This is a genomic window from Roseicella frigidaeris (genome assembly GCF_003258945.1).
Lineage (GTDB): Bacteria > Pseudomonadota > Alphaproteobacteria > Acetobacterales > Acetobacteraceae > Paracraurococcus > Paracraurococcus frigidaeris.
Genome location: NZ_QLIX01000002.1, coordinates 56,176 through 278,725 on the forward strand (window position 1 = coordinate 56,176; position 222,550 = coordinate 278,725).

Consider the following 222,550-nt stretch of genomic DNA (forward strand, 5'->3'; position numbering starts at 1 on the left):
TGCATCCCGACATCCGCCGCATGCTGCTGACCATGCGGGCGATGACCGAGGGCTGCCGGGCGCTCTGCGCCCTCACCGCGCTCGAGCACGACGTCTCGCTGCGCCATCTGGAGCCCGAGGCGCGGCAGGCGGCCGACGATTTCGTGCAGCTGATGACGCCGATCCTCAAGGCGCTCTGCACCGATGCCGGCTGGGAGGCGGCGGTGCTCGGCATGCAGGTCTGGGGCGGCCATGGCTATATCCGCGACAATGCCATGGAGCAGTTCGCCCGCGACGTCCGCATCACCCAGATCTACGAGGGCACCAACGGCATCCAGGCGCTGGACCTGGTCGGCCGCAAGCTCGGCGCGCATGGCGGGCGCTACCTGCGGCGCTTCTTCCACCCGGTGCTCGCCTTCATCGAGGCGCGGCAGGACGATCCGGCGATGGAGCCCTTCCTCCTGCCGCTGGCCAAGGCCTTCGGCCGGCTGCAGCAGGTGACGGCGGAGCTGGCGCAGCGCGGCTTGCGCGACCCCTTCGAGGCCGGCGCCGGGGCGAGCGACTATCTCCGCCTCTTCGGCCTCACCGCGCTGGCCTATGCCTGGGCGCGCATGGCCGAGCTCGCGCTGCCGCGGGCCGGGGAGGAGGCCTTCTACCGCGCCAAGCTGGCGACGGCGCGCTTCTTCATGCAGCGCATCCTGCCCGAGACCTCCTCGCTCGCGACCAAGGTGCTGGCCGGCGGCTCGAGCCTCCGAGAGTTCGCCGACGCGGATTTCTGAAACCCGGCGCAGGACGGTGAAGCCGTCCCGCGCTCCCTATCACAAGGCGCTCGACCAGTCGGCCGGCACGAAGCGGTAGCCCGCGCCCTCCTTCGCCAGATAGCCATTGGCCGGGAAGGGGAAGTGGTAGCCGGTGATGCGGACGCGGTCGGCGGCGATGCGGTCGAAGAGGCGGCGGCGCGTGGCCTCGGCGAGATCGGCGTCGAAGTCGAAGACCGCGTGGAAATCCGGCCGCCGGGCGAAGATCTCGGGCCGGTTGGTAGTGTCGGCGACGAAGATCATCTCCGCCGCGCCATCGGCGACGTGATAGGCGGTGTGCCCCGGCGTGTGGCCGGGCGCGGCGATGGCGCGCAGGCCCGGGATCACCTCGGCGCCCTCCGCCACCTGCCGGATGCGCCCCTCATAGGGGGCGAAGCAGCGGGCGGTGTTGGCGAAGGTGGCGCGCTGCCCCTCCGGGCTGCGGCTCTCATTGCCGCGGTCGCGCCACCAGGCCCATTCCGCGGCGGGCACCACCACCTCGGCATTCGGGAAGGCGCGGCCGCCCTCGGCATTCAGCAGGCCGTTGATGTGGTCGGCATGGAAATGGCTGTGGACGACGAGATCGACCTTCGCCGGATCGATCCCGGCGGCGCGCATCGTCTCCGGCAGGCGGCCCAGCGTCGCGCCGGGCGGCGTCACGCCATTGCCGGTGTCGAAGGCGACGAGCTGCCGGCCGGTATCGAGGAAGGTGACGGTGAAGGGGATGCGGTAGCGCTCGGTCGGCAGGAAGCTCTCGGCGAGCAGCGCCTGCACCGCCTCGAGCGGCGCGTTGCGCACGAAGCCCTGCAGCGGGATGTCGCGGAAGCCGTCATGCACCGTCGTCACGGTGAAGCCGCCGAGCCGGAAGCGGTAGAAGCCGGGGGCCGGTGTTGGGGCCGTCCCCGGGCCAGGACCGGCCGCCGCCTGCGCCAGGGCCGGTCGGGGGAGCAGGGCCGGCGCGGCGAGCAGGGCAGGCAGGCTCGCCATCGCCATCCGGCGACGCAGCGGCTGATGCATGGGACGTTCCTCGAATGCCGTTGCCGCCATGAAGGACCGGGCCGCCGCCGGGTGCAAGCGCGATACAGGGAAGGCTCTGACTCGTAGTTAAGAGCTTCAGCGGCCGAGGACGACCACGCTCTCCAGATGCGGCGACCAGAGGAACTGGTCCACCGGGGTCGCGGCCAGCACGCCGTAGCCGGCCCGGGCCAGGGGCTGCAGGTCGCGCGCCAGGGCCGCCGGGTTGCAGGAGACATAGATGATCCGCGGCACGCCGGCGCGGGCGAGCAGCGGGATCTGCGCCGCGGCGCCGGCATAGGGCGGGTCGAGCACCACCGCGGCGAAGCCCTGCAGCTCCTTCGCCGTCAGCGGCTGCCGGTCGAGGTCGCGCCGCACCGCCTGCACCCGGGCGCCGGCCTTGCCGGCGGCGGCGGCGAGGGCGGCGACCGAGTCCAGCGCGCCCTCGAAAGCGGTGACGCGCGCGCGCGCCGCGAGCGGGAAGGTGAGGGTGCCGTTCCCGGCGAAGAGATCGGCGAGGGCGGCGCGGGCCGGCAGCCGCTCCGGCAGCCCGGCGAGGACCGCGGCGAGGATGGCCGCCTCGCCGGCCGGGCTCGCCTGCAGGAAGGCGCCGGGCGGCGGCGCCACCATCACCCCGCCGAAGCGGATGCCGACCGGCCCGAGCTGCACCGCCGTCTCGGCCGGGCCGCTCCCCGCCGCCCAGGCGATGCGCGGCAGCCCATGGTCCGCGGCGAAGCCGGCCAGCAGCGCCCGGCCGGGCGCCTCAAGCGGCCCATCGGTGCGCAGCAGCAGGTCCGGGCCGGTCTCCAGCAGGTTCAGCACCGCCGATCCCTCGCGTCGCAGCGCCGGCAGGCGCCGCAGCACCTCCCGCAGGGAACCGAAGAGGGCGACGAGGTGCGGGTCGAGCACGCAGCAGGTGGCAAGATCCACCACCTGCCGGCTGCCGGCGGCGTGGAAGCCGAGCGTGACGCCCGCCGGGCCGCGGCGCAGCGCCAGATCGGCCCGGCGCCGGGTGGCGGGCGGCGTCCGGGCCAGCGCCGCGACCGGCGCCCCGGGGAAGCCGGCGCGGGCGAGGGCGGCCACCAGCGTTGCGCGCTTCCAGGCGGCATAGGGGGCGTCCGCCAGATGCTGCACCGCGCAGCCGCCGCAGCGGCCGAAATGCGGGCAGGGCGGCGCCACGCGGTCCGGGGAGGGGTCGAGGACGGCATCGACCTCGGCCAGCCAGGCCTCGCCGCGCCGCCCGGCGAGCCGGGCCGCCACCCTTTCGCCCGGCAGCGCCCCGGGCAGGAAGACGGTGCGCCCCTCCTGCCGGGCGATGCCATCCCCGGCGGCGCCGAGCGCCTCGACGGCGAGGGGCAGCGGCTCAGTCGTCATGGCCGAGGGGCAGGTGGTGCGAGGCGAGGCGGATCTCCCGCAGGAAGAGGCCGAGGGCGCCGATCATCGCCAGCATGGCGGCGACCAGGAGCAGGCCGAGCAGCCAGGCGACGCGCAGCCCGAGGAAGATGCCGCTGAAGGAGATGACGATCAGCGAGCAGAGCAGGATCGCGGCCAGCACGCAGCCGCCGATCGCGGCATGCGCGGCCCGGGCGCGCTGCCCCAGCCGCCGGCCCTCGCCGGGCAGGGCAAGGCTGGCATCGCGGCGGATCGACCGCTCCCGGTCGATGACCCGGGCCAGCCGGCCCGCCAGGACGTTCAGCAGGCTGAAGATCCCGGTGAGCAGGAAGGCCGGCGCGATCGCAAGCTGGATCGCGCGCTCGAGCTCCGCGACATCCGCCATGCCGAAGGCGCTGGGCATGGCGGATGGTCCCGCGCCTCAGCCGCCGAAGGCGTTCAGCCCGGTGATGGCCCGGCCGAGGATCAGCGCATGCACGTCATGCGTGCCCTCGTAGGTGTTGACCGTCTCGAGGTTCATGACGTGGCGGATGACGTGGTACTCGTCGACGATGCCGTTGCCGCCATGCATGTCGCGGGCGACGCGGGCGATGTCGAGCGCCTTGCCGCAATTGTTGCGCTTGACCAGGCTGATCATCTCCGGCGCCGCCTTGTCCTCGTCGAACAGCCGGCCGACGCGCAGCACGGCGTGCAGGCCGAGCGTGATCTCGGTCTGCATGTCGGCGAGCTTCTTCTGGATGAGCTGCGTCTGGGCCAGCGGCCGGCCGAACATCTTGCGCTGCATCGTGTAGTCGCGCGCCCGGTGCCAGCAATCCTCGGCCGCGCCGAGGGCGCCCCAGGCGATGCCGTAGCGGGCGCGGTTGAGGCAGGAGAAGGGGCCGGCGAGGGACTTCACCCCCGGCAGCCGGTTCTCCTCCGGCACGAAGACCTCGTCCATCATGATCATGCCGGTGACGGAGGCGCGCAGGCTGAACTTGCCCTCGATCTTCGGGAAGGAGAGGCCCTTCATGCCGCGCTCGAGGATGAAGCCGCGCAGGATGCCCTCGTCGTCCTTCGCCCAGACCACGGCGACATCGGCGATCGGCGCGTTGGTGATCCAGGTCTTGGAGCCGGAGAGCAGGTAGCCGCCATCCGTCTTCTTCGCCCGCGTCCGCATGGAGGAGGGATCGGAGCCGGCATCGGGCTCGGTCAGGCCGAAGCAGCCGACGAACTCGCCGCTGCGCAGCTTCGGCAGGAACTTCTCCTTCTGCGCCTCGGAGCCGAAGGCGTAGATCGGGTACATCACCAGCGAGGACTGCACCGAGAAGGCGCTGCGGTAGCCGCTATCGACGCGCTCCACCTCGCGCGCCATCAGCCCGTAGGAGACGTAGTTGATCCCGGCGCAGCCATAGCCGTGCAGCGTGGCGCCGAGGAAGCCCATCTCGCCGAACTCGTTCATGATCTCGCGGTGGAAATGCTCCTTGCGGAACGCCTCCTGCACGCGCGGCAGCAGCTTCTCCTGGCAGAACTGATAGGCGGCGTCGCGGACCATCCGCTCATCCTCGGTCAGCGCGCCCTCGAGCAGCAGCGGGTCCTCCCAGACGAAGGCCGGGGTGGAACGACGGACCGTGGGGCTCTTCGGCGCGACGACGGCGGTGTCGGACGCACCCGAGGAGGGGATGGCGACGGGGTTGGCGAGGCTCATGGCGATCTCCTCGGATGCCCTTGGCGGGCTTGCGGATGGGCGCAATCTGGCGCGCCGGCGAACGGCCTGCAACCAGGGCGCGGAGGGGTCCCGGCGCCCGACGGGGCGCCGGCAGGCGGCGAGAGGACCGACGCCGCCGCGGCGCGGCGGCGCGGGCCCCGGCTCAGGCCGCTTCCTGCTCCTGCTCGGTCGCGGCGTCGCGGCGCGGGCGGGGGATCGGGATCAGCATGAAGGCCGGCACGGCATCGCCGAAGCCGCGCACCGCGGGGCCGAGATCGTCGCGATCCCGCCGCCGGTAGTCGTCCCGGTCGCGGCGCCGGTCATCGCGCGGGGCATAGCCGCGCTCCCGCTCGAAGCGCTCCGGCCGGTCCTGCTCGGGCCGCGCGGCGCGCTCGCGGCCGGCGCCGCGGTCGCGCTGCTCGGCGGGCTCGTTCCGGTCGCGGCTGCCGCGCTCGCTCCGGCCACGGTCGGGGCGCTCGCCCCGGTCCCGCTCGCCCGCCTCGGCCCGGACCCGATCGCCACGCTCCGGCCGATCCCTGTCGCTGCGCTCGGGCCTGTCCCTGTCGCTGCGCTCCGGCCGATCCCGGTCGCTACGCTCCGGCCGATCCCGGTCGCTGCGCTCAGGCCTCTCACGATCGCCGCGCTGCTCCGGCCGATCCCGATCGCCGCGCTCGGGTCTGTCCCTATCGCTCCGCTCGGGCCTGTCGCTGCGCTCCGGCCGCCCCCGCCCGCCGCGGTCACGGTCGCGCTCGCGGCCCCGGCCGGCATCGCGGCCGCCGCGGCCACGGCCCTTCGGCCGCGCCGCCGCCTCGGCGATCTCCTCGTTGCTCACCGGATCGAGTCCCTCGATCTCGATGCGCGGGATCGGCATGCCCGTCAACTTCTCGATCGCGGCGACGTTGCGGGCATCGTCCACGGTGGCGATCGTATAGGCATGGCCCTGTCGCCCGGCGCGGCCGGTGCGGCCGATGCGGTGGACATAGTCCTCGTCGCGGAAGGGCACGTCGAAATTGAAGACGTGGCTGAGCCCGCCGATATCGATGCCGCGCGCCGCGACATCCGAGCAGACCAGGAGCTGCAGCTCGCCCGCCTTGAAGCGGTTCAGCGTGGCGAAGCGGCTCGGCTGGTCCATGTCGCCATGCAGGGCGCCGACCGAGAAGCCGTGCCGCTTCAGCGACTTGTAGAGGATGTCCACCTCGATCTTCTTGTTGCAGAAGATCAGCGCGTTCTGCACGTCCTCGCGCCGGATCAGCCGGCGCAGCGCCTCGCGCTTGTCGAGCTCGCGGGTCCAGAGCAGGCCCGCGGTGATCGTCGTCGCCACGCTCGCCGGCGCGGAGACGCTGATCTCCTTCGGGTTCTGCAGGAAGGCATCGGCGAGCTTGCGGATCTCGGGCGCCATGGTGGCCGAGAAGAACAGCGTCTGCCGCATCCCCGGCAGCAGCGAGACGATGCGCTCGACATCGGGGATGAAGCCCATGTCCAGCATCCGGTCGGCCTCGTCGATGACGAGCACCTTGCAATCGGCCAGCAGGATGCGGCCGCGGTCGAACAGGTCGAGCAGCCGGCCCGGGGTCGCGATCAGCACGTCGACGCCCTTCTCGAGCACCGCGCGCTGGTCGTTCATGCTCTCGCCGCCGATCAGCAGGGCATGCACCAAGTTCAGGTGCTTGCCGTACTTCACGAAATTCTCGGCCACCTGCAGCGCCAGCTCGCGCGTCGGCTCGAGGATCAGGCTGCGCGGCATGCGCGCCTTGGCCCGGCCGCTGGCCAGGATGTCGAGCATCGGCAGGGTGAAGCCGGCGGTCTTGCCGGTGCCGGTCTGGGCGCAGCCGAGCACGTCGCGGCCCATCAGCACGACCGGGATGGCCTGCTCCTGGATCGGCGTCGGGGTCACGTAGCCGGCCTCGGCCACCGCCCGCAGGATCGGCTCGGACAGGCCGAGATCGGTGAAGGTGACGCGCGGCGCGGCGGGCTCCTCGCCCTCCGCCTCGCCATCATCCTCCTCCTCATCGGTGGCCGCGACGGCTTCGTCGTCCTCCGCCTCGGCCCTCATGGGCTCCGCCGGGGCGTCTTCGGCCACGGCATCCGGCGCGGCCGGTTCGGCCGCCGCGGGGGGCGCCTCGGCGGACGGGGCAGGCCCAGCCTCGGCCGGGGCGCCCTCGGCCGGGTCGGCCATGTGGTGCGGGAGGTCGGCTGCCGCCTCGGCGGGCCGGTCAGGGGTATCGGTCAAGTGCGATCGGTTCCTTCGCCGGGACGGCGACGGCAAGGCGGCCTTTCCGCCAGCACAGAGGCTGCAGCGCAAGGCCGAAAACCGACGCCCGGCGTGCCGAATTGCAGGGCCGCCGTTCCAGGTCCGGCCGCCATATGCGCTCTCGGGGGCGGGAAATCAAGCGTTGCAGGCGATTGCCGCTGCGGCGGTTGCGGGCGATTGTCGCCCCGGCCGGCCGGCAGTATGCGAGGGGCCATGCCCGAGGCCGTTCCGCTGCTGCTCCTGCCCGGCCTGCTCTGCGATGCCAGGCTCTGGCGAGACCAGGTCGCCGGCCTCGCCGGCCTGGCCGCCTGCAGCATCGCCGACACGCTCCAGGATGACAGCCTGGGCGCCATGGCGGCCCGGGCGCTGGCCGCCGCGCCGCCGCGCTTCGCGCTCGCCGGCCTCTCCATGGGCGGCTACCTCGCCTTCGAGATCCTGCGCCAGGCGCCCGGGCGGGTCAGCCGGCTGGCGCTGCTCGACACCTCCGCCCGGCCCGACGATGCGCAGCAGGCGCGCCGCCGCCGCGGCCTGATGGCGCTCACCCGCTCCGGCCAGTTCCGCGGCGTGACGCCGCGGCTGCTGCCGCAGCTCGTGCATCCGGATCGGCTGGCCGGCCCGGTCGGGCAGGAGGTCATGGCCATGGCCGAGCGGGTCGGCCGGGACGCCTTCCTGCGGCAGCAGGCGGCCATCCTCGGCCGGCCGGACAGCCGCCCGGACCTGCCCGGCATCCGGGTGCCGACGCTGGTGGCGGTGGGGGAGGCGGATCTGCTGACGCCGCCGGCCCTGGCCGAGGAGATCGCCGCCGGGATCGCCGGCGCCCGGCTGCACCGCATCCCCGGCTGCGGCCACCTGCCGCCGCTGGAGGAGCCCGGCCTGGTGACGGCGCTGCTGCGGGACTGGCTGTTGGCCTGATCTCCCTGGCCTGATCCCTTTGGCCTGATCCCCTCAACCCGACGGCCGCTCCGGCCAAGGCCGGGGCGGTGGCCCCTGGGGTTTCGGTCCGCCCGCCTCCTGGGGCATCGTCCTGCCCCGGAGGAACCAACATCATGTCCAGGATCGAACGACGCGCCCTGCTCGCGGGCGCCACGGCGCTGCCCCTCGCCAGGCCCGGCCTGCTGCGGGCACAGGCCCGGGGGCCGGTGCAGATCGGGCTGTTGAGCGACATGAGCGGCCCCTTCCGCGATGTCGGCGGGCCGGGCAACCGGGTGGCGGCGGAGCTGGCGGTGCAGGATTTCGGCGGCAGCCTTCTCGGCCGGCCGATCACCGTCCGCCAGGCGGATGGGCAGAACCGCGCCGATGTCTCGGCGGCGCTGGCGCGGGAATGGATCGACAGCCTCGGCGTCGATGTCCTGGCCGATGGCGCCGCCAGCAGCTCCGGCCTCGCCATCCAGGAGGTCTGCCGCGAGAAGAAGCGGATCTACATTATCACCGGCCCCGCCACCTCTGACATGACCGGGGCGAAGTGCTCGCCCTATGGCATGCATTTCGGCTTCGACACCTATGCGCTGGCCCATGGCACCGGCACGGCGCTGACCCGCTCGGGCGGCGACAGCTGGTACTTCATCACCTCCGACTATGCCTTCGGCCATGCGCTGGAACGCGACACCATGGCCGCCGTCCGCGCCGCCGGCGGCAAGGTGCTCGGCGCGGTGCGGGCGCCGCTGAACAACGCCGATTTCTCCAGCTTCCTGATCCAGGCCCGCGCCTCGGGGGCCAAGGTGGTGGGCTTCGCGCTCGCCGGGATCGACCTGCAGAACTGCATCAAGCAGGCGGCGGAGTTCGGCCTGACGCGCGGCGGCGCGCGCATCGCCACGCTGCTGGTGCAGGTCACGGACATCGTCGCGCTCGGCCAGAAGACCTGCGAGGGCATGGTGCTGACCGACAGCTTCTACTGGGACCTGAACGACGCGACCCGGGCCTGGGCGAAGCGCTACATGGCGCGGATGACGACCCCGCCCGGGCTGCAGCACGCGGCGATGTACACCGGCGTGACGCACTGGCTGAAGGCGGCGCGCGAGGTCGGCGGCACCGATGCCGACGCCGTCGCCGCGGCGATGAAGGCGATGCCGGTCAACGACATGTACAATGCGGATGTGCGCATCCGCGAGGATGGCCGGACGCTGCACCGCATGTATCTCTGGCAGATCAAGCCGGAGGCGGAGGCGCGCCATCCCTACGACTACTGCAAGCTCATCACCTCGATCGCGCCGGAGGAGGCCTGGCGGCCGCTGCGCGAGGGGGGCTGCCCGCTGATTCGCGGCTAAGGCGTGCCCCATGCGATCCAACGCCGCGCCGGACCATGGTCCGTGAACCGGCGTGAGCGGATCGTGGCCTAAACCGGCGGGAGCCAGCCGACGGCTCGCGCGTTAAGACCGGCCCGGTCCCTCGGGACCGCCTGCAGCCAGAAGGAGGCATGATCGGATGGATGGCAGGGACCTTCGACGGCGCATGGGCTGGATGCGGGCCGAGGCCGCGGCCCGCCGCCAGGCGGCGCCGCTGCGGCAACGCCAGCCGCAGCTCGCGCCGGTGACCGCCGAGGATTGCGTCAGGCTCGGCCGCGAGCCGGAGCGGCGGCTGGAGCCGCTGCGCCGGGGCACCGAGGCGCGGCGCTGAGAGCCGCTCCGCCGCATCCGCCCCATGCTGCGGACGCGGCGGGCACCCGCCTTTGGGCTGAGGCCGCCTGGCCTCAGCCCATGTTCACCATGATGGTTTTCTTGTGCGTGAAATGCTCGAGCATCGCCTCGAGCGAGGCCTCCTTGCCGAGGCCGCTGCTCTTCACCCCGCCATAGGACAGGTTGGCCTGGACAACGAGGTTCTGGTTGATCTGCACCAACCCGGCCTCCAGCCGGTGCGCCAGGTCCAGCCCGACCTTCAGGTTGTTGGTCCAGAGGCTGGCGGCGAGGCCGTATTCGCTGTCATTCGCCTCCTCCAGCACCGCCTCGGCCTCGTCGAAGGGCGCGATGACGGTGACCGGGCCGAAGATCTCCTCGCGCACCAGCCGGCTGTCCCGCGGCAGGCCGGTGAAGATCACGGGCTGGATGAACAGCCCCTTCCGCAGCCCCTGGTCCTTCGGCATGGCGCTGCAGACATGCGCGACGGCGCCCGGCGTGTTGCGGCCCTCCTCGATGAAGGCGCGGACCTTCTCGAGCTGGCCCTCGGAGACGATGGTGCCGATATCGGTCTTCTCGTCCAGCGGGTCGCCCATCACCATCGCATCCACCGCGGCCTTCATCGCCGCGACGAAGCGGTCGAAGATCGGCCGCTCGACATAGATGCGCGAGGCGGCGGTGCAGCTCTGCCCCTGGCGGGTGAAGCGCATGGAGGTGAGGGCGCCGCTCACCGTCTTCTCGAAGTCGCAATCCTGGAAGACGATCATCGGCGACTTGCCGCCGAGCTCGAGCGTCACCGGCACCAGCTTCTCGGCCGCCGCCCGGGCCACGATCTTCCCCGTCTCGACCGAGCCGGTGAAGGTGACCTTGCGCACCTTCGGGTGCTCGACCAGCGGCGCGCCGCAGTCCCGCCCGAAGCCGGAGAGCATGTTGAAGCAGCCCGGCGGCAGCACGCGGTTCATCAGCTCGCAGATGCGCAGCACGGCGAGCGGCGCCTCCTCGGCGCTCTTGACCACCACGGTGTTGCCGGCCACCAGCGCCGGCGCCACCTTCAGCGCCATCAGCAGCATCGGCACGTTCCAGGGGATGATGGCGCCGACCACGCCGAGCGGCTCGCGCACCGTCACGCTGAGGACGTTCGGCGCGAAGGGCACGCTCTCGCCCTTCAGCTCGGAGCCGAGGCCGCCGAAGAACTCCAGGATGTCGGCGACGGTGCCGGCCTCGACCCGGCTCTCGGTGCGCAGCGCCTTGCCGGTCTCGAGGGCGATGAGCCGCGCCAGCTCCTCCTGGTGCTCGCGCAGCAGCGCGGCGCATTGGTGAACCAGCGCGCCGCGCTTGCGGGCGGGCATCTTGGCCCAGGCCTTCTGCGCCCGCGCCGCGCTCTGCACCGCGGCGTCGACATCCTCGGCATCGCCCTCGGCGGCGTGCGCCACCGCCTCGCCGGTCGCCGGGTTCACCACCGCGAAGCTGCGGCCGTTGCGGCCGGGCACGTAGCCGCCATCGATGAAGTGGAAGCCCGACAGCGCCCTAGCCAGGGCGAAGGGGTCGAGGCTGGGCGCGGCGGGGGTCGGGTGCGGGCGATCGAGCATGGGCGTGGCCTCCGAAATCGGCGGGACCATGACGCCGGGGCCCAAGCAGGGCAAGGCGGCCGGGCAAGGCGGCCGGCGCCGCGCCGCCTCAGCCCGGCATGCGCAGCGTGCTCGCCAGGCTCGCGCCGGCGGTCAGCATATGCGCCCGCATCTCCTGCCCGGCCGCCTCGCCATCGCCGCGCAGCACCGCCCGCAGCACGGCGCCATGCTCGGCGAAGGAGCGGCGGAGCCGGTCCTCGCCATGGAATTGCGCCCGGCGGAAGGGGGCGAGGCGCAGCCGCAGCGCCTGCACATGCTCGACGAGGAAGCGGTTGTGCGTGCAGCGATAGAGGGCGGAATGGAATTCCCGGTTCAGCGCGTCATAGGCCGGCACCTCCCCGGCGGCAGCGGCGGCGGCCGAGCGCTCGTGCAGCGATTGCAGGGCGAAGCGCTCCGGCGCGGTCATGCGGTGGGTGGCGAGGCGGGCGCACATCGCCTCGGTCTCGGCCATCACCTCGAACATCTCGCCGAGCCGCTCCAGCGTCAGGGCCGCGACGCGCACCCCCCGCCGCGGCTCGATCTCGACCAGCCCGGCCGCCGCCAGCTCGCGCAGGGCCTCGCGCACCGGGGTGCGGGAGGCGCCGAAGCGCAGGGCGGCCTGCTGCTCGTCGATCTCGGCCCCGGGCGGCAGGCGGCCGGCGATGATCTCCTCGGCCAGCGCGGTGCGGATCCCCTCGCTCAGCGTGGCCGGCGCCGGGGCGGCGCCCGGCGCGGGGTCGGGGTGGTGGCGCGTCATGGCTGCGGCGTTTCCCTCCGCGGCCGGCCGGCGCCACGGGAATTGTTGATATGCATTAGGGGCGATGCACGGGCCTTGTGCATACTGAAATCCTATGAAACAAAGTTTCTGAATACCAGCACCGGGGCGCTGCCCCAGGGAGACCCCATGCCGGACACCGCGACGCAGGTCTCGCCCCCCACCGGCCTCTCCGGCACGCGGGGCTGGCTGGAGCGGCTCTGGTCGAGCATCGCCGATCGCGGCAGGGCCTATGCCGACGTGCCCTCGGCCGGCCTGCCGCCGCTGGAGCGCGCCCAGCGCCTGGCCCGCGCCATCCTTTCGGAGCGCGGCGAGGCCTCCGGCGCCGCCGTCGCGCGGGAGTTGCACGACAGCCTCAACGCCCTGGCCGGCGAGGACCGCCTGGCCTTCTTCCGCTTCCTCGCCGAGGGCTTCGCGCCGGAGCCGGCGAAGCTGCGCAAGGCGGCCGAGGCCTGGCTGGCCGAGCCGGGCACCGAGACGGCGGCGCGCCTCGCCGATGCCGCCGAGCCGCCGCGGCAGGAGTTGCTGCGGCGCATGAACCTCGCCCCGGGCGGCACCGCGGCGCTGGTGAAGCTGCGCGAGGAGCTCACCGCCCTTCTGCGCGGCGAGCCGGTGCTGAAGGTGCTGGACAGCGACCTCCGCCACCTCTTCGCCTCCTGGTTCAACCGGGGCTTCCTCGAGCTGCGCCGGATCGACTGGCAGACCCCGGCGGCGGTGCTGGAGAAGCTGATCCGCTACGAGGCGGTGCACGAGATCCAGGGCTGGGACGACCTGCGGCGGCGGCTGGAAGGGGACCGGCGCTGCTTCGCCTTCTTCCACCCCGCCCTGCCGGGCGAGCCGCTGATCTTCGTCGAGGTGGCGCTGGTCGCCGGCATGGCCGAGGCGGTGCAGCCGCTGCTGGCGCGCGACCAGCGGCCCGCCAGCCCGAAATCGGCGGATACCGCCATCTTCTACTCCATCTCCAACTGCCAGGAGGGGCTGCGCGGCATCTCCTTCGGCAATTTCCTCATCAAGCAGGTGGTCGAGGAGCTGAAGGGCGAGCTGCCGCAGCTCAGCCGCTTCGCCACCCTCTCGCCGGTGCCCGGCTTCCGCCGCTGGCTCGACCGCCAGCTCGCCAGCCCGCCGGAGGGCGGGATCTTCAACGCCGAGGAGGCGGCGGCGCTCGGCGGCGAGGACCCGGTGCAGGGCTTCAAGGCCATGACCGAGGGCGAGTGGTGGCTGGATGCGGCGCGCGCTGAGGCGTTGCGGCGGCCGCTGCTGCGGCTGGCCGCCGGCTACCTCACCCGGCCGAACAGCGGCGGCGCGGCCATCGACCCGGTCGCGCGCTTCCATCTCGGCAACGGCGCCCGGCTGGAGCGCGTCAACTGGCTCGGCAACACCAGCGCCCGCGGCATGCGCGAGAGCTATGGCGTGATGGTGAACTACCTCTACGATCCGGAGGCGATCGAGGCGAACCACGAGGCCTTCGTGCATTCCGGCCAGGTGGTGCGCTCGGCCGGCGTCGACGGGCTGCTGCAACTGCCGCGCACCGCCCCCCAGGGTGGGTCGCGCTACGGTCTGTCGCGGCTGCTGGGCGGCGAGGAGAAGGCGGGCGGCAAGCCGGGCTGATCCGGCCCCACCCGATGGGTTGAGACGTTCGGGGAAGGAAACGCGTCAACAATGTCGCCGCAGACGGCCTCCATCCTGGGGCTGGTCGTGATGTTCGTCGTCGCGACCGCCCTGCCCATCAACATGGGCGCGCTGGCCCTCGCCATGGCCTTCCTGGTCGGGACGCTCTTCGTCGGGATGTCCTCGGCGGCGATCATCGGCGGCTTCCCCGGCGACCTCTTCGTCACCCTGGTCGGCATCACCTACCTCTTCGCCATCGCGCAGAAGAACGGCACCATCGACTGGCTGGTGCACCAGGCGGTCCGCGCCGTGCGCGGGCGGATCGCCGCCATCCCCTGGATCATGTTCGCGGTCGCCGCGGCGCTGACCGCGGTCGGCGCCGTCTCCCCCGCCGCCTGCGCCATCCTGGCGCCCATCGCCCTGCAATTCGCCAAGGCCTACGGCATCAGCCCGCTGCTGATGGGGCTGCTGGTGATCCATGGCGCCCAGGGCGGCGGCTTCTCGCCGATCAGCATCTATGGCGGCATCACCAACCAGATCGTCGCCCGCTCCGGCCTGCCGGTCTCCGAGACCTCGCTCTTCCTGGCCAGCCTCGGCTACAACCTGCTCTGCGCCGTCGGCGTCTTCCTCGCCTTCGGCGGCCGGCAATTGCTGCACCGGCGCGCCGCGGCCGACGGCGTGACCGGCGACGAGCACGGGCCCGCCGGAATCCCGATGTCCGGCCATGGCACCTCGGCCGATGCCAGCCTCGCGCTGCCGGCGCATCCGGCGGCGGCGCGGCTCGACCCGCAGCAGCTGGCGACGCTGGCCGGGCTGGCGGCGCTCGCGGTCGGCGCGCTGGTCTTCAACCTCAATGTCGGCCTGGTGGCGGTGACCGTCGCGGTCATCCTCACCCTGCTGGCGCCGGCCGAGCAGAAGGGGGCGGTGGACAAGATCGGCTGGTCCACCATCCTGCTGGTCGGCGGCGTCGTCACCTATGTCGGCGTGCTGCAGAAATCGGGCGCCATCGACAGCGTCGGGCAGGGGGTGTCGGGGATGGGGGCGCCGCTGCTGGCCGCCCTGCTGCTCTGCTACATCGGCGGCGTGGTCTCGGCCTTCGCCTCCTCGGTCGGCGTGCTCGGCGCCATCATCCCGCTGGCGGTGCCCTTCCTGCAGCACGGCGAGATCGGCACGGCGGGCATGATCGCGGCGCTGGCGGTCTCCTCGACCGTGGTCGATGTCTCGCCCTTCTCGACCAACGGCGCCCTGGTGGTCGCCAATGCCCAGCCCGAGGAGCGCGACAGCGTCTACCGCCGCTTCCTGATCTACAGCATCCTGGTGGTGCTGGCGGGGCCGCTGCTCGCCTGGCTGATCTTCATCGTGCCGGGGTGGATGTAGCCCGCCGGGCGGCCCCCTCCGCCCGACAGCCCCTGGACCATTGTTCGATCGCGTGATCCACGCGTCTCGGCGGCCCCGCTTCGGGCGATGACGCCCGAAAGACGATTGCGACCCGGAGAGGAATGACCATGCAGCACGCCACCGGCCCAGGCAGTGATTTCGCAACCAGCGCCACGGGGCCCCTGCAGGGCCTGCGCGTGCTGGACCTCACCCGCGTCCTCGCCGGCCCGACCTGCACGCAGATGCTGGGCGATCTCGGCGCCGAGATCATCAAGATCGAGCGGCCCGAGGCCGGGGACGACACCCGCGGCTTCGCCCCGCCCTTCATCCCGAACACCCGGGAGAGCGCCTATTTCGTCGGCGTCAACCGCAACAAGAAGTCGGTCACCGTCGACATCGCCAAGCCGGAGGGCCAGGCGCTGATCCTGCGGCTGCTCGAGCACTGCGACATCCTGGCGGAGAATTTCAAGGTCGGCGCCCTGGCGAAATACGGGCTCGGCTACCAGCAGTTGAAGGCCCGCTTCCCGCGGCTGATCTACTGCTCCATCACCGGCTTCGGCCAGACCGGCCCCTACGCCCCGCGGCCCGGCTACGACGCGCTGATCCAGGCCATGGGCGGCGTCATGTCCCTCACCGGGGAGCCGGCGGGCTCGCCGCAGAAGGTGGGCGTGCCGGTCGCCGACCTCTTCGCCGGCCTCTATGGCTGCATCGGCATCCTCGCCGCGCTCAACCACCGCAACGCGACCGGGGAGGGGCAGCAGATCGATATCGGCATGCTCGACACCCATGTCGCCTGGCTGGCCAACCAGGGCATGAACTACCTGGCGACGGGCCAGAACCCGCCGCGGCTCGGCAACCAGCATCCGAACATCGCGCCCTACCAGGAATTCCCGACCAAGGACGGCTACATCATCCTCGCCGTCGGCAACGACCCGACCTTCGAGCGCTTCTGCAAGGCCTTCGGGCAGGAGGCGCTGCTGGCCGATCCGCGCTTCGCCACCAATGCCTCGCGGGTGCAGAACCGCCAGCTGGTGACCGACACCCTGACCCCGGTGATGCAGGGCCGGACCACGGCCGAGTGGATCGAGGCGCTGGAGGCGCTGAAGATCGGCTGCGGCCCGATCAACACGCTGGAGCAGGTCTTCGCCGACCCGCATGTGCAGGCCCGCGACATGGTCGTCGAGATGCAGCACGCGAGCGGCGAGGCGGTGAAGGTCATCGCCAACCCGGTGAAGCTCTCGGCGACGCCGCCGAGCTACCGCAGCCCGCCGCCGGTGCTCGGCCAGCACACGGACGAGGTGCTGGGCGGGTTGCTCGGCATGACCGAGGCGGAGATCAGCGGCCTCCGGCACAAGGGCATCACCTGAGGCCGCATGCGCGCCGCGGGACGGGGCAGGGGCGCCGCGTCCCGCGGGAATGTCAGGCCTGCCGCGATGCGGCGCGGCTTTGCGCGCCGCGCCGCCGCCTGTAGACACGGGGGCGGGGAGGACACGTCCTGGTTGCGTTGCCGCAGGCCGGCACCCGGCCTGCCGCGGCGCCGCTCCGGCGCGCCCGGCAGGCGCCAGCGATCCTCCCGATGGCTGGCCCGCGGGGGCGCGGTCGTCGTCGGGACCGGATCGGGGGCCTTGCATGCGCCGCGAAGGATTGCGCTACCTGCTGCCGCAGGGATTTTTCGGCCTGGCCTGGACGGAATGGGGGCCACGGGACGGCTCGCCCATCCTCTGCGTGCATGGCCTGACCCGGACGGGACGGGATTTCGACCGGCTGGCGGCGGCGCTCGCCGCCCGCGGCCGGCGGGTCCTCTGCCCGGACCTGCCGGGGCGGGGCGCCTCCGACTGGCTGCCCGACCCCGCGCTCTACGTCCCGGCGACCTATGTGGCGGCGCTCGGGCATCTCCTCGCCCGGCTGGACGGGCCGGTGGACTGGGTCGGCACCTCGCTCGGCGGCGTCTGCGGCATGGCCGTGGCGGCGACGCCCGGCAACCCGATCCGCCGCCTGGTGCTGAACGACATCGGCGCCGTCGTGCCCGGGGAGGCGCTGACCCGGATCGGCGCCTATCTCGGGCAGGAGGAGGCCTTCGCCGACCTGGCCGGGCTGGAGGCGCATCTGCGCGCCGTGCATGCCCCCTTCGGCTGCCTGAGCGATGCCGACTGGCGGCACCTGGCGGAGACCTCGGCGCGCCATCGGCCCGGCGGGGGCCTGGCGCTGCATTACGACCCGGCGATCGCCGTCGCCGCCCGCAACGCCGCGCCCGGCGATCTCGACCTGTCGCCGATCTGGTCGCGGGTGGGCGCGCCCGTGCTGCTGCTGCGCGGCGCCGAGAGCGATGTCCTCCCTGCCGCCACGGCGGGCGCCATGGGGCGGCGGCCGGGCGTCCTGGTGCGGGAGATCCCCGGCTGCGGCCATGCGCCGGCGCTGATGGAGGCGACCCAGATCGACCTGCTGGTGGATTTCCTCCTCTCCGGCGCCTGAGGAGGGCGACCGCCGTGATCGTCGGGCGGCCTGCCGCGTTGCTGCCGCATGCTCCCGTTCCACCCCCGACCGCCCTGGCTGACAGGGCGCCTGCAGACGCTGCGCGCCCTGCGCTGGCCCTTTCCCGCCCGGCTGGCCGAGGGGCACCGGCTCTGGCTGCCGCTGCCGGACGGCGATGCGCTGGCGGCGACGCTGCACCTGCCGGAGGCGGCGCGGCCAGGCCGGCCCCTCGCGGTGCTGGTGCACGGGCTCGCCGGCGGCGAGGACGATCCCTGTCTGCGGGAGGCGGTCGGGGCGCTGCTGCGCCGCGGCTTCCCTGTGCTGCGGCTCAACCTGCGCGGCAGCGCCGCCAGCCGCGACCGCAGCACCAGCCATGTCCATCTCGGCCGGTCCGAGGACCTCGCCGCGGCGCTGGCCAGCCTGCCGCCGCCCCTGGTGAATGCCGGGGTGCTGCTCGCCGGCTGGTCGCTCGGCGCGGCGCTGGTGCTGCTGCTGCTCGGGCGGCTATCGGCGACGCCGGGCCTGCCGCGCCTCCTCGGCGCCGCCGCGATCAGCCCGCCGCTGCAGCCGGACCTGGCGCATGCGGCGATCGACGCGCAGCCGCTGCTCGGCCGGGCGCTGCTGGCGGCCTACCGGCGCGAGGTGCTCGCCGTGCCGGCGCGCGACCTGCCGCCCGCCCTGCGCGAGGCGGCGCAGGCGGCGCGCTCGCTGCGGGAATTCGAATCGCGGGTCACCGCGCCGCGCTTCGGCTACCCGTCCTATGCGGTGTTCTGCGAGGTGAACCGCCCGGCCGCGGTGCTGCCGCGGATCCGGCGGCCGGTGCTGCTGCTGACGGCCGCGGACGATCCCTTCCTGCCGCCGGAGGCGGCGGCGCGGATCGCCTGGGAGGACTGCCCGGCCATCCTGCCGCTGCAACTCGCCGGCGGCGGCCATTGCGGCTTCTACGACCGGCGGCCCGAGGCGCTGTCGGTCCGCGCCCTGCTCGCCTTCTTCGAGGGGCTGGCGGACGAGCCTGACATTGCCGCGGGCAGGGCGGTCGCCGCCTTCGACGCGGCGGCCTGAGCGGCCGCGTGGCGCGACGCCGAGCGGCCGGAGGCGGCGCCCGGCCTCTGCGGGACGCGAAGGGGAAGCCTTCGCGCGCCTGGAATCAGAATCCCGGCCGCGGCGTCAGCTCCATCATCACCTGGTCGAGGCCGCCATCGACCAGGATCTCGGCGCCGTTGACATAGGCGCTGCGCGGGCAGGCGAGGAAGATCACCGCATCGGCGATGTCCTGCGGCGTGCCGATGCGGCGCGTCGGCAGGATCTGCTCGCGGCGCTCCTTCACCTCCGGCTGCTGGTAGAAGCTCTCCGACATCGGCGTGCGGATGAAGCCGGGGCTGACGACGTTGCTGCGGATGCCGTCCGGCCCCCATTCCAGCGCGAGCTGGCGCGACAGCATCACGGCCGCCGCCTTCGAGGCGCTGTAGGCGCCGCTGCGCGGCTGCGGGTTGCTCGCGGCGATCGAGGCGATGTGCACCATGGCGCCGCCGCGGCCGATCATCTGGTGGCGGAAGGCCTGGGCGCAGAGCAGGTAGCCGGTCAGGTTCACGTTGAGCAGCGTGTTCCATTCCTCGAGCGAGAGGCTGGACAGCGCGCCCGGCCGCAGGATGCCGGCATTGTTCACCAGGATGTCGGCCGGGCCGATCCGGTCGGCGCTGGCGAGCGCCGCATCGGCGATGCTGCCCTCGCTGCCGGTGTCGCAGGGAATCGCGGTGACGCGGCCGCCCATCTCCTGCAACTGCCGTTCGAGCGACTTCAGCGCATCGAGGTCGCGGTCGAGCAGGGCGACGGCGCAGCCCGCCTCGACGAAGGATGTGGAGATGGCGCGGCCCATGCCGCCGGCGGCGCCGGTGACGACCGCGATCTTTCCCCCCAGTCCCAGCCAGTCCGTGTTCATGCGTCGATCTCCCCCGGTCCCGGCGCGATCAGACGCGCCGGGACGGGTGAGGTCAAGCCGCCGTGTGCGCTGGCGGTCAGCCCGCGCGCAGCCGCCGCGCGGCCTCGACGGCGAAATAGGTCAGCACGCCGTTGGCGCCGGCACGCTTGAAGCCGAGCAGGCTCTCCAGCATCGCGCGCTCATGCTCCAGCCAGCCGTTGCGCACGGCGGCCATGATCATCGCGTATTCGCCGCTGACCTGATAGGCGAAGGTCGGCACGCCGAAGCGGTCCTTCACGCGGCGGACGATGTCGAGATAGGGCATGCCCGGCTTGACCATCACCATGTCGGCGCCCTCGGCGAGGTCGAGCGCCACCTCGCGCAGCGCCTCGTCGGTGTTCGCCGGGTCCATCTGGTAGGTCTTCTTGTCGCCGCGGAGCGCGCGGCCGCTGCCGACCGCATCGCGGAACGGGCCGTAGAAGGCCGAGGCGTATTTCGCCGCGTAGGACATGATGCGCGTGTCGATCAGCCCGCGCGCGTCGAGCGCCTCGCGGATCGCGCCGATGCGGCCGTCCATCATGTCCGAGGGCGCGATGACGTCGATGCCGGCCTCGGCCTGGTTCACCGCCTGCTGCACCAGGATGGCGAGGCTGTCGTCGTTGTGCACGTAGTCGCCGGCGCGGGTCTCGCGGATCACGCCGTCATGGCCGTGATCGGTATAGGGATCGAGCGCGACGTCGCCGACCAGGCCGAGTTCGGGGAATTCCTGCTTCAGCAGCCGCGCGGCGCGGCAGATCAGGTTCTCCGGGTTCAGCGCCTCGGTGCCCTCGGCATCCTTCGCCTCGGGCGGCGTCATCGGGAAGAGGGCGATCGCCGGGATGCCGAGCGCGGCCGCCTGCTCGACATGGCCGGCCAGCCGGTCGAGCGAGACCCGCACGACGCCCGGCATGGAGGCGACCTCGGTGGTCTGCCCCTCGCCCTCGCGGATGAAGATCGGCCAGATCAGGTCGTCGACGGAGAGCGCGGTCTCCGCCACCAGCCGGCGCGTCCAGGCATCGCGCCGGTTGCGGCGCATGCGGGTGTTGGGGAAGCGCCCCACGGGCGTGCCGATGCTCATGCCGCGGCCTTCAGCGCCTGGTCGAGATCGGCGATGATGTCGTCGATATGCTCGATGCCGATGGAGAGGCGGACATAGCCCGGCGTCACGCCGGTCGAGCGCTGCTCGTCCTCGGAGAGCTGGGAATGCGTGGTGGTCGCCGGATGGATCGCCAGCGAGCGCGCATCGCCGATATTGGCCACGTGGTAGAACATCCTCAGCGCGTCGATGAATCGCGCGCCCGCCTCGGCGCCGCCCTTCAGCTCGAAGCCCATCAGGCTGCCGTAGCCGCCCTTCAGATAGGCATCGGCGCGGCGCTTCGCCTCGCCGGTCTGCAGGCTCGGATGGATCACCGTGGTGACCGAGGGCTGCTCCGCCAGCCAGGCGGCGACGCGCAGCGCGTTGGCGCAGTGCCGCTCCATGCGCAGCGGCAGCGTCTCGAGTCCCTGCAGGTGCAGGAAGGCGTTCAGCGGCGTGGTCGCGGCGCCGAGGTCGCGCAGCAGGCAGGTGCGCATGCGCAGGATGTAGGCGATCGGCCCGAGCGGCTTCACCGCCTGGGTCCAGACCGCGCCGTGGTAGCTGGGGTCGGGCGTGTTCAGGGTCGGGAAGCGCTCGGCATGCGCCTCCCAGTCGAAATTGCCGCCATCGACCACGATGCCGCCGATGCTGGTGCCATGGCCGCCGATGAATTTGGTGGTCGAGTGCATCACCACCGCCGCGCCGTGCTCGAAGGGCCGGCAGAGGATCGGGGCGGCGGTGTTGTCCATGATCAGCGGCACGCCGAGCCGGCGGCCAATCGCCGCCACCTCGCCGATCGGGAAGACCTGCAGCTTCGGGTTGGGCAGCGTCTCGGCGTAATAGGCGCGGGTGCGGGCATCGGTCGCGCGGGCGAAGGCCTCCGGGTCCTCGGGGCTCACGAAGCGCACCTCGACTCCCATGTTCCTCAGCGTGTTGGCGAAGAGGTTCCAGGTGCCGCCATAGAGGTCGGTGGAGGAGACGATGTTGTCGCCCGGCGTCGTCAGGTTCAGCACCGAGAAGGTGGTGGCCGCCTGGCCGGAGGCGACGGCGAGCGCCGCGACGCCGCCCTCGAGCGCGGCGATGCGCGTCTCGAAGGCATCCTGCGTCGGGTTCATGATGCGGGTGTAGATGTTGCCGAGCTCCTGCAGCCCGAAGAGCCGGGCGGCATGGCCGGTGTCCTGGAACTGGAAGCTGGTGGTCTGGTGGATCGGCACGGCGACCGAGCCGGTGGTCGGGTCGGCCCGATGGCTGCCGCCATGCAGGGCCAGGGTCTCCGGGCTGGTCCAGACGGGCTTGGACATGGTCTTCCTCTCCGCGGGCGGCGCTGGTGGCGCAGTCCTGCCACTTCCCCTCGCCGGGCGAAAGGGGCGAGGCGCCCGCCGCGCCGCCGGGCGGTGCGCCGCCGTTCCGGCCGCCCGGGTCCGGGCCTGCCGATGGAACAGCGGGGCAGGCTCCTCAATCGGCGCGGCGAGCCGGCGCCGCATGGCCGCCCCGCGTCCGGGCGCCGTGGTCATTCCCCGCCGGCGGTGCCAATTCCCCGCCCATCCGCGGGGGTTTCCCCATCGCCCCCACCCCAGACGCGTGATAGGTCTCTGCCATGACGACTGCCCCGCTCACCATCGCCATCGGCGGCGACCATGCCGGCCTGCCGCTGAAAGCCGTGCTGCAGGAGGCGCTGGCCAAGGCGGGGCACCGGCTGGTCGATGTCGGGACCAATTCCGCCGAGAGCGTGGACTACCCGGATTTCGCGCACCGGGTCGCCGCGGCGGTGGCGGCCGGGCAGGCCGCCTTCGGCGTGCTCGTCTGCGGCACCGGCATCGGCGTGCAGATCGCCGCCAACCGGCATCCCGGCATCCGTGCCGCGGTGCTGCACGACACCACCGAGGCGCGGCTGACGCGGGCGCATAACGACGCCAACATCGCCTGCTTCGGGGCCCGCACCACCGGGGCCGAGGTGGCGCTGGACGCGCTGCGCACCTTCCTCGGCACGGGCTTCGAGGGCGGCCGGCATGCCCGCCGCCTCGCCAAGATCGACCAGCCAGCCGCCTGACCCATTCCTCCAGGGCCGACCGATGAACGAGACCTCCGCCTACCGCATCCCCGACCGCTTCTTCTCCGCCGGCCTGGCGGAGGCCGATCCCGCGCTGGCGGCCGCCATCGGCCAGGAGCTTGGCCGGCAGCAGGACGGCATCGAGCTGATCGCCTCGGAGAACATCGTCTCCCGCGCGGTGCTGGAAGCCCAGGGCTCGGTCCTGACCAACAAGTATGCGGAAGGCTATCCGGGCCGCCGCTACTATGGCGGCTGCGAATATGTGGACGTCGCCGAGACCCTGGCGATCGAGCGGGCGACGAAGCTGTTCGGCTGCGGCTTCGCCAATGTGCAGCCGCATAGCGGCGCCCAGGCCAACCAGGCGGTCTTCCTCGCCCTGCTGCAGCCGGGCGACGCCTTCATGGGCCTCGACCTCGCCGCCGGCGGCCACCTGACCCATGGCTCGGCCGCCAACCTCTCCGGCAAGTGGTTCCGCCCCGTGCCCTATACGGTGCGCCGCGAGGACCAGCGGATCGACATGGCCGAGGTCCGCCGCATCGCGCTCGAGAGCCGGCCGAAGCTGATCATCGCCGGCGGCTCCGCCTATGCCCGGCACTGGGACTTCGCCGGCTTCCGCGCCATCGCCGACGAGGTGGGCGCCATCTTCATGGTGGACATGGCGCATTTCGCCGGCCTCGTCGCCGGCGGCGCGCATCCCTCGCCCTTCCCGCATGCGCATGTCGCCACCACGACGACGCACAAGACACTGCGGGGCCCGCGCGGCGGCATGATCCTCACCAATGACGAGGCGCTGGCGAAGAAGTTCAACAGCGCGGTCTTCCCCGGGCTGCAGGGCGGCCCGCTGATGCATGTGATCGCCGCCAAGGCCGTCGCCTTCGGCGAGGCGCTGAAGCCGGAGTTCCGCGCCTATGCCCGGGCCGTGGTCGCCAATGCCGTGGCGCTGGCCGCCGAGCTGCGGGCGCAGGGGCTCGACCTCGTCACCGGTGGCACCGACAACCACCTGCTGCTGGTCGATCTCCGGCCGAAGCGCCTCACCGGCAAGGCCTCGGAGGCGGCGCTGAACCGCGCCCACCTGACCTGCAACAAGAACGCCATCCCCTTCGACCCGGAGAAGCCGATGGTCACCTCCGGCGTGCGGCTCGGCACCCCGGCCGGCACGACGCGGGGCTTCGGCGAGGCGGAGTTCCGCGAGGTGGGGCGGTTGATCGGCGAGGTGCTGGACGGCCTCGCCCGCGCCAATGATGCGGCGGCGAACTCGGCGGTGGAGGAGAGCGTGAAGTCCCGCGTCCTCGCCCTCTGCCAGCGCTTCCCCATCTACTGACCAGTGATGCCGGTGCGCATTGACGCTGGCGCGTCAATGCGCCGGCGCGCCGGCCTTGCCCCTGGCCGCTTGGCTTCGCGCCGATGGGTGCGGCGCCCGTTCGGCCGCTCCGCCGGTTACGGATCGGGCGGCTTGCAGACCGACATGGGTTTGGCCATCGGGTAGCCGACAGCCCCCATCTGGCGCTGCAGCGGGCCGGCCTCGGCATAGCCGCGCGCCCGGTAGAAGCGACGGGCGGTCGCCGTGCTCTCCAGCCGGCAATGGGCGAGGCCGCGAGCCCGCGCCCAGGCCTCCAGGGCCGCCAGCACCGCCGTGCTGACCCCGCGGAAGCGTGCCTCCGGCGCCACGTAATTCAGGCCGATGCGGCCGTCGCCGCCGCTCGAGCCGACGCCGCAGACCCTGCCGCCGATCTCCGCGACCAGGACGCAACCCTGCGGCGAGGCGATCCAGCCCGCCACCTGCGCCGGCGTCTTGTTGCCGAGCCAGGCGGCCAGCACGGCCGGGTCGTCCCCATGATCCGCCCGGCACAGAAGCTGGATGGAGCGGCGCAGCACCGCGCTGGCGGCGGCGGCATCCGCCGGCCTCGCCGGCCGCACCGTGATGGCCTCGCCCACGGTCCGCATGCCCAACCCTGGCGCTCCCTGAAGCCGCCTGCCACTATATCTGGTGCCAAGCGGGCGAGGAAAGGATCCCCTGACATGCGCTGCCCCTTCTGCGGGAGCGAGGACACCCAGGTGAAGGACAGCCGACCGGCCGAGGACAGCGCCGCCATCCGCCGGCGCCGCTCCTGCCCCGCCTGCGGCAGCCGCTTCACCACCTTCGAGCGGGTCCAGCTGCGCGAGATCACCGTCCTCAAGACCGATGGCCGGCGGGTGCCCTTCGACCGGGAGAAGCTCGCCCGCTCCATCCGCGTCGCCCTGCGCAAGCGGCCGGTGGACGAGGACCGCATCGAGCGCATCGTCAACAGCATCCAGCGCAAGCTGGAGACCGAGGCGGAATCCGAGGTCACCTCCCGCCAGATCGGCGAGATCGTCATGGAATCGCTGAAGGAGGTGGACCAGGTCGCCTATGTCCGCTTCGCCAGCGTCTACCGCAATTTCGGCGAGGCGAAGGATTTCCGCGAATTCCTCGGCAAGATGGATGCCGGCTGACCGGTCGCGCCCGCGGCGGCTGGACCGCGCCCCTCGCCTCTGATGTGCTCTCCGGAAAGGGGAGGACCCACGCCATGCCGCCGCTCCGCCGGCGCGCCCTGCTCGGCGCGCTGCTCGCCAGCCCCGCCCTCGCCGCCGGGCCGGAGGCCGCCCGGGACTGGCCGAGCCGCCCGGTCCGCCTCATCGTCGGCTATCCCGCCGGCGCCTCCACCGATCTCTGCGCCCGCATCCTCGCCGAGGACATACGCCGCCGCCTGCCGCAGCCAGTGATCGTCGAGAACCGGCCCGGCGCCAACGGCGCGCTCGGCGCCGCCTTCGTCGCCGAGGCCGAGCCGGACGGCCATACGCTGCTGGTCAGCAACACCAGCACCATGACCGCGAACCACCTGCTCTACCGCGACATCCGCTACGACCCGCTGCGCGACCTGCTGCCGATCTCGACCATCACGCTGAGCCCCTTCATCCTCGCGGTCAGCGGCAAGAGCCGGCAGCGGGCGCGGATGCAGAGCCTGGCCGCCATCCTCGAGCTCGCGCGCAGCCGGCCGGAGGGGCTCACCTACGGCTCGGGCGGCATCGGCAACCTGCAGCACCTCAACATGGAGCTGCTGGCCCGCAAGGCCGGCATCCGCCTGCTGCACGTGCCCTTCCGCGGCGCCGCGCCGGCCGAGAACGCGCTGGTCGCCGGCGATGTCGACCTGATGCTGGAGACGCCCTCGGCCGGGCCGCTCTTCCGCGACCGGGCGATCGACGCCATCGCCGTCACCGGCGGGACGCGCTGGCGCGACCTGCCCGAGGTGCCGACCCTGGCCGAGGCGGGCCTGCCCGAGCTGGTGCTCACCTTCTGGAACGGGCTGGTGGCCCCCGCCGGCCTGCCGCCGGCGATCCGCGAGCGGCTGGTCGGCCTGATGCGGGCGGCGAGCGAGGCGCCGGAGACGCGCCGGCTGCTGCTCGGCCAGGGCGAGGTGATGGTGCTGCCGCCCGAGGCCTTCCGCGACCGCATCGCCGCCGACATCGCCCGCAACGCTGCGGTGATCCGCGAGGCCGGCATCGAGGTTCAGTAGGGCAGCCCTGCGCCGGCCCCTCTTTTCCGCATCCCGGCGCCGCGCCACCTTGCGCGCATGACAGCCTCCCGTGCCCGGGCGGGTGGGCACCCGTGCCGGGTGCCGGCCCGCCGATGACCGACCGCGATCCCGACCCGGAGGCCGATCGCGACCACATAGCCGCGGCGCTGGCCATCGCCCGGCGCGGCCTCGGCAATACTTGGCCGAATCCGGCGGTCGGCTGCGTGCTGGTGCGGGACGGCCAGGTGGTCGGCCGCGGCTGGACCCAGCCCGGCGGGCGGCCGCATGCCGAGGCGGTGGCGCTGGCCCGCGCCGGGGCGGCGGCCGAGGGCGCGACCGCCTATGTCACGCTCGAGCCCTGCTCGCATTGGGGCCGCACCCCGCCCTGCTGCGACGCCCTCATCAAGGCCGGCATCCGCCGCGTGGTGGTGGCGACCGGCGATCCCGACCCGCGGGTGGACGGGCGCGGCTTGCAGCGGCTGCGCAAGGCCGGGGTGATCGTCGAGCTCGGCCTCGGCGGGCCGGCGGCGCGGGCGCTGAATGCCGGCTTCGCCCGGCGCATCACCCGGGGCCTGCCGCTCGTCACCCTGAAGCTGGCGACGACGCTCGACGGCCGCATCGCCACCGCCGGCGGCGAGAGCCGCTGGATCACCGGCCCCGAGGCGCGGCGGGAGGCGCATGCGCTGCGCGCCCGGCACGATGCCATCCTGGTCGGCAGCGGCACGGTGCTGGCCGACGACCCCGAACTCACCCCGCGCCTGCCCGGCACCGCCCGGGTGCCGCTCGCCCGGGTGGTGGCCGACAGCCGGCTGCGCACCCCGCTCGACAGCCGGCTGGTGCGGACGGCGCGGCAGGTGCCGACCTGGATCGCCACCCGCACCGGCCAGCGCCCCGGCGTGCTCGCCCCCTATCTCGAGGCCGGGGTGCAGATCCTGCCGGTGCCGCGGGCGCGGCCGGGGCTCGACCTCGCCGCCCTGCTCGGGGCGCTGGCGCAGCGCGGCGTTACCCGGGTGATGGCCGAGGGCGGCGCCGGGCTGGCGGCCGGCCTGCTGCGCGCCGGCCTGGTCGACCGCATCGCCTGGTTCCACGCGCCCGGCATCATGGGCGGGGACGGGCTGCCGGCGGTGCAGCCCTTGCCGCTGGCCGCGCTTTCCGCCATGCCCAGATACCGCCGCGTCGCCAGCCGGGCGGTCGGGGCCGACTGGTTCACGGAGCTGGTCCGCGAGGAGAGCGAGGAAGCATGTTCACCGGAATCGTGACCGATCTCGGCACGGTGCGGGAGGTCCAGCCGATCGGCGGGGGCAACGACATGCGCCTCGTCATCGGCACCTCGCCGGCCTTCCTGGCGCAGCCGGCGCCGGCCGCCATCGGCGCCTCGATCTGCTGCTCGGGCGTCTGCCTGACCGCGGTGCAGCTCGGCGGCGACTGGTTCGCCGCCGACGCCTCGGCCGAGACCCTGTCGAAGACCACGCTGGGCGGGCTGCGGGCGGGCAGCCGCATCAACCTCGAGCGCAGCCTGCGGCTCGGCGACGAGCTGGGCGGGCATCTCGTCTCCGGCCATGTCGACGGCGTCGCCGAGGTGCTCGCGGCCGATCCGGAGAATGCCTCGGTGCGCTGGCGCTTCCGCCTGCCGCCCGGCCTCGCGCGCTTCGTCGCGGAGAAGGGGTCGGTGGCGATCGACGGCGTCTCGCTGACGGTCAACGAGGTTGACGGCGAGGTGTTCGGGGTCAACATCATCCCGCATACCGCCGCCGTGACGACCTTCGGGACGCTGCAGCCCGGCGGCCGGGTGAATATCGAGATCGACACGCTGGCGCGCTACGTCGCGCGGCTGGTGTCGGCAGACCAGGGCGCGCCCAGGGCCGTCATGCCCGGGGCCGCCCGTCCGGGGAGCCCTGCATGACCGCCGCCGCCGCGCCGCAACGCGTCAATTTCGCCGATTTCATCAGCCCGACCGAGGAGCTGATCGAGGAGGCGCGCCGCGGCCGGATGTTCGTCCTGGTCGATGACGAGGACCGCGAGAACGAGGGCGACCTCGTCATCCCCGGCCAGTTCGCGACCCCCGACGCCATCAACTTCATGGCCAAGCATGCCCGCGGCCTGATCTGCCTGGCGATGACGCGGCACCGGGTGGAGCAGCTCGGCCTGCCGCTGATGGCCGCCGCCAACGGCACGCGCCACTCCACCGCCTTCACCGTCTCGATCGAGGCGAAGGAGGGCGTCACCACCGGCATCTCGGCGGCCGACCGGGCGCACACCATCGCCACCGCCATCAACCCCGAGCTCGGCCGCGAGCACATCGTGACCCCCGGCCATGTCTTCCCGCTGCTGGCGCGCGACGGCGGCACCCTGGTGCGCGCCGGCCATACCGAGGCCTCGGTCGACATCGCCCGCCTCGCCGGCCTCAACCCCTCGGGCGTGATCTGCGAGATCATGAACGAGGACGGCACCATGGCGCGGATGCCGGACCTCGTCGCCTTCGCCCAGCACCATGGGCTGAAGCTCGGCACCATCGCCGACCTCATCGCCCATCGCCGGCGCACCGAGCGGCTGGTGCGGCGGGTGACCGAGGGCCAGATCGAGCATCCGGTGGGCGGCGACTGGCGCCTCGTCGTCTTCACCAACACGCTCGAATACGGCGAGCACCTGGCGCTGGTGAAGGGCGACGTCGCCGCCGCCGGGCCGGTGCTGGTGCGCATGCATGCCGCGAACCTGCTGCACGACATCGTCGCCGGCGCCGGCACGGCCGACCTGCACGACGCCATGCGCATGATCGAGACGGCCGGGCGCGGCGTCGTCGTCATCATCCGCGACTGGCGGCTCAACAACATGAGCGAGCAGATCCGCCACAGCAAGGATCGCCGGGTCGCGCCGCCCGAGATCCGCGACTACGGCATCGGCGCCCAGATCCTGGCCGATCTCGGCGTCCGCGACATGGTGCGGCTGTCCAACAACCCCCGGCCCATCGTCGGCCTCGAGGGGTATGGGCTGCGGGTCGTCGAGACCCGGCCGCTGATCCGCAGGAAGGACACGCCATGAGTACCATCGACGCGCCGGTGCGCGCGGCGCAGCCCCTTCCCGGGCCGGCGCCGCGGCTGCTGGTGATCCAGGCCCCCTATTACGAGCAGGTGGTCGGCGGCATGCGCCGCGGCGCCGAGCGGGTCTTCGCCGAGGCCGGGGCCACCCACCAGGTGGTCGAGGTCGCCGGCGGCTACGAGCTGCCGGCCGCGCTCCGCATGGCGCTGGCGCAGACCGGCGAGGCCTATGACGGCTACCTGCTGCTCGGCTGCGTGGTGCGTGGCGAGACCGACCACTACACCTTCATCTGCGACGCCATCTGCCACGGCGTGATGCAGATCGCGGCCGAGACGGGGGCGGCGATCGGCTTCGGCCTGCTCACCGTCGACACCCTGCCGCAGGCGGTGGCGCGGGCCGGCGAGGACCATCACAACAAGGGGGCCGAGGCGGCGCATGCGCTGCTCGGCCAGGTGGCGCTCCGCCGCCGCTGGGGCCTGTGATGCCGGGACCGAAATCGGCGACCGGCGAGCTCGACCGGCTGCGGGCGGAATACGCCGCGGAGCAGCGGGCGGCGGGCGAGGGCCGGCCGTCGGGGCTCGACCGGGGGCCGGCCGCCCCGCCCGAGGCCGCGTCCGGGGCCGCCCCCGCCGGCCGGGCGGCGCCGGCCCGCAAGGGCGGCGCGCCGCGCGGCCGCGGCCGGCCGCGCACCGGCGCCCGCCTCGCCGCGGTGCAGGCGCTGTTCCAGAGCGAGCAGACCGGCGAGCCGGCCGAGTCCGTCATCAGCCAGTTCCAGCGCCACCGCCTCGGCACCCAGCCCGGCGAGGGCGGCTTCGAGGAAGGCCGGGTGCCGGACGCCGATGCGCCGCTCTTCGCCGAGATCGTGCTGCGCGTCGCCCGCGATCCCGCGGCGCTGGACGAGGAGCTGGCGCGCCACCTGGCGCGGGACTGGCCGCTCGCCAAGCTCGACCCGGTGCTGCGGGCGCTGCTGCGGGCCGCCTGCGGCGAGCTGCGCGGCACCACGGAGCCGCCGGCGCGGGTGGTGATCAACGAGTATCTCGACGTGGCGCATAGCTTCTTCGGCCCCGAGGAATCGCGCTTCGCCAATGGCGTGCTGGACGCCATGGCGCGCGCCCTCCGGGCGGAGGAGTTCGCCGGCCAGCCGCGCCGCCGCGGTGGCTGAGCCGCCGGGCGCGCCGGCGGACGAAGAGGCGCGGGAGGGTTCGCCGGAGGCGCCGCTGCCGGGCGAGTTCGCGCTCATCGCCCGGCATTTCCGCCGCCTCGCCGGCCCCGGCGCGCTGGATCTGCAGGACGATGCCGCGGTGCTGGCGCCCCCCCGGGGGCGCGAGCTGGTGCTGGCCGCCGATGCCATGGTGGCGGGCGTGCACTTCCTCCCCGACGACCCGCCGGAGGAGGTCGGCCGCAAGCTGCTGCGGGTGAACCTGTCCGACCTCGCCGCCATGGGGGCGGTGCCGCTCGGCTACCTGATGACCACGGCCCTGCCGCGGACGCTGCCGGCCGACTGGCTCGGCCGCTTCGTCGAGGGGCTGGCCGCCGATCAGGCGGAATACGGCGTCTCGGTGCTGGGCGGCGACACGGTCTCGACGCCGGGGCCGGTGGCGCTCTCGCTCACCATCCTCGGCCATGTGGCGCCCGGCACGGCGCTGCGGCGCGCCGGGGCGCGGCCGGGCGACGGGCTCTGGGTTTCCGGCACCATCGGCGACGGGGCGCTCGGCCTGCTTGTGCTGCAGGGCAGGCTGGCGGGCGACGCGGCGGGGCATCTGGCGCGCCGCTACCGCCTGCCGCAGCCGCGCCTGGCCCTCGGGCAGGCGCTGCTCGGCCTCGCCCGGGCGGCGATGGATGTCTCGGACGGGCTGGTGCAGGATTGCGGCCATCTCTGCCGCGCCTGCGGCTGCGGCGCCGAGATCGAGGCGGCGGCGCTGCCGCTCTCGCCGGCGGCGCTGGCGGCGCTCGCGGCCGAGCCGGGGCTGCTCGCCACCCTGCTCGGCGGCGGCGACGACTACGAGCTGCTCTTCGCCGCGCCGGCCGAGGCCGCGGCGGAGGTCGAGGCCCGGGCCGCCAGGGCCGGGACGCCGGTGACCCGGATCGGCCGCTTCGCCGCCGGCCCGGCGCGGGTGCGCGTGCTGGATGCGGCCGGCGCCGAGCTGCCGCTGCCGCAGGCCGGCTGGAGCCATTTCTGAGGCGCCCGCGGCGCCGCCGGGACGAGCGGATCGGCAGAACACTGAAAATAAGGCCCGGTGTCCCGATCCCGACGTCCCGCAGACGCCAAGATCAGGACACTAGAGCATGTCCTGCGAAGGTCCGTTCGCCTGCAATGCTCTAGGGATTTGTTTTTACGAGCATCGTCACCTGTCAGGCTGAGGTCTTCCGGACAGGATCTGCTCTAGCGCATCGTCCCCGGGCCCGGCGTCTGCTGCGGACCGCCCGGCATGCTCGCCGCGCCGGGGCCGAAGCTGCCGATATTCCCGAACAGCGCCTGCAACAGAGTGCGGTCGTTGCCGGGGACCGGCGTCTCGCGCGAGACCATCTGGACAGCCTTGCCCTGGTCCTCGCCGACCCGCTTCACCTCCTGCACCACGCCCTGCGCGTCGAAGTTGATGACGACCACCTCCTGGTCCATCACCGCCAGGGCGCGGCCGGGGCGCTGCCGGGTCTTGCTGCTGATGTAGTACCAGACATTGTCGCCGAAGGTGCTGGTCTGGGTCGGCGAGCCGAGCAGCGCCTGCACGTCCTGCTTGGTCTGCACGCCCGGGACGATCTCGCCGAGCTGGTCCTGCGGCACGCGGTGGCCGCGCTGGACGACGGGCGCCTGGAAGACGCTGCAGCCGGGCAGGGCGGCGAGCAGGGCGGCGAGCAGGGCGAGGGCCAGGGGGAGGGCCAAGGCGCGGCCGGGCCGTGGGCCGGCCAGGCGGCTCCTGCGGCACGGCGCGTTGACCGGGCGGGAAGGGCGATCCATGTCTGCGGCCGAATGCCACCTCGCCGCGCCAGGGTCAACCGGATCGCGGCCCGCAGCCCGAAGGACCCCGCCGCGATGGGCCTCTCCGCCCTGTTCCGACGCAAGCCGCATGAAAGGGCAGGCTTCCTGCTCTACGGGGCGGCGGTCGCGGCGGCGCGCCATCCCTATTTCTTCGACCGGCTCGGCGCGCCCGACAGCCTCGATGGCCGCTTCGACCTGGTCGGGCTGCATGTGGCGCTGCTGATCCACCGGCTGCGGCGCGACGCCGATGCGCGCGGCGCGGCGCTGGCCCAGGCGGTGTTCGATGCCATGTTCGCCGACATGGACGTCAATCTCCGCGAGATGGGCGTCGGCGACCTCGCGGTCGGCAAGCGGGTGCGGCGGATGTGGGAGGCGTTCCACGGCCGGGCGCAGGCCTATGAGGCGGCGCTCGAGGCGGCGGATGCCGAGGCCTTCGCCGCGGCGCTGCAGCGCAATGTCTGGCGCTCGGAGGGCGAGGCCTCGCCGGCGGCGCGCCGACTCGCCGGCCATGCGCGCGCCACCGCTGCGGCCCTGGCGGCGCAGCCCCTGGCGCCACTGCTGCGCGGCGAGGTCCGCTTCCCCGATCCCGTCCCTGGCCCCGAGGAGCCCGCCGATGCCGCCTGAGGCCCCCGAATTCTCCCGCCCCCTGGCGCTGGGGCGGGTCGGCCCCGAGGGCCGCGCCGAGACGCTGGAGGCCGGCCCGGCCGAGCGCGCGGCGCTGGCGCGGCGATTCGGCATCCCCGGCATCGACAGCCTGCGGGTGCGATTCGACCTGCAGCCGGAGGCGGATGGCGCGATCCGCGCCACCGGCGAGCTGGAGGCCGAGGTGGTGCAGGAATGCGTGGTCAGCCTCGAGCCGGTGCCGCAGCGCGTGGCCGAGCGCTTCGTGCTGCGCCTGCTGCCCGCCGGGCGGGAGCCGGGGGACGGGCCGGAGGATCTCGACGAGATCGAGACCGAGCATGACGTGGCGGATCTCGGCGAGGTGGCAGCGGAGCAGCTCGCCCTCGCCCTCGACCCCTATCCCCGGGCGCCGGATGCGGTCCTGCCGGCGGAGGCCGGATCGGCGGAGGGCGCCTTCGCGGCGCTCGCCGCGCTCCGCCGGCGCCCGGCGCCATGACCGGCCCCGGCGGCGCCGGATGCGCCGTGCTGCCGCGGCGCGGGCGGAAGTCCTTCTTCCGCCACCCTTTCCGGGGAGGCCCCGGCCGGCGGCGCGCTTGCGTCAGGGGGGGCAGGATGCTACAGCCGCGCGCTCCCGCAGAATCCTGCTGTTTGTGACGAAGAAAGGCTCGGCGCCATGGCCGTTCCGAAGAAGAAGGTTTCGCCCTCCCGCCGCGGCATGCGTCGGAGTCATGAGGCGCTGTCCGCCCAGGCGCACCATGAGTGCCCGAATTGCGGCGAGCTGAAGCGGCCGCACCATGTCTGCGGCTCCTGCGGCCATTACGACGGCCGTGAGGTCATCGCCGCCGACGCCGTGAAGGGCGTGGTCCGCACCTGAGCCGCCGCGCCCGGCCGGCAAGGAAACGCAGATCGTGTCGAAGCCCTTCTCCCTGGCGATCGACGCCATGGGGGGTGACAACGCACCCGACATCGTGCTGGACGGGCTGGAGCTCGCCGCGGAGCGGCATCCCGAGGCCCGCTTCCTCCTGATCGGGGACGAGGCCCGCATCGGCGGCATGCTGGCGCGCCGGCCGAAGGCGGCGAAGCTCAGCAGCCTGCGGCACGCGCCCGACGTCATCTCCTCGGAGATGAAGCCGACCGCGGCGCTGCGGCAGGGCCGGCGGAGCTCCATGCGCGTCGCCATCGACAGCGTCGCCGCCGGCGACGCCGCCGGCGTGGTCTCGGCCGGGAACACCGGCGCGCTGATGGCGCTGGCGAAGATCGTCATCAAGACCCTGCCGGAGATCGACCGGCCGGCGCTCGCCGCCATCATGCCCTCGGCGCGCGGCGACGTGGTGATGCTCGATCTCGGCGCCAACGTGCAGTGCGACGCGCGCAACCTCGTCGAGTTCGCCGTCATGGGCGAGACCTTCGCCCGCGCCGTGCTCGGCCTCTCGGCGCCGAGCTATGGCTTGCTGAATGTCGGCTCCGAGGAGCTGAAGGGCGACGAGCGGGTGCGCGCGGCGGCCGAGGTGCTGAAGGAAAGCCATATCGGCGCCACCTTCCACGGCTTCGTCGAGGGGCACGACATCACCGCCGGCACGGTCGATGTGATCGTGACCGACGGCTTCACCGGCAACATCGCGCTGAAGACCGGCGAGGGCGCGCTCAAGCTGATGCGCGACCTGCTGCGGCAGGTCTTCACGAGCAGCGTCCCGGCGCGGCTCGGCTACCTGCTCGCGCGCCCCGCCCTCGACCGCCTGCGGGAATGGATGGACCCGCGCCGCTACAATGGCGCCATCCTGCTCGGCCTGAACGGCGTCGTCGTGAAGAGCCATGGCGGCACCGACGCGCTCGGCTTCGCGCATGCCGTCGACGTCGCCATGGACATGGTGACGCACCACTTCAACGACCGCATCCGGGAGGGACTCTCCCGGCTTTCCATGCCCGCGGCGGAGCCGCTCGCCCCCGCCCGGCCTTGAGGATCTGACCTGCCATGGTGACCCGCGCCATCATCGTCGGCTGTGGCGGCTACCTGCCGCAGCGGGTCGTCGCCAATGACGCGCTCGGCGAGGCCTTCGGCATCGAGACCTCGGATGCCTGGATCACCGAGCGCACCGGCATCCGCCAGCGCCATGTCGCGGCGCCGGAGGAGACCGCCTCCTCCATGGGCCTCGCCGCGGCGCGGCAGGCGCTGGAGCGCGCCGGCCTCGAGGGCGCGGCGGTCGATTGCGTCATCGTCGCCACCGCGACGCCGGACAGCGCCTTCCCCGCCACTGCCGTCCGCATCCAGGCGGGGCTCGGCTCGCATCAGGGCTTCGCCTTCGACGTCTCGGCCGCCTGCACCGGCTTCGTCTACGCGCTCGGCCTCGCCGATTCGCTGATCCGCACCGGCCAGGCGCGCTGCGCCGTGGTGATCGGGACGGAGGTCTTCTCCCGCATCCTCGACTGGACCGACCGCGGCACCTGCGTCCTCTTCGGCGACGGCGCCGGCGCGGTGGTGCTGGTGGCGGGCGAGGGGCGGGGCGATGCGACCGATCGCGGCATCCTCTCGACGCATCTGCACTCCGATGGCCGCTACGGCGACATCCTGCTGGTCGATGGCGGCGCCGGCTCGAACGGCGAATGCGGCAAGCTGCGCATGGCGGGCAAGGAGGTGTTCCGGCACGCCGTCTCCAAGCTCGCCTCGGTGGTGGACGAGGCGCTGGCGGCGAACGGCCTGGCGCAGTCCGACATCCGCTGGCTGATCCCGCACCAGGCCAATCTCCGCATCATCGACGCCATGGGCAAGAAGCTCGGCCTGCCGAAGGAGCGGGTGGTGGTGACGGTGGACCGGCACGCCAACACCTCGGCCGCCTCGATTCCGCTGGCGCTGGCCGAGGCGGCGGGCAAGGGGCTGATCGAGCGCGGCGACCTGATGGTGCTGGAGGGCATCGGCGGCGGCCTCACCTGGGGCGCCGCCCTGGCCCGGTTCTGAGCCGGGCGCGCCACCGCAGCCGCGAAGCCACGCCCGCCGCTCTTCGATGCGCTCGCGGCAAGCTTCGCTTGACCGCCGCAACCGATACCGGTTTCCTTGGCGTCACAAGGGTTTGCGGGGACCAGTTGTGGCATGAACACGCTCACGCGTGCGAGCCTTGCCGAGGCGATCTACAGCCAGGTCGGCTTGTCACGGAACGAATCCGCCGCTCTCCTCGAGGCCGCGCTCGAGCACATGGCCGCGGCGCTCGAGGCCGGCGAGGCGGTGAAGATCTCCGCCTTCGGCACCTTCATGGTGCGCCAGAAGGGCCAGCGGGTCGGCCGCAACCCGAAGACCGGCGTCGAGGTGCCGATCCTGCCGCGCAAGGTCCTCTCCTTCCGCCCCTCCCAGGTGCTGAAGGCGCGCATCAACGGGCAGCCGGTGCCGCGCGGGGCGGCGGAGGCGTGAGGCCGGGCCCGGGCAGGGGGGTGCTGGCGGCCGCGGGGCGCCGCCATCCCGGCGGCCGGCGGCCGCAGGCGGTGCGTGACACCATGGGGGGTGGATGAGCGAGGACCCGACCGATCCGGGCCGGCTGCGGGCCCGCAAGGCCCCCACCGCCTTCCGCACCATCTCGGAAGTGGCCGATGACCTGCACATCCCCCAGCACGTCCTCCGCTTCTGGGAGACCAAATTCCCGCAGCTCAAGCCGCTGAAGCGCGGCGGCGGGCGCCGCTACTACCGGCCGGAGGATATCGCGCTGCTGCGGCGCGTCTCCGATCTCCTTTACACCCAGGGTTATACGATCAAGGGGGTGCAACGCCTGTTGCGCGAGGGTGGCCTGGCGGAGGGCGAGTCCGAGCTGCCGCAGCCGGAGCCCGAGGCCCCGCCCGGCAGCCTGCGGGCGGTGCTCGAGGAGCTGGAGGAGCTGGCCGAGGAACTGCACGCCATCGCTGGCCGTTGATCCGCCCCGCGGCCGATCACAGCCGTCCGAGGCCGGGGCGTGCCCGGGCCTCGGGCGGCGACAGGGCCGGGCGGGGGCTTTAAAAGCGAGTCCCTGCCGGGCGGATCTCGGTGCGCCTGGGCCGTGCCTTGGGCCGACCGTCCCGGGGCCGCTATGCCAGCCGCATGCCAGAGGATAGGTGCCGATGTCCGCCAAGCCGCTCGCCGAACAGCCCATGGCGCAGGATCGCCCGAGCCGCAGCGAGGCCGAGGCGGCGGTCCGCACCCTGCTGCGCTGGGCCGGCGACGATCCCGGGCGGGAGGGGCTGCTCGACACGCCGGCGCGCGTCGTCCGCTCCTACGAGGAGTTCTTCGCCGGCTACGGGATCGACCCCGTGGCGCTGCTGGAGCGGACCTTCGCCGAGACCGAGGGCTATGACGAGATCGTCCTGCTGAAGGACATCCGGCTCGAGAGCTATTGCGAGCACCACATGGTGCCGATCATCGGCATCGCGCATGTCGCCTATCTCCCGGCCAACCGGGTGGTCGGCATCAGCAAGCTCGCCCGGGTGGTGCATGCCTATGCCAAGCGGCTGCAGATCCAGGAGAAGCTGACGGCGCAGATCGCCAACACCATCGAGTCGGTGCTGCAGCCGCGCGGCGTCGCGGTGGTGATCGAGAGCGAGCATCAGTGCATGACTACCCGCGGCGTGCACCAGCACGGCGCCAGCATGGTGACCAGCCGCATGCTGGGCGCCTTCCGCGACGACCCGAACACGCGGCGGGAGCTGATGGCGCTGATCCGGTCGCGGCACTGACCGGCCGCCCGGCGATGCCGCCCGACGCGCCCGGCGGCGCGATGCCGCCCGACATGCCCGGCGGCGTGGGGCCGATCGACGACCCTTCCGTGCTCGCCGAGCTGCGTGCCGTCTTCGACCGCTACGAGCGCGCCATCGCGGTGAATGACGCGGCCGTGCTCGATGCCAGCTTCTGGGCCGATCCACGCACGGTCCGCTTCGGCACCACCGAGATCCTCTACGGCATCGAGGCCATCCGCGCCTTCCGGGCGAGCGTCGCGCGCTACGCGCCGCGCGCGGCCCGGCGCGTCCACATCACCGCCTTCGGCCGCGACTTCGGCTGCACCCACCTGGAATACCAGCGCACCGATACCGGGCTGGTCGGCCGGGAGACCAAGATCATGGCCCGGCTGCCCGGCCTTGGCTGGAAGGTGGTCTCGGCGCATGTCTCGCTCCTCGCCGGCAGCGATCCCGGGCGGGTGGCGCGGGAGCCGGCGGCGGACGGCACAGCGAAGGAGGGGAGCATGGCAGGCAGGATCGAGGCGCGGCTCAGGGAGCTCGGCATCGCGCTGCCCGCGCCGGCGGCGCCGGTGGCGAACTACATCCCGTTCAACCGGGTCGGGACCCTCGTCGTCGTCTCCGGCCAGATCCCGCTGCGCGACGGCAAGATCGCCTATGCCGGCAAGCTCGGCGCCGGCGTCTCGGTCGAGGAGGGCCAGGCGGCGGCGCGGCTCTGCTTCGTCAACCTCGTGGCGCAGGTGAAAGCCGCCTGCGAGGGCGACCTGGACCGGGTGCGCCGCGTGGTGCGGCTCGGCGGCTTCATCGCCGCGCCGCCCGACTTCACCCAGCATGCGGTGGTGATGAACGGCGCCTCGGACCTCGCCGTCGAGATCTTCGGCGAGGCCGGGCGGCATGCCCGCAGCACCATCGGCGTGCCCTCGCTGCCCGGCGATGCCGCGGTCGAGGTCGAGGGCCTGTTCGAGATCGCCTGACGGGCGCCCGCCGGCCGCCGGGTCAGGCGGCCAGCTCGGCCAGGACCTGCGCCAGCACCCGCGCGCCCTTCGCCAGCTGCTCCGGCGAGGAATACTCCGCCGGGTTGTGGCTGATGCCGCGGCGGCTGGGGACGAAGACCATGCCGCTCGGGCAGAGCGGCACCATGAACTGCGCGTCGTGGAAGGCGCCCGAGGGCATGCGCTTCGCCGCCAGCCCCTGCGCCGCCGCGGCGCGGGCCACGGCCTCGACCACCGCCGGGGCGAATTCCGCCGGCAGGGCGTGGAAGCGCTCGGTCACCGCGACCTCGCAATGCCGCACCGCCTGCCGGATCGTGGATTCGATCGCATCGCCGCGCGCGGTCAGCACGGCGGCGTCGGGATGCCGGAAATCGATGGTGAAGCGCACCGTCTCGGCGACGCTGTTCGAGCTGTTCGGCGCCACCTCGATGCGGGCGACGGTGAAGCGCAGCACGTCGGTCGGGTCCTCCATCAGCCGGTTCAGGGCCGTGATGGCGCGCACCATGTCCTGCACCGCATCCCGCCGGGTGGAGAGCGGCGCGGTGCCGGCATGCGCGCTCTCGCCCGTCAGCTCGACCAGGAACCAGCGGCTGCCCTGGATGCCGGTGACCACGCCGATATCGAGCCCCTCCGCCTCCAGCACCGGCCCCTGCTCGATATGCGCCTCGACATAGGCATGCGGCCGCATCCTCTCGACCACGCCGAGCGGGCGGCGCGGGATGTCCGCCTCCAGCGCCAGTTGCTCGGCGAGCGCATCGCCGAAGCGGATGCCCTCGCCATCCGTCACCGCGTCCCAGGCATCGGGCGGGCTGTGGCCGGCATAGGCCATGCTGCCCATGCAGCCCGGGGCGAAGCGGCCGCCCTCCTCGTTGGTCCAGGCGACGATCTCGATCGGGTGGCGGGTGGCGGTGCCGGCCTCGCGCAGCGCCTGCACCGCCTCGAGCGCGGCGAGGACGCCCCAGATGCCGTCGAACCGCCCGCCGGACGGCTGGCTGTCCATATGGCTGCCGGTCAGCACCGGCGGCAGGCCGGGCTCCTTCCCCGCATGCCGCAGGAAGAGGTTGCCGAGCGCATCGACCGAGGGTTCGAGGCCGATCGCCTCGCCCCAGCCGATCAGCAGCCGGCGCGCCTCGCGGTCCAGCGGGCAGAGGCAGGGGCGGTTGACGCCCGGCGCGCCGTCGGCGCCGGTGATGGCGCCGAGCCTGGCCATGGCCATCAGCCGGTCCCATTGCCGCTGCCCATCCACCGCCGCCACGGCATTCGGCGCCACGATCCCGCTCATCCCGCCCTCATCCGGCTCGCTGCCTCCGCTACAGCGCCGCGGCCGCGCCGGCGTCAAGCAGCCTTGGCGCGGCGCGGGCGGCCCGCGCATCATCGCCGGCGCCCGGGCCGCGATGGCACGGGGCAGCCCCGGGAGCGGCGCCATGGCGCATGACAGCTATCTCAGCACCCATATCCTCGACACCGCCCGCGGCCGCCCCGGCGCCGGCGTGACGGTGGAGCTGTGGCGGCTCGACCCGGAGCCGGCGCATCTCGTCACCACCACCACCGACCGGGACGGCCGCGCCGCCGATCCGCTGCTGCCGGAGGCGCGGTTCATCCCCGGCCGCTACGAGTTGCGCTTCCATATCGGCGCCTATTTCGCGGCGGCCGGGCTGGCGGCGGAGCCGCCCTATCTCGACGTGGTGCCGGTGCGGGTGACGCTCGCGGCCGGGCAGGGGCACTACCACGTGCCGCTGCTCTGCGCCCCCTGGAGCTACACCACCTATCGCGGGTCTTGAGATTGGCGGCCCGCCCCTTGGCCCAGGCGGGGGGAGGCAACCGCCGCGCCGCCTCGGGCGTCATGCCCGGCGTGAGCGGAAGGACCGATCCCATGGCACGCATCCTGGTGCTCTATTATTCCATGTACGGCCATGTCGAGACGATGGCCGGGGCGGTGGCGGAGGGCGCGCGCGGCGCCGGCGCCGAGGTCAGCATCAAGCGGGTGGCGGAGCTGATGTCGCGCGAGCAGGCCGAGCGCGCGCATGCCAAGCTCGACCAGCCGGCGCCCGAGGCCGACCCGCAGGAGCTCGACCAGTACGACGCCATCATCATCGGCTGCCCGACGCGCTATGGCCGCATGGCGGCGCAGATGGCGCAGTTCTGGGACCAGACCGGCGGGCTCTGGGCGCGCGGGGCGCTGATTGGCAAGGTCGGCAGCGCCTTCAGCTCCACCGCCAGCCAGCATGGCGGGCAGGAGACGACTCTGATGGCCATGCACACCATGATGCTTCACCACGGCATGGTGCTGGTCGGCCTGCCCTACAGCGCCGCCGGCCTCGCCCGGATCGACGAGATGAGCGGCGGCACGCCCTATGGCGCCACCACCATCGCCGGCGGCAAGGGCGAGCGGCAGCCGAGCGCGAACGAGCTCGACCTCGCCCGCTTCCAGGGCCGGCACGTGGCGGAGGTGGCGCGCAGGCTGGCGGGCTGAGCCGCGGGGCCGGCCCGGCGGCGCAGCCCGCCGGGGCATGGCCGCCCCGCTTCCGGGCCGGGCCTCGGGTGGCGAAACGCGCTTGCAAATCCGGGCCGGAGGGGGCATCTCCCCCGCGATAGCACTCCGACGAGTCTGACCGTTCGGCGGGCGGCACGAGGGATCGCCTCGAGGCCGGGCCCGCTTTCGCCTATGGAGGCCCAAGTGGCGCGCACCCCGCTCGACAAGATCCGCAACATCGGCATCACGGCGCATATCGACGCCGGCAAGACCACGACGACCGAGCGGATCCTCTACTACACCGGCAAGTCGCACCGCATCGGTGAGGTGCACGACGGCAACACCACCACCGATTACATGGCGCAGGAGCGCGAGCGGGGGATCACCATCACCTCCGCCGCCGTCACCGCCGTGTGGAACGACCACCGCATCAACATCATCGACACGCCCGGCCACATCGATTTCAACATCGAGGTGAACCGCTCGCTGCGCGTGCTGGACGGCGCGGTCTTCATCATCGAGGGCGTGGCCGGCGTGCAGCCGCAGTCCGAGACCAACTGGCGCCTGGCCGACCGCTACAACGTCCCGCGCCTCATCTACATCAACAAGCTCGACCGCACCGGCGCCGACTTCTACCGCGCCGCCGAGACGCTGACCGAGAAGCTCGGCATCAACTGGGTGGCGCTGCAGCTGCCGATCGGCGTCGAGGACACGCTGAAGGGCGTGATCGACCTGGTCGAGATGAAGGCGATCATCTGGGAGGGCGACGAGCTCGGCGCCGCCTATCACGACGCGCCGATCCCGGACGACCTGAAGGACAAGGCCGCCGAGTACCGCGAGAAGCTGCTCGAGACCGTCGTCACCGCCGATGACGAGGCGATGGAGAAATATCTCGAGGATGGCGACCTGCCGGTCGCGCTGCTGAAGCGCGCCATCAAGAAGGGCACCATCTCCGGCGAGTTCCGCCCGGTGGTCTGCGGCTCCTCCTTCAAGAACAAGGGCGTGCAGCCGCTGCTCGACGCCGTGGTCGACTACCTGCCGAGCCCGGTGGATGTCGAGGGCATCAAGGTCGCCCCCGAGGAGGGCGAGGACGAGGAGGCCGAGCGCCGCGTGATCCCGGCGACCGAGGACGGCCCCTTCGCCGGCCTCGCCTTCAAGATCATCAACGACAAGTACGGCAACCTGACCTTCGTGCGGGTGTATCGCGGCGTGCTGCGCTCCGGCGACACGGTGCTGAACACCACCAAGGAGGGCAAGGAGCGCGTCGGCCGCATGTTCCAGATGCACGCCGACAAGCGCGAGGAGATCAAGGAGGTCTTCGCCGGCGACATCGCCGCCTTCGTCGGGCTGAAGGACACCGGCACCGGCGACACCCTGGCCTCGGCCGAGGACCCGGTGGTGCTGGAGCGCATGGCCTTCCCGGTGCCGGTCATCGACATCTCCGTCGAGCCGAAGACCAAGGAGGGCGTCGAGAAGATGACCCTCGGCCTGCAGAAGCTGGCCGGCGAGGACCCCTCGCTCCGCCTGCGTACCGACCAGGAGACCGGCCAGACCATCCTGTCGGGCATGGGCGAGCTGCATCTCGAGATCATCATCGACCGCCTGAAGCGCGAATACGGCGTCGATGCCAATATCGGCGCGCCGCAGGTGGCCTATCGCGAGACCATCACCAAGCCGCACACCGAGACCTACACCCACAAGAAGCAGTCGGGCGGCTCGGGCCAGTACGCCGAGGTGAAGATCACCTTCGAGCCGCTGGAGCGGAACCAGGGGATCGAGTTCGTCAACGCCGTGGTCGGCGGCTCGGTGCCGAAGGAGTACATCCCGGCGGTCGACAAGGGCATCAAGGTGCAGGCCGAGACCGGCGTGCTGGCCGGCTTCCCGACGGTGGACTTCAAGTTCTCCCTGGTGGACGGCAAGTACCACGACGTCGACAGCTCGGCGCTGGCCTTCGAGATCGCCGCCAAGGCCTGCTTCCGCGAGGGCATGAAGAAGGCCGGCCCGGTGATCCTGGAGCCGATCATGGATGTCGAGATCACCACGCCGCAGGACCATGTCGGCGACGTGGTCGGCGACCTGAACCGCCGCCGCGGCGTGATCCAGAGCCAGGACATGGCCGGCACCTCGGTCATCGTCCGGGCGCATGTGCCGCTGAAGGAGATGTTCGGCTACATCTCCAACCTGCGGGGCATGACCAAGGGCCGCGCCTCCTTCTCGATGCAGTTCCACCACTACGATCCGGTGCCGCGCAACATCGCGGACGAGATCATGACGAAGTCGGCCTGACCGCCGGCTTCCCTGGCTTCGGCAGCGGCGCGGGGGTCTCCCCCGCGCCGTTTGCCATTCCGGGCCCCGAAGGGCTAATCCCCCGCATGGTCGACTTCTCCGCGCTCCGCATCCTGGTCCTCGGCGACGTCATGCTCGACCGCTTCCTCTACGGGGCGGTGGAGCGGATCTCGCCCGAGGCGCCGGTGCCGGTGGTGCGGCTCGGCCGGACGCTCGCCATGCCGGGCGGCGCCGGCAACGTGGCGCGCAACATCTCGGCGCTCGGCGGCCAGGCGGTGCTGGTCGGGCTGGTCGGGCGCGACGCCGCGGCGGCCGAGTTCCGCGCGCTGCTCGCCGCCGATCCGCGGCTGGTCGATGCCCTGGTCGAGGGGGAGGGGCGGCCGACCATCTGCAAGATGCGCGTCATCGCCGGCAACCAGCAGGTGGTGCGGCTGGACGACGAGGTCGCCGCCCCCGCCTCGGCGGCGGAGCAGGCGGCGCTGACCGGCGCGGTCGAGGCGGCGCTGCCGGGCTGCAACGCCCTCATCCTCTCCGACTACGCCAAGGGCGTGCTCGCCCCCGCCGTCGTCGCCGCCGCCATCGCCGCGGCGCGGCGGCACGGCATCCCGGTGCTGGCCGATCCGAAGAGCGAGGATTTCGCGCTCTATCGCGGCGCCGACTGCCTGACGCCGAATGCCCGCGAGCTGGCCCGCGCCGCGCAGATGCCGGTGGGCACCGAGGCGGAGGTGGCGGCGGCGGCGCGCAAGGTGATGGCGGCGGCCGGCCTGCCGGCGCTGCTCTGCACCCGGGCCGAGAAGGGCATGACCCTGGTGCGGGCCGATGGCGCGGTCGAGAGCGTGCCGGCCGAGGCGCGCGAGGTCTTCGACGTCTCGGGCGCCGGCGACACGGTCATCGCCACCCTGGCGCTGGCGCATGCCGCCGGCCGGCCGCTCGGCGAGGCGATGCGGCTGGCCAATGCCGCGGCCGGCATCGTCGTCGGCAAGCTCGGCACCGCGACGGTCTCGGCCGACGAGCTGGCGCATGCGCTGCGCGCCGGCGGCGGCGCCGCGCCCGATCCGGCGGCGCTGCTCGACCATGCGGCGGCGCTGCGCCAGGTGCGCGACTGGCAGGCGCATGGCTTGCGCGTCGGCTTCGCCAATGGCTGCTTCGACATCCTGCATGCCGGGCATGTGGCGCTGCTCGCCGCGGCGCGGCGGCGCTGCGACCGGCTGGTGGTGGCGCTCAACACCGATGCCAGCACCGCCCGGCTGAAGGGGCCGACGCGGCCGGTCAACACGCTCGCCGACCGGGCGGCGGTGATCGCCGCGCTCGCCGCCGTGGATGCGGTGGTCGCCTTCGAGGAGGACACGCCGCTCGAGCTGATCCGGCTGCTGCGGCCGGAGGTGCTGATCAAGGGCGCCGACTACCGCATCGACCAGGTGGTGGGCGCCGATCTGGTGCAGGCGGCGGGCGGCGAGGTGGCGCTGATCGAGCTGCTGCCCGGCCGCTCCACCACCGGCCTCGTCGCCCGCCTCGGCGGCAAGCCTAGCGCCTGAGGAAATGCGTGCCGAGGATCTCGAGCACCGTCACGCCATCGGCGACGCGCTTGCCGAGATAGCGGATCTTCGCCACGCCGCGGTCCGGCTTGCTGCGCGAGGGGATCACCGCCTCCACCTCGGCGGTGAGGGCGATCTCGTCGCCCGGGCGCACCGGCGCCGGCCAGCGCACCACCTGCTCGGTGCCGCCGAGCGAGACATCCTTCACCCAGCCGGTGCGAATGATGTGGCCGAAGGCCGCGGCCTGGGTGTGCAGCCCGCTGGCGATGAGGCCGCCGAAGGGGCCGGCCTTGGCCGCCGCCTCGTCCACATGGAAGGGCTGCGGGTCGTAGCGGCGGGCGAAGTCGAGGATCTCGGCGAGCTCCATGCGGAAGCGGCCGAAATCGAATGCCTGCCCGACGGCGAGCTCGTCGAGGCTGCGGAGCGGCGTCACCATGGCGGGCCTCAGACCAGCGACTGCATGTCGCCGTCGACGGCCAGAGCCTGGCCGCTGACGGTCGCGCCATAGGGGCTGCAGAGATAGAGCGCCATGTTGGCGATGTCCTGCGGCGTCACGTAGCAGCGGAGCGAGACCGGCCGCAGCGCCTCCGCCTCCTGCTCGGCGAAGCTGCGGCCATTCGCCTGCGCCTTGGCCTCGATGACGCGGCGGATGCGGTCGCCCGCGACCAGCCCGGGCAGGATCGCGTTCACCCGCACCCGCTCCGGCCCCAGCTCGATGGCGAGCGACTTGGTGAGGCCGATCACGCCCCATTTCGCCGCCGCATAGGGGCTGCGCAGCGGGAAGCCGAATCGCCCGGCGGCGGAGGAGAGGTTGACGATGGAGCCGCCGCCCGCCGCGCGCAGCGCCGGCACGGCGCGGCGGGCGCAATGGAACATCGCCTCCAGGTCGATCTTCAGCACCCGCGACAGGGCCTCGGGCATCACCTCCTCGATCGGCGCGGTGGGCCCGGCGATGCCGGCATTGTTCACCAGCACGTCGAGCCCGCCGAGCCGCCGCACCGCCTCGTCGACGAATCCCTCGCAGCCCTCGACCGTTTCCATGTCGGCCTGCATCGCGGGATGTGGGCAGCCGGCCAGCGCCTCGCGGTCGACATCGCAGAGGAAGACGCGCGCGCCGCAGGCGACGAAGCCATCCGCCATGGCGCGGCCTATGCCGCCCGCCCCGGCGGTGATCGCCACCCGCAGCCCCTCGAGCTGCACCGTCAGCGGCCGCGTGTTGCCTGGCATGCGCCCCCTCCTTCCCCCGATCCCCCGCGATGGTAGGCGGCGACGGGCGCTGCGCAAGCGCCGCGATGCCGGCTGGCGACGTCGGTCCGCGTCCGTGCTACCGGGAAGGGCAAGGATCCTGGGGAAAGGTCCGGAATGACCGGCATCGAGATCGTCCTGCTCGTCCTGCTGCTTCTCGCCGTGGCGACGGCGGCGCGCGGCATCCGCACCGTGCCGCAGGGCGAGGTCTGGACGGTGGAACGATTCGGCGCCTTCACCCGGCTGATGCAGCCCGGCCTCAACCTCATCATCCCCTTCATCGATGCCGTCGGCCGCCGGCTGAACGTGCAGGAGGTGGTGCTCGACATCCCGGAGCAATCCGTCATCACCCGCGACAACGCCTCGGTCGCGGTCGACGGCATCGTCTATTACCGCGTCATGGAGCCGGCCAAGGCGGCCTATGCGGTGCAGAACCTGCAGCAGGCGCTCACCGCGCTCGCCATGACCAACATCCGCAGCGTCATCGGCGAGATGGACCTGGATGCGACGCTGAGCGGGCGGGAGCGCATCAACTCCTCCCTGCTCACCATCCTCGACGGCGCCACCGATCCCTGGGGCGTCAAGGTCAGCCGCGTCGAGCTGCGCAAGGTCGAGCCGCCGGAGAACCTGGTCCGCGCCATGAACCTGCAGATGACCGCCGAACGCGAACGGCGCGCCACGGTGGTCCGCGCCGAGGGCGAGAAGGCGGCACTGATCCTCGCCGCCGAGGGGCGGCGCGAGGCGGCGATGCGCGATGCCGAGGCGCGCGAGCGCCTGGCCCAGGCGGAGGCCGAGGCGACGCGCATGGTCAGCGCCGCCGCCAGCGGCGCCGGCGAGCAGGCGCTGCGCTACTTCATCGCCGACCGCTATGTGAAGGCCTTCGAGGCGCTTGGGACCAACCCCGCCCACAAGCTCGTGGTGGTGCCGATGGAGGCGGCGGCGCTCGCCGGCGGCGTCGCCCAGGCGCTGGAGCTGCTGCGTCCCGGCGCGACGCGGCCCGATCCCCGCGGCGAAGCCGCCGCCCCGGCGCCGGGAGGCAACCCATGGAACCAGGGCTGATCTGGATCCTCGGCGGGCTGTTGCTGCTCGCGGCCGAGCTGGCGCTGCCCGGCCTCTTCCTGCTCTGGGCCGGGATCGCCGCGATCGGCACCGGCCTCGTCGTGCTGGCGCTGCTGCCGCCCTTCGAGGGTGTCGTCGCCACCTTCCTCGCCTGCCTCGCGGGCAGCATCGGCTGCGCGCTCTGGCTGCGGTCGCGGCGGCCGCGGCAGGCGGTGAACGACCCGGCGGCCGGGCTGGTCGGGCGGCACGGCATGCTGCTGCCCATGGAGGGGCCGGCGCTGCGGGTGCGGATCGGCGACAGCGACTGGCCGGCGCGGCTGCCGCGCGACCAGAAGGTGCCCGAGGCGCCGCAGCGCGTGCGGGTGGAGGCGGTGGACGGCGTGACCCTGATCGTCCGGCCGATTCCCTGACGCAGGCCGGGCGCACACCTCCGGTTTGCCTGGGCCCTCGCCGCATGTCTGGCGGCGCCCGTTCGGGCGCTCGGCCCTGCGGGGCGCGGGTCGGAGCGCCCTGCGCCGGGTATCAGGGCCGCGACAGCTCGCGCCGCGTCAGCATCCCGTCGCCGTTGCGGTCATGGGCGCGGAACCACTGCTCCGAGAGCGGCCGCAGCTCCTCGAGGGTGAGCTTGCCGTCCCGGTCGGCATCGGCGGCGCGGAAGGTGGCGCGCGCCTCCGGCCGCGCCCGGATCTCGCCCGGCTCCAGCGTGCCGCTGCGGTCGGTGTCGGCAAGGTCGAAGCGGCGCCGCAGCCAGCCCCAGACCTGGTCGTGCCCGGCCCCGCGCACCGGGTCGGCGATGGCATCCGCCGGGTCGCCGCCGAACATGCCGCCCGGGCTGTCCGGCCCGCCCCAGGGAGACCAGCCGGGCGTCCCGCCCTGGGCCAGCGCCAGGGAGGGCGCGGCGAGCGCCAGGAAGAGGACGAGAAGCGGGATGCGCGGCATGCGGGGAATCCTGGCTGGCGGGATGCGGAGGGCGCCAGCGACCGGGCGGCGCCCCCACGCGGCGTCCCGCGCCATTGGCCCAGATCCCGACCGGGCGGAAGCGCCCGATCCGATGACAAGGCCCTGAAAACAGCCAGGCGGAGCCTTCGCCGCGCATCCGGGCGAGGGGCAGAGGCGCCAGGCCGGTGGGGTCAGCCCTCGCGCCGGTCCCGCCGGGGATGGCCGCGGGCCGGGGAGATGTCGATCGGCCCGCCGAGATTGGCGGCCTGCTCGTCGAGGTCCCCCGGCTGCGTCTCGCCCGGGGCGATCGGCGAATCGATGGTGCCGGCGGCCGGCCCGTCGGCCTCCTCGGGCCGCGCCGCGGCTTTGTCCTGCGAGGCCGGATCCCCGCCCGGCTTGCCTGTCGTCCTGTCGGTCATGCGCTGCGTCCTTCCGCCGGGAAGGGGCGAACGCCCCGCGGCAGGGCGGGTTGCCGCCGGGCGCCGGCCCGGCGGCGCGCCTCGCCTCAGCCGCCGATCACCATCGCGGTGAAGGGCGGCACATAGGCCTGCAGCGTCACCAGCAGGCCGACGAGGCAGGCGAGGGCGATCGAGTGGAAGAAGACGTAGCGCAGGATCTCGCCCTCATGCCCGAACCAGTTCGTGGCGGTGGAGGCGACGACGATGCTCTGCGCGTCGATCATCTTGCCCATGACGCCGCCCGAGGAATTGGCGGCGGCCATCAGCAGCGGCGACAGGCCGATCTGCTGCGCGGTGATCTTCTGCAGGCCGCCGAACAGCACGTTGGAGGCGGTGTCGGAGCCGGTCAGCGCCACGCCGAGCCAGCCGAGCAGCGTGCCGAAGAAGGGGTAGAAGACGCCCGTCGCCGCGAAGGCGAGGCCCATGGTGGCATCCAGCCCGGAATACCGCGTCAGGTAGCCGAGGCCGAGCATCGCCGCGATGGTCAGCAGCGAGTAGCGCACCACCCAGAGCGTCCGCCCGTATTCGCGGATCAGCGCCAGCGGGTTGAAGCCCATGGCGAAGCCGCCGAGCATCGCCGCCAGCAGGATGCCGGTGCCGGTCATGGAGAGGATGTTGAAGGCGAAGACCGCCGCCTCCGGCGTCGGCGCGGCGACCACCGGCGGCACCTTGATGACGGCGCGGTGCAGCCCGTCGATCGGCAGGTTCAGGTTGTAGACCCCGTTCAGCGCCGCCTTCACCCCGCCGAGGCCCCAGAGGAAGACGAAGACGGTGAGGATCAGCCAGGGCATCCAGGCGAGCAGCGTGCTGCCCCGGAAGGCGACCGCCGCCGCGCCGCCGGCGCCGCCCGCGGGCGAGCGGCCGGTGCCGCGCGCCGTCATCGCCTCCACCGCCGCGGCGCGGCCGCCGAGCTTGGTGCTGGTCCAGATCTCGCGCGGCTGCCAGACCCGCAGGAACAGGGTGAGGCAGGCGAGCGAGACCAGCGCCGCGATGACGTCGACCAGATAGGGGCCCATGTAGTTCGAGACGAGGAATTGCGGCACGGCGAAGGAGACGCCGGTCACCAGGATGGCGGGCCAGATCTGCAGCATGCCGCGGAAGCCGGCGAAGGCCCAGATCAGCCAGAAGGGCACCAGCAGCGAGAAGAAGGGAAGCTGCCGGCCGATCATCGCCGAGAGGTCCATCAGGTCGAGCCCGGTGACGCCGGCCAGCGCGATCACCGGCGTCCCCAGCGCGCCATAGGCGACGGGCGCGGTGTTGGCGATGAGCGAGAGGCCGGAGGCGGCGAGCGGCGAGAAGCCGAGGCCGATCAGCACCGCGCCGGTGACCGCGACCGGCGTGCCGAAGCCGGCCGCCCCCTCGAAGAAGGCGCCGAAGGCGAAGGCGATCAGCAGGAGCTGCAGCCGCCGGTCCGGGGTGACGGCGGCGATGGTGTCCTGCAGCCGGGCGAAGGAGCCGTTCGCCACCGTCAGGCGGTAGAGGAAGATGATGTTCAGCACGATCCAGCCGATCGGGAACAGGCCGGAGGCGATGCCCAGGCCGGCCGCCTTGGCGGCGATCGCGGTCGGCATGCCGAAGACCACGACCGCGACCACGAGGGCGACGACCAGCGCGGCGATGGCGGCGACATGCGCGGCGATGTGCAGGAAGGCGAGGGCGATCAGCATGGTCGCCACCGGCAGGGCGGCGACGAGGGCGGAGAGCAGGATCGATCCGAGCGGATCGTAGAGCTGGTTCCAGGTGTCCATGGGCGGGCGCTGCGCCTCCTTGCATGCGGGGCAAGCCGGTTGCGGCCCGGGCCCTGGCGGCGGCCTCGGCCGGCCGGGGTCCGGGATGGCCGGATGCGGCGGCCGGCCGGGCGTCCGGGCATCCTTCCGGATCTGGTACAGGAGATTCGGCGGCGGCGCGACACGCCTGCCGGTCCGGGACGGGGCCGGGCGACGGTTGCCCGGGCGGTGTTGCGCCGCCGGGACGCCCGGCCGCGCGGGCGGGCTTGAACCCGCGGCCGGGGCGGGCAACATCTGGGGCATGGAAACGCACCGGCGCCCCGGATCGCCTTACCGGGACCCGACTCCGCCCGTCCTCGACATGACGCCCGAGGGTGAGTTCCGCGACCCGCTGCCGCCGCCGCGCGGCATGCTGGACCGCGTGCTCGCCCGGCTCGGCGGCGTCGCCCTGCTGCTGACCCTCGCGGTCGGCGGGCTGCTGCTGGTCGCGGTCGCCATCTTCTTCATCGGTTTGCTGCTGCCGGTCGCGGTCGGCGCCGGGCTGGTCGCCTTCGTCTCGCTCTGGTGGCGCATGCGCCGGGCGCAGCGCGACGGCACCGCGCCGCCCTTCCGCTTCGTCGTCATGCGCCGCTGACGCCGGCGGCCCGCGCGGGCCGCGCCGTGGCGCTCCGGGGCTAGCCCCGGGGCGGCGGCGGCCTGCCCGGCTGGCGGAGGTGCCGCCTGCCCCAGCCCTTCGACATCGATCCCAGACGCCTCTACGACGTCGCCCCCGATGGCGTGCCGCGCACCGATGCGTCGCGGCCGCCAGCCTGGCTGGATGCGCGGCATCGCCGGCTGCTGGGCTGGGCGGCGCTGGTCGGCCTGCTGGCCGGGCTGACCGTGCTGGCCTTCGCCCTCGGGGCGAGGCTGCTGGCCGCCCTGCTCGCCCTGGCCATGCTGGCGGCGACGCCGGTGCTGGGGGTGGGGCCGGCTCTCGACTGGTGGCGGCACCGCCGGCCGCATCGCCGGCGGCATCGCCACCGGCCGGAGAGCTTTCCCCGGGATCATTAGAGCAGATCCCGATCAGGTGGACCCACCTGATCGGGTGAAGATGCTCGAAAAACAATAGTCTAAGGCACTTCCCCTGAACCGGTGTTCAGGGGAAGTGCCCTAGCGGGAGCAGGCGGCGCCGCGTCCGCTCGCGCGGCTTGCTCCACCCTCCCTCTCGTCTCGCCGGTGCCCACACGCCGCGGGCGACGCGCCGGCCCGGCTCAGCCGCGCCCGTCCAGGCCGAACACCTCGGCCAGCAGCCGGTAGCTCCGCTGCCGCGCCGCCGGGTCGTGGCAGGGGGTGAGGACCGCGACCTCCGCCGCGCCATGCGCCGCCGCGAGCGCCTCCAGCCGCGCCTTCACCTGCTCGGGCGCGCCGACGATGGCGCGCGGCCGCAGCCGGTCGAGATGCGCCCGCTCGGCCGGGGTGAAGGGATGCGCCTCGGCCTCCTCGACGCTCGGCAGGGGCGGGAAGCGGCCCTGGTCGCGGAACAGCCGCCAGAGCTCGCGCGACTTGTAGAGGCGCCAGGCCTCGGCCTCGGTCTCCGCCGTCAGGGCGAAGACGCCGAGCGCGGCCTGCGGCGCGGCGAGGCGGCCAGGCTGGCCGGGATGCGGCCGGAAGCCCTCGCGGTAGAGCGCCATGACCTGCTCCGAGCCCTGCTCGCCGATGAAATGCGCGAAGCAGTAGGGCAGGCCGAAATAGGCGGCGACCTGGGCGCCGTAGTCGCTGCTGCCGAGGATCCAGACCTCGGGCCGGGTCGGCACCACCGGGCTGGCCGTGACCTGGCGGAAGGGATGCCCCTCCGGCAGTCCGTCGCCCAGCCAGCCGAGCAGGTCCATGACCTGGTTCGGGAAGCGGTCGGCGGCCTCGCGGGCCTGCGGGTTGAGGGCGAAGGCGGTGCGGCCGTCGCTGCCCGGCGCCCGGCCGAGGCCGAGATCGATCCGCCCCGGGGCGATGGCCTCGGCGACCTTGAACTGCTCGGCCACCTTCAGCGCCGCGTAGTGCGGCAGCATGACGCCGGCGGTGCCGACGCGGATGCGCCGGGTGGTGGCGGCGATGGCGGCCACCAGCATCTCCGGCGCCGAGCCGGCATGGGCGCCGCTGTTGTGGTGCTCGGCCAGCCAGTAGCGGGCATAGCCGAGCCCGTCGGCGAGCTGCGCCATGGCCAGGGTCTCGCGGATCGCCGCATCGGCGCCGCGGCCGGAGGCGATGGTCGACTGGTCGAGGATGCCGAGGCGGAGGGTCATGGCGCGAGGCTAGACCGGATCGCCGCCGGGCGTGAGGGGCGCGGACCAGTTCGATCTTGCACCAAACGGGCCGCAGAGGCTAGAATGCCCGGTCACGGCATTCCTGCGCCCGCGCCCCGCCACGCTGGCCCCGAGGAACGCCCCCGAGGAACGCCCATCGCATCCCACGCCACCCGTTGCCCTGCCGCGGCTTCGCCGCGGCAGGCTGTGACGCATCGAGGTTCAGGGGCGAATCACGGGGCCCCCGCGGAGCCGCGCGAGCGGCTTCGTGGGGAAAATGCCCGGGGCCCCCACGACGCCGCGCAGCGGTGTCGTGGGGAGTTCAGAAGGCGACGCGCCCGAAGACCGCGGTCAGCAGCGCGAAGAGCGCGCCGCCGACGAGGAAGCCGACCAGGGTGCCGTTCATCCGGACATATTGCAGGTCGCGGCCGACGCGCAGCTCGATCTTCTCCGTCACCTGCGCGGTGTCCCAGCCGGCGACGACCTTGGCGATGAAGTCGGCGAGCTGGACCCGCGCCGCCGGCATCAGCCGCACCAGCACCCGCTGCACGGCGAGCGTCAGCCGCTCCCGCGCCGCCGGGTCCTCGGAGAGCAGGGTGCCGGCATTGCTGAAGGCGCCCTCCAGCAGGGTCACGGTGCGGCCCCCGGGATTGGCGGCATCGGCCTCGAGCGCCGCCCGCAGCCGGGCCCAGACATCGCCGAGCCAGGCCGCGACGGTGGGATGCGCCATGGCCTTGCGCATGGCGCGGCCGAGGGCGGCGGCCCGCTCCGGGTCGTTCTCCAGCCGGTCCACCTCGGTGCGGATCCAGAGCTCGAAGGCCTTGCGCAGGTCGCTGTCGGAGGCCTCCATGCGCTGCAGCTCGGCGGTGAGGCCGGCCAGCGCCCGCCGCGCGACGGTCGCGCCCAGCGCCCAGCCGACCAGCCGTCCGCCCTCCTCGCGCACCTTGCCCTCGATGGCGGTGCGGAGCTGGTCCTCCTTCTCCACCAGCAGCCGGCGCAGCTCGGTGATGGCGAGGTCGAAGACCTCCTGGTGGCGGCCGCCCTCGACCAGGCTGCGCAGCGCCCGCACCACGATGCGCGAGCCGGCCGGCCCGCCGGCGAGCCGCGGCAGCAGCCGGCCCAGCAGCCGCCGCGCCCGGCCGTCGCCGAGGCTCGCCAGCAGCCGCGGCAGGGAGGCGGCGATCGCCTCCGCCGCCGGCCGCGCCGTCGCCGGATCGGCCAGGAAGCCGCGCAGGATGCCGGCGAGGTCGAGCCGGCCGAGCAGCCGCGCCACCTCGGCCTCGGTGAAGACATGGTTGGCGACGAAGCGGCCGAGGCCCTGGCCCAGCCGCTCCTTCTGGCGGGGGATGATGGCGGTGTGCGGGATGGGCAGGCCGAGCGGGCGGCGGAACAGCGCCGTCACCGCGAACCAGTCGGCGAGGCCGCCGACCACGCCGGCCTTGGCGGCGGCCTGCAGCAGGTCGGTCCAGTAGCCCGGCGGCAGGCGGTAGGCGAGCAGCATCAGCCCGGCCATGCCGGCGAGCAGGCCGGTGGCGATGGCGCGGTGGCGGGCGAGCGCCCGGCGCAGCGGCGCCTCGGGATCAGGCAGGCGGTCGTGGCGGGTCACGCCGGAGGGCGGGGGAAGCGATGTCATCGGCGGGCCAGATGGGGAGGCGGCAGGGCGGGAGCGAGGGGGTGCGCCCGCCCCGCGCCCGCGGCGGCCCGGCCTGGAACGTCCCGCGAAACCGCGTCGCGGCTTTGCGGGGATCCCGGGGAGTCCCCGTCCTGCCGCGGCCAGGCCGCGGCAGGACGACGGGCGGCGACGGTTCCGACAGGCGCTCTCAGCCGGCCTTCTTCGCCCGCTCGATCGCCTCGACGATCATCCGCTGCGCCTCCGAGGCATCGCCCCAGCCGGCGATCTTCACCCACTTGCCGGGCTCGAGATCCTTGTAGTGCTCGAAGAAGTGCTGGATCTGCTCCAGCGTGATGGCCGGCAGGTCGGAGTAGTTGCGGACCTTCTCGTAGCGCCGGGTCAGCTTCGGCACCGGCACGGCGATGATCTTCTCGTCGCCGCCGCCGTCATCCTCCATGCGCAGCACGCCGACCGGGCGCACGGCGATGACCGCGCCGGGGACGATCGGGCGGGTGTTGGCGATCAGCACGTCGATCGGGTCCCCATCCTCGCTCAGCGTGTGCGGGACGAAGCCGTAATTCCCGGGATAGCGCATCGGCGTGTAGAGGAAGCGGTCGACGATGAGGGTCCCCGCCTCCTTGTCCATCTCGTACTTGATGGGCTCGCCCCCGATGGCGACCTCGACGATGACGTTGACGTCCTCGGGCGGGTTCTTGCCGATGGGGATGGCGTCGATACGCATGGGATTCTCCGATGATGCGCCGGACGAGCGGGCGGCGTGGCCCTTACACCCATATTGCGCTGCAACATAGCCGCCGGGCGGCGCGACCGGGACCCCCGTCCCGGGCCAGGCCGCCACGGGGGCGGCCGCCCGGCGGGGGGGCTCGGCAGGCCAGGGCGGCGCCATCCGGCTGCGGCGCTCATGCCATTTTCCGCCCGCCGCGTCACGCGCCACGGCGATTCGGCCGGGATTTCGTTCCGGGTTGGGCGCGCCGGGCCACGGCCGGGGCGCGGGGTCATGGCGGCTCCAGTGCTCCGGGGATGCGCACGAGGCCGCCGGCGAAGCGGTGGAAGTCCTGCAACAGCCGCAGGAAGCCGGGCGGCGGCCGCCAGCGCGGATGCGCCAGCATGTGGCGCGCGGCGGCGAGGCAGACCGGCATGGTGATGGCGGCGAGCTCCGGATCCGGCAGGTATTGCGAGGGCGCCGGCAGGGCGCTGTGCAGCCGCAGCCGCCGCGCCAGCACGATGGCGGCGAGGCCGAGCACGCGCACCGCCCGGCGGAAGGCGCAGCAGATCCGCCAGGTGAGGGCGACCAGCGCCGGCGGCGCGTCCCGGGCCGCGACCGCCCGCAGCAGCCGCCCCCAGAGCCCGGCATGCGCCCAGCGGCGATGGCAGCGGGCGATGGTCTCGGCCTTGCCGAAGCCCTCCGGCAGGGCACGCCAGGGGGCACGGCCGCCACCCTCGGCATTGCTGCGCTTCAGGGTGACGGCGCGGAAGACGGCATCGAGCCGGGCGCGCGGATCGGCGAGCGGCCGGCCGGCCCGGCCGGGGGCGCGCAGGCCGCAGCCGGTGGCGGCGAGATGCGGGGCGAGGGCCTCCCATTCGGCATCGGTGAGCGGCGCCCAGGGATGCGGCGGGGTCAGGCCGGTCAGCGGCTCGAGATAGAGGCGGCGGGCGAGGCCGTGCCGGGTCAGGAAATCCGGCGGCAGGATCTCGGGCGGGATGCGGCTGGCGGGGCGGCGGAAGAAGCGGGGCATGGGGGTCCTCCGCGACGCATCGGGAGGAGAATGAAGGCATGAAATAGGAAAAAAGTCAATGGACGTGCCACCCCCCGAAGCTGGCGCCCCGATGATGCGCGCCAGCGGCTGGCAGTCCGGAGGCGCCGCAAGGCGCGCCTCGCGGCGCGGCGTCCGCTATCAGAGCTGAAGGGTCTCGCCATCCTCCGGCACCAGGACGCGGGGCGTCATCCCCGTCTCCGCGAGGAACGCCCGCAACGCCGTCCGGGACAGCATGCCGTGGTTCACGGCCTCCATGTGGCTGGCGACGATGGTGGCGCCGGGCGCCGCCCGGAGGACCGCGAGGACGTCCTGCTGGCCCATGATGATCGAGCCGAGGCCGATGATCTGCGCATCGCCGCAATTCAGCACGACGACATCGGGCACGTAGCGGCCAAGGCTCTCCTCGACATGCCGGTTCCAGACGGTATCCCCGGCGAGGTAGAGCGTCTTCTCCGCGGGATGCCGGAAGACCACCCCGCAGACCGATCCCAGCCTGGCGCCGATCTGCCGCATGGCCTCGTCGCTGCCGTGCTGGCCGGGGGTCTTGGCGAGGGTGATGCCGCCGAAGACGGTCGCCGCCGCCAGGACCCGGACATCGGTGAAGCCGGCCGCCCGGATGGCCGCCGCATCCGTCTCGTCCTGCGCGAAGAGCGGGATGGCCTTGGGCAGGGCGTCCCTGGCGGCGGCGTCCCAGTGATCCAGATGGGTGTGGGTGACGATGACCGCATCGACATCGACGATCTCGCCGATCGGCATGGGCAACGCCACCAGGGGATTGGCCAGGTGGCCGTTGGGGGTGCCCGCGAAGGCGGGATGGCAGCCTTTCGCGCCCAGCATCGGATCGATCAGGAACGACGTCCCTGCATAGTCGACGAGCAGCGTCGCGTTCCGCACCTGCGTGATCCTCATGCGCCGGCCTCCTTGCGTCGAAGGCAGGGCGCGGTGCCGCCATGCTCCATTCGATGCCGCATGGCCCGAGGATGGCCATGGACTTTCGCACGGTCGATGCGCCGAATTGCGCAATGGCTGCGCGAAAACACACAACCGACCGGGCCTTGTCGGACTGGGACCGGCTGCGGGTGGTGCTGGCCCTGCACCGGGGCGGCACGCTCTCCGCCGCGGCGCGGGCGCTCGGGGTCGATCACACCACCATCGCCCGGCGGCTGGAGGGCTTCGAGCGCGACCTCGGCGCCCCGCTCTTCGAGCGCGGCCCGGAGGGCTTCGCCGCCACCTCGCTCGGCGCGGCGGTGCTGGCCGCGGCGGAGCGGATGGAGGGCGAGGTCATCGGCCTGCTGCGGCGGCTGGACGGCGCCGCAGGCGGCGGGTTGACCGGCTCGGTGCGCCTGACCACGACGCCGACCCTGGCCGCCGCCCTCTTCGCCCCGGCGCTCGGCACGCTGCTGCGGGCGCATCCCGGGCTGCGCCTGGACCTGGTGGGCGACGACCGCCGCCTCGATCTCTCGCGGCGGGAGGCGGACCTGGCGGTGCGGCTGTCGCGCCCCGACCTGCCGGGGCTGGTCGCGCGGCGGCTCGGGGCCATCGCCTTCGCCTGCTACGCGGCGGCCTCGGACCCGCGCAGCTTCGAGGCGCAGTCCTTCCTCGCCTATGAGGACCCGTCCGGCAGCGCGTCGCTGCAGCACTATCTCGCCGCGCTGGCGCTGCCGGCGCGGACGACGCTGCGATCGAACACGATGACGGCGCTGCTGGCCGCGGCGCGCGCGGGCCTCGGCTGCGCCGTGCTGCCCTGCATCGCGGCGGAGGGCGACCCGGCGCTGCGGCGCCTGCCCGCGCCGCGCGCCATGCCGGTCCTGCCGCTCTGGCTGCTCTATCACGAGGATCTGCGGCGCAGCCCCAGGGTGCGGGCCACGGTGGCCTTCGTGGACGAGGTGGTCACGGCCGGCCGCGCCGCATTGGTGCCGGCCGGCTTTCCCTTCGATCCGGCCTGACCCGCCGCCCTCGCATCGCGACGCATGGATTGACGCGCCGCCCCATCCGCGATCCGCTACCGGCAAAAGCGGGGAGGGGAACGCCATGCGCGCCGCGGTCTTCGAGGGCATCGGCCAGCCGCTCGCGCTGCGCGAGCAGCCGGAGCCGGTCGCCGGGCCCGGCGACCTGCTGCTGCAGGTGGCGCTCTGCGGCATCTGCGGCAGCGACCTGCATGCGAGCGAGGTGCCGGACTACCGGCTGCAGCCCGGCACCGTGCTCGGCCATGAATTCGCCGGCACCATCCTCGCCTCGGGCGATCCCGCCTTCCGGCCGGGCGAGCGCGTCGCCTGCATCCCCTTCGCCCCCTGCGGGGAGTGCGAGCCGCTCGGCGAATGCGGCCAGGGGCTGGCCGCGACCTGCCCCGGCATCACCGGCCTCGGCTTCTCGCCGCAGGTGCCGGGCGGCTATGCCGAGCGGGTGCGCATCCGCGCCAGCCAGGCGCTGCGCCTGCCCGAGGGCATCGGCTTCGCCGAGGGCGCGCTGCTGGAGCCGCTGGCGGTCGGGGCGCATGCGGTGGCGATGTCGCGGATGCCGGCCGGCGCCCGGGTGCTGGTGACCGGGGCGGGGCCGATCGGCCTCGCCGTCGCGCTCATGGCCCGGCTCGGCGGCGCCGGCGCGGTGGTGGTGAGCGAGCCGGGCGCGGCGCGGCGGGAACGGGCGGCGCGGCTCGGCGCCACGGCGGTGCTGGACCCCACCGCCGCGCCGCTGGCCGAGGCCTTCCGCGCGGCCGCCGGCGGGCCGCCTGACCTCATCCTCGAATGCGTCGGCATCCCCGGCATGCTGCAGCGGATGATCGAGATCGCGCCGCCGCGCGGCCAGGTCACCGTGGTCGGCGTCTGCATGGAGGAGGACCGGCTGCGGCCGCGCATGGCGATCCGCAAGGAACTCACCCTGCGCTTCGTCCTCGCCTATGACCGCGCCGATTTCGCCCGGGTGCTCGGGCATATGGCGGCCGGCGCCATCCGCGCGGAGGATCTCGTCACCGACGTCATCGGCCTCGCGGCGCTGCCGGACGCCTTCGAGGCGCTGCGCCGGCCGGGCCACCAGGTGAAGGTGCTGGTCGATCCGGCGGCGCGGTAGAGCGCCGGCGATGGGGAAGGGAACGAAGGCGATGCAGCGACGCAGCCTGCTGGGGGCGGGGCTCGGCGGCCTGGCCGCGGCCGGAGGGGCAGGGCGCCCGGCGCGGGCCGAGGCCACGCCCGGGATCAGCGCGACGGAGATCCGCTTCGGCGGCACCACCGCGCTCTCCGGCCCGGTTTCGGCGCTCGGCGTGCAGTGCCGGGCGGTGGAGGGCGTCTGCCGGATGGCGAACGAGCAGGGCGGCATCGCCGGCCGCAAGCTCAGCTACATCCTCTACGACGACGGCTTCAGCCCGCCGAAGACGCTGGAGCAGGTGCGGCGGCTGGTCGAGCAGGACCGCGTCGCCTTCCTCTTCAACATGCTGGGCACGGCGCCGAACAACGCCGTGGTGCGCTACGTCAACCAGCGCAAGGTGCCGCACCTGTTCCTCTCGGTGAACGGCGACAAATGGGGCGACCACGAGGCGCATCCCTGGACCATGGGCTTCGCCCCTTCGGCGCGGACCGAGGCGCAGGTCTTCGCCCGGCACGCGCTGGCGCAGAAGCCCGATGCGCGCTTCGCGCTGCTCTACCAGAACGACGATTTCGGCCGCGACTACATCGCCGGCCTCCGCGACGTGCTCGGCGCGGAGTACGATGCGCGCGTCCGCGCCGCCTCCTACGAGGTGACGGACCCGACGGTGGACAGCCAGCTCATCGCGCTGCAGGGCGCCGACGTGCTGGTCTCGGGCGTCACCGCGAAATTCGCCGCCATGGCGATCCGCCGCCTGCACGAGCTCGGCGCGCGGATGGCGCACTACATCCCGAGCGGCGCCAGCTCGGTCGCCGGCGTCATCCAGCCGGCGGGGGCGGAGCGAGCCCTGGGCACCATCACCTCGGCCTATCTGAAGGACCCGAACGACCCGGCCTGGGCGGGCGATGCCGGCATGGCGCGGTACCGCGAATTCATGGCCCGCTACCTGGCCGATGCCGACATCGCCGACATCTACTACACCTATGGCTACACGGTCGGCCTGGCGCTGCTGCAGATCCTGCGGCAATGCGAGGGCGAGCTCACGCGCGAGCGGATCATGCGCGAGGCGGCGAACCTGCGGGGGCTGGAGCTGCCGACCCTGCTGCCCGGCATCCGCGTCGACACCTCGCCGATCGACTACCGGCCCTTGCAGCAACTCCAGCTCGTGCGCTGGGACGGGCGGATGTGGGCACGATTCGGCGCGGTGATCGAGGGCGGGACGGGCTGAGAACGCCCCGCCGCGGCACAGCCGCGGCAGGGCGACCGGCGGCGCCTCAGCAGGCGAGGTAGCCGCCGTCCACATGCAGCTCCGTGCCGGTCATGTAGGCGCTCTCGTCGGAGGCGAGGAAGAGGATGGCATAGGCGACCTCGTCCACCTCGCCGGTGCGGCCGAGCGGCACGTGGTTCAGCATCTTGGCGCGAAAGACCGGGTCGGCGGTGGCGCCGCTGGTGCGCATCGGCGGCATCAGCCCGGGATGCACGCTGTTCACCCGGATGCCGGCGGCACCCTCCTGCACCGCGACGGATTTCGTCAGCAGCCGCACCGCCGCCTTGGAGGCGTTGTAGGCGCAGTGGATGCGCTGCTGACCGACCACGCCGGAGATCGAGGAGAGGTTGATGATGGAGCCGCCGCCGCCCTGGCGCATCACGGCGACGCCGTGCTTGACGCCGAGGAAGACGCCGCGCGCGTTCACCGCCATGATCCGGTCCCACAGCGCCGTGTCGTAGAGGTTGTTGGTGTTGCTGCCGGAGATCCCGGCATTGTTCACCAGGATGTCGAGCCGGCCCCAGGCGCCGGTGACCTCGGCGACCGCCGCCTCCCACTGCTCCTCCTCGGCGACGTCGAGGCGGAGGAAGCGGGCGGTGCCGCCCGCCTTCTCGATCTCGGCGACGACGGATTGCCCCTCGGCCTCGAGCATGTCGGCGACGGCGACCCTGGCGCCCTCCCGCGCCAGCAGCCGGGCGGTGGCCGCCCCCATGCCGGAGGCGGCGCCGGTGACGAGGGCGACCTTGTTGGCGACGCGCATGGCGTTTCTCTCCCTGGTGGTTCGGACGCGGCGAGCCTCGCAAGGCCGGTTGCCGGCGACAAGGGCAGGGCGCCCGGCGCGCCGACCCCACGGTTTCGTGTGGTGCGACGGGTGGTGGAGCAGGAACGGTCGTATACTATTCCGCACGATAGTCTTGCTGCGCCGCGTGAGGGGGAGAGCGACCATGGTGCATCATCGGCCCGGCCGGATCCGGTTCCGCATCCGGCTCGCCTCGCGGCGCGACGAGGCCTTCCTGACCGAGGGTGAGCTGCCGCCGCTGCGCCGGCCGAAGCCCGGGCGGCCGGCGGCCAGCCTCACCCCGGCCGAGGAGGCGGCGAGCCATGCCGCCTGGGCCCGCGCCCGGCTGCAGCAGAAATTCCGCGGCGCGGTGAGCTGGACCGAGGCGACCGGACTCGGCCTCTACGGCGCGCTGCTGCTGATGCTGCTCGGCCGGCAGGTGCCGGACGGGCCGGCGGAGGGCCCGAGCCTGCCGGAGGCGGCGCCGGTGCCGCTCGCCGGGCATGGCCAGGCCGGGGCCACGGCGCAGCTTGCCCAGGCCGAGGCCCCGGTCGAGGCCGGGCCGGATGTGGTGCTGGTCGGCGGCGCCGCGGCGGGGCTGGGGCCGACCGGGCTGCCGCCCGGCCTGCATGGCGCGAGTTCGCTCGTCGCCGCCACGCTGCAGCCGCTCGCCCCGGCGGCGGTGCAATTCGCGGCGGCGGAGGGCTCGGCCGTGGCCGGCCTGCGGGAGCTGCTCGGCGCCGCCGGCCCGGCGGAGACGGCGGGGTCCGGCCTGCCGGCGGCGCTCGCGGGCGATGCCGCGCCGGCGAGCCTGCGGGAGGCGGCGGCCAGCGACGCGGCCGCGACCCGGGCCGAGGCCGGAAAGGCCGCGGCGCTGGGCAGCAAGCTGGTCCAGGCGGATGCCAGCCAGAAGGCGGCGCAGGCCGCGACGGCGAGCGCGACGCCGGTCGCCAGCCCGAACGGCGCGGCCAAGGCCGAGGCGGCCGCCGCCCCGGAGAGCGCCGTGGCCGAGGCGCCGGTCACCACGGCTGTCACAACCGCCCATGCGGCCGCGACGACCGCCACGGCGGCGGCGGCGAGCTGGAGCGCCCCCGTGGTCGCGGAGGTCGCCCAGGCCAGCCCGGCCATGGCCTCCGGCGTGACCGGGACGGCCTCGGCCCTGCCGGCTGCCGGCACCGGGACCAGCGCGTCGAGCGGCACCAGCCATGCCTCGGGCAAGGGCACGGCCAGCCAGGCTGCCGCCGCGACGGAGAGCGCCAGCAAGGCCACCACGGCCTCCGGCACGGAGAGCCTCGCCGATGCCAGCGCCGGGAAGGCCACCTCGGCGCTGACCGGCGGCACGGCGACGGAAAGCACCGTCAGCGGCAAGGGCAGCACCACGACGGATGCCGCCGCGCATACGACCACCATGGCGACGGGGACGACGACGGGCGCCACGGTGGCGGATGCCGCCAAGGCGGCGACAGGCGCGACCACCGCGGTCACCGGCACGGAGACGCAGGCGACCGCCGCTGCGACGGGAACGACAGCCGGCACCACGGCGGCGGGCACGGGCACCACGGTTACTGGCGCCACGGTCACTGGCACCACGGCCACAGGCACGGTGACGGATGCCGCGACGCATGCAGCCGGCGCGGCGACCGGCGCGACCGCGGCGGTCACCGGCTCGGCGGCGGCCGCGACCACCGCGGCCACCGGGACGACGACCGGCGCCACGGTGGCGGATGCGGCCGCGCATGCGGTGGCCAGCGCGACCGGCGCGGTCACTAGCACGACGACGCCTGCGACCAGCACGGCGACGGGGGCGACGACCGGCGCCACGGTGGCGGATGCGGCCGCGCACACGGTTGATGCAGTGACCGGTGCGGTCACCGGCGCGACGACGCCTGCGACCGGCACGGCGACGGGGGCGACGGCCGGCACCGTGGTGGCGGATGCGGCCGCGCACACGGTTGACACGGTGACCGGCGCGGTCACCGGCACGACGACGCCTGCGGCCACCACGGCGACGGGGGCGACGACCGGCGCCACGGTGGCGGATGCGGTCACGCATGCGGTTGACACGGTGAGCGGCGCGGTCACCGGCACGGCGACGCCTGCGACCAGCACGGCGACGGGGGCGACAACTGGCGCCACGGTGGCGGATGCGGCCGCGCATGCGGTTGACGCGGTGAGTGGCGCCGTCACCGGCACGACGACGCCTGCGACCAGCACGGCAACGGGGGCGACGACCGGCACCATGGTGGCGGATACGGCCGCGCACGCGGTTGACACGGCGACCAGCACGGCGGCGCCTGCAACCACTATGGCGACGGGGACGACGACCGGCGCCACGGTGGCGGATGCGGCCGCGCATGCGGTTGACGCGGTGACCGGCGCGGTCATCGGCACGACGACGCCTGCGACCAGCACGGCCACCGGGACGACGACCGGCACCGTGGTGACCGATGCCACCACGCATGGGGCCGATGCGGTGGCGGGCGCGACCGCCGCGATCGCCGGCGCGGCGCTGGATGCCGGCCCGCAGGCGAGCGGCGTGACGGCCGGCGCCACGGCAACCGACGCCGCCGCGCATCCTGCCGATGCGGTGACGGGCACGACCGCCGCGGCCCCAGGCATGGCGGCGCAGCCGGTCGCGGCGGGCAGCGCCGCCGCCGATGCCGGCTCGCATGCCGCCATCGCCACGGGCGCGGAGGCCACCAGCCATGCGGCGGCCCCGGCCACCGGCGCCGCGAGCGAGGCCGCGGCCGTCGCCGGCCAGCAGGCCCTGGCCGTCTCGGTCCATCCCGAGGCGGCGCTGCCGGCGGAGCTGGCGGGCCTGCATCTGTCGGTGGATCTGCAGGCCACGACGCAACCGGCGGCGGATGGGCTGGTGGTCGCGGCGACGGCGCCGGAGACCTCGATCCACCTCGCCACGGCGGCGACCCATCCGCTCCTCGATGCGGGGCCGGCGCCCGTCGACATGCAGGGCGCGCTCGAGACTCTCGTCGCGCTGCCGGCGCAGGCGGGGCTGCACGACGCGCTCTTCGCCTGAGGCGCGCCGGCGGCGGCGGCCTCAGCCGTAGCTGACCGGCGTCTCCGTGCCGCGGCTGAGCTCGCGCGGCACGGGCTGGCCGGTCGCGGCGAGGGCCAGCGCCTCGGCGACGCGGATGCCGTCCACCCCGGCCGAGAGGATGCCGCCGGCATAGCCGGCGCCCTCGCCGGCGGGGAAGAGGCCGGGCGTGTTCACGCTCTGCAGGTCGGGGCCGCGGCGGATGCGGATCGGGCTGCTGGTGCGGGTCTCGACGCCGGTCATCACCGCATCCGGCCGGGCGAAGCCGGGGATCTGCCGGTCGAAGGCGGGCAGCGCCTCGCGGATCGCCGCCAGCACGAAATCCGGCAGGCAGCGGGCCAGGTCGGTCGGCGTCACGCCGGGGCGGTAGCTCGGCACGACATCGCCGAGCGTCGTGCTGGCGCGGCCGGCGAGAACGTCGCCGACCATCTGCCCCGGCGCCCGGTAGTCGCCGCCGCCGGCCTCGAAGGCGAGGCTTTCCCAGCGGCGCTGGAAGGCGACGCCGGCCAGCACGTCGCCCGGATAGTCGGCCGGGTCGATGCCGACGACGAGGCCGGCATTGGCGTTGAACTCGGCGCGGCTGTACTGGCTCATGCCGTTGGTGACGACGCGGCCCGGCTCGCTGGTGGCGGCGACGACGCGCCCCCCGGGGCACATGCAGAAGCTGTAGACGCTGCGGCCGGAACTGCCGTGATGCACCAGCTTGTAGTCGGCGGCGCCGAGCAGCGGGTTGCCGGCATTCGGCCCGAAGCGGGCGCGGTCGATCAGGCCCTGCGGATGCTCGATGCGCACGCCGATGCTGAAGGGCTTCGCCTCCAGGAAGACGCCGCGCTCGCGCAGCATGGCGAAGCTGTCGCGGGCGCTGTGGCCGATGGCGAGCACGACATGCTCGGCGCGCAGCGTCTCGCCATCCTCGAGCACCACGCCGCGCAGCCGCCGCTCGCCGGCGGCGTCGGGCGCGATCAGCAGGTCCACCACCTTGCTGCCGAAGCGGTACTCGCCGCCGAGCGCCTCGATCTCGGCCCTGATGCTCTCGACCATCGTCACCAGGCGGAAGGTGCCGATATGCGGCTTGGAGACGTAGAGGATCTCCTCCGGCGCGCCGGCCTTGACGAATTCCTGCAGCAGCTTCCGCCCGTAATGCCGCGGGTCCTTGATGCCGGAATAGAGCTTGCCGTCGGAGAAGGTGCCGGCGCCGCCCTCGCCGAACTGGACGTTGCTCTCCGGCGTCAGCACGCCGCGGCGCCACAGCGCCCAGGTGTCCTTGGTCCGCTCCCGCACCGGCTTGCCGCGCTCGAGGATGATCGGGCGGAAGCCCATCTGGGCGAGCACCAGCGCCGCCATGAAGCCGCAGGGGCCGGTGCCGATGACGATGGGGCGGGGCGCCCCCTCCGGCGCGCGGGCGACGAAGCGGTAGCGCGTGTCGGGCGCCGGGGCGATGCGCGGATCGCCGGCATGGCGGCGCAGCAGCGCCGCCTCGTCCCGCACCGCCAGGTCGAGCGTATAGACCAGCATGATGGCGCGCGGGTTGCGCGCGTCGTAGCCGCGCCGGACGACCTGCACCGATTCCAGCGCCGCCCCGGCGATGCCGAGGCGTTGCAGGATGGCGGCGTGGAGCGCGTCCTCCGGATGGGCGAGGGGCAGGCGAAGCTCGGTCAGGCGGATCATGCGGGTCCGGATCGGGGCGCCGGGATGGACCGGCTCGGGTGGTCGGGCGATCCTCGGGCCATAGAGCCGATCGCCGGAGGGCGGAACGCCCGAAGGCGTGAATCGGCTCGGCAGGGACAGGTGGCCGATCGCGGGAGGGCGGAACGCCCGAAGGCGTGAATCGGCTCGGCGGGGCCAGGTGGCCGATCGCCGGAGGGCGGAACGCCCGAAGGCCTCGGGCGGCGTAACGGGACCAGGCGGCCGAACGCCCGAGGGCGTGCATCGGCGCGGCGGGAGGAGGCGGCGATGGAACAGCGCGTGCTGGGGCGGAGCGGCCTCGCGGTCTCCGCCCTCGGCTACGGGGCCGGCGCGGTCGGCGGGCTGATGGTCCGCGGCAGCCCGGCGGAGCAGGAGCGCTCGCTCGCCCGGGCCTTCGAGGCTGGCATCACCTATGTCGACACCGCCGCCCTCTATGGCGACGGCGAGTCGGAACGCAATCTCGGCCGGGCGCTCAAGGCGCTCGGGGCGAAGCCGGTGCTCGGCACCAAGGTTCGGCTGCCCCCGGCGAGCCGCGGCGACATCGCCGGCGCCATCACCCGCTCGCTGGAGGCCAGCCTGCGGCGGCTGGGCCGCGAGAGCGTGGACTTGTTCCAGCTGCACGACCCGATCGGCGGGGCCGGGGGCCTCACCCCGGCGCAGGTGCTGGAGGAGGCGGTGCCGGCGCTGCAAGGGCTGCGGGCCGCGGGCAAATGCAGCCTGCTCGGCATCACCGCCCTCGGCGAGGGGCCGGCGCTGCGGGACGTGCTGCGGAGCGGCCTCCTCGACACGGCGCAGATCCCCTTCAACCTGCTGAACCCGAGCTGGCTGGCGCCGCGCCGCGCCGGCCTGCCGGGGCAGGATTTCACCGGGCTCGGCCAGGAGGCGGCGGCCGCCGGGGTCGGGCTGATCGGCATCCGCATCCTGGCCGGCGGGGCCCTCTCGGGCGAGGCGGGGCGGCACCCGGTGGCGATGCCGGAGGTCGCGCCCATCGCCTCCGGCCCGGACTATGCGGCGGATGTCGCGGCGGCCCGGCGGCTGCGGCCGCTGCTGGCCGAGGGCGTCGCCGGCTCGCTGGCCGAACTCGCCATCCGCTACGCCGCCTTCGCCCCGGAGATGGGCTGCGCCCTGATCGGCACCGCCTCGCTCGACCAGCTGGAGGCGGCGATCGCGGCGGTGGGGCAGGGGCCGCTGCCGGCGGCGGCGCTGGCCCGGATCGACGCGCTGCTGGCATGAGCCTCGCCACGCGCCGCGACGCGGCGGGCCCCGCGGCGCCGGCATCGGCGCCGGCCCTGCCGCTGCGCGGCCTCGGCTACCTCTCGGTCACCGCCCTGGCCTGGGGGCTCAACTGGCCGGTGATGAAGCTGCTGATGCGGGACTGGCCGCCCTATGCCTTCCGCATCTTCGCGGCCCTCGGCGCGGTCACGCTGCTCGGCCTCGTCGCCCTCGCCCAGCGCGACCGGCTCTGGCCGCGGCGCGACCAGTGGGGGCGGCTCGCCGTCTCGGCGGTGCTGAACGTCTCGGCCTGGAGCGTGGTGGCGCCGCTCTCGCTGTTCTGGCTGGACGCCGCCGAGGCGGCGATCATCGGCTACACCATGCCGGTCTGGGCGACGGTGCTGGCCTGGCCGGTGCTCGGCGAACGGCCGACGGCGCGGCGCATCGCCGGGCTGGTGCTGGGGCTGGCCGGCGTCACGCTGCTGCTCGGCGGCACGCTGGCGGGGGCCGGGATGGCGGCCTTCCAGGCCAAGCTGCCGGGGGCGGCGGCGATCCTCTGCACGGCGCTGATGTTCGCCGGCGGCGCGGTCTTCACCAAGCGCTGGCCGGTGCAGATGGCGCCGGTGCCGCTGGTCGCCTGGCAGGTGGCGATCGGCACCGCGCCGGTCTGGGCGATCGCGCTCGCCTTCGAGCATCTCGATCTCGGGCGGGTCACCTGGGTGGGCTGGGGCTGCCTCGCCTATGTGGCGGTGATGGCGCAATGCGTCGCCTATCTCGCCTGGTTCCGGGCGCTGCGGCTGCTGCCGGCGGGGACGGCGGCGATCGGCAGCCTGCTGGTGCCGGTGATCGGCGTGGTGTCGAGCGGGCTGCTGCTCGGCGAGCCGCTCGGGCTGCGGCACGGGCTGGCGCTGGCGCTGACGCTCGGGGGCGTGCTGCTGGCGGCGCGGCGGTAGGCAACGAATCCCGCCGGCGGCGCGTTGGCGCGCACCTGCCACAGGCCGCGAGGAGGCCCCGCCGATGGAACCGATGAAGCCGATGCAGCCCATGAAACCCATGGAGCCGATGAAACCGATGGATTCCGGCCCGCCCTGGTGGCCGCAGGCGCTCGGCCAGCCGGCGACCAGCGGCGGCCAGAACGACACGCGCTACGCCTTCTTCCCCGAGGCGCGGCGGCTGGCGGTGCAGCGCGACGGCAAGGTCACGCTCTACGACACCGGCGAGCACCGCATCTCCGGCGTGCAGCAGCAGCAGGGCGGCACCGCCTCGCTCGCCTTCAGCAGCCAGCAGGGCACCGTGCGGCTCGAGGACCTGAAGCAGGTCGACTGACAGGCCCCTGGGAGGCGCGCCTCACCCGTCGCCGTCCGTTGCCCTGCCGCGGCTTCGCCGCGGCAGGCTGTGACGGATCTTCGGCCAGAGGCGCCTCACGGGGCCCCCATGAAGCCGCGGAGCGGCTTCATGGGGAATACCTAGCACTCCAGCACGATCTTCCCGAAATGCGCGTTGGATCGCATATGCGCCAGCGCCGCGGCCGCCTCGGCGAGCGGGAAGACGCGGTCGATCGGCAGCCGCAGCTTGCCCGCCTCCAGCGCCGGCCAGAGATCGGCGCGCATGCGGCGGTTGATCTCCCGCACCTCCTCGATGGAGCGGGTGCGGAAGGTGACGCCGACATAGCGGATGCGGCGCAGCGCATGCAGGTCGAAGTCGAACTCGCCGCGCGCCCCGCCGAGCCGCCCGACATTGACGATGCGGCCGAGGATGGCGCAGGCGCGGAGATTGCCGTTGGCGAGCGGGCCCGAGACCTGGTCGACGATGACCTCGACGCCCTTGCCCTCCGTCGCTTCCAGCACGCGCTCGGGCCAGGCGGGGTCGCCGGTGTCGATGGCGAGGTCGCAGCCGAACTCGGCGAGGCGGGCGCGCCGCGCCGGGTTGGTGGAACTGCCGAGCACGCGCTTCGCGCCCATGAGCTTGGCGATCTGCATCCCCATCAGCCCGACGCCCGAGCTGGCGCCCTGGATGAGGATGCTCTCGCCCCGCTGCAGCCCGCCATTGGTGACGACGGCGTCGTGCATGGTCTGCAGCGCGACGGGCAGGGTCGCCGCCTCCACCCAGCCCATGTTGCTGTCGGGCAGGGCGGCGCAGCGGCCCCAGTCGGCCAGGCCGTATTCGGCATAGCCTCCGGCGCCGCTCGCCATCACCCGCAGGCCGGGGCGGATGTGGTCGGGCACCTCGGCGCCGACCGCGGCCACCTCGCCGGCGAACTCCATGCCGACGATGGTGCCGGCGCCGCCGATGCGGCCATGCGCCTGGCCGGCGGCGACGCCTAGATCGGCGCGGTTCAGCCCGGCGGCGCGGATGCGCACCAGCACCTCCTGCGGCCCGGGCTTCGGCTCCGGCACCTCCTGCACCGCAACCCCCGCGCTGGTGACGATGGCTGCCTTCATGGCGCTCTCCCCCTCCGATCGATCGGGGGTGAGTGGACCTCAGAACCGCTTCGCGAACCAGTGGCGGGTCGCGCCCGGCGGCATGTCCTCGAGGCGGCCCGCCTCGGCATAGCCGTGCCGGCGGTAGAAGCCCGGGGCCTGGAAGGACCAGGTGTGGAGATGCACGCCGCGGCAGCCGGCCTCCCGCGCCAGCGCCTCCGCCGCCGCCAGCAGCGCCTGCCCGGTGCCCTGCCGGCGCCGCGCCTCCGCCACCCAGAGCCAGTCGAGATAGAGCCAGCCCTGGGCCAGGCGGCAGCGGGCGCCGCCGAGCAGCGTCCCGCCGGGGTCGCGGGCCAGGATCCAGCGCTGCCGCCGCGGCAGGCGCGGCCCGTGCGCGGCGCGGTTATGGGCGGCGAGACCCCCGCCGATGGCCCGCCGGTCCGCCGGGGCGGGGGCGGCGGTGACCTCGAGGCGGAGGCCGGCCGTCACAGCGCCTTGCGGAACCAGACCCGGGAATGGCCGCGCGGCATGTGGTCGAGCCGGCCGAACTCGGCATAGCCGTTGCGCTCCCAGAAGCCGGGGGCCTGGAAGCTGAAGGTGTCGGTGTAGGCGTCGGTGCAGCCGCGCTGGCGGGCGATCTCCTCGGCCCGCCGCAGCAGCTCCGAGCCCAGCCCCTGGCCGCGGGTGTCGCGGGCCAGCCAGAGCCAGTCGATGAACAGCCAGTGCCAGTAGGTGAGGCCGAGCAGCCCGCCGCGCACGGTCTCCCCGGCATCGCGGGCGAGGACGGTCACCGGCTCGCGGTCATAGGGGCCGCCCATTTCCTGGTTGAAGGCGTGCAGGCCGCGCTGGATCGCCGCCACCGCCTCCATCTCCGGGTAGTCGTCCTCGCTGATCTCGATGCCGTCGATGCTCATGGGGCAGGGAAGGTCCCGATCCGGTTGCGCTGGCCGAACGCATGGTGCGGCCAGGATGTTGCGCCTTTGCTGCGTCAGCCGCCGAATCGACCCGCGGCGGCGATGGCCACGGTCAGCAGGCCGAGGCCGCAATTGAGGAGGATAAGCTGGCGGACCCGGTCCATCTCCGTCGCCGCGGCGGCGAGGTCGGCGCGCGCGCGGGCCGCCCGGAAGGCCTTCCAGGGGCCGGTGGCGAGGGCGAGGACGATGCCGGCCATCGCCAGGGCCAGCATGTGCATGGCGTGGATGTGCCAGCCGGCGCCGGCGAAGCCGCCATACCAGCCGAAGAGCAGCGCGTAGCCGGTCAGCAGCATGGCCGGCATGGCGTGCCAGACGAGGCGGAGGAAGCGCCGCAGCGCCTCCTCGTGCACCGCGAGGCGCTGCGCCGGCTCGAGGCGGGCGAGGGCGGGCCGCAGCGCCAGCAGCGCGAAGGCCATGCCGCCGACCCAGAGCACGGCGCCGAGCAGGTGCAGGACATAGAGCAGCGTGCCGAGCATGGCGCCTCAGCCCCGCCGGCCGAGGGCGATGATCGCCGCCGCGACGGCGCGGATCTCGGCCGCCGCCGGGCTCCTCGGCGCCGCCTCGGTCACCGCCAGCCCGTCGAGGAAGGCATTGGCGAACTGCACCCGGTTGCCGAGGCTGGGGCCGAGCACGGCGACGCCCTGCTCCTCCAGCGCGGCGAGGATGCGGCTCTTCAGCCGCCCCTGCGCCGGGGCGCGGTTCAGCACCGCGGCGACCCGCCGCCGCTCCTCCCTCGCCAGCTTCAGCGTCGCCTCCGAGGCCCAGAGATCGGCCGGCGAGGGCTGCAGCGGCATCAGCACCAGGTCGGCGGTGCGGATGGCGAGCTTGGCCTCGGTGTCGGCATGCGGCGGGGTGTCGAGGATCACGTAGTCATGCGTCGGCCGCAGCCGGTCGAGCGTCGCCGGCACGCGCCAGCCCGCGGCGGTGTCGAAATCGAGCCGGTGCGCCCGCTCGCCGCGCCGGGCGCGCTCGGCATGCCAGCGGGCGAGGGAGGCCTGCGGGTCGATGTCGAGCAGGGCGACGCGGTGGCCCTCCTCGGCCAGCGCCGCCGCCAGGTTGGCCGCCACGGTCGATTTCCCGGCGCCGCCCTTCTGCTGCGCCACCGCCACCACATAGGCCATATCCCCGACTCCGCCCCTGCCGGGCGGGAGGCTAGCCCGGATCGCGCGGGAGTCCGAAGCTCGCGCCTGCAACCGGGCCGCTGCGCCGCCGCTTTGCTGCCCCGATGCCGCGCCGAGGAGCCCCGCCATGCCCCTGCCGCCCCGCCTGGAGCTGCTGACGCCCGAGGAGATGGGCCGCGCCGATGCGCTGGCGATCGCCGCCGGCATCCCCGGCCCCGATCTCATGGCGGCGGCCGGGCGGGCGGTGGCGCGGGCGGCGATGCGGCGCTTCCGGCCCTGCCGCACCCTGGTGCTGGCCGGGCCGGGCAACAACGGCGGCGATGGCTATGTCGCGGCGCGGCTGCTGGAGCAGGCGGGCTGGCCGGTCGCGGTCGCGGCGCTGGCGCCGCCGCGGCCGGGCAGCGACGCGGCGCTCGCCGCCGCGGCCTGGCGCGGCCCGATGCTGGCGTTCGACGCCGCCGAGGCGGGGCGCGCCGAACTCGTCATCGACGCGGTCTTCGGCGCCGGCCTGGCGCGGCCGGTGGAGGGGCGGGCCGCCGCGGTGCTGCGGGCGGTGCGGGCGCCAATCCTCGCCATCGACGTCCCCTCCGGCCTCGACGGCGCCACCGGCCAGGTGCGCGGCCTCGCGCCGCAGGCGGCGCTGACCGTCACCTTCTTCCGCCTCAAGCCCGGGCATCTGCTGCTGCCGGGGCGGGGGCTCTGCGGCGAGACGCTGCTGGCCGATATCGGCCTGCCGGAGTCGGTGCTGGCCCGGCTGGCGCCGCGCGCCTTCCGCAACGCGCCCGGCCCCTGGCGGCCGCCCGCCTTCGGCGCCGAGGCGCACAAATACAGCCGCGGCCACCTGACCATCCTCGCCGGCGGCGAGATGACCGGCGCCGCCCGCCTCGCCGCCGGCGCCGCGCATCGCGCCGGGGCCGGGCTGGTGACGATCCTCGCGCCCGATGCCGCCGCCGCGGCGCTCTACCGCGCCGGCGATCCGGGGACGATCGTCAGCGAGGCCGGGCTCGACGCCCTGCTCGGGGATGAGCGGCGGCAGGTCTGGCTGATCGGGCCGGGCCTGCCCGGCGATGCGGCGACGCGCGCCGCGCTCGGCCGGCTGCTCGCGGCCGGGCGGCGGGTGGTGGCGGATGCCGGCGCGCTCACCGCCTGCGCCGGCGATCCCGGCGCGCTCGCCGGCGCCGCGGTGCTGACGCCGCATGCCGGCGAGTTCGCCCGCGTCTTCGGCCCGGTCGGCGCGGACAAGCCGGCTGCCGCCCGCGCCGCCGCCGCGGCGACCGGGGCGGTGCTGCTGCTAAAGGGCGCCGACACCGTCATCGCCGCGCCGGACGGGCGCCTCGCCATCAACGACAACGCGCCGCCGAGCCTGGCGACGGGCGGCACCGGCGACGTGCTGGCCGGCACCATCGCGGCGCTGCTGGCGCAGGGGATGCCGGGCTTCGAGGCGGCCTGCTGCGGCGCCTGGGCGCAGGGCGAGGCGGCGCGGCGCCACGGGCCCGGCCTGGTGGCCGAGGATCTGATCACGCTCCTGCCAAGCGCGCTGAAATCAGCGCGCGTCAACTGAAGGGTGTCTCCCCAATCGCGCCGGGTTTCACCATGTTACCCGGGCTGCCGCGGAGAGAGTGACGCATGTCCGACCTAGCCCTCGAGACCGGCCTGCTGGACCGTGCGCTGCGCCGGGTCACCAGCCTCTGGCGCGACATGGCGGAGCGGGTCGTCGGCGGCGAGGCGGAGAGCATCGCCGAGCAGATGCGGGCCTGCCTCGATGGCCGCGGCGGCGAGGTCTCGGCCCGCAACCGCGCCGCTCGGCTGGCGCGCGACTACCTGGCGCTCGATGCCGCGGGCCGGGTCGGCTTCCTCCGCGACCTCGCCGGTTTCGACAGCGACGAGGCCGGGCTGGATTACGCGATCGACCGGCTGGCCAAGGCGGTGGGCCCGGCGGAGCGGGCGGCGGCCAAGACCCGGCTGCGCCGGGCGCTGGAGCCGCCGCGCAGCCGGCTGCTGACCCAGTTCACCGCCATCCCGGACGGCATGAAATTCCTCGTCGAGCTGCGCGCCGAGCTGCTGCAGGCCGCCGGCAAGGACGCGCTGCTGCAGGCGCTGGAGACCGACCTCAAGGGGCTGCTGGCGAGCTGGTTCGATGTCGGCTTCCTCGAGCTGCGGCGGATCGACTGGCACTCGCCGGCGGCGCTGCTGGAGAAGCTGGTGCGCTACGAGGCGGTGCACCGCATCCGCACCTGGCGCGACCTGAAGAACCGGCTGGACAGCGACCGCCGCTGCTACGCCTTCTTCCATCCGCGCATGCCGGAGGAGCCGCTGATCTTCGTCGAGGTGGCGCTGGTCAAGGGCATGGCGGACAGCGTGCAGCGGCTGCTCGACGAGAAGGCGCCGGTGCTCGACCCCGGCCAGGCGGACACCGCCATCTTCTACTCCATCAACAACTGCCAGCGCGGGCTGGACGGCATCTCCTTCGGCAATTTCCTGATCAAGCGCGTGGTCTCGCTGCTGCAGGAGGAACTGAAGAACATCCGGTCCTTCGCCACCCTCTCGCCGATCCCCGGCTTCGGCCGCTGGCTGACGGCGCAGCTCGCCGATGGCGATCCGGCGCTGATCGAGGAGGAGCAGGCGGCGGCGCTGCGCCAGCTTCTCCCGGCGAGCCTCGCCCTGCCGGCGCCCCAGGCCGGGGCGGGCGAGGGGGCGGGCCAAGGGGCGGGCGAGCGGACGGGCGGGCCGCCCATGGCCGAGACGCCGGTGCAGACCCTGGCCCGGGTGCTGGCCCGCCGCGGCTGGCAGCGCGAGGAGGCGGCGGCGCGGATCCTCGAGCCGCTGCTGCTGCGCGCCTGCGCCCGCTACCTGCTGCAGGAATCCGCCAAGGGCCGGGCGAGGCGGGCGCGCGACCCGGTGGCGCATTTCCACCTCTCCAACGGGGCGCGGGTCGAGCGGCTGAACTGGAAGGGCGATGTCAGCGAGAAGGGGCTGAAGGAGAGCTTCGGGCTGATGGTGAACTACCTCTACGACCCGGCCCGGATCGAGGAGTACCATGAGGAGTATGTGGGCGAGGGCCGCCGCCCCGCCTCGGCGGCGCTGCGCAAGCTGGCGCGCAGCGGCTAGCCGGCGGCGGCCTTCAGGCGGGCATCCAATTGCCGTGCAGCCCGTGCGGCACCCGGCAGGGCAGCGAGATTTCCGCCACCGGCTCGCCGCCGAGGTCGCGGGCCTCGAGCAACACCGCGCGGCTGCGGTCCGCGGCGCGGTCGTAGACATAGGTCAGCAGCCAGCCATCGCCCTCCTCGGTGCCGCCCGGCCGCGGCAGGAAGACGGGCTCGTCCACCTCCTGGCCCGGGCCGAAATCCCGCACCACCACCCGGCCGGCCGCGAGGTCGTGGCAGGCGAGGCCGGCGAAGCCGTGCCGGTCGGCCTCCGCGCCGGTCCGCACCGGCAGCCAGCCATGGCGGTTGGCGAGACCGGCGCGGCGGGGGTCGATGCGCGGGAACTCGCCCGTCCGGTCATCGAGCTGCCGCTCCCGCGCCGTGCCGGTGCCGAGATCGAGCGTCAGCCGCCAGAGGCTGGCCCCGATCGGCGCGCCGGTGCCGGGCAGGGCCGGGTAGCGCAGATGGTCGATGTGGATCCCCTCCGCCGCCTCATGGGCGTTCATGAAGTGGAAGGTGAAGAAGGGATCGGCGGCGAACCAGCGCAGCGGCGCCGCCGGATCGGCGCGGTCCAGCACCGCGATGCGGGTGCCGAGATCGGGCGCCCAGCGGATCGGGCCCGCCAGCGTGCCATCGGGCCGCGGCCCTGCGCCGCTGGGCTCGAGCAGCAGCGGGCAGAGCACGAAGACGGCGTGCCGCGCGGTGCAGACGAAATCATGCACCATGTAGGGGCGATCGACCGAGAGCACGTCCATGCGGGCGAGGCGGCCCGCCGGATCGACGCTGCCGAAGCTGAGGAAGGGCGGGCGCGGCGCGTAGCGGATGATGAGCATCTCGCCGGTCGCCGGGTCGAATTTCGGATGCGCCGTCATCGCGCCCCGCAGCCTGCCGTCGAAATCGTGGCGGCCGAGCGTCTCCAGCCGCTCGTCCAGCGCATGGGGCAGGCCGCCCTCCCAGAGGGCGAGGATGCGCCCGGCATGGCGGACGACATTGGTGTTGGCGAGGTTCTTGATCGGCCCCGGCTCGACCTCGGGCCCGGCCAGCGCCGGATCGACCGGCACCGGGCGCAGCAGGCTGCCGTAGAGGGCGCGGCCGGCCCGGCGCTCGGCCCGCAGCCCGGCCGTGGCGACGAAGCGGTTGGCATAGGCGACGCGGCCCTCGGCGAAGCGCAGCGCATGGATCATGCCGTCGCCGTCCCAGGGATAGGCGTAGGCGATCGGCGGGAAGGCCGGGTTAGGCCCGTTGCGCAGCCAGGTGCCGGCCAGCTCGGGCGGGATGCGGCCGCGCATCGGCAGGGCGTGCAGGTCGAGCTCCTCGGCGACCGGGGCGTAGCCATGGCTGAGATGGTCGAGATCCATGGGGGCGGCGGCGGGGGGCTGGGGCGCGGTCCCGGCGCCGGCCGGCAGGGCGGCGAGGGGCGCGAGGCTGGCGGCATGCAGCAGATGGCGGCGGCTCAGGGGCATGGCGGCTCCTCCACGGGCAGAAAAAAAGTAATTCACTTACACTTTCGGCGTCAAGCCTGCGGCGCGGCCCTGCGCTGCGTCGGCAGGGGAGGCGCGGATCAGGCCTCGGCGGGGGCCTCGGCGGCCAGGCCACGCAGCAGCCGGCCGACGCCGCGATCGAGCAATTGCTCGGCCGGCAGGGCCAGCTGCCCGGCCCGCTCCAGGCTGGCGAGGCCATGGCTGATCGCCCAGACCTGCAGGGCGATCTCGGTCGCCGCGCCGGGGCCGATGCCCAGCGCCGCGAGCGCCTCGCCGAGCGGCGGGCTGTCCGGCCTCCGGTCCGGCAGCGGCGGCGGGGCGGGCGCGGCGCCGGCGCGGAACAGGGCGAGGTAGTGCCCCGGCGCCTCGCGGGCGAAGGCGAGATAGGCCTGGCCGACCCGGAGGAAGGCGGCGCCCGGCTCCGGCCGGCCATCGCCCCAGGCGGCCGCCAGCCGCGCGTTCAGCATCGCCAGGGCCCGCTGCGCCAGGGCCTCGAGCAGCGCCGCCTTGTCGGCGAAATGCTTGTAGGGGGCGGAGGCGGAGACGCCGCAGGCGCGGGCGGCGTCGAGCATCGAGAAGCCCTCCGGCCCGCGCTCGGCGACCAGCGCCGCGGCGGCATCGAGCAGCGCCGGCTGCAGGTTGCCATGGTGGTAGGAGCGGCGGGCTTTCGCGGGCGGGGCCATGGCGCGGGGATATCACGCCGGGCCGCCAGGCCCTATGCTCGCGCCGTCGCCCCCTTGGCGCGGCGCAAGAAAAGCCGGCCGCCGGCCCCGCGCCGGGGCGGCCGGCCTGGAGGGAGTCCCGCCATGACCGTCCAGGGCCGCATCGCTCCCCTTGCCGACGACCCGGCGCGCCGGCTGGAATTGCTGCACGCCATCGAGCGCAAGCTGCTCTGGCTCTCGGCCTGGATGATCCACCACGCCAACCACATCCGGCCGAACCGCGACGGGCTGAAGGTCGGCGGCCACCAGGCCTCCTCGGCCTCCGTCATCTCGATCATGACGGCGCTCTACTTCGAGATCCTGCGGCCGCAGGACCGGCTGGCGGCGAAGCCGCATGCCGGGCCGGTCTTCCACGCCATCAACTACCTCCTCGGCCGGCAGACGCGCGACAAGCTGGCGACGCTGCGGCAGTTCGGCGGCATCCAGCCCTATCCGAGCCGGGTGAAGGACGGGCCGGAGGTGGATTTCTCCACCGGCTCGGTCGGGCTCGGCGTGGCGCTGACCAGCTTCGGCAGCCTGGTGCAGGACTATGTCCGGCTGCACGGGCTGGGGCGGGAGGAGGTGCCGCCCGGGCGGCACATCGCCATCGTCGGCGATGCCGAGCTCGACGAGGGCAACATCTACGAGGCCCTGCTGGAGGGCTGGAAGCACGATGTCCGCAATGTCTGGTGGGTGATCGACTACAACCGCCAGAGCCTTGATTCCGTGGTGCAGGACCGGCTCTTCGGCCGGATCGAGGGCCTGTTCCGCGACATGGGCTGGAACGTCGTCATCCTGAAATACGGCCGCCGGCTGGAGGCGGCCTTCGCCCGCGAGGGCGGCGAGGCGCTGCGCCGCTGGATCGACGACTGCCCGAACAGCCTCTACTCGGCGCTCACCTTCCAGGGCGGCGCCGCCTGGCGCGCGGCGCTGCTGGCCGAGCTCGGGCGCGAGCCGGGGGCGCGGGCGATCATCGACCCCCTCTCCGACGAGGAGCTGGGCGCGCTGATGACCAATCTCGGCGGCCAGGACGTGGCGACCCTGCTCGAGGCCTTCCGCGCCCAGGATGCCGCCGGCGACCAGCCCACCTGCTTCATCGCCTACACCATCAAGGGCATGGGCCTGCCCTTCGCCGGGCACAAGGACAACCATGCCGGGCTGATGACCAAGGAGCAGATGGCCACCTTCAAGGCCGAGATGCGCATCCGCGACGGCCATGAATGGGACCGCTTCGAGGGGCTCGACATCCCGGAGGCGGAGCTGCAGGCCTTCATCGAGGGGGCGCCCTTCGCCACTCCCATCGCGCCCGAGGGACGGCGGCTGCAGGCCGCGGCGGTGCCGGTGCCGGGGGCGAGCTTCCCGCAGCCGAAGGTGGCGCCCGGCCGCAAGCTCTCCACCCAGGCGGCCTTCGGCGAGGTGCTGGCCGAGCTCGGCCGGGGACACGGCGAGGCGGCGGCGATCGCGAAGCGGATCGTCACCACCAGCCCCGACGTCACCGTCTCGACCAATCTCGGCCCCTGGGTGAACCGGCGCGGCATCTTCGACCGGCACCTCAAGAACGACGTCTTCCGCGACGCCAAGCTGGCCAGCGCCCAGCGCTGGGGGATGAGCCCGGAGGGGCAGCATATCGAGCTCGGCATCGCCGAGCAGAACCTGTTCCTGCTGCTCTCGGCGCTCGGCCTGGCGCACGACCTCTACGGCGCGCGGCTGCTGCCGGTGGGGACGGTCTACGACCCCTTCGTCAACCGCGGCCTCGATGCGCTGATCTATGCCTGCTACCAGGATGCGCGCTTCATGCTGGTCAGCACCCCCTCCGGCCTGACGCTCGCGCCGGAGGGCGGGCAGCACCAGTCGGTCAACACGCCGCTGATCGGCATGGCGCAGGACCGGCTGGCGAGCTTCGAGCCCGCCTTCGCCGACGAGCTAGCGATCCTGATGCGCTGGGGCTTCGAGCACATGCAGAAGCCCGAGGGCAGCGCCGTCTGGCTGCGGCTCTCGACCCGCGGGCTGGAGCAGCCGCAGCGCCGGCTCGACCCGGCGGCGGTGGTGGCCGGGGCGCATTGGATGGTGCCGCCGGCGCCCGGGGCGCGGATCGCCCTCGCCTATCAGGGGGCGGTGGCGCCCGAGGCGATGGCCGCCTTCGAGGCGCTGCGGGAGGATGAGCCGGGGGCGGGGCTGCTCGCCATCACCTCGCCCGACCGGCTGCATGCCGGGTGGCTGGCGGCGCGGCGGAAGGCGCGGGGCGGCTTCGGCGGCCCCTCCTGGGTGGAGGAGCTGCTGGCGCCGCTCGCCCCGGAGGCGGCGCTGGTGACGGTGCTGGACGGGCATCCGGCGGCGCATGCCTGGCTCGGCGCGGTGCGCGGCCAGCGGGTGGTGCCGCTCGGCGTCGACCATTTCGGCCAGGCCGGCGACATCCCCGACCTCTACCGCGCATACGGGCTCGACACCGACGCGATCCTCGACGCCTGCGCCCAGGCGATGCTGGGCTAGGGAAGTCCCCGCGACGTCGCTGCGCGACATCGTGGGGATAAATCGTGGGGATCTACGCCATCGCCGGCTGCCGCGCCTGCGCCATCCGCATCGCCGCGTCGCGCATCCGCGTCGTGCGCAGGGTCCAGCCGCGGCCGAAGGCGTCGAAATTCTCCAGCGAACGGTAATAGGCGAGCCGCCGCTCGGCATAGCGCCCGATCAGCTCGGCCGGGTCGCAGGCGGCGGTGGCGGCCAGGGTGATGGCGCCGACCGAGCCGTCCTGGGTGACGCCGACCAGCTCCTGCAGCAGCAGGATCGCCCGCCGCACCCCGGCATTCACGCCGAAATCGAAAACGCAGAGATCGAGCCCCGGCGGCAGGCGGTCGCAGCAGGCGGCGTTCCAGTAATTCGAGCGGTAGATCTCGATCGCCTGCTCGCGCGTCAATGCCCGCATCGTGGCCTCGTCCACGCTCTCCAGAGCGAGTCCGTGGAAATCGGCATAGGTGCGGGCGGTGATGCCGAAATTGGTCATGCCGCCGCGGTCGCGCGGGTCGTTGCTGAAGCCGCCCTCGTTCTCGAGGATCAGGGCGACGGCGCGGTCGAAGGCCTGGCTGCGCGGCTGGCCGGCGGCAGCGGGGGCGGCCGGCGAGCGGGCGGCCTCGGCCACGCTCTGCAGCGAGGTGATGGCGTCCTTGGCCTGCTGGGTCTGGCTGGCCATGGCGGCGCTCGCCTGCTGGCTCTGGGCGTTGAGCGCCGTGTTGGCCTGCTCGGCCTGGGTGGCCTGCAGGGCGCGGACCGTCGCGTCCTTCTCGCGCGAGCCCTGGGAGGAGCCGATCCAGAAATTGATCACCGCCGTGAAGGCCGCCACCAGGGCGCCGAGGATGATGTTCACCATCTCACGGTTGTCCTGCGCGATGTGGAACCGCGACGAGGTGAAGATGACCAGCGCCAGGACGAACATCATGGTGACCGTGACGGAGACGACCGGCGCGCCCCAGCGCATCGGGTCCCGGTTGCCGGAGAGCTGGAGCATCGCCACCCGGGCGCCCTGGGTGTCGGCGATCCGGGCCTGCAACGTGGCGAACTCGACGGCGCGCTGCTTCTCGGCGGCCTCGAGCTGCAGCCGCTCCTGCTCGACCGCGATCTCGGCGAGGCGGGTGCGCAGCGCCGCGGCGGCGGCGGGGTCCTGGTCGAGCCGCTGCTTGGCATCGACCGGGTCGGCGGTGCCGGTCGCCGCCTGCACCGCCTGCTCGACGGCGGTGGCGACGGTGCCGGCGCGGTCGCCGGCGACGAGCCGGACGAGTCCGGGCAGCACCGTGGCGGCGAGGGCGATCAAGGGGAAGGCCATGGACGTACCTCCTGGGCCCGGCATCCGGGGGCGGGGCCGGCCGGCGGGAGGCTAGGGCGGGCGGCGGGCCGGGGACTGTGTTCCAGGCCACGGAATGTAACGATGGGTCTGCATGGCTGCGGCAATCGGGGGTTGTGGCCGGGGCCGTGGGGCTGGGGCCGTGGAGCCGGGGCGGGGGCGGATCGCCGGCGCCGGGGCCCGCCTGGGGCGCATCCTTGGGGGGCGCATCCTTGGAAAGCCCCTGGCGCTGCGCTAGAGAGCGCCCCTTCTGGGGCCCGGCGCGGGCGTGGTGGAATTGGTAGACACGCTGGATTTAGGTTCCAGTGGCGCAAGCCGTGGGGGTTCAACTCCCTCCGCCCGCACCACCGCCCCCATCATGGCCCGCCGGGGCAGGAGACCCCGGCCGGCTGACAGGACCTCTCTCCAGGGTGGACAGTACGATGCAGGTGACCGAGGTCGCGAATGAGGGGCTGAAGCGGGCCTATACGGTGGTGGTCCCCGCGGGCGACATCGCCGCCGAGCGCCAGAAGCGCCTGGCCGAGCTGGGCCGCGACCTGCGCCTGCCCGGCTTCCGCCCCGGCAAGGTGCCGGCCAAGGTGGTGGCGCAGCGCTACGGCCAGGCGGTGATGGGCGAGGTGCTGGAGCAGTCGGTCAACAAGGCGACCGACCAGGTCGTCACCGATCGCGGGCTGCGCCCGGCCCTGCAGCCGAAGATCGAGCTGGTGAACTTCGCTCCCGAGGCCGATCTGGAGTTCAAGGTCGAGCTCGAGGTGCTGCCCGAGATCCCGATGCCCGACTTCGCCGGCATCGCGGTGGAGCGGCTGAAGGCCGAGGCCTCCGAGGAGCAGGTGGAGAAGGCGCTCGAGACCATCGCCTCGCGCAACCGCAAGCTCGAGGACATCGCCGAGGAGAAGGCGGCCGAGAAGGGCGAGATCCTGGTCTGCGACTTCGTCGGCCGGCTCGACCCGGCCGAGGGCGAGGCGGGGGAGGGCGAGGCCTTCCCGGGCGGCACGGCCAATGACATGCCGGTCGAGGTGGACGGCCCCGGCTTCATCCCCGGCTTCACCGAGCAGCTCACCGGCATGCGGCCGGGCGAGACGCGCGAGGTGAAGGTGACCTTCCCCGAGGAGTACGGCTCGAAGGCGCTGGCCGGCAAGCGCGCCACCTTCGCGGTCACCGCCAAGGGCCTCAAGCGCTCGGTGATGCCGCCGGTCGACGAGGAGCTGGCGAAGTCGCTCGGCTTCGAGACGCTGGACGCGCTGAAGGAGGCGGTCCGCGGCAGCCTCGCCCAGGAATACGACAACCTCTCGCGCCTCAGGCTGAAGCGGGCGCTGCTCGATGCGCTGGCCGAGCGGGCGAGCTTCCCGGTGCCGGAGGGGATGATCGAATCCGAGTTCGCCCAGATCTGGCAGCGGGTCGAGGCCGACATGAAGGCCGGCACCCTCGACGAGGACGACAAGGGCAAGGACGAGGAGGCGCTGAAGGCCGAATACCGCGGCATCGCCGAGCGGCGCATCCGGCTGGGCCTGCTGCTCTCGGAGATCGGCCGGACCAACAACATCAGCGTCAGCGGTGACGAATTGGCAAGGGCGATGCGGCAAGAAGCCTCCCGCTACCCGGGCCAGGAGCAGCAGGTGATGGAGTTCTTCCGCAAGAACCCGCAGGCGGCCGACAACCTCCGCAGCCCCATCTTCGAGGAGAAGGTGGTGGACTTCATGCTGGAGCTGGCCCAGGTGACCGAGCGGCAGGTCTCGCCCGAGGACCTCGCCGCGCCTGCCGCGGCCTGATGCCCGCGGGCGGGCCGGCCGCCGGCCGGACTCGGCCCGGGCCCGCCGCGCCGCGGACGGGATCGCGGCCGGCAACCCCGCCATCCGGCGGGGACTTCCGGCCGGCCCTGCCTTGCCCCACATTGCCGAGGAGAGGTCCGGCCTCCGTGCCGGATCGCCGCCCCGGCCGAGCCCGCCCCTCGGCCGGCTCGGCGGGCCGAGAGAGCGAAAGGTTGCACCATGCGGGACCGTGATCCGGTCGAGGTCTACAACAACACCCTGGTTCCGATGGTCGTCGAGCAGACGGCGCGGGGCGAGCGGGCCTTCGACATCTATTCGCGCCTGCTGAAGGAGCGGATCATCTTCCTGACGGGGCCGGTCTTCGACCAGGTCTCGGCCCTGATCTGCGCCCAGCTGCTGTTCCTCGAGAGCGAGAATCCCAACAAGGACATCGCCTTCTACATCAACAGCCCGGGCGGCGTGGTCTCCTCCGGCCTCGCGATGTACGACACGATGCAGTACATCCGCTCCCCGGTGAGCACGGTCTGCATCGGCCAGGCCGCCTCCATGGGCTCGCTGCTGCTGACCGCCGGCGCCAAGGACAAGCGCTTCGCCCTGCCGAACAGCCGGATCATGGTGCACCAGCCCTCCGGCGGGGCGCAGGGCCAGGCGACCGACATCGAGATCCAGGCCCGCGAGATCCTGAAGCTGCGGCAGCGGCTGAACGAGATCTACGTGAAGCATACCGGCCAGCCGATCGAGGCCATCGAGCGCAAGCTCGAGCGCGACACCTACATGTCGGCCGAGGAGGCCCGGGATTTCGGCCTGATCGACCAGGTGGTCGAGGAGCGCCCGGCGGCCCCCGGGGCCGAGGCCGCCAAATCCTGATCCTGCGGACCCGGCCGCGCACCAATGACGGTTTTGGCAAGATCCTGACGGGATATTGTCGCAACGGTTGGTGGGCGGCCGCCCTCCCGGCCTCTGTCATGCTTCCCCCCCGATGACAGGGGGGCTACAGTCCCACCCCAGGCCCCCCCTCGGCGACGGGGGGCAGGGCCCGGGCGGTCCGCGCCTTCCCCGAGGAGAAGGCGCCGGCAGCCCTGGCCGGCCCATCCAGGCGGAGTGCCCATGAGCAAGTCCGGCGACTCGAAGAACACCCTCTACTGCTCGTTCTGCGGCAAGTCGCAGCACGAGGTCCGCAAGCTCATCGCCGGACCCACCGTGTTCATCTGCGACGAATGCGTCGAGCTGTGCATGGACATCATCCGCGAGGAGCACAAGACGCACCTCGTGAAGTCGCGGGACGGCGTGCCGACGCCGAAGGAGATCTGCAAGGTCCTCGATGACTACGTGATCGGGCAGGACCATGCGAAGCGCGTCCTCTCGGTCGCGGTGCACAACCACTACAAGCGGCTGGCGCACGGTGCGAAGAACAACGACGTCGAGATCGCCAAGTCGAACATCCTGCTGCTCGGCCCGACCGGCTCGGGCAAGACGCTGCTGGCCCAGACCCTCGCCCGCATCCTCGACGTGCCCTTCACCATGGCGGATGCGACGACGCTGACCGAGGCGGGCTATGTCGGCGAGGATGTCGAGAACATCATCCTGAAGCTGCTGCAGGCGGCCGACTACAATGTCGAGCGGGCGCAGCGCGGCATCGTCTATATCGACGAGGTCGACAAGATCAGCCGCAAGTCGGACAACCCCTCCATCACCCGCGACGTGTCGGGCGAGGGCGTGCAGCAGGCGCTGCTGAAGATCATGGAGGGCACGGTCGCCTCGGTCCCGCCGCAGGGCGGGCGGAAGCATCCGCAGCAGGAATTCCTCCAGGTCGACACCTCGAACATCCTCTTCATCTGCGGCGGCGCCTTCGCGGGCCTCGAGCGGATCATCGGCGCCCGCGGCAAGGGCTCGGGCATCGGCTTCGGCGCCGAGGTGCGCTCGCCGGACGAGCGCCGCGCCGGCGCCGTGCTGCGCGAGGTGGAGCCGGAGGACCTGCTGAAATTCGGCCTGATCCCCGAGTTCATCGGCCGCCTGCCGGTGGTGGCGACGCTCGAGGACCTGGACGAGAAGGCGCTGGTCGAGATCCTGACCAAGCCGAAGAACGCCCTGGTCAAGCAGTACCAGCGCCTCTTCGAGATGGAGGGGACGAAGCTCACCTTCACCGAGGACGCGCTCCGCTCCGTGGCGACGCGCGCCATCCAGCGCAAGACCGGCGCCCGCGGCCTCCGCTCCATCATGGAGGCGATCCTGCTCTCGACCATGTTCGACCTGCCCGGGCTCGACGACGTGGACGAGGTGGTGGTGAACCGCGAGGTGGCCGAGGGCAGGGCGACGCCGCTCTTCATCTATGGCGAGCGCGCGGCCGAGCAGAGCTCGGCCTGACGCGGGCGGCACGCCGGCCCCGCTGGCGCCGCAGCCGGAATTTCAAGGGATTGCGGGTGGGGGCCGGCACCCCATCTCTATCGCAGTCCCGTGATGCCCCGGGCCATGCCGCATGCGGGTGGCCCCGGCATCGACTGTCCTTCAGCGAGGTCCACCATGGCGGACAAGCCCGAAACTCTCCGCGGCGAATTGCTTCCCGTCCTGCCGCTCCGCGACATCGTCGTCTTCCCGCATATGATCGTGCCGCTCTTCGTCGGCCGCGAGAAATCGGTGCGCGCCCTGGAAGCGGTGATGCGCGACGACAAGCAAATCCTGCTCGTCGCCCAGAAGAACGCGGCGCAGGATGATCCCGGCGCCGACGATCTCTACGATGTCGGCACCATCTCCACCGTGCTGCAGCTCCTGAAGCTGCCGGACGGCACCGTGAAGGTGCTGGTCGAGGGCGGCAAGCGCGCCCGGATCGCCGGTTACAAGGAGACCCAGACCCATTTCGAGGCCTATGCCTCGCCGCTCGACGAGCCCGCGGGCACCGCGCCGGAGGCCGAGGCGCTGGCCCGCACCGTGGTCGGCCAGTTCGAGCAGTACATCAAGCTCAACAAGAAGATCGCGCCCGAGGTGCTGGTCTCGATCAACCAGATCGATGATCCGAACAAGCTCGCCGACACGGTCGCGGCGCATCTCTCGCTGAAGATCCCCGAGAAGCAGGAGCTGCTGGAGACCGCCGGCACCGCCGCGCGGCTGGAGCGGGTCTTCGCCCATATGGAGAGCGAGATCGGCGTCCTGCAGGTGGAGAAGCGCATCCGCAACCGCGTGAAGCGGCAGATGGAGAAGACGCAGCGCGAGTACTACCTGAACGAGCAGCTCAAGGCGATCCAGAAGGAGCTGGGCGAGGGCGAGGACGGCAAGGACGAGGCCGCCGAGCTGGAGGCCAAGATCAAGGCCACCAAGCTGTCGAAGGATGCGCGCGAGAAGGCGCTGGCCGAGCTGAAGAAGCTCAGGACCATGAGCCCGATGAGCGCCGAGGCGACGGTGGTGCGCAACTACCTCGACTGGATGCTCTCCATCCCCTGGAAGAAGCGCAGCAAGGTCCGCAACGACATCGTCGAGGCCGAGAAGGTGCTCGATGCCGACCACTACGGCCTCGACAAGGTCAAGGAGCGGATCATCGAGTACCTGGCGGTGCAGTCGCGCTCGCCGAAGATCAAGGGCCCGATCCTCTGCCTGGTCGGCCCGCCCGGCGTCGGCAAGACCTCGCTCGGCAAGTCGATCGCCAAGGCGACGGGGCGCAACTTCGTGCGCATGTCGCTCGGCGGCGTCCGGGACGAGGCCGAGGTGCGTGGCCACCGCCGGACCTATATCGGCTCCATGCCCGGCAAGGTGATCCAGGGCATGAAGAAGGCGAAGACCTCGAACCCGCTCTTCCTGCTCGACGAGATCGACAAGCTCGGCGCCGACTGGCGCGGCGACCCGTCCTCGGCGCTGCTTGAGGTGCTGGACCCGGAACAGAACAGCACCTTCGCCGACCACTATCTCGAGGTGGACTACGACCTGTCGGACGTGATGTTCGTCACCACGGCGAACTCGCTCCGCATGCCGCAGCCGCTGCTCGACCGCATGGAGATCATCCGCATCCCCGGCTACACCGAGGATGAGAAGGTCGAGATCGCCAAGCGCCACCTGATCCCGAAGCAGTCCGAGGCGAACGGGCTGAAGGAGGGCGAGTGGTCGGTGAGCGAGGACGCGTTGCTCGACCTCGTGCGCTACTACACGCGCGAGGCCGGCGTGCGGAACCTTGAGCGCGAGATCGGCGGCCTGGCCCGCAAGGCGGTGCGCGAGATCGTCTCGAAGAAGGCGAAGAAGGTCCAGATCACCGTCAAGAACCTCGACAAATTCGCCGGCGTGCGGAAGTTCCGCTACGGCGAGGCCGAGGCGGAGGACATGGTCGGCGTGGTCACCGGCCTCGCCTGGACCGAGGTCGGCGGCGAGATCCTGACGATCGAGAGCGTCACCGTGCCGGGCAAGGGCAAGATCCAGCACACCGGCAAGCTCGGCGACGTCATGCAGGAGAGCGTCTCGGCGGCCATGTCCTATGTCCGCAGCCGGGCGCCGAGCTTCGGCCTGAAGCCGACGCTGTTCGACCGGCGCGACATCCATGTGCACGTGCCGGAAGGCGCGACGCCGAAGGATGGCCCCTCGGCCGGCATCGCCATGGCGACGAGCATCGTCTCCGTCCTCACCGGCATCCCGGTTCGCCGGGACGTGGCGATGACCGGCGAGATCACGCTGCGCGGCCGGGTGCTGCCGATCGGCGGGTTGAAGGAGAAGCTGCTGGCGGCGCTCAGGGCCGGCGTCACCACGGTCTTCATCCCGAAGGAGAACGAGAAGGACCTGGCGGACATCCCCGACAACGTGAAGAAGGGGCTGTCCATCCTTCCCGTCTCACATGTGGACGAGGTGATCGCCAGCGCCCTGGTGCGCAAGCCCGAGGCGATCGACTGGCAGGAGCCGCCGGAGCCGCCGACGCCGCGGCCGGCGGATGGCGACGGGGCGAAGCCGGTCCTGCCGCACTGAGACTGCTCCCCACCAAGCCGCTTCGTGGCTTGGTGGGGGCCCGGTGGCATCCCCTCCTGCCCGAGGGGCGTCACGCCCTGCCATGGCGAAGCCGTGGCAGGGCAACGGGCAGCGCCGGTGGCATCGGTACGCACGCAAAGGGGGGCGGGCCTTCGGGGCCGCCCCTTCGCCATTCCGGGCCTTGGCTCCGGCAGGTGTCATGGATCTGTCGTTGATGCCCCGGCGGCGGCGCTGCAAGGAGCGGTCCTGCCCGTGGCGGCCGCCTCCCGCGGCCGGCCCTGCCGGAGGCCCTTCCGCATGGAATATGCGCGCCGCTTCAAATTCCTCGTCAATGCCCCGAATTTCGACGAGACCGATCTCGAGGGCCAGCGGCTGCGGGAGATCCTGACCCGGATCGAGGGCTCGGGCTATGCCGTGACGCGGGCGCGGCGCGACGACGACGCGGCGCTGATGATCCGCACCGATGCGGCCATCGGCTGCCTGATCGTCGACTGGGGCAAGAAGGGGCTGCAGGGCAAGGCGGCGGCGCTCGTCAGCCTGGTGCGCCAGCGCGGCCTCGATGTCCCGATCATCATGCTGGTCCGCCGGCACCGGCTGGAGGACATCCCGGTCGAGGTGCTGGACGATGTCGACGGCTTCGTCTTCCTGGCCGAGGAGACGCCGGAGTTCATCGCCCGCAACCTGATCTCGAAGCTCAGGCAATATGCCGAGACGCTGAAGACACCCTTCTTCGGCGCGCTCGTCGACTATGCCGAGCAGGGCAACATGCTCTGGACCTGCCCGGGCCACAATGGCGGCCAGTTCTACCGACGCAGCCCGATCGGGCGCATTTTCGTCGAGCATCTCGGCGAGGCGGTGTTCCGCGACGACCTCGACAACTCCGTGCTGCAGCTCGGCGACCTGCTGGTGCATGAGGGGCCGGCGCTGAAGGCGCAGCAGGAGGCGGCGGAGATCTTCGGCGCCGAGCGCACCTATTTCGTGCTGAACGGCACCAGCAGCTCGAACAAGGTGGTGCTGAACGCCCTGCTCGCCGATGGCGACCTGGTGCTGTTCGACCGCAACAACCACAAGGCGGCGCATCACGGCGCGCTGCTGCTGAGCGGCGCCATCCCGATCTTCGTCGAGACGGCGCGCAACCCGCACGGGCTGATCGGCCCGATGCGGCGCGAGGCGCTGGCGGAGGACCGGCTGCGGGCGGCGATCCGCGACAACCCGCTGGTGACCGACCCCGAGGCCTGGCGCCGGCCGCGCCCCTTCCGCGCCGCGGTGATCGAGCAATGCACCTACGACGGCACGATCTATTCCGCCGAGGAGGTGCTCGCCCGCATCGGCCCGCTCTGCGACTACATCCTGTTCGACGAGGCCTGGGCCGGCTTCATGAAATTCCACCCGCTCTTCCGCGGCCGCTTCGGCATGGGGCTGCAGGGGCTGGGGCCGGACAGCCCGGGCATCTTCGTCACCCAGAGCACCCACAAGCAGCTCGCCAGCTTCTCCCAGGCCTCGCAGATCCATGTGCGGGATGCGCATCTGAACGGGCAGCGGCGGCGGGTGAACCACCATCGCTTCAACGAATTCTACCTGCTGCACGCCTCGACCAGCCCCTTCTATCCGCTCTTCGCCTCGCTCGATGTCGGGGCGCAGATGATGAAGGGGCGCTCGGGCGAGGTGCTGTGGGACGACACCATCCGGCTCGGCATCGAGCTGCGGAAGAAGCTCCGCCTGACGCGCCAGGAATTCGAGGAGAAGGAGAGCGACCCGGCGCGGCGCTGGTTCTTCGAGCCCTTCGTGCCGAAGGAGGTCCGCCTGGCGGATGGCCAGGTGCTGCCCTGGGAGCTGGTGCCGACCGACCTCCTCGCCACCGACCCGGCGCATTGGGCGCTGCGGGCGGAGGCGGACTGGCACGGCTTCGGCGAGGTGCCGCCCGGCTGGGCGATGACCGATCCGAACAAGCTCACCCTGCTCACGCCCGGCTTCGACGGCACCGCCTATGCCGAGCATGGCGTGCCGGCCCCGGTCGTCGCGGAATACCTGCGGCAGAACCGCATCGTGCCGGAGAAGAACGATCTCAACAGCCTGCTCTTCCTTCTCACCCCCGGCGTCGAGAGCAGCAAGGCCGGCACGCTGCTCTCGCATCTCGTCACCTTCAAGAAGCTGCACGACGACAATGCGCCGCTGGAGGAGGTGATGCCGGATTTCGTGGCGCGGCGGCGCGAGCGCTACGACCGGGTGCGGCTGCGCGACCTCTGCGCCGCCATGCATGGCTTCTACCGCTCGGCCGAGGTCAGCCGGCTGCAGGCGGCGCAATTCCAGGCGGCGCATTTCCCCGAGCTGGCGATGCCGCCGCAGGCGGCGATGCGCGCCCTGGTGCGGAACGCGGTGGATTACGTGCCGCTTGCCGAGACCGAGGGACGGATCGCGGCGACGCTCTGGCTGGTCTACCCGCCGGGCATCGCCACCGTCGTGCCGGGCGAGCGGCTCGGCCCGCGCTCGCGCCCGATGATCGAGTATCTCCTCGCCTTCGAGCGGGCGGCGAACCTGTTCCCGGGCTTCGACAACGAGGTGCAGGGGATCTACCGGGAGCGCACGCCGCAGGGCGGGGTGCGGTTCTACACCTATGTGGTGCAGGAATAGGGCAGGGCGGCGCCGCCCCTCCGTTCCCGCCCGGCGCAGGGCATGCTAGAGCGGCGCCCGGCCTGCGGCAGGCCCCACCCGGTCGGGTGGCCGGCCGCCGCAGCCATGGCCCGGGGGCGCTTAGCTCAGCGGTAGAGCGCTTCGTTTACACCGAAGATGCCGGGGGTTCGAATCCCTCAGCGCCCATGGCGCCCTGCGTGCCGTCTCGCACATCCCTGATTGGCAAAGCCGGAATGGTTGCACATCTCCCTGGTTTGTGAGAAGGCCGTATCGTGCCGCTGGCCTGATGATATCGGCGCATGGCCAGCGGGGGAGACGCGACGCGGATGACGGGATTTCCGGGTGTGGGCAGGCGCATCGGCCTGGCGGCGCTGGCGGCCATCGGCCTGACGGGCTGCGTTCAGCAGGGCACCGGCGGCGGCCCGGTGACGGGCGCGGCGGGCGGCGCGACCAGCGTCGGGGCGGACGCCAATCTCGAGCGCTGCAGCGAATCGCTCGGCACGCTCGCGGTGGATGATGGGCGCGAACAGGCCTGGTGGGGGCCCTTCACGGCGCGGACGCAGATCACCACCATCGAGCCGATGGTGCGGCTGGTGGTGCAGCAGTCCAACTGCTTCGTCATCACCGCCATGGGCAACAGCCGCCTCGAGGGGCGCATGCGCGGCATGATCGACGACATGCGCAACAGCGGCGAGTTCCGGGCCGGCTCGAAGATGCAGCGCGGCCAGCGCGTCGCCGCCGACTACTTCCTGGAGCCGGCGATCCTCTTCTCGAACGTCAACACCAGCGGCCTCGGCGGCGGCATCGGCGGCTGGGCGGGTCTGGCGATCGGCGCGGCCGGCGCGGCGCTGTCGCAATCCTCCACCTCGGTGACGATGTCGCTCTTCGACATGCGGAGCGGCGTGCAGGTCGCCGCCTCCGAAGGCTCCTCGACCGCGACCAATGCCGGGGCCCTGCTCGCCGGCTTCGGGGCCGGCGCCGGCGGCGCCCTCGGCGGCTACCAGCGCACCCCGGCCGGCCAGGCGACGGTCGCCGCCTTCGTCGATGCCTATAACAAGATGGTCGTCGCGGTCCGCGGCTACCGGGCGCAGGAGGTTCGCGGCGGGCTCGGCACCGGTGGACGGCTGCAGGTGCGCTGAGGCGGTGGGGCGCGGCCCGGCGGGCGGCGCGCCGCGCGCCGCGCTGGCGGCCCTCGCCCTCCTCCTCCTCGCCGCCGGCTGCGCCGGCCAGCGCGGCGGCAGCGGCTTCGGCCCCATGGTGCGGGTCTGCGACGAGAGCGGCTGCCGCGACCAGCCGAAGGCGGCGATCCAGCCGGCCGCGGGCGAGGATCCGCGCACGGTGCGGCAGCAGGACCCGGATGCCTATCGCGGCGAGCCCGTCGCCGCGCTGCGCCAGGCGGCGGCCGAGGGCGATGCCGGGGCCGCCTACCGGCTCGGCCAGGCCTATGAGGCCGGCGCCGGCGGCCTGCCGCGGGATGCCCGGCAGGCGGCGCGCCTCTATGCGCAGGCCGCCGAGGCCGGCATGCCCTTCGCCAGCCTCCGCCTGGGCCGCCTGACCGAGCAGGGGCAGGCGCCGGGCGGGCTGGGGCGGGCGATCGCGCTCTATCGAGCGGCGGCGGAGGGCGGCGTCGCCCAGGCGGCGCATCAGCTCGGCGTGCTGGCGCTCGACGGCCGCGGCCTGCCGCGCGATCCGGCCGAGGCCGCCGGCTGGTTCCGCCGGGCGGCCGAGGGCGGCGTCCCCGAGAGCCAGTACAACCTGGCCCTGATGCTCTTCCGCGGCGAGGGCGTGGCGCGCCAGCCCTATGAGGCGATCCAGTGGATGCGCCGGGCCGGCGACCAGGGCGTGGTGCCGGCGCAGCTTGCGCTCGGGCGCCTCTATATGACCGGGCTGGAGGAGCAGGGGCAGGACATGCAGGAGGCCCAGTCCTGGCTGTCCCGCGCGGCGGCGGCCGGCGATGCCGAGGCGCGCCGGCTGCTGCCCGGGGTGACGCAGGCCGCGCAGGCCGAGCGGTCCTCCTGGCAGGCGGCGCAGCGCGCCTATGCGCTGCAGGCGGCGGCGACGCACAGCTATTGGTGGGGCGCGCCCTATTGGCCGCTGCTGCTGCTCACGCCGCGCTTTGTGGCGATGTAGCCTGCGGGGGCTGTTGACACCCCACCACCCGCGGCATAAACCCCCGCCACGTCGCAAGCGGGTGTAGCTCAGTTGGTTAGAGCGCCGGCCTGTCACGCCGGAGGTCGCGGGTTCGAGCCCCGTCACTCGCGCCACGCGACGCAAACCAAAGCGGCGCCTTCGCCATCGGCGGGGCGCCGTTGTCATGTCCGGGGTCTATTGGCCCCGCTTCCAGGACCCTTTTTGTCCTGTTTCCAGGCCCTTTTCGCCGCGCCGAAAATCACCACCTTGCGCCTGAGAAAGGCGTCCTGCCCCCTATGCGAAATGCTCGGGGCGTGGCTAATGTCCGCCCGCGCTGCGCTGCGGCATCGGCCGGGGCACGGCCCGCCTGGGGTGTCCCGCTGGGCATCGCAAGCGCGGGCGCGGCGCCACGAGGGGCGGAGTAGAGATGAACCAGCCGCTGCTGGCCGAATATTTTCCGATTCTCGTCTTCCTTGGCATCGCCGGCGGGATCGCCGCGGCGATGGTGGGGGGCAGCCTGCTGCTGGCGCGGCAGAAGCCGAATGCCGAGAAGCTCTCCGCCTATGAATGCGGCTTCGAGCCTTTCGACGACACGCGCCGGCGCTTCGACGTCCGGTTCTACCTCGTCGCCATCCTCTTCATCATCTTCGATCTCGAGGTGGCCTTCCTCTTTCCCTGGGCCGTCGCGCTCGGCGACATCGGCTGGTTCGGCTTCCTGTCGATGATCGCCTTCCTCGGCGTGCTGACGGTCGGGTTCGTCTACGAATGGCGCAAGGGCGCCCTGGACTGGGAGTGACGGCGCGAGCCGCCCCCAACCGGAGAAGAGCATGAGCGGGAACATGGAGAGCGCCACGCCGGGCGCGATCGATACGGTGGCCTGGAACCGCGAGCATCTGGTACCCGGCCCGGCGCAGGAGGCGGTGGTGCGCGGCATCACCGGCGAGATCGAGGAAAAGGGCTTCGTCGTCGCCAATCTCGACAAGGTGGTGAACTGGGCGCGGACCGGCAGCCTCTGGCCGATGACCTTCGGGCTGGCCTGCTGCGCGGTGCCGATGATCCACGCCTACATGGCGCGCTACGACCTCGACCGCTTCGGCATCATCCCGCGCGGCTCGCCGCGGCAGTCGGACGTGATGATCGTCGCCGGCACGCTGACCAACAAGATGGCCCCGGCGCTGCGCAAGGTCTACGACCAGATGAGCGAGCCGCGCTGGGTGATCTCCATGGGCAGCTGCGCCAATGGCGGCGGCTACTACCATTACTCCTACAGCGTGGTGCGCGGCTGCGACCGCATCGTGCCGGTCGATGTCTACGTGCCGGGCTGCCCGCCGACCGCCGAGGGGCTGGTCTACGGCATCCTGCAGCTGCAGAAGAAGATCCGCCGGACGGGGACCATCCTGCGTGGCTGACGCAACCGACCGGGGCGCCGCGCTGCAGGCGCTGGGCGAGGCCGTGCGCATGGCGCTGCCGCACGGCACCGTCGAATCGCTCGAGGTGGAGCGCGGCCAGGAGCTGGTGCTGCGCATCCGGCGAGAGGGGCTGATCGAGAGCATGCTGCTGCTGCGCGACGGCGGCCAATTCGCCTTCGAGCAGTGCATGGACATCTGCGGCACGGACTGGCCGGAGAAGCCGGAGCGCTTCGAGGTGGTCTACAACCTGCTCAGCCTCAGCCTGAACCAGCGCATCCGCGTCATCGTCTCGACCGACGCGGCGACGCCCATCCCCTCCGTCGCCGCCATCTGGCCGACCGCCACCTGGTACGAGCGCGAGGCCTGGGACATGTACGGCATCGTCTTCGCCGGGCAGACCGACCTGCGCCGCCTGCTGACCGATTACGGCTTCGAGGGGCATCCGCTGCGCAAGGACTTCCCGCTCACCGGCTATGTCGAGGTGCGCTACGACGAGGAGCGCAAGCAGGTCGTCTACGAGCCGGTGAAGCTTACCCAGGATTTCCGCAATTTCGATTTCCTCAGCCCGTGGGAGGGGATGACCACGCTCCCGGGCGACGAGAAGGTGCACATGAACCGGATCGAGGCGCCGAAGCCCGCGGGCGAGGCGGCCAAGGGGACGGCGCCATGAGCGGCGACCATGCCATGACCCGGCCGGCCGGCCCGGTCGTGTCCGACCTCGACCCGGATGCGGTGGTCGCGGCAGCGGCGGCCGACGAGCCGGTGCGCACCATCGAGGTCGATAGCCACACCATCAATTTCGGCCCGCAGCACCCGGCGGCGCATGGCGTGCTGCGCCTCATCCTCGAGATGAAGGGCGAGGTGGTGGAGCGCGCCGATCCGCATATCGGCCTGCTGCATCGCGGCACCGAGAAGCTGATCGAGTACAAGACCTATCTCCAGGCGCTGCCCTATATGGACCGCCTGGACTACGTCTCGCCCATGTGCATGGAGCACAGCTTCGCGCTCGCCGTGGAGCGGCTGCTGCGCGTCGAGGATCAGGTGCCGGAGCGGGCGCGGGTGATCCGCACCATGTTCGCCGAGCTGACGCGCATCCTGAATCACCTGCTGAACGTCACCACCTATGCGCTGGATTGCGGCGCCATCACCCCCTCGCTCTGGGGCTTCGAGCAGCGCGAGCACCTGCTGGAATTCTACGAGGCGGCAGGCGGCAGCCACTACCACGTGAATTACTTCCGCCCCGGCGGCGTGGCGAAGGACATCCCGGCCTCGCTCGAGGACCGCATCGCCGGCTGGTGCCGGCAATTCCCGAAATTCCTTGAGGATCTCGAGGGGCTGCTCTCCGGCAACCGCATCTTCAAGCAGCGCACCGTCGATATCGGCGTGATGACGGCCGAGCAGGCGATGGAATGGGGCTTCTCCGGCCCCTGCATCCGCGCCTCCGGCGTGCCCTGGGACCTGCGCAAGGCGCAGCCCTACGAGATCTACGCCGATCTCGACTTCGACATCCCGGTCGGCCGGCACGGCGACTGCTACGATCGCTACCTGATCCGCATCTGGGAGATGCGGCAGTCGCTGCGGATCGTCGAGCAGTGCTTGGCGCGGCTGAAGCCCGGGCCGGTCAAGATCCCGGACAACAAGATCACGCCGCCGAAGCGCGCCGAGATGAAGCGCTCGATGGAATCGCTGATCCACCACTTCAAGCTCTACACCGAGGGCTATCACGTGCCGGCGGGCGCGACCTACACGGTGACCGAGGCGCCGAAGGGCGAGTTCGGCGTCTACATGGTCGCCGACGGCACCAACCGGCCCTACCGGTGCAAGATCCGGGCGCCTGGCTATGCGCATCTGCAGGCCATGGAGGCGCTGTCCAAGGGGCATATGCTCGCGGATGCCGTGGCGATCATCGGCTCGCTCGACATCGTCTTCGGGGAGATCGATCGCTGATGGTCGAGGTGTCCACCGCCAATGAGGTCGCGCAGCCCGCGAGCTTCGAGTTCGACGCCGAGAGCAACGCGGCGATCGAGACCATCCTGAAGCGCTACCCGCCGGGGCGGCAGGCCAGCGCCGTCATCCCGTTGCTCTACGTGGTGCAGCGGCAGATGAAGCGGCAGACCGACAGCGCCTGGGTGCCGCTGAAGGGCATGGACGCGGTCGCGGCGCGGCTCGGCATGGCGCCGATCCGGGTCTACGAGGTCGCCAGCTTCTACTTCATGTTCAACACCAAGCCGGTCGGGCGCTTCCACCTGCAGGTCTGCGGCACCACGCCCTGCTGGCTGCGCGGCTCGGACGAGGTCTTCCACGCCTGCAAGGATGCGGCGCATGTCGCCGGCTATGGCCAGACCAGCGAGGACGGGATGTTCACGCTGAGCGAGGTCGAGTGCCTCGGCGGCTGCGTGAACGCGCCGATCCTGCAGGTCGACGACGACTACTACGAGGACATGGACTACGAGCGCACGGTGCAGCTCATCGAGGCGCTGCGGCGCGGCGAGCGGCCGCCGCCCGGCTCGACGATCGGGCGCCAGACGAGCGCGCCGGAGGGCGGGCCGCAGACGCTGCTGGACGTGCCGGGAGAGTGATGCGATGGCACTGAGCGACAAGGACCGCATCTTCACCAACCTCTACGGCCAGCATGACTGGCGGCTGGCGGCGGCGCGGCGGCGCGGCCAGTGGGACGGCACCGGCGGGCTGATCGCCAAGGGCCGCGACTGGATCATCGAGGAGGTGAAGAATTCCGGCCTGCGCGGCCGCGGCGGCGCCGGCTTCCCGACGGGCCTCAAATGGTCCTTCATGCCGAAGCAGTCGGACGGGCGGCCGCACTACCTGGTGGTGAACTCGGACGAGTCCGAGCCCGGCACCTGCAAGGACCGCGACATCCTGCGGCACGATCCGCACACACTGATCGAGGGCTGCCTGATCGCCGGCGTCGCCATGGGCGCGCATGCCGGTTACATCTATGTCCGCGGCGAGTACTATAACGAGCATCTCGTGCTGCAGGCGGCGATCGACGAGGCCTATGCCGCCGGGCTGCTCGGGCCGAATGCCTGCGGCAGCGGCTGGGATTTCGACCTGTACGTCCATCGCGGCGCCGGCGCCTATATCTGCGGCGAGGAGACGGCACTGATCGAGAGCCTCGAGGGCAAGAAGGGGATGCCGCGGCTGAAGCCGCCCTTCCCGGCGGCGGTCGGGCTCTATGGCTGCCCTTCGACGGTGAACAATGTCGAGACCATCGCCGTGGTGCCGACCATCCTGCGGCGCGGCGCCGCCTGGTTCGCCGGCTTCGGCCGGCCGAAGAATGCCGGCACCAAGATCTTCTGCATCCAGGGCCATGTGAACAAGCCCTGCAATGTCGAGGAGGAGATGTCGATCCCGCTGCGCGAGCTGATCGAGCGGCATGCCGGCGGCGTGCGCGGCGGCTGGGACAACCTGCTGGCGGTGATCCCCGGCGGCTCCTCGACGCCGCTGATCCCGAAAGCCGTCTGCGACGACGTGCTGATGGATTTCGACGCGTTGCGCGAGCACAAGACCGGCCTCGGCACCGCCGGCGTCATCGTCATGGACAAGTCCACCGACCTGATCAAGGCGATCGCCCGGCTTTCCGCCTTCTACAAGCATGAGAGCTGCGGCCAGTGCACCCCCTGCCGCGAGGGCATGGGCTGGGTGAAGCGGATGATGGACCGCATGGTCGAGGGCCGGGCCGAGGTGGCGGAGATCGACGTGCTGGAGCAGGTGACGCGGCAGATTGAGGGGCACACGATCTGTGCGCTCGCCGATGGCGGCGTCTGGCCGGTGCAGGGGCTGATCCGCCACTTCCGGCCGATGATGGAAGACCGCATTGCCGCCTACAAGGCCGCGAAGGGCTCGCCGCAGCCCACGCTGCCGATGGCGGCGGAGTAATCCCCGATGGCGAAGGTCACGGTCGACGGCATCGAGGTGGAGGTGCCGAACGGCGTCTCCGTCCTGCAGGCCTGCGAGGCGGCGGGGAAGGAGATCCCGCGCTTCTGCTATCATGAGCGCCTCTCGGTCGCCGGCAATTGCCGCATGTGCCTGGTCGAGGTGGAGAAGGCGCCAAAGCCCATCGCCTCCTGCGCCTATCCGGTCGCCGACGGCATGAAGGTGTTCACCGACAGCGAGATGGTCCGCAAGGGCCGCCGCGGGGTGATGGAATTCCTGCTCATCAACCACCCGCTGGACTGCCCGATCTGCGACCAGGGCGGCGAGTGCGACCTGCAAGACCAGGCCGTGGCCTATGGCCTCGACAAGAGCCGCTACCTCGAGGAGAAGCGGGCGGTCAAAGACAAGTATATGGGGCCGCTGGTCAAGACCATCATGACCCGCTGCATCCAGTGCACGCGCTGCGTGCGCTTCGCGACCGAGGTGGCGGGCGTGCCGGAGCTCGGCGCGACCAATCGCGGCGAGAACATGGAAATCGGCACCTATGTCGAGAAGGCGCTGACCACCGAGCTTTCGGGCAACCTGATCGATATCTGCCCGGTCGGCGCGCTGACCTCGCGGCCCTATGCCTTCGTCTCGCGGCCCTGGGAGCTGCGCAAGACCGACAGCATCGACGTGCTCGACGCGACCGGCACCAATATCCGCATCGACACCCGCGCCGGCGAGGTGCTGCGCATCCTGCCGCGCACCAATGACGACGTGAACGAGGAGTGGATGGCCGATCGCGGCCGCTTCTCCTTCGACGGGCTGAAGCGGCGCCGGCTCGACCGGCCTTGGATCAAGGTGGATGGGAAGCTGCGGCCGACGAGCTGGAGCGAGGCGCTCGGCGCCGTCGCGGCGCGGCTGAAGGGCCTGCCGGGCGAGCGCATCGGCGCCGTCGTCGGCGATCTCGTCGATGCCGAGGCGATCGTCGCGCTGAAGGACCTGATGGGCGCGCTCGGCAGCCGGAACCTGGAATGCCGGGTGGATGGCGCGGCCATCGATGCCTCGCGGCGCGACTTCTACACCTTCAACACCGGCATCGCCGGCATCGAGGAGGCGGATGCGCTGCTGATCGTCGGCGCCAATCCGCGGCTCGAGGCGCCGGTGCTGAATGCGCGCATCCGCAAGCGGGTGATCGCCGGCGGCTTCCCGGTCGGCTTCCTCGGCCCGCGTGGCCTCGCCCTCACCTATGGGCATGACTGGCTGGGGGAGGGGGGCGCGACGCTCCGCGCCCTGGTCGGCGGCGAGCATCGCTTCAACGAGGTGCTGCGCGCGGCCAAGCGCCCGATGCTGATCCTCGGCCGCGGCGCGCTGCGCCGGCCGGACGGCGCCGCGATCCTCGCCGCCGCCTGGAAGGTGGCCGCCGAGCACAACATGCTGCAGCCCGACTGGCACGGCTTCAACCTGCTGCACCAGTTCGGCGGCCAGGTGGCGCCGCTCGATCTCGGCTTCCTGCCGCCCGAGGGCGGCGCGGCGATCTCGCCCTCGATCGAGGCGCTGTGGCTGCTCGGCGCCGAGATCGACACGGCGGCGATCCCGGCCGGCGCCTTCGTCATCTATCAGGGCCATCATGGCGAGGCGGCGGCGGCGCGGGCCGACGTGATCCTGCCCGGCGCCGCCTATACCGAGAAGGACGCGACCTGGGTGAACACCGAGGGCCGCGTCCAGCATGGGCGGCTCGCGGTCTACCCGCCGGGCGAGGCGCGCGAGGACTGGAAGATCATCCGCGCCGCCTCCGAGGTGCTCGGCCATCGGCTGCCCTATGACACGCTCGAGGCGGTGCGGGCGCGGCTCGCCGAGGCCAATCCCGTCTTCGCGGGGCGCGGCTTCGCGCCGCATGGCTGCACGGAGAGGACGGGGCCGGCGGGCGACGCCGCCGCCGTGGCCGATGCCGGCTTCGCGCCGGTGCCCGGCAGTTACTGGCAGGCCGAGGCGATCAGCCGCGCCTCCGAGACCATGGCCGAATGCGCGCGGGTCTATGGCGCCGCGCAGATCCGGCTGGCGGCGGAGTAGGGGCGATGGACGGCTTCCTCGCCACGCCGGTCGGCATCCTGGCGATCACCCTGGCGCAGACCCTGGCGCTGCTGGTGCCTGTGTTGATCGCCGTCGCCTACCTGACCTATGCCGAGCGCAAGGTCCTGGCGGCGATGCAGCTCCGCAAGGGGCCGAACGTCGTCGGGCCCTTCGGCCTGCTGCAGCCCTTCGCCGATGCGCTGAAGATGCTGATGAAGGAGACGATCGTGCCCTCGGGCGCGAATCGCTACCTCTTCCTCTTCGCGCCGATGCTCACCTTCATGCTGGCGATGCTGGCCTGGGCGGTGATCCCGGTGAACGAGGGCTGGGCGATCGCCGACATCAATGTCGGCATCCTCTACCTCTTCGCCATCTCCTCGCTCGGCGTCTACGGCATCATCATCGCCGGCTGGGCCTCGAACTCGAAATACGCCTTCCTCGGCGCGCTGCGCTCGGCGGCGCAGATGGTCAGCTACGAGGTCTCGATGGGCTTCGTCATCGTGACCGTGCTGATGTGCGTCGGCTCGCTGAACCTGACGGCCATCGTCAAGGCGCAGGAGACGGTGTGGTTCTTCCTGCCGCTCTTCCCGATGTTCGTGATCTTCTTCATCAGCACGCTGGCGGAGACGAACCGGGCGCCCTTCGACCTGCCCGAGGGCGAGAGCGAGCTGGTCGCGGGGTTCTTCGTCGAATACTCCTCGATGTCCTTCGCCCTCTTCTTCCTCGGCGAATACGCGAACATGATCCTCATGTCCGCGCTGACGACGATCCTGTTCCTCGGTGGCTGGCTGCCGCCGCTGGCGGTGGAGCCCTTCACCTGGATCCCCGGGCCGGTCTGGTTCGCGCTGAAGATCTGCCTTTGCCTCTTCACCTTCATCTGGGTTCGCGCCACCTTCCCGCGCTATCGCTACGACCAGCTCATGCGGCTCGGCTGGAAGGTGTTCCTGCCCTTCAGCCTGGTCTGGCTGGTGCTGACGGCGGCGGTGCTCAAGCTGGCCGGCTGGCTGCCGGCATAAGGATCGACGACGATGGCCACTCTCGATCGCGCCGCGCGCAGCCTGCTCCTCTCCGAGCTCGTCGCCGGCATGGCGCTGACGCTGAAGTACTTCTTCAAGCCGAAGGTGACGATCAACTACCCCTATGAGAAGGGCCCGATCTCGCCCCGCTTCAAGGGCGAGCATGCGCTGCGCCGCTATCCGAATGGCGAGGAACGCTGCATCGCCTGCAAGCTCTGCGAGGCGGTCTGCCCGGCCCAGGCCATCACCATCGAGGCCGAGCCGCGGGGGGATGGCAGCCGCCGCACCACCCGCTACGACATCGACATGGTGAAGTGCATCTATTGCGGGATGTGCGAGGAGGCCTGCCCGGTCGATGCCATCGTCGAGGGGCCCAATCTGGAGTTCACCACCGAGACGCGCGAGGAGCTGCTCTACGACAAGGAGAAGCTGCTCTCGAACGGCGACCGCTGGGAGGCGGAGATCGCCAAGCGCCTCGAGCTGGATGCGCCCTACCGCTGAGTTTCCCCGGGCCGCCGCGAGCGGCCCGCTCCCTGATTCATGCGCCGCCAGTGGCGCCACGGACCGGACGATGCCATGACGCTGCAACGGCCTGGAGGCATGCGATGATCGCCGCGCTCGCCTTCTATTTCTTCGCCGCGATCCTGATCGCCTCCGCCACCATGGTGGTGACGGCGCGCAACCCCGTGCACAGCGTCCTCTTCCTGATCCTCGCCTTCTTCAACGCGGCGGCGCTGTTCCTCATCGCCGGCGCGGAGTTACTGGCGATGATCCTGGTCATCGTCTATGTCGGCGCCGTCGCGGTGCTCTTCCTCTTCGTCGTGATGATGCTCGACATCGACTTCGCGCGGCTGCGCGAGGGCTTCCAGCGCTACGCGCCGATCGGGGCGGTGATCGGCGGCATCCTCTTCCTCGAGCTGGTCCTCGTCCTCGGCACCTGGTCCTTCGCCGACCAGGCCGATGACCTGCGGCTCTCGCCCAACCCGGGCGGCGGCCTGACCAATGCCGAGGCGATCGGACGGATCATCTACACGGACTATGTCTATCTCTTCCAGGCGGCGGGCCTTGTCCTGCTGGTCGCCATGATCGGCGCCATCGTGCTGACCCACCGGGAGCGTCCGGGGACGCGGCGCCAGAATATTGGCGCGCAGGTGGCCCGCAGCGGCAGCATCAGCCTCGAGACGGTGCCGGTCGGCGCCGGCGTGAAGGAGCTCGGCATCCGCCGGCCGCCGGAGCCCGAGGCGGAGGCGCCCAAGGTGGCGCATGACGCCGGCCACCATGGCCATGGGGGGCATCACTGAGATGGAGATCGGCCTCGCCCATTACCTGACGGTCGGCGCGATCCTGCTCGTGCTCGGCATCTTCGGCATCTTCGTGAACCGGAAGAACGTCATCGTCATCCTGATGAGCGTCGAGCTTATCCTGCTCTCGGTGAACCTGAATTTCGTGGCCTTCTCCGCCTGGCTGGACGACCTGACCGGGCAGGTCTTCGCGATGTTCGTCCTCACCGTCGCCGCCGCGGAGGCCGCGATCGGCCTCGCCATCGTCGTCATCTACTTCCGCAACCGCGGCAGCATCGAGGTCGAAGACATCTCGACCCTGAAGGGCTGAGCCCATGTATGTCGGTGCCATCTTCTTCCCCCTGCTCGGGGCCTGCATCAGCGGCTTCTTCGGCCGCTGGATCGGCGACCGCGCGGCGCAGTGGTCTACCGTGGTCTGCATGGTGCTGGCGGCGGTCTGCGGCATCGCCGCCTTCGGGCAGGTCGCGCTCGGCGGGCAGCCTCTGGTGCAGCCGATCTGGACCTGGATCGATGTCGGCGGGCTCGAGGTCTCCTGGGCGCTGTGCTACGACACGCTCTCGGTCGTCATGGTGGCGATGGTCACCTTCATCTCGACCCTGATCCATCTCTACTCGGTCGGCTACATGTCGCATGACGCGACGCCGGCCCGCTTCTTCGCCTACCTCTCGCTCTTCACCTTCATGATGCTGATGCTGGTGACGGCGGACAACCTGGCGCAGCTCTTCTTCGGCTGGGAGGGCGTCGGCCTCGCAAGCTACCTGCTGATCGGCTACTGGTACGACCGCGAGAGCGCGAACCGCGCGGCGATGAAGGCCTTCATCGTCAACCGCGTCGGCGACGTCTCCTTCATGCTCGGCATGGCGCTGACCTTCTACGTCTTCGGCAGCATCGAGTTCGACACCATCTTCCCGGCGGTCGAGGCGCATGTGGGCGACCGCTTCCTCGGCATCCCGGCGATCGAGCTGATCGGCGTGCTGCTCTTCCTCGGCGCCTGCGGCAAGTCGGCGCAGCTCGGCCTGCACACCTGGCTGCCGGATGCGATGGAGGGCCCGACGCCGGTCTCGGCGCTGATCCACGCCGCGACCATGGTGACGGCGGGCGTCTTCCTCGTCTGCCGCATGTCGCCGTTGATGGAATACGCGCCGGTGGCGCTGTCCATCGTGACGGTCGTCGGCGCCAGCACCGCCTTCTTCGCCGCGACCATCGGCTGCGTGCAGAACGACATCAAGCGGGTGATCGCCTATTCCACCTGCTCTCAGCTCGGCTACATGTTCTTCGCCGCCGGGGTCGGGGCCTACCAGGTGGCGATGTTCCACCTCTTCACCCATGCCTTCTTCAAGGCGCTGCTCTTCCTCGGCGCCGGCAGCGTCATCCACGCCATGTCCGACGAGCAGGACATGCGCCGCATGGGCGGCATCTGGACCAAGATCCCGGTCACCTATGCGGTGATGTGGATCGGCAACCTGGCGCTGGCCGGCATCCCCTTCTTCGCCGGCTACTACTCGAAGGACGCGATCCTGGAAGCGGCCTATGCGGCCGGCAGCGGCGTCGGCGCCTATGCCTGGGTGCTCGGCATGGCGGCCGCCTTCCTCACCGCCTTCTACTCCTGGCGGTTGCTGATCCTCACCTTCCACGGCGAGGCGCGGGCGGATCATCACGTGATGGAGCATGTGCATGAAAGCCCGCTCGTCATGCTGATCCCGCTGATCCTGCTGGCGGCCGGCGCCGTCCTGACCGGCTACATCTTCGCGCCGCTCTTCATCGGCGAGCATGCGCACGAGTTCTGGCACGGGGCGCTCTTCAACGGCCCGCACAACCACATCCTGCACGCCATGCACGAGGTGCCGCACTGGGTGCCGCTGGCGCCGACGGTGCTGGCGGTCGGCGGCATCGCGCTGGCCTATGCGCTGTACATGGCCATGCCGGCCCTGCCGACGCGTCTCGCCCGGATGCTCAGCGCACGGCCGGAGATGGTCCGCAGCCTGCCGCTCGTCCCGGCCGAGGGCGCGGAGCAGCAGACCGAGCCCAACCCGGGCGGCCTCTACGGCTTCCTGCTGAAGAAGTGGTATTTCGACGAGCTGTACGACGCGATCTTCGTGCGGCCGGCGCGCCGGCTGGGGCGCCTCTTCTGGAAGGTCGGCGACGAGCAGATCATCGACGGCATGCCGAACGGCACCGCCAGCCTCGCGGTCGAGGTCTCGCGCGGCGCGGTGCGCCTGCAGACGGGGCGGGTGGCGAACTACGCCTTCGCCATGATCATCGGCCTCGTCGTCTTCGTCTCCCTCTTCCTGTTCGTGGGCTGAGAATGAACGCCGTCGGCTTCCCGCTGCTCTCGCTCATCACCTTCCTGCCGCTGGTGGGCGCGGGCATCATCATGTCCGTGCGGGGCGAGGATGCGGTCATCGCCCGGAACGCGCGCTGGATCGCGCTCTGGACCAGTCTCATCGTCCTGCTGCTCAGCCTGATCCTCTGGGTCCGGTTCGACCCGGGCACGGCCGCCTTCCAGTTCGAGGAGCGGCTTGCCTGGCTGCCCGAGTTCGGCGTCGGCTACCATATGGGCGTGGACGGCATCTCGGTGCTCTTCGTCCTGCTGTCGACCGCGCTGACGCCGCTCTGCATCCTCGCCTCCTGGGAGGCGATCGGGACCCGCGTCCGCGAGTATATGATCGCCTTCCTGATCCTCGAGACGATGATGGTGGGCATGTTCTGCGCCCTCGACTTCATCATCTTCTACGTCTTCTTCGAGGCGGTGCTGATCCCGATGTTCCTCATCATCGGGGTCTGGGGCGGGCCGCGGCGGGTCTACGCCGCCTTCAAGTTCTTCCTCTACACCCTGCTCGGCAGCGTGCTGATGCTGCTGGCCATCCTCTATCTCTGGTACAATGCCGGCACGACCGACATCCCGGAGCTGTTCGAACAGGTGGTGCCCCGCGCGGCGCAGACCTGGATCTTCTTCGCCTTCCTCGCCTCCTTCGCGGTGAAGGTGCCGATGTGGCCGGTGCATACCTGGCTGCCGGACGCGCATGTCGAGGCGCCGACCGCGGGCTCGGTGATCCTGGCGGGCGTGCTGCTGAAGATGGGCGCCTATGGCTTCCTCCGCTTCAGCCTGCCGCTGCTGCCCGAGGCCTCGGCCGAGTTCGCGCCGCTGATCTTCGTCCTCTCGGTCGTCGCCGTGGTCTACACCTCGCTGGTGGCGCTGGCGCAGGAGGACATGAAGAAGCTGATCGCCTATTCCTCGGTCGCCCATATGGGCATCGTCACGATCGGCATCTTCACCTTCAACCAGCAGGGGCTCTCGGGCGCGCTCTACACCATGCTCGCCCATGGCGTGGTCTCCGGCGCGCTCTTCCTCTGCGTCGGCGTGCTCTACGACCGGGTCCATAGCCGCGAGATCCTTCGCTACGGCGGCGTCGCCCAGATCATGCCCTCCTACGCCATGGTCTTCATGCTCTTCACCATGGCCTCGATCGGCCTGCCGGGGCTGGCCAATTTCGTCGGCGAGTTCCTGGTCATCGTCGGCGCCTGGGCGGTCAATCCCTGGGTCGCCTTCGGCGCGGCGCTCGGCATGGTGCTCGGCGCGGCCTACATGCTCTACCTCTATCGCCGGGTCAGCTTCGGCCGGATCACCCGCGAGGACCTGCGGGCGCTGCTCGATCTCAGCCCGCGGGAATACGCGATCTTCGCGCCGCTCATCCTGCTGACCCTCTGGATGGGCGTCTATCCGCAGTCCTTCCTGTCCTTCTTCGAGGTCTCGGTCGCCGCCCTGGTGCAGCGCCACGAGGCGGCGCTCGGCGCCGCCCGCCTCGCCGGGATGTAAGCCGATGATCTGGACCCTCGCCCTCCCGGAACTGGTCCTGGCCGTGTCCGGGCTCGTCATCCTCGCCGCGGGCGTCATCCCGAAGCGCGACACCTTCTTCCCCGTCTCCATGGCCTGCGTCGGCGCGCTGCTGCTGACGGCGGTGCTGGTGCTCGGCCAGGGGGAGGGCACCGCGCTCTCCGGCCACTATGTCTCGGACGCCTTCTCGGGCTTCATGAAGTTCCTGGCGATCGCCGCCGCCGCGGTCGGCATCCTTCTCGCGCTCGACTACAACGAGAAGGAGGGGCTGGCCCGCTTCGAGTTCCCGATCCTCATGCTCTTCGCCACGCTCGGCATGATGGTCATGATCTCGGCCAACGACCTGCTCTCGCTCTATCTGGGGCTCGAGCTGCTCTCCCTGCCGCTCTACGTCATCGCCGCCTTCAACCGCGACAGCGGCCGCTCGGCCGAGGCGGGGCTGAAGTATTTCGTCCTCGGCGCCCTCGCCTCCGGCCTGCTGCTCTACGGCACCAGCCTAGTCTACGGCTTCGCCGGCACGACGAATTTCGACCGGCTCGGCGAGGCCTTCTCGGTGCTCGAGAGCGTCTCGCCCGGCGTCGTGGTCGGCATCGTCTTCATCATCGCCGGCCTCGCCTTCAAGGTCTCGGCGGTGCCCTTCCACATGTGGACGCCCGATGTCTATGAAGGGGCGCCGACGCCGGTGACCGCCTTCTTCGCCTCGGCGCCGAAGGTCGCGGCCATCGCGCTGCTCGCCCGCGTCCTGCTCGGCCCCTTCGGCGACCTCGTGGCGCAGTGGTCGCAGGTCATCACCCTGGTCTCGCTCGGCTCGATGATCTTCGGCGCCTTTGCCGCGATCGGCCAGCGCAACCTGAAGCGGCTGATGGCCTATTCCTCCATCGGCCATGTCGGCTATGCGCTGATGGGCCTCGCGGTCGGCACCGATATCGGCCTGCGCGGCCTGCTGGTCTACATGGCCATCTACGTCTTCATGAATCTCGGCACCTTCGCGGTGCTGGTCTCGATGCGCCGGCAGGGCCGGGCGGTGGAGGGCATCGGCGACCTCGCCGGGCTCGGCCGCACCGATCCGGTGACTGCGATGTGGATGGCGGTCTTCATGTTCTCCATGGCCGGCATCCCGCCGCTCGCCGGCTTCTTCGGCAAGCTCTACGTCTTCCTCGCCGCGGTGCAGGCCGGCTTCTGGACCCTCGCCGTGGTCGGCGTGCTGACCAGCGTGGTCTCGGCCTACTACTACCTGCGCATCGTCAAGGTGATGTATTTCGATGCGCCGGCGGGCTCGCTCGATCGGGCGCCGTCGAGCCTCACCCTTGTGATGGCGGGCACCGGCCTCTTCACCGTCTTCTTCGCGCTCTGGCCCGCCCCCATGCTGGCGGCGGCGCAGGCCGCGGCGGCGGCGCTGCTGGGGTGAGCGGCGGAGGCGAGGGGCCGGCGGCGCCGGTCGCCTGGCGCCTCGAGCGCCACGTCGCGCTGCCGAGCACGGCCGATCTCCTCGCCGCCCGGGCCGAGTCCGGCGCGGCCGAGGGCCTGGCGATCCTGGCCGGGGAACAACTGGCGGGGCGCGGCCGGGCCGGGCGCGGCTGGGCCTCGCCGCCGGGCAATCTCTACCTGTCGGTCCTGCTGCGCCCGGCTAGCCCGGCCCGCGAGGCGCCGCAATGGAGCCTGCTGGCGGCGGTCGCGCTCGCCGAGGCGGCCGGCGCCGTGCTGGCCGATCCCGCGGCGGTGCGGCTGAAATGGCCGAACGACCTGCTGGTCGGCGGCGCCAAGGCCGCCGGCATCCTGGTCGAGAGCGCGCTCACCGCCACGGGGGGCATCGCCTGGCTCGGGCTCGGCTTCGGCGTGAACCTCGCCCATGCCCCGGCGCTGCCGGACCGGCCGACCGCGACCCTCGGCGGCGTGGAGACGCCGGAGCGCTTCGCCGCGCGGCTGCTGCAGCGCCTCGGCCACTGGGTGAGCGTGCAGCGCGAGGGCGGCTTCGCCCCGGTGCGCGCCGCCTGGCTGCGCTTCGGGCCGGGGGCAGGGGAGGCGATCACGGTGCGGGGCCTGCCGCAACCGGGGGGCTTCGCGGGGCTTGCGGAGGATGGCAGCCTGCTGCTCGAGATCGGGGGCAGGCGGCAGGCGATTCCGGCCGGCGAGATCCTGTCCCAGGGGAATGATCGGGGGAACGCCCGAGGGAACGCCCAGGGGAACGTCTAGACGATGCTGCTCGCCATCGACGCCGGGAACACCAATGTCGTCTTCGCCGTCCATGACGGCACCGAATGGCGCGGCCGCTGGCGGATCGCCACCCGGGCCGACCGGACCTCGGACGAATACGCCGTCTGGCTCATGGCGCTGCTGCAGCATAGCGGGCTGAAGGTCGCCGAGATCGACCGTTGCGTCATCGGCACGGTGGTGCCGGCGGCCCTCTACAACCTGCGCCGCCTCGCCCGCGAGTGGTTCAACGTCGAGCCGCTGATCGCGCGGGCGGCGGTCGACTGGGGTTTCGAGATCCGCGTCGAGCGGCCGCAGGAGGTCGGCGCCGACCGCCTGCTGAACGCCCTGGCCTCGCACCACCATTACCGCGGCCCGCTGGTGGTCATCGATTTCGGTACCGCGACGACCTTCGACGTGGTCGATGCGGATGGCGCCTATCTGGGCGGCGTCATCGCCCCCGGCATCAATCTTTCGCTGGAGGCGCTGCACAAGGCGGCGGCGCGGCTGCCCCGGATCGGCATCGGCCGACCGCAGGCGGTGATCGGCCGCGACACGGTGGCGGCGATGCAATCGGGCATCTTCTGGGGCTATGTCGGGCTGATCGAGGGCATCATCGGCCGGATCCAGGCCGAATACGAGGCGCATCTGAAGGTGGTGGCGACCGGCGGCCTGGCGCCGCTCTTCGCCGAGGGCACCACCATCATCGAGAAGATCGACCCCGACATCACCCTCGAGGGGCTTCGCCTGTTGGCGGAACGCAATCCGGTCCCCAAATTGCAAAAGACCGACTATCGCGACTCCCTCTGAGCGCGATCCGGCTCCCGACCCCACCGGGCATGGCCCGGGCCGGGACCCGAATCGCGCTTGCAATGGCAAAGGAAGGGTGAGACCGATCCCGGCCGGGTTCGGTGCAGCCCTGGTACGACATGGACGAGTATGTAACGACGGCCGGACCCGATCCGGCCGGTGATTTGGCATTCATTCCGCTCGGCGGCACCGGCGAGATCGGCATGAACCTGAATGTCTACCGGTGCGACGGCGCGTTGCTTGCCATCGATTGCGGCATCGGCTTCGGCGGGCCGGAACATCCCGAGATCGACATCATGGTGCCCGATCCGGTCTGGCTGGCCGAGCGGCGCGACCGGCTGGTTGGGCTGGTCATCACGCATGCGCATGAGGACCATGTCGGGGCCGTCGCGCATCTCTGGCCGCAATTGCGCTGCCCGCTCTATGCCGGGCCCTTCGTCTCCGCCGTGCTGCGGCGGAAGCTCGGCGAGGCGGGGCTGCTCGGCGAGGCGCGGATCAACACCCTGCCGCTCGGGGCCCGGCTGACGCTCGGCCCCTTCGACCTGGAATTCCTGCGGGTGGCGCATTCCGTGCCCGAGGCCCAGGCCGTCGCCATCCGCACCCGGCACGGCATCGTCCTGCATACCGGCGACTGGAAGCTCGACCCCGATCCGCTGATCGGCGCGCCGACCGACGAGGCGGCCTTCGCCCGGCTCGGCGAGGAGGGCGTCCTCGCCATGGTCTGCGATTCGACCAATGCGCTGGTCGAGGGGCATTCCGGCTCCGAGGCGGAGGTGCGGCGGAACCTCACGGCCATCATCCGCGGGCTGCGCGGCCGGGTGGCGGTGAGTTGCTTCGCCACCAACGTCGCCCGGGTCGAGAGCATCACCCGGGCCGCCATGGCCGCCGGCCGCCAGGTCGCGCTCTTCGGCCGCTCGCTACGCAATGCCGAGGCGGCGGCCCGCGAATGCGGCTACCTGACCGACATCCCCGCCTATCTGGCGGAGGAGGATGCGGGCTACATCCCCGACGACAACCTGCTCATCATCTGCACCGGCAGCCAGGGGGAGCCGCGCTCGGCGCTCTCGAAGATCGCCGCCGACACGCATCCCAACATCGCGCTCGGCGAGGGCGACACGGTCATCTTCTCCTCGCGTATGATTCCCGGCAACGAGCGCGGCATCCTGCTGCTGCAGGACCAGCTCGCCCGGCGTGGCTGCCGGGTGATGACCGCCGACGACCACATGGTGCATGTCTCCGGGCATCCGGCGCGGGACGAGCTGCGGCGGCTCTACCAGATGGTGAAGCCGCGCTATGCGGTGCCCGTGCATGGCGAGTGGCGGCACCTGTCGGAACATGCCGCCCTGGCGAAGTCGCTGCAGGCCACCCCGATCCTGGTCGAGGATGGCGACGTGCTGCGCCTGTCGCCGGACCGGCCGGATGTGGTGGAGGGGGTGCCGACCGGGCGCCTTGCCGTCGACAATGGCCGCTTGCTGCCGATCAGCGGCCATGTCCTCGCTGCCCGCAAGCGGATGCTCTTCAACGGGGTCGTCATGGCCTCGCTCGCGGTGGACGAGGCGGGGCGGGTGCTGGGCACGCCGCAGGTCTCGGCCCCCGGCCTGCTCGACGGCGAGGAGGGGATCGGGGCGCAGCTTGCCCAGGAGCTCTCCCGCGCCCTTGGCGAGCTGCCGAGCGCCCTCCGCCGCGAGGATGACTCGCTGCGCGAGGCGGCCCGGGCCGTCCTGCGGAAATCCGTCGGGCGCCGGCTGCGCAAGCGGCCGAATGTCGAGGTGCATCTGTTGCGGGTCTAGGGCGCTTCCCGTGAACACCGGTTCACGGGAAGCGCCCTAGGCTCCTGTTTTCAGAGCATCGTCACCCGATCAGGTGGGTCCACCCGATCGGGATCTGCTCTAGGCGTCGTCACCCGTTCGCGTGGTTCCACTCGAACGGGATCCGCGCCAGGCCATCATCCGCTCCCTCCGGTTCGCGGACCATGGTCTGGCGTGGTATCGGGCCGCGTGAGTCACGCCTTCGGTGAGTCCCCCTCAGGTCCGAGGGGCCATCGGACCGTCCCTCGAGGGCGGGGGCTCGGAGCGGCGGCCGCCGAGGCGAGCGAGCGGACCGTGGTCGGGGCGGGCCCCGCCGCCCCGCCGGCGCGGCGGACTGCCTCGCCTCTGTCTCCACCCCCCAATTCCATCCGAGGACATCATGGGCTGGTTCTCCGGCGTCGTCGTCTACCTGCTGATCTGGTGGGTCGCGCTCTTTGCCGTGTTGCCAATCGGCACCCAGCCGAATCCGGAGGGCGATGAGCAGACCGGCTGGCGCGGGGTGCCGCAGCGGCCGCAGCTGCTGCGCAAGGTGGTCATCACGACCCTGGTTTCGGCGATTCTCTGGCTCGCGGTCTTCGCGCTGATCGAAAGCGACTGGATCAGCTTCCGGTCCGGCTGGTGGGCGATGCCCGATAAATAGGCGAGGAGGCTGGAGCAGGGCGCTTTGTGCCCATGCATTACGCAAACCGCGCACGACCGCCTTCTTTTTCCGCTTTTCCCGCAGCCTTTGCCATTGTCCGGCGTTCGCTATCCGCGTCACCATAGCGTCAGAGAGAGGGTTGGTCCTCTCTCTGCCGTGTGACTGGCGTTTCCTCCCTAAACTCGGGCCGTGCCGTCGGGCGCGGCCCTTTTTTTGTCTATAGCACCGGGGCGCCGAGGCCAAGGCGAAAAATACGGAAACCGAGCCTGTTGCGTTGGTCTTCATGCGCAGGCCCGGTGCGCCGAGACATATAATTGCGACCGCGCCCATGACCCGCGGGCTTTCCCGGGATCGGCGCCGGGCCCATCCCCGTCCGGACGATTCCGGTCTAAAGGAGAGCCCGAGACCGCCGATCCCAGGAGTTCGCCTTGCGCCTGTCCCGCGCCTTCCTGCCGACGCTGAAGGAAACCCCGGCCGAGGCGCAGATCGCCTCGCACCGGCTCATGCTGCGCGCCGGCATGGTCCGGCAGACCAGCGCCGGCATCTATGTCTGGCTGCCGCTCGGCTGGCGGGTGCTGCAGAAGGTCGAGCAGATCGTCCGCGAGGAGCAGGATGCCACCGGCGCCCAGGAAATCCTGATGCCGACCATCCAGCCGGCCGATCTCTGGAAGCAGTCCGGCCGACACGACGCCTATGGCCCGGAGATGCTGCGGCTGAAGGACCGGCACGAGCGGGAGATGCTCTACGGCCCGACCAACGAGGAGATGGTCACCGACATCTTCCGCAGCTATGCGAAGAGCTACCGCGACCTGCCGCGCAACCTCTACCACATCCAGTGGAAGTTCCGCGACGAGATCCGCCCGCGCTTCGGCGTCATGCGAGGCCGCGAATTCCTGATGAAGGACGCCTATTCCTTCGATCTCGACTATGCCGGGGCGCGGCGCAGCTACCAGCGCATGTTCGTCGCCTATCTCCGCACCTTCGCCCGCATGGGGCTGAAGGCCATCCCGATGCAGGCCGATACCGGCCCGATCGGCGGCGATCTCAGCCACGAATTCCTCATCCTCGCCGAGACCGGCGAGAGCCAGGTCTACCTGCACCGGGACCTGCTGGCCTTCGACGTGCTGTCGCAGACCGTCGATTATGACGGCGACCTCTCGCCCATCGTCGATTTCTGGACCAGCCGCTACGCCGCGACCGACGAGAAGCACGACGCGGCCGCCTGGGCCGCCATCCCCGCGGCCGACCAGGTTTCGGCGCGGGGGATCGAAATCGGCCACATCTTCTATTTCGGCACCAAGTACAGCGCGCCGATGGGGCTGCAGGTGAGCGGCCCGGACGGCAAGATGGTCACGCCCGAGATGGGCAGCTACGGCATCGGCGTCTCCCGCCTCGTCGGCGCCATCATCGAGGCGAACCACGACGAGCAGGGGATCCGCTGGCCCGAGCCGGTCGCCCCCTTCCGCCTGGCGGTGCTGAACCTGAAGCCCGGCGATGCCGGCGCCGACGCGCTCGCCGAGCGGCTCTACGCCGCCTTCGATCCCGATGCCGTCTACGATGACCGCGAGGACCGCGCCGGCGTGAAATTCGCCGATGCCGACCTCATGGGCTATCCCTGGCAGGCCATCATCGGCCCGCGCGGCGCCGCGGCGGGGCGGGTGGAGCTGAAGCGCCGGGCGACCGGCGAGCGGGCGGAGCTCTCGCTCGAGGACGCCATCGCGCGCATCCGGGGCGGCTGAGCATCGCCCCGATGTTCGGGCCCTTCGAGCGCATGCTGGCCTGGCGCTACCTGCGCGCCCGCAAGGGGGAGCGCTTCGTCTCCATCACGGCCGCCTTCTCGCTGCTCGGCATCGCCCTCGGCGTCGCCGCGCTCATCATCGTCATGGCGGTGATGAACGGCTTCCGGCAGGACCTCATCGCCCGGATCATCGGCTTGAACGGGCATCTGACGGTGCATCCGGCGAGCGGGCGCAGCCTCGCGGCGTACGAGACGCTGGCGGCGCGGCTGGCCGCCCTGCCCGGGGTGGCGCAGGCGGTGCCGACCATCGAGGGCCAGGTTCTCCTCACCGGCCAGCAGGGCGGGGCCGCGGGCGGGGCGGTGCGCGGCATCGCCCCGGAGGCGCTGCGCGCGCGGGGCGTCATCGCCCGCGGCCTCCGCCTCGGCAGCCTGGAGGGCTTCGGCGGCGACGACACCGCCGTGCTCGGGCTCCGCCTCGCCGCCCGCATGGGGCTCCGGCTCGGCGACCAGGTGACGCTGGTGCTGCCGCAGGCGCGCGGCGCCGATTTCAGCGTGGCGCCGAAGCAGCGCGCCTTCCGCATCGTCGGCCTCTTCGATATCGGCATGCCGGAATATGACGGCCGCGAGGTCTTCATCCCGCTCGCGGCGGCGCAGGCCTTCTTCGGGCTGGAGCAGGCGGCGAGCCAGGTGGAGCTCTTCGTCGCCGATCCCGACCAGGTGGCGCCGGTGACGGAGGCGGTGCGGCGGCTGCTGGCCCGCCAGCCCTACCGCGTCACCGACTGGCAGGGCGCCAACAGCAGCATCTACGCCGCGGTGGTGGTGGAGCGGAACGTGATGTTCCTCATCCTCACCCTCGTCATCCTGGTCGCCGCCTTCAACATCATCTCCTCGCTCACCATGCTGGTGAAGGACAAGGGGCGGGACATCGCCATCCTCCGCACCATGGGGGCGCGGCAGGGCGCCATCCTGCGCATCTTCCTGCTCTGCGGCGCGACGGTCGGCTGCGGCGGCACGCTGATCGGCTTCCTGCTCGGGCTCGGCATCGCCAGCAATTTCGACGGGCTGCGCGCGGCGCTGCTGGCGCTGGAGGGCACGCCCTTCTTCCGGCCGGAGCTGCTCTTCCTCACCCAGCTTCCCGCCGTGGTCGATCCGCGCGAGGTCGTCCTCGTCCTCGCCATGGGACTCGGCCTCTCGCTGCTGGCGACGCTCTATCCGAGCTGGCGGGCGGCCCGCATCGATCCGGCCCGGGCGCTCCGCCATGGCTGAGGCCGGCCGCTTCGGCGGCTTCGAGCGCGCGGTCGCGGCGCGCTACCTGTCCGCCCGCAAGGGCGAGCGCTTCGTCTCCGTCATCGCCGGCTTCTCGCTCGTCGGCATCGCGCTCGGCATCGCCACGCTGATCGTCGTGCTCTCGGTGATGGGCGGCTTCCGCCAGGAATTGCTCGGCCGCATCCTCGGCCTGAACGGGCATCTCGGCATCACCGCCGCCCAGGGGCGGCTGCCGGACGACCCGGCCCTCGTCGCCCGCATCCGCGCCCTGCCGGAGGTGGCCCAGGCCGCGGCGGTGGTGGAGGGGCAGGTGCTGCTGACCACCGATGCCGGCGCCTCCGCCGGCGGGCTGGTGCGCGGCATCGCGCCCGAGGACCTGCGGGCGCGGCGGATCATCGCCGACACCATCGCCGCCGGCAGCCTGGCGCAATTCGGCGGCGAGGATGCGGTCGTCATCGGCACCGGCCTGGCGCGGCGGCTGGATGTCGGGGTCGGCGACCGGGTGACGCTGGTCTCGCCGCAGGGGCGGGTGACGGTCTTCGGCACCGTGCCGCGGCTCCGCGCCTATCGCATCGTCGCCCTGTTCGAGGTCGGGATGCAGGAATACGACAGCGGCTTCGTCTTCCTCCCCCTCGCCGCGGCGCAGCTCTTCTTCCAGATGCCGGGGGCGGTCAGCCAGATCGAGGTGCATCTGCGGCAGGCCGACCGGTCGGCCGAGGCGGCGCTCGCCATCCGCCGGGCGCTGGCCTCCGAGCCGATCCGCATCGCCGACTGGCAGGATGCCAATAGCGGCTTCTTCCAGCTCGTGCAGGTGCAACGGAACGTGATGTTCCTCATCCTCACCCTCATCATCCTGGTCGCCGCCTTCAACATCGTCTCCTCGCTGACCATGCTGGTGAAGGACAAGGGGCGGGACATCGCCATCCTCCGCACCATGGGGGCGCGGCGCGGCGCCATCCTGCGCATCTTCCTGCTCTGCGGCGCCGCCATCGGCGGGGCCGGCACGCTGGCCGGCCTCGGCCTCGGCCTGCTCTTCTGCGCCAATATCGAGGCGATCCGGCAATTCCTCATGCAGCTCACCGGCACCACGGTCTTCGATCCGAACGTGTATTTCCTGACCCGCATCCCGGCCGTGGTCGATCCGCTCGAGGTGGCGCAGGTGGTCGGGCTCGGGCTCGCCCTCTCCCTGCTCGCCACGCTGCTGCCGAGCTGGCGGGCGGCGCGGCTCGACCCGGTGGAGGCGTTGCGCGATGAGTGAGGCGGCGCCGGCCCTGCGCCTGGCCGCGGTGGAGCGGCGCTTCCGCACGGAGGCGGGCGAGCTGCCGGTGCTGCGCGGCGCCGAGCTCTCCCTCGCGGCGGGCGAGATCGTGGCGCTGGTCGCGCCCTCTGGCACCGGCAAGTCGACGCTGCTGCATCTGGCCGGGCTGCTGGAGCGGCCGGATGCCGGCGAGGTCTTCGTCGCCGGTCGCGCCGCCGGCACCCTCTCGGACGATGCGCGGACGGCGATCCGCCGCACCGCCATCGGCTTCGTCTACCAGTTCCACCACCTGCTGCCGGAGTTCACCGCGGAGGAGAACGTGCTGCTGCCGCAGCTTGCCGCCGGCACCGCCCGCGGCGCGGCGCGGCAGCGGGCGCGGGCGCTGCTGGCGAGCTTTGGGCTCGAGGGGCGGGAGCATCACCGCCCGGGCCGCCTCTCCGGCGGCGAGCAGCAGCGCGTGGCGATCGCCCGGGCGCTGGCCAACCGGCCGCAGATCCTCCTCGCCGATGAGCCGACCGGCAATCTCGACCTCGGCACGGCCAACCGGGTCTTCGAGGAGCTGCTGCAGGCGGTGCGCGGCCAGGGCCTCGCCGCGCTGATCGCCACCCATAACCCGGAGCTGGCGGCGCGCATGGACCGGGTGGTGACGCTGCGCGAGGGGCGGGTGGCGACACAGCGCCCGTAATGGCCTGATCCCGAAGTCCTTCGGATGTCGCTTTCGGGTGACGACATTGCGGAAACAACAGGTTGGAGCCTGCTGAGCAGCATCCACCGCAAGCAAGAAGTCACAGCGCCAAGGGTCTCCGCGTACGGCCGAAAGAAGCTTGCACCTGCTTTTCAAGCCAAGCGGATTCAATGTGCGGACTGGCATTCGGGGCAAGATAGGTCGCGGCGAGCGATTTCTCTATTCGTCCATCAATGTCGATCAAACGGTAAAAAATATTCTCCATTTCGACATATTCGGGGTCAGTATGGCGACCCACCGTTTGCAACAGGTCCGAAAAATGCGCCCGCATACCGTCACGGCTAGCCAGGGTATCATGAAAGGAGCGTGTGATACGATCTCGCATCAACAACCCCGTCGGATCCCCGTGGGAATCAACGGGTCCAGTCGATTTGACAAGCCGGTAGACCAACCATCCCACGCCAAGCCGCAGCGCGTCCTGGCCGAGCGGGCTGCATAAGAACTCGTCGCCGAAGCCGATAGGATCATCATATCTATAGAGTGCGGCGCCAAAGTCCTCGCATTTGATCTGATCGACGAGGAGTTTTACATCCGGCGTCCGTATCGTGCCATCATCGCCGGGAGCGAGATAGATCGAGGCAAACTCCGCCTCGAGCAGTTGGGAAAATCGATACTTGCGATAGTCATGGGTTTGGGGTTGCTGATGACCGCCCTCCGGCCTGGGATCCGAGGCCGCGCATTCGGCCCAGGCCCGGGCTTCGGCCCGACGACGGAGCAGACAGTCGATGCCATCGATCGACAGCAGAGGCTCCTCATCATCGTAGTGCCACGACGACCTGACCATCTCATGGTAAGCTGCGGCCCCTATGCCAAGCCGCAGCGCGTCCTGGCCCAGCGGGCCGCGCATGACGGCATCGGCGTCGCAGAGGCGGCCGATCCGGTCGCGGGATAGCCGATATCCCCAAACGATGCCTTTCAGCCGGTTGATCTCGGAATAATTGTACAACATCGTCTGGATACCCCATCACGCGACAGGCGGTTGGCGTCCCGGCTTGATCCGGGATTTTCCTGGTCATCGAAGCAACCAGAAGGCGATGCCAGCATCAACCATTCCCCATAATATTGTAAATTCAGAATAAAAAATTGCAGGCCCTCCGATTGCCGTGCAAAGGAGAAGGCGGCGTGCGGGGCGGAGCGTTGCCGCGCCACGGCCCTCCGATTCGCGGCGCCGCTGCGCGAATCCCGTCCCCATGCCGGCCCGAGCGACCATCCGACGCCGCGTGGGCGGCACGGACGCCGGCCTTCCGCCTGGACGAGATCCGCCGGCATCGCGGACGACCCTGACGGCGGTCCAGGCAGGGCGGCCGGGCTTCAGGCAGGCTTCGAAGCGGCGTCCGTGCGCCGGCGCACGGCACCCGGCCGCCACAGCGCGCCGCAGAGCATGCCGAGGATGACGAGCGCCATGCCCGCGAGCTGCGGCGCCGTCACCGGCTCGCCCAGCAGTAGCCAAGCCCAGAAGACGCCGAGCGCCGGGACCAGCGGCGGCAGCAGCGCGCCGCGGGCCGGGCCGAGCAGCGCCACCGCCCGGCTGTAGAGCACCACCGCGATGCCGCCGGCGATCAGCCCCTGATAGACGGCCTGCAGCAGCGCCTCGCCCGGGTGGTCCGGCACGCCGCCCGGCCCGAGCAACAGCAGGTGCAGCGGCACCCAGGCCAGCGAGACGGCGCCGGCGGCCGCCGCGGCCCGGGTGCCGGATACCTGCCAGCGCCGCATCAGCACGCCGAAGAGCGCCCAGGTGAAGCCGCTCGCCAGCAGCAGCAGGTCGCCGATCCAGGCCCTGCCGGCGCCCTGGGCGAGGGAGGCGCCGCCGATCAGCAGCAGCCCGGCGCCGAGGATGCCGAGGCCCAGCCGTACCCCGATCTCCGGCGCCTGCCGCAGCATCCACCAGCCTAGCAGGGGCGCGAAGAGAACCGTCGCGCCGGGATTGAGGATGGAGGCATGCGTCGCCGGCGCGAATTGCAGCGCCGCGACGGTCAGCAGGTAGTAGGGGGCGCCGGCGAGCAGGGCGAGCACCGCCGCCCGCGGCAGCGACAGCCCGCCGAGGCCGATGCGCCAGAGCAGCCCGCCCATCAGCAGCCCGGCGGTGGCGGAGCGCAGCAGCAGCAGGTCGGCGAGCGAGAGGCCATGCGCCAGCCCATGCCGCGTCGAGGCGAAATTGCCGCTGAACAGCGCCATGGCGAGCACGCCGGCGGCGATGGTGCGGCGATCCCCGCGGCGCTGGTCATCCGGCATCGGGCGAGTGTGCCGGCAGGCGGCCGGGCATGCTACCCTGCCGGGCATGACCGACTCGGCCGGCGGCAGCTTCGTCCATCTCCACACCCATTCCAGCTATTCACTCTCCGAGGGGGCCATCAAGGCGGAGAAGCTCGCCGCCCTGGCGAAGGCGGCCGGCATGCCCGCCGTGGCGCTGACCGACAGCGCCAACCTCTTCGGCGGGCTGGAATTCTCCCAGGCCTGCGCCGGCAAGGGGGTGCAGCCGGTCATGGGCTGCCAGCTCTTCCTCAGCCGCACGGCGAGCGACGAGCGGCCGGAGGCGGAGCGGCTGCCGCCGGACCCGATCGTGGCGCTGGCCATGGATGCGCGGGGGCTCGACAACCTGCAGCGCCTCTCCTCCCGCGGCTTCCTGGCGGGCGATGCCTCCGGCCGGCCCTGCCTGCGGCTGACGACGCTGGAGGAGCATGCCGAGGGCATCTTCCTGCTGACCGGCGGCACCTTCGGCCCGATCGGCCGGCTGCTCGCCGAGGGGCGGCGCGCCCCGGCCGAGGCGCTGCTGCGCCGCCTCGCCGCCGCCTTCCCGGATCGGCTGGCGGTGGAGCTGAACCGCCACGGCTTGCCGGTCGAGAAGGCGATCGAGCCGGCGATGCTGGCGCTGGCCGACGAGCTGGCCCTGCCGATCGTCGCCGCCAACGACGTCTATTTCGCCGCGCCCGGGATGCACGAGGCGCATGACGCGCTGCTCTGCATCGCCGAGAGCCGGACCCTGGCCGAGGAGGACCGGCGCCGCGTCACCGCCGAGCACTGGTTCAAGCCGGCGGATGCCATGCGGGCGATCTTCGCCGATCTGCCGGAGGCCTGCGACAACACCCTGGCCATCGCCCGCCGCTGCGCGGTGATGGTCGAGACCAAGAAGCCCGAGCTGCCGGTCTGCCCCAAGGTGCAGCCGGGCATGACCGAGGCCGAGACGGTGCGCGACATGGCGGTGCGCGGCCTCGAGGCGCGGCTGGATGCGACGCAGATGCCGGAGGCGGCGCGCGCGCCCTACCGCGAGCGGCTCGACTACGAGCTCGGCGTCATCGAGCAGATGGGCTTCTCGGGCTATTTCCTCATCGTCGCCGACTTCATCCAGTGGGCGAAGCGGCAGGACATCCCGGTCGGGCCCGGCCGCGGCTCCGGCGCCGGCTCGGTGGCCGCCTGGGCGCTCACCATCACCGATCTCGACCCGATGCGCTTCGGCCTGCTCTTCGAGCGCTTCCTCAACCCCGAGCGCGTCTCGATGCCGGATTTCGACATCGATTTCTGCCAGGACCGGCGCGACGAGGTCATCAACTACGTCCGCCGCGAATACGGCGCCGATCGCGTCGCGCAGATCATCACCTTCGGCAAGCTGCAGGCCAAGGCGGCGGTGCGCGATGTCGGCCGCGTGCTCGGCATGCCCTATGGGCAGGTGGACCGCATCGCCTCGCTGATCCCCTTCAACCCCGCCAAGCCGATCAGCCTCGCCCAGGCCATCGAGGAGGAGCCGCGGCTGCAGCAGATGCGCGACTCCGACGAGCAGGTGGCGCGGCTGCTCGAGATCGCCAACCAGCTCGAGGGCCTCTACCGCAACGCCAGCACCCATGCCGCCGGCGTCGTCATCGGCCGCAAGCCGCTGATCGAGATCGTGCCGCTCTACCGCGACCCGCGCTCGGAGATGCTGATCACCCAGTACTCGATGAAATATGTCGAGCAGGCCAGCCTGGTGAAGTTCGACTTCCTCGGCCTGAAGACGCTGACGGTGATCCAGAAGGCGCTCGAGATCCTGAAGGGGCAGGGGATCGAGGTCGACATCAACGCCATCCCGCTCGACGACCGCAAGACCTACGAGATGCTGCGCCGCGGCGACGCCGCCGGGGTGTTCCAGTTCGAAGGCGCGGGCATGCGGGACTGCCTGCGGCAGATGCGCGTCGACCGCTTCGAGGACCTGATCGCCGCCGTCTCGCTCTACCGTCCCGGCCCGATGGCGAACATCCCCGCCTATTGCCAGCGCAAGCATGGCGAGCCCTGGGAGAGCCCGCACCCGAAGATCCACCCCATCCTGGAGGAGACCTTCGGCATCATGGTCTACCAGGAGCAGGTGATGCAGATCAGCCAGGAGCTGGCGGGCTATTCGCTCGGCGGCGCCGACCTGCTGCGCCGCGCCATGGGCAAGAAGATCGCCAAGGAGATGGAGCAGCAGCGCGCCATCTTCACCGAGGGCGCGGTGCGGAACGGCATCGAGCCCGCCAAGGCGACCGAGATCTTCGACATGATGGCGAAGTTCGCGGAGTACGGCTTCAACAAGTCGCACGCCGCCGCCTATGCGCTGGTCTCCTACCAGACCGCCTGGCTGAAGGCGAACCACCCGGTCGCCTTCCTCGCCGCCTCCATGACGCTCGATCTCGACAAGACCGAGAAGCTGGCGAACCACATGCAGGAGGCGAGCCGGCTCGGCATCCCCGTCCTGCCGCCGGACGTGAACCGCTCGGGCGCCGAGTTCCTGGTCGAGGCGACGGAGGAGGGCAAGCCGGCCATCCGCTTCGCCCTCGCCGCGGTCAAGCGCGTCGGCGCCCAGGCCATGCGCGACCTGGTGCGGGCGCGCGACGCCAAGGGGCCCTTCGGCTCCATCGCCGAGTTCGCCCACCGGGTCGATCCGAAGCTGCTCAACAAGATGCAGATCGAGAACTTGGCCAAGGCCGGCGCCTTCGACAGCCTGGAGCGCAACCGCGCCAAGCTGGTCGGCGGGGCGGAGGTGATCCTCCGCCGCGCCCAGGCCGCGGCGGAGGAGCGGGTCAGCGCCCAGATCGCCCTCTTCGGCGGCGCCGGCTCGCGGCCCGAGCCGCTGCGGATCGCCGAGATCCCGGACTGGCCGCAGCTCGAGAAGCTCGCCTTCGAGGCGGAGGCGGTCGGCTTCCACCTCTCGGCGCATCCGCTCGACACCTACAAATCCGTGCTGCAACGCCTGGGCGTCACCCCCTCGGCGCGGATCTCGGAGCGCGCCCGGGCCGGCGCGGCGCGGCTGAAGCTGGCCGGGACGGTGGTCGCCAGCAAGGAGCGGCCGACCCGGACCGGCAGCCGCATGGCCTGGGTCACCCTCTCGGACGCCGCCGGCAGCTACGAGGTCACCCTCTTCTCCGAGGTGCTCTCCCGCTCGCGCGAGCTGCTGGCCGAGGGCACGGCGGTGCTCTGCACCGCCGAGGCGCGGCTGGATGGCGAGATGCTGCGGCTCACGGCGCAGGAGTTCGAGGGGCTGGAGAAGGCGGCGCAGCAGGTGGGGCAGGGCATCCGCCTCTGGCTCGAGGGCGAGGCCGGGGTGCCGGTGATCCGCGACCTGCTGGCGAAGGAGGGCCGCGGCCGCGGCCGCGTGGTGGTGGTGGCGCGCACCGGCCAGGGACAGGAGGTGGAGCTGGCCCTGCCCGGCGGCTTCAACGTCTCGCCGCGGCTCGTCCAGCAGATGCGGGTGGTGCCGGGCATCGCCGAGGTCGAAACGGTCTAGGCGCGCCCCGGGAGGCCGCCGCGCGTCGCCGCAGACGGACGGCGCAATGACCGGTCCGGGGCCGGGCGGGACCGTCCGGCCGGCGCCGCGGCCGTCTTGCCCCGGGGCTGGCCGCATGCCATATCCCCGCCGCTGCCGTGGGGAAGCCCGCGGCGGCAAATCCGCACGCGGCGCACCCTTCCCTATCGGTCGGGTCCGGTCCCGGGAGACATCCGGGAAGGCGCCGCGGAGGCTCAACCGGACTGATTGGAAGGATTTCGCCGATGGCGATGCCCCAGGTCACCCTGCGCGCCCTGCTCGAGGCGGGCGTGCATTTCGGCCACCATACGCGGCGCTGGAACCCGCGCATGGCCCCCTACATCTTCGGCGTGCGCAACCAGGTCCATATCCTGGACCTGCAGCAGACCGTCCCGATGATGGACCGCGCGCTGCGCGCCGTCCGCGACGTCGTGGCCGCCGGCGGCCGCGTCCTCTTCGTCGGCACCAAGAAGGCGGCGGCCGAGTATGTGGCCGAGGCGGCGACCCGCTGCGGCCAGTATTACGTCAACCACCGCTGGCTCGGCGGCATGCTGACCAACTGGAAGACGATCACCGGCTCCATCAAGCGCCTGAAGCAGATGGAGGACCAGCTCTCCGGCAACGTCCAGGGCCTCACCAAGAAAGAGGTCCTGATGCTGACGCGCGAGAAGGAGAAGCTCGACCGCGCCCTCGGCGGCATCAAGGAGATGGGCGGCCTGCCCGACATCATCTTCGTCATCGACGTGGTGAAGGAGAAGCTGGCGATCGAGGAGGCCAACAAGCTCGGCATCCCGGTCGTCGCCGTGGTCGATTCCAACGCCGATCCGCAGGGCGTCGCCTTCCCGATCCCGGGCAATGACGACGCGATCCGCGCCATCAACCTCTATTGCGACATGGTCGCCGGCGCGGTCTTCGACGGCATCTCGGCCGAGCTACAGGCCAGCGGCGTCGATCTCGGCGCCACCGAGGAGCTGCCGGTCGAGCCCGAGCTGACCTCCGAACTGGCCCCTGAGTTGGCCCCCGAGCTGGCGCCGGACCTGACCGAGGGCGAGCCGGTGCTGGCCGATGCGCAGTCCAGCCCGACCGCCGGCCTCGACACCGAGAGCCTGGAGACGATCGTCCAGGCCAACGAGGACGACGGCAACCGGGCCGGCTGACGGCCAGGCGGCGCGGCCAGGGCCGCAAGCCGCCGGGCTGGCAAGGACACGCTGCATGGCGGGCCGGCGTTCGGGATGGAACGCCGGCCCGTCCTCTCTCATTCTGCGGGGAGCGGGGCCGCGCGCCCGGACCGGAGCGTCCGCCCGCGACCTGCTTCCCCCGCTTCAGGCAAGGACACGGGAGACACCCATGGCCGAGATCACCGCCGCGCTGGTGCGCGACCTCCGCGACAAGACCGGCGCCGGCATGATGGATTGCAAGAAGGCGCTGGTCGAATCGCAGGGCGACATGGAGGCCGCGATCGACTGGCTCCGGAAGAAGGGCCTGTCCGCCGCCGCCAAGAAGTCCGGGCGGGTGGCCGCCGAGGGGCTGGTCGGCGTCGCCACCGGGCCGCAGATCGGCGCCATGGTCGAGGTGAATGCCGAGACCGACTTCGTCGCGCGCAACGAACAATTCCAGGGCTTCGTCGCCGAGGTGGCGGGGCTGGTGCTCTCGGTCGGCGACGATCTGGAGGTGCTGAAGCGCGCGCCCTTCCCGGGCACGCGGCATTCGGTGGCCGAGGAGCTGACGCGCCTGATCGCCACCATCGGCGAGAACATGAACATCCGGCGCGCCAAGCGCCTCGAGGTCAACAAGGGCGTGGTGGCCACCTACACCCACAACGCGATCCGGCCGGGCCTCGGCAAGATCGGCGTCCTGGTGGCGCTCGAGGGCAGCTCGGAGATCGACGCGCTCGAGACCATCGGCCGGCAGATCGGCATGCATGTCGCCGCCGCCCGTCCGGAGGCGCTCGAGGTCGGCTCGGTCGATCCCTCGGCGCTCGAGCGGGAGAAGTCGGTGCTCGCCGAGCAGGCCCGCGCCTCGGGCAAGTCGGAGGCGATCATTGCGAAGATGGTCGAGGGCCGGATCCGGAAATACTACGAGGAGGTGGTCCTGCTGGAGCAGGTCTGGGTGCATGACGGCGAGAGCCGGGTGAAGGAGATCGTCCGCAAGGCCGGCGGCAACCTCACCGGATTCGCCCGCTTCCAGCTCGGCGAGGGCATCGACAAGCCGGTCGGTCCGGATTTCGCCACCGAGGTCGCGGCGGCGGCCGGCACCGGGCCGGCCTGAGCCGAGGGGCGGGGAGGGGGCGATGTGGCTGCCGCGCGATGCAGGGCGGCCATATCGCATCCCCTTGTTGATTCCCGAGCTTGTCCAGGGTTAGTCGGGTGCCTACCTTCAGCCGCTTGCCGTGACGGACCCAGAATGAGCCCCCAGACCAGCTACAAGCGTGTCATGCTCAAGGTGTCCGGCGAGGCACTGATGGGCCAGGGCGATTACGGCCTCGACACCAACACCTGCCGCCGCATCGCGGAGGATGTGAAGGGCGTCGTCGAGCTCGGCGCCGAGGTCTGCCTGGTCATCGGCGGCGGCAACATCTTCCGCGGCATCGCCGGCGCCGCCACCGGGATGGACCGTGCCCAGGCCGACTACATGGGCATGCTGGCGACGGTGATGAACGCGCTGGCCATGCAGTCGGCGCTGGAGAAGGTCGGCGTGCCGACGCGGGTGCAGAGCGCCATCGCCATGCAGTCGGTCTGCGAGCCCTATATCCGCCGCCGGGCGATCCGGCACATGGAGAAGGGCCGGGTCGTCATCTTCGCCGCCGGCACGGGCAATCCCTTCTTCACCACCGACACCGCCGCGGCGCTCCGCGCCGCCGAGATGCAGTGCGACGCGCTGCTGAAGGGCACGCAGGTCGATGGCGTCTATTCGGCGGATCCGCGCAAGAACGCCCAGGCCGAGCGCTACGTGACGCTCACCTATCTCGACATGCTGGCGCGGGACCTCGCGGTCATGGATGCCGCGGCGATCTCGCTCTGCCGCGAGAACAAGCTGCCGATCATCGTCTTCAACATCCACGAGCAGGGCGCCTTCACCTCGGTGATGCGGGGCGAGGGTAATTTCACCACGGTCGTGGAGCAGCAGTAGAGCCGATCCCGATCGGGTGGGAGCACCGGGTTGGGTGAGGAGGCTCTGGGAACGATGGACTGGAGCGCCGGCCGTGCACGCAGGTGAACGGACATGCTCCAGCTGGGTCCCGTCCGGGCGGCAACGCCTCGGCGGGCCCGCGGGCTCCCTGCCGCCGGCTGGGCCTCTCGCCCGGCTGGGGGTAGGAAACGGAAACAGGGGTCGGGACGCCCATGCCGCGGCGAGTCGCGGCGGTGACGGACCGGCCCGCCTGGTGGCGGGCGGCGCGTGGCGTCGGCCTGCGACCCTGCCAGGCGGATCGAGGAACGAGGAGCAGGGGCCATGCCGGCCGACCTCAAGTCGCTGAAGCAGGATCTCACGCGCCGCATGGACGGTGCGATCGAGCTGCTGAAGAAGGAGTTTTCCGGTCTGCGCACCGGCCGCGCCAGCCCGGCGCTGCTCGAGCCCGTGCGGGTCGAGGCCTATGGCAACAACCAGCCGCTGAACCAGCTGGCCAATGTCTCGGTCGCCGGGCCGAGCCTGCTGTCGGTGCAGGTCTGGGACAAGTCGGTGGTCAAGGCGGTCGAGGTCGCCATCCGCGACTCCGGCCTCGGCCTCAACCCGCAGACCGAGGGCCAGGTGATCCGCGTGCCGCTGCCGCCGCTGACCCAGGAGCGCCGCACCGAGCTGGTGCGCACCGCGGCGAAATACGCCGAGAGCGCCAAGGTCGCCGTCCGCGGCGTGCGCCGCGACGGCATGGAGCAGATCAAGGCGCAGGAGAAGGACAAGAAGGCGCCGATCAGCCAGGACGACGCCAAGCATTGGTCCGATGAGGTGCAGAAGCTCACCGACCAGTACATCAAGCAGGTCGACCAGGTGCTCGCCGACAAGGAAAAGGACATCAGGCAGGTCTGAGCCGCGGTGTCCGGTCTTCCCAAGTTGAACCTCGCGCCGCTCGCCTCCGCGCCCGATGTGGCGCCGCGCCGGCCCGGCCATCCGGGCCCGCCGGCCCATGTCGCCATCATCATGGACGGCAACCGCCGCTGGGCGGAGGCGCGCGGCCTGCCCGTGCCGCTTGGCCACAAGGCCGGGGCGGAGGCGGTGCGGCGCACCATCGAGGCCTGCATCCAGGAGGGCATCGGCTGGCTGACCCTCTTCGCCTTCTCCTCGGAGAACTGGCTGCGGCCGATCGAGGAGGTGCGGGCGCTCACCGGCCTGCTGCGGCTCTATCTGCGGGCCGAGGTGGCGACGCTGGCGCGGGAGGGCATCCGGCTGCGGGTGATCGGCGACCGCGCCCGCTTTGGCCTCGAGACCATGCATGAGATCGAGCGCGCCGAGGCGCAGACGGCGGGCGGCACGCGGCTGAACCTCACCGTCGCCCTCTCCTATGGCGGCCGCGGCGAGATCGTCGCCGCCGCCCGCGCGGTGGCGGAGGCGGCGCGGGATGGCCGGCTCGACCCGGCCACGCTGGACGAGACGAGCTTCGGCGGCCGGCTCTTCACCGCGGGCATGCCCGACCCCGACCTCATCATCCGCACCTCGGGCGAGCAGCGGCTGTCGAATTTCCTGCTCTGGCAGGCCGCCTATGCCGAGTTCGTCTTCCAGGACGTGCTCTGGCCGGATTACGGCGCCGATTGCCTCGGCCAGGCGATCCGCGAATTCGGCCGCCGGGAACGGCGCTACGGTGCCCGCGCTGGCTGACGCGCCCCCCCGCCACGGCTCCCTGGTCGCGCGCTGGCCGGATCTGCGCAAGCGGATCCTCTCGGCCGCGCTGCTCGGCCCGGCGGCGCTGCTCTGCATCTGGCTCGGCGCCGAGGCCTGGGCCGCGCTGATGGCGGCGGCGGTGGCGCTGCTGGCCTGGGAATGGGTGCGGCTCTGCGGCTTCTCCACCCGGCGCCTGCCCGGGCTCGCGGTGCCGATCCTGGTGCTCGGCGCCGGGACCCTGGCCGTCGAGGCCGCCTGGGGCTGGGCCCTCGGCCTGCTCGTCCTCGGCTTCCTCGGCCTCTGGGCCCTCGGCCCGCCGGCCGGGCAGCGGCAGTCCCGGCTCGGCTTCTGGCTCGCCTTCGGCGTGCTCTATATCGGCCTCGCGGGCGTCGCCCTGATCCATCTGCGCGGCGATGCCGCGGTCGGCCGCTGGAACGTGCTGTTCCTCTTCCTCCTCGTCTGGGCGAGCGATATCGGCGCCTATGTCGCCGGCCGGCGCTTCGGCGGCCCGAAGCTCGCCCCGGCGATCTCGCCGAACAAGACCTGGACCGGTGCCGCGGGGGGGCTGGTCTCGGCCTTCCTCGTCGCGCTGCTGGCGGTGGCGGCGATCGAGGGCGGTGCGCCGCCCGTCGGCCGGGTGGCGCTGCTCGCCCTGCTGCTCGGCGTCACCGCCCAGGCCGGGGACCTGTTCGAGAGCTGGATCAAGCGCCGCTTCCAGGTGAAGGACAGCTCGGCCCTGATCCCCGGCCATGGCGGGCTGCTCGACCGGCTGGACGCGGTGCTGACGGCGGCGCCGGTCGCCGCCCTGTTGGGCGTTCTGCTCGGTCCTGGGGCAGCGCTGTGGCATTGATGCCACGGATCGGGGGGCGTACCGCTTGCGCAAGCCACCTGGCGCCTGCCATGAGGCGGCCCTGGCCGGCATTGTCCCGCCGGGCGTCCCGAGGCTCGGCGGTCTCGGGACAGGCCGGTGGATGATGGTGAAGCGGCTGGCAAGCAAGGGTTTCAGGGCGATGCGAAGCGGGTCTCCAGGATGCGTGCTGGCGCCGGAAGCAGGGCGGACCGCCCCATGAAGCGCCTCACCATCCTCGGCAGCACCGGCTCGGTCGGGCGCAGCACCCTGGCCCTGGTGGAGGCCGCGGCGCCGGGCGCCTATGCCATCGAGGCGCTGGTCGCCGGGCGCGACGTCGCGGCGCTCGCCGACCAGGCCCGGCGCGTCCGGCCGCGGCTGGCGGTCGTCGCCGATCCGGAGGCGGGGGCGGCGCTGCGCGAGGCGCTGGCCGGCACCGGCATCGAAACCGCCGCCGGCCCCGCGGCCGTGCTGGAGGCGGCGGCGCGGCCGGCCGACTGGACCATGGCGGCCATCGTCGGCAGCGCCGGGCTGCCATCCGCCCTCGCGGTGCTGCGCCGCGGCGGCACCCTGGCCCTGGCCAACAAGGAGACGCTCGTCTGCGCCGGCGAGGTGGTGCTGGCCGAGGCGGCGCGCACCGGCGCCCGGCTGCTGCCGGTCGATTCCGAGCACAACGCCATCTTCCAGGCGCTCGATGCCCGCGACCCGGCGATGATCGAGAAGATCGTGCTGACCGCCTCGGGCGGGCCCTTCCGCACCGCCGAGCCCGCCGCCATGCGGGCCGCGACGCCGGAGCAGGCGGTGCGCCACCCGATCTGGTCCATGGGGGCGAAGATCTCGGTCGATTCCGCCACCATGATGAACAAGGGCCTCGAGTTGATCGAGGCGGCGCGGCTCTTCCCGGTGCCCGAGAGCCGCATCGAGATGCTGGTCCACCCGCAATCCGCGGTGCATGGCATGGTGCAGTACGCCGACGGATCGATCCTCGCCCAGCTCGGCACGCCGGACATGCGTACCCCGATCGCGCATTGCCTCGCCTGGCCCGAGCGCATGCCGGTCAGCCTGCCGCGGCTCGACCTCGCCAGCCTCGGCCGCCTCGAATTCTTCGCCCCCGACCCGCTGCGCTTCCCGGCGCTGCGCCTGGCGCGGGAGGCGTTGCAGGCCGGGGCCGGCGCACCCACTATCCTCAATGCCGCGAACGAGGTGGCGGTCGCGCTGTTCCTGGCCCGCCGGCTCGGCTTCCTCGACATCGCGGCGGTGGTGGAGGAGGCGCTCGACCGCCTCGGCGCGCCGGCCATCCCCGGCCTCGATGCGGTGCTGGCCCTCGACGAGGCCGCCCGGGCCGAGGCCGGCCGGATCGCCGCCCGCCGCGCCGCGGCCTGACGCGCAACGCTTTCCGACGCCGCGCCGCGCCGGCTGGAGGACCGATCCTTGGAGAGTCTCGGCTACCTGTGGAATGCGCTGCCGGCCCTGCCGCGCACGCTGCTCGCCTTCGCCGTCGTGCTCGGCGTGCTGGTCTTCGTGCATGAGCTCGGCCACTACCTCGCGGCGCGCTGGCGCGGCGTGCATGTCGAGGCCTTCTCCATCGGCTTCGGCCGGCCGGTGCTGCGGGGCCGCGACCGCCATGGCACGGAGTGGCGCCTCGGCTGGATCCCGCTCGGCGGCTACGTGAAGATGCATGGCCAGGAGACGCCGGAGGATGCGCCGCCCGAGGTGCGCGCCACCTGGCAGCCGGGCCGGACCTTCCACGGCAAGTCGGTCGGCAGCCGGGCGATCGTGGTCGCCGCCGGGCCGATCGCCAATTTCCTGCTCGCCATGGTGCTCTTCGCCGGGCTGTTCATGACCGCCGGCCGGCCGGTGAGCAACACCAGCCTCGCCGCCGTTGTCGAGGCCTCGGCCGCGGCGCGGGCCGGGCTGCGGCCGGGCGACGAGATCCTGGCGCTCGACGACCGCAAGGTGACGCGGTTCGAGCAGGTGCAGCGCTACGTGCAGCAGCGCCCCGGGCAGCCGATCGCGCTGCATCTCCGGCGCGACGGCGGGGAGACCACCGTGACGGTGGTGCCGGAGGCGCGCGAGGGCGGTGGCGGCACGGTCGGGGTGCTCGGCGTCCAGGGCGGCGCGGTGCGGTTCGAGCGGCTCGATCCCTTCTCGGCGGCCGCGGCCGGCGTCGCGCAGACCGCCGACATCACCTGGCAGACCCTGGCCGGCATCGGCGAGATGATCGTCGGCAAGCGCAGCGCGAAGGAGCTCGGCGGCCCGATCCGGATCGCCGAGATCAGCGGCGAGGCCGCCTCGCTCGGCATGGGCGCGCTGGTCAACCTGATGGCCGTGCTCTCGGTCAGCCTCGGCCTGCTCAACCTCTTCCCGATTCCCGTCCTCGATGGCGGCCACCTGATGTTCTACGCCGCCGAGGCGATCCGCGGCCGGCCCCTGCCGCCGCGGATCCAGGAATACGGCTTCCGCGCCGGCTTCGCGCTGCTCATCGCGCTGTTCCTCTTCGCGTCGAGGAACGACATCGTCGAGGGCGGCGTCGGCCGCTTCGTCGCACGCCTCTTCGGCTGAGCGCGGATCGGCCCCGGCGGCCGACGGGATGCCGCCGGGCCACGCCGGCGGCATCCCGGATCGGGGCTGCAGCGGGTGGGGTGGCGGGGCGGGGGTGCTACGGCTATTCTCCGCGCCGCCAGCGATCCCCAGCCGCACGGGTCCGAACTTGTCCCTCTCGCCTCGCGTCCTCCTGCTTGCCACCGCCTGCCTGACGCCGGCCCTGCTGCCCATCGCGGCGGAGGCGCAATCGCGTGCCAGGGCCCCGGCCTCTGCTGCGCCGCAGCGTGCCTCGGCCTCGGGCCTCGTCCAGGCCATCGACGTGCGCGGGAACCAGCGCATCGAGGCGGACACTATCCGCTCCTACATGCTGCTGCAGCCGGGCGACGTCTTCGACGCCGACCGGCTGGACCGTAGCCTGAAGTCGCTCTTCGCCACGGGCCTCTTCAAGGACGTGCAGGTGCGGCACGAGGGCAACCGCGTCGTCGTCGAGGTGCAGGAGAATCCGATCGTCAACCGCGTGGCCTTCGAGGGCAACCGGAAGATCTCGGACGACGTGCTGCGCAACGAGGTGCAGATGCGCGCCCGCGCCGTCTTCACGCCGCAGGCGGTGCAGGCGGACCGGCAGCGCGTCCAGGAGCTCTATGCCCGCCGCGGCCGCTTTGCCGCGGTGGTCGAGCCGAAGCTGATCGAGCTCGACCAGAACCGCGTCGACGTGATCTACGAGATCCAGGAAGGCGACGCGGCGCTGGTCGCCCGCATCAACTTCGTCGGCAACCACGAATACAGCGACAGCAAGCTCCGCGAGATCGTGGCGACGAAGGAGCAGGCCTGGTACCGCATCTTCTCCTCCTCGGACCAATTCGACCCGGAGCGGCTGTCCTTCGACCGGGAGTTGCTGCGTCGCTTCTATCTCCGCAACGGCTATGCGGACATCCAGATCACCAACGCGACCGCGGAGCTGGCGCCGGACCGCAGCGGCTTCTTCATCACCTATACGATCGACGAGGGGCCACGCTACAAGGTCGGCAAGGTCGAGGTCATCTCGAACCTGCGCAACCTCGATGCCGCCAGCGTCCGTCGCCTGGTCGATATCGACACCGACGACTGGTATGACGGCGACAGCGTCGAGCGGGTCGCGCAATCGCTGCAGGATGCGGTCAACCTGCGCGGCTTCCCCTTCGTCGACGTGCAGCCGCGCATCCAGCGCGACCGTGAGGCGCGCCGCGTCGACCTGACCTTCGAGATCAATGAGGCGCCGCGCGTCTATGTCGAGCGCATCGACATCAACGGCAACACCCGCACCCAGGACCGGGTGATCCGCCGCGAATTCCGCATCGCCGAGGGCGACGCCTTCAACGCCGCGCAGATCCGCCGGTCGCGCCAGCGCATCCGCGACCTCGGCTACTTCTCCGACGTCCAGGTCAGCTCGGCGCCCGGCTCGGCCCCCGACCGCGCGGTGCTGACCACCCAGGTCGCCGAGCGGGCGACCGGCGAGGTCTCGATCGGCGGCGGCTACTCGACGGATGCCGGCGCGCTCGCCGATGTCGGCCTGCGCGAGCGCAACCTGCTCGGCACCGGCATCGACGCGCGCATCAACGGCACCCTGGCGCAGCGCCGCAGCCAGCTCGACCTCTCGGTCACCGATCCCTACTTCCTCGACCGCAACCTCGCGGCCGGCGCCGACATCTTCTTCGTGCAGCGCAACCTGCTCAGCATCTCGGCCTACCGCGAGCGGCGCGCCGGCTTCGCCATCCGGGCCGGCTACGCCTTCAACGACCGGCTGCGGCAGACCTGGGCCTATACCCTCGTCGACCGGGAGGTCTACGACATCGCCTCCAACGCCTCGCGCTACATCCAGGAGCAGAAGGGCGAGACGCTGCTGTCGCAGATCGGCCAGACCCTGACTTACGACTTCCGCGACTCGATCATCGACCCGCGGCGCGGCGGCGTGGCGCGCCTCGGCACCGACTTCGCCGGCATCGGCGGCGACGTGGCCTATATCCGCGCCCGGCTCGACGGCACCTACTACATCCCCTTCGAGCAGTATCTCGGCGACCCGGATTACGTGCTCTCCATCTCCGCCGGCGTCGGCTATCTCGAGCCGCTCTTCGGCAAGAACGAGCGCATCATCGACCGCTTCTTCCTCGGCGGCGAGAACCTGCGCGGCTTCCGGATCGCCGGCGCCGGGCCGCGCGACCTCGATACGCGCGACAGCCTCGGCGGTCGGTTTATCTGGACCCAGAGCACGGAGATGCGCTACCCGCTGCCCCTGCCGGCCGAACTCGGGCTGGTGGGCCGGGCCTTCGTGGATGTCGGTGCGCTGTCGCAACTGGACAAGAGCTCGCCGACCCTGGCGGGCGTGCGGATCGCCGATGACGGCTCGCCGCGGGTCGGCGCCGGCGTCGGCATCTCCTGGCGGAGCCCCTTCGGCCTGATCAACATCGACCTGGCCCAGGCCGTGGTGAAGAAGTCCTACGACGAGACGCAGGTCTTCCGCTTCGGCTTCGGCACCCGCTTCTGATCACGGGAACTCCCCAGCTCATGTGCCTCACGCTCGTTCCGGCCCGGTCGGTGACCCGTCTCCTGGCCATGGCCGCGCCCCTCCTGCTGACTGCCCTGCCGGCGGCGGCGCAGCAGCAGGAATGGTTCGTGCCCAACCAGGGCCAACAGCAGCAGCAGCAACCGCAGCGCGGCCAGCGCCCGGCGCAGCCGAGCCAGGCGCAGCAGCAGCAGCGCCAGGCGCCGGCCACGGCGACCCAGGCGCCGCCGCCGCTGCCGCCCGGCCAGCAGCCGCCCAGCGCGGTGATCGGCATCGTCGACGTGCCCGAGATCCAGCGCGTCTCCACCGCCTTCACCCAGGTGCGCGACGAGATCGAGCGGCGGCGCCAGCGCCTCAACGACGATCTGCAGCGCGAGCAGAACAACTGGCGCGAGCAGCAGCAGCAGCTGGCGAACCAGCGCGCCGCCATGCCGGCGGAACAGCTCCGCGAGCGGGAGCGGGCGCTGCAGGACCGCATCACCGACAGCCAGCGCATCTTCCGCGAACGCAGCCGCAGCATCGAGCAGGCGGCGCAGCAGGCGCTCACCGAGATCGAGCAGACGCTCGGCGGCGTCATCCGCCAGGTCGCGGCCAGCCGCAAGGTGAACCTCGTGCTGCCGCGGCCGCTCGTCATCTTCAACGACCCGCCCTTCGACCTCACCGAGGAGGTGGCGCAGCAGTTCAACAAGGTGCTGAAGAGCGTGAACATGCCGCCGGAGTCGAGCGGCACCGAGGCGCCGGCCACGGCCAACGCGCCGGCGCGCCCGGCCGCGCCGGCCGCGCAGCAGCGGCGCTGAGCGGGCCGGCGGCGTGGCGGATCCGCGCTTCTTCCCCGGCAGCGGCGCGCAGCGCCTGAGCGATGTCGCCGCCGCCGCCGGGGCGAGCTTCACCGGCGATCCCGGGCGGGTCTTCACCGGCGTCGCGCCGCTGCAATCGGCCGGGCCAGGGGATGTCAGCTTCCTCGACAACCGCCGCTATGCCGGGCTGCTGGCGACGACGCAGGCGGGCGCCGTGGTGCTCGCCCCGGCCTTCGCCGCGCAGGTGCCGGCGGGGGCCGTCGCGCTGGTGACGCCGCAGCCCTATCTCGGCTTCGCCCGCGTCGCCCGGCTGCTGCATCCCCCGCCGGCGCCGGTGCCCGGCGTGCATGCCACGGCCGTGGTGGCGCCGGATGCGACGATCGGGGCGGGGACCGAGATCGGCCCCTATGCGGTGATCGGCGCCGGGGCGCGGATCGGCAGCAACTGCATCATCCACGCGCACGCAACGATCGGGCCGGCGGTCGAGATCGGCGAGGACTGCCGGCTGCACGCCCATTGCAGCGTCAGCCACGCCATCCTCGGGCGCGGGGTGGTGCTGCATCCGGGGGTGCGCATCGGCCAGGAGGGCTTCGGCTTCGCCCCGACGCCGGAAGGCGGCTTCGAAACGATGCCGCAACTGGGCCGCGTCCTGCTCGGCGATTACGTCGAGGTCGGGGCGAATTCCTGCATCGACCGGGGCAGCCAGGGCGACACCGTGATCGGCCCCGGGACCCGCCTCGACAACCTCGTGCAGATCGGGCACAACGTCCATACCGGGCGCGGCTGCGTGATCGTTGGGCAGGCGGGCATTTCGGGCTCCACGACGCTTGAGGATTACGTGACCGTTGCGGCGCAAGCGGGGCTGACGGGGCATCTCCGTATCGGCGCGCAGGCGCGGATCGGCGCCCAGGCCGGCGTCATGAACGACGTGCCGGCCAAGACCGACGTGATCGGCAGCCCCTCCATGCCCGTGCGGGAATTCTGGCGTGCCATGGCGAAGCTGAAGAAGCTGGGTACCGGGCGAGAGGGCTGAGGGAAGGCAGACGAGGACCATGGACGCGAGCGAGGCGCAGGCGGCGGTGGCCGCAGGCCCGGCGACGGTGGAGGCTTTCGATATCGCGCAGATCATGCGCGCGATTCCGCACCGCTATCCCTTCCTGATGGTGGACCGCGTGGTGGAGGTGCACAAGAACGCCTCCGCCATCGGCATCAAGAACGTCACCATCAACGAGAATTTCTTCCAGGGGCATTTCCCCGAGCATCCCGTGATGCCCGGCGTGCTGATCATCGAGTGCATGGCCCAGACCGCGGCCGTCCTGGTGGTCGAGACGCTCGGCCCCGAGGCGCGCGGCAAGCTCGTCTATTTCATGACCGTCGAGAACGCCAAATTCCGCAAGCCCGTGGTCCCCGGCGACCAGATGCGCGTGCATGTGGTCAAGGAGAAGCAGCGCGCCAACATCTGGAAATTCACCGCCGAAGCCAAGGTCGACGACAAGGTGGTCGCGGAAGCCACCTATGCGGCGATGATCCTGGACCGTTGAGCGCCTTGCCACAGATCGACCCGACGGCGCAGATCGCGCCCGGCGCCAGCATCGCGGAGGGCGCGGTCATCGGCGCCGGCTGCCGGATCGGCCCCTATTGCAGCCTCGGCCCCGAGGTCGTCCTCGAGGAGGGCGTCGAGCTCGTCTCGCATGTGGTGATCGAGGGCGCGACGCGGATCGGCGCGCGCAGCCGCATCCTGCCCTTCGCCTCCATCGGCACGCCGCCGCAGGACCTGAAGTACAAGAACGAGCCGACGCGCTGCGAGGTCGGCGCCGGCTGCCTGATCCGCGAGGGTGCGACCATCCACCGCGCCAGCGTCGGCGGCGCCGGCCTCACCCGCGTCGGCGCCGGCTGCATGCTGATGGCGCAGGCGCATGTCGGGCATGACTGCCTCCTCGGCGACGGCGTCATCCTCGCCAACAACGTCATGCTCGGCGGCCATGTGCTGGTCGGCGACGGCGCCTTCATCGGCGGCGGCGCGGCGGTGCACCAGACGGTGCGGATCGGCCGGCTGGCGATGGTGAGCGGCCTCGCCGGCGTCACCAACGACATCCCGCCCTTCGGCTATGTCTTCGGCCTGCCGGCCCGCCTCGTCGGCTTCAACAAGATCGGGCTGCTGCGCCGCGGCGTCTCGCGCGACCAGCTTCGCATCCTGCGCCAGGCCAACAACCTGCTGTTCAAGGAGCCCGGCGAGTTCGCCGCCAAGCTCGACCAGGCGGCGGCGCGTTGGCCGGAGGAGGCGCTGGTGCAGGAGGTGATCGCCTTCGTGCGCGACACCACGCGCCGCCGGCAGCTCGTGCGGCCGGGCCGGATGACGGCGCCCGAGCTCGGCGGCATCGATGAGGAGAACGGGGAGGGGGTGTGAGCCCCGAGCCCCTCGGCCTCCTCGCCGGCGGCGGCCAAGTGCCGCTGCAGGTCGCCCGTACCGCCCGCGCCGCCGGGCGTCCCGTGCATGTGGTCGCGCTCGAAGGCTGGGCCGACCAGGACTGGTCGGGCTTCCCGGTCCTGCGCGAGCGGCCGGGCGCCGCCGGGCGCATCCTCGGCCATCTGCGCGGCCAGGGCGTGCGGCAGCTCGTCCTGGTCGGGCGGGCGCAGCGCCCCTCCTTCCTCTCCCTGCGGCCGGATGCGGCCGGCGCCCGCCTGCTCGCCCGCATCGGCCGCGCCTTCTTCGCCGGCGATGACGGGCTGTTGCGCGCCGTCGCCCGGGCGCTGGAGGAGGAGGGGTTCGAGATCGTCCCGCCCCAGGCCGTGCTGCAGGACATCCTGCCGCCCGCCGGGCTGCTGACCCGCGCCGGCCCGGATGCCGCCGCCCGCGCCGACATCGCCCGCGGCATCGCCGTGGTGCGGGCGCTCGGCGCCGTCGATGTCGGCCAGGGCGCAGTGATCCAGCAGGGCCTCGTCCTCGGCGTCGAGGCGATCGAGGGCACCGATGCGCTGCTCGCGCGTTGCGCCGGGCTGAAGCGGCAGGGGCCGGCGGGGCGGCGGGATGGCGTGCTGGTCAAGCTGGTCAAGCCCGGGCAGGATCGCCGCCTCGACCTGCCGACGGTCGGGCCCGAGACCATCCGGGGCGCCGCCGCGGCCGGGCTCGCCGGCATCGCCATCGAGGCGGGCGGCACCATCCTCGTGGATCGGGCCGGCACGCTCGCGGCGGCGGAGGCGGCCGGGCTGTTCGTCATCGCCATCGACCCCGAGCGCCACACGACAACGGAGAGGACGCCATGAGCAAGTTCCTGCACACCATGATCCGGGTCGGCAACCTCGATCGCAGCGTGAAATTCTACACCGAGCTGCTGGGGATGAAGGAGCTGCGCCGCCGCGACGTGCCGGAGGGCAAGTACACGCTCGCCTTCCTCGGCTATGGCGAGGGCAATGCCGAGGGCCAGGGCGAGATCGAGCTTACCTACAACTACGGCACCGAGGCATACGACCAGGGCAATGCCTTCGGCCACCTCGCGGTCGGCGTGCCCGATGTCGCCGGCACCTGCGAGAAGGTGCGCGCCGGCGGCGGCAAGGTGACGCGCGAGGCCGGGCCGGTGAAATTCGGCACCACCATCATCGCCTTCGTGGAAGACCCCGACGGCTACAAGATCGAGCTGATCCAGCGCTGAGCCTGCCAGCGCGGCACGCATGTCGGGCCTGCTCGATCCCTTCGGCCTGTTGCGCGACGCCGCCTGGGGGGCGGAGCGGCTGGGCCGCTCCCTCATCGGCCAGGAGCGCATCCGGCTTGCCGTCACCGGCCTGACGCGGGCCGGCAAGACCGTCTTCCTCACCTCGCTGCTGGCCAACCTGCTGGCGGCGGGGCGGGGCCGCCGCACCCTGCCGGCGCTGGAGGCGCTGGCCGGGTCGCGGCTGCGCGCCGTCCGCCCGGCGCCCGCCGGGGTGGAGGGGCTGCCGCGCTTCGACGTCGCCGCGCATCTCGCCGCGCTCGCCGCCGACCCGCCCGCCTGGCCGGCGCGGACGGAGGATCTCTCGACCCTCGAGCTGGTGCTGGAGCTGGACCGGCAGAGCATGCTGGGCGGGCTGCTCGGCACCCGCACGGTGACGCTGGAACTGCTCGACTATCCCGGCGAATGGCTGCTCGACCTGCCGATGCTGGGCGAGGACTATGCCGCCTGGTCCACCGCGACCCTGGCCCGGCTGCGGCGCGGCCGGCGGGCCGAGGCCGCGGCCGAGTTCCTCGCCTTCGTCGATGCCCTGCCGCCCGGCGCCGCGGCGGAGGACAGCCTGGCGCGGCGCGGCTTCACGCTCTACCGCGACACGCTGCGCGCCTGCCGCGACCGGCTCGGCTTCCGCTTCCTGCAGCCCGGCCGCCTGCTCAATCCCGGCCCGCGCGGCGAGACGCCGCTGCTCTGGTTCTTCCCGCTGCCGCAGCCGGCCCGCGGCGGCCTCGCCACGCTGCTCGCCGAGCGGCACCGCGCCTATGTCGAGGCGCAGCGGCGCGACTTCTTCGAGCCCTATTTCCGCCGCTTCGAGCGCCAGGCCGTGCTGGTCGACGTGCTCGGCGCGCTGCATGCCGGGCGCGACGCCTTCGAGGACACGGCCGAGGCGCTGGCGGCGATCGCCGCGGCGCTGCGCTATGGCGGCGGCTGGCTCGATTGGCTGACCGGCACCGGCGTCGACCGCGTCGCCTTCGTCGCCACCAAGGCGGACCATGTCCCCGAGCGGCAGCGCGACGCGCTCGCCGCCCTGCTCGGGCATCTGGTGGCGGCGCCGCAGGGCCGGGCGACGAGCGCCGGCGTCACCACCAGCGTGCATGCCCTGGCCTCCATCCGCTGCACCCAGGACGATGTGGCGACGCTGGACGGGCGGCCGGTCGCCGCGGTGCGCGGCCTGCTGCTCGGCAGCGGCCGCGTCGCCAAGGTCTATCCCGGCGAGATCCCGTTGCGGCCGCCCGATCCCGCCTTCTGGGAGCATGGCTTCTTCGAGATGCCGGAATTCCAGCCGCCGAAGCTCGACCCCGCCGGCGGCTCGGGCGTGCCGCATCTCGGCCTCGACACCCTGCTGGCGGCGCTGATCGGAGACGTGCTGTGAGCGAGCCTCCCCCGCCTGCCGGCCCGCGCGTGATCCTCGAGGAGGAGACCCGCGCCCCGGCGCCACGGCTCGATTTCGAGTGGGAGCAGGCGGTGGTGCCGGTGGCGGCGCCGCGGCCCTCGGTGCGCTGGTCGGGCATCGGCCGGCTGTTCGGCGGGCTGGCGCTGCTTGGCGGCGGGCTGGCGGCGCTGGATGCGGCCAATTTCGTCGCCGACCAGTTCGGCCGTGGGCCGGTGCAGGGCTGGGCGACGCTCGGCGTCGTCGCCGGCGGCCTCGCCTTGCTCGGCGGCGGCGCCTGGCGGGAGCTGCGCGGCCTAGCGAGCATCCGCGCCGTCGACCGTGCCCGCGGCGCCTTCCTGCGCGGCGACCTCGAGACCGCCCGGGCGGAGGCGCTGCGCTGGGCCGGCTCGGTGCAGGAGGCGGCGGCGCTGCAGCCAGCGATCCGCAACGCCGCCAGCGTCGAGGAGCTGCGGGCGCTGCTGCACCCGGCGCTGGCGACCCTGGAGGCACGGGCCGCGGTGCTCGGCCGCAACGCGGCGGTGCAGTCCTTCGCCGTCACCGCCATCAGCCCCTCGCCGGGGCTGGATGCGCTGATCTTCGCCTGGCGTGGCGTGCGGCTGGTGCGGCAGGTGGCGGCGCTGCACGGGCTGCGGCCGGGGCTGGCGGGCACGCTGGCGCTGCTGCGCCGCACCCTGCTGGATGCCGCGACGGTCGCGGCCACGGATGTCGCCGTCGATGCCGCGGCGCGGGCCCTGCTCTCCAACCGGCTGCTAGAGCAGTTCGCCGGCGAGGCGGCGGCCGGGGCGGTGGCGGCGCGGCGCATGCTGCGCCTGGCCCGGGTCGCCGCCGAGGCCTGCCGCGTGGTGCCGCCGGGGTGAATGCCCCACGACACCGCTGCGCGGCTTCACGGAGGCATCATGCCCCCTCTCACTCCGCCTTGATGCCGGCCTTCTCCGCCACGCCGCGCCAGAAGGCGATCTCGCGCCGCACCTGCGCCGCATAGTCCTCCGGGCCGCTGGCCACCACGCTGTAGCCCTGGCTCTCCAGCCGCGCGCGCAAGGCCGGCTCGCGCGCCGGGGCGAGGAGCAGCGCATGCAGCCGCTCGACCACCGTCGCCGGCACGCCGGCCGGCAGGATGAAGCCCCATTCGCCGAGCACGTCGACCGCCGGCAACCCCGCCTCCGCCATGCTCGGCACCTCGGGCAGCAGTGGCGTGCGCGCCGCGCCGGTGACCGCGAGCGCCCGCAGCCTGCCGCCCTGCACATGGCCGAGCGCGGAGGAGAGGGCGGCGAAGCCATAGGGCGTCTCGCCCGCCACCAGCGCCGCGAGCTGCGGCCCGCCGCCGCGATAGCCGATCGGGGTGATCTCGCGCCCCGTCGCCAGCTGCAGCTGCACCACGGCCAGATGCGTCGGCGCGCCGATGCCGCCATGCGAGAGGCCGAGCCCGGGCCGCCGCGCCGCCTCCGCCAGCACCTCGTCCACGCTCCGCGCCGCGGCGCCGGGATGGGCGAGCAGCAGCGCCGGCGAGGTCACGGCGAGGCCGAGGAAGCCCAGATCGCGCTCGGTGTCGTAGGGCAGCTTCCCCGCCAGCAGGCTCGGGTTCAGCGCCAGCGCGTTGTCGGCGGTGCCGATCGTGTAGCCATCGGGCGCCGCGGTGGCGACGGCCTGGGTCCCCGGCACCGTCGCGCCGCCGCCGCGATTCTCGACCGGGAAGCCCTGGCCGGAGAGCTCGCCCGCCCGCTGCGCCAGGATGCGGGCCACGATGTCGCTGCTGCCGCCCGGCCCATAGGGCACGAGGATGCGCACCGGCCGCGCCGGGAAGGCCTCGGCGCGGGCCAGGCGGGCAGCCGGCAGCAGCGCGCCGGCGAGCAGCCCGCGGCGGCGCATCCCCTCAGCCCTCCAGCCGGACATGCGCGATGCGGGCGATCTCGCGCCATTGCGCGATCTCGCGCCGGACGAAATCCCCGAAGGCCTCGGGCGTCCCCGGCGCGGCGGTGCCGCCGAGCTCGATGAAGCGCGCCTGCATGGCCGGCTCGCGCAGGATGGCGTTGAGGTCGGTATTGACCCGGCGCAGCACCGATTCCGGCAGCCCCGCCGGGCCGCAGAGCCCGGCCCAGCCGAAGGCGCCGTAGCCGGGCGCGACCGTCTCGGCGATGGTCGGCACCGCCGGGAGCTGCGGCGCCCGCTCCGGCGTCGTCACCGCGAGCGGGACGACCTTGCCCGACTGGATGTGCGGCAGGGCCGCGGCGACGCTGTCGAACATCAGCGGCACGTTGCCGGCGAGCAGGTCGGCCATGGCCGGCCCGCTGCCACGGTAATGCACCATGTTGAAGCGGGTGCCGGTGCGATGGGCGAAGAGCTCGGCCGACATGTGCTGGCTGGTGGCCGGGCCGGCGGTGGCGAGGTCGATGCCGCCGGGCCGCGCCTTCGCCGCCTCCACCAGCGCCGCCGCCGTCCGCGCCGGGAAGGAGGGATGCGCCACGATCAGCAGCGGCAGCACCACCACGTTGCCGATGAAGGCGAAGTCGCGCTCGGCATCATAGGGCAGGCGCGGCAGCACCGAGGGGTTGATGCCGAGGGTGCCGGAGGTGCCGGCGGTCAGCGTGTAGCCGTCCGGCGCGGCGCGGGCGCCGGCCTCGAGCGCCGGGGCGCCGGCGCCGCCGCCGCGGTTCTCCACCACCACGCGCTGCGGCCAGCGGCGGGAGAGCTCGTCGGCATAGAGCCGGGTGAAGAGGTCGGCCGCCTGGCCGGGCGGGAAGGGGACGATGATGCGGACCGGCTTCTCCGGCCAGTCCGCCTGGGCCCGCGCGGGGCCGGCGGGGCGCAGCAGCGCCGCCGCCGTCGCGGCCAGCAGCGCATCGCGTCTCGTCCATGCCATCCCTGTCCCTCCCGGAGCCTTTGCCGCAGGATAGGGCCGGTTGCCCTGGGCTGGGAACGGCCGCCGGCGGGGGCCGGCACGGCGCCCCGGGATGCGGGCAGGGAGGAGAAGGCAGGCCATGGCGGGCGCGAATTCGGTACGGCTGGCGGTGCTGCCGGGCGACGGCATCGGCACCGAGGTGACGGAGGCGACGCTCGCGGTGCTCGAGCCGCTGGCGCAGCGGCATGGCCTCGGCATCACGGTCGAGACCCTGCCGGCCGGCGCCTTCCACTACCGCGAGACCGGCGAGGCCTTCCCGGAAAGCAGCTTCCGCGCCGCCCGGGCGGCGGATGCCATCCTGCTCGGCGCCATGGGCTGGCCCGGCATCCGCTACGCCGATGGCACCGAGATCGCGCCGCAGCTCGATCTCCGTTTCCGCCTCGGCCTCTATGCCGGCGTCCGGCCGGTGCGCGCCATTCCCGGCGTGCCGGTGGCGCTCGCCGATCCGCGGGCGCGGGACATCGACCTCGTGCTGATCCGCGAGAGCACGGAGGGGCTGTTCCATTCCCGCGGCAAGGGGCTGGTGACCGAGGAGCTGGCCGAGGAGACGCTGCGCATCACCCGCGCGACCACCGAGAAGCTGGCGCGCTTCGCCTTCCGCCTCGCCGAGCGGCGGGCGGCGCAGCGCGGCCGGCCCGGACGGGTGACGCTGGTCGACAAGGCGAACGTGTTCCGCGCCTTCGCCTTCATGCGTGGCGTCTTCGACGGCGTGGCGAAGGCGTTCCCCGACATCGCCAGCGGCCATCACTACGTCGACGCCATGGCGCTCGACCTGATCCGCCGGCCCTGGGATTTCGACGTGCTGCCGACGGAGAACATGTTCGGCGACATCCTCTCCGACCTCGGCGCCGGGCTGGTCGGCGGCATGGGCTTCTCGCCCTCGGCCGATATCGGCGACGCGCATGCGGTGTTCCAGCCGGCGCACGGCACCGCGCCCGACATCGCCGGCAAGGGCATCGCCAACCCGACCGCGACGCTGCTCTCGGCGGCGATGATGCTGGACTGGCTGGCGGCGCGCGGCGCCGGGCAGGCCTATGCCGATGCCGCGACGGAGCTGGAGGCGGCGGTGGACGCGGCCTTCGGCGAGGGGCTGCGCACCGCCGATATCGGCGGCCGCGACGGCACCGCGGCGGTGGCCCGGGCAGTCGCCGACCGCATCGGCGGATGAGCAGGCCGGCGGGCCGGCCTCCCGGCCGGTCTCCGGACGGGCACGGGCCGGCGGGCCTCAGCCGGCGCGCGCTGCTCGAGGGCGTGGCCGCCGCGGGCGGGGCGGGCGCCGTCATCGCCACCCTCGCCGCGCTTGGCGGCCTGCCCGCGACCCCGGCGCGCGCCGCGGCGCCGGCTCTGCCGCGCGACGGCAGGCGGGTGCTGGTCGTTGGCGGCGGCATCGCCGGGCTGGTGGCGGCGCATGAGATGCGCCGCGCCGGCTGGTCGGTGCGGCTGCTGGAGGCGGCGCCGCGGCTCGGCGGCCGCTGCCTGACGCTGCGCGGCGGCGACGCGGTCGCGGAGAGCGACGGGCCCGGGCAGCGGGTCGCCTGGGACCGGGCGCCGCATCTCTACTTCAACGCCGGCGCCGCCCGCATCCCGCACCATCACCGCGGCATCCTCGGCTATTGCCGCGCGCTCGGCGTGCCGCTGGAGGTGCTGGTCAACGAGAACCGCGCCGCCCTGGTCGAGGCGCCGAATGGGGCACCAAGCGGGGCGGTGCCGCTGCGCCGCGTGCAGGCCGATCTGCGCGGGCTGGTGGCGGAGCTGGCGGTGAAGGGCCTCGGGGCCGGCGCGCTGCCCGGGCCGCTCTCGGCGGCGGAGCTGGAGGGGCTGCGGCGGGCGCTGCGGTCCTGGGGCGCGCTGGAGGAGGATCTGCGGTATCGCGGCAGCGCCCGGGCGGGTTGGGCTGTGCCGCCCGGCGCCGGTGCCGAGGCGCCGCAGCCGCTCGCTCCGCTCGATCCGCGGGTGCTGTTGCAGCCCGGGCTCTGGCGTGCCGCCGGCTTCGCCGAGGGCATCGACTACCAGGCGACGATGCTGCAGCCGGTGGGCGGCATGGACCGCATCGCCCTGGCGCTCGGCCAGGCGCTCGGCGATGCGGTGACGACCGGCGCCGAGCTGCTGTCGCTGCGGCGGGTGGAGGGCGGCGCCCGCGCCACCTGGCGCGCGGCGGATGGCGCGCGGCGCGAGGCGGTGGTGCCGGCGGTGCTGCTCGCCCTGCCGGCGCCGGTGCTGGCGCGGCTGGACACCGACCTCTCGCCCGGGCGCCGGGCGGCGCTGGCGGCGCTGCCCCAGGCCGGGGCCCTCAAGCTTGCCTTCCTCGCCCGGCGGCGCTTCTGGGAGGAGGATGCGGCGATCTATGGCGGCATCTCCTGGCTGGCGCGCGACGCCACCCAGATCTGGTATCCGAGCCATGGGTTCCATGCGGCCGGGGGCGTGCTGCTCGGCGCCTATGTCTGGGACGAGGCCGTCGCCGGGCGGATCGCCGGCCTCGATCCCGCGGCGCGCGGCGCGGCGATGGCCGCCGATGGCGAGGCGCTGCATCCCGGCTATGCGAGCGAGACCGCCGCCCCGGTCTCCGTCGCCTGGGGGCGGATGCCGCGGGCGCTCGGGGCCTGGGCGGACTGGACGCCGGCGCAGCGGGCGCGCGACCAGGCGATGCTGCAGGCCCCGGAGGGCCCCTATCATTTCGCCGGGGACCACCTCTCCTGGCTGCCCGGCTGGCAGGAGGGGGCGGTCCTCTCCGCCTGGGGCGCGCTCGAGGGGCTGGCGCGGCCCGTGCCGTAGGGGGCCCGTGCCATGGTCCCCGCCGCGGCGTGCCTACTCCGCGGCCAGGGTCGTCAGGCCGGCCGGGACGGCCGCCCGCCGCGTCCGCAGCGCCAGCCCGTAGAGCGCCGGCGCCACGAGCAGCGTGGCCAGGGTGCCGAGCGTCAGCCCGCCGATCATGGCGATCGCCATCGGCCCCCAGAAGACCGAATGCGCCAGCGGCACGAAGGCGAGCACCGCGGCGAGGGCGGTCAGCGTCACCGGGCGGGCGCGGCGCACCGTGCTCTCGATGATCGCCCGCCGCAGCTCGCTGCCGGCCGCGAGGTCCTGCCGCACCTGATCGACCAGGATGATCGTGTTGCGCATGATCATCCCGGCCAGGGCGATGACGCCGAGCAGCGCCACGAAGCCGAAGGGGCTGTCGGTCGCCAGCAGCGCCGCCGCGGCGCCCGGCAGGCCGAGCGGGGCGGTGGCGAGCACCAGCAGGGTGCGGCCGGCATGCCGGAGCTGCCACATCAGCAGCAGCAGCATGGCGCCGAGCATCGCCGGGAAGAGGGCGTAGAGGGCGGCATTGGCCTTGGCGCTCTCCTCGGTCGCGCCGCCGGTGACGATCCGCACCCCGCGGGGCAGCCGGGCCTGCAGCGCCTCGAGGCGCGGCAGGGCCGCCGCCGTGACGTCCGGCCCCTGCAGCCCATCGGCGACATCGGCGCGGATGGTGAGGAAGAGCTCGCGGTTGCGGCGCCAGAGGATCGGCTCCTCCATCACCGGCTCCAGCCGGGCGAGCTGGGCGAGCGGCACCGCGCCGGCCGGAGTCGGCAGGGTGAGGTCGGCGAAGCTGGCCAGCGCCAGCCGCTCCGCCGCCGGGGTGCGCACCACCACGTCGACCAGCCGGTTGCCCTCCCGCAGCTGCGTCGCCGTGGTGCCGGAGAGCAGCCCCTGCAAGGCCTGGGCGACGCCCGCGGGGGAGAGGCCGAGCTGCGCCAGGCGCTCCGGGTCGAGGACGATGCGCAGGCCCGGCGCCCGCTCCCCCCAGGCGAGCTGCACGTCGCGCGTGCCGGGCGTGGCGCGGAGCGCGGCGGCGACCTCGTCGGCGACCCGGCGCAGCTCCGCGATCTCCGGCCCCTGCACCCGGAACTGCACCGGGAAGCCGACGGGCGGGCCGAATTCGAGCCGCGAGACGCGCAGCCGCGCCTCCGGCACCAGCCCGTCCTCGGCCAGCCGGCGCAGCCGGGCCAGCAGCCGCTCGCGCGCCGCGAGATCGGGGGTGAGGATGACCAGCTTGGCGAAGGCCTCGTTCGGCAGGTCGGGGTTGAGGGCGAGGAAGAAGCGCGGCGCGCCGGCGCCGAGATAGGTGGTGACGCTCCGCGCATCCGGGTCGCCCTGCAGCGCCGCCTCGATCCGCTCGGCGGCGGCGCGCGTCGCCGGCAGGCCGGCGCCCTGGCGCAGCGTGACATCGACCAGCAGCTCCAGCCGCGCCGAGGTCGGGAAGAATTGCTGCCGCGTCGCCGCCAGCCCGGCGAGGCCGGCGCCGAGCACGATCGCCGTGGCGCCGAGCACGGGCAGGCGGTGGTCCACGCACCAGCCGACGACCCGGCGCAGCAGGCGGTGGGCGCGTCCCTGGTAGCCCTCGCCATGCGGCGCCCGGGCCGCCGCGGCCGGCAGCAGGCGGACGCCGAGATAGGGCGTGAAGAGCACGGCGACGAGCCAGGAGGCGATGAGCGCCGCCCCCACCACCCAGAAGAGGCCGCCGGCATATTCGCCGGCGGTCGAGGCGGCGAAGCCGACCGGCAGGAAGCCGGCGACGGTCACCAGCGTGCCGGAGAGCATGGGGAAGGCGGTCGAGGTCCAGGCGAAGCTCGCGGCCCGCACCCGGTCCCAGCCCTGCTCCAGCCGCACCACCATGGCCTCGATGCTGATGATGGCGTCGTCGACCAGCAGGCCGAGGGAGAGGATCAGCGCGCCGAGGCTGATCCGCTCCAGCTCCGTTCCCCAGGCCCACATCACCAGGAAGACGATGGCCAGCGTCAGCGGCACCGAGAGGGCGACGACGATGCCGGCGCGCAGGCCGAGGGAGAGGACGGAGACCAGCATCACCACGGCGAGGGCGGCGGCGAATTTCAGCAGGAATTCCCCGACGCTCTCGGCCACCACCTGCGGCTGGTCGGCGACCACCGCGAGGGAGAGGCCGACCGGCAGCTCGGCCCGGAGCTGCGCCAGCGCCTCCTCCACCTCCCGGCCGAGGGCGAGCACGTCGAAGCCGGCCCGCTTGGCGAGGCCGATCAGCACCGCCGGCTGCCCCTGGTGGCGGATCTCGGTGGCGGGCGGATCGGCCAGGCCGCGGCTGACCTTGGCGATGTCGCCGAGCCGAAGGGTCCGGTCGCCGCTCGCGACCGGCACGGCGCGGATGGCGGCGAGGCCGTCGAAGCCGGGATCGCCGCGGAGATGGATGCGCGAGGAGCCGGTCTCGGCGATGCCGGCGGGGGCGACGGCGTTGTGCCGGGCCAGCGCCTCGGTGATGGCCGCGGGCGGGATGGCGAGGGTGGCGAGGCGGCGATGCGAGACATCGACAAAGACGCGCTGCGCCTCCTCGCCGAAGATCGCCACCTTGCCGGCGCCCTCGAGCTGCAGCAGCCGCAGCCGGATCCGCTCGGCCTGGCGCACCAGCTCGGGGTTGTCGGCGCCGGTCAGGGCGACGACCACCGCATAGACATCGGAATACTCGTCGTCGAAGGCGGGCCCCTGCACGCCGGCCGGCAGGCTGGCATGGATGTCGGCGAGCTTCTTGCGCACCTGGTACCAGAGCTGCGGCACCTCGCGCGGCGGCGTGGTGTCGCGCAGCACCACGGTGGTGACCACCGAGCCGGGGCGGCTGAAGGTCTGGACATGGTCGAGCCAGGGCAGGTCCTGCAGCTTGCTCTCGATGCGGTCGGCGACCTGGGCCTGCATCGCCTCGGCGGTCGCGCCCGGCCATTGCGCCGAGACGACCATCAGCTTGATGGTGAAGCCCGGATCCTCGGCGCGCCCGAGCCGGAGATAGGCGAGGGCGCCCGCGGCGGCGAGGAGGAGGAGCAGGAAGAGGGTGAGCGCGCCGTTGCGCACCCCCCATTCCGACAGGTTGAACCGCATCCCCTGCCGCCTCAGCGCAGCGTCGCCGCGGCGCGCAGGCCGGCGATGCGGACGCGGCTCGTCGGGTCGAGGAGCTGCGGGCCGAGCGCCACCACCCGGTCGCCCTCGGCGAGCGCGCCGCGCAGCGCGGCCGTGACCTCGCCGAGCGAGACCACCTCCACCGGCACCGCGGCGATGCGGCCCTCGGCCACCCGCCAGACCATGGGGCCCTCACCGCGGTCGTGCAGGGCGGAGAGGGGGAGGGTCGCCAGCGTCTCGCCCGGCGCCTCGGTGAGCACCGTGCCGGTCATGCCGAGCGCGATCCAGTCCGGTGCCTCGGGCAGGGCGAAGCGGGCGGTGTAGGTGCGGAGCGCCGTCTCCGCCTGCGGCGCCAGCTCGCGCAGGCGGGCCGGCAGCGAGAGGCCGGGATGCGCCCAGAACTGCGCCGCCGCGCTGGCCGCGGCGAGGCGCGCGACGGCCGCCTCCGGCACCTGCACGACCAGCTCGCGCTCCTCCGGGTTGGCCAGGCGGAAGACCGGCTGCCCCTCGGCCACCACCTGTCCCGCTTCGGCGAGCAGGGCGGTGACCACGCCATTGCCCGGGGCGCGCAGCAGCGCATAGTCGAGCCGGCGGCGGGCGAGGTCGAGGGCGGCGCGGGTCGCGGCGGCCCGTTCGGCGGCGCTGCGGGCGGCGGCGATGCGCTGGTCGTCATAGGCGATGGAGACATGGCCGGCGGCGCGGAGCGCCTTCGAGCGCGAGGCCTCCGCCGCGGCCTGCCGGGCCTGCGCCTCGGCCGCCGAGAGGTCCGCCTCGGCGGCGCGCATGGCGAGCGAGAGATCCGCCTCCTCGATCCGCGCCAGCGGCTGGCCGGCCACGACCTTCTGCCCGACCTCGACCAGCCTGGCGGTGATCCGGCCGCCGGCGCGGAAGGCGATGTCGGCCTCGTGCCGGGCCCGGACCACGCCGGTGAAGGCATGCGCCTCGGTCGCCGGGGCCAGATGGACCTCGGCCACCTGGACCGGCCGCGGCCGCTCGGCCTCCGGCTGCGGCGCGCTTTCGGCCTTGCAGCCGGCGAGGGCGAGCGGCGCGAGCAGCAGGAGGTGGCGCATGGGCTGGCTCCGCACGGCCGGAGGTCGGATGACGTGCGGGCCGAGGATCGGTCGATCCTCGCCGGAGCGCGCCCTTCACGGCCGGAGAGCGCGCAGCACGAGATCAGCCAGATCGGCCACCGGGACCCGGAGCGCCTCCCCGCTCGGTCCGTCCGGGCGAGGCGGATTGCGACCTGCCCGGGTGGTTCCTGGGCAGCATTGTATGCGATAGGGTTGGTGGTTTATTAACGGCGGGGCGTGGCCCGCGCCGGCTCAATCGATCTGCAGGTTCATCCGCTGCAGCACCGGCGCCCAGCGCCCGGCCTCCTGGCGCAGGAAGCGGGCGAACTCCTCCGGTCCGGTGCCGAGGGCGAACTGCCCCTCGCCGAGCAGCTTGTCGCGCAGCATCGGCTCCTGCAGGGCGGCGGCAGCCGCGGCGGAGACCCGCTCGATCATGGGCTGCGGCGTCCGCGCCGGCGCGACCAGGCCGAAATAGGTCTGCGCCACGGTGCCGGGGACGGATTCCTCGAAGGTGGGGCGGTCCGGGGTGGCGGGCATCCGGCGGTCCCCGGTCCAGGCGAGGATGCGGCCCTGGCCGTTGCGGTGCGGCTGGATGGCGCTCGCCCCGCCCACCACCAGCAGGTCGAGCGTGCCGCCGAGGAAATCGTTGAGCTGCTGCGCATCGCCCTTGTAGGTCACGTCCTGCATGCGGATGCCGAGCCTCTCGGCGACCAGCACCGCGGCGATGTTGTTGAAGCTCGAGGGCCCGTTGGTGCCGTAATTGAGCTGGCCGGGCTTCGCCCGCGCCAGGGCGACGAATTCCGGGATGGTCTGCGGCATGCCCATCTGCAGCAGGAAGGCGAAGGGCAGCACCGAGAGCAGCGAGGCGGGGGCGAAATCCTCCACCTTGTAGGACAGCCGGCGCATCAGCAGCGGGTTCAGCGTCAGCGTCGTGCCCGAGTTGACCAGCAGCGTGTAGCCATCCGGGGCGGCGCGCGCCACGGCTTCCGCGCCGACCACGGTGGCCGCGCCGGGCCGGTTGTCCACCAGCACCGGGGCGCCGAGCGCCAGCTGCATCCGCTCGGCGAGCAGGCGTCCCATCAGGTCGGTGGAGCCGCCGGGAGGGAAGGGCACGACCAGGGTGAAGGGCCGCGGCTGGGCCAGGGCCGGGCTCGCCAGCGCCGCCGCCGCCAGGGCGAGAAGGGGCCGACGCCCTGGACCTGCTGCGCTCATGGTGTCCTCCCGGTATGGCCGGCAGGGTGCCATGGCGGGGCGGCCCCGGGAATGGGCCCGCGCTTGACGCCGGCCGCGCCCGGCCCTGCTATGGCGGCAGGAGGAGCCAAGCGATGTCCGAGCATATCCGCGTCTCGGTGGCGGACGGCGTCTGCACCGTGGCCATGCACCGGCCGGAGAAGAAGAACGCGCTGACGCGCGACATGTATGCCGGCCTCGCCGACGCCATCGAGCGCAGCGCCGCCGATCCGGCGATCCGCTGCCTGCTGCTGACCGGCACGGAGGAGGTCTTCTGCGCCGGCAACGACATCGCCGATTTCCGCGCGCCGCGCCCGGCCGAGGACCCGGCGGTGCCGACGCCGAGCCGGCGCTTCTATTTCGGCCTGGCGAATTTCGAGAAGCCGCTGGTCGCCGCCGTGCCGGGGCTCGCGATCGGCATCGGCTGCACCATGCTGCTGCATGCCGACATCGTCTATGCCGCGCCGGAGGCCCGCTTCCGCCTGCCCTTCGTCGATCTCGGCCTGGTGCCGGAGCTCGGCGCCTCCATGCTGGTGCCCTGGCTGGCCGGCAAGCACAAGGCGGCCGAGCTCATGATGCTCGGCGAGTTCTTCGACGCCGCGGCGGCCGAGCGCATGGGCTTCGTCAACCGCATCCTCGACCGCGCCGAGCTGCTGCCCAACGCCACGGCGACGGCGCGCGCCCTGGCTGAGAAGCCGGTGGAGGCGATGCGCCTGACCAAGCGGCTGCTGCGGCCGGAGATGCCGCCGCTGCTGGCGCGGATGGAGGAGGAGCGGGTGCTGATCGCCGAGCGCCTGCGCGCGCCCGAGACCCAGGCCATCATGGCCAATGTGCTGAAGCCGAAGCGCTGACCTGAAGGATTGCCCATGTCGTTGCTGGACATGATGAAGGGCCGGCTGTCGCTGCCCGTCATCGGCTCGCCGCTCTTCATCATCTCGGTCCCCGACCTCGTCGTGGCGCAGTGCACCGCCGGCGTGGTCGGCTCCATGCCCTCGCTGAATGCCCGGCCCGCCGAGCAGTTCGAGGAATGGGTGATCGAGATCAAGGAGCGCCTGGCGGCGCATGACGCCCGCCACCCGGACCGCAAGGCGGCGCCCTTCGCCATCAACCTCATCGTGCACAAGTCGAACGACCGGCTGGAGCACGACCTGGCGATCTGCGTGAAGCACCGGGTGCCGCTGATCATCTCCTCCCTCGGCGCCCGGCCGGAGGTGAACCAGGCGATCCATTCCTATGGCGGCCATGTGCTGCATGACGTGATCAACCAGCGCTTCGCCCACAGCGCCATCGACAAGGGCGCCGACGGGCTGGTGCTGGTGGCAGCCGGCGCGGGCGGCCATGCCGGCGCCCTCTCGCCCTTCGGCTTCCTGCAGGAGACACGGGCCTGGTTCGACGGGCCGATCGCCCTCTCGGGCGCCATCGCGCATGGCCGCAGCATCCTGGCCGCCGAGGCGCTCGGCGCCGACTTCGCCTATATCGGCAGCGCCTTCATCGCCACCGAGGAGGCGCGCTCGCAGCCCGAGCAGCGGCAGATGATCGTCGAGAGCGGCGCCGAGGACATCGTCTACACCAACCTCATCACCGGCGTGCACGGCAACTACCTGAAGCCCTCGCTGCGGAAGGCCGGGCTCGACCCCGACAACCTGCCGACCAGCGACCCGAGCGCCATGAGCTTCGGCAGCGAGCGCAAGCGGCGCTGGAAGGATATCTGGGGCTCGGGCCAGGGGATCGGCACGGTGCGCGAGGTGGTGCCGGCGGCGGCGCTGGTCGAGCGGCTGCGGCGCGAATACGCCGCCGCCCGCGCCCGCCTCGGCGACCGCAGCCCCCTGGTCAACCCCGCCTGGGAAAAGCTCCTCGACGCCGCCGCTGCCGAATAGCACTTGGCCCGTCAGTCACGCCCTCGCCACCCGTTGCCCCTCCGAGGCTTCGCCTCGGAAGGCTGTGACGTGCCGAGGTTCAGGAGCGAATCCCGGGGCCCCCGCGGAGCCGCGCGACGGCTTCGTGGGGAATTCAGTCCATCGCCGCATGCGCCGGATCGGCGGCGACGGCCCGCGGCGGCCGCCGCATCAGCGGCAACAGGAACAGCATGCCGAGCGCCAGCACCATCAGCAGGTAGAAGTCGTTGCCATAGGCGATGATGGTCGATTGCCGCGTCACCTCGGCATTCAGCGCCGCCACCCCCTCGGCGGTGTGGAAATCCCAGAAGCGGCGGATCGCCGGCAGCTCGAACAGCCGGTTCAGCGGCGTGATGTGCTCCGCCAGCGAGGCGTGCATGATCTGCGTGTTGCGCGTCAGCAGCGCCGCCAGCGCCGAGATGCCGATCGCCGAGCCGAGGTTGCGCAGCAGGCTGATGAGCGAGGTGCCGTCGGTGCGCAGCGCCGGGTCCAGCGTCGCGAAGGCGACGAGGTTGAGCGGGATGAAGACGAAGCCGAGGCCCATGCCCTGCACCACGGTGACCAGCATCAGCCAGCGCATCGGGATGTCCGGCGTCCAGTAGGTCATGTCCCAGAGCGTCCAGGACAGGATCAGGATGCCGAAGGCCATGATCTTGCGGGGATCGAGCCGGGAGGCCAGCCGGCCGGCGACGAACATCGCCGCCATGGTGCCGATGCCGCGCGGCGCCATGGCGAGGCCGGCGGTGAAGACCGGGTAGTCGGCCAGCGTCTGCAGATAGGGCGCGAGCAGGGCCGAGGTGGCGAAGAGGATGACGCCGACCACGAACATGATGCCGAGCCCGGCGACGAAATTGCGGTCGCGGAAGATGCGCGGCGGGATGAAGGGCTTCTCGGCCAGCGCCATGTGGACGAGGAAGAGATAGAGGCCGAGCGCGGCGAGCGTCGCCTCGATGATGATCTCGGTCGAGCCGAACCAGTTCTTCAGCTCGCCGCGGTCGAGCATGATCTGCAGCGCGCCGACGCCGAGCGCGAGGGCGCCGAAGCCGGTCCAGTCGAAGCGGCGGCCGGGCTGCGCGCCGCCGCGCGGCAGGAAGAGCAGCAGGCCGAGGAAGGCGAGCAGGCCGAAGGGCAGGTTGACGTAGAAGACCCAGCGCCAGTTCAGGTTCTCGGTCAGGTAGCCGCCGAGGGTCGGCCCGAGGATCGGCCCGACCATCACGCCCATGCCCCAGATCGCCATCGCCGAGCCGCGCTGCGCCGGCGGGTAGATGTCGAGCATGGTGGACTGGCTGAGCGGCACCAGCGCGGCGCCGAAGGCGCCCTGCAGCAGGCGGAACACCACCATCTGGTCGAGCGTCTGCGCCGCGCCGCAGAGCACGGAGGCGAGGGTGAAGCCGCCGACCGAGAGCAGGAAGACGCTGCGCCGCCCGAAGCGGGCGACCAGGAAGCCGACCGGCGCGGTCAGGATGGCGGCCGCGGTGATGTAGCTGGTCAGCACCCAGGTGATCTGGTCGGAGGTGGCCGCCAGCCCGCCCTGCATGTAGGGCAGGGCGACATTGGCGATGGTGCCGTCCAGCGCCTGCATCAGCGTCGCCACCATGGCGCAGACGGTGATGATGGCGCGGTGCGGCACCACCTCCGCCGCGGCGGAGCCGGACATCTCAGCCTCCGATCAGGTCGCTGAGATGCCGCTCGTGGCCGGTGTCGATCGAGACCACGGCGCTCATGCCGGCGCGGAGTTGCGGCATGTCGGCGCCCTGCTCGACCCGGATCCGCACCGGGATGCGCTGCACCACCTTGACCCAGTTGCCGGAGGCGTTCTGCGCCGGCAGCACGCTGAAGGTGGAGCCCGAGGCGGGGCTGATGCTCTCGACCTCGCCCTTCCAGGTGACGCCCGGATAGGTGTCGATCGTCACCGTCACGGGATTGCCGGCCCTCACATGGGTGAGGTCGGTCTCCTTCGGCAGCGCGTCCACCCAGACATGGTCGGAGGAGACGAGGGCGAAGGCCGGGGTGGCGGCGCCGAGATACTGGCCCGGCTGCAGCGAGGAGACCTGGGTGACGGTGCCGGCGAAGGGGGCGCGGATCGTCGTGTGGTCGAGCTGCCGCCGCGCCTCGTCCAGCCGCGCCTGGGCGGCGCGGACATCCGGGTGCTGGTCGATCGGCGCATCGGCCGAGCCGCCGAGCTTGGCGAGCTGCACCTGCGCCTGGATCTTCAGCGATTCGAGCTGCTGCTTCGCCTGCGCCAAGCCGAAGCGCGCCTGGTCATAGGCGGCGCGCGTGACCGCGCCGCTGTTGACGATCTGCGCCGCGCGGTCGTTGGTCGCCTGGGCGAGCTGCACCGCCGCCTCCTGCGCCGCCGCGTCGCGCTGGATGCGGCGGTAGTCGGCCTGCATGGCCTCGAGGTTCAGCCGGGTCTGCAGGAGCTGCGCCTCGGCCTGCTGCACGGCGTATTGGAAGGGCGCCGCGTCGAGCCGGACCAGCGGCTGGCCGGCGGCGACGACCTGCCCCTCGCGCACCTCGATGCGCTGGACGATGCCGGAGACATCGGTCGAGAGCAGCAGCTTGTCAGCCTGCACATAGGCGTCGTCGGTGCCGGCATAGCGGCCGCCCTCCAGCCAGAACGCGCCGGCGCCGAGCGCCACGACCAGCGCGCCGCCGAGCATCAGGGCGGGGCGCAGCCAGCGGCGGCGGCGGCGCGGCTCCGTCGTCGTCGCCTGATCGGGCGCCGGATCCCGGGCACTGCGCCCGGCACGGATGGAACCTTCGGGCATGGACTATGTCACTTCCTCAGGCGGCCTCGCCGGCTTCGCCGGCGGCCACAAGGTTGTTCTTCATCAGCAGCAGGGTCTCGGTCACCACCTGCCGCCGCTCCGGCGAGAGGCCGGCGGTGACCTCGGCATCGAAGGCGAGCCGCACCGCGTCGATCTCGGCCAGCACCGGGGAGGCCTCCGGGGCGAGGTGCAGCCGCCAAACGCGCCGATCGGCGGGATCGGCCCGGCGCTCCACCAGGCCGCGCGCGGTGAGGCGGTCCACCAGCCGGCCGACCGTGATCGGCTCGACCTCCAGGATCTCCGCCAGCTCCCGCTGGGTCATGCCGCCGCAGCGGCGCAGGCGCAGGAGGATCATCCACTGCGCCCGGGTCATCCCATGCGCGCGCGCCCGCCGGTCCGCGAGGGTGCGCATGAGCCGCGCGACATCATGCAGCAGGATCAGCAGGTTGGGCTCTTGCAGGTCGGGCATCGGGGCTGGGCAAGTCCTCAGGCGGCTGAATATAAGCCGCGTTATGATAAGCCCAACAGCAGAAAATCGCCCCGTCCACACTCATTTTTCACGATATCGAGCGTTGGGCGGCCGGCAGGGCTGCGGCGAGCGCCGCCTGGTCCGCCCGCACGGCCTCGGCCATGCACCGCGCCGCATCCCGCAGCCAGTCCGCCGGCATTTGTTCGAGATCGCCGAGGATGCCGGCGCCGGCCGCGCCATCGGCATGCAGGTTGCCGATCTCGCCGCCCATCGCCTCCAACTGGGTGAGCAACCGGCCCGGATCGCCGCCCGGCGCCTCCAGCTTGCGGCTGTCCGGCGCGAGGCGGCGGATGACGAGGCCGGGCGGCAGGGCATACCAGGGGTCGGCCGCCCGGTTCAGGCTGTTGGCCAGCGCCGCGACATCGATCGCCTCCGCCCCCGGGAAGCCGGCCTGCAGCCAGGCCGAGGGCACCCGTGCCTTTCCCTCGCGCACCACCTGGCCGCCGCGCCAATGCGCGATCGCCACCAGGCGGGGCCGGCCGAGGCTGCCGAGCCCGGCTTCGCGGGCGGCGAAACGCGGCGGGTCGGCGCCCGGCGGCAGCGCCGCGACGAGGGCCTGGCGCCAGGCTGGCGGCGGCTCGGCGGCCGGCAGCCCGGCCAGCTTGGCCCAGAAGGCGGCGCGCGCCGGCGGATCGGGCAGCACCATGGCGCGGAGCGCGGCATGCTCCTCGTCGAGGACGAAGGCGCGCGGCGCGGCGAGATGGGCGGCATAGCCTCGCAGCAGGCTGGCGGCGATCTCGCGCCCGCCCGGGCCATCCGGCGGGCGGGCAAGCAGGGCGCTGGCGGCGAGCCGCACCAGATCGGCGGTGAAGGGCAGGGCGGCGGCCTCGTCGAGGTCGTTCACGCCCCAGACCAGCCGCCCCTCGGCATCCCGCCAGGTGCCGAAATTCTCCAGATGCGCGTCGCCGCAGGAGGGCACCCGCCGGGCGGCGGCGAGCTTCGGCAGCAGGGCGGCGAATTGCGCGGCGAAGCGGAAGGCGGTGCCGCGGAGGAAGGCGAAGGGATCGGCCGCCATGCGCTGCCGCTTGCGGGCGAGCGCCGCCGGGATCACCGCGCAGTGGCGGCCGAGCCAGGCGTCATAGGCATCGAGCGCCTGCAGGATATCGGTCTTCGGCATGCTCCCGAAGATAGGGCCGGCCCGGCGGTCCCGACGCATCGGCGGCATGGCGCGGCCATGAAAACGGTGCCATGCCGTGGCGCGCGGGAGGCCCAACAAAGCCGCCAGGCTGCTGTTTCCAGAGCATCTTCACCCGATCGGGGAGATCACCTGATCAGGATCTGCTCCTAGTATTCCAGCTCGTAGGAGAGGCCGAGCCGGTCGCCGGCGGGCCCGGTCGCGGTCTGGCCGTCGAGCTTCAGCCGCGGCGTCAGCTCCACCTGCACGCCGACGCCGGTCTGCCCGCCCTGGGTGCCCTGCCGGACGCCGAGGAAGACGCCGGGCGCCACATAGCGGCCGGCCTCGACCGTCGGACCCTTCTGGCTGCTCTCGGAGGCCGCGCCGGATTGCTCGCCGCCGCCGGAGACGCCGAGCCGGTCGAGCCCGAGCAAGGAGCGCACCCGGTCGAGCGGGTTGGCGGCGCCGCCGCCGACGCCGCTCATCTGCGCCACCGCCGTGGCGATCTGCGCGATCTCGAGCGGCGAAAGCCGGCTGGTCGGCCGGTCGAAGAGCAGCCGCGCCAGAACCTCGTCCTGCGGCAGTTCCGGCGAGGAGGTGAAGCTCACCTTCGGATCGGCCGGCGAGCCGGTGACGTTGATGGTGATGGTGGTGTTGCTCGCCTGCGACTGCGCCATGAGGTCGAGCGTCGGCAGCAGCGAGCCGGGCACGAAGCCGATGGTGCCGCGGCGGAAGGTCACCCGCCGGCCCAGCAGGTCGAGATCGCCGCGCCGGAGGTTGAGCGCGCCGTTCGGCGAGGGCGCGGCGGTGGTGCCGCCGACCTTGATGCGGCCGCCGAGCTCCACATCGATGCCGCGGCCGCGGACGAAGATGCTCTGCGGGGCATTCACGAGGACGTCGAGGTTGAAGGGCGGCGCCGGCGGCGCGGGTTTGGGCGGCGGCGGCGGCGGGATCACCCCCGGCGGCAGCCGGCCCTTCTGCCGCACATTGGTGAGCGTCGGCACGCTGGCCGGCAGGTTCTGCGGGATGCGGATCTCGGCCTCGTTGATCCGCACCTCGCCGGAGAGGGTGCCGCCGCCCGTCACCGGCCCCTGCAGCCGCAGATCGGTGCCGAGCGAGGCCGTAACGAGGTCGGAGACCACGGGCCTCGCATTGCGCGCGGTGATGGTGATGTCGGCCGGGAAGCCCGCCGCGCCGGCATCGATGCTGCCCCGGACATTGATCGTGCCGTTGCCGGCGGTGCGGGCGTTGATGCCGTCGATGACGAGCCGCGTCCCCTCGCCGGAGACGGTGCCGTTCACGTCGAAGATCCGCACCCCGTACTGGGTGTTGCGGTACTCGGTGTTGGCGAGGGTGGCGCGGCCGCCGAGGCGGGGCGTGCCGACCGTCCCGTCGGCCCGGAGCGCCAGGGCCAGCCGCCCGGTCACCCGGTCCGCCCCGGCGGCGAGGAAGGGGCTGGCGAGCGGCGCCAGGTTGAGGGTGCCGTCCAGCGTGGCGGCAAGCGCGTTGGCCGGGCCGAAGCCCTGCGGCAGCCGCGCCTGGGCGGTGAGGCGGCCCGCCGGCCCGGCCTCCAGATCGGCGCGGAGCTGCGCCGCCTGGCCGGCCAGGCTGCCCTCGGCGCGGAGCGTCGCCGGCGGCAGGCCGCGCGCCCAGTCGGCGCCGGCGCCGAGGCCGGTGCCGTTCACCACCGCCCGGATCTCCGGCTGCGACACCGGGCCGGTCGCCCGCAGATCGGCGCTCAGCGTGCCCTGCGGCTTGATGTCGGGGGCGAAGGGCTCGGCCAGGGCGAGGGGCAGCGCGGCGATGCTCGCCGTCAGGTCGGCCCGCTCCGGCCCCCAGCGGCCCCGCGCCTCGATCCGGCCCCCGCGGCTGACGGAAATGGTGGTGGGGGCGATCTCGATGCCGCCATCGCCGCCGAGGGTCACCCGCGTCGGCGCGGCCAGGCGCAGCGACTCGCCCATGGCCTGCGCCTCCAGCGCCGCGAGGTCGAGGCGGGTGTTGCCCTCCTGCCGCGCCACATGGCCGCGGCCGGAGACGGCGCCCTGGGTGGCGCGGCCCTGGACGGTCCAGTCGAGCGCGGCCGGGGTGCCGGCGGCGCTGGCCTGCAGGCTGCCCTCCTGGCCATTGAAGGCGAGCTGCGGCGCATCGAGCTTCGCCTCGAAGCCCTGCAGCCCGTCGCGCGGGGCCAGCCTGGCATCGAGCGCCAGCCGCCCGCCGAGCCCCTGCACCCCGCCGAGCCGGCCGAGCGGGGCGAGGTCGCTCGCCGTGAGCTTCGCCGTGCCGTCGAAGAGCTTCGCCCCCGGGTCGAGGCGGCCGGTCAGGTCGAGATGCGCCGGGCCGAGGCGGAACTCGCCCTGCTCCACTTGGACGAACTGGCCCTCCGGCTGGCCGCGGAAGGCCAGGGCGAGCGGCATGCCGTCCAGCTTGCCGTCGAGATTGGCGGTGCCGCGCGGCGCCGAGGCCGGGGTGGCGACCTTGGCGTTCAGCGCCAGCGCCTCCAGCACATGGCCGGCAGCGGCGATGCGGCCGGACTCGGCGGTGACGACGAGGTCGGGATCGGCGAGCTGGCCGCTCGCCTGCACCCGCGCCTCCAGCGCCCCCTCGGAGCCGCCGCCGAGCACGGCGAGCCGCGGCAGGGAGAGCCTGGCATCCAGGGCGATCGGCTCGGCGAGGGTGCCGGTGGCGGTCAGCCGGCCCTCCGCGCCCTCCAGCCGGGCATCCAGCTCCGGCCCCGGCATCGCCGCCTTCACCGCCAGGCGCGGCGCCGGGCCGAGCACCGCATCGGCCTGGGCGACGCCGGTGCGGAGCGCCTCCGGGACCAGGGTGAGGTCGAGCTTCGGCTTGCCGATGGTGCCGCCGATCGCCGCATCGGCCTTGACCGCCTGCCAGGCGAGCCCGGCCGGCAGCAGGGCGCCGAAGCGCTCGGAGGGGGCGAGGGCGAGCCGGGCCGCGAGGTCGAGCGCCTCGGTGCCGAGATCGGCGCTGCCCGTCAGGCCGAGCTGCCCGGCCGGCACGGCGACGCTCAGATCGCGCAGCGCCAGCCGGCGATCGGCGTCGAGATCGGCATCGAGGGCGAGCTGCGCCGGCTCGGCGACCGGCCTGGCCTGGGCGGGCAGCAGGGGGCCGCCACGGGCCTCGCCCGTCAGCGTCGCGCCGAGCGCCCCGTCCGGCCGGGCGCGGACCGTGCCGGCCAGCTTGGCGCCGATCTCCGGCCCCAGCGCCGCCGTCAGGTCGAGCACGGCGCCGCTGGCCGGGCCATCGAGCGTCAGGTCGAGCGCCAGCGGCTGGTCCTTCAGCCCGGCCAGGGTGGGGCCGATGCCGCCCGGCGCCTCATGCACCGAGAGCTTCGCCGCGAGCCGGTCGTCCTTCGGGGCGAGGGCGAGGTCGAGATCGACAGTCCCCTCGGCATCGAGGCGCTTGAGGGCGAGGGCGGCCCGCAGCGCCCCGGACTCGAGCGCGGCATGGCCATCGACCGAGAAGACGGCGTCCTGCTGGATCACCGGCGCGCCCAGCTCCAGCCGCCCGACCCCGAGATGGTCGAGCCGCACCGCGACCGGCAGGGAGGGAAGCTGCGGCAGCACGCTGTCGGAGGGCGGCGAGGGCTCGGGCGGCGGCGCCGGCTCGCCCGGGGCAGGCAGCCGCGGCACCGCGATGCGCGCCGCCTCCAGCCGCTCGATGCGGAAGGTGCGGCTGGCGAGCGCCATCAGGTCGAGGTCGATCAGCGCCTCCTCGACCGTCAGCCAGATCCCGTCCTTGTCGGCCATGGTGATGCGCGCCGCGCCGACGCGGCCGGGGATGGGGCCGCTGAGCCCCTCGATGCTCAGCCCCGGCACCTGGCCGCTCGCCAGCCGCGCCACCATGGACCGCCCGCCCTCGGTGTTCACCCAGACCAGGGCGCCCCCGATGAGCAGCAGCGGCAGGGCGACGAGGACCAGCAGGATCCCCAGCAGCCATTTCGTGGCGCGACGCATCAGAAGGACTGACCGATCCCGACATAGAGGCCGAAGGCCGAGTTGTCCCGCTGCTTCACCAGCGGGAAGGCGATGTCGGCCCGGATCGGGCCGATCGCCGTGAAGTAGCGCAGGCCAACCCCGGCGCCGACCCGTAGATTCGAGGTGTCGGGCGCCGAGCTGGTGCCGACCGAGCCGGCATCGACGAAGGCAACGCCGCCGATATTGCCCCAGATCCTTTGCCGCAGCTCGAGGCTGGTCTCGAGCAGGCTGGAGCCGCCGGAGGGGCGGTTCAACCCGTCGCGCGGGCCGATCGACTGGTAGTCGTAGCCGCGCACCGAGCCGCCGCCGCCGGCATAGAAGCGCTGATGCCGCGGCACGTTGGGCAGGTCGGCGCCGAGCAGCGAGCCGAAGGTGCCGCGGACGGCGAGGATGGTCCGCCGCTCCCCCAGCACGTCCCAATAGGTGCTGGCGGTCACGCGGAGCGGCGCGAAGGGCGTCGATTCCCGGAAGGACCAGGAGGGGGTGAGGGTGCCGTTCACCCGCCAGCCGCGCGACGGGTCGAGCAGGCTGTCGGTGCCGTCGTAGCGGGTGCCGAATTGCACCCCGGCGATCTGGTAGGGGGTCAGCGTGCCGCCCGGCGGGCCGCTGCTGCCGAAATCCAGCACCGGGCCGAAATTGAAGCTGAACCGCCGCGACAGCCGCCGCTCCAGCAGCGCGGAGAGGGTGACGGCATCGCGATCATAGGCCTCGAGCCGCTCGCGCAGATACCAGGCGCTGCCGATGAAGCTCCATTGCGGGCCGAGGCCGAAGCCGAAGACATCCGGGTCGCGATAGGTGCCGCCGATCCGGTAGGTGGAGTTCTCCAGGCCGCCATTCGTGCCCAGACGGGCGATCTCGGCCTCCAGCCGCAGCTGCTCGGCATGGCCGAAGAGGTTGCGGTGCTCCCAGTAGAGCCGCACCGTCGGGCCGTAATTGGTCTCGTAGGCGAGGTTGATGCCGATGGCGCGGCGGGCGCGCTCGGCGACGACGAAGGTGACCGGGAGGTTGCCCGCCTCGTCCAGCCGCTCCGCCGCCCGGGCCTGCACCGAGCCGAAGGCGCCGAGCGCCATCAGCTCCTGCCGCTGCCGCTCCAGCCGTTCCGGGCTGTAACGCTCGCCCTCGATCTGCGCGGCCTGCGCCCGCAGGAAGCCGGCATCCATCCGGGTCATGCCCGCGACCTCGGGCGCGGCGAAGCGGGCGACCGGGCCGGGGGCGAAGGTCCAGGCGACGTCCATGCTGCGCCGGTCGTGATCGACCGTGGTCTCGCGCGTCACCACCGTGGCCAGGGGGTGGCCGGCGGCAAGCAGCCGGTCCTTCAGGCTGCCCTCGGCGGCGAGCACCGGCGCGGCACGGGCGACGTCGCCGACCGCGAGGCCGAAGGGCGTCGCCGCCGCCGCGTCCACCGCCGCCTGCTGCGCCGGGTTGTCGGCGTGCAGGCTGATATGGGCGATGTGGTAGGGCGCGCGCTTGTCGGCGGTGATGCGGATCTTGAGCGGCCGCTCGCGCGTGGCCTCCAGCCGATCCAGCATGCCCGTGTCGCCGACCGCCCCGCCGGCCATCTCGATCCTTGTGGTGCCGGCCCAGTAGCCCTCCGATTGCAGCGCCCGCTGCAGCCGCTCGCGGTCGCCATTCGCCCGGGCGAGGACGCCGCTGGCCGTGGTGGGCGAGCTCTCCTGCAGGGTGACGAGCTGCGAGACCGCCTGCAGCGCCGCATCGAGGGCCGAATCGCCGGTCGGCTCGATCTCCACCTGATAGGGCAGGTTCTCCGGGTCCGGCTGCGGTTCCGCCGACGGGTCGGGCCCTGGCTGCGATGGCTGCCGTGGCTCCTGGGCGAGGGCGAGGCCCGCAACGAGCAGGAGGGCGGAGAGGAGAGGGCGGAAGCGGGCAGACACGGATGCGGAAGCAATTTCCAGGGGCTTGGTTCCCCCTGGGGATGGAACTGCCCCGGGGTGCGGGCTAGGACACTGCCATGGAAGACGCTCTCGCCGAAAGACTGACCGTCTGGCGCCGCCATCTGCACGCCCATCCGGGCCTGACGCTGCAGGAGGGCGAGACCGCCGCCTTCGTGGCGGCGCGGCTGCGCGAGATGGGGGTCGAGGTCACCGAGGGCGTCGGCGGGCATGGCGTCGTCGGCACCATCCGCCGGGGCGGCGCCGGCGGCAATCGCAGCGTCGGGCTGCGCGGCGACATGGACGCGCTGCCGATCCAGGAGTTGAACGAGGCGCTGCCGCATCGCTCCACCATCCCCGGCGTCATGCATGCCTGCGGCCATGACGGACACACCACCGCCCTGCTCGGCGCCGCCGCCCTGCTGATGCAGGATCCGGACTGGTCGGGCACGGTGCAGCTCGTCTTCCAGCCGGCCGAGGAGGGCGGCGGCGGCGCCCGGGCGATGATCGCCGACGGGCTGTTCCGCCGCTTCCCGATGGAGCGGATCTTCGGCTGGCACAATTGGCCGGGCCTCGCGGCCGGCACCGTCGCGGTGCACGACCGCGCGGTGATGGCGGCCGGCGCCCGCTTCGAGATCACCTTCGAGGGCCATGCCGGCCATGCCGCGCTGCCGCATCTAACGCGCGACCCGATGCTCGGCGCCGGGCATTGCATCGTCGCGCTGCAGAGCATCGTCGCGCGCAACGTCGATCCGATGCAGGCGGGCGTGGTCAGCGTCACCATCGCCGAGGCCGGCGAGGCGCAGAACCAGATCGCCGACCGGGCGGTGCTGAAGGGCACGGCGCGCTGGCTCTCCGATGCGACGGGCGCGGCGATCGAGGCCGGGCTGCGCCGGGTCGCCGCGGGCATCGCCGCCACCTTCGGCCTGACCGCGGCGGTGGAGTTCCGCGTCGGCGTGCCGGTGACGGCCAACCATCCGGGCGAGCGCGACATGGCCGCCGCGGCCGCGGCCAGCGTCACCGCGGTGCGGCGCGACCTGCTGCCGGCGATGACGGGCGAGGATTTCTCCTGGTTCCTGCACGAGGTGCCGGGCGCCTTCGTCTGGATCGGCAACGGCCCCGCGGACCGGAACGGCGAGGGCGGCTGCGAGCTGCACAACCCGCGCTACGATTTCAACGACGCCATCCTGCCGGCGGCGAGCGGCTTCCTCGCCGCGGTGGCGAAGCGCGCCCTCGCCACGGGGTGAACGGCCGGCGCGGTCAGGCCGCCGGCCCGAACCGGCTGCGCCAGCCCGGCCGGTCGCCGAGGCTCTCGGCATGGTAGACGCCGCGCGCCACCGCCCGCGCCAGCGTATCCGCCGCCAGATGCCCGAGCCGCGCCAGCATGGCCGGGCCGCTGAGCGGCACCCGCCCGGTGGCCAGGGCGAAGACGCTGTCGCCGTCGAAGGGCGTGTGGATCGGCCGGATCGCCCGCGCCAGCCCGTCCTGCGCCATGATCGCCAGGCGTTGCAGCGCCCCCTTGTCCAGCGCCGCGTTCACCGCGACCACCGCGATGGTGGTGTTGGCCATCGGGTTGAGCGCGAAGCCGGGCGGCAAGGGCATCTCCGCCTCGCCGCGCCACTCCGCGGGCGGCGGGCCGAGACCGCCGAACTCCGCCCCCATCTCCAGCGGCCCGGCCCAGAACCGGTCGGTGCCTGGCATCACCACGCTGCCGAAGCTGTTCACCGCGACCAGGGAGCCGATCTGCAACCCGTCCGCCGTCACCGTGCTGGCGCTGCCGAGGCCGCCCTTCAGCGCCCCGGCGCGGGCGCCGAGCCCGGCCCCGGCATTGCCGAGAGCGAAGTCCGGCCCGACGGCATCGAGCGCGGCGCGGCCGAGCGCGCCATAGGGCGGCGTCTCGCCCCAGGATTTGTCGCCGCCATTCACCAGGTCGAAGAGGATCGCCGCCGGCACCACCGGGATGACGGCGCCGCCGAAGGCGACGCCGCGGCCGCGGGCGCCGAGCGCCGCCACCACCCCGCCCGCCGCGTCCAGCCCGTACATCGAGCCGCCGGAGAGCACGATGGCATCGACCTCGTTGCGCAGGCTCGCCGGCTCCATGGCCTGAATGTTGAGCGTGCCGGGGGCGCCGCCGCGGATATCGGCGATGGCGGCGCAACGCGTCTCCGGAAAGATCACGGTGACGCCGGTGCGGATGCGGTGATCCTCGGCATTGCCGACGAGGATGCCCTCGACATCGGTGATGCGGTTGCGGGGGCCGGGGCTGAGGCTCATGCGGCGAGCCTCGCATGGCAGCGCCGCCGGCGCCATCCGAGGGCGCCATCCGAGGGCGATGGAGGTTCCGTCATGACCCATGCCGCATAACCCCGCCTGGCGCCCGATGCGGGACGCGGACCTGCCAGTGGTGCAGGCGCTAGCCGATGCGCTGCATCCGCACCACCCGGAATCCCCCGCCGTCTTCGCCGAGCGCCTGGCGCTGGCGCCGGCGGGCTGCCGGGTGCTGGCGGATGCGGCCGGGATCGGCGGCTATGCGGTGACGCATCCCTGGACCGGGGCGGGGCCGCCGCCGCTCGATGCCCTGCTCGGCGCCCTGCCGGCCGCGCCCGCGGCCTGGCATGTCCACGACATCGCGCTGCATCCGCGGCTGCGCGGCCAGGGCCATGCCAGCACGGTGCTGCAGGCGCTGCTCGCCGCCTCGCCCTGGCGGCGGGCGACGCTGGTCGCGGTCTCCGGCACCGGGCCCTATTGGGCGGCGCGGGGCTTCGCCGATGCGCCGGCCCACCCGGCCGCGGCCCTGGCCAGCTATGGCGCGGCGGCGCGCTTCATGGTGCGGGAGGGCTGAGAACGCCCCGCAAAACCGCGTCGCGGCTTTGCGGGGACCCCGGGGCGTCCCCATCCTGCCCCAGGAGCGTCACGGCCTGCCGCGGCAAAACCGCGGCAGGACAACGGGCAGCGACGGTTTCGACAGGCGCTCTGAGCCGCCGCGCTCAGGCGAAGCGCGCCCGCAGCCAGTCCCCCGCTGCCGCCATCGCCTGCCGTGCCTGGCCGACATGGCCGACGGCACGCAGGAAGCCGTGCACCATACCGGGGAAGAGCCGCGTCTCCACCGGCACGCCGGCCGCCCGCAGCGCCGCCGCCATCGCATGGTTCTCGCTGGCCAGCACGTCGAGCTCGGCGATGTGCAGCAGGCAGGGCGGCAGGCCGGCGAGGCTGCCGCGCAGCGGCGCCGCCAGCGGGTTGACGCGATCGGCCGGGCGCGGCGCATAGGCGCCCCAGTAGAACGCCATCCGCTCCCGGGTCAGGCCGTAGCCGCTGGCGAATTCGGCGTAGCTCGGCGTGTCGAGGCGCGAGTCGAAGACGCCGTAATTCAGCAGCAGCCCGCGCAGCGCCACCGGCGCTCCCTCGGCGCGCTGCCACAGCGCCAGCCCGGCGGCGAGGTTGGCGCCGGCGCTGTCGCCGCCGAGCACGATGCGCGCCGGGTCGATCCCCCAGGCCGCGCCCTCGGCCGCGATCCAGCGCAGCACCGCGGCGCATTCCTCGAGCGCCTGCGGGAAGACCGCCTCCGGGCTCAGCGCGTAATCCGGCCCGACCACGATGCAGCCGGCGGCCGCGGCATATTCGCGCATCAGCCGGTCATGCGTGTCGATGCTGTTCCACACCCAGCCGCCGCCATGCAGGTAGAGCAGCACCGGCAGCGGGCCCTCGCCCGGGGGCCGATGGACCCGGCACTGGATCCGCCGGCCGCGCACCGGCAGCCAGCGGTCGCCGCTCGCGGCCATCGCCGGCCCGCCCTCGGCGAGCGGCAGGTTCAGCGCCTCGGTCAGCGCCCGCGGCCCGTCGAAGGGCAGGGCGAGGCGGATCGGCGGCAGGGCGGCGGCGCGCGCCTCCATCATGGCGTTGAACGCCGCCATCTCGGGGTCCAGCCGCGGATCCGCCATCGCCCTCGTCTCCCATCGCGCCGCCAGTGGAGACGCGCCGCGCCGCGCCGGCAAGGGGCGGACCCGCCGCCCGGCGCTTGCCGAGCCCGGGCGGCTCGCCGCATGGTGCGCCGCATCATGTCGAGCACCCTTTCCGTCCGGGGCGCCGCTGGCCTCCGGGCCGCGGCGATGTTCCGGCCGCGCAGCCTCCTCCTCCTCGCCGATCCCGCCCTGGCCGAGACGGCGATCATCGCCCGCAACCTGGCGGCGGGCGGCTTCGAGGGCCGGCGGCGCGTCATCGGCCTGGCGGTGGAGGGGTTCGAGCCGGCATCGAGCATCGAATCGCTGCCCGAGCCGCCCGACCTCGCCGTGCTCTGCCTGCCGCCGGCCCGGCTGGAGCCGGCCATGGCGGCGCTCGCCGCCCGCGGCTGCTTCGCGGCCGTCGTGCCCGGGCCGGCGCCCGATCTCGGCGGCATCTGCGCCCGCACTGGCATGCGCGCCCTCGGCCAGGGCAGCTTCGGGCTCTGCGTGGCGGCGATCGGGCTCAACGCCTCGCTCGCGCATATCCCGCCGCGGCCGGGCAAGCTCGCCCTGGTCAGCCAATCGGCGGCGCTGGTGCGGGCGGTGCTCGACTGGGCGGCGGCGGAGGCGGTCGGCTTCAGCCAGATCATCGGCATCGGCGGCAACGCCAATACCGGCTTCGCCATGGCGCTCGACTGGCTGGCGCGCGATGCCGGGACCGGCGCGGTGCTGCTCGACCTGCGGCGCATCCGCAACCGCCGCGCCTTCGTCTCCGCCGCCCGGGCCGTGGCGCGCACCCGCCCGGTGGTCGCGCTGCGGGCCGGCGGCCGCGCCCTGGACGGCTCGGGGATCACCGACCGGGTGATGGAGGCGGCGCTGCGGCGCGCCGGCGTGCTGCGCGTCTCCGGCCTCGAGGACCTGCTCTCGGCGGTCGAGACCCTGGCGCGGGTGCGGCCGCGCCTCGGCGGCGGGGCGGCGGCGCAGCGCGGCGACCGCGTCGCCATCGTCACCAACGGCATCGGCCTCGGCCATCTTGCCGCCGATGCGCTGCTCGAGGGCGGCGGCCGCCTGGCCGTGCTGGCGTCGGAATCGCTCGCCGCCTTCGCCGCGCTGCTGCCCGAGGGCTGGCAGACGGGCAACCCGCTCTCCCTCGGCCCCGGCAGCGGGCCGCGCCTGGCCGAGGCGGCGACCATGCTGGCGGCGCTGCCGGAGGTGGATGCCGTGGTGGCGCTGCACGCGCCGGCGCCGGAGGAGGCGGGCGACGTCGCTGCCGAGGCGATGATCGCTGCCGCCCGCGCCGGCGGCCAGCGCGCGGCGCCGGTGCTGGTCGGCTGGGCCGGCCAGGCCACGGCGGGCCGGCAGCGCCAGGCGATGGCCGAGGCGGGGCTGGCGGTCTTCGCCACGCCCGAGGCGGCGGTGCGCGGCGCGCTGCATCTGGCCAAGGACCGGCGCAACCGCGCCGCCGCGGCGGAGTTGCCGCCGGCCGAGGTGCTGGAGCTGGCGCCGGACCGCCGCTCCGTCAGGCGGCTGCTGCAAGGGGCGCTGACCGCCGGCCGGCGCGGGCTGACCGAGGAGGAGGCCCTCGATGTCTGCGCCGCCTATGGCGTGCCGACCATCCCCGGCCGGCGGGCGAGCGGGCCGCAGGATGCCGCCGATGCCGCCGCCATGCTCGGCTTCCCGGTGGTGCTGAAGATCCTCAGCCCGGATCTGCGCCACAAGAGCGAGGTGGGCGGCGTGACGCTCGGCCTCGCCTCGCCGGCGGCGGTGCGGGCGGAGGCGGAGGCGATGCTGGCCCGGGTGCGCGCCCGGCTGCCGGCGGCGCGGATCGAGGGCTTCCTGGTGCAGCGCCAGGCGGCGCGGGCGCTCGAGCTGCGGCTGCGGCTCGGCGACGATCCGATGTTCGGCCCCTGGATCGGCTTCGGCCAGGGCGGCACCGCCGCCGACATCCTGGAGGACGAGGCCTACGACCTGCCGCCGCTGAACCTGGCGCTGGCCGGGCAGCTCATCGGCCGCTCGCGCACCGCCCGGCTGATGGCTGGCTTCCGCGACCATCCGGCGGTGAACCAGGCGGCGGTCGCCGACGTGCTGGTGCGCCTGTCGCAGATCGCGGTGGATTTCCCGGAGATCGAATCGCTCGCCATCAACCCGCTCTTCGCCGATGCCCAAGGGGTGCTGGCGGTGGATGCACATTTGGCGCTGCGGCCGCCGGGCGAGCGCGGCGTGCTCGCCATCCCGCCCTATCCGGCCGAGCTGTCGCGCCCCTGGCGCACGCGTGCGGGGGAGGTGCTGACGGTGCGGCCGGTGCGGCCCGAGGATGCCGAGGCGCATGGCGCCTTCTTCCACAGCCTCTCGCCGGAGGATGTCCGCTGGCGCTTCTTCTCGCCGCTGAAGGAGCTCTCGCCGAGCCTGACCGCGCGGCTGACGCAGATCGACTACGACCGCGAGATCGCCTTCATCGCCTCGCGCCGGCACGGCGACGGCCGCGACGAGACGCTCGGCGTCTCGCGGCTCATCCGCGACCCCTCCGACCCCGTGAAGGCGGAGTTCGCCGTCGCCGTCTCGCCGGCCATGAAGGGGCAGGGGCTGGGGCGGCACCTGATGGAGCGGCTGTTCGAATGGGGCCGGGCCAACGGCGTGCAGGAGGTAATCGGCCAGGTGCTGGCCGACAACGCGCCGATGCTCGCCTTCGTCCGGGCGCTCGGCTTCGCCGTCCGGCGCTCGCCGGAGGAGGAGGATGTGATGGAAGCGCGGCTGCCGCTGCAGGGCTGACGCGCCCCCCGGGGCCCCTGCCGCGGCGCGCGGCGACGTCGCGGGGACGACCCGACCAAGCGCACGACGATCCGGCCCGCGGCCCGCAGGGCCGAGCGCCCGGATGGGCGCCGCGCGTCGCGTCGTCAGGCGCGCCTGACGGCGCGACGGCGCGAAGGCCCAGGCAAACCGGAGGGTTGCGCCCGGCGATTGAGGCGCAGGACGGTGAAACCGTCTTGCGCTCGGTCTCAGGCCGCGGCGAGCATCAGCACACCGCCGCAGATGAGCGCGATCGCCGCCAGCTTCTGCATCGAGAGCCGTTCGCCGAAGAGGAAATGCCCGAGCAGCGCCACCGCGACATAGCTCGCCGCCGTCGAGGGCAGGGCGATGCTCACCGGGATGCGGCGGAGCGCGATGATGTAGAGGAAGGCGGCGCCGGCATAGGCGGCGAGGCCGCAGAGCGTGCTCGGGCGGAGGAGCTGGGCGAGCAGACCGCCCTCGGCCTCCACCGCGCCGGTCTTCAGCAGCACCTGGCCGAGCAGCGAGGTGAGGATGGCGGCCGCGAGGGCGGTCCAGTAGAGCGTCATCGCAGCGCATCCTCCGGCTGCCGCGCCGGGGCGGGCTCGGTCCGCGGCGCGATCATCTCCCGCACCACGCCCTGCGGCTTGCCGTTGGCCGAGAGGAAGGCGCGGCCGACATACTCGCCGAGCACGCCGAGGATGAGGAACTGCACCCCGGCGAGCAGCAGCATGGTGGTCATGGTGGAGGCCCAGCCGGAGGGCGTGCCGCTCATCATCGCCTCGGCGACCACCAGGAGGGCGAGCAGGAAGCCGAGGATTCCCATGGCCACGCCGGCGAAGATGGCCAGGCGCAGCGGCAGCACCGAGAAATTGGTGGCGAGGTTCAGCCAGAGCCGGATCAGCCGCTTCAGCGTGTAATTGGACCGGCCCTCGGCGCGGGCCAGGTGCAGCACCTCGATCGAGCTGATGCGCTGCGTCACCTGCATGATCAGCCCGTCCACATAGGGGTAGGGGCCGCGGTACTTCGCCACCTCGCGCGCCACCAGCGCGCTCATGCAGCGGAAGGAGGAGAGGTAGAGCCCCTTCGGCTTGTCGAGCAGCGCATCCGCCACCCGGTTGGCGAAGCGGCTGCCGAGGTTGCGCCAGCCCTCGTGCTGCTTCTCGGCATAGCGGGTGTAGACCACGTCCCACTGGCCGAGCCGGGCATGGTCGTAGAGCTTCAGCACCTCCTCCGGCGGGTTCTGCAGGTCGTCGTCCATGGTGATGACGAAGGCGCCGCGGGCATGCCGCAGCCCGGTCATGACCGCGTTGTGCTCGCCGAAATTGCGCGCATGCTCGAGATAGGCGACGGGCACCGTGGCGCGCGCCTGCAGGGCGCGGCAGACCTCGCCGGAGTTGTCCGGGCTGCCGTCGTTCACCAGCACGATCTCGAGGCCGCCTTCCGGCCGCAGGGCGGAGAGCGCCTCGACCAGCCGGCCGATCGTCGTCGCGCCGCGATAGACCGGGACGACGATGCTCAGCCCCACGGGATAGGCGCCGGATTCGGGACGATTGGGGGACATGGCAGGTCTCGCTCAGGGGCGATGGGCGGTGGCGAGCACCGATCCGCCGGCAGGGAAGGGAATGCCGATCGCCCGCAGGCGGCGCTCCAGCCGGGTCGTGGCGTGCAGGCTGTCGTCGAGCCAGGCCGGGTAGCGGGCGACATCCGATCGCGTCGTCATGGCGCGGGCGACGAGCTTGCGCCGCGCCACCATCAGCGGCAGCAGCAGGCTGTTCCAGTAGCGCAGCCGGATCCCGGCGAGCCCGACCCTGGCCAGCATGGCGGCGACGCCGCGCGCGGTGAAGCGGCGGGCATTCTGCACCTCGACATCATGGCCGGACCGCAACCAGTCGAAGGCGGGCAGGTTCAGGACCAGCACCCCGCCCGGGCACAGCACCCGGCGCAGCTCGGGCAGGGCCTGGACCGGGTCGACCGCGGCGTGGCAGAGCACGTCAAGGCTCACCACCGCCGCGAAGCTGGCCTCGGCGAAGGGCAGGGCGTGCACCGTGCCGCGCAGCACCGGGCGGCCGGATTTCGCCGCCGCGCGGCGCGCCGCCGGCAGGTGGTGCTCCAGCCCGACGGCGGCGAGGTCCGGCCGGGCCTGGCGCAGCCGGGCGAGGAAGCCCCCGGTGCCGCAGCCGGCGTCGAGCAGCGGCCCCGGGTCGGGCCGGCTGGCGGCGAGCGCATCGAGCACCTCGGCATGCAGGGCGCGGTACCACCACATGCTGTCCTCGACCGCGTCCATGATCTGGTACTGGGCGGGGTCCACCCGCCGGTTCTGGCATGCGGCCGGCCGCGAGAACAAGCGGCCCGGCCCTGGCCCCGGCCCCCCTTGGGCTCCCCTCCCATGGGGCCGCGGGTCCCGCCATCCGCTTTCCGTCCATGTTTTGCCCGCATCGGCTTCCCGTCGCGGCAGCGCGGCGCTACCGCATGGGGCGGGGCAGAATGGAAGGCCGGGCCGGGCCGGGAGATGATGAGGCGGGCAGGGATCGGCGCGGCGACGCCGCGCGCATGGCCGGGCGGCGGCGCGCGCCTGGCGGTGCCGACCGGCGAGGAAGCGGTGCGCGGCCTCGCCATCGTGGCCCTCGGCTATGCGGTGATCGCGGTGGCCGATGCCACGGTGAAATGGGTGCTGCCGACCATCGGGCCGGCCGCCGCCATGGTCTGGCGCGGGGTGTTCGGCGGGCTGACGGTGCTGCTGCTCTCCCGCGGGCGGGCGCTCCGGGCGGTGAACCGCCGGCTGCTCGCGGCCCGCAGCCTGCTCTCGGCCGGCGTCTCCGCCGCCTGGTACCTTGCCTGGTCGCTCGGCGTCAGCCTCGCCGACAGCTATGCCGTCGCCGCCGCCTCGCCGCTGCTGATGACCCTGCTCGCCATCCCGCTGCTCGGCGAGACGGTGGGCTGGCGGCGCTGGTGCAGCACCGCGGTGGGCTGCGCCGGGGTGCTGTTCATGCTGCAGCCGGGCGGCGAGCTCTGGCGCCCAGAATCGGCGCTGCTGCTGGCGGCGACGGCGGTGATGGCGCTCACCCGGATCTGGACCCGGATGCTGACCCGGACCGACACGCCCGACAGCATGGCGTTCTGGGTGCTGGCGGCGCAGGCGCCGGTCGGCCTCGCCCTGCTGGCCTGGCCGGCGATGTGGCCGCCGGGCGGGCCGCCGCCGGTCCTGCCGCCGGCCTGGGCGCTGGCGACGCTCGCCGGCTTCGCCCTGCTGAACGCCCTGGCGCAGATCCTGTTCGGCCGCGGCTATGCGCTGGCGCCGGTCTCGGCCATCGCGCCCTTCGAATACACGCCCCTGCTCTGGGGCATCGGCCTCGGCTTCCTGCTCTGGGGCGAGGTGCCGGCCTGGACCACGCTCGGCGGCGCCGCGATCGTGGTCGCGGCCGGGCTCTACAATGTCCACCGCGAGCGGCTGCGGCGCTCCGCGGAACGCGCCGCCCGGCCGCGGGGGGCGGCCTGATGGCTTTGCGCCACGACATCCGCCGCGGCGCCCTCTGCATGCTGGGCGCGCATGCGCTCTTCACCGGCATGGGCGCCATCGTGAAGCACCTGGCCGACCATGTGCCGGTGATCGAGCTGATGTTCTTCCGCAGCGTCTTCGCCCTGCCGGTGGTGCTGGCGATCTGCCTGCGCTCCGGCGGGGTGACGCTGCGGACCCGGCGCTTCGGCGGCCATGCGCTGCGCGCCTGCACCGGCATCGCGGCGCAGACCCTCGGCTTCTACGCCCTCGGCATCCTGCCGCTCGCCGAGCAGGTGGCGCTCGGCTACACCCAGCCGCTCTTCGTCACCATCCTCGCCATCCCCTTCCTCGGCGAGATGGTGGGCGTGCATCGCTGGAGCGCGGTGGTGGTCGGCTTCTGCGGCGTGCTGCTGATCGCCGCCGGCCAGGGCCTCGGCGCCGGCGAGATGGCGCCCGGCTTCGCCCTCGGCACCCTGGCCGGCGTGGCGCAGGGCCTGTTCTCGGCGGTGACGACGCTGCTGGTGCGCCAGCTCTCCGCCACCGAGAGCTCGACCACCATCACCCTGTGGCAGTCGCTGCTGATGGGCGCCTATGCCGCGGTGCTGCTGCCCTTCGTCTGGGTGACGCCGGGCTGGGAGGATCTCGGCCTGCTGATCCTGGTCGGCCTCGTCGGCGGCTCGGCGCAATGGCTGCTGACGGAGGCCTGGGCCAGCGCCCAGGTCTCGGCGGTCGCGCCCTATTCCTATTCGGCGCTGCTCTGGTCGATCCTGCTCGGCTGGCTGGTCTTCGGCGAGCTGCCCGGGCTGGCGATGCTGGGCGGCGCCGGCTTGATCACCGCCGCCGGCCTGTACATCCTGCACCGCGAACTGGTCCGCAAGGGCCGCAAGCAGGCGCCGCCGGGCTGAGGCGCCGCCAGGAGGAGCGCATGGCCATTCCCTTCCTGCGGCAGGACCCGCTGCCGCATGGCGTGGCGGAGGAGGTCGCGCCCGGGGTGCGGCGGATCCTCTGCAACAACCCCTCGGCCTTCACCTTCCGCGGCACCAACACCTACATCATCGGCCGCGGCCGGGTGGCGGTGCTCGACCCCGGGCCGGAGAACGCGGCGCATCTCGCTGCCATCCTCGCCGCGACGCAGGGCGAGACGGTGACGCATGTGATCGTCAGCCACACCCATCGCGACCACTCGCCGGGCGCCGCGCCCCTGGTGGCCGCGACCGGCGCCGAGACCTGGGGCTTCGGCCCGCATGTGACGCCGCCCGAGGCGGGCGGCGAGGGCGGCGACCACGGCTTCCAGCCGCAGCACCGCCTGCCCGATGGCGCCGTGGTGGAGGGCGAGGGCTGGCGGCTGACCGCGCTGCACACGCCGGGGCATTGCGCCAACCATCTCTGCTTCGCCATGGACGGGAACGGCGTGCTGTTCAGCGCCGACCATGTGATGAGCTGGTCGACCAGCGTGGTCAGCCCGCCGGATGGCGACATGGCCGACTACATGCGCAGCCTCGCCCGGGTGATGGCGCGCGAGGACGCGATCCTGCTGCCCGGCCACGGCCCGCCGCTGCGCGACCCGAAGCCCTTCCTCGCCGGCCTCTGGGCGCATCGGGAGGAGCGCGAGGCGCGGGTGTTGGAGGCGTTGCGGAAGGCCGGCCGCGCGACGGCGGCGGAGCTGGTCGGCCCGGTCTATGGGCCGCTCGACCCGCGCCTCGTCGGCCCCGCCGGGCGCAGCCTGCTGAGCCACCTGATCAAGCTGGGGCAGGAGGGGCAGGTGGCGCGCGGCGAGGGCGAGGCCTGGTCAGCGCTCGGCTAGCCGGTTGTCCATGCCCTGGAAGCAGATCAGCGTCCGGGCCTCGCGTTCCGCCGGCGTCAGGCCGAGCCAGGCGCGGAACTCCGCCAGCACCTTCGCGGTGATGCTGGCGATCTTATGGGCGAAGGCCTCCTCGAAGGTGAAGTAGCGCAGCGCCTCCAGCTCGCCCGAGCCGCGCAGCGGCCCATGCGCCGCCGCGCCCGAGGCGATCAGGAAGCGGGCGTTGAAGCGGGCGACCCGGTTGGGGGGAGTCACCGCCCGGCAGAGATACTCGATAGCGGCGAGCTCGGGCAGCAGGCGGTGCCCCTCCATCCGGCCGAGGACGAGGCCGGTCTCCTCGTGCAGCTCCCGCGCCGCGGCGATGCCGAGGGCGCGGGCGAGGGAGGGCGGCGCCTGCCGCTCCAGGCAGGCGCGGGTGAACTCCGGCAATTCGGAGAGGGCGAGGGCGCGGTGGTCGGCGCGGTCCACCCGGCCGCCGGGGAAGACCAGGACATTCGGCATGAAGCGGTGGCGGGCATGCCGCAGCCCCATCAGCACCTCGGGGCCCGCGGGCCCCTCGCGCCAGAGGATGAGGCTCGCCGCATGCTTCGGCCGGACGGCGCGGCTCGGCGCGGCGGGGCGGCTCTCGGCGGGGCCGCCGGGATTGTCCTCGGTCGGCGGCGCGTGATGCGGGGCGTCGTCAGTCAAGGGAGAGCCCCCGCGACTTCAGCCAGGTGCGCAGCCCGAAGCGCTCCGGCACGGCGAGCTGCCGCGCGGCATTCTCCGACCAGGCGCAGCCCTCCGGCCTCGGGCCATGGATCTCGGGGTAGCGCGGCTTCGCCGGCGGCCGGGCGGCGTCATAGGCGGGCAGCGCGGCCTCGAGGCCGCTGTCGTCATACCGCTCGCGGTGCACGACGACCGGTTGCGGCAGCCGCGGCGAGAGCCAGTTCCGCGCCCCGGCGGGAAAGCCGAGGGTCAGCCCGGCCACCGGGAAGACACCCTCCGGCAGGGCGCAGAGCGGGCCGATCTTCTCGACGTGGTTGCGCACATAGGAGATCGGGCAGGTGCCGAGCCCGAGCGCCTCGGCGGCCATGACGGCGAAGCCGAGGGCGAGCGCCGCATCCGCCGTGGCGTTGAGGAAGGTGTCGACATTATCGTTGGCATGCGCACGGCCATGATGCGCGCACAGCCGCCGGCCGCGCCGCACATCGCCGCAGAAGAGCAGGAAGACCGGCGCCTGCTTGATCCAGTCCATGCCGGTGATCCAGTCGGCGATTCGCGCGATGCGCGCCGCGTCGCGGAGGACGACGATGGCGTATTGCTGCAGGTCGGACTTGCTCGGCGCCGATTGCGCGCCGGCCAGCAGGGTCTGCAGCAGCGGCTCGGGCACCGGATCCGGCGCGTAGCGGCGGGTCACCCGCCGGTCGAGCAGCGCGGCGAGGCCGGCCGGCACCTCCGGCAGCGGGGTGAAGGGCAAGGGCGCCTCGGGCGCCACGCCATAGCGGCCGCGGATCAGCCGCTCCGGATCATTCTCGGACATTGCCGCGGCAGCATGGCAGGGGATGCCGGAGGGCGCGAGCCCCCGGCCGTCCGAATCCCGCATCGACGGACCGGCCGCCCGGCCGGTCCGCGGCCTCGGTGGGGCCCCGCGCCTTATGGCGCGAAGCCAGGCCGACCGGCGGCGTGCGCCTGGCCTTCGAGGGCCATCGGCCTCAGCGCTTCGCCCAGGGGTCGTAGGTGCCGAAATGCCAGAGATGCCCCTCCGGGTCGCGGCAGGAATAGCTGCGCCCGCCATAGGCCTCGTCCTTCAGCGGCGCCACCACCTCCGCCCCCTCGCGCACCGCCCGGGCATGGTGCGCATCGGCATCCTTCACCACGATATAGGCGCTCTGCGTCACATGGCCGGCGGGCGGGTACTGGATGGAGCCGCTGCCCTCCTCGCGCGCGTTGCCCAGCATGATCATGCCGCTGCCGAAGATGAGCTGGGCATGCGCCACGCCACCATCTTCGTCCTGGTAGACCGCGTGACGGGTGAAGCCGAAGGCGCGGCAGAGCCAGTCCACCGCCGTCGCCGCGTCGCGGTAGGGCAGGGTGGGGATGATGGTGGCGGGCATGGCTGCAATTCCTGTGGCGAGGCAAGCTGGCGCATCGAAGGCGCCCCCCTTCCATAGCCTATTCCGCGCACACCACCCACGCATCCGCGACTGTCACGCCTTGATTCTCGGCATGGATGATCAGCGGGTTGATCTCCGCCTCCCGGATATCCGGCCGGGCGGCGAGGCGCGAGACCGCCGCCACCGCTCGCGCCAGCGCCGGCAGGTCGCCGCGCGGCAGGCCGCGCCAGCCGGCCAGCGGCCGCAGCCCCTGCACCTCGGCGATCATCGCCATGGCCTCGGCCTCGTCCACCGGGGCGAGTCGGAGGGTGACGTCGCGGAACAGCTCGGCGGCGATCCCGCCGGTGCCGAGCAGCACCACCGGCCCCACCTCCGGGTCGCGGCGGAAGCCGAGGATCGCCTCGCCCAGCCCCTTGACCATGGGCTGCACCAGGAAGCCCGTCAGCCGCGCCGCGGGCGCCATCCGGGCGACGCGGCCCTGCATCGCCGCCGCCTCCTGCCGCAGGGTCGCGGCATCGGGGAGGTTGAGCCGGACGCCGCCGAGCTCGGTCTTATGGGCGAGGTCGGGGGAGAGGATCTTCAGCGCCACCGGCCAGCCCAGCCCCTCGGGCGGCGCATCCTCCGGGCCGCGCAGCACGGCGAAGGGGCTGTCGAGGCCGAGCGCGGCGAAAAGCCGGCGCGCCGCCGCCTCGTCCGGGCGGTCGGGCAGGGCATGCGCGATGGCGGGCAGCGCCGGCTCGGGGCGAGGCGCCCGCCAGTCGCACCAGGCGCGCACCGCATCCGCCGCCGATTCCGGGGTGCGGAAGGCGGGGATGCCGGCCTCGGCCAGCAGCCGCAGCGAGGCATCGGCCTGCGGCACCAGGAAGGCGGCGATCGGCTTGGCGCCGCCCGCCTCCCGCGCCCGCAGGATGCCGGCGACCGCGTCCTGCGGCTTGAACTGCGCCGAGGAGCCGATGACCGAGAGGACGAGATCGGTGTCGGCGGCCGCCTGCAGCGCGTCGATCGCCGCCGCCACCCGCTCCGGCCGCGCCCCGGCCAGGGTGAGGTCGAGCAGCCGTCCGTGATGCGCGATGCCGGCGGCGTCGAGCCTCGCCGCCGCCGCCGCATCCGGCGCCCGGGCCTCGATGCCGGCGACGCCGAGGCAATCGACCAGCATGGCGCCGCCGCCGCCCGTCGTCGTCGTCACGCCGACCGCGCGATGGACCTGCGCCGGCGGCCGCCGGCCGATCAGCAGCGGCGGCAGCTCGATCAGCGCCTCGAGCGTCGTCACCCGGGCGATGCCATGGGCGCGGAAGAAGGCCTCGGCCGCGGCGTCGGAGCCGGCCAGCGCGCCGGTATGGCTGGTCGCCAGCTCGGCGCCATAGGGCGAGCGGCCGAGCTTGTAGGCGATGACCGGCTTGCCGGCGGCATGGGCGCGGCGGGCGAGCGCCGCATAGTGTTCCGGCCGGCGGATCGCCTCCAGGAACAGCAGGATGGCCTCCACCTGCGGATCGTCGACCAGCAGCCCGGCGATCTCGCCGGCGGTGAGGTCGGCCTCGTTGCCGGTGCCGACGATATGCGAGAAGCCGATGCCGCGGGCGGCGCCGCGCGACATGATGGCGCCCATCATGGAGCCGGACTGGCTGACCAGGGCGATGCGCCCGGCCGGCAGCGTCTCGGCCTCCAGCGCCGCGTTGACCGAGCAGGCGATGCGGTCGTTCAGGTTGACCACGCCCATGGAATTGGGGCCGAGGATGCGCAGCCCGGCGCGGCGCGCGGTCTCGACCAGCCTCGCCTGCAGCGCCGCGCCCTCCGGCCCCGATTCCGCGAAGCCGTCGGCCAGCACCCCGGCCGCGGCGATGCCCTTGGCGGCGACGGCCTGCACCACGCCTTCGACATGCGGCGTGTTCAGCAGGATATAGGCGAAATCCACCTCGCCCGGGATGTCGCCGACGCTCGGATAGGCGCGGGCGCCCAGCACCTCGGATTCGCGCGGATGCACCGGCAGCACCTCGCCGGCATAGCCATGCTTGCGGAGGTAGAGCTGCGCCCGCGCGGTCAGCCGCTTCGGATCGGAGGAGGCACCGATGAGGGCGATGCGGCGCGGCTGGAAGAGCGCGCGGTGGAGCGGGTGCATGGCGTTTCCCCCTGGGACATTGCCCTGGCCGGCCTGGACCGGCGGGCAACCCTGCCCCATGCCGGGCTTGCGGCAGATGCCGCAGGCAGGACGGCCGCTGGTGCCGTCGCTACCCGTTGCCCTGCCGCGGCGCCGCCGCGGCAGGCTGTGACGTGCCCTGGGCCCCTTGCGAATCATGGGCCCCCCGCGACGGCGCGAAGCGACGTCGTGGGGAGTTCAGAGCGGATCCCAGGAGAAGACCTCGCCCGAGCGCTCGAGCGGGATGAAGAAGCTCTTCAGCGCCGGCAGCGCATGCTCGGCCAGGCTCTCCGGCGTCCAGCCCTCGCTGCTGTGGATGCCACGGATCGGCCGGTTCTGGCTGAACAGGAACAGCTCGTTCATGCGCGGGCCGAAGATCTGGCCGTTGACCTCCTTGGCGGCGTCGGAGGCGAGGAAGACCGCGAGCGGCGCGTTCTTCTCCGGGCCCATGCGCATGATCTTCTCGACGCGCGCCTTCTGCTCCGGCGTCTCGGCCGGGATGGAGCTGGTCATGCGGCTCCAGGCGAAGGGCGCGAGGCAGTTGGAGCGGACGTTGTAGCGCTTCATGTCGAGCGCGATCGACTTCGACAGGGCGCAGATGCCGAGCTTCGCCGCCGAGTAGTTCGCCTGGCCGAAATTGCCGATCAGGCCGGAGGTCGAGGTGATGTGGACGAAGGCGCCGCTCTCCTGCTTGCGGAAATGCGTCGCCGCGTGCCGCGACATGTAGAAGGAGCCGTTGAGGTGGACGCCGATCACCGCGTCCCATTCCTCCGGCGTCATGCGGTGGAAGATCTGGTCGCGCAGAATGCCGGCATTGTTCACGACGATGTCGATGCGGCCGAAATGGTCGAGCGCCGCCTGGACGATCTTGCCGGCGCTCTCCCAGGAGGAGACGCTCTCGGTGCTGATCTCGGCCTGGCCGCCGCGCTGCTCGATGATCTGCTTGGTCTGCTGCGCCGGGGTCGCGGACTGGCCCTCGCCGGAGAGCGAGGCGCCGATGTCGTTGATGATGACCTTGGCGCCGGCCTGCGCCATGTCCAGCGCAATCTCGCGCCCGATGCCGCCCCCCGAACCGGTGACGACCGCGACCTTACCGTCCAGCATGCCCATGATGGCGCTTCCTCTCCCGCAGATGCGTAGGTGGCTAATCGTAGCCCCGCCGGCGCGGCGCGTGAAGCGGGGGTGGCTATCCCCCGGCAGGGGGGCGCCTATGCTGGCCGGGCAGGAGGAGACGGCACATGGAGAAGGGACCGCATTACGCGAAGGGCCGGGAGATCCGGCGGCAGCTCCTCGGGGAGCGCACGGTCGAGCGGATGGCGCAGACCGTCTACGACGACCCGATGATGAACAAGTTCGGCGACTACGCCTCGGAGGCCGTCTTCGGCATGCTCTGGGGGAGGCCGGGCCTCGACCTCAAGACGCGGGCGCTGATCTGCGTCGTCTCCGACACCGCGACGCATGCCTGGCCGGAGCTGAAGATCCATCTGCGCATGGCCCGCAACATGGGCTGGACCGAGGAGGAGCTGAGCGAGGCGCTGCTGCACATGGGCGGCTATGTCGGCCTGCCCTCGGTGCGCGAGGGGCTGCTGGTGGCGCGCGAGCTGTTCCGCGAGATGCGCGAGGAGGGCGAGGGCGCCGCGCCCTGAGCCTGGAGCAGCGAGCCTGGAGCAGCGAGCCTGGAGCAGCCTCCGGTTACGCCCGTTCACGGCGGATCCCCGGTCGCCGGGCGGCGGGCCGGAGTCTAGGGCACTTCTCCTGAACCGGTGTTCAGGGGAAGTGCCCTAGCAAGCTGGAGGGTTGCGCCCGGCGTCCGAGCAGAGGCAGGACGGTGGAACCGTCCCGCGCTCGGCATGGGGCGGACCCGCCGAGACGCGCGATCAAACAATGGCCTGGACCGTGATCCGTGACCCCGTGTGGCCGGATCATGGTCTAGGAGAGGGGGCGATCCGCTTCGGAGCCTGCCGCATGACCGATCCCGATCCCCTCGCCGCCCGCCATATGCGGCGGGCGCTCGCGCTGGCCTGCGACTCCGTCGCGGCGGGGGGAGGCCCCTTCGGCGCGGTCATCGCCCGCGGCGCGGAGCCCGTCGCCGAGGGGACCAACCGGGTGACGGAGACGCTCGACCCGACGGCGCATGCCGAGATCACCGCCATCCGCCGCGCCTGCGCCGCGCTCGGGCGCTTCGACCTGCGCGGCCTCACCCTCTATTCGAGCTGCGAGCCCTGCCCGATGTGCCTCGCCGCCATCCACTGGGCGCGGCTCGACGCGGTGCGCTTCGCCGGCAGCCGGGAGGATGCCGCGGCGGCTGGGTTCGACGACGCGCTGCTCTACCGCGAGGTGGCGCTGCCGCCGGAGCGGCGCAGCGTCCCGGCCCTCCGGCTGCTGGCGGCGGAGGGGCGGCGGCCCTTCGAGGCCTGGCTCGCCAGGCCGGACCGCGTGCCCTACTGACGCGTCCCCTTGCCGGGCCTGGACCATGATCCGCTCACACAGGTCCACGGATCAGGGTCCAGGCCGCTGCTTGATCGCGCGAGGCACGCCTTCGGTGAGTCCGCCCCGGGCGATCAGGCCGCCGCGGCGTCCGGATCGCCCGGGGCGGTTTCCCAGCCGGGCCCGATCAGGGTGACGACCCGGCGCCCGGCCGCGTCCGGCCGGCAGGCGATGGCGCCCTGCTTCTCCAGGAATTCGAGCGCGGAGCGGCCGCGGCCGCGCGAGACGCTGCCGAGCACCCGGGCGATGGCGAGGTCCGAGGGACAGGGCGCCGCCTCCAGCGCCGCGCGCGCCAGCAGCAGATAGGCGCCCTGGCGGTCCTCCGGCAGGGCGGCGGCCAGGGCCAGCGCCTCCGGCCATTCCGGCCGCGCCTCCAGCGCCTCGCCCACGCCCGCCAGCACCGTCATCAGCAGGCGGCGGAAGGCGGGCAGGTCGAGCGGCCGGCCCGGCAGCATCTCGATGCGGCAGCGGAGCTGGAAATCCTGCAGCAGCGCCTGCGCCGGGCGGAAGGCGGCGCCAGGATCCTCGAGGATGCTCCGGAGGATGGCGAGCTGGGCGCGGCGGCGCGCCGCCGCCTCCTCGGCCGTCGGCGGCGGCAGGGCGGAGGGCGCCGCCGGGCGGGCGGCGGCGAGCTGCGCCAGGATGTCGGGCGGCGGCGCGGCGGGGGGGCGGCGCAGGCGCGGCGCCTCCGCCGGCGCGGCGGCGAGGATGAGGGCGCGGGCCTCCTCGACCGGGGTCTCGGGCAGCGGCATCAGCCCGGGGCCGGCGCCGCGGCTCTCGGTCTCGACCGCGCCCACCCGCACGGCGAGCGGGCGCCGCGCCAGGGCCGGGCCGAGCGCCATGAAGCGGCCGCGCTCGAGGTCGCGGAACATCTCCGCCTGCCGCTTCTCCATCCCCAGCAGGTCGGCGGCGCGCGCCATGTCGATATCGAGGAAGGTGCGGCCCATCAGGAAATTGCTTGCCTCCGCCGCGACGTTCTTGGCCAGCTTGGCCAGGCGCTGGGTGGCGATGACGCCGGCGAGGCCCCGCTTGCGGCCGCGGCACATCAGGTCGGTCATGGCGCCGAGCGAGGCGCGCCGTGCCTCCTCCGCGACATCGACGCCGCCGGCCGGGGCGAAGAGCTGCGCCTCGTCCACCACGACGAGGAGCGGCGTCCAGAAGGGGCGGTCGGCGGCGAAGAGGCCGTCGAGGAAGGCGGCGGCGCGGCGGAGCTGGCCCTCGATCTCGACGCCTTCGAGGTTCAGCACCACCGAGACGCGGTGCTGCCGCACCCGTTCGGCGGCCAGCGCCAGACCGGCCTCGGTCTGCTCGGCGGCGTCGATGACGAGATGGCCGTAGCGCTCGGCCAGCGAGACGAAATCGCCCTCCGGGTCGATCACGGCCTGCTGCACGAAAGGGGCGCTGCGCTCCAGCAGCCGGCGCAGGAGATGCGACTTGCCGCAGCCGGAATTGCCCTGGACGAGCAGGCGGGTGGCCAGAAGCTCCTCCAGGTCCAGCAATGCCGGCTGGCCATTGTCCCTGTGCCCAAGATCGATGCTGACCGCCATCCCGTCCCTGGATCGCCGAAGTGGTGCCGCCCCGGCATCCTGGCCCGGCCTTCCCGACCCGGGGGCGGGACAGGGGCGGGGCGACGGGCGGATGCGGGCGTGACGCAGGCCGGCGCCGGGCCGTGGCCCGCCGGCTGGCCCTGGGTCTAGCCCGCAAGCCGCCCGGAAGGAACACCGGAAGGAACACCGGAAGGAACAGACGGGAGGCGGGTGTTCACCGGCAGGAAAGACGTGATCGGCTAGGGAGGCGCATGACCCTTCCGACCTCCGACGAGATCGCCACGCAATTCGCCGAGATGCGGCGCTTCGTCGACCGGCGCATCGCCGAGCTGAGCGCCGAGCTCGGCGCGACGGTGCAGCTCATGGATTGCAGCGAGGCCAATCTCGCGGGCCAGCTCGCCCGGATCCAGGAGCAGATTGCCGGCCTCGTCGCGCTCCCGGCCGCCGATACCCGCAACAGCGGCATCGAGCTGGAGGCGGTGGTGCAGGCGACGGAGGCGGCGGCGAACACCATCCTGGAGGCGGCGGAGGCGATCCAGGCCTGGATCGCCGAGAGCGGCTGCGACCGGGCGGCAGCGCAGGCGCTTTCGGCCCGGGTCAGCGCGATCTTCGAGGCCTGCGGCTTCCAGGACGTGACCGGCCAGCGCATCCGCCGCGCCATCCAGCACCTGGAGCAGGTCGGAACCTTGCTGCAAGGGCTGATGCCGGGCGACGCCGCGACGCCGGCGGCGCCGGTCCGGGTGCAGGCCCTGCCGTGCACGGTCTCCCCTGCGGCGGCAAGCCAGCCCGACCTCGCCCAAGCCGAGATCGACCGGTTGCTGGCCGGATGAAAGCTGAAAAGACAGGCGGTTGCGGGATGACGCTGCGGCAGAGAATGATGTTGCCATCGCGGCTCATCGGCGGAGACGCGCTGAAAACACAGCTTCCTGCGCGGCTATCCTGATACGGCGCTGAAAACGGAACCCGGGCCGCCGCCAGGATCGCTGGCGCGGCCCGGGCCGTGAGCCGACCCGCTGGGATCAGGCGGCCGCGTCCGCCGTCCGCAACTCCCGCAGCAGGTAGCGCACGCGATTCGCCGCGACCGTGCCTTTCAGCGCGTCGCGCCAGGCCGTCTCGGCCACGCGCTGATGCAGCGCGACCGCCTCGTCCGCCGCGGTGATCATCGCCACCCCGGCGCCGACCGCCGGGCCGCTATCGGGCGGGAAGGGGCTGGTCACCACATGGGCCCGCTCCCGGCCCCGCAGCACGATGAAGCTGCCGGTCGGCTCCGGCCCCTCCTTCAACCCGATCTGCAACCCGATCGGCACCGACTCCATGAGCGCCGCCAGGCTCTCCACCTCGGCGATCGCCGCCGCGCGGCAGCGCGCCCGGCCGCGTTCGGAGACCGCCAGGCCCGGCGCCACGCCCTCCTGCAGCATCCGCCGCAGGGAGGCCTCGGAGAGGATGGCGATGATGCTCGGCCGGCGCTGCTGGTAGAGCTTCCGCCGGGCGAGCAGGCTGGAGAGCGCCTGCTCCGCCTGGTTGCGGCCCTGCAGCGGATCCGGGGCGGCATCGACCGATTCCGCCCAGGCCTCGTTCAGGGCCGCCTCATAGGTGTCCGAGGCCACCTGGAAGCAGGTGCCGCCGCCGAAGATGAGGATCTGGTCGGCCTCCTCCTCGATCTGGCGGAGGCGCTCAAGGAAGGCCAGGGGGCGGGAGAAGTAGTCGATGCCGATCCCCAGCAGGGAGAGGGGCGAGATCTTCAGCAACTCGGCGAGTCGGCGGATCGTGTCGAGCTTGATGACCTCGCCCTTCTCGTAGCGGTAGAGGGCTGCCCGCGACACCCCGAGTCTCGCCGCGATCTCCTCGGCCCGCAGGCCCGATTCAAGGCGGTAGGCGCGCAACTGCTGCCCGATATCCGCAAAACGCATTCCTACTCTCCGGCTCGCCGCGCGGCCGGGATGGGTGGCGTTATCTGGACATCCTCGCCCACCCGGCACTGGTCCAAAAAACCTGCGCGCTTTTCGCGGTCATTGCAAGCATCGCGCGAAGTTGCCGGGCGCCAGGGCGCACCCGGCTCTGGCGCTCGCGCGCTGCGTCAGTCCTTCGGGTCGGCCACAACCGGGTGCGCGGCGAGCGTCTCCAGCGCCTTCACCAGCCCGGAATGGTCGAGCCCGCCATTCCCCGCCGCCACCGAGGCGGAGAAGAGCTGCTGCGTGGAGGCGGTGTTGGGCAGGGCAACGCCGAGATCCTTCGCCGCCTGCAGGGCGAGGTTCAGATCCTTCTGGTGCAGGGCGATGCGGAAGCCGGGGTTGAAGGTCCGCTTGATCATCCGCTCGCCATGCAGCTCGAGGATGCGGGAGGTGGCGAGGCCGCCCATCAGCGCCTGGCGCACCCGGGCCGGGTCGGCGCCCGCCTTGCTGGCGAAGACCAGCGCCTCGCCCACCGCCTCGATGGTGAGCGCCACGATGATCTGGTTGGCCACCTTGGTGGTCTGCCCGGCGCCGTTGGGGCCGACCAGGGTGACGTTCTTGCCCATCTTGTCGAAGAGCGGCCGGGCGCGTTCGAAGGCGGCCTCCGGACCGCCGACCATGATGGTCAGGCTGGCCTGCTTGGCCCCGACCTCGCCGCCCGAGACCGGCGCATCGAGGTAGTCGCAGCCGAGGGCGTTGATCTTCGCGGCGAAGCCCTTGGTCGCGGTCGGGCTGATCGAGCTCATGTCGATCACCAGCTTGCCCTTGGAGAGCCCGGCCGCGACCCCGTCGGCGCCGAACAGCACCGCCTCGACATCCGGGGTGTCGGGAACCATCAGGATGACGACCTCGGCCGCGGCGGCGACGGCTTTCGCGTCCGGCACCACCTGGTAGGCACCGCGCTCGGCAGAGCCCAGGCTCTTGCGCTCGGGCACGATGATCTCGTGCCCGGCCTCCTTCAGATGGCCGGCCATGGGCTTGCCCATGATGCCGAGGCCGATGAAGCCGATCTTCATTGCGTGTGATCCTTGCGCTGCGGGCGGGTGGGGCAGGCCGTGTCGGACCGGCCCGCGGATGTCGTGACGTGCAGCCGGCGCAGCCGGCCGGGCGCCCGGATGGGCGTCGCCGGCCGCGCCTTCCGGCGCGCCTGTCGGCGCGACGCGGCGACGCCAGGCCGCCGGACGCGGCGCCGGCGTTCGAGGGCATCGATGCGGCACCATCGATGCAAGCCGGTAGACCCGTTCACGCCAGGAATCTGTCTGTGCTGGCGACTAAGCCTTTGAAGGTCAGGCATTATTGCGGCGGCTTGGCACAGGGTTCCACGCCGGATGGGTTTATCGGGCCTGGCGGTAGGGAGCGAACCAGCCGAGGCCGGCCTCGGTCTCGCCGGCCGGGCGGTACTCGCAGCCGATCCAGCCGCGGAAGCCGAGCTCGTCGATGCGGCGGAAGACGAAGGGCCAGTTCACCTCGCCGGTGCCCGGCTCGTTGCGGCCCGGATTGTCGGCCACCTGCATATGGGCGATCAGCGGCAGGTGCGTCTCCACCCGCTTGACGATATCGCCCTCGGTGATCTGGCAGTGGTAGAGGTCGAATTGCAGGCCGAGCCGCTCCGGCCCGATCGCCTCGATGATCGCCGCCCCTTCCGCCATGGTGTTGAGGAAGAAGCCGGGGATGTCGCGGTGATTGATGGGCTCGATCACCGGCTTCACCCCGGCCTTGCCGCATTCCTCCGCCGCCCAGGCGAGGTTGGCGGCATAGGTGGCGAGCAGCGTGTCGCGCGGCACGCCGGCCGGGGCGAGGCCGGCCATCAGGTGCAGCCGCGGGCAGGCGAGGGCGGCGGCGTAGTCGAGGCCATGCTTCACCCCCTCCCGGAACTCCTGCTGCCGCCCGGGCAGGGCGGCGATGCCCCGCTCGCCCTTCGCCCAATCGCCCGGCGGGGCGTTGAAGAGCACCTGCTGCAGCCCGTGATCCTTCAGCCGCTGCGCGATCTCCGCCGCCGGATGCTCATAGGGGAAGAGGAATTCCACCGCCTGGAAGCCGGCGGCACGGGCGCGGGCGAAGCGGTCGAGGAAGGGGACCTCGTTGAACATCATCGACAGGTTGGCGGCGAAGCGCGGCATGGCGCGAGAACTCCCCCCATTGGGCTGCGGAAGCTAGAGCGTGATCGCCCGCGGTGGAAGCACCGAAGGCGTGAATCGCGCGGCCAAACAAGGCGCTAGGCCATGGTCCGCGGACCGGCGTGAGCGGATCGTGGTCTGGAGCGTGATCGCCCGCGGTGGAAGCACCGAAGGCGTGAATCACGCGACCAAACAAGGCGCTAGACCATGATCCGCGAGCCGGGGCGAGCGGATCATGGTCTAGCGGCGCGACGCCGAACTGGCTACTGCCGCAGGGGTTGGCCCTCCGGGCCGATGCCCGGGCGAGGCTTGTGGTGGGGCGCCCGGCCTGCGGGAGCGGTTGCGGAGGGGATCATGCAGACTGGCCATTCCGACCCGGTGCGGCTGCTCGGGCTGCTGGCCGTGCTCGCCCTCGCCGCCGGCTGCCTGCTGGTGCTGCGGCCCTTCCTCTCCTCGCTGCTCTGGGCGGCGATCCTCGTCTATTCCACCTGGCCTGCCTTCCGGCTGCTGCGCGAGCGGCTGCGGCTCTCGCCCGGCGCCGCCGCCGCGGTGATGGTGGTGGTGGAGTTCCTGCTCATCGGCCTGCCGCTGGTCTATGCCACGCCGACCTCGCGCGAGGAGATCGACGGACTCCGCACGGCGGTGGAGCGCTTTCTCACCGCCGGCCTGCCCGGGATCGGCGACTGGCTCGGGCGGTTGCCGATGGTCGGCCCAATGCTGCACGACTACCTCGCCGGCGTCGATTTCGGCCTCTCCGGCCTCGCCGACCTGATCTCGCCCTATGCCGGCACCCTCGCGCAGGGGTTGCTCGGCCTGCTGCTCGCCCTGCTCTCCGGCATGGCCGAGGTGCTGGTCGCAATCTTCCTCGCCTTCTTCTTCTACCGCGACGGGCCGGCCATCGCGCAGCGGAGCGAGGCGGCGCTGGCGCGGCTGGCCGGGGCGCGCAGCCGCCATCTGGTCCAGCTCACCGGCGACGTGACGCGCGGCGTGGTCTACGGGCTGCTCGGCACCGCCGTGGCGCAGGGGGTGATGACTTGGTTCGGCCTCTGGCTCGCCGGGGTGCCGCGGCCGGCCCTGCTCGGGGTGGTGGCCGGCGGCATCTCCATCTTCCCGGTCGGGGCGCCGCTGGTCTGGATCCCGGCGACGCTCTGGCTCCTCGCCGAGGGGCGCACCGGCTGGGCGATCTTCCTCGGCCTCTACGGCACCTTCGGCATCAGCAGCGCCGACAACGTGATCCGCCCCTGGCTGATCTCCCGCGGCGCCGACCTGCCGCTGCTGCTGACCCTGCTCGGGGCGCTCGGCGGGGTCTTCGCCTTCGGCTTTCTCGGCCTGTTTCTTGGGCCGGTGCTGCTCGCGGTCGGCTTCAACCTGCTGAAGGATTGGGCGGAGGAGCCCGCGGCCCCGCTGCGCGATCCCGGCTGAGGCCTTTTCGCGCGCCCTCGCCGCGGCCTATAGGTCAGGCTGGGCGAGACCCGGAATACCGGGCCGAGGCGGGAGACTGGGCGATGTGGAGAGGGGCAGGGGCGATCCTGCAGGCCGCCGTCCGGGCGGTGCCGGCAGGCCTGGGCGGGGCGGCGGGCGGGGTCGTGGCGCGCCGCCGACGCGGCCGTGGCGGCGCGCGGCCCTGGCGGCACGGCGCCGTGCCGGCCGCCGTCGCCGGCCGCGATCCGCGCTAGATGGCCGCCTTCATCCTTTCGCGCATCCTGCAGGCCATCCCGGTCATGCTGGTGGTGGCGCTCATCAGCTTCGCCATGTTCGCCTATGTCGGCGATCCGGTGGCGATCATGCTGGGGCAGGATTTCACCGAGGCGCAGCGCCTCCAGCTCGTCCATGATCTCGGCCTCGACCAGCCCTTCTTCGTGCAATTCGCCACCTTCGTCGGGCATGCCTTGCAGGGCGAGTTCGGCCTCTCCTACCGCCTGTCGCGCCCGGTGGCGGAGCTGATCGCCGAACGCGCCCCGGCGACGCTCGAGCTCGCCTTCTGCGCCGCGCTGGTGGCGCTGCTCGTCGGGGTGCCGATGGGCGTCTATACCGGCCTGTACCGCAACTCCTGGCTCAGCCGCGCCTTCCTCACCTTCAGCCTCATCGGCGTCTCGCTGCCGACCTTCCTCATCGGCATCCTGCTGATCCTGATCTTCTCGGTCTGGCTCGGCTGGCTGCCGAGCTTCGGCCGGGGCGAGGTGGTGCGGATCGGCTGGTGGAGCACCGGGCTGCTCACCCTCTCCGGCCTCAAGGCGCTGGTCCTGCCCTCCATCACCCTCGGCATGTTCCAGCTCACCCTCATCATGCGGCTGGTGCGGGCCGAGATGCTGGAGGTGCTGCGGACGGACTACATCAAATTCGCCCGCGCCCGCGGCCTCTCCAACCGCGCCATCAATTTCGGCCATGCGCTGAAGAACACGCTGGTGCCGGTGATCACCATCGCCGGGCTGCAGCTCGGCGGCATCATCGCCTTCGCCATCGTCACCGAGACGGTCTTCCAGTGGCCGGGGATGGGGCTGCTCTTCATCCAGTCGGTCGGCGCCGCCGACATCCCGGTGATGGCGGCCTACCTGCTGCTCATCGCCCTCGTCTTCGTCATCATCAACCTCGTCGTCGACCTGCTCTACTACCTGGTGGATCCCCGCCTGCGGATCGGCCGTGGCGCGGCGGGAGGGCATTGAGATGGCCATTGCCGCCGCCCTCTCGCGCGCCCTCGACAGCGATCTCTGGTGGTCCTTCCGGCGCTCGCCCGTCACCATGCTCTCGGCCCTGGTGGCACTGGTCTGCATCCTCGGCGCGGCGCTCGCCCCCTGGCTCGCGCCGCACGACCCCTTCGACCTGGCGACGCTCAATCTCGGCGACGCCTTCAAGCCGCCCGCCTGGTCGGCCGAGGGCGACGCGCTCTATCCGCTCGGCACCGACGACCAGGGCCGCGACATGCTCTCGGCCATCATGTACGGCGCCCGCGTCTCGCTGCTGGTCGGCATCTCGGCGGTGGTCTTCTCCACCGTGGTCGGCGTCGCGGTCGGGTTGCTCGCCGGCTATCTCGGCGGCTGGGCGGATGGGCTGCTGATGCGCATCGCCGATATCCAACTCACCTTCCCCTCCATCCTCATCGCCCTCCTGGTCGATGGCGTGGTGCGGGCCGCCCTGCCGCGGGAGCTGCACGACCGCATCGCCCTCTTCGTCGTCATCTTCGCCATCGGCATCAGCGCTTGGCCGCAATTCGCCCGCACCGTGCGCGGCTCCACCCTGGTCGAGCGCAACAAGGAATACGTGCTGGCGGCGCGCGTCATCGGCATCTCGCAGCTCCGCATCATGCTGACGCACGTGCTGCCGAACGTGGTGGGGCCGGTGCTGGTGATCGCCACCCTCGGCCTCAGCAGCGCCATCATCACCGAGGCGACGCTCTCCTTCCTCGGCGTCGGCGTGCCGCCGACCCAGCCCTCGCTCGGCACCCTCATCCGCATCGGCAACGACTTCCTGTTCAGCGGCGAGTGGTGGATCACCATCTTCCCCGGCGCCGCGCTCATCGCCATGGTGCTTTCGGTGAACCTGCTCGGCGACTGGCTGCGCGACGCGCTGAACCCGAGGCTCCGCTGATGCCGCCGCCCGTCCTGTCCGTCCGCGGCCTCCGCGTCGAATTCCCGACCCGGCGCGGCGTGCTGACCGCCCTCAGCGACGTCTCCTTCGACATCGCGCCGGGCGAGGTGCTCGGCGTGGTCGGCGAATCGGGCGCCGGCAAGTCGATGACCGGGGCCGCCATCATCGGGCTGCTGGAGCCGCCGGGGCGGATCGCCGGCGGCGAGATCCGGCTGCAGGGCGAGCGCATCGACACCCTGCCCTATGACCGCATGCGGCGCATCCGCGGCAAGCGGATCGGCGCCATCTTCCAGGACCCGCTGACCACGCTGAACCCGCTCTACACCGTCGGCCGGCAGCTCATCGAGACGATGCAGACCCATCTCTCCCTGTCGGACCGCGAGGCGCGGCAGCGGGCGATCGGCTGGCTGGAGATGGTCGGCATCCCGGCGGCGGCGCAGCGGGTGGACAGCTACCCGCACGAATTCTCGGGCGGCATGCGCCAGCGCGTGGTCATCGCCCTCGCGCTCTGCGCCGAGCCGATCCTCGTCGTCGCCGACGAGCCGACCACGGCGCTCGACGTCTCCATCCAGGCGCAGATCATCGCGCTGCTGAAGCGGCTGGCGCGGGAGAAGGGCACGGCGATGATGCTGGTCACGCACGACATGGGCGTCATCGCCGAGACGGCGGACCGGGTCGCGGTGATGTATGCCGGGCGGATCGCCGAGATCGGCCCGGTGCGGGCGGTGGTGAAGGCGCCGAAACACCCCTATTCCGCCGGGCTGATGGCCTCCATCCCGCCGCTCGACCGCAAGGTGGCGCATCTCGCCGGCATCGAGGGCGCCATGCCGCGGCTCTCGGCCATCCCGCCGGGCTGCGCCTTCAACCCGCGCTGCCCGCATGTCTTCGACCGCTGCCGGCGCGAGCGGCCGGAGCTGATCGAGACCGGCACCACCCGGGCCGCCTGCTGGCTCTACGACCCCGCCTCGGAGCGGCAGGCGCCGGAGCTGCTGCGCCATGGCTGAGCGCGTGGAGGCGCCGCGCGGCGCCGCCCCGGTGATGCTCGCGGTCGAGGACTTGGCGCGGCATTTCGACGTCTCCCGGCCGCTGCTGCAGCGGCTGCTGGCCGGGGAGGGGCGGCGCAGCCTGAAGGCGGTGGACGGCGTCTCCTTCGAGATCCCGCGCGGCACCACCCTCTCCCTCGTCGGCGAGAGCGGCTGCGGCAAGTCCACCGTCGCCCGGCTGGTGGTCGGGCTCTACCGGCCGACGCGCGGCCGCATCGGCTTCGACGGCAGGGCGCTGGAGCAGGCGCGCGCCGATGCGGCGCAGCGGCGCCGGATGCAGATGATCTTCCAGGACCCCTATGCCTCGCTGAACCCGCGCTGGCGGGTAAGCGACATCATCGCCGAGCCGATCCGCGCCTTCGGCCTGGCGCCGGGGGCGGCGGCGCAGCGGGCGCGCGTCGCCGAGCTGCTGACCCAGGTCGGCCTCTCGCCGCTCGATGGCGAGAAATTCCCGCACGAGTTCAGCGGCGGCCAGCGCCAGCGCATCTCCATCGCCCGGGCGCTGTCCTCCAACCCGGAATTCCTGGTCTGCGACGAGCCGACCAGCGCCCTCGACGTCTCGGTGCAGGCGCAGATCCTGAACCTGATGAAGGAGCTGCAGGCGCGGCTCGGCCTCACCTATCTCTTCATCAGCCACAACCTCGCCGTGGTGCGGCAGGTCTCCGACCAGATCGGCGTCATGTATCTCGGCCGGCTGGTCGAGCTGGCGGCGGCCGAGACCCTCTTCACCGCGCCGCGCCACCCCTATACCCGGGCCCTGATGGAGGCGATCCCGGACCTGGAGATGACCGGGCGGCAGCGCATCCCGGTCGGCGGCGAGGTGCCGAGCCCGATCGACCCGCCCTCCGGCTGCCCCTTCCATCCCCGCTGCCCGCTCGTCGCGGATCGCTGCCGCGCCGAGATGCCGCGTCTGCTGCCGCCGCGCGGCCAGGCGGGGACGGTGGTGGCCTGCCATGCGGTCGAGGAGGGGCGCGACCCGCCGCCGGCCCCCGCCGGCGCCGATCAGCGGATCGGCACGACGGCGACGGCATTGTAGGGCGAGCCGTCGACCAGCTTGGTCGACCAGGCCATGTAGACGACGACGTTGCGCTCCTCGTCGAGGAAGCGGTGCACCCGGGTCTCCTTGAAGAAGAGGCTGGTGGCGCTCTCATAGACCCGCTCGCCCTTCTCGCTCTTGCGCGCGGCCTCGCTCACCGAGACCGTGCCCGTCGCGGTGCATGAGAGGGCGAAGCGCGCCGGGTCCTCGGCCAGCCCGACCATGCCCTTGACGCCGCCGGTGCGGGCCTGGGCGATGTAGCAGGAGATGCCGGGGACCTTCGGGTCGTCGAAGCGCTCGATGACGATCTGGTGGCTGCGCGTCAGGCCGAGATTGGTCAGGGCGGTGTTCACATGGCCGATCTCCTTCGTCTCCTGCGCCCGCGCCGCCGCGGCGGTGCCGAGCAGCAGGGCGGCGGCGACAGCGAGGGAGGCGAGGCGCGCGGCGCGCGGGGCCGGATGGCGGCGGGTGGTCATCGGGATCCTCCAGGATGGTTGCAGCGCGCGGCGCGCTCGGCGACGGAAAAAGCGTCAGCGCCCGCTCCGTTCAAGCAGGTAGGCGGGAAATCTCCGGAAGGGCGCATTCCGGGCCTATTCCGCCAGCACCGCCCCGTCGCGCCGCGGATCGGCGCCGCCCTCGAGCGTGACGCCCGCCGCGTCGCGCCGGATGCGGATGGCGTGCAGTCCGCTCGTCATCGGCCGGATGGCGACGGGGAAGCCGCGCGCCTGCAGCGCCGGGGCGAGCTCGGCCGCCGCCGTCTCCGCCTCGAGCTCGAGCGTCGCATTGGCGGCGCCGATGCGCGGCAGGGCCACCGCCGCCTGCGGCGCCATGTCCCAGTCCAGCATGGCGACCAGCGTCTGGATCACATGGCCGATGATCCGCGTCCCGCCGGCCGAGCCGAGCACGGCGACCGGCGTGCCCGCCCGGTCGAAGACGATGGTCGGCGACATGGAGGAGCGCGGCCGCTTCCCCGGCCCGACGCGGTTGGCGACCGGCCGTCCGTCCTGCTCCGGCAGGAAGGAGAAATCCGTCAGCTCGTTGTTGAGCAGCATCCCGGCCACCATGCGGCGGGCGCCGAAGACATCCTCGATCGTCGTGGTCAGCGCCACGGCATTGCCGGCGGCATCGAGGATGGAGAGATGGCTGGTGCCGTGCTCCGGCTGCGGCGGCTGGCTGGCGAGCGGCGCGCCGCCGCCCCAGGGCGGATTGCCCGGCCGCGGCAGGCCGGCCCGGTCGCGGTCGAGGAGCTGCGCCCGCAGCAGCAGATAGGCCGGGTCGAGCAGCCCGCGCAGCGGCACCGGCACCTGGTCGGCATCGGCGAGGTAGAGGTTGCGGTCGGCAAAGGCGATGCGCCCGGCCTCGCCGAGCAGATGCGCCGCATCCAGCGCGCGGAGCGGCGGCTCGCCCTCCCGCGGCGCCAGGGAGGCCATGTCCTGATGCGCCAGGATGGTCATCGCCTGCAGCACCGTGACGCCGCCCGAGGAGGGCGGCGGGAAGCCGCAGATGGTCCAGATGCGATAGGGGCCGCAGACCGGGTTGCGCTGCCGCGGCGCATAGGCGTCGAGATCGGCGGCCGTCATCAGGCCGGGATTGGGCTCGGCCTGCACCGCGGCGGCGATATCCTCCGCGATCGGGCCGCGATGCAGCGCATCCGCGCCCCGGTCGGCCACCGCCCGCAGGGTCGCGGCGAGCGCCGGGTTGCGCAGCGTCGCCCCTTCGGCGAGCGGCCGGCCCTCCGGCAGGAAGACCGCGCGCGCCGCCGGGTCACGCTCCAGCCGCCCGGCCTCGGCGGCGATCAGGGGGGCGAGGCGCGGCGAGACCGGCACCCCGGACTCGGCCGCCGCGATGGCCGGGGCGAGGAGCAGTGGCCAGGGCAGGCGGCCGAGCGCGCGATGCGCCACCTCCAGCATGCGCAGGGCGCCAGGCACGCCGACGGCGCGGCCGCCCAGCGCCGCCTCATGGAAGCCCATCGGCCGGCCGTCGCGGAGGAAAAGGTCGGGGCCCGCCGCGGCGGGGGCGGTCTCCCGGCCGTCCCAGGCGGACAGGTGCCGCCGACCGGCCTCCCAATGCAGCAGCAGCGCGCCGCCGCCGAGGCCGGAGGCCTGCGGCTCGACCACGGCCAGCATGGCCTGGGCGGCGATGGCGGCGTCGAGCGCCGTGCCGCCGGCGCGCAGCATCGCCATCCCGGCCTCGGCGGCCAGGGGATGCGCCGCGGCCACCATCTGCCGCTGAGCCTGGGCGGGCGCGGCGGCGAGCAGGGCAAGGAGCGCGAGCAGGACCAGGCGGATCATCGCGCTTCCCTCGGATGCCGGGCAGGTGGGCGGGGTCCCGCTGTAGAGCATCCTGCGCCGGGCCTGGCCAGATGGCGACAAGGCCTCGATCCAGCTCGGTCTCTCAGCCTTGGGCCATCAGGCCCCGGCGCGGCGCCCGGCCTCGCTGCCCGCGCCGGCCGTCACCCGCGCCCCGCCGCGATGCCGGAAGGCGAGGGCCTCGGCCACATGCGGCCGCCGCACCGTCGCGCTGCCGTCGAGATCGGCGATGGTCCGCGCCACGCGGAGCGTGCGGGTGAAGCCGCGCGCCGAGAGCCGCAGCCGCTCCGCCGCCTGCTCCGCGAGGGTGCGGGCCTCGGCATCCGCCTGCAACCCGCGCTCCAGCGCGCCGCCCTCCGCCGCGGCGTTGCAGCGCGGCCCCTCCGCGCCGTAGCGGGCTCTCTGGCGCTCCCGTGCCGCCGCGATCCGGGCGGCGACCACGGCGGTCGTCTCGCCGGACGGGGCGCGGGAGAGCTCGGCCGGCGGCACCGGCACCACCTCGATCGCCAGGTCTATCCGGTCGAGCAGCGGGCCGGAGAGCCGCTGCTGGTAGTCCTCGCCGCAGCGCGGCGCCCGGCCGCATTCGCGCGGCGCATCGCCGAGATAGCCGCAGCGGCAGGGATTCATCGCCGCGATGCACTGGAAGCGCGCCGGATAGGTGACATGGTGGTTGGCGCGGCTGATGGTCGCGCGCCCCGTCTCCATCGGCTGGCGCAGGGCTTCCAGCGCCGGGCGCGGGAATTCCGGCCATTCGTCGAGGAAGAGCACGCCGTGATGCGCCAGGCTGATCTCGCCCGGCCGGGCGCGGTTGCCGCCGCCGATCAGCGCCGCCTGGCTGGCGCTGTGATGCGGCTCTCGGAAGGGCGGGCGGGTGACGAGGCGGCCCTCGCGCAGCAGCCCGGCGATGGAGTGGACCAGGCTGACCTCCAGCGCCTCGGCGGGGCCGAGATCGGGCAGCAGCCCGGGAAGCCGCGCCGCCAGCATCGACTTGCCGGCGCCGGGCGGGCCGATCATCAAGAGGTTATGGCCACCGGCCGCGGCGATCTCGAGCGCCCGCTTGGCGCTCTCCTGGCCCTTCACCTCGGAGAGGCAGGGGCCGCGCCAGGGCGTGTCGTCCGGCACCGGCGGCACCGGCGGGGTCAGCACCTGCACGCCGCGGAAATGGTTCATCAGTGCCAGCAGGTCGGGCGCCGCCAGCACCTCGATCCGCCCGGCCCAGGCGGCCTCGCCGCCCTGCTCGGCGGGGCAGATCAGGCCGAGCTCGCGGGCCGAGGCGCCGAGCGCCGCCGGCAGCACGCCGGCCACCGGGTTGATGCCGCCATCCAGCGCCAGCTCGCCGAGCGCGGCATAGCCCGCCAGCTCCTCGCGCGGCAGCACATCCATGGCGGCGAGGACGGCGAGCGCGATGGGCAGGTCGAGATGGCTGCCCTCCTTGGCGATGTCGGCCGGTGCCAGGTTCACCAGCACCCGCTTCGGCGGCAGGGAGAGGCCGAGGCCGGCCAGGGCGGCGCGCACCCGCTCCCGGCTCTCGGCCACCGCCTTGTCCGCGAGCCCCACCACCAGGAAGGCCGGCAGCCCGGCGGCGATCTGCACCTGCACCTCGACCGGCATGGCCTCGATGCCGGCGAAGGCGAAGCTGGCGACGCGCGCAATCGTCATGACAGCGGAACATGACGATTGGCGCGCGGATTGGCAAGCGGTCCCGCAACCGGCAGGCGAGGGCGGTCTACCCGGCCGCCGCCTCCGCCCGGCGCAGCAGGCGCAGGAAATTGCCCGACCAGAGCAGGCCGAGCTCCCGCTTGCCGTAGCCGCGCCGGAGCAGCGCCGCGCTCAGCCCCGGGCTCTCGGCCGCGTTCTGCCAGCCCTCGACGCCGCCGCCGCCATCGAAATCCGAGGAGAGGCCGACATGCTCGATGCCGATCCGGGTCACCGCATGGTCGACATGGTCGGCCATGGCCTCGACGCCGGCCGGGTTCTTCGCCCCCTCCGGCACCCGCTGCAGGAAGGCGGGCACGGCGGTGATCTGCGCCAAGCCGCCGACCTGCCGCAGCATGTCGAGCTGCTCGTCGTCGATGCCGCGCGGATGGTCGCAGAGCGCCCGGCAGGCGGTGTGGGTGGCGACGATGGGGGTCTTCGAGAGCTCCGCCGCCTGCATCATGCCGCGCTTCGAGACATGGCTGACATCGACCAGCATGCCGGCCTCGTTCAGCGCCGCGACCGCCTCGCGCCCGAGCGGCGAGAGGCCACCATGCTCCTCCGCCGCGTCGCCGAGCGGGGCGCGCGGCCGGGCGCTGTCGGCCAGGTCGTTGTGCCCGTCATGGGTCAGCGTCAGGTAGCAGGCGCCGAGCGCCTTCCAGCGCCGGATGGCGCCGAGGTCATGGCCCATGGCGTAGCCGTTCTCGACCGCCGAGAGCACCGCCTGCGCCCCGGCGGCGAAGCAGGCCTCCAGCGCGTCGGCCGTCGCGCAGAAGCGGCGCGCGGCGCCATCGGCCCGGCCGCGGATGTGGCGCAGCATCGCCTCGGCGCGCTCGGCGGCCGCGGCATGGCCGGCCGCGTCCCGCTTGCCCTGCGGCACATAGGCGATGAAGACGACGGCGTTCAGCCCGCCCCGCGCCATCTTCGGGAAATCGACCCGCATCGTGCCCTCGGCCAGCGGATCGGGCGGCTCCGGCCAGCGGATGTCGACATGGGTGTCGAGGCAGAGCGTGGCGGCGTGGATCGCCGCGGCCTCCTCGCTCACCGCTCGCCCCAGCCGGTCAGGAAGCGCTGCAGCAGCGTGCCGAGCAGATCGACATTGTAGCCGCCCTCCTGGATGAGGGCGGAGGGCAGGCCGAGGCCGCCGATCGCCGCGCCGGCCCGGGCGAAGCCCTCGGCGGTGACGGAGAGGGCGTTCAGCGGCTCGTGCTCGCTGGCATCGAAGCCGAGCGAGACGACCAGCGCCTCGGCGCCGAAGTCGCGCACCGCCTGCACGCCGCGCCCCACCGCCTCCAGCCAGGGTCCGTCGCCGCTGCCGATGGCGAGCGGCATGTTGATGTTGCGCCCCTCGCCGGCGCCGGCGCCGCGCTCGCCGGCATGCCCGATGAACCAGGGATAGTAGCGCGAGGGGTCGCCATGGACCGAGATGGTGAGCACCTCGCCGCTCTCCCAGAAGATCCCCTGGGTGCCGTTGCCGTGGTGGCTGTCGATGTCGAGGGTGGCGACGCGGCGGGCGCCGGCGCGGCGCAGCGCCGCCACCGCCAGGGCGGCGTTGTTGACGTAGCAATGGCCGCCGGCGCGCGCGGCATAGGCATGGTGGCCGGGCGGGCGGCAGAGGGCATAGGCGCTGCGGCCGGCGGCGGCCTCGGCGGCGGCGGCGAGGGCGACGCCGGCGGCCGAGAGGCAGGCCTCCCAGGTGCCGGGGCCGATCGGGCAGGCTGTGTCGGCGGTGTACCAGCCGGCATCGCCGATGACATGGCCGCCGGGGCGGGCGCCCTGGGCGATCATCTCCGGCGTCGGATGCGCGTTCGCCACCACTTCCGGCCCCGCCCCGGGCAGCGTCGCCCAGGCGGTGGCGGCGGTCGCCAGGAAATCGAGATAGCCGGGGCTGTGCACCGCGGCGAGGGCCGCGCGCTCCGGCACCGCCGCGATCTCGGGGGGGATGCCGAGCGCCTGCAGCCCGGCGAGCAGCGAGGCGGCCCGTTCCGGCACCTCGAAATTCGGGCGGACCATGCCGCGCATGAGGAAGAAGCGCGGCGTGTGCCGGGCCTGGTCGGGATGATGGAAGGCGCGCATGGCCGGGAGGCTAGCAGCCGATGCGGGCATGTCCATGCGCCTGATGGCCCCCAGGGACCGACGACCGGGCCGGATGACCGGGACGGATGACTGGACAGGCGCCGGGCTCTGGAGTGGACTCCGCTCCGCCACCACGGAGCCGGCATGACCCTGCCTCCCGACCCGGGCGCGCGGCGCGCCACCCCTGCCGCCGGGCCGCGCCGTCCGCGCGCCCATCGCCTCGCCGCCGGGCTGGCGCTGCTGCCGCTGCTCGGCTGCGGCATCGCGCCGCCCGCCGCCGCGCCCGACCCGATCGCCGCCGTGCAGCGCCGCGACGGCGAGATCGTGCTGCCCGATCCGGCGCTGCTCGCCGGCTGCGTCTCGCAGCAGACGCCGCTGACCCAGGTGGTGCTGCGCCAGGATGGCGCCATGGTGCGGCCGGCGCCCGGCACGGCGCCGGGCACCCCGCCGGATTTCGCGTTGGTGGTGGAGCAGCAGCCCCGCGCGCCGATGCGCTGGCATCTCCTGCTCGGCGAGACCGGGCCGGCGGCGGAGGCGCTGGGGCAGGGACTCGACCGGGCGCTCGGCGATTGCACCGGCCGGCTGGGCAGGCTCGGATGACCATCCCCGCCGCGCACAACCTGCCGCTCTCCGGCGAGAGGCTGTGGTCGAGCCTGATGGAGATGGCCCGGATCGGCGGCACGCCGAAGGGCGGCAGCAACCGCCAGACCCTGACGGATGCCGATGCCGAGGGCCGCGCCCTGCTGCGGCGCTGGGGCGAGGCCTGCGGGCTGACGCTCACCGTCGACCGGCTCGGCAACATGATCTTCCGGCGCGAGGGGCGCGATCCCGCGCGCGCGCCGGTCGCCATCGGCAGCCATCTCGACACCCAGCCGACCGGCGGCAAGTTCGACGGCGTGCTCGGCGTGCTGGCCGGGCTCGAGCTGATGCGGGCGCTGCACGAGGCCGGGGCCGAGACCGAGGCGCCGCTGCTGCTCGTCAACTGGACCAATGAGGAGGGGGCGCGCTTCTCGCCGCCGATGATGGGCAGCGGCGCCGCCATGGGCATCTTCACCGAGGCCGAGGTGCTGGCGAAGCGCTCCCAGGACGGCGCCGTCTTCGGCGAGGAGCTGCGCCGCATCGGCTGGCAGGGCAGCGCCGACCCGGCCGCGCTGCAGCAGCTGGGCGCCTATCTCGAGCTGCATATCGAGCAGGGCAAGCTGCTCGAGGAGGCCAGGCGCGATGTCGGCATCGTCACCCATGCCCTGGCGCAGCACTGGTTCGAGGTGGTGGTCGAGGGCGAGGACGCGCATGGCGGCTCGCCCATGGCCGGGCGGCGGGATGCGATGATGGCCGCGGCGCCGCTGATCGCCGCGGTGGAGGCGATCGCGCTCGGCACCCTCTCGCCCACGGGCGAGCCGGGCCGCGGCACGGTCGGCGTGGTCGAGGTGCATCCCTCCTCGCGCAACGTCGCGCCGGGCCGGGTCTTCTTCAGCGTCGATTTCCGCCACAGCGACCCGGCGGCGCTGGCCCGCATGGGCGAGGCGCTGGCGGCGCGCGCGGCGGAGATCGCGCTGGCGCGCAAGGTCACGGCCACGGTCACGCCCTTCTGGTACTCGCCGCACACGCCCTTCGACCCGGCGCTGGTGGCGCGGGCGCGCGAGGCCGCCATCGCCCGCGGCCTCGCCTGGCAGGAGATGCCGACCGCGATCGGCCATGACGCGGTCTACATGGCGCGCAAGGTGCCGACGGTGATGGTCTTCTGCCCCTGCCATGGCGGCCTCAGCCACAACGAGGCGGAGAGCATCACGCCGGACTGGGCGACGGCCGGCCTGCAGGTGCTGGCGGATGCGGCGTTGGCGACGGCGGGCCTCGTCCGCCGCTGATCCCGGCGCCGGCCATGGGAGGCCGGCCGGGATCGTGATCGGGACAGCAAGGCGCGCCGCGATGCCCTGCCCTGGCGGCAGGGCGGAGCGGGCCATCGCGGCGCGCCCAGCCAGGGACAGACAGGATGCGCATCGCCATCGGCGGCTTCCAGCATGAGAGCCATTCCTTCGCGCCGCTGCCGACCGGCTGGGACGAGTTCCTGCGCCCGGGCGGCTTTCCCGGCCTGCAGCGGCCGGCGACCCTGATCGGGACGCTGCGCCCGACCTCGGTGCCCTGCGCCGGCGCCATCGAGGCGCTGGAGGCGGCGGGGGCCGAGCTGGTGCCGCTCACCTGGTGCTTCGCCAACCCGGCCGGTCCGGTCAGCGCCGAGGCCTTCGAGCGCATCGCGGCGCTGATGCTCGCCGCGCTCTCCGACGCGCTGGAGGCGGGGCCGCTGGATGGCGTCTATCTCGAGCTGCACGGCGCCATGGTCGCGGTCGGCTTCGACGATGCCGAGGGCGAGCTGCTGCGCCGGGTCCGCGCCGTGGTCGGGCCGGAACTGCCGGTGACGGTGAGCCTCGACCCGCATGCCAACATGACGCGCGCGATGGTCGAGCTCGCCGATGCGTTGGTGCCCTACCGCACCTACCCGCATGTCGACATGAAGCCGGCCGGGGCGGGGGCGGCGCGGCTGCTGCTCGAGCGCATCCGCCGCGGCCGGCCCTGGGCGCGGGCCTTCGCCGAGATCGACTACCTGATCCCGCTCACCGCGCAATGCACCCTGGTGCCGCCGATGGCGACCGCCTTCGCCGAGCGGGAGCGGCTGGCGGCGCGGCCCGGCATCGCCGAGCTCGCCTTCTGCTTCGGCTTTCCCTATGCGGATTTCCCCGGCTGCGGCGCGGCCGTCGCGGCCTATGCCGAGAGCGCCGAGGCGGCCGAGGCGGCGGTCGCCGGGCTGCGCGACTGGTTCGCGGCGCATGAGCCGGATTTCGCCGGCGGCGTGGCGACGGCCGAGGCCGGCGTCGCCGAGGCGATCCGCCTCTCGCGCGGCGCGGCGCGGCCGGTGGTGCTCGCCGACACCCAGGACAATCCCGGCGGCGGCGGCCATGGCGACACCACCGGCCTGCTGGCCGAGCTGATCCGCCAGGGGGCGGAGGGCGCCGTGCTCGGGCTGATCAACGATGCCGCGAGCGCCGCCGCCTGCCATGCGGCCGGGGTCGGCGCCACCCTGCCGCTCTCGCTCGGCGGCCAGAGCGACGGCGCGCCGCTGGCGGTGACGGCGGTGGTGGAGGCGCTGACCGATGGGCGTTTCACCGCAACCGGGCCGATGTCGCGCGGCAATCCGGCCGATCTCGGCCCGACGGCGCTGATCCGCGTCGCGCCGGGGGTGCGGGTGATCGTGGTGACGCGGAAGATGCAGGCGCTCGACCAGGCGCTCTTCACCCATATCGGCGTCGAGCCGGCGGCGCAGAAGATCGTCGCGCTGAAGTCGAGCGTGCATTTCCGGGCGCATTTCCAGCCGATCGCCGAACGGGTGATCGTGGTGGCGGCGCCCGGCCCGGTGGTGGCCGACCCCGCCGTGCTGCCCTTCACCCGGCTGCGGCCCGGCCTCCGGCTGCGCCCCGGCGCCAATCGCTGAATCCGCCCGGCCCGCCGCACGCCCGGCTCAGCCGGGGCGGCGCTGCACCGCCTCGGCCTGCTCGATCAGGCGATCGCCCTCCGGCCCGGTCAGCCGGCCGTCGAGCTCCTGCACCGTCGGGCGCCTGGCGGCGCACCATTCCTCGCGCTCGGTCTTGCGCGACCGGCCATCGAAGCGGGGCGGCGCCATGGCGCGCAGGAAGGCGTCGCGGGCCGGGACGCCGCCGCGCGATTGCTGCCAGGCGATCGCCGCGACCTCGATCCGGGCCGCCCGGTCCTGCGCCCCTTGCGAGAGCGGGATGCCGCAGAGATGCGCCGCGCGGACCAGCATGCCGATGCCGGAGGCGCGCGACGCGAAGGCCTCCGGGTCGGCGGCGGGCGCCGCCGGCAGGCCGAGCCCGGTGCAGGCGGCGAGCAGCAGCATCGGCAGGGCGCCGCGCAGGGCCCGGCCGAGGGATCGCTGACCAGGGGATCGCTGACCAAGGGATCGCTGATCAGGGGCCTGCCGGCCCGGGCGGCGCGGCGCGGGGCCCGGCCGGTGGAGCATCTTGCCCATCCGCCCTACGGCGCCCCTGCCAGCAGGGCCCGCACCGCCGCCGGGCGCGGCAGCGGCGCCACCGCGCCGTAGCCGGTCGTCGAGAGGGCGGCGCAGGCATTGGCGTAGCGGGCCGCCGAGACCGCGTCGTCGCCGGCGAGCAGCCGGGCGAGCAGGGCGCCGGCGAAGGCATCCCCGGCCCCGGTCGCATCCACCGCCGCCACCCGGTGCGGCGCGATCCGCACGCGCTCCGCCCCGGCGCTGGCGACCATCACCCCCTCCCGGCCCAGCTTCAGCAGCACCAGCGGGCAGCCCAGCCGCAGGTAGAAGTCGGCGATGGCGTCCGGCGCCTCCAGCCCGGTCAGCGCGCGGGCGTCGTCGAGCGAGGGCAGGGCGATGTCGGCCTGGGCGATGGCGGCGTGGATCACCGCCGCGGCGCGCGCCGCCGGCCAGAGCGAGGCGCGGAGGTTGGTGTCGTAGGAGAGCTTCACCCCGGCCGATTTGGCGATGGCGATGGCATGGAAGACCGCGTCGCAGGCGCTGGTCGAGATCGCCTGGCTGATGCCCGAGACATGCAGGATGCGGGCCTTGCGGATGGCCTCCTCCGGCACGTCGCGCGGGCCGTAGCGGCTGGCGGCGCTGTTGCTGCGGTAGAAGGTGAAGGCATGGCCATCCGCGTCGTGGGTGACGACGTAGAGGCCGGTCGGCGCCTCCGGGTCGCGGCGGACGGTGCCGGCATCCACCCCCTCGGTCGCCCAGAGCCGGAGGAAGCTCTCGCCCGGCCGGTCCGTGCCGATGGCGGTGACATAGCCGACGCGGGCGCCCTGGCGGGCGGCGCAGATCGCGGCGTTGCTGGTGTCGCCGCCATGCCCCTCGAGATAGAGGACGCGGCCATCCGGGCCGGGCTTCTGGGCGTTCAGCTCCAGCATCGGCTCGCCCATGCAGAGCAGCTCGGGCGGGGCGCTCATGCCTGCATCAGCCCGAGCGCGTCGCGGGCCGCGCGCTGGATCGCCGGCTTGTCGCCGGCGGCGATGCGGGCCTCGTCCACCAGCTTGCCGCCGATGCCGACGAAGGCGGCGCCGGCCGCGAGATAGGCCGGCGCGTTCGCCGCATCGACGCCGCCGGTCGGGCAGAACACCGCCTCGGGGAAGACCGCGCGCAGCGCCTTCACATGCCCCGGCCCGCCGGCCGAGCTGGCGGGGAAGATCTTCACCACATCGGCGCCGGCGGCGAGCGCGGCGCGGATCTCGGTCGGGGTCATCGCGCCGGGCATGGCGCAGGCGCCGCCGGCGCGGGCGACCGCGATGACCTCGGGATCGGTCCAGGGGGTGACCAGGAAGCGCGCCCCGGCCTGCAGGCAGGCCTCGGCCGTCCGGGCATCCGGCACCGTGCCGGCGCCGACCAGCAGCCCGGGCTCGGCGGCCATCTCGCGGATCAGCGGCAGGGCATCGGGGATGGTGAGGGTGATCTCGAGGATCGCCATCCCCGCCTCGCGCAGCCAGGCACAGGCGGTGGCGGCCAATTGCGGCGTCGAGGTGCGGATCACCGGCACCACGCGGGCCCGGCGCAGGTCGGGGATGAGCGGATGGGTCATGGCGGCCTCCCTGCGGCCCATCCTGCGGCGAAGCGCCGCGCCGGACCAGGGGCCACGCCGTTGCGGCCCCCGGCCGGGGTCAGCCCGGGGTCAGCCAGGGGGCTGGCCGAGCCAGGCGCTGGCCCGGCGCTCCAGCGCGCGCGCCTCCTCGCCGGCGGCCGCGGCCGTGGCGCCGGCGGCCTCCAGCTCGGCGCGGTAGCGCGCCACCGAGTGGTCCAGCCCCCGGACGCTGCCGGCGAACTCGCGCAGCGCGGCGCGCCAGGCGGCGACCTCGGCGTCCTGCGTCTGCAGCGCCGCCTCGAGGGAACGCAGGGCCAGGCGCAGGCGATCGTCCGGGCGGCTCGGGAAGGCGATGATCCGGGCCTCGGTCATGCGGCGGCTCTCTCCGGGGGTGTCTCAAAAACCATGACGGATTTCATAACGATCCGGGGCCGATGGCGAAGCCACAAGCCCGTCAGACGGCGCGGCGGCGGTCTCACGCGGATGCGCGCACGGGTCGCCGGGGCGGCGGCGGAGGGCATGCGCGGCAGGCCGCCCTGCCGCCCCGGATCCCTGTTCGCGGGGCGAATTCACGCATCCGGCGTTCGGTCGCCGCCGCGATCGGCCCTATCCCCCGGCCGGTCGACGGCCTAGACCACGATCCGCTCGCGCCGGCTCGCGGACCATGGTCCAGCGCGGCGTTTGGTCGCGTGGGTCACGCCTTCGGTGAGGCCACCCCAGGCGATCACACTTCGAGAGCAAACCCCGTTCGAGGGGACACACGCGAACGGGTGAAGATGCTCTGACAACAATAGCCTTGGGCGCTTCCCCTGAACCGGCGTTCACGGGAGGCGCCCTGGAAGCCGCACGGGAGCGGGGCAGCGATGGGCGTTTGGGTCGAGATCGGGATCATCCTGCTGCTGGTCGTGCTGAACGGCGCCTTCGCGCTGAGCGAGCTGGCCATCGTCTCGGCGCGGCGGGTCCGGCTGCTGGCCCTGCAGCGGCGGGGCAGCCCCGGCGCCGCGGCCGCCCTGTCCCTGGCCGAGGACCCGCAGCGCTTCCTGCCGACGGTGCAGATCGGCATCAGCCTGGTCGGCATCCTGGCCGGCGTCTTCGGCGGCGCCCGGCTGGCCGGCCCGCTCGGCGAGGCGCTGCGGCGGATCCCCGGCCTCGCCCCCTTCGCCAACGAGGCCGGCTTCGCGCTGGTGGTCGTCGCCATCGCCTATGCCAACCTGATCCTCGGCGAGCTGGTGCCGAAGCAGCTCGCGCTGCGCGACCCGGAGCGCTACGCCGTCGCCGTGGCGCGGCCGATGGCGCTGCTGGCGCGCATCACCGGGCCCATCGTCTGGGTGCTCTCGCGCTCCTCCGCCCTCGTCCTCCGGCTCTTCGGCGCGCATCGGCCGCAGGAGCAGTCGGTGACCGAGGAGGAGGTGAAGGCGGTGGTCGCCGAGGGCGCCGATTCCGGCGCGCTCGAGCACGAGGAGCGGCACATGATCGAGCGGGTGCTGCGCCTGGCCGACAAGCCGGTGCGCGCCCTGATGACGCCGCGCAACGACGTCGCCTGGATCGACCGCCGCGCCGGGTCCGACGAGATCCGCGCGGCGCTGCGCCGGCAGGACGTCAACCGCTTCGTCGTCGCCGACCGGCGCATCGACAACGTGGTCGGCGTGGTGGCGGCGAAGGACCTGCTCGACCAGGTGCTGGACGGCGCGACGCTCTCCATCGCCCGGGCGCAGCGCCAGGCGCTGGTGCTGCCCGACAGCCTGCCGGCGATCGACGCGCTGGAGCGGATGCGGCACGACCCGGTGGGCCTCGCCCTGGTGCTCGACGAGTATGGCAGCTTCGAGGGGGTGGTGACGACCGCCGACCTGCTGGAGGCGATCGTCGGCGAGCTGGGCCCGCAGGAGGAGCCGAACAAGCCCGGCGAGACGGTGACGCGCGCCGATGGCAGCCTGCTGCTCGACGGCATGATGCCGAGCGACGAGCTGCGGGCGCAGCTCGACCTGCCGGAGCTGCCCTATCACGGCACCTACCACACGGTGGCGGGGCTGATGCTGGCGCTGCTGCGGCGGGTGCCGCGGGAGGGCGACCGGATCGTTTGGGCGGGCTGGCGCTTCGAGATCGTCGATATGGACGGCAGGCGGGTGGACAAGGTGCTGGCCAGCCGGGACGAGGCGGCGCCCGTCGCCTGAGCGGGCGGCCCGGGCGCTACCGCTGGCCGCTGCGGGCGATCGGCGCCACGAATTGCGCCTCCGTGTCCCAGGGGAACAGGATCCAGGTGTCCTGGCTCACCTCGGTGACGAAGGTGTCGACCAGCGGCCGGCCCTTCGGCTTGGCGTAGACCGTGGCGAAATGCGCCTTCGGCAGCAGGGCGCGCACCACCCGCGCCGTGGTGCCGGTATCGACCAGGTCGTCCACGATCAGCCAGCCCTCGCCGGCCCCGGCGATGGCCGCGGCGGGCGGCTTCACCACCGCCGGCTGGCCGCGCTGCTCCTCGTTGTAGGTGACGACCGAGACCGTCTCGATCAGCCGCGCCTCCAGCTCGCGGGCGACGATCGCCGCCGGGATCAACCCGCCCCGGGTGATGGCGACGATGCCGTGGAAGGGCCCGCGCTCCACCAGCCGCCAGGCCAGCGCCTTGCTGTCGCGGTGCAGCTGGTCCCAGCTGACGGTGTAGTAGCGCTCCGCCATCTCAGAACATCCTGCCGCCATCGGGGACCTTGAGGTCGGGGCGGAGCAGCACCACCGCGCCGTTCTCGTCCGGCAGGCCGAGCACCAGCACCTCGCTGAGGAAGGGCCCGATCCGCCGGGGCGGCAGGTTCACCACGCCGAGCACCTGCCGGCCGATGAGCTGGTCGCAGGCATAGTGCACGGTGATCTGGGCCGAGGACTGCTTCACCCCGAGCGGCGCGCCGAAATCCACCCAGAGCTGGTAGGCGGGCTTGCGCGCCGCAGGGAAGGGCCGGGCATCGACGATCGTGCCCACCCGGATCTCGACCTGCTCGAAGGCGTCTATGCCGATCGTGTCCACCATGCTGGCGGCATAGACCCTCGGCCCGGCGCAGGGAAGGCCCGGGTTGCCGCCGGCGCGGCTGCATGCGAGAGGAACCTGCCCGGCCCGGCGGCCATCGCCGCCCCGCCGCGCATCACCTCCCCAGGCCACGGACCCGGGGGCGCGGACCCAGGGGCGCGGACCCAGGGCACGGAGAGCGGACGACCCGATGAAGCGCGATTTCCACGCCCCCGGCCGCAGCGCCGTCTATGGCGCCGCCGGCATGGCCGCGACCTCGATGCCGATCGCGACCTTCACCGCGCTCGAGGTGCTGCGGGGCGGCGGCAACGCGCTCGACGCCGCCATCGCCGCCGCCGCCGTGCTGGCGGTGGTGGAGCCGCAGAGCACCGGCATCGGCGGCGACTGCTTCTGCCTCTACGCCCCGGCCGGGACGGGCAAGGTGGTCGCCATCAACGGCAGCGGCCGGGCGCCGGCGGCGGCGACGCCCGAGGCGCTGCGGTCGGCGGGCGTCGACCGGCTGGTGAACACCTCGCCGCATGTGGTGACCATCCCCGGCGCCATCTCGGCCTGGGACCTGCTCAACCGCACCTATGGCCGCAAGCCGCTCGGCGAGTTGCTGCAACCGGCGATCCGCTGCGCCGAGGAGGGCTTTCCGGTGCATGCCCGCGTCGCGCTCGACTGGCGCGACGCCGCCGACAAGCTGCGCGGCAACCCGGCCGCCGCCCGGCATTTCCTGGTCGACGGCGCGGCGCCCGGCATCGGCCACCGCTTCCGGCAGCCGGCGCTCGGCCGGACGCTCCGCGCCATCGCCGAGCGGGGGGCGCGGGCCTTCTACGAGGGCGAGATCGCGGCCGACATGGTGGCGGCGCTCCGCGCCCTCGGCGGCTTGCACACCGAGGCGGATTTCCACCGCGGCCTGACCGGGGCCGAGTTCGTCGAGCCGATCAAGGCTTCCTGGCGCGGCATGGAGGTCTATCAGTGCCCGCCGAACGGCAGCGGCCTGCATGTGCTGCAGATCCTTGGCATCCTCGGCGGCCTGGAGACGCCGGAGGGGGGGCCGCTCAGCGCCGAGCGCTACCACCGCCACATCGAGGCGGCGCGCCTCGTCTACCGCGACCGCGACGCCTTCCTCGCCGATCCGGCGCAGGTGGAGGTGCCGGTGGCGCGGCTGACCGACCCGGCCTATCTGGCGCGGCTGCGCGGCCTGATCCGCGACGACCGGGCGATGCCGGAGATGCCGCCGGCCGGCGAGTCCGACTGGGCCCGGCACAAGGACACGGTCTATCTCTGCGTGGTGGACGGGGAGGGCAATGCCTGCTCCTTCATCAACAGCCTGTTCCAGAGCTTCGGCTCCGGCATCCTGGCCGAGGGCTCGGGGGTGATGCTGCACAACCGCGGCTTCGGCTTCCGGCTGCAGGAGGGGCACCCGAACTGCATCGCCCCGAACAAGCGGCCGATGCACACCATCATCCCCGGCATGGTGATGCGGAACGGCGAGGCGATCATGCCCTATGGCGTGATGGGCGGGCATTTCCAGCCCATGGGCCAGACCCTGTTCCTCGCCAATCACTTCGAATTCGGCCTCGACGTGCAGGAGGCGCTCGATTGCCCGCGCCTCTTCCCCGCGCCCGGCGCCGGCCCGGTCGAGGTGGAGCGCGGCGTGCCGAGCGCGGTGATCGACCGCCTCTCGCGGCTCGGCCATCCGGTGAAGCTCGTGGAGAAGCCGCATGGCGGCGGCCAGGCGATCCTGATCGACCGCAAGGCGGGCATCCTCATCGGCGGCAGCGATCCGCGCAAGGATGGCTGCGCCCTCGGCTTCTGAGGCGGCCATGCCGCTGCGGGCGGTCCGGGCCGACATCACGACCCTGGCGGTGGATGCCATCGTCAACGCCGCCAATTTCGGGTTGCGCGGCGGCGGCGGGGTGGATGGCGCGATCCACCGCGCGGCCGGGCCCGAGCTGCTCGCCGCCTGCCGCGCCCTCGGCGGCTGCCCGACCGGCCAGGCGCGGCTCACCCCCGGCTTCCGCCTGCCGGCGCGCTTCGTGATCCATGCGGTCGGCCCGGTCTGGCAGGGCGGCGGGGCGGGGGAGGCGGCGCTGCTCGCCGGCTGCTACCGCGCGGCCCTCGCCCTGCTGCGCGAGGCCGGCGGGCAGTCCATCGCCTTCCCGGCCATCTCGACCGGCGTCTACCGCTTCCCGCCCGACCGCGCCGCCGGCATCGCCGTCGCCACGGTGCGGGAGGCGCTCGCCCGGCATGGCGAGGCGGATGTCACCTTCGCCTGCTTCGACGCGGCGACCCTCTCCCTCTACGACAAGGAACTCGCGGCATGACCGAGGCCTGCGATCTCAGCGCCGTGGCGGCGCGCCGCCTGATCGGGCGGAAGGCCCTCTCGCCGGTCGAGCTGCTGGAGAGCTGCCTCGCCCGCATCGAGGCGGTGAACCCGGCGGTGAACGCCATGGTGGCGATGGACGTCCCGGCGGCGCAGGCGGCGGCGCGGCAGGCCGAGGTGGCGGTGATGCGGGGTGACGACCTTGGCCTGCTGCACGGCCTGCCGGTCGGGATCAAGGACCTGGAGGAGACGGCCGGGCTGCGCACCACCTATGGCAGCCCGATCTTCGCCGATCAGGTGCCGGCGCAGGATTGCGGCATGGTGGCCAATCTCCGCCGCGCCGGGGCGATCGTCATCGGCAAGACCAACACGCCGGAATTCGGCGCCGGCGCCAACACCCGCAACGCGGTGCATGGCGCGACCGGCAATCCCTTCGACCCCCGGCTCTCGGCGGCCGGCTCCTCGGGTGGCTCGGCCGTGGCGCTGGCGACCGGCATGGCGCCGCTCTGCTCCGGCTCCGACATGGGCGGCTCGCTGCGCAACCCGGCGGCCTTCTGCGGCATCCTCGGCTTCCGGCCGAGCGGCGGGCTGGTGCCGTCCGAGAAGCGGCCGCATGGCTGGTCCAATCTCGGCGTGCTCGGGCCGATGGCGCGCGACGTGCCGGATGCGGCGCTGATGCTCGCCGCCATGGCCTCGGACGATGCGCGCGACCCGCTCGCCTACACGCTGCATGCGAGGCCGGTGCGCGGCGAGCCGGCGTTGTTCCACCCGGTGCGGCAGATCGACCTCGCCTCGCTCCGCCTCGCCTGGTCGGAGGATTTCGGCGAGGCGCCGGTCGAGGGGGTGGTGCGCGAGGCCTTCCGGCGCGTCGTCCCCGCCGCGGCGCGGCTGTTCCGCGAGGGCGTCGCGGCGCATCCCGATTGCCGCGGCGCCGACGAGGCCTTCCAGGTGCTACGGGCCGGCGTCTTCCTCGGCGCGCATCTCGAGAAGGTGCGGACCCGGCCGGCGGATGTCGGGCCGAATGTCCGCGTCAATGTCGAGGAGGGGCTGGGCTACAGCCTCGAGGACCATGCCCGCGCCGCCTCGGCGCAGACCCGCATCTATCGCGGCTTCCAGGACTTCTTCGCCCGCCACGACGTGCTGATCACCCCGGCCATCACCGTCAGCCCGCGCGACTGGCGCGAGCTCTACCCGGCCGAGATCGACGGCCAGCCGACCCGCAGCTACGTCCATTGGCTGGCGCTGGCCTATTACGTGACGCTGACCGGGCATCCGGCGGTCTGCCTGCCGGTCGGGCGCGACGCCAGGGGGATGCCCTTCGGCTTGCAGATCGTCGGGCCGCGCGGCGGCGATGCCTTCGTGCTCGGCGTCGCGGCGGCGCTGGAGGAGGCCTTCGCCGCCGATCCGGCGCTGGCCCGGCCGGTGCCCGACCTGGCGGCGCTGCGCGCGGCGGCGCCGATCCGCGGCATGGAGGGCTTCCTCGGCTTCGACTGATACGGGCGGTCGCTGCCGGCGACCCGCGCCGCAGGAGCCGCGCGCGGGGCATCGCCCTGCCGCTGGCGGCGCCTCCGCTGCGGAGCCGTCACCAGCCGCGATAGTAGCCGGGGCGGCCGTAATAGCCGCCGCCGTAATAGCCGGGGCCGCCATAGTAGCCGGGCCGCCCCCCGTAATAGCCGGGGCGGTAGGGGCCCGGCCCGCCGCGGTAGTAATGCGGCCGCCGGTTGTCCGAGGCCGCCCCGGCGATGACGGCGGCGGCGGTGCCGACGCCGGCCCCGAGCAGCAGCGTGTTGCCCCAGTTGGTCGAGCCGTCCGGGTTCTGGCAGGCGCCCAGCAGCAGGGCGACGGACAGGCCGGCGGCTGGCAGCAGGCGGCTCAGCATGATGGGCTTCTCCTTCCGGCCCATCCTGCCGCGCCGCCGCGGCAGGGCCTGGGCAGCACCGCGGCGGAAACGGGGCAGGGGCGGCGCGACGGCCGGCCCGGGCCGGACTCTCAGCCGCGGCTGCCGGAGAAGGCGTTGAAGGTCTGCAGGGTATAGGTGTCCTTCACGCCCGGGATGGTCTGCAGCGTCTCGACCACGAAGAGGCCGATATCCTGGTCCGGCTCCAGGTAGAATTTCCCCATCAGGTCATACTGGCCCGAGATGGAATGCATTTCCGAGAGCGCCTCGACCGTATCGGCCATCTCGCGCGCGACGCGATAAGCCTGACCCATCTCACACTTCACCATAACGAAGATTGCGCGCATCCACCGTCCTCCGCGGCCTGGGTTCGGGGCCGGGGAGCCTGCACCGGGATGCGCCGGCGGGAAAGCGCCGGGCTGCCCTGCTCCTATTGCACGTCTTTCCCGTGCATTGCCGCTTGATGGACGAGATTCAATCGTGCATCTCCCGCCGGCCAGGGGCAGGTGCGGCGGAACCGGCCGCCACGTCCCGGCTTCCGGATTCCGCATGATGCTCGACCATCCCGTCCCCGAGGTGCCGACCGCCGCCGCCGCGGCCAGCCCCGCCATCCGCCTGACCGGCCTGCGGCGGCATTTCCCGGGCGCGCCGGCGCCGGCCCTCGATGGCGTGTCGCTCGAGGTCGCGGCCGGCGAGGTCTTCGGCATCGTCGGCCGGTCCGGCGCCGGCAAGTCGACGCTGATCCGCTGCGTCAACCTGCTCGAGCGCCCCGATGCCGGCCGGGTCGAGGTGCTCGGCCGCGACCTGACCGCGGTGGACGCGGCCGGGCTGCGCGCCGCCCGGCGCGGCATCGGCATGGTCTTCCAGCACTTCAACCTGCTCGCCTCGCGCAGCGTCGCCGAGAACATCGCCTTCCCGCTGGAGGTCGCCAGGCTGGGCTGGGCGGAGCGGGAGGCGCGGGTCGCCGCGCTGCTGCCGCTGGTCGGGTTGCAGGCGAAGCGCGACGCCTATCCGGCGCAGCTCTCGGGCGGGCAGAAGCAGCGCGTCGGCATCGCCCGCGCCCTCGCCTCGCAGCCCGGCATCCTGCTCTGCGACGAGGCGACCTCGGCGCTCGACCCGGAGACCACGGCCGAGATCCTGGCGCTGCTGGCCGATCTGCGGAGGCGGCTGCGGCTGACGGTGCTGCTGATCACCCATGAGATGGGGGTGGTGAAGGCGCTCTGCGACCGGGTCGCGGTGCTGGAGGCGGGCCGGGTGATCGAGCAGGGCCGCGTCTTCGACGTCTTCACCCGGCCGCGGGCCGCGACCACGCGGCGCTTCGTCGCCGAGGTGATCGGCGATGCGGTGCCGCCCGGGACGCTGGCCGCGCTGCCGCCGCCCGGACCGGGGGAGGTGCGCCGCCTGCTGCGCGTGCTCTTCGCCGGGCCGCACGGCACGCGGGCGGTGATCAGCGAGGCCTCGCGCCGCTTCGGCCTCGACCTCAACATCCTGGCCGGCCGGGTCGACGCCATCGGCGCCGAGCCCTTCGGCATCATGGCGCTTGCCGCCTATGGCGCGCCGGCGGCGGTGGAGGCGGCGATCGGCTGGATGCAGGACCTCGGCCTCACGGTCGGGCCGCTGCCCGAGGGGGAGGGCTGAGCCATGCTGCCCTGGTTGTCGCCCATGCTGCAGGAGCTGCTGCTCGAGGCCGCCTGGCAGACGCTGTTCATGGTCGGGGCCGCGGCCAGCATCGCGGTGCTGCTCGGCCTGCCGCTGGCGCTGCTGCTCCAGCTCACCGCCCCGGGCGGGCTCGCTCCGAACCGGGCGGTGAACCGGCCGCTCGGCCTTCTGGTCAATGCCGTGCGCTCGGTGCCCTTCATCATCCTGATGGTGGCGATCGTGCCCTTCACCCGGCTGGTCGCCGGCACCTCCATCGGCACCGGCGCCGCGGTGGTGCCGCTGGCCTTGGCCGCCACCGCCTTCATCGCCCGCCTGTTCGAGAATGCGCTGCGCGAGGTCGATCCCGGCGTCGTCGAGGCGGCGCGCGCCATGGGCGCGACGCGGTTGCAGATCGTCGCCAAGGTGCTGGTGCCGGAGGCGCTGCCGGGGCTGCTCGCCGCCGTCACCGTCACCCTGGTCTCGCTGGTCGGCTATTCCGCCATGGCGGGCGCGGTCGGCGGCGGCGGCCTCGGCGATCTCGGCATCCGCTTCGGCTATCAGCGCTTCATGCCCGAGGTGATGGCGACCGTCGTGCTGATCCTCATCCTCTTCGTCCAGGGCCTGCAATCGCTCGGCGACTGGCTGGTGCGGCGCCTCTCGCGCCGCTGACAATCCGGGAGACACCCCATGCTTCGCCTGACCCGCCGCGCCGGCCTGGCCGCGGCCCTTGCCCTCCCCGTCGCCGGGGCCCGCGCCCAACCCGCCATCGGCACCGCCGCCCGGCCGCTCCGCGTCGGGGTGACGAGCGGCGTGCATGCCCAGGTGCTGGAGAAGGTGAAGGAGGTGCTGGCGCCCGAGGGGCTGGTGCTGAAGATCACCGAGTTCGGCGACTTCATCCAGCCGAACGCGGCGCTGGCCGCCGGCGAGCTGGACGCCAACACCTACCAGCACCTGCCCTTCCTCGAGGCGCAGAAGCAGCAGCGCGGCTATGATTTCGTGCCGGTCGGCCGCACCGTGCTGACCCTGCTCGCGGTCTTCTCGAAGAAGCACAAGACGCTCGACGCGCTGCCGCAGGGCGCCCGCATCGCCATCCCGAACGACCCGACCAATGGCGGCCGGGCGCTGCTGCTGCTGGCCAAGGGCGGCGTCATCGGGCTGCGGCCCGGCCTCGACTACCGCGCCTCCGTCGCCGACATCACCGACAACCCGAAGCGCATCCGCATCGTCGAGCTGGAGGCGGCGCAGATCGCCCGCAGCCTCGACGACGTCGATGCCGGCGCCATCACCGGCAATTACGCCGTGCCCGCCGGGCTGAACCCGCTGAAGGACGGGCTGGTGGCCGAGGGGGTGGACAGCGTCTACTCGGTGCTGGTGGTGGTCCGCCGCGCCGATGCCGCGGCGCCCTGGGCCAAGGCGCTGGCCGCCGGCTATGCCCGGCCGGAGGTGAAGGCCTTCGTCGAGGGCAGCTTCGGCGGCGCCATCATCCCGACCGCCTGAAGGCCGGGCGGACCCGGATCGGCTGCCCGAATTACGGGCAGTTCAGACGCCCCGGGCCGGGGCGCCGCGAGTCGATTGCTGGCACGTCGCTTGCTGCGGGGTGGTGCATGAGCATCGCCCAGAGTGCCGCGATGGACCGCGGCGGCCCGGCCCAGCCGTTGCTGCTGGTCCAGGACCTGCAGAAGCATTTTCCCATCCGTGGCGGCCTGTTCGGCGCCACGGTCGCCACGGTGCGCGCCGTCGACGGCGTCTCCTTCTCCGTCCTGAAGGGAGAGACGCTCGGCATCGTCGGCGAGAGCGGCTGCGGCAAGTCCACCACCGCCCGGCTGGTCATGCGGCTGATGGCGCCGGATGCTGGCAGCCTGATCTTCGACGGCGAGGGCGTCGGCCAGAACGCCCAGACCGGCGGCCTGCCGCTGAAGGAGTATCGCCGGCAGGTGCAGATGGTCTTCCAGGACAGCTACGCCTCCCTCAACCCCCGCCTGCCGATCGAGGACAGCATCGCCTTCGCCCCCAAGGTGCATGGGGTGCGCGATTCCGAGGCGCGCGGCCGGGCGCGGGAGCTGCTGGCCGCGGTCGGTCTCGCCCCCGCCACCTTCGCCCGCCGCTACCCGCATGAGCTCTCGGGTGGCCAGCGGCAGCGGGTGAACATCGCCCGGGCGCTGGCCCTGCAGCCGCGGCTGGTGCTGCTGGACGAGCCGGTCTCCGCCCTCGACAAGTCGGTCGAGGCGCAGGTGCTGAACCTGCTGGTGGACCTGAAGGAGAAATTCGGCCTCACCTACATCTTCATCAGCCATGACCTGAACGTGGTGCAGTACATCTCCGACCGGGTGATGGTGATGTATCTCGGCGAGGTGGCCGAGATGGGGCCGGTGGACGCGATCTACGACCGGCCGGCGCATCCCTACACCCAGGCCCTGCTGGCCAGCCGCCCGGCCATGGACCCCGGCAAGCGGCGGGAGGAGCCGCCGCTGACCGGCGATCCGCCCAACCCCATCAACCCGCCCTCGGGCTGCCGCTTCCGCACCCGCTGCCCGCATGCCGAGCCGGTCTGCGCCGAGCGCAAGCCGGCCGCCGCGGCGCTCGGCGGCGGCCATCTCGCCGCCTGCCACATGGCATTGCCCGGCAGCGGCCACAGCCAGGCCGGGAGGCTCGCGGCATGAGCGAGGTGCTCGATCGCCCGACGACGGAGAAGGCCGCGACCGTGCCGCTGGTGCGGATGCGCGACGTCGCCGTCCGCTTCGTCACCCGCGACCGCACCGTGCATGCGGTGAACGGCGTCGATGTCGACCTCGCCTCCGGCGAGGTGCTCTGCATCCTCGGCGAATCCGGCTCGGGCAAGTCGGTGACGATGCGGGCGCTGATGCGGCTGCTGCCGAAATTCGCCAAGGTCTCGGGCCGCATCGAGGTGGCCGGCCGCGACGTGGTGGCGATGGACGAGGGCACGCTGCAGGATTTCCGCGGCAGCGACGTCGCCATGATCTTCCAGGAGCCGATGACCGCGCTCGACCCGGTCTTCACCATCGGCCAGCAGATCGCCGAGACGGTGCGCCGGCACGAGGGCCTCTCGCGCTCGGCCGCCGATGCGCGGGCGCTCGAGCTGCTGGAGCTGGTGCAGATCCCCTCGGCCAAGCGCCGCCTCGCTGCCTATCCGCACGAGCTCTCGGGCGGGCTGCGGCAGCGGGCGATGATCGCGGTCGCGCTCGCCTGCCGGCCGAAGCTGCTGCTGGCCGACGAGCCGACCACGGCGCTCGACGCCACGGTGCAGATCCAGGTGCTGCTGCTGCTGCGCCGGTTGCAGGAGCAGCTCGGCATGGGGGTGATCTTCGTCACCCATGACCTCGGCGTGGCCGGCGAGATCGCCGACCGCGTCGCCGTCATGTATGCCGGCAAGGTGGTGGAGGAGGGGCCGGTGCAGGCCATGCTGCGCGGGCCGCTGCACCCCTATCCGCGCGGGTTGCTGGGCGCCACGGTGCAGCCGGGCATGCGCGGCAAGCGCCTGACCACCATCCCGGGCGCGCCGCCGAGCCTGGATGCGGCGCCGACCACCTGCCCCTTCGCCCCGCGCTGCCCGGAGGTCGAGCCGGCCTGCACGGTCGAGCTCGGGCCGCGGCCGCGCCGGCCGGTGCCGGGCCGCATGGCGCGCTGCGTGCACGTCGCCGGCGGCTGAGGCCAGGCGCGCGGCCCCGCGGGCCGCAGGTCGGTCCGCCGCCCTCCCTGGGGGCCACGCTTGCCAGTGCCGGACCGCGTCGTTCCGCGATAGGCTGGCCGGCAGCACCAAGGGAGGCGGGAATGGCCGAAATCGGCGCGCGGGCACGGCGTAACACCATCGGCGATGCGATGCGGCGGGCGGCCGGGCGGTTCCGCGACCGGCCGGCGCTGCAATTCGGCGAGCGGGCCTGGAGCTTCGCCCGGCTCGACCTGGCGGCCGACCGCATCGCCCGCATGCTGCTCGACAGCGGGCTCGAGCCCGGCCAGCGCGTCGTCGCCTTCGGCCGCAATTCGGATGCCTATCTGCTGCTCTGGCTCGGCTGCGCCCGGGCCGGGCTGGTGCATGTGCCGGCCAATTACGCGCTGACGGCGCCCGAGCTCGACTACATCCTCCGCCAATGCGGCGCCTCCGCCCTCTTCGTCCAGCCGGCCCTGCAGGCGGTGGCGGAGGCGGCGGGGACGGAGCTGCCGGGGCTGCTCCGCGGCACGCTCGATACCGGGGACGGCCGGCACGACATCCTCTCGGCCGCCGGCGACCCGCGCTGGGGCCAGCCGGGCGATCCGGAGGTGGGGGAGCGGGTGCGCGACGAGGACCTGGTCCAGCTGCAATACACCTCCGGCACCACCGGCCAGCCGAAGGGCGCGATGATGACGCATCGCGCCATCCTCACCGAATATGCCAGCGTGACCGTCGAGCTGGAGATGCGGCGCGACGACCGGGCGCTGGCCGCCCTGCCGCTCTACCACACGGCGCAGATGCACTGCTTCACCATGCCGCAGATGCTGAACGGCGCCTTCACCCTGCTGATCGAGGCGCCGAACCCGGCCCTCGTCCTCGAGCTGATCGAGCGCGAGCGCATCACCAGCTTCTTCGCCCCGCCGACGGTCTGGATCACCCTGCTGCAGCACCCGGATTTCGGCCGCCGCGACCTCTCGGCGCTGCGCAACATCTATTACGGCGCCTCGATCATGCCCGTCCCGGTGCTGCAGGAGCTGCGCCAGCGCCTGTCCGGGGCGCGGCCCTTCAACTGCTACGGCCAGAGCGAGATCGCCCCGCTCGCCACCGTGCTGCGGCCGGAGGAACACGAGGCGCGGCCGGGCTCGGTCGGCCGGGCGGTGCTGAATGTCGAGACCCGCGTCGTCGATCCCGAGATGCGCGACGTGGCGCCCGGCGAGCGCGGCGAGGTGGTGCATCGCTCGCCGCAGCTCTGCCTCGGCTACTGGAACATGCCGGAGGAGACGGCCCGGGCCTTCGAGGGCGGCTGGTTCCACAGCGGCGACGTCGCCACCATCGACGCCGAGGGCTATCTGGCGATCGTCGACCGCACCAAGGACCTGATCAACACCGGCGGGGTGCTGGTGGCGAGCCGGGAGGTGGAGGAGGCGCTCTTCACCCATCCGTCGGTCGCCGAGGTGGCGGTCATCGCGGTGCCCGATCCGAAATGGATCGAGGCGGTGGCGGCCGTCGTGGTGCTGCGGCCGGAGGCGCCGGCGGATGTCGAGGCGGCGCTGCTCGCGCATGCGCGCGCGAATCTCGCCCCCTACAAGGTGCCCAAGCGCATCATCCTGGCCGAGACCCTGCCGAAGAACACCGCCGGCAAGCTGCTCAAGCGCGAGCTGCGGCAGCTTTATGCCGGGACCGAGAGCGGCGCCCTCGGCTGAGGCGCGGGCCGGCCCGGGGTGACGCTGCGCGGGCCGGCGGCTATGGTCCGCCCCGGATTGCAATGGTTGGGGCGGGAGCGGTCGGCATGACAGAGGCAGCGGCGGTCGAGGCACGGCTCGGCGGGCATATCCTGGCCGATGCGCTGGTGGCGCAGGGCGTGACCCATGCCTTCTGCGTCCCCGGCGAGAGCTATCTCGACCTGCTGGACGGGCTCTATGCCCGCCGCAACCGCATCGAGCTGGTCACCTGCCGCTTCGAGGCCGGCGCGGTCCATATGGCCGAGGCCTATGGCAAGCTGACCGGCCGGCCGGGCGTGGCGCTGGTCACCCGCGGCCCCGGCGCCTGCCATGCCGCGATCGGCGTGCATGTCGCCTTCCAGGACAGCACGCCGCTGGTGCTGATCGTCGGCCAGATCCCCTTCGAGGAGACGGACCGCGAGTCCTTCCAGGAGGTGGACTACCGCAAGATGTTCGCCCCGCTCGCCAAATGGGTGACGCAGATCGACGACGCGGCGCGCATCCCCGAGCTGATGGCGCATGCCTTCGACGTCGCCACCTCCGGCCGGCCGGGCCCGGTCGTGGTGGCGATCTCGGAGGAGATGCAGCGCAGCATGGCGGTGGTGCCGGACCTGCCGCCGGCCCATGTGCTGCCGGCGCATCCGGCCCCGGCGGCGCTCGACGAGATGATGGCGCGGCTCGGCAAGGCGCAGCGGCCGCTGGTGGTGCTCGGCGGCGGCGCCGGCTGGTCGGCGCAGGGCAAGGCGGATATCCGCGACTTCCTGCTCGCCAACGACCTGCCCGTCGCCGTCTCCTTCCGCCGCATGGGCCTCTTCGACGGCACCTCCCCCAACTATGTCGGCGATCTCGGCGTCGGGGCCGATGCGGCCCTGGTGCGGAAGGCGAAGGAGTGCGACCTCTTCCTCGCCATCGGCACCCGCATCGGCGAGACGGTGAGCCAGGGCTACACCCTGTTCGACATGGCCGGCAGCACGCCGATCATCCATGTCTATCCCGACCAGGCCGAGATCGGCCGGGTCTATCGCCCGGCCCTCGGCATCACCTCCGACCTCAACGCCTTCGCCGCCGCGGCCAAGGCGCTGCCGAAGGTGGCGAAGCCGGCCTGGTCGGGCTGGCGGGCGGAGCTGCGGGCGGCGCGCGAGGCGCAGGCCAAGGCGCCGGACTATGCCGGGCCGCTGAACCTCGCCACCGCCCTGCAGGCGCTCGAGGCGGTGCTGCCGCCGGACACCATCTTCACCACCGATGCCGGCAATTTCGCCACCTGGCCGCAGCGCTTCATGCATGTCGGCGCCGGGCAGGATTTCCTCGGCCCGACCAACGGCGCCATGGGCTATTCGGTGCCGGCGGCGATCGGCGCCAAGATCGTCCACCCCGAGCGCACCGTCATCTCCTTCGTCGGCGATGGCGGCATGCTGATGACGGGGCAGGAGATGGCGACGGCCTTCCATCACAAGGTCGCGCCGATCATCATGGTCTTCAACAACGGCATGTACGGCACGATCCGCATGCATCAGGAGCGGCACTACCCGGCGCGCGTCTCCGGCACCCAGCTCACCAACCCGGACTTCGCCCGCCTGATCGAGAGCTTCGGCGGCCATGGCGAGGTGGTGGAGGCGACGGACCAGCTCGTCCCCGCCTTCCAGCGCGCGGTGGCCAGCGGCAAGCCGGCGCTGATCGAGGTGCGGACCAACCCCGAGCAGGTCACCAACCGCTCCACCATCGCCGAGCTGCGGGCCCAGACCAAGCCGGCGGCGCGGACCTGACCCCCGGGGCCGTTGCCGGCGCCCCGGCAGCGGCCCCCGCCATTCCTCGCCGGCACCCGGTCAGGGCGTCGCCGGCGCCTTCTCGTCCTGCCGGGCGGTGAGCTGCGCCGCCGGCGCGGCGCGGCCGCGCAGCAATGCCTCGCGCTCCGACAGCCCCATCACGTCCCAGCGCGCCGCCGCATCGCCGGCGGCGGGCGCCGCCAGCCGCGCCGTCACCAGCCGCTGCTGCGCCGGGCTCAGCTCCTCCCAGAAGCGGCCGGCCCAGTCCTGGCGCGGCGCCGGCGCCTTCGGCCGCACCGGCGGGTTGGGCCGCGGCGCCATGGCCCGCACCGGCCCCGGCCGCGGATCGGGCGCGCAGCCGGCCAGCAGGGCCAGGGCCGCCCAGGGGGCCAACCAGCCCAGCGCTCGCCGCCTCACCGGCCGACCGCGTAGCCCTGCATGCCGCGCGGATTGGCGCCGGCGAAGATCTGCCCGTCCGGCTCCAGCCGCGCCCCGGTGAGCCGCCCCTCGGACCATTCGCCGCCCATCTCCACGGCATGGCCGCGGGCTTGCAGCTCGGCCAGCACCGCCGGCGCGTAGCGGCCCTCGATCACCGCCCGGCCGGGACGGGCGCCGCGCGGCCAGAAGCTGCTGATCCAGTGCTCGGAATGGAAGCTCGGCAGGTCGATCGCCTGCTGGATGGTCAGGCGATGATCCACCATGCGCATCAGCATGATCGCCTGCCACTGGTCCTGCTGCTCGCCGCCCGGCGTGCCGAAGCTCATCCAGGGCCTGCCGTCGCGCAGCACCAGGCTGGGCGAGAGGGTGGTGCGCGGCCGCTTGCCGGGCGCGAGGCCGTTCGGCAGGGAGGCGTCCAGCCAGAACATCTGGCACCGGCTGCCGAGGCAGAAGCCGAGGCCGGGGATGGCCGGGGAGCTTTGCAGCCAGCCGGCCGAGGGCGTCGCGCTCACCATGTTGCCCCAGCGGTCGATGACGTCGATATGGCAGGTGTCGCCGCCCGAGGCGCCGAGGCGCGAGACGGTGGGCTCGCCGGTGCCGGCCGCCGTCGCCATCTCCCGCGCCCGCCGCAGCGCGCCGGGATAATCGGTGCGCGGCGCGATCCCGCCGGGCGAGCCGGGGCGCCAGTCGTTGTTCGCCTCGCGCCCGATCAGCCGCCGCCGCTCGGCGCTGTAGCCAGGGGCGAGCAGCGCCGCCATCGGCACATCGACGAAACCCGGGTCGCCGTAGAAGGCCTCGCGGTCGGCATAGGCGAGCTTCATCGCCTCGATGACGGTATGGGCGAATTCGGCGCCGACCGGATCCATGCCGGCGATGTCGAACCCCTCCAGCAGCGCCAGGGTCTGCAGCATGGTCGGGCCCTGGCTCCAGGGGCCGCATTTGAGGACGGTGTGGCCGCGATAGTCATGCGTGACCGGCGCCTCCACCGTGGCGCGCCAGCCGGCCATGTCCTCGCCGGTCAGCAGCGCGGTGTGGCGGCGGCCGGAGGTGTCGAGCGCCGCGAAGCTGCGGCCGAAGCGGTCGATCGCCTCGGCGACGAAGCCGCCATACCAGGCGCGCCGCGCCGCCTCGATCTGGGTCTCGCGGTCGGGGCCGGCCGCCTCGGCCTCGCGCACCACCCGGCTGTAGGTCTCGGCCAGCTCCGGGTTGGTGTAGAGCTGCCCCGGCTTGGGGCCGCCATCGCGCAGCCAGAGCGCGGCGCTGCTCGGCCAGGCGCTCTCGAAGAGCGGCCGCACCGTCTCGAGCGTCGCCGAGATGCGCGGCACCACATGCGCGCCGCGGCTGGCATAGCCGATGGCGTAGTCCAGCACCTCGCGCAGGTGCCAGGTGCCGTGGTCGCGCAGCATCAGCGCCCAGGCATCGAAGGCGCCGGGAATCGGGGCGCAGAGGAAGCCGGTGCCGGGGATGATGTCGAGGCCGAGCTCGTCCCTCAGCTTGCCCACCGTCATCGCCCGCGGCGCCGGCCCCTGGCCGCAGATCACCTGCTGCGCCCCGAGCCTCGCGCTGTGCAGGATGATCGGGCAGTCGCCGCCCGGCCCGTTCAGATGCGGCTCGACGATCTGCAGGGTGAAGCCGGCGGCGGCGGCGGCGTCGAAGGCGTTGCCGCCGCGCTCCAGCACCGCCATGCCCACCTGCGAGGCGATCCAGTGGGTGGAGGCGACGGCGCCGAAGGTGGCGGCGATTTCCGGGCGGGTGGTGAACATGTCGCGGCCTCATCTGCTCGACTGCGCCGATAGGGACAGGCAGAGAGGGCGCGGTCAATTCTCGGGAGCGGGTGCGGGTGGGACAGGGTGTGGCGAGGGGCGTGGCGAGGGGCGTCCTGGTGGCGGTGGTCGGGCCCTCGGGGGCGGGGAAGGACACGCTGCTGGACGGCGCCCGCGCGGCGCTGGCCGGCGATCCGCGCTACCGCTTCGTCCGCCGCTGCATCAGCCGCCCGGCCACCGCCGGCGGCGAGGCGCACGAGGCGCTGAGCCCGGCGGAATTCGCCGCGCGGGCGGCGGCCGGCGGCTTCGCCCTCACCTGGCAGGCGCATGGGTTGCACTACGGCATCCCGGCCGATATCGCCGGCGACCTGGCGGCGGGGCGGGTGGTGGTGGCGAATCTCTCCCGCGCCGTGCTGGCGAGGGCGGCGGCGCGCCTGCCGCTCCGGGTGGTGGAGGTCACCGCGCCCGCCGCCGTGCTGGCAAAGCGCCTGGCGGCGCGGGGGCGGGAGGATGCGGCGGATGTCACGGCCCGGCTGGCGCGGGCGGCGCCCCTGCCGGCCGGGCTCGCGGTGACGCGGGTGGTCAATGACGGCGCGCCGGAGGCCGGCATCGCCGCCTTGCTCGACCTGCTCCGCTCGGCGTGAATTCCCCGCGAAACCGCTGCACGGCCTTGCGGGGGGGGGCGGGGACGCCTTTCCGGCCCGAGGAGCGCCGCAGCCTGCCGCGGCAGGGCAACGGGACGCAACGATTAGGACGGGCTCGTCGAGAGCGGCAGCCGCTGCGCGATCAGGAAGGGCGCGCCGGGCGCCGCTTGGGTGAAGAGGCCGATGGCCTCGACCCGCCGCGGCCGCGCCGGCGCATCGCCGAGGAAGGCCGTCACCGCCGGCAGCGCCACGGATGTCTCCGCCGGGCTCAGGCGCCGCGTCAGGGT

At 73.0% G+C, this 222,550-nt stretch carries 201 protein-coding genes, 3 tRNA genes and 3 pseudogenes (2 of these 207 running past the window's edge); 131 read left to right on the top strand and 76 right to left on the bottom strand.

Going from position 1 to position 222,550, the window contains the following annotated elements; all coding sequences use genetic code 11:
• A protein-coding gene (locus DOO78_RS03160) for an acyl-CoA dehydrogenase C-terminal domain-containing protein (protein WP_111468291.1) crosses the window boundary here: on the top strand, positions 1-758 show its end. It extends 1,021 nt beyond the left edge of the window; 758 of the gene's 1,779 nt are visible here — the last part of the coding sequence; its start codon lies off the left edge, out of view; its stop codon occupies positions 756-758.
• 39 nt (positions 759-797) lie between these two features.
• Here the strand turns inward: DOO78_RS03160 and DOO78_RS03165 are convergent, their stop codons facing one another.
• The 5 genes from DOO78_RS03165 to DOO78_RS03185 form a co-directional block, all read right to left on the bottom strand.
• Positions 798-1,793 carry an MBL fold metallo-hydrolase gene (locus tag DOO78_RS03165; protein WP_165838696.1) on the bottom strand — a complete coding sequence of 332 codons (996 nt, stop codon included), beginning with the start codon at positions 1,791-1,793 and terminating at the stop codon, positions 798-800.
• A 96-nt stretch (positions 1,794-1,889) separates the two neighbouring features.
• On the bottom strand, positions 1,890-3,164 hold the full coding sequence (locus tag DOO78_RS03170) for a class I SAM-dependent RNA methyltransferase (RefSeq protein ID WP_111468292.1): 1,275 nt from the start codon (positions 3,162-3,164) through the stop codon (positions 1,890-1,892).
• Positions 3,154-3,585: a DUF2721 domain-containing protein gene (locus DOO78_RS03175; protein WP_111468293.1), complete on the bottom strand. Its 432-nt coding sequence runs from the start codon at positions 3,583-3,585 to the stop codon at positions 3,154-3,156. The genes DOO78_RS03170 and DOO78_RS03175 overlap by 11 nt, the downstream gene beginning before the upstream one ends.
• An 18-nt stretch (positions 3,586-3,603) precedes the next feature.
• The gene (locus DOO78_RS03180) at positions 3,604-4,866 is read right to left on the bottom strand and encodes an acyl-CoA dehydrogenase (RefSeq protein ID WP_111468294.1); all 1,263 of its coding nucleotides are present in this window, start codon (positions 4,864-4,866) and stop codon (positions 3,604-3,606) included.
• 163 nt (positions 4,867-5,029) lie between these two features.
• On the bottom strand, positions 5,030-6,919 hold the full coding sequence (locus DOO78_RS03185; protein ID WP_123060001.1) for a DEAD/DEAH box helicase: 1,890 nt from the start codon (positions 6,917-6,919) through the stop codon (positions 5,030-5,032).
• 411 nt (positions 6,920-7,330) lie between these two features.
• On the opposite strand from DOO78_RS03185, the gene DOO78_RS03190 reads away from it, so the two are divergent.
• The 3 genes from DOO78_RS03190 to DOO78_RS27040 all read left to right on the top strand — a co-directional run bounded on the left by DOO78_RS03190 (position 7,331) and on the right by DOO78_RS27040 (position 9,730).
• Positions 7,331-8,029 carry an alpha/beta fold hydrolase gene (locus DOO78_RS03190; protein WP_111468295.1) on the top strand — a complete coding sequence of 233 codons (699 nt, stop codon included), beginning with the start codon at positions 7,331-7,333 and terminating at the stop codon, positions 8,027-8,029.
• A gap of 134 nt (positions 8,030-8,163) precedes the next feature.
• Positions 8,164-9,381: an ABC transporter substrate-binding protein gene (locus DOO78_RS03195; protein WP_111468296.1), complete on the top strand. Its 1,218-nt coding sequence runs from the start codon at positions 8,164-8,166 to the stop codon at positions 9,379-9,381.
• Positions 9,382-9,538: 157 nt separating this feature from the next.
• Positions 9,539-9,730, top strand: coding sequence for a hypothetical protein (locus tag DOO78_RS27040; RefSeq protein ID WP_128079992.1), 192 nt, complete (start codon positions 9,539-9,541; stop codon positions 9,728-9,730).
• A gap of 73 nt (positions 9,731-9,803) precedes the next feature.
• Here the strand turns inward: DOO78_RS27040 and DOO78_RS03200 are convergent, their stop codons facing one another.
• Positions 9,804-11,315 carry an aldehyde dehydrogenase family protein gene (locus DOO78_RS03200; RefSeq protein ID WP_111468297.1) on the bottom strand — a complete coding sequence of 504 codons (1,512 nt, stop codon included), beginning with the start codon at positions 11,313-11,315 and terminating at the stop codon, positions 9,804-9,806.
• A gap of 88 nt (positions 11,316-11,403) precedes the next feature.
• Complete coding sequence (locus DOO78_RS03205; RefSeq protein ID WP_111468298.1) at positions 11,404-12,090, bottom strand: GntR family transcriptional regulator; 687 nt, start codon at positions 12,088-12,090, stop codon at positions 11,404-11,406.
• 147 nt (positions 12,091-12,237) lie between these two features.
• Here DOO78_RS03205 and DOO78_RS03210 point away from each other — a divergent pair, with 147 nt between their 5' ends.
• The 5 genes from DOO78_RS03210 (at position 12,238) to DOO78_RS03230 (ending at position 18,627) form a co-directional block, all read left to right on the top strand.
• Positions 12,238-13,716 (top strand): malonyl-CoA decarboxylase, encoded by a 1,479-nt coding sequence (locus tag DOO78_RS03210; protein WP_111468299.1) that lies wholly within the window; start codon positions 12,238-12,240, stop codon positions 13,714-13,716.
• Between the two features lie 51 nt (positions 13,717-13,767).
• Positions 13,768-15,093, top strand: coding sequence for an SLC13 family permease (locus DOO78_RS03215; RefSeq protein ID WP_111468300.1), 1,326 nt, complete (start codon positions 13,768-13,770; stop codon positions 15,091-15,093).
• Positions 15,094-15,215: 122 nt separating this feature from the next.
• Positions 15,216-16,460, top strand: coding sequence for a CaiB/BaiF CoA transferase family protein (locus tag DOO78_RS03220; protein WP_243634331.1), 1,245 nt, complete (start codon positions 15,216-15,218; stop codon positions 16,458-16,460).
• 262 nt (positions 16,461-16,722) lie between these two features.
• Entirely contained in the window at positions 16,723-17,565 is an 843-nt protein-coding gene (locus DOO78_RS03225; RefSeq protein WP_111468301.1) for an alpha/beta fold hydrolase, read from the top strand.
• Positions 17,566-17,613: 48 nt separating this feature from the next.
• The gene (locus tag DOO78_RS03230) at positions 17,614-18,627 is read left to right on the top strand and encodes an alpha/beta fold hydrolase (protein ID WP_111468302.1); all 1,014 of its coding nucleotides are present in this window, start codon (positions 17,614-17,616) and stop codon (positions 18,625-18,627) included.
• Between the two features lie 85 nt (positions 18,628-18,712).
• Here the strand turns inward: DOO78_RS03230 and DOO78_RS03235 are convergent, their stop codons facing one another.
• From DOO78_RS03235 to DOO78_RS03245, 3 genes are all read right to left on the bottom strand, one after another.
• Positions 18,713-19,504, bottom strand: a complete 792-nt coding sequence (locus DOO78_RS03235) for an SDR family NAD(P)-dependent oxidoreductase (protein ID WP_111468303.1) — start codon at positions 19,502-19,504, stop codon at positions 18,713-18,715.
• Between the two features lie 76 nt (positions 19,505-19,580).
• A complete protein-coding gene (hemB, locus tag DOO78_RS03240; protein WP_111468304.1) occupies positions 19,581-20,600 on the bottom strand; it encodes a porphobilinogen synthase in 1,020 nt (339 codons plus the stop codon).
• Positions 20,597-21,898, bottom strand: a complete 1,302-nt coding sequence (locus tag DOO78_RS03245; protein WP_111468305.1) for an O-acetylhomoserine aminocarboxypropyltransferase/cysteine synthase family protein — start codon at positions 21,896-21,898, stop codon at positions 20,597-20,599. Before DOO78_RS03245 ends, hemB begins: the two co-directional genes overlap by 4 nt.
• 296 nt (positions 21,899-22,194) lie before the next feature.
• On the opposite strand from DOO78_RS03245, the gene rpiB reads away from it, so the two are divergent.
• Both rpiB and glyA read left to right on the top strand, forming a co-directional pair.
• Positions 22,195-22,647 (top strand): ribose 5-phosphate isomerase B, encoded by a 453-nt coding sequence (rpiB, locus tag DOO78_RS03250; RefSeq protein ID WP_111468306.1) that lies wholly within the window; start codon positions 22,195-22,197, stop codon positions 22,645-22,647.
• 22 nt (positions 22,648-22,669) lie between these two features.
• Positions 22,670-23,968 (top strand): serine hydroxymethyltransferase, encoded by a 1,299-nt coding sequence (gene glyA / locus DOO78_RS03255; RefSeq protein ID WP_111468307.1) that lies wholly within the window; start codon positions 22,670-22,672, stop codon positions 23,966-23,968.
• Positions 23,969-24,084: 116 nt separating this feature from the next.
• Here the strand turns inward: glyA and DOO78_RS03260 are convergent, their stop codons facing one another.
• On the bottom strand, positions 24,085-24,591 hold the full coding sequence (locus DOO78_RS03260) for a GNAT family N-acetyltransferase (protein ID WP_207802772.1): 507 nt from the start codon (positions 24,589-24,591) through the stop codon (positions 24,085-24,087).
• A gap of 75 nt (positions 24,592-24,666) precedes the next feature.
• Between DOO78_RS03260 and nrdR the strand changes: the two genes are divergently transcribed.
• The 8 genes from nrdR (at position 24,667) to thiL (ending at position 31,396) form a co-directional block, all read left to right on the top strand.
• Positions 24,667-25,119 carry a transcriptional regulator NrdR gene (gene nrdR / locus DOO78_RS03265; RefSeq protein ID WP_111468308.1) on the top strand — a complete coding sequence of 151 codons (453 nt, stop codon included), beginning with the start codon at positions 24,667-24,669 and terminating at the stop codon, positions 25,117-25,119.
• Between the two features lie 74 nt (positions 25,120-25,193).
• A complete protein-coding gene (locus DOO78_RS03270) occupies positions 25,194-26,180 on the top strand; it encodes a Bug family tripartite tricarboxylate transporter substrate binding protein (protein WP_111468309.1) in 987 nt (328 codons plus the stop codon).
• Positions 26,181-26,272: 92 nt separating this feature from the next.
• Positions 26,273-27,439: a bifunctional diaminohydroxyphosphoribosylaminopyrimidine deaminase/5-amino-6-(5-phosphoribosylamino)uracil reductase RibD gene (gene ribD, locus DOO78_RS03275; RefSeq protein WP_456308966.1), complete on the top strand. Its 1,167-nt coding sequence runs from the start codon at positions 26,273-26,275 to the stop codon at positions 27,437-27,439.
• Positions 27,421-28,083, top strand: a complete 663-nt coding sequence (locus DOO78_RS03280) for a riboflavin synthase (RefSeq protein ID WP_111468311.1) — start codon at positions 27,421-27,423, stop codon at positions 28,081-28,083. The genes ribD and DOO78_RS03280 overlap by 19 nt, the downstream gene beginning before the upstream one ends.
• Complete coding sequence (gene ribB, locus DOO78_RS03285; RefSeq protein ID WP_111468312.1) at positions 28,080-29,219, top strand: 3,4-dihydroxy-2-butanone-4-phosphate synthase; 1,140 nt, start codon at positions 28,080-28,082, stop codon at positions 29,217-29,219. Before DOO78_RS03280 ends, ribB begins: the two co-directional genes overlap by 4 nt.
• The gene (ribH, locus tag DOO78_RS03290; protein WP_111468313.1) at positions 29,216-29,698 is read left to right on the top strand and encodes a 6,7-dimethyl-8-ribityllumazine synthase; all 483 of its coding nucleotides are present in this window, start codon (positions 29,216-29,218) and stop codon (positions 29,696-29,698) included. The genes ribB and ribH overlap by 4 nt, the downstream gene beginning before the upstream one ends.
• Positions 29,698-30,378, top strand: a complete 681-nt coding sequence (gene nusB, locus DOO78_RS03295) for a transcription antitermination factor NusB (RefSeq protein ID WP_111468314.1) — start codon at positions 29,698-29,700, stop codon at positions 30,376-30,378. Before ribH ends, nusB begins: the two co-directional genes overlap by 1 nt.
• A gap of 55 nt (positions 30,379-30,433) precedes the next feature.
• Positions 30,434-31,396, top strand: a complete 963-nt coding sequence (gene thiL, locus DOO78_RS03300; protein ID WP_243634386.1) for a thiamine-phosphate kinase — start codon at positions 30,434-30,436, stop codon at positions 31,394-31,396.
• A 203-nt stretch (positions 31,397-31,599) separates the two neighbouring features.
• Here thiL and DOO78_RS03305 read toward each other — a convergent pair whose 3' ends face one another.
• Positions 31,600-32,097, bottom strand: coding sequence for an outer membrane protein assembly factor BamE (locus DOO78_RS03305; RefSeq protein WP_243634332.1), 498 nt, complete (start codon positions 32,095-32,097; stop codon positions 31,600-31,602).
• Between the two features lie 87 nt (positions 32,098-32,184).
• On the opposite strand from DOO78_RS03305, the gene DOO78_RS03310 reads away from it, so the two are divergent.
• From DOO78_RS03310 to DOO78_RS28040, 10 genes and pseudogenes are all read left to right on the top strand, one after another.
• Positions 32,185-32,817, top strand: a complete 633-nt coding sequence (locus DOO78_RS03310) for a ubiquinol-cytochrome C chaperone family protein (protein WP_243634333.1) — start codon at positions 32,185-32,187, stop codon at positions 32,815-32,817.
• The gene (locus DOO78_RS03315; RefSeq protein ID WP_111468318.1) at positions 32,807-33,310 is read left to right on the top strand and encodes a YceD family protein; all 504 of its coding nucleotides are present in this window, start codon (positions 32,807-32,809) and stop codon (positions 33,308-33,310) included. Before DOO78_RS03310 ends, DOO78_RS03315 begins: the two co-directional genes overlap by 11 nt.
• A gap of 177 nt (positions 33,311-33,487) precedes the next feature.
• Complete coding sequence (rpmF, locus tag DOO78_RS03320) at positions 33,488-33,688, top strand: 50S ribosomal protein L32 (RefSeq protein WP_111468319.1); 201 nt, start codon at positions 33,488-33,490, stop codon at positions 33,686-33,688.
• A 34-nt stretch (positions 33,689-33,722) separates the two neighbouring features.
• Positions 33,723-34,772 (top strand): phosphate acyltransferase PlsX, encoded by a 1,050-nt coding sequence (gene plsX, locus DOO78_RS03325; RefSeq protein ID WP_279387766.1) that lies wholly within the window; start codon positions 33,723-33,725, stop codon positions 34,770-34,772.
• A gap of 14 nt (positions 34,773-34,786) precedes the next feature.
• Positions 34,787-35,767, top strand: coding sequence for a beta-ketoacyl-ACP synthase III (locus DOO78_RS03330; protein WP_111468320.1), 981 nt, complete (start codon positions 34,787-34,789; stop codon positions 35,765-35,767).
• A 132-nt stretch (positions 35,768-35,899) separates the two neighbouring features.
• A complete protein-coding gene (locus DOO78_RS03335; protein WP_111468321.1) occupies positions 35,900-36,214 on the top strand; it encodes an integration host factor subunit alpha in 315 nt (104 codons plus the stop codon).
• Between the two features lie 94 nt (positions 36,215-36,308).
• Positions 36,309-36,581, top strand: a pseudogene (locus DOO78_RS28030) (MerR family transcriptional regulator); the annotation flags it as partial.
• 310 nt (positions 36,582-36,891) lie between these two features.
• Positions 36,892-37,503 carry a GTP cyclohydrolase I FolE gene (gene folE, locus DOO78_RS03345; RefSeq protein WP_111468323.1) on the top strand — a complete coding sequence of 204 codons (612 nt, stop codon included), beginning with the start codon at positions 36,892-36,894 and terminating at the stop codon, positions 37,501-37,503.
• Between the two features lie 53 nt (positions 37,504-37,556).
• Positions 37,557-37,931: pseudogene (locus DOO78_RS28035) on the top strand (AtzH-like domain-containing protein); the annotation flags it as partial.
• A gap of 75 nt (positions 37,932-38,006) precedes the next feature.
• Positions 38,007-38,474, top strand: coding sequence for a RidA family protein (locus DOO78_RS28040; RefSeq protein ID WP_165838734.1), 468 nt, complete (start codon positions 38,007-38,009; stop codon positions 38,472-38,474).
• Positions 38,475-38,496: 22 nt separating this feature from the next.
• Here DOO78_RS28040 and DOO78_RS03355 read toward each other — a convergent pair whose 3' ends face one another.
• Positions 38,497-39,774 carry a M20 family metallo-hydrolase gene (locus DOO78_RS03355; RefSeq protein WP_111468700.1) on the bottom strand — a complete coding sequence of 426 codons (1,278 nt, stop codon included), beginning with the start codon at positions 39,772-39,774 and terminating at the stop codon, positions 38,497-38,499.
• A gap of 142 nt (positions 39,775-39,916) precedes the next feature.
• On the opposite strand from DOO78_RS03355, the gene uraH reads away from it, so the two are divergent.
• The 4 genes from uraH to hldE all read left to right on the top strand — a co-directional run bounded on the left by uraH (position 39,917) and on the right by hldE (position 44,786).
• Positions 39,917-40,273: a hydroxyisourate hydrolase gene (gene uraH / locus DOO78_RS03360; protein ID WP_111468325.1), complete on the top strand. Its 357-nt coding sequence runs from the start codon at positions 39,917-39,919 to the stop codon at positions 40,271-40,273.
• Between the two features lie 92 nt (positions 40,274-40,365).
• Positions 40,366-40,965 (top strand): NAD(P)H:quinone oxidoreductase, encoded by a 600-nt coding sequence (wrbA, locus tag DOO78_RS03365; RefSeq protein ID WP_111468326.1) that lies wholly within the window; start codon positions 40,366-40,368, stop codon positions 40,963-40,965.
• Positions 40,966-41,157: 192 nt separating this feature from the next.
• A complete protein-coding gene (fusA, locus tag DOO78_RS03370) occupies positions 41,158-43,251 on the top strand; it encodes an elongation factor G (RefSeq protein WP_408887557.1) in 2,094 nt (697 codons plus the stop codon).
• An 86-nt stretch (positions 43,252-43,337) separates the two neighbouring features.
• On the top strand, positions 43,338-44,786 hold the full coding sequence (gene hldE / locus DOO78_RS03375; RefSeq protein WP_111468327.1) for a bifunctional D-glycero-beta-D-manno-heptose-7-phosphate kinase/D-glycero-beta-D-manno-heptose 1-phosphate adenylyltransferase HldE: 1,449 nt from the start codon (positions 43,338-43,340) through the stop codon (positions 44,784-44,786).
• Here hldE and DOO78_RS03380 read toward each other — a convergent pair.
• A complete protein-coding gene (locus tag DOO78_RS03380; RefSeq protein ID WP_111468328.1) occupies positions 44,776-45,222 on the bottom strand; it encodes a MaoC/PaaZ C-terminal domain-containing protein in 447 nt (148 codons plus the stop codon). The two genes, hldE and DOO78_RS03380, sit on opposite strands and share 11 nt — an antisense overlap.
• A gap of 8 nt (positions 45,223-45,230) precedes the next feature.
• Complete coding sequence (locus DOO78_RS03385) at positions 45,231-46,013, bottom strand: SDR family oxidoreductase (RefSeq protein WP_243634334.1); 783 nt, start codon at positions 46,011-46,013, stop codon at positions 45,231-45,233.
• A gap of 135 nt (positions 46,014-46,148) precedes the next feature.
• Here DOO78_RS03385 and DOO78_RS03390 point away from each other — a divergent pair, with 135 nt between their 5' ends.
• Positions 46,149-47,090 carry an SPFH domain-containing protein gene (locus tag DOO78_RS03390; RefSeq protein WP_111468329.1) on the top strand — a complete coding sequence of 314 codons (942 nt, stop codon included), beginning with the start codon at positions 46,149-46,151 and terminating at the stop codon, positions 47,088-47,090.
• Positions 47,075-47,500: an NfeD family protein gene (locus tag DOO78_RS03395; RefSeq protein ID WP_111468330.1), complete on the top strand. Its 426-nt coding sequence runs from the start codon at positions 47,075-47,077 to the stop codon at positions 47,498-47,500. The genes DOO78_RS03390 and DOO78_RS03395 overlap by 16 nt, the downstream gene beginning before the upstream one ends.
• Positions 47,501-47,612: 112 nt before the next feature.
• Here DOO78_RS03395 and DOO78_RS03400 read toward each other — a convergent pair whose 3' ends face one another.
• The 3 genes from DOO78_RS03400 to DOO78_RS03410 all read right to left on the bottom strand — a co-directional run bounded on the left by DOO78_RS03400 (position 47,613) and on the right by DOO78_RS03410 (position 50,235).
• On the bottom strand, positions 47,613-48,029 hold the full coding sequence (locus tag DOO78_RS03400) for an EF-hand domain-containing protein (RefSeq protein WP_165838697.1): 417 nt from the start codon (positions 48,027-48,029) through the stop codon (positions 47,613-47,615).
• A 191-nt stretch (positions 48,030-48,220) separates the two neighbouring features.
• Entirely contained in the window at positions 48,221-48,448 is a 228-nt protein-coding gene (locus DOO78_RS03405; protein WP_111468332.1) for a hypothetical protein, read from the bottom strand.
• Between the two features lie 86 nt (positions 48,449-48,534).
• The gene (locus DOO78_RS03410; protein WP_111468333.1) at positions 48,535-50,235 is read right to left on the bottom strand and encodes an L-lactate permease; all 1,701 of its coding nucleotides are present in this window, start codon (positions 50,233-50,235) and stop codon (positions 48,535-48,537) included.
• A 340-nt stretch (positions 50,236-50,575) separates the two neighbouring features.
• On the opposite strand from DOO78_RS03410, the gene DOO78_RS03415 reads away from it, so the two are divergent.
• On the top strand, positions 50,576-50,848 hold the full coding sequence (locus DOO78_RS03415; protein ID WP_111468334.1) for a hypothetical protein: 273 nt from the start codon (positions 50,576-50,578) through the stop codon (positions 50,846-50,848).
• A 143-nt stretch (positions 50,849-50,991) separates the two neighbouring features.
• Positions 50,992-51,264, top strand: coding sequence for a hypothetical protein (locus DOO78_RS03420; RefSeq protein ID WP_165838698.1), 273 nt, complete (start codon positions 50,992-50,994; stop codon positions 51,262-51,264).
• 200 nt (positions 51,265-51,464) lie between these two features.
• Here DOO78_RS03420 and DOO78_RS03425 read toward each other — a convergent pair whose 3' ends face one another.
• From DOO78_RS03425 to DOO78_RS03445, 5 genes are all read right to left on the bottom strand, one after another.
• Positions 51,465-52,490: an LLM class flavin-dependent oxidoreductase gene (locus DOO78_RS03425; RefSeq protein ID WP_111468336.1), complete on the bottom strand. Its 1,026-nt coding sequence runs from the start codon at positions 52,488-52,490 to the stop codon at positions 51,465-51,467.
• Between the two features lie 322 nt (positions 52,491-52,812).
• Complete coding sequence (locus DOO78_RS03430) at positions 52,813-54,096, bottom strand: DUF445 domain-containing protein (protein WP_243634336.1); 1,284 nt, start codon at positions 54,094-54,096, stop codon at positions 52,813-52,815.
• Between the two features lie 214 nt (positions 54,097-54,310).
• Complete coding sequence (gene ppa / locus DOO78_RS03435; RefSeq protein ID WP_111468338.1) at positions 54,311-54,844, bottom strand: inorganic diphosphatase; 534 nt, start codon at positions 54,842-54,844, stop codon at positions 54,311-54,313.
• 274 nt (positions 54,845-55,118) lie between these two features.
• Positions 55,119-55,859 (bottom strand): transposase, encoded by a 741-nt coding sequence (locus DOO78_RS03440; RefSeq protein ID WP_111468339.1) that lies wholly within the window; start codon positions 55,857-55,859, stop codon positions 55,119-55,121.
• A 159-nt stretch (positions 55,860-56,018) separates the two neighbouring features.
• Positions 56,019-56,789, bottom strand: coding sequence for an MBL fold metallo-hydrolase (locus DOO78_RS03445; protein WP_111468340.1), 771 nt, complete (start codon positions 56,787-56,789; stop codon positions 56,019-56,021).
• Positions 56,790-56,935: 146 nt separating this feature from the next.
• Between DOO78_RS03445 and DOO78_RS03450 the strand changes: the two genes are divergently transcribed.
• The 3 genes from DOO78_RS03450 to DOO78_RS03460 all read left to right on the top strand — a co-directional run bounded on the left by DOO78_RS03450 (position 56,936) and on the right by DOO78_RS03460 (position 60,186).
• Entirely contained in the window at positions 56,936-57,826 is an 891-nt protein-coding gene (locus DOO78_RS03450; protein ID WP_165838699.1) for a LysR family transcriptional regulator, read from the top strand.
• A gap of 85 nt (positions 57,827-57,911) precedes the next feature.
• A complete protein-coding gene (locus DOO78_RS03455) occupies positions 57,912-58,946 on the top strand; it encodes a zinc-binding dehydrogenase (protein WP_111468342.1) in 1,035 nt (344 codons plus the stop codon).
• A 31-nt stretch (positions 58,947-58,977) separates the two neighbouring features.
• Positions 58,978-60,186, top strand: a complete 1,209-nt coding sequence (locus tag DOO78_RS03460; protein ID WP_207802775.1) for an ABC transporter substrate-binding protein — start codon at positions 58,978-58,980, stop codon at positions 60,184-60,186.
• 46 nt (positions 60,187-60,232) lie between these two features.
• Here the strand turns inward: DOO78_RS03460 and DOO78_RS03465 are convergent, their stop codons facing one another.
• Entirely contained in the window at positions 60,233-60,985 is a 753-nt protein-coding gene (locus tag DOO78_RS03465; protein WP_111468344.1) for an SDR family NAD(P)-dependent oxidoreductase, read from the bottom strand.
• Positions 60,986-61,169: 184 nt separating this feature from the next.
• On the opposite strand from DOO78_RS03465, the gene DOO78_RS27335 reads away from it, so the two are divergent.
• The gene (locus DOO78_RS27335; protein WP_111468345.1) at positions 61,170-64,037 is read left to right on the top strand and encodes a hypothetical protein; all 2,868 of its coding nucleotides are present in this window, start codon (positions 61,170-61,172) and stop codon (positions 64,035-64,037) included.
• A gap of 21 nt (positions 64,038-64,058) precedes the next feature.
• Here the strand turns inward: DOO78_RS27335 and DOO78_RS03475 are convergent, their stop codons facing one another.
• A complete protein-coding gene (locus tag DOO78_RS03475; RefSeq protein WP_111468346.1) occupies positions 64,059-65,723 on the bottom strand; it encodes an NAD(P)/FAD-dependent oxidoreductase in 1,665 nt (554 codons plus the stop codon).
• Between the two features lie 285 nt (positions 65,724-66,008).
• Between DOO78_RS03475 and DOO78_RS03480 the strand changes: the two genes are divergently transcribed.
• The 3 genes from DOO78_RS03480 to DOO78_RS03490 all read left to right on the top strand — a co-directional run bounded on the left by DOO78_RS03480 (position 66,009) and on the right by DOO78_RS03490 (position 68,279).
• Positions 66,009-66,974, top strand: coding sequence for an aldo/keto reductase (locus DOO78_RS03480; RefSeq protein ID WP_111468347.1), 966 nt, complete (start codon positions 66,009-66,011; stop codon positions 66,972-66,974).
• Complete coding sequence (locus DOO78_RS03485) at positions 66,971-67,906, top strand: DMT family transporter (protein ID WP_111468348.1); 936 nt, start codon at positions 66,971-66,973, stop codon at positions 67,904-67,906. Before DOO78_RS03480 ends, DOO78_RS03485 begins: the two co-directional genes overlap by 4 nt.
• 109 nt (positions 67,907-68,015) lie before the next feature.
• Positions 68,016-68,279, top strand: a complete 264-nt coding sequence (locus tag DOO78_RS03490) for a hypothetical protein (protein ID WP_243634337.1) — start codon at positions 68,016-68,018, stop codon at positions 68,277-68,279.
• 140 nt (positions 68,280-68,419) lie between these two features.
• On the opposite strand, the gene DOO78_RS03495 is transcribed toward DOO78_RS03490, so the two are convergent.
• From DOO78_RS03495 to parA, 5 genes are all read right to left on the bottom strand, one after another.
• Entirely contained in the window at positions 68,420-69,394 is a 975-nt protein-coding gene (locus DOO78_RS03495; protein ID WP_111468350.1) for a zinc-binding dehydrogenase, read from the bottom strand.
• 39 nt (positions 69,395-69,433) lie between these two features.
• On the bottom strand, positions 69,434-69,862 hold the full coding sequence (locus tag DOO78_RS03500; RefSeq protein ID WP_165838700.1) for a GNAT family N-acetyltransferase: 429 nt from the start codon (positions 69,860-69,862) through the stop codon (positions 69,434-69,436).
• Positions 69,859-70,287, bottom strand: a complete 429-nt coding sequence (locus DOO78_RS03505; RefSeq protein WP_111468352.1) for a GNAT family N-acetyltransferase — start codon at positions 70,285-70,287, stop codon at positions 69,859-69,861. Before DOO78_RS03505 ends, DOO78_RS03500 begins: the two co-directional genes overlap by 4 nt.
• A 74-nt stretch (positions 70,288-70,361) precedes the next feature.
• Positions 70,362-70,823 carry a CopD family protein gene (locus DOO78_RS03510; RefSeq protein ID WP_111468353.1) on the bottom strand — a complete coding sequence of 154 codons (462 nt, stop codon included), beginning with the start codon at positions 70,821-70,823 and terminating at the stop codon, positions 70,362-70,364.
• Between the two features lie 6 nt (positions 70,824-70,829).
• Positions 70,830-71,468 carry a ParA family partition ATPase gene (gene parA / locus DOO78_RS03515; protein ID WP_111468354.1) on the bottom strand — a complete coding sequence of 213 codons (639 nt, stop codon included), beginning with the start codon at positions 71,466-71,468 and terminating at the stop codon, positions 70,830-70,832.
• Positions 71,469-71,595: 127 nt separating this feature from the next.
• Here parA and DOO78_RS03520 point away from each other — a divergent pair, with 127 nt between their 5' ends.
• A complete protein-coding gene (locus DOO78_RS03520; protein WP_111468355.1) occupies positions 71,596-73,029 on the top strand; it encodes an NAD(P)H-hydrate dehydratase in 1,434 nt (477 codons plus the stop codon).
• A 65-nt stretch (positions 73,030-73,094) separates the two neighbouring features.
• The gene (locus tag DOO78_RS03525) at positions 73,095-74,576 is read left to right on the top strand and encodes a malonyl-CoA decarboxylase (protein WP_111468356.1); all 1,482 of its coding nucleotides are present in this window, start codon (positions 73,095-73,097) and stop codon (positions 74,574-74,576) included.
• A 13-nt stretch (positions 74,577-74,589) separates the two neighbouring features.
• Here DOO78_RS03525 and DOO78_RS03530 read toward each other — a convergent pair whose 3' ends face one another.
• Positions 74,590-76,074 (bottom strand): carotenoid oxygenase family protein, encoded by a 1,485-nt coding sequence (locus tag DOO78_RS03530; protein ID WP_207802776.1) that lies wholly within the window; start codon positions 76,072-76,074, stop codon positions 74,590-74,592.
• A 98-nt stretch (positions 76,075-76,172) separates the two neighbouring features.
• Positions 76,173-76,775: a TetR/AcrR family transcriptional regulator gene (locus DOO78_RS03535; RefSeq protein WP_111468357.1), complete on the bottom strand. Its 603-nt coding sequence runs from the start codon at positions 76,773-76,775 to the stop codon at positions 76,173-76,175.
• Positions 76,776-76,898: 123 nt separating this feature from the next.
• Between DOO78_RS03535 and DOO78_RS03540 the strand changes: the two genes are divergently transcribed.
• Positions 76,899-79,283, top strand: coding sequence for a 1-deoxy-D-xylulose-5-phosphate synthase N-terminal domain-containing protein (locus DOO78_RS03540; protein WP_111468358.1), 2,385 nt, complete (start codon positions 76,899-76,901; stop codon positions 79,281-79,283).
• Positions 79,284-79,335: 52 nt separating this feature from the next.
• Here DOO78_RS03540 and DOO78_RS27820 read toward each other — a convergent pair whose 3' ends face one another.
• A complete protein-coding gene (locus DOO78_RS27820; protein WP_207802777.1) occupies positions 79,336-80,610 on the bottom strand; it encodes a glycoside hydrolase family 108 protein in 1,275 nt (424 codons plus the stop codon).
• A gap of 280 nt (positions 80,611-80,890) precedes the next feature.
• On the opposite strand from DOO78_RS27820, the gene DOO78_RS03550 reads away from it, so the two are divergent.
• The 32 genes from DOO78_RS03550 to DOO78_RS03705 all read left to right on the top strand — a co-directional run bounded on the left by DOO78_RS03550 (position 80,891) and on the right by DOO78_RS03705 (position 115,998).
• A tRNA-Leu gene (locus tag DOO78_RS03550) sits at positions 80,891-80,975 on the top strand.
• A gap of 75 nt (positions 80,976-81,050) precedes the next feature.
• Positions 81,051-82,397 carry a trigger factor gene (tig, locus tag DOO78_RS03555; RefSeq protein WP_111468359.1) on the top strand — a complete coding sequence of 449 codons (1,347 nt, stop codon included), beginning with the start codon at positions 81,051-81,053 and terminating at the stop codon, positions 82,395-82,397.
• 219 nt (positions 82,398-82,616) lie between these two features.
• Positions 82,617-83,264, top strand: coding sequence for an ATP-dependent Clp endopeptidase proteolytic subunit ClpP (gene clpP, locus DOO78_RS03560; RefSeq protein WP_111468360.1), 648 nt, complete (start codon positions 82,617-82,619; stop codon positions 83,262-83,264).
• 240 nt (positions 83,265-83,504) lie between these two features.
• Entirely contained in the window at positions 83,505-84,761 is a 1,257-nt protein-coding gene (clpX, locus tag DOO78_RS03565) for an ATP-dependent Clp protease ATP-binding subunit ClpX (protein ID WP_111468361.1), read from the top strand.
• A gap of 156 nt (positions 84,762-84,917) precedes the next feature.
• Entirely contained in the window at positions 84,918-87,332 is a 2,415-nt protein-coding gene (lon, locus tag DOO78_RS03570; protein WP_207802778.1) for an endopeptidase La, read from the top strand.
• A gap of 297 nt (positions 87,333-87,629) precedes the next feature.
• Positions 87,630-89,963, top strand: a complete 2,334-nt coding sequence (locus DOO78_RS03575; protein ID WP_111468363.1) for an Orn/Lys/Arg family decarboxylase — start codon at positions 87,630-87,632, stop codon at positions 89,961-89,963.
• A 114-nt stretch (positions 89,964-90,077) separates the two neighbouring features.
• Positions 90,078-90,149, top strand: a tRNA-Val gene (locus tag DOO78_RS03580).
• A 158-nt stretch (positions 90,150-90,307) separates the two neighbouring features.
• On the top strand, positions 90,308-91,102 hold the full coding sequence (locus tag DOO78_RS03585; RefSeq protein WP_243634338.1) for a CsgG/HfaB family protein: 795 nt from the start codon (positions 90,308-90,310) through the stop codon (positions 91,100-91,102).
• A gap of 4 nt (positions 91,103-91,106) precedes the next feature.
• Positions 91,107-92,093 carry a tetratricopeptide repeat protein gene (locus DOO78_RS03590; protein WP_165838701.1) on the top strand — a complete coding sequence of 329 codons (987 nt, stop codon included), beginning with the start codon at positions 91,107-91,109 and terminating at the stop codon, positions 92,091-92,093.
• Positions 92,094-92,150: 57 nt separating this feature from the next.
• Positions 92,151-92,227 (top strand) — tRNA-Asp (locus DOO78_RS03595).
• Between the two features lie 293 nt (positions 92,228-92,520).
• A complete protein-coding gene (locus tag DOO78_RS03600) occupies positions 92,521-92,889 on the top strand; it encodes an NADH-quinone oxidoreductase subunit A (RefSeq protein WP_111468365.1) in 369 nt (122 codons plus the stop codon).
• 43 nt (positions 92,890-92,932) lie between these two features.
• Entirely contained in the window at positions 92,933-93,502 is a 570-nt protein-coding gene (locus DOO78_RS03605) for a NuoB/complex I 20 kDa subunit family protein (protein WP_111468706.1), read from the top strand.
• Positions 93,495-94,172, top strand: coding sequence for an NADH-quinone oxidoreductase subunit C (locus tag DOO78_RS03610; RefSeq protein ID WP_279387767.1), 678 nt, complete (start codon positions 93,495-93,497; stop codon positions 94,170-94,172). Before DOO78_RS03605 ends, DOO78_RS03610 begins: the two co-directional genes overlap by 8 nt.
• Entirely contained in the window at positions 94,169-95,449 is a 1,281-nt protein-coding gene (locus DOO78_RS03615) for an NADH-quinone oxidoreductase subunit D (RefSeq protein WP_243634340.1), read from the top strand. The genes DOO78_RS03610 and DOO78_RS03615 overlap by 4 nt, the downstream gene beginning before the upstream one ends.
• Positions 95,449-96,081 carry a complex I 24 kDa subunit family protein gene (locus DOO78_RS03620; protein ID WP_111468367.1) on the top strand — a complete coding sequence of 211 codons (633 nt, stop codon included), beginning with the start codon at positions 95,449-95,451 and terminating at the stop codon, positions 96,079-96,081. Before DOO78_RS03615 ends, DOO78_RS03620 begins: the two co-directional genes overlap by 1 nt.
• 4 nt (positions 96,082-96,085) lie before the next feature.
• Positions 96,086-97,399, top strand: coding sequence for an NADH-quinone oxidoreductase subunit NuoF (gene nuoF / locus DOO78_RS03625; protein ID WP_111468368.1), 1,314 nt, complete (start codon positions 96,086-96,088; stop codon positions 97,397-97,399).
• A 6-nt stretch (positions 97,400-97,405) separates the two neighbouring features.
• Positions 97,406-99,451: an NADH-quinone oxidoreductase subunit NuoG gene (gene nuoG, locus DOO78_RS03630; protein WP_111468369.1), complete on the top strand. Its 2,046-nt coding sequence runs from the start codon at positions 97,406-97,408 to the stop codon at positions 99,449-99,451.
• 5 nt (positions 99,452-99,456) lie between these two features.
• Positions 99,457-100,467 carry an NADH-quinone oxidoreductase subunit NuoH gene (nuoH, locus tag DOO78_RS03635; protein ID WP_111468370.1) on the top strand — a complete coding sequence of 337 codons (1,011 nt, stop codon included), beginning with the start codon at positions 99,457-99,459 and terminating at the stop codon, positions 100,465-100,467.
• Between the two features lie 12 nt (positions 100,468-100,479).
• A complete protein-coding gene (gene nuoI, locus DOO78_RS03640; protein ID WP_111468371.1) occupies positions 100,480-100,968 on the top strand; it encodes an NADH-quinone oxidoreductase subunit NuoI in 489 nt (162 codons plus the stop codon).
• 104 nt (positions 100,969-101,072) lie between these two features.
• A complete protein-coding gene (locus DOO78_RS03645; protein WP_111468372.1) occupies positions 101,073-101,768 on the top strand; it encodes an NADH-quinone oxidoreductase subunit J in 696 nt (231 codons plus the stop codon).
• Complete coding sequence (gene nuoK / locus DOO78_RS03650) at positions 101,752-102,078, top strand: NADH-quinone oxidoreductase subunit NuoK (RefSeq protein WP_456308981.1); 327 nt, start codon at positions 101,752-101,754, stop codon at positions 102,076-102,078. The genes DOO78_RS03645 and nuoK overlap by 17 nt, the downstream gene beginning before the upstream one ends.
• 4 nt (positions 102,079-102,082) lie before the next feature.
• Positions 102,083-104,071: an NADH-quinone oxidoreductase subunit L gene (nuoL, locus tag DOO78_RS03655; protein ID WP_111468374.1), complete on the top strand. Its 1,989-nt coding sequence runs from the start codon at positions 102,083-102,085 to the stop codon at positions 104,069-104,071.
• 2 nt (positions 104,072-104,073) lie between these two features.
• The gene (locus DOO78_RS03660; protein WP_111468375.1) at positions 104,074-105,585 is read left to right on the top strand and encodes an NADH-quinone oxidoreductase subunit M; all 1,512 of its coding nucleotides are present in this window, start codon (positions 104,074-104,076) and stop codon (positions 105,583-105,585) included.
• Between the two features lie 4 nt (positions 105,586-105,589).
• Positions 105,590-107,011: an NADH-quinone oxidoreductase subunit NuoN gene (gene nuoN / locus DOO78_RS03665; protein WP_111468376.1), complete on the top strand. Its 1,422-nt coding sequence runs from the start codon at positions 105,590-105,592 to the stop codon at positions 107,009-107,011.
• The gene (locus DOO78_RS03670) at positions 107,008-107,796 is read left to right on the top strand and encodes a biotin--[acetyl-CoA-carboxylase] ligase (RefSeq protein ID WP_111468377.1); all 789 of its coding nucleotides are present in this window, start codon (positions 107,008-107,010) and stop codon (positions 107,794-107,796) included. Before nuoN ends, DOO78_RS03670 begins: the two co-directional genes overlap by 4 nt.
• Positions 107,797-107,799: 3 nt before the next feature.
• Entirely contained in the window at positions 107,800-108,603 is an 804-nt protein-coding gene (locus tag DOO78_RS03675) for a type III pantothenate kinase (protein ID WP_111468378.1), read from the top strand.
• Positions 108,604-108,722: 119 nt separating this feature from the next.
• On the top strand, positions 108,723-110,393 hold the full coding sequence (locus tag DOO78_RS03680; protein WP_111468708.1) for a ribonuclease J: 1,671 nt from the start codon (positions 108,723-108,725) through the stop codon (positions 110,391-110,393).
• Positions 110,394-110,790: 397 nt separating this feature from the next.
• A complete protein-coding gene (locus tag DOO78_RS03685; protein WP_111468379.1) occupies positions 110,791-111,051 on the top strand; it encodes a DUF1467 family protein in 261 nt (86 codons plus the stop codon).
• Positions 111,052-111,479: 428 nt separating this feature from the next.
• The gene (gene proS / locus DOO78_RS03690) at positions 111,480-112,790 is read left to right on the top strand and encodes a proline--tRNA ligase (protein ID WP_111468380.1); all 1,311 of its coding nucleotides are present in this window, start codon (positions 111,480-111,482) and stop codon (positions 112,788-112,790) included.
• Between the two features lie 11 nt (positions 112,791-112,801).
• Positions 112,802-114,055: a lipoprotein-releasing ABC transporter permease subunit gene (locus DOO78_RS03695; RefSeq protein ID WP_111468381.1), complete on the top strand. Its 1,254-nt coding sequence runs from the start codon at positions 112,802-112,804 to the stop codon at positions 114,053-114,055.
• A complete protein-coding gene (locus tag DOO78_RS03700) occupies positions 114,048-115,313 on the top strand; it encodes a lipoprotein-releasing ABC transporter permease subunit (protein ID WP_111468382.1) in 1,266 nt (421 codons plus the stop codon). Before DOO78_RS03695 ends, DOO78_RS03700 begins: the two co-directional genes overlap by 8 nt.
• On the top strand, positions 115,306-115,998 hold the full coding sequence (locus tag DOO78_RS03705) for an ABC transporter ATP-binding protein (protein WP_111468383.1): 693 nt from the start codon (positions 115,306-115,308) through the stop codon (positions 115,996-115,998). Before DOO78_RS03700 ends, DOO78_RS03705 begins: the two co-directional genes overlap by 8 nt.
• A gap of 100 nt (positions 115,999-116,098) precedes the next feature.
• On the opposite strand, the gene DOO78_RS03710 is transcribed toward DOO78_RS03705, so the two are convergent.
• Both DOO78_RS03710 and DOO78_RS03715 read right to left on the bottom strand, forming a co-directional pair.
• Positions 116,099-117,007, bottom strand: coding sequence for a hypothetical protein (locus DOO78_RS03710; RefSeq protein WP_111468384.1), 909 nt, complete (start codon positions 117,005-117,007; stop codon positions 116,099-116,101).
• A gap of 362 nt (positions 117,008-117,369) precedes the next feature.
• A complete protein-coding gene (locus DOO78_RS03715; protein WP_165838702.1) occupies positions 117,370-118,290 on the bottom strand; it encodes a DMT family transporter in 921 nt (306 codons plus the stop codon).
• Positions 118,291-118,336: 46 nt separating this feature from the next.
• Between DOO78_RS03715 and dnaE the strand changes: the two genes are divergently transcribed.
• From dnaE to DOO78_RS03805, 18 genes are all read left to right on the top strand, one after another.
• Positions 118,337-121,789, top strand: a complete 3,453-nt coding sequence (gene dnaE, locus DOO78_RS03720; RefSeq protein WP_111468709.1) for a DNA polymerase III subunit alpha — start codon at positions 118,337-118,339, stop codon at positions 121,787-121,789.
• Between the two features lie 263 nt (positions 121,790-122,052).
• A complete protein-coding gene (gene rpsB, locus DOO78_RS03725) occupies positions 122,053-122,964 on the top strand; it encodes a 30S ribosomal protein S2 (protein WP_111468386.1) in 912 nt (303 codons plus the stop codon).
• Between the two features lie 190 nt (positions 122,965-123,154).
• The gene (tsf, locus tag DOO78_RS03730; RefSeq protein ID WP_111468387.1) at positions 123,155-124,075 is read left to right on the top strand and encodes a translation elongation factor Ts; all 921 of its coding nucleotides are present in this window, start codon (positions 123,155-123,157) and stop codon (positions 124,073-124,075) included.
• A gap of 135 nt (positions 124,076-124,210) precedes the next feature.
• Positions 124,211-124,936 (top strand): UMP kinase, encoded by a 726-nt coding sequence (pyrH, locus tag DOO78_RS03735; protein ID WP_111468388.1) that lies wholly within the window; start codon positions 124,211-124,213, stop codon positions 124,934-124,936.
• Positions 124,937-125,257: 321 nt separating this feature from the next.
• Positions 125,258-125,830: a ribosome recycling factor gene (gene frr, locus DOO78_RS03740; protein ID WP_111468389.1), complete on the top strand. Its 573-nt coding sequence runs from the start codon at positions 125,258-125,260 to the stop codon at positions 125,828-125,830.
• A 24-nt stretch (positions 125,831-125,854) separates the two neighbouring features.
• Entirely contained in the window at positions 125,855-126,616 is a 762-nt protein-coding gene (uppS, locus tag DOO78_RS03745) for a polyprenyl diphosphate synthase (RefSeq protein ID WP_408887558.1), read from the top strand.
• Positions 126,600-127,469, top strand: a complete 870-nt coding sequence (locus DOO78_RS03750; RefSeq protein ID WP_243634342.1) for a phosphatidate cytidylyltransferase — start codon at positions 126,600-126,602, stop codon at positions 127,467-127,469. Before uppS ends, DOO78_RS03750 begins: the two co-directional genes overlap by 17 nt.
• A gap of 216 nt (positions 127,470-127,685) precedes the next feature.
• Entirely contained in the window at positions 127,686-128,849 is a 1,164-nt protein-coding gene (gene dxr / locus DOO78_RS03755) for a 1-deoxy-D-xylulose-5-phosphate reductoisomerase (protein WP_111468391.1), read from the top strand.
• A gap of 48 nt (positions 128,850-128,897) precedes the next feature.
• Complete coding sequence (rseP, locus tag DOO78_RS03760) at positions 128,898-130,028, top strand: RIP metalloprotease RseP (protein WP_243634345.1); 1,131 nt, start codon at positions 128,898-128,900, stop codon at positions 130,026-130,028.
• A gap of 148 nt (positions 130,029-130,176) precedes the next feature.
• Positions 130,177-132,531, top strand: coding sequence for an outer membrane protein assembly factor BamA (gene bamA / locus DOO78_RS03765; protein WP_243634347.1), 2,355 nt, complete (start codon positions 130,177-130,179; stop codon positions 132,529-132,531).
• Positions 132,532-132,599: 68 nt separating this feature from the next.
• Positions 132,600-133,346: an OmpH family outer membrane protein gene (locus DOO78_RS03770; RefSeq protein WP_111468712.1), complete on the top strand. Its 747-nt coding sequence runs from the start codon at positions 132,600-132,602 to the stop codon at positions 133,344-133,346.
• Between the two features lie 13 nt (positions 133,347-133,359).
• Positions 133,360-134,379: a UDP-3-O-(3-hydroxymyristoyl)glucosamine N-acyltransferase gene (lpxD, locus tag DOO78_RS03775; RefSeq protein WP_111468393.1), complete on the top strand. Its 1,020-nt coding sequence runs from the start codon at positions 133,360-133,362 to the stop codon at positions 134,377-134,379.
• Positions 134,380-134,398: 19 nt separating this feature from the next.
• Positions 134,399-134,887, top strand: coding sequence for a 3-hydroxyacyl-ACP dehydratase FabZ (gene fabZ, locus DOO78_RS03780; protein ID WP_111468394.1), 489 nt, complete (start codon positions 134,399-134,401; stop codon positions 134,885-134,887).
• On the top strand, positions 134,884-135,753 hold the full coding sequence (gene lpxA, locus DOO78_RS03785; protein ID WP_243634349.1) for an acyl-ACP--UDP-N-acetylglucosamine O-acyltransferase: 870 nt from the start codon (positions 134,884-134,886) through the stop codon (positions 135,751-135,753). Before fabZ ends, lpxA begins: the two co-directional genes overlap by 4 nt.
• A complete protein-coding gene (locus DOO78_RS03790) occupies positions 135,750-136,610 on the top strand; it encodes an LpxI family protein (protein WP_111468395.1) in 861 nt (286 codons plus the stop codon). The genes lpxA and DOO78_RS03790 overlap by 4 nt, the downstream gene beginning before the upstream one ends.
• A complete protein-coding gene (gene gloA / locus DOO78_RS03795; protein ID WP_111468396.1) occupies positions 136,607-136,996 on the top strand; it encodes a lactoylglutathione lyase in 390 nt (129 codons plus the stop codon). The genes DOO78_RS03790 and gloA overlap by 4 nt, the downstream gene beginning before the upstream one ends.
• 19 nt (positions 136,997-137,015) lie before the next feature.
• A complete protein-coding gene (locus DOO78_RS03800) occupies positions 137,016-138,419 on the top strand; it encodes a YcjX family protein (protein ID WP_111468397.1) in 1,404 nt (467 codons plus the stop codon).
• On the top strand, positions 138,416-139,297 hold the full coding sequence (locus DOO78_RS03805; RefSeq protein ID WP_111468398.1) for a DUF697 domain-containing protein: 882 nt from the start codon (positions 138,416-138,418) through the stop codon (positions 139,295-139,297). The genes DOO78_RS03800 and DOO78_RS03805 overlap by 4 nt, the downstream gene beginning before the upstream one ends.
• Positions 139,298-139,346: 49 nt before the next feature.
• Here the strand turns inward: DOO78_RS03805 and DOO78_RS03810 are convergent, their stop codons facing one another.
• Both DOO78_RS03810 and DOO78_RS03815 read right to left on the bottom strand, forming a co-directional pair.
• Positions 139,347-140,306, bottom strand: a complete 960-nt coding sequence (locus DOO78_RS03810) for a tripartite tricarboxylate transporter substrate-binding protein (protein WP_165838703.1) — start codon at positions 140,304-140,306, stop codon at positions 139,347-139,349.
• A 4-nt stretch (positions 140,307-140,310) separates the two neighbouring features.
• Complete coding sequence (locus DOO78_RS03815) at positions 140,311-141,297, bottom strand: Bug family tripartite tricarboxylate transporter substrate binding protein (RefSeq protein ID WP_111468400.1); 987 nt, start codon at positions 141,295-141,297, stop codon at positions 140,311-140,313.
• 118 nt (positions 141,298-141,415) lie between these two features.
• Here DOO78_RS03815 and DOO78_RS03820 point away from each other — a divergent pair, with 118 nt between their 5' ends.
• Positions 141,416-142,504 (top strand): isocitrate/isopropylmalate dehydrogenase family protein, encoded by a 1,089-nt coding sequence (locus DOO78_RS03820; protein ID WP_111468401.1) that lies wholly within the window; start codon positions 141,416-141,418, stop codon positions 142,502-142,504.
• Positions 142,505-142,587: 83 nt separating this feature from the next.
• On the top strand, positions 142,588-144,108 hold the full coding sequence (locus DOO78_RS03825) for a flavin monoamine oxidase family protein (protein WP_165838704.1): 1,521 nt from the start codon (positions 142,588-142,590) through the stop codon (positions 144,106-144,108).
• Positions 144,109-144,141: 33 nt separating this feature from the next.
• Here DOO78_RS03825 and DOO78_RS03830 read toward each other — a convergent pair whose 3' ends face one another.
• From DOO78_RS03830 to DOO78_RS03840, 3 genes are all read right to left on the bottom strand, one after another.
• Positions 144,142-147,213, bottom strand: coding sequence for an efflux RND transporter permease subunit (locus DOO78_RS03830; protein ID WP_111468403.1), 3,072 nt, complete (start codon positions 147,211-147,213; stop codon positions 144,142-144,144).
• 11 nt (positions 147,214-147,224) lie between these two features.
• The gene (locus DOO78_RS03835) at positions 147,225-148,301 is read right to left on the bottom strand and encodes an efflux RND transporter periplasmic adaptor subunit (RefSeq protein WP_111468404.1); all 1,077 of its coding nucleotides are present in this window, start codon (positions 148,299-148,301) and stop codon (positions 147,225-147,227) included.
• A 252-nt stretch (positions 148,302-148,553) separates the two neighbouring features.
• The gene (locus DOO78_RS03840; RefSeq protein ID WP_165838705.1) at positions 148,554-149,513 is read right to left on the bottom strand and encodes a tripartite tricarboxylate transporter substrate binding protein; all 960 of its coding nucleotides are present in this window, start codon (positions 149,511-149,513) and stop codon (positions 148,554-148,556) included.
• Positions 149,514-149,626: 113 nt separating this feature from the next.
• Here DOO78_RS03840 and DOO78_RS03845 point away from each other — a divergent pair, with 113 nt between their 5' ends.
• Both DOO78_RS03845 and DOO78_RS03850 read left to right on the top strand, forming a co-directional pair.
• Positions 149,627-150,382: an enoyl-CoA hydratase-related protein gene (locus DOO78_RS03845; RefSeq protein WP_111468406.1), complete on the top strand. Its 756-nt coding sequence runs from the start codon at positions 149,627-149,629 to the stop codon at positions 150,380-150,382.
• 15 nt (positions 150,383-150,397) lie between these two features.
• On the top strand, positions 150,398-151,408 hold the full coding sequence (locus DOO78_RS03850; protein WP_111468407.1) for an NAD(P)H-dependent flavin oxidoreductase: 1,011 nt from the start codon (positions 150,398-150,400) through the stop codon (positions 151,406-151,408).
• A 133-nt stretch (positions 151,409-151,541) separates the two neighbouring features.
• Here DOO78_RS03850 and DOO78_RS03855 read toward each other — a convergent pair whose 3' ends face one another.
• The 6 genes from DOO78_RS03855 to DOO78_RS03880 all read right to left on the bottom strand — a co-directional run bounded on the left by DOO78_RS03855 (position 151,542) and on the right by DOO78_RS03880 (position 161,724).
• Positions 151,542-153,083 (bottom strand): DHA2 family efflux MFS transporter permease subunit, encoded by a 1,542-nt coding sequence (locus DOO78_RS03855; RefSeq protein ID WP_111468408.1) that lies wholly within the window; start codon positions 153,081-153,083, stop codon positions 151,542-151,544.
• Between the two features lies 1 nt (position 153,084).
• Positions 153,085-154,197 carry an HlyD family secretion protein gene (locus DOO78_RS03860; protein ID WP_111468409.1) on the bottom strand — a complete coding sequence of 371 codons (1,113 nt, stop codon included), beginning with the start codon at positions 154,195-154,197 and terminating at the stop codon, positions 153,085-153,087.
• Between the two features lie 16 nt (positions 154,198-154,213).
• Entirely contained in the window at positions 154,214-154,666 is a 453-nt protein-coding gene (locus DOO78_RS03865; RefSeq protein WP_111468410.1) for a MarR family winged helix-turn-helix transcriptional regulator, read from the bottom strand.
• An 88-nt stretch (positions 154,667-154,754) separates the two neighbouring features.
• On the bottom strand, positions 154,755-155,843 hold the full coding sequence (locus DOO78_RS03870; protein ID WP_165838706.1) for a DUF2252 family protein: 1,089 nt from the start codon (positions 155,841-155,843) through the stop codon (positions 154,755-154,757).
• Positions 155,844-156,010: 167 nt separating this feature from the next.
• The gene (locus DOO78_RS03875) at positions 156,011-159,811 is read right to left on the bottom strand and encodes a translocation/assembly module TamB domain-containing protein (RefSeq protein WP_111468412.1); all 3,801 of its coding nucleotides are present in this window, start codon (positions 159,809-159,811) and stop codon (positions 156,011-156,013) included.
• Positions 159,811-161,724, bottom strand: a complete 1,914-nt coding sequence (locus DOO78_RS03880; RefSeq protein ID WP_128079994.1) for an autotransporter assembly complex protein TamA — start codon at positions 161,722-161,724, stop codon at positions 159,811-159,813. The genes DOO78_RS03875 and DOO78_RS03880 overlap by 1 nt, the downstream gene beginning before the upstream one ends.
• A gap of 77 nt (positions 161,725-161,801) precedes the next feature.
• On the opposite strand from DOO78_RS03880, the gene DOO78_RS03885 reads away from it, so the two are divergent.
• Positions 161,802-162,968 carry an amidohydrolase gene (locus DOO78_RS03885; RefSeq protein ID WP_111468414.1) on the top strand — a complete coding sequence of 389 codons (1,167 nt, stop codon included), beginning with the start codon at positions 161,802-161,804 and terminating at the stop codon, positions 162,966-162,968.
• Positions 162,969-162,981: 13 nt separating this feature from the next.
• On the opposite strand, the gene DOO78_RS03890 is transcribed toward DOO78_RS03885, so the two are convergent.
• Positions 162,982-163,995, bottom strand: coding sequence for a P1 family peptidase (locus DOO78_RS03890; RefSeq protein ID WP_111468714.1), 1,014 nt, complete (start codon positions 163,993-163,995; stop codon positions 162,982-162,984).
• Positions 163,996-164,101: 106 nt separating this feature from the next.
• Here DOO78_RS03890 and DOO78_RS03895 point away from each other — a divergent pair, with 106 nt between their 5' ends.
• On the top strand, positions 164,102-164,563 hold the full coding sequence (locus DOO78_RS03895) for a GNAT family N-acetyltransferase (protein WP_243634351.1): 462 nt from the start codon (positions 164,102-164,104) through the stop codon (positions 164,561-164,563).
• A gap of 145 nt (positions 164,564-164,708) precedes the next feature.
• Here DOO78_RS03895 and DOO78_RS03900 read toward each other — a convergent pair whose 3' ends face one another.
• Positions 164,709-165,659 carry an alpha/beta hydrolase gene (locus DOO78_RS03900; protein WP_111468416.1) on the bottom strand — a complete coding sequence of 317 codons (951 nt, stop codon included), beginning with the start codon at positions 165,657-165,659 and terminating at the stop codon, positions 164,709-164,711.
• A gap of 117 nt (positions 165,660-165,776) precedes the next feature.
• Between DOO78_RS03900 and DOO78_RS03905 the strand changes: the two genes are divergently transcribed.
• Positions 165,777-168,428: a bifunctional acetate--CoA ligase family protein/GNAT family N-acetyltransferase gene (locus tag DOO78_RS03905; protein WP_111468715.1), complete on the top strand. Its 2,652-nt coding sequence runs from the start codon at positions 165,777-165,779 to the stop codon at positions 168,426-168,428.
• Positions 168,429-168,655: 227 nt separating this feature from the next.
• On the opposite strand, the gene DOO78_RS03910 is transcribed toward DOO78_RS03905, so the two are convergent.
• The 3 genes from DOO78_RS03910 to DOO78_RS03920 are packed head-to-tail and all read right to left on the bottom strand — an operon-like array spanning position 168,656 to position 170,736.
• On the bottom strand, positions 168,656-168,994 hold the full coding sequence (locus DOO78_RS03910) for a DMT family transporter (RefSeq protein WP_111468417.1): 339 nt from the start codon (positions 168,992-168,994) through the stop codon (positions 168,656-168,658).
• Positions 168,991-169,989: a glycosyltransferase gene (locus DOO78_RS03915; RefSeq protein ID WP_111468418.1), complete on the bottom strand. Its 999-nt coding sequence runs from the start codon at positions 169,987-169,989 to the stop codon at positions 168,991-168,993. Before DOO78_RS03915 ends, DOO78_RS03910 begins: the two co-directional genes overlap by 4 nt.
• Positions 169,990-170,001: 12 nt before the next feature.
• Positions 170,002-170,736: a class I SAM-dependent methyltransferase gene (locus DOO78_RS03920; RefSeq protein ID WP_111468716.1), complete on the bottom strand. Its 735-nt coding sequence runs from the start codon at positions 170,734-170,736 to the stop codon at positions 170,002-170,004.
• A 204-nt stretch (positions 170,737-170,940) separates the two neighbouring features.
• Here DOO78_RS03920 and DOO78_RS03925 point away from each other — a divergent pair, with 204 nt between their 5' ends.
• Genes DOO78_RS03925 through DOO78_RS03935 form a run of 3 tightly spaced genes read left to right on the top strand, consistent with a single transcriptional unit; the run spans position 170,941 to position 173,728 of the window.
• Complete coding sequence (locus DOO78_RS03925) at positions 170,941-171,924, top strand: DMT family transporter (RefSeq protein ID WP_243634352.1); 984 nt, start codon at positions 170,941-170,943, stop codon at positions 171,922-171,924.
• Complete coding sequence (locus tag DOO78_RS03930) at positions 171,924-172,829, top strand: DMT family transporter (protein WP_111468419.1); 906 nt, start codon at positions 171,924-171,926, stop codon at positions 172,827-172,829. Before DOO78_RS03925 ends, DOO78_RS03930 begins: the two co-directional genes overlap by 1 nt.
• Positions 172,830-172,849: 20 nt before the next feature.
• A complete protein-coding gene (locus tag DOO78_RS03935; protein WP_111468420.1) occupies positions 172,850-173,728 on the top strand; it encodes an MBL fold metallo-hydrolase in 879 nt (292 codons plus the stop codon).
• Here DOO78_RS03935 and DOO78_RS03940 read toward each other — a convergent pair.
• From DOO78_RS03940 to DOO78_RS03960, 5 genes are all read right to left on the bottom strand, one after another.
• Positions 173,714-174,412 carry an NUDIX hydrolase gene (locus tag DOO78_RS03940; protein WP_243634353.1) on the bottom strand — a complete coding sequence of 233 codons (699 nt, stop codon included), beginning with the start codon at positions 174,410-174,412 and terminating at the stop codon, positions 173,714-173,716. The genes DOO78_RS03935 and DOO78_RS03940 overlap by 15 nt on opposite strands.
• The gene (locus DOO78_RS03945; protein WP_165838707.1) at positions 174,405-175,244 is read right to left on the bottom strand and encodes a nitroreductase family protein; all 840 of its coding nucleotides are present in this window, start codon (positions 175,242-175,244) and stop codon (positions 174,405-174,407) included. The genes DOO78_RS03940 and DOO78_RS03945 overlap by 8 nt, the downstream gene beginning before the upstream one ends.
• Positions 175,245-175,416: 172 nt before the next feature.
• A complete protein-coding gene (locus tag DOO78_RS03950) occupies positions 175,417-175,818 on the bottom strand; it encodes a VOC family protein (RefSeq protein WP_111468422.1) in 402 nt (133 codons plus the stop codon).
• A gap of 58 nt (positions 175,819-175,876) precedes the next feature.
• Positions 175,877-177,934, bottom strand: coding sequence for an acetate--CoA ligase family protein (locus DOO78_RS03955; protein WP_111468423.1), 2,058 nt, complete (start codon positions 177,932-177,934; stop codon positions 175,877-175,879).
• Positions 177,935-178,150: 216 nt separating this feature from the next.
• A complete protein-coding gene (locus DOO78_RS03960; protein WP_111468424.1) occupies positions 178,151-179,062 on the bottom strand; it encodes an SDR family NAD(P)-dependent oxidoreductase in 912 nt (303 codons plus the stop codon).
• A 128-nt stretch (positions 179,063-179,190) separates the two neighbouring features.
• Here DOO78_RS03960 and DOO78_RS03965 point away from each other — a divergent pair, with 128 nt between their 5' ends.
• Positions 179,191-179,598 (top strand): carboxymuconolactone decarboxylase family protein, encoded by a 408-nt coding sequence (locus DOO78_RS03965; protein ID WP_111468425.1) that lies wholly within the window; start codon positions 179,191-179,193, stop codon positions 179,596-179,598.
• A 319-nt stretch (positions 179,599-179,917) separates the two neighbouring features.
• Complete coding sequence (locus DOO78_RS03970) at positions 179,918-180,400, top strand: nucleoside deaminase (RefSeq protein ID WP_243634354.1); 483 nt, start codon at positions 179,918-179,920, stop codon at positions 180,398-180,400.
• Positions 180,401-180,513: 113 nt separating this feature from the next.
• Here the strand turns inward: DOO78_RS03970 and DOO78_RS03975 are convergent, their stop codons facing one another.
• Entirely contained in the window at positions 180,514-181,986 is a 1,473-nt protein-coding gene (locus DOO78_RS03975; protein WP_111468426.1) for a helicase HerA domain-containing protein, read from the bottom strand.
• A 251-nt stretch (positions 181,987-182,237) separates the two neighbouring features.
• Between DOO78_RS03975 and DOO78_RS03980 the strand changes: the two genes are divergently transcribed.
• Positions 182,238-182,816 carry a hypothetical protein gene (locus DOO78_RS03980; protein WP_111468427.1) on the top strand — a complete coding sequence of 193 codons (579 nt, stop codon included), beginning with the start codon at positions 182,238-182,240 and terminating at the stop codon, positions 182,814-182,816.
• 189 nt (positions 182,817-183,005) lie between these two features.
• On the opposite strand, the gene DOO78_RS03985 is transcribed toward DOO78_RS03980, so the two are convergent.
• The 3 genes from DOO78_RS03985 to otnI all read right to left on the bottom strand — a co-directional run bounded on the left by DOO78_RS03985 (position 183,006) and on the right by otnI (position 186,058).
• Complete coding sequence (locus DOO78_RS03985; RefSeq protein WP_111468428.1) at positions 183,006-183,896, bottom strand: helix-turn-helix domain-containing protein; 891 nt, start codon at positions 183,894-183,896, stop codon at positions 183,006-183,008.
• A gap of 167 nt (positions 183,897-184,063) precedes the next feature.
• Positions 184,064-184,954, bottom strand: coding sequence for a 2-hydroxy-3-oxopropionate reductase (locus DOO78_RS03990; RefSeq protein ID WP_111468429.1), 891 nt, complete (start codon positions 184,952-184,954; stop codon positions 184,064-184,066).
• Positions 184,955-185,272: 318 nt separating this feature from the next.
• Positions 185,273-186,058, bottom strand: coding sequence for a 2-oxo-tetronate isomerase (gene otnI, locus DOO78_RS03995; RefSeq protein ID WP_111468430.1), 786 nt, complete (start codon positions 186,056-186,058; stop codon positions 185,273-185,275).
• Between the two features lie 351 nt (positions 186,059-186,409).
• Here otnI and DOO78_RS04000 point away from each other — a divergent pair, with 351 nt between their 5' ends.
• The 5 genes from DOO78_RS04000 (at position 186,410) to DOO78_RS04020 (ending at position 191,719) form a co-directional block, all read left to right on the top strand.
• Positions 186,410-187,477, top strand: a complete 1,068-nt coding sequence (locus tag DOO78_RS04000; protein WP_111468431.1) for an AI-2E family transporter — start codon at positions 186,410-186,412, stop codon at positions 187,475-187,477.
• A 254-nt stretch (positions 187,478-187,731) separates the two neighbouring features.
• A complete protein-coding gene (locus DOO78_RS04005; protein WP_111468432.1) occupies positions 187,732-188,718 on the top strand; it encodes an ABC transporter permease in 987 nt (328 codons plus the stop codon).
• 1 nt (position 188,719) lies between these two features.
• Positions 188,720-189,640, top strand: coding sequence for an ABC transporter permease (locus DOO78_RS04010; protein ID WP_111468433.1), 921 nt, complete (start codon positions 188,720-188,722; stop codon positions 189,638-189,640).
• A complete protein-coding gene (locus DOO78_RS04015) occupies positions 189,640-190,644 on the top strand; it encodes an ABC transporter ATP-binding protein (RefSeq protein WP_111468434.1) in 1,005 nt (334 codons plus the stop codon). Before DOO78_RS04010 ends, DOO78_RS04015 begins: the two co-directional genes overlap by 1 nt.
• Positions 190,637-191,719, top strand: a complete 1,083-nt coding sequence (locus DOO78_RS04020) for an ABC transporter ATP-binding protein (protein ID WP_111468435.1) — start codon at positions 190,637-190,639, stop codon at positions 191,717-191,719. The genes DOO78_RS04015 and DOO78_RS04020 overlap by 8 nt, the downstream gene beginning before the upstream one ends.
• Here DOO78_RS04020 and DOO78_RS04025 read toward each other — a convergent pair.
• The 5 genes from DOO78_RS04025 to DOO78_RS04045 all read right to left on the bottom strand — a co-directional run bounded on the left by DOO78_RS04025 (position 191,686) and on the right by DOO78_RS04045 (position 197,799).
• The gene (locus DOO78_RS04025; RefSeq protein ID WP_111468436.1) at positions 191,686-192,195 is read right to left on the bottom strand and encodes a CreA family protein; all 510 of its coding nucleotides are present in this window, start codon (positions 192,193-192,195) and stop codon (positions 191,686-191,688) included. The two genes, DOO78_RS04020 and DOO78_RS04025, sit on opposite strands and share 34 nt — an antisense overlap.
• Before the next feature lie 114 nt (positions 192,196-192,309).
• Entirely contained in the window at positions 192,310-194,010 is a 1,701-nt protein-coding gene (gene ggt, locus DOO78_RS04030) for a gamma-glutamyltransferase (RefSeq protein ID WP_111468437.1), read from the bottom strand.
• Between the two features lie 117 nt (positions 194,011-194,127).
• Positions 194,128-195,687, bottom strand: coding sequence for a YifB family Mg chelatase-like AAA ATPase (locus tag DOO78_RS04035; RefSeq protein WP_111468438.1), 1,560 nt, complete (start codon positions 195,685-195,687; stop codon positions 194,128-194,130).
• A 67-nt stretch (positions 195,688-195,754) separates the two neighbouring features.
• Positions 195,755-196,768, bottom strand: a complete 1,014-nt coding sequence (locus DOO78_RS04040) for a dipeptidase (protein WP_111468439.1) — start codon at positions 196,766-196,768, stop codon at positions 195,755-195,757.
• On the bottom strand, positions 196,765-197,799 hold the full coding sequence (locus DOO78_RS04045; RefSeq protein ID WP_111468440.1) for an arginase family protein: 1,035 nt from the start codon (positions 197,797-197,799) through the stop codon (positions 196,765-196,767). Before DOO78_RS04045 ends, DOO78_RS04040 begins: the two co-directional genes overlap by 4 nt.
• Positions 197,800-197,943: 144 nt before the next feature.
• Here DOO78_RS04045 and DOO78_RS04050 point away from each other — a divergent pair, with 144 nt between their 5' ends.
• From DOO78_RS04050 to DOO78_RS04060, 3 genes are all read left to right on the top strand, one after another.
• Positions 197,944-198,399 (top strand): hypothetical protein, encoded by a 456-nt coding sequence (locus DOO78_RS04050; RefSeq protein WP_111468441.1) that lies wholly within the window; start codon positions 197,944-197,946, stop codon positions 198,397-198,399.
• Positions 198,396-199,664: a Zn-dependent hydrolase gene (locus tag DOO78_RS04055; RefSeq protein ID WP_111468442.1), complete on the top strand. Its 1,269-nt coding sequence runs from the start codon at positions 198,396-198,398 to the stop codon at positions 199,662-199,664. Before DOO78_RS04050 ends, DOO78_RS04055 begins: the two co-directional genes overlap by 4 nt.
• 125 nt (positions 199,665-199,789) lie before the next feature.
• A complete protein-coding gene (locus DOO78_RS04060; RefSeq protein ID WP_111468443.1) occupies positions 199,790-201,283 on the top strand; it encodes a M81 family metallopeptidase in 1,494 nt (497 codons plus the stop codon).
• Positions 201,284-201,310: 27 nt separating this feature from the next.
• Here the strand turns inward: DOO78_RS04060 and DOO78_RS04065 are convergent, their stop codons facing one another.
• From DOO78_RS04065 to DOO78_RS04080, 4 genes are all read right to left on the bottom strand, one after another.
• A complete protein-coding gene (locus tag DOO78_RS04065; protein WP_111468444.1) occupies positions 201,311-201,706 on the bottom strand; it encodes a hypothetical protein in 396 nt (131 codons plus the stop codon).
• A gap of 137 nt (positions 201,707-201,843) precedes the next feature.
• A complete protein-coding gene (locus DOO78_RS04070) occupies positions 201,844-202,785 on the bottom strand; it encodes a sugar kinase (protein WP_111468445.1) in 942 nt (313 codons plus the stop codon).
• Complete coding sequence (locus DOO78_RS04075; protein ID WP_111468446.1) at positions 202,782-203,411, bottom strand: bifunctional 4-hydroxy-2-oxoglutarate aldolase/2-dehydro-3-deoxy-phosphogluconate aldolase; 630 nt, start codon at positions 203,409-203,411, stop codon at positions 202,782-202,784. The genes DOO78_RS04070 and DOO78_RS04075 overlap by 4 nt, the downstream gene beginning before the upstream one ends.
• Before the next feature lie 90 nt (positions 203,412-203,501).
• On the bottom strand, positions 203,502-203,783 hold the full coding sequence (locus tag DOO78_RS04080) for a hypothetical protein (protein ID WP_111468447.1): 282 nt from the start codon (positions 203,781-203,783) through the stop codon (positions 203,502-203,504).
• Positions 203,784-204,274: 491 nt separating this feature from the next.
• On the opposite strand from DOO78_RS04080, the gene DOO78_RS04085 reads away from it, so the two are divergent.
• The gene (locus DOO78_RS04085) at positions 204,275-205,582 is read left to right on the top strand and encodes a hemolysin family protein (protein ID WP_111468448.1); all 1,308 of its coding nucleotides are present in this window, start codon (positions 204,275-204,277) and stop codon (positions 205,580-205,582) included.
• 16 nt (positions 205,583-205,598) lie between these two features.
• On the opposite strand, the gene gpt is transcribed toward DOO78_RS04085, so the two are convergent.
• Together gpt and DOO78_RS04095 are read right to left on the bottom strand one after the other, a co-directional pair.
• A complete protein-coding gene (gene gpt, locus DOO78_RS04090) occupies positions 205,599-206,081 on the bottom strand; it encodes a xanthine phosphoribosyltransferase (protein ID WP_111468449.1) in 483 nt (160 codons plus the stop codon).
• A 1-nt stretch (position 206,082) separates the two neighbouring features.
• Positions 206,083-206,424 (bottom strand): tRNA-binding protein, encoded by a 342-nt coding sequence (locus DOO78_RS04095; RefSeq protein WP_111468450.1) that lies wholly within the window; start codon positions 206,422-206,424, stop codon positions 206,083-206,085.
• A 187-nt stretch (positions 206,425-206,611) separates the two neighbouring features.
• Between DOO78_RS04095 and DOO78_RS04100 the strand changes: the two genes are divergently transcribed.
• Genes DOO78_RS04100 through DOO78_RS04110 form a run of 3 tightly spaced genes read left to right on the top strand, consistent with a single transcriptional unit; the run spans position 206,612 to position 210,226 of the window.
• A complete protein-coding gene (locus DOO78_RS04100) occupies positions 206,612-208,225 on the top strand; it encodes a gamma-glutamyltransferase family protein (RefSeq protein ID WP_243634355.1) in 1,614 nt (537 codons plus the stop codon).
• Positions 208,226-208,232: 7 nt separating this feature from the next.
• Positions 208,233-208,733 carry an O-acetyl-ADP-ribose deacetylase gene (locus DOO78_RS04105; protein WP_111468451.1) on the top strand — a complete coding sequence of 167 codons (501 nt, stop codon included), beginning with the start codon at positions 208,233-208,235 and terminating at the stop codon, positions 208,731-208,733.
• Positions 208,730-210,226: an amidase gene (locus tag DOO78_RS04110; RefSeq protein WP_111468452.1), complete on the top strand. Its 1,497-nt coding sequence runs from the start codon at positions 208,730-208,732 to the stop codon at positions 210,224-210,226. Before DOO78_RS04105 ends, DOO78_RS04110 begins: the two co-directional genes overlap by 4 nt.
• Positions 210,227-210,314: 88 nt before the next feature.
• On the opposite strand, the gene DOO78_RS04115 is transcribed toward DOO78_RS04110, so the two are convergent.
• Both DOO78_RS04115 and DOO78_RS04120 read right to left on the bottom strand, forming a co-directional pair.
• The gene (locus tag DOO78_RS04115) at positions 210,315-210,611 is read right to left on the bottom strand and encodes a hypothetical protein (protein ID WP_128079995.1); all 297 of its coding nucleotides are present in this window, start codon (positions 210,609-210,611) and stop codon (positions 210,315-210,317) included.
• 110 nt (positions 210,612-210,721) lie between these two features.
• On the bottom strand, positions 210,722-210,976 hold the full coding sequence (locus DOO78_RS04120) for an Lrp/AsnC ligand binding domain-containing protein (RefSeq protein ID WP_111468454.1): 255 nt from the start codon (positions 210,974-210,976) through the stop codon (positions 210,722-210,724).
• Positions 210,977-211,181: 205 nt separating this feature from the next.
• Between DOO78_RS04120 and DOO78_RS04125 the strand changes: the two genes are divergently transcribed.
• From DOO78_RS04125 to DOO78_RS04155, 8 genes and pseudogenes are all read left to right on the top strand, one after another.
• Positions 211,182-212,267: a methionine ABC transporter ATP-binding protein gene (locus tag DOO78_RS04125; RefSeq protein ID WP_111468721.1), complete on the top strand. Its 1,086-nt coding sequence runs from the start codon at positions 211,182-211,184 to the stop codon at positions 212,265-212,267.
• A 3-nt stretch (positions 212,268-212,270) separates the two neighbouring features.
• The gene (locus DOO78_RS04130; protein WP_111468455.1) at positions 212,271-212,936 is read left to right on the top strand and encodes a methionine ABC transporter permease; all 666 of its coding nucleotides are present in this window, start codon (positions 212,271-212,273) and stop codon (positions 212,934-212,936) included.
• An 18-nt stretch (positions 212,937-212,954) separates the two neighbouring features.
• A complete protein-coding gene (locus tag DOO78_RS04135; RefSeq protein WP_111468456.1) occupies positions 212,955-213,764 on the top strand; it encodes a MetQ/NlpA family ABC transporter substrate-binding protein in 810 nt (269 codons plus the stop codon).
• Positions 213,765-213,871: 107 nt separating this feature from the next.
• Positions 213,872-214,927: an ABC transporter ATP-binding protein gene (locus DOO78_RS04140; protein ID WP_111468457.1), complete on the top strand. Its 1,056-nt coding sequence runs from the start codon at positions 213,872-213,874 to the stop codon at positions 214,925-214,927.
• A 56-nt stretch (positions 214,928-214,983) separates the two neighbouring features.
• Positions 214,984-215,520 (top strand): annotated as a pseudogene (locus DOO78_RS28630) (ABC transporter ATP-binding protein); the annotation flags it as partial.
• Positions 215,521-215,643: 123 nt separating this feature from the next.
• Positions 215,644-215,934 (top strand): oligopeptide/dipeptide ABC transporter ATP-binding protein, encoded by a 291-nt coding sequence (locus DOO78_RS28635; protein WP_456309071.1) that lies wholly within the window; start codon positions 215,644-215,646, stop codon positions 215,932-215,934.
• Between the two features lie 122 nt (positions 215,935-216,056).
• Positions 216,057-217,637, top strand: coding sequence for a fatty acyl-CoA synthetase (locus DOO78_RS04150; protein WP_111468459.1), 1,581 nt, complete (start codon positions 216,057-216,059; stop codon positions 217,635-217,637).
• An 86-nt stretch (positions 217,638-217,723) separates the two neighbouring features.
• Entirely contained in the window at positions 217,724-219,418 is a 1,695-nt protein-coding gene (locus tag DOO78_RS04155) for a thiamine pyrophosphate-dependent enzyme (RefSeq protein WP_111468460.1), read from the top strand.
• A 60-nt stretch (positions 219,419-219,478) separates the two neighbouring features.
• On the opposite strand, the gene DOO78_RS04160 is transcribed toward DOO78_RS04155, so the two are convergent.
• A complete protein-coding gene (locus tag DOO78_RS04160; RefSeq protein ID WP_128079996.1) occupies positions 219,479-219,835 on the bottom strand; it encodes a hypothetical protein in 357 nt (118 codons plus the stop codon).
• On the bottom strand, positions 219,832-221,619 hold the full coding sequence (locus DOO78_RS04165; RefSeq protein WP_111468462.1) for a gamma-glutamyltransferase family protein: 1,788 nt from the start codon (positions 221,617-221,619) through the stop codon (positions 219,832-219,834). The genes DOO78_RS04160 and DOO78_RS04165 overlap by 4 nt, the downstream gene beginning before the upstream one ends.
• 101 nt (positions 221,620-221,720) lie before the next feature.
• On the opposite strand from DOO78_RS04165, the gene phnN reads away from it, so the two are divergent.
• Positions 221,721-222,263: a phosphonate metabolism protein/1,5-bisphosphokinase (PRPP-forming) PhnN gene (gene phnN / locus DOO78_RS04170; protein WP_111468463.1), complete on the top strand. Its 543-nt coding sequence runs from the start codon at positions 221,721-221,723 to the stop codon at positions 222,261-222,263.
• Positions 222,264-222,367: 104 nt separating this feature from the next.
• Here phnN and DOO78_RS04175 read toward each other — a convergent pair whose 3' ends face one another.
• Positions 222,368-222,550 carry the end of a DUF1045 domain-containing protein gene (locus DOO78_RS04175; protein ID WP_111468464.1) on the bottom strand. It continues 498 nt past the right edge of the window, so 183 of the gene's 681 nt are visible here — the last part of the coding sequence; its start codon lies off the right edge, out of view; the stop codon is at positions 222,368-222,370.

What these genes read in the sequence shown, in the direction of transcription:
- DOO78_RS03525 (WP_111468356.1), top strand. Translation starts at nt 73,095, where the DNA reads ATGTCCGACCTAGCCCTCGAGACCGGCCTGCTGGACCGTGCGCTGCGC.
- nuoK (WP_456308981.1), top strand. Translation starts at nt 101,752, where the DNA reads ATGGGGGGCATCACTGAGATGGAGATCGGCCTCGCCCATTACCTGACG.
- DOO78_RS03425 (WP_111468336.1), bottom strand. Translation starts at nt 52,490, where the DNA reads ATGACCCTCCGCCTCGGCATCCTCGACCAGTCGACCATCGCCTCCGGC.
- DOO78_RS03980 (WP_111468427.1), top strand. Translation starts at nt 182,238, where the DNA reads ATGACCCTTCCGACCTCCGACGAGATCGCCACGCAATTCGCCGAGATG.
- DOO78_RS04165 (WP_111468462.1), bottom strand. Translation starts at nt 221,619, where the DNA reads ATGTTCACCACCCGCCCGGAAATCGCCGCCACCTTCGGCGCCGTCGCC.
- glyA (WP_111468307.1), top strand. Translation starts at nt 22,670, where the DNA reads ATGAACGAGACCTCCGCCTACCGCATCCCCGACCGCTTCTTCTCCGCC.
- DOO78_RS03715 (WP_165838702.1), bottom strand. Translation starts at nt 118,290, where the DNA reads ATGCCGGATGACCAGCGCCGCGGGGATCGCCGCACCATCGCCGCCGGC.
- DOO78_RS04120 (WP_111468454.1), bottom strand. Translation starts at nt 210,976, where the DNA reads ATGCGCGCAATCTTCGTTATGGTGAAGTGTGAGATGGGTCAGGCTTAT.
- nuoF (WP_111468368.1), top strand. Translation starts at nt 96,086, where the DNA reads ATGGCACTGAGCGACAAGGACCGCATCTTCACCAACCTCTACGGCCAG.
- DOO78_RS03700 (WP_111468382.1), top strand. Translation starts at nt 114,048, where the DNA reads ATGGCTGAGGCCGGCCGCTTCGGCGGCTTCGAGCGCGCGGTCGCGGCG.
- DOO78_RS04125 (WP_111468721.1), top strand. Translation starts at nt 211,182, where the DNA reads ATGCTCGACCATCCCGTCCCCGAGGTGCCGACCGCCGCCGCCGCGGCC.
- DOO78_RS04035 (WP_111468438.1), bottom strand. Translation starts at nt 195,687, where the DNA reads ATGACGATTGCGCGCGTCGCCAGCTTCGCCTTCGCCGGCATCGAGGCC.
- DOO78_RS04060 (WP_111468443.1), top strand. Translation starts at nt 199,790, where the DNA reads ATGCGCATCGCCATCGGCGGCTTCCAGCATGAGAGCCATTCCTTCGCG.
- DOO78_RS03225 (WP_111468301.1), top strand. Translation starts at nt 16,723, where the DNA reads ATGCGCCGCGAAGGATTGCGCTACCTGCTGCCGCAGGGATTTTTCGGC.
- DOO78_RS03975 (WP_111468426.1), bottom strand. Translation starts at nt 181,986, where the DNA reads ATGGCGGTCAGCATCGATCTTGGGCACAGGGACAATGGCCAGCCGGCA.
- DOO78_RS03220 (WP_243634331.1), top strand. Translation starts at nt 15,216, where the DNA reads ATGACCATGCAGCACGCCACCGGCCCAGGCAGTGATTTCGCAACCAGC.
- DOO78_RS03380 (WP_111468328.1), bottom strand. Translation starts at nt 45,222, where the DNA reads ATGGTGACGCCGCTCCGCAGCCTCGACGAGCTCGCCGTCGGGCAGGCA.
- wrbA (WP_111468326.1), top strand. Translation starts at nt 40,366, where the DNA reads ATGGCACGCATCCTGGTGCTCTATTATTCCATGTACGGCCATGTCGAG.
- DOO78_RS03400 (WP_165838697.1), bottom strand. Translation starts at nt 48,029, where the DNA reads ATGCCGCGCATCCCGCTTCTCGTCCTCTTCCTGGCGCTCGCCGCGCCC.
- DOO78_RS03230 (WP_111468302.1), top strand. Translation starts at nt 17,614, where the DNA reads ATGCTCCCGTTCCACCCCCGACCGCCCTGGCTGACAGGGCGCCTGCAG.
- DOO78_RS03310 (WP_243634333.1), top strand. Translation starts at nt 32,185, where the DNA reads ATGCCACCTCGCCGCGCCAGGGTCAACCGGATCGCGGCCCGCAGCCCG.
- DOO78_RS04110 (WP_111468452.1), top strand. Translation starts at nt 208,730, where the DNA reads ATGACCGAGGCCTGCGATCTCAGCGCCGTGGCGGCGCGCCGCCTGATC.
- DOO78_RS04115 (WP_128079995.1), bottom strand. Translation starts at nt 210,611, where the DNA reads ATGCTGAGCCGCCTGCTGCCAGCCGCCGGCCTGTCCGTCGCCCTGCTG.
- parA (WP_111468354.1), bottom strand. Translation starts at nt 71,468, where the DNA reads ATGGCCTATGTGGTGGCGGTGGCGCAGCAGAAGGGCGGCGCCGGGAAA.
- DOO78_RS03970 (WP_243634354.1), top strand. Translation starts at nt 179,918, where the DNA reads ATGACCGATCCCGATCCCCTCGCCGCCCGCCATATGCGGCGGGCGCTC.
- DOO78_RS28635 (WP_456309071.1), top strand. Translation starts at nt 215,644, where the DNA reads ATGTATGCCGGCAAGGTGGTGGAGGAGGGGCCGGTGCAGGCCATGCTG.
- DOO78_RS03390 (WP_111468329.1), top strand. Translation starts at nt 46,149, where the DNA reads ATGACCGGCATCGAGATCGTCCTGCTCGTCCTGCTGCTTCTCGCCGTG.
- tsf (WP_111468387.1), top strand. Translation starts at nt 123,155, where the DNA reads ATGGCCGAGATCACCGCCGCGCTGGTGCGCGACCTCCGCGACAAGACC.
- lon (WP_207802778.1), top strand. Translation starts at nt 84,918, where the DNA reads ATGGCGGACAAGCCCGAAACTCTCCGCGGCGAATTGCTTCCCGTCCTG.
- DOO78_RS03330 (WP_111468320.1), top strand. Translation starts at nt 34,787, where the DNA reads ATGGTGACCCGCGCCATCATCGTCGGCTGTGGCGGCTACCTGCCGCAG.
- DOO78_RS04140 (WP_111468457.1), top strand. Translation starts at nt 213,872, where the DNA reads ATGAGCATCGCCCAGAGTGCCGCGATGGACCGCGGCGGCCCGGCCCAG.
- DOO78_RS03205 (WP_111468298.1), bottom strand. Translation starts at nt 12,090, where the DNA reads ATGACGCGCCACCACCCCGACCCCGCGCCGGGCGCCGCCCCGGCGCCG.
- DOO78_RS03965 (WP_111468425.1), top strand. Translation starts at nt 179,191, where the DNA reads ATGGAGAAGGGACCGCATTACGCGAAGGGCCGGGAGATCCGGCGGCAG.
- ggt (WP_111468437.1), bottom strand. Translation starts at nt 194,010, where the DNA reads ATGATCCGCCTGGTCCTGCTCGCGCTCCTTGCCCTGCTCGCCGCCGCG.
- DOO78_RS04025 (WP_111468436.1), bottom strand. Translation starts at nt 192,195, where the DNA reads ATGACCACCCGCCGCCATCCGGCCCCGCGCGCCGCGCGCCTCGCCTCC.
- DOO78_RS03960 (WP_111468424.1), bottom strand. Translation starts at nt 179,062, where the DNA reads ATGGGCATGCTGGACGGTAAGGTCGCGGTCGTCACCGGTTCGGGGGGC.
- DOO78_RS04020 (WP_111468435.1), top strand. Translation starts at nt 190,637, where the DNA reads ATGGCTGAGCGCGTGGAGGCGCCGCGCGGCGCCGCCCCGGTGATGCTC.
- hldE (WP_111468327.1), top strand. Translation starts at nt 43,338, where the DNA reads ATGGTCGACTTCTCCGCGCTCCGCATCCTGGTCCTCGGCGACGTCATG.
- DOO78_RS03930 (WP_111468419.1), top strand. Translation starts at nt 171,924, where the DNA reads ATGGCTTTGCGCCACGACATCCGCCGCGGCGCCCTCTGCATGCTGGGC.
- DOO78_RS03850 (WP_111468407.1), top strand. Translation starts at nt 150,398, where the DNA reads ATGTCGTTGCTGGACATGATGAAGGGCCGGCTGTCGCTGCCCGTCATC.
- DOO78_RS03445 (WP_111468340.1), bottom strand. Translation starts at nt 56,789, where the DNA reads ATGAGGATCACGCAGGTGCGGAACGCGACGCTGCTCGTCGACTATGCA.
- DOO78_RS03935 (WP_111468420.1), top strand. Translation starts at nt 172,850, where the DNA reads ATGGCCATTCCCTTCCTGCGGCAGGACCCGCTGCCGCATGGCGTGGCG.
- DOO78_RS03410 (WP_111468333.1), bottom strand. Translation starts at nt 50,235, where the DNA reads ATGGACACCTGGAACCAGCTCTACGATCCGCTCGGATCGATCCTGCTC.
- dnaE (WP_111468709.1), top strand. Translation starts at nt 118,337, where the DNA reads ATGACCGACTCGGCCGGCGGCAGCTTCGTCCATCTCCACACCCATTCC.
- DOO78_RS03620 (WP_111468367.1), top strand. Translation starts at nt 95,449, where the DNA reads ATGGTCGAGGTGTCCACCGCCAATGAGGTCGCGCAGCCCGCGAGCTTC.
- DOO78_RS04050 (WP_111468441.1), top strand. Translation starts at nt 197,944, where the DNA reads ATGACCCTGCCTCCCGACCCGGGCGCGCGGCGCGCCACCCCTGCCGCC.
- DOO78_RS03900 (WP_111468416.1), bottom strand. Translation starts at nt 165,659, where the DNA reads ATGGCGGATCCGCGGCTGGACCCCGAGATGGCGGCGTTCAACGCCATG.
- DOO78_RS03855 (WP_111468408.1), bottom strand. Translation starts at nt 153,083, where the DNA reads ATGTCCGGCTCCGCCGCGGCGGAGGTGGTGCCGCACCGCGCCATCATC.
- DOO78_RS03705 (WP_111468383.1), top strand. Translation starts at nt 115,306, where the DNA reads ATGAGTGAGGCGGCGCCGGCCCTGCGCCTGGCCGCGGTGGAGCGGCGC.
- DOO78_RS03685 (WP_111468379.1), top strand. Translation starts at nt 110,791, where the DNA reads ATGGGCTGGTTCTCCGGCGTCGTCGTCTACCTGCTGATCTGGTGGGTC.
- DOO78_RS03865 (WP_111468410.1), bottom strand. Translation starts at nt 154,666, where the DNA reads ATGCCCGACCTGCAAGAGCCCAACCTGCTGATCCTGCTGCATGATGTC.
- DOO78_RS03945 (WP_165838707.1), bottom strand. Translation starts at nt 175,244, where the DNA reads ATGTCCGAGAATGATCCGGAGCGGCTGATCCGCGGCCGCTATGGCGTG.
- DOO78_RS03195 (WP_111468296.1), top strand. Translation starts at nt 8,164, where the DNA reads ATGTCCAGGATCGAACGACGCGCCCTGCTCGCGGGCGCCACGGCGCTG.
- DOO78_RS03530 (WP_207802776.1), bottom strand. Translation starts at nt 76,074, where the DNA reads ATGCCCCTGAGCCGCCGCCATCTGCTGCATGCCGCCAGCCTCGCGCCC.
- nuoN (WP_111468376.1), top strand. Translation starts at nt 105,590, where the DNA reads ATGATCTGGACCCTCGCCCTCCCGGAACTGGTCCTGGCCGTGTCCGGG.
- DOO78_RS03395 (WP_111468330.1), top strand. Translation starts at nt 47,075, where the DNA reads ATGGAACCAGGGCTGATCTGGATCCTCGGCGGGCTGTTGCTGCTCGCG.
- DOO78_RS03910 (WP_111468417.1), bottom strand. Translation starts at nt 168,994, where the DNA reads ATGACGCTCTACTGGACCGCCCTCGCGGCCGCCATCCTCACCTCGCTG.
- folE (WP_111468323.1), top strand. Translation starts at nt 36,892, where the DNA reads ATGTCCGCCAAGCCGCTCGCCGAACAGCCCATGGCGCAGGATCGCCCG.
- DOO78_RS03405 (WP_111468332.1), bottom strand. Translation starts at nt 48,448, where the DNA reads ATGACCGACAGGACGACAGGCAAGCCGGGCGGGGATCCGGCCTCGCAG.
- ribH (WP_111468313.1), top strand. Translation starts at nt 29,216, where the DNA reads ATGAGTACCATCGACGCGCCGGTGCGCGCGGCGCAGCCCCTTCCCGGG.
- DOO78_RS03830 (WP_111468403.1), bottom strand. Translation starts at nt 147,213, where the DNA reads ATGCGGTTCAACCTGTCGGAATGGGGGGTGCGCAACGGCGCGCTCACC.
- otnI (WP_111468430.1), bottom strand. Translation starts at nt 186,058, where the DNA reads ATGCCGCGCTTCGCCGCCAACCTGTCGATGATGTTCAACGAGGTCCCC.
- nuoH (WP_111468370.1), top strand. Translation starts at nt 99,457, where the DNA reads ATGGACGGCTTCCTCGCCACGCCGGTCGGCATCCTGGCGATCACCCTG.
- DOO78_RS03485 (WP_111468348.1), top strand. Translation starts at nt 66,971, where the DNA reads ATGAGCCTCGCCACGCGCCGCGACGCGGCGGGCCCCGCGGCGCCGGCA.
- DOO78_RS04130 (WP_111468455.1), top strand. Translation starts at nt 212,271, where the DNA reads ATGCTGCCCTGGTTGTCGCCCATGCTGCAGGAGCTGCTGCTCGAGGCC.
- nuoG (WP_111468369.1), top strand. Translation starts at nt 97,406, where the DNA reads ATGGCGAAGGTCACGGTCGACGGCATCGAGGTGGAGGTGCCGAACGGC.
- DOO78_RS03840 (WP_165838705.1), bottom strand. Translation starts at nt 149,513, where the DNA reads ATGAGCGCAGCAGGTCCAGGGCGTCGGCCCCTTCTCGCCCTGGCGGCG.
- DOO78_RS04005 (WP_111468432.1), top strand. Translation starts at nt 187,732, where the DNA reads ATGGCCGCCTTCATCCTTTCGCGCATCCTGCAGGCCATCCCGGTCATG.
- DOO78_RS03540 (WP_111468358.1), top strand. Translation starts at nt 76,899, where the DNA reads ATGACCGTCCAGGGCCGCATCGCTCCCCTTGCCGACGACCCGGCGCGC.
- DOO78_RS03810 (WP_165838703.1), bottom strand. Translation starts at nt 140,306, where the DNA reads ATGCGCCGCCGCGGGCTGCTCGCCGGCGCGCTGCTGCCGGCTGCCCGC.
- DOO78_RS03495 (WP_111468350.1), bottom strand. Translation starts at nt 69,394, where the DNA reads ATGAAGGCAGCCATCGTCACCAGCGCGGGGGTTGCGGTGCAGGAGGTG.
- DOO78_RS04085 (WP_111468448.1), top strand. Translation starts at nt 204,275, where the DNA reads ATGGGCGTTTGGGTCGAGATCGGGATCATCCTGCTGCTGGTCGTGCTG.
- DOO78_RS03985 (WP_111468428.1), bottom strand. Translation starts at nt 183,896, where the DNA reads ATGCGTTTTGCGGATATCGGGCAGCAGTTGCGCGCCTACCGCCTTGAA.
- clpP (WP_111468360.1), top strand. Translation starts at nt 82,617, where the DNA reads ATGCGGGACCGTGATCCGGTCGAGGTCTACAACAACACCCTGGTTCCG.
- frr (WP_111468389.1), top strand. Translation starts at nt 125,258, where the DNA reads ATGCCGGCCGACCTCAAGTCGCTGAAGCAGGATCTCACGCGCCGCATG.
- DOO78_RS03440 (WP_111468339.1), bottom strand. Translation starts at nt 55,859, where the DNA reads ATGCCCCGCTTCTTCCGCCGCCCCGCCAGCCGCATCCCGCCCGAGATC.
- DOO78_RS04135 (WP_111468456.1), top strand. Translation starts at nt 212,955, where the DNA reads ATGCTTCGCCTGACCCGCCGCGCCGGCCTGGCCGCGGCCCTTGCCCTC.
- DOO78_RS03510 (WP_111468353.1), bottom strand. Translation starts at nt 70,823, where the DNA reads ATGCTCGGCACGCTGCTCTATGTCCTGCACCTGCTCGGCGCCGTGCTC.
- DOO78_RS03950 (WP_111468422.1), bottom strand. Translation starts at nt 175,818, where the DNA reads ATGCCCGCCACCATCATCCCCACCCTGCCCTACCGCGACGCGGCGACG.
- DOO78_RS03820 (WP_111468401.1), top strand. Translation starts at nt 141,416, where the DNA reads ATGGCGGGCGCGAATTCGGTACGGCTGGCGGTGCTGCCGGGCGACGGC.
- DOO78_RS04150 (WP_111468459.1), top strand. Translation starts at nt 216,057, where the DNA reads ATGGCCGAAATCGGCGCGCGGGCACGGCGTAACACCATCGGCGATGCG.
- DOO78_RS04100 (WP_243634355.1), top strand. Translation starts at nt 206,612, where the DNA reads ATGAAGCGCGATTTCCACGCCCCCGGCCGCAGCGCCGTCTATGGCGCC.
- DOO78_RS03175 (WP_111468293.1), bottom strand. Translation starts at nt 3,585, where the DNA reads ATGCCCAGCGCCTTCGGCATGGCGGATGTCGCGGAGCTCGAGCGCGCG.
- DOO78_RS03520 (WP_111468355.1), top strand. Translation starts at nt 71,596, where the DNA reads ATGCCCCTGCCGCCCCGCCTGGAGCTGCTGACGCCCGAGGAGATGGGC.
- DOO78_RS27820 (WP_207802777.1), bottom strand. Translation starts at nt 80,610, where the DNA reads ATGGCCTTCCCCTTGATCGCCCTCGCCGCCACGGTGCTGCCCGGACTC.
- DOO78_RS04045 (WP_111468440.1), bottom strand. Translation starts at nt 197,799, where the DNA reads ATGCGCGCCTTCCATCATCCCGACCAGGCCCGGCACACGCCGCGCTTC.
- DOO78_RS03245 (WP_111468305.1), bottom strand. Translation starts at nt 21,898, where the DNA reads ATGTCCAAGCCCGTCTGGACCAGCCCGGAGACCCTGGCCCTGCATGGC.
- DOO78_RS03915 (WP_111468418.1), bottom strand. Translation starts at nt 169,989, where the DNA reads ATGTCCCCCAATCGTCCCGAATCCGGCGCCTATCCCGTGGGGCTGAGC.
- clpX (WP_111468361.1), top strand. Translation starts at nt 83,505, where the DNA reads ATGAGCAAGTCCGGCGACTCGAAGAACACCCTCTACTGCTCGTTCTGC.
- DOO78_RS03680 (WP_111468708.1), top strand. Translation starts at nt 108,723, where the DNA reads ATGGACGAGTATGTAACGACGGCCGGACCCGATCCGGCCGGTGATTTG.
- rpsB (WP_111468386.1), top strand. Translation starts at nt 122,053, where the DNA reads ATGGCGATGCCCCAGGTCACCCTGCGCGCCCTGCTCGAGGCGGGCGTG.
- tig (WP_111468359.1), top strand. Translation starts at nt 81,051, where the DNA reads ATGCAGGTGACCGAGGTCGCGAATGAGGGGCTGAAGCGGGCCTATACG.
- DOO78_RS04000 (WP_111468431.1), top strand. Translation starts at nt 186,410, where the DNA reads ATGCAGACTGGCCATTCCGACCCGGTGCGGCTGCTCGGGCTGCTGGCC.
- DOO78_RS03905 (WP_111468715.1), top strand. Translation starts at nt 165,777, where the DNA reads ATGTCGAGCACCCTTTCCGTCCGGGGCGCCGCTGGCCTCCGGGCCGCG.
- DOO78_RS04065 (WP_111468444.1), bottom strand. Translation starts at nt 201,706, where the DNA reads ATGCTGCTGCTCGCCGCCTGCACCGGGCTCGGCCTGCCGGCGGCGCCC.
- DOO78_RS03845 (WP_111468406.1), top strand. Translation starts at nt 149,627, where the DNA reads ATGTCCGAGCATATCCGCGTCTCGGTGGCGGACGGCGTCTGCACCGTG.
- DOO78_RS03990 (WP_111468429.1), bottom strand. Translation starts at nt 184,954, where the DNA reads ATGAAGATCGGCTTCATCGGCCTCGGCATCATGGGCAAGCCCATGGCC.
- dxr (WP_111468391.1), top strand. Translation starts at nt 127,686, where the DNA reads ATGAAGCGCCTCACCATCCTCGGCAGCACCGGCTCGGTCGGGCGCAGC.
- gloA (WP_111468396.1), top strand. Translation starts at nt 136,607, where the DNA reads ATGAGCAAGTTCCTGCACACCATGATCCGGGTCGGCAACCTCGATCGC.
- DOO78_RS03475 (WP_111468346.1), bottom strand. Translation starts at nt 65,723, where the DNA reads ATGATCCGCCTGACCGAGCTTCGCCTGCCCCTCGCCCATCCGGAGGAC.
- DOO78_RS03355 (WP_111468700.1), bottom strand. Translation starts at nt 39,774, where the DNA reads ATGAGCGGGATCGTGGCGCCGAATGCCGTGGCGGCGGTGGATGGGCAG.
- DOO78_RS27335 (WP_111468345.1), top strand. Translation starts at nt 61,170, where the DNA reads ATGGTGCATCATCGGCCCGGCCGGATCCGGTTCCGCATCCGGCTCGCC.
- DOO78_RS03215 (WP_111468300.1), top strand. Translation starts at nt 13,768, where the DNA reads ATGTCGCCGCAGACGGCCTCCATCCTGGGGCTGGTCGTGATGTTCGTC.
- DOO78_RS03600 (WP_111468365.1), top strand. Translation starts at nt 92,521, where the DNA reads ATGAACCAGCCGCTGCTGGCCGAATATTTTCCGATTCTCGTCTTCCTT.
- DOO78_RS03605 (WP_111468706.1), top strand. Translation starts at nt 92,933, where the DNA reads ATGGAGAGCGCCACGCCGGGCGCGATCGATACGGTGGCCTGGAACCGC.
- nuoI (WP_111468371.1), top strand. Translation starts at nt 100,480, where the DNA reads ATGGCCACTCTCGATCGCGCCGCGCGCAGCCTGCTCCTCTCCGAGCTC.
- DOO78_RS03885 (WP_111468414.1), top strand. Translation starts at nt 161,802, where the DNA reads ATGGAAGACGCTCTCGCCGAAAGACTGACCGTCTGGCGCCGCCATCTG.
- uraH (WP_111468325.1), top strand. Translation starts at nt 39,917, where the DNA reads ATGGCGCATGACAGCTATCTCAGCACCCATATCCTCGACACCGCCCGC.
- DOO78_RS03315 (WP_111468318.1), top strand. Translation starts at nt 32,807, where the DNA reads ATGCCGCCTGAGGCCCCCGAATTCTCCCGCCCCCTGGCGCTGGGGCGG.
- DOO78_RS03675 (WP_111468378.1), top strand. Translation starts at nt 107,800, where the DNA reads ATGCTGCTCGCCATCGACGCCGGGAACACCAATGTCGTCTTCGCCGTC.
- DOO78_RS03165 (WP_165838696.1), bottom strand. Translation starts at nt 1,793, where the DNA reads ATGCATCAGCCGCTGCGTCGCCGGATGGCGATGGCGAGCCTGCCTGCC.
- DOO78_RS03695 (WP_111468381.1), top strand. Translation starts at nt 112,802, where the DNA reads ATGTTCGGGCCCTTCGAGCGCATGCTGGCCTGGCGCTACCTGCGCGCC.
- DOO78_RS03660 (WP_111468375.1), top strand. Translation starts at nt 104,074, where the DNA reads ATGAACGCCGTCGGCTTCCCGCTGCTCTCGCTCATCACCTTCCTGCCG.
- DOO78_RS03180 (WP_111468294.1), bottom strand. Translation starts at nt 4,866, where the DNA reads ATGAGCCTCGCCAACCCCGTCGCCATCCCCTCCTCGGGTGCGTCCGAC.
- DOO78_RS03835 (WP_111468404.1), bottom strand. Translation starts at nt 148,301, where the DNA reads ATGCGCCACCTCCTGCTGCTCGCGCCGCTCGCCCTCGCCGGCTGCAAG.
- DOO78_RS03455 (WP_111468342.1), top strand. Translation starts at nt 57,912, where the DNA reads ATGCGCGCCGCGGTCTTCGAGGGCATCGGCCAGCCGCTCGCGCTGCGC.
- DOO78_RS03860 (WP_111468409.1), bottom strand. Translation starts at nt 154,197, where the DNA reads ATGCCCGAAGGTTCCATCCGTGCCGGGCGCAGTGCCCGGGATCCGGCG.
- DOO78_RS03815 (WP_111468400.1), bottom strand. Translation starts at nt 141,297, where the DNA reads ATGGCATGGACGAGACGCGATGCGCTGCTGGCCGCGACGGCGGCGGCG.
- DOO78_RS03870 (WP_165838706.1), bottom strand. Translation starts at nt 155,843, where the DNA reads ATGCCGAAGACCGATATCCTGCAGGCGCTCGATGCCTATGACGCCTGG.
- DOO78_RS03190 (WP_111468295.1), top strand. Translation starts at nt 7,331, where the DNA reads ATGCCCGAGGCCGTTCCGCTGCTGCTCCTGCCCGGCCTGCTCTGCGAT.
- DOO78_RS03895 (WP_243634351.1), top strand. Translation starts at nt 164,102, where the DNA reads ATGCGGGACGCGGACCTGCCAGTGGTGCAGGCGCTAGCCGATGCGCTG.
- DOO78_RS04155 (WP_111468460.1), top strand. Translation starts at nt 217,724, where the DNA reads ATGACAGAGGCAGCGGCGGTCGAGGCACGGCTCGGCGGGCATATCCTG.
- DOO78_RS03925 (WP_243634352.1), top strand. Translation starts at nt 170,941, where the DNA reads ATGAGGCGGGCAGGGATCGGCGCGGCGACGCCGCGCGCATGGCCGGGC.
- DOO78_RS03280 (WP_111468311.1), top strand. Translation starts at nt 27,421, where the DNA reads ATGTTCACCGGAATCGTGACCGATCTCGGCACGGTGCGGGAGGTCCAG.
- DOO78_RS04010 (WP_111468433.1), top strand. Translation starts at nt 188,720, where the DNA reads ATGGCCATTGCCGCCGCCCTCTCGCGCGCCCTCGACAGCGATCTCTGG.
- DOO78_RS03185 (WP_123060001.1), bottom strand. Translation starts at nt 6,919, where the DNA reads ATGAGGGCCGAGGCGGAGGACGACGAAGCCGTCGCGGCCACCGATGAG.
- DOO78_RS27040 (WP_128079992.1), top strand. Translation starts at nt 9,539, where the DNA reads ATGGATGGCAGGGACCTTCGACGGCGCATGGGCTGGATGCGGGCCGAG.
- nrdR (WP_111468308.1), top strand. Translation starts at nt 24,667, where the DNA reads ATGCGCTGCCCCTTCTGCGGGAGCGAGGACACCCAGGTGAAGGACAGC.
- DOO78_RS03875 (WP_111468412.1), bottom strand. Translation starts at nt 159,811, where the DNA reads ATGCGTCGCGCCACGAAATGGCTGCTGGGGATCCTGCTGGTCCTCGTC.
- DOO78_RS03710 (WP_111468384.1), bottom strand. Translation starts at nt 117,007, where the DNA reads ATGTTGTACAATTATTCCGAGATCAACCGGCTGAAAGGCATCGTTTGG.
- DOO78_RS03800 (WP_111468397.1), top strand. Translation starts at nt 137,016, where the DNA reads ATGTCGGGCCTGCTCGATCCCTTCGGCCTGTTGCGCGACGCCGCCTGG.
- pyrH (WP_111468388.1), top strand. Translation starts at nt 124,211, where the DNA reads ATGAGCCCCCAGACCAGCTACAAGCGTGTCATGCTCAAGGTGTCCGGC.
- DOO78_RS03465 (WP_111468344.1), bottom strand. Translation starts at nt 60,985, where the DNA reads ATGCGCGTCGCCAACAAGGTCGCCCTCGTCACCGGCGCCGCCTCCGGC.
- rpiB (WP_111468306.1), top strand. Translation starts at nt 22,195, where the DNA reads ATGACGACTGCCCCGCTCACCATCGCCATCGGCGGCGACCATGCCGGC.
- DOO78_RS03890 (WP_111468714.1), bottom strand. Translation starts at nt 163,995, where the DNA reads ATGAGCCTCAGCCCCGGCCCCCGCAACCGCATCACCGATGTCGAGGGC.
- ppa (WP_111468338.1), bottom strand. Translation starts at nt 54,844, where the DNA reads ATGCGTATCGACGCCATCCCCATCGGCAAGAACCCGCCCGAGGACGTC.
- DOO78_RS03615 (WP_243634340.1), top strand. Translation starts at nt 94,169, where the DNA reads ATGAGCGGCGACCATGCCATGACCCGGCCGGCCGGCCCGGTCGTGTCC.
- DOO78_RS03335 (WP_111468321.1), top strand. Translation starts at nt 35,900, where the DNA reads ATGAACACGCTCACGCGTGCGAGCCTTGCCGAGGCGATCTACAGCCAG.
- fusA (WP_408887557.1), top strand. Translation starts at nt 41,158, where the DNA reads ATGGAGGCCCAAGTGGCGCGCACCCCGCTCGACAAGATCCGCAACATC.
- DOO78_RS03235 (WP_111468303.1), bottom strand. Translation starts at nt 19,504, where the DNA reads ATGAACACGGACTGGCTGGGACTGGGGGGAAAGATCGCGGTCGTCACC.
- nusB (WP_111468314.1), top strand. Translation starts at nt 29,698, where the DNA reads ATGCCGGGACCGAAATCGGCGACCGGCGAGCTCGACCGGCTGCGGGCG.
- DOO78_RS04075 (WP_111468446.1), bottom strand. Translation starts at nt 203,411, where the DNA reads ATGACCCATCCGCTCATCCCCGACCTGCGCCGGGCCCGCGTGGTGCCG.
- DOO78_RS04080 (WP_111468447.1), bottom strand. Translation starts at nt 203,783, where the DNA reads ATGACCGAGGCCCGGATCATCGCCTTCCCGAGCCGCCCGGACGATCGC.
- DOO78_RS03645 (WP_111468372.1), top strand. Translation starts at nt 101,073, where the DNA reads ATGATCGCCGCGCTCGCCTTCTATTTCTTCGCCGCGATCCTGATCGCC.
- DOO78_RS04015 (WP_111468434.1), top strand. Translation starts at nt 189,640, where the DNA reads ATGCCGCCGCCCGTCCTGTCCGTCCGCGGCCTCCGCGTCGAATTCCCG.
- DOO78_RS03460 (WP_207802775.1), top strand. Translation starts at nt 58,978, where the DNA reads ATGCAGCGACGCAGCCTGCTGGGGGCGGGGCTCGGCGGCCTGGCCGCG.
- DOO78_RS03535 (WP_111468357.1), bottom strand. Translation starts at nt 76,775, where the DNA reads ATGGCCCCGCCCGCGAAAGCCCGCCGCTCCTACCACCATGGCAACCTG.
- DOO78_RS04095 (WP_111468450.1), bottom strand. Translation starts at nt 206,424, where the DNA reads ATGGTGGACACGATCGGCATAGACGCCTTCGAGCAGGTCGAGATCCGG.
- DOO78_RS03415 (WP_111468334.1), top strand. Translation starts at nt 50,576, where the DNA reads ATGACGCCCGAGGGTGAGTTCCGCGACCCGCTGCCGCCGCCGCGCGGC.
- nuoL (WP_111468374.1), top strand. Translation starts at nt 102,083, where the DNA reads ATGTATGTCGGTGCCATCTTCTTCCCCCTGCTCGGGGCCTGCATCAGC.
- DOO78_RS03770 (WP_111468712.1), top strand. Translation starts at nt 132,600, where the DNA reads ATGGCCGCGCCCCTCCTGCTGACTGCCCTGCCGGCGGCGGCGCAGCAG.
- DOO78_RS03490 (WP_243634337.1), top strand. Translation starts at nt 68,016, where the DNA reads ATGAAACCGATGGATTCCGGCCCGCCCTGGTGGCCGCAGGCGCTCGGC.
- ribB (WP_111468312.1), top strand. Translation starts at nt 28,080, where the DNA reads ATGACCGCCGCCGCCGCGCCGCAACGCGTCAATTTCGCCGATTTCATC.
- DOO78_RS04055 (WP_111468442.1), top strand. Translation starts at nt 198,396, where the DNA reads ATGACCATCCCCGCCGCGCACAACCTGCCGCTCTCCGGCGAGAGGCTG.
- DOO78_RS03210 (WP_111468299.1), top strand. Translation starts at nt 12,238, where the DNA reads ATGCCGGACACCGCGACGCAGGTCTCGCCCCCCACCGGCCTCTCCGGC.
- DOO78_RS04105 (WP_111468451.1), top strand. Translation starts at nt 208,233, where the DNA reads ATGCCGCTGCGGGCGGTCCGGGCCGACATCACGACCCTGGCGGTGGAT.
- hemB (WP_111468304.1), bottom strand. Translation starts at nt 20,600, where the DNA reads ATGAGCATCGGCACGCCCGTGGGGCGCTTCCCCAACACCCGCATGCGC.
- fabZ (WP_111468394.1), top strand. Translation starts at nt 134,399, where the DNA reads ATGGACGCGAGCGAGGCGCAGGCGGCGGTGGCCGCAGGCCCGGCGACG.
- DOO78_RS03385 (WP_243634334.1), bottom strand. Translation starts at nt 46,013, where the DNA reads ATGCCAGGCAACACGCGGCCGCTGACGGTGCAGCTCGAGGGGCTGCGG.
- DOO78_RS03170 (WP_111468292.1), bottom strand. Translation starts at nt 3,164, where the DNA reads ATGACGACTGAGCCGCTGCCCCTCGCCGTCGAGGCGCTCGGCGCCGCC.
- DOO78_RS03480 (WP_111468347.1), top strand. Translation starts at nt 66,009, where the DNA reads ATGGAACAGCGCGTGCTGGGGCGGAGCGGCCTCGCGGTCTCCGCCCTC.
- DOO78_RS03270 (WP_111468309.1), top strand. Translation starts at nt 25,194, where the DNA reads ATGCCGCCGCTCCGCCGGCGCGCCCTGCTCGGCGCGCTGCTCGCCAGC.
- DOO78_RS28040 (WP_165838734.1), top strand. Translation starts at nt 38,007, where the DNA reads ATGGCAGGCAGGATCGAGGCGCGGCTCAGGGAGCTCGGCATCGCGCTG.
- DOO78_RS03260 (WP_207802772.1), bottom strand. Translation starts at nt 24,591, where the DNA reads ATGCGGACCGTGGGCGAGGCCATCACGGTGCGGCCGGCGAGGCCGGCG.
- rpmF (WP_111468319.1), top strand. Translation starts at nt 33,488, where the DNA reads ATGGCCGTTCCGAAGAAGAAGGTTTCGCCCTCCCGCCGCGGCATGCGT.
- gpt (WP_111468449.1), bottom strand. Translation starts at nt 206,081, where the DNA reads ATGGCGGAGCGCTACTACACCGTCAGCTGGGACCAGCTGCACCGCGAC.
- DOO78_RS03575 (WP_111468363.1), top strand. Translation starts at nt 87,630, where the DNA reads ATGGAATATGCGCGCCGCTTCAAATTCCTCGTCAATGCCCCGAATTTC.
- DOO78_RS04070 (WP_111468445.1), bottom strand. Translation starts at nt 202,785, where the DNA reads ATGAGCGCCCCGCCCGAGCTGCTCTGCATGGGCGAGCCGATGCTGGAG.
- DOO78_RS03505 (WP_111468352.1), bottom strand. Translation starts at nt 70,287, where the DNA reads ATGAGCATCGACGGCATCGAGATCAGCGAGGACGACTACCCGGAGATG.
- DOO78_RS03200 (WP_111468297.1), bottom strand. Translation starts at nt 11,315, where the DNA reads ATGCTCGATCGCCCGCACCCGACCCCCGCCGCGCCCAGCCTCGACCCC.
- DOO78_RS03955 (WP_111468423.1), bottom strand. Translation starts at nt 177,934, where the DNA reads ATGCACCCGCTCCACCGCGCGCTCTTCCAGCCGCGCCGCATCGCCCTC.